Origin of the sequence: Novosphingobium ovatum (genome assembly GCF_009909235.1) — a bacterium.
Classification (GTDB): Bacteria; Pseudomonadota; Alphaproteobacteria; order Sphingomonadales; family Sphingomonadaceae; genus Novosphingobium; species Novosphingobium ovatum.
In genome coordinates this window covers 172069-402754 of record NZ_JAAAPO010000004.1, presented here as the reverse complement: position 1 = coordinate 402754, position 230686 = coordinate 172069, and the positions used below count along the sequence as shown (strand labels likewise).

Below are 230686 nucleotides of genomic sequence, written 5' to 3'. Positions count from 1 at the left end.
GAAAATGCCGGAAAACCTGCGCCACGCGCATGAGCGCAACGACGAGGTGCTGGAGCGTATCTACATTGGCCGACGGTTCAAAAACGACACGGAACGCCTGGAAAAGCTGTTCGATCTCTACACCAAGATGACCGGCGGCAAGAATGCGGCATGAGGGGTGCTCGGTTGACTTTTGGCGACTTTGGCGTATCTCTCATTTGAGATACAGGAGTTCCCGATGAACGCACCTCATGTGCCGTCACAAAGCTCCATGCTGCATATCCGCATGGACAATGAGCTGAAGGCCAAAGCCACGCAAGCGCTGGCAGCCATGGGGCTGACGGCTTCCGATGCCGTGCGCCTGCTGTTCCACCGGATCGCGGTCGACCAGGCGTTCCCGCTGGAGCTGAAGGTGCCCAACGCCGAAACCCGCGCCGCGCTGGACGAGGCGCGCGAGATCATCGCCCAGCGCCGCGCCCGCTTTACCGATCCTGATGCCATGTTTGCCGAACTCGATGGCAAAGAGGGATAAAGCGGCGACCCTGCCGCGCACGTTCGATTTGGCCAAGGCATTCAGGAAGGACTGGGATCGCCTCTCGCGGTCTGGCCGTTACGACATGCGCCAGCTCAAAGAGGCCATGCTGCTGCTGATCGCGAACGATGCCCCGCTGCCTCCGGAGTGGCGAGACCACGCGCTGAAAGGCGAATGGGCAGGCACGAGAGAATGCCATATCGGCGGGGATTTCCTGCTGATCTACGAAGTGGACGACACAGCGGGACCGGGCGGAACGCTCGTCTTCGTGCGCGCCGGAACCCATAGCGAGTTGTTCAAATGACCCAGAATGCCGACATCATCCCCACCGTCACCTTCCGCCCCGCCGGCACTGGCGCAACCGCCAAGGCGAATGAGCTGGGCATGCGCGAGATGCAGGCCCGCGCCTTCGACAAGCGCGGCGAGCAATATCTGCTGATCAAGTCACCGCCTGCCTCGGGCAAGTCGCGGGCATTGATGTTCATCGCGCTGGACAAGCTGACCAACCAGGGTGTGAAGAAGGCCATTGTCTGTGTGCCGGAACGCTCCATCGGGGCCAGCTTCAACAGCGAACCGTTGAGCAAGCATGGCTTCTGGGCCGATTGGGAAGTCGCACCGCAGTGGAACCTGTGCAACGCGCCGGGTGCCGATGATCCCAAGGTGGCCAAATCGAAGGTAAAGGCGGTCGGCGAGTTTTTGGCCAGCGACGCCCGAGTGCTGGTCTGCACCCACGCCACCTTCCGCTTTGCTTTTGACGAATTGGGTGTCGAGGCTTTCGACGATGCGCTGATTGCCATCGATGAATTCCACCATGTCTCGGCCGACGCGGGCAACCGCCTAGGGGCGCAGCTTGCCCAACTGATTGCCCGCGACAAGGCCCATATCGTGGCCATGACCGGCAGCTATTTCCGCGGCGATGCGATCCCCGTGCTGGCGCCTGACGACGAGGCCAAATTCGAGACCGTCACCTACACCTATTATGAGCAGCTCAACGGCTACCAGTATCTCAAGGTGCTGGACATCGGCTACAGTTTCTACACCGGTCCCTATACCGACAAGATCTCGGCGCTGCTGGATCCAACCGTCAAGACGATCGTCCATATCCCCTCAGTCAATTCGCGCGAAAGCCTGAAGGACAAGCATCGCGAGGCCGAGGACATTATGGGCCATCTCGGCGAATGGCAGGGTGTCGATCCAGAGACCGGCTTCCACCTGCTTAAGACTGCAGGTGGTGCGATGATCCGCGTGGCCGATCTGGTCGATGACGATGCCTCCAAGCGCGACCGCGTGGTCGCCTCGCTGAAATCCGCCACTGCGCGCAGCGAGCGGGACTTTGTCGACGTGATCATCGCGCTGGGCATGGCGAAGGAAGGTTTCGACTGGATCTGGTGCGAACATGCGTTGACCGTCGGCTATCGCTCCAGCCTTACCGAAATCATCCAGATCATCGGCCGGGCCACCCGCGATGCGCCAGGCAAGATGCGGGCGCGCTTCACCAATCTGATCGCGGAACCGGCTGCGGACGATCCGCTGGTGGTGGACGCGATCAACGATTATCTCAAGGCCATTGCTGCCAGCCTGCTGATGGAACAGGTGCTGGCGCCTCGCTTTGAATTCACCCCGAAGGACGCTGGGCCCAAGCCCGATTTCGATTACGGCCCGGACGGCTATCAGGAAGGCGCGACCAACATTGGCGTCAACGCGCAGGGCCAGATGCATTTCGAGATCAAGGGCCTCAAGCTGCCAACCAGCATCGAGGCGACGCGAATCTGCCGCGAGGATCTGAACGAAGTGATCGCCAGCTTTGTGCAGAACAAATCCATTCTCGAGCGCGGAATGTTCGACACCGAGGTCGTGCCCGAAGAGCTGACTCAGCTGAAAATGGGCAAGATCATCCGCGACAAGTTTCCTGAATTGAGTGATGAAGATCAGGAGGCGGTTCGTCAGCACGCCATTGCTGCCCTAACCCTGACCCAGCAGGCCAAAGCTGCCATGGTAGGCGATGTGGTCGATGGGGAATTTACGGGCAGCACAGCCTTCATTGATGGCGTGCGCAAATTTGCCCTGAGCGTCACCGATCTCGACATCGACCTGATCGACCGGGTCAATCCGTTCGACGCGACCTATGCCGTGCTGGCCAAGGCGATGGATGAAAAGACCCTGATTCAGGTGCAGGCGATCATCAACGCCAAGAAAGAAAAGCTAACTTACGAAGACGCACGAATGCTGGCCGAACGCGCGCTGGAATTCAAGCGCGAGCGAGGGCGCCTGCCCTCGCTGACCGCGCAGGACGCCTGGGAGCGCAAGATGGCAGAAGGCATCGCGTTCCTGCAACGCCATGCGGCAAAGGCAGCGGCCGATGGCTGAGCTGAGCGATCTTGAACTGCTGGCCGAACTGGGCGTCGAGACCGCAGCGGAACCCAAGCGAGCCTTGACCCCGCTTCAAGAACGGATAATTGCCGGTTTTGAGGATATTCAGCGCTTTGTGACTGAGCATGGGCATTCGCCCCGCCATGGCGATGACCGTGACATTTTCGAACGCCTCTATGCTGTTCGGCTTGACCGCCTGCGCGCCCTGCCCGAAGCACGCGCGTTGTTGGCAAGCCTCGATCAGGATGGCCTGCTCGATGGCAACGGCCCGGTGGCTGTGCCACCGCAGGACTTGGGCGACGATGCCCTGCTAGCGGAACTTGGCATTGCTCCCGGAGCATCTGACGACATCACCCAGTTGCGCCACGTGCCTCCCCGTGCAGAAAAGCGCGCAGCCGAAGAAATCGCCAATCGCGAAAAGTGCGAGGATTTCGAGACCTTCAAGCCGCAATTTGACAGGGTGCAGGCCGAACTGGCAAAGGGTGCGCGACAGGCCAAGGTGATTGACCAGACCGAGGTTACCCTTGCCGAGATTCATCCTGGCAAGCTTTTCATTGTGGCCGGGCAGATGGCCATGATCGCCGATACATCTGATGAATTTGTCACGGATTACGAACGCAAGGATCGGCGCGTGCGAGTCATCTATGACAATGGCACCGAAGTCACCATGCTGGCCCGGTCGTTCCAAAAGGCGCTCTATCGCGATGAGACTGCGCGGCGTATCACAGACTTGAGTGCAGGCCCGCTGTTTGGCGATGTGGCCGAGCCTGATGATCTAGCCAGTGGGACGATTTACGTCCTGCGCAGCAAGTCGGCCCACCCCTATGTCGCCGAGCACCGGGAACTGATCCATAAGATCGGCGTGACAGGCCAGAGCGTCGCGCATCGTGTGGCCAATGCGCGCAATGACCCGACCTTCCTGCTGGCTGATGTCGAGGTTGTCGCCGAATACCAGCTCTTCAACATAAACCGCACCAAAATGGAGGGCCTAATCCATAAAGCCTTGGCGGCGGCCCGGCTTGACCTGGCTGCCGGTGATCGCTTCGGCCGGACCGTCCAGCCGCGCGAATGGTTCCTGATCCCGTTCCAGGCGATCGACGACCTGATCTCCCGGATCAGTGACGGAAGCGTCACACAGGTTCGGTATGATCCAATGGAGGCCAGGTTCGTCCCTGCCGAAAACTGACCTCCACCAGCTTGGGTTAGGAGGCTTGGCGGGCAGGCTCGATGTAATGATAGAATCGTAGCGTTTCATCGAGACCAGCCATCGGTCGCCGCTTGGCGGCGATGGTATGTGCCAGCGACGCCAGCTTCCTTGCTTCACGCCCGAGGATGCTGCGGGTTTTGAAGAAATGGCTGCCCCGTTCCTCATACTGTTTGATCTGGATCCGCTCAGTCATGGTAAGCTCGAGCATTGCAGGCGATGCCATGGTTGCGACCGAGACTCGCTTGCGCAAAGCCTCATCCATCGAAGGCTCCAGAATGCCAAATTCGATGGGCCATGGCGCGACCAGAGACTCGGGCTTGTCCTCTGGAGAAAAGGCGGTCGAGACCATGCAGCGCAACTCGCCGAAGTGCTTGCCCATATGCCTGTACCAGCGCAACGCGAAGTCGACGATCTTCACAAGCGTTGGGAATATGCGGCTATCGCCCTCGCAAACGATATCGTGGTTCACGCCAAGGCGGGCATTGCCGACAATGCTCCGGTTGTCCGATCGTTTAGCATTGACTTCGATCATGACTTGCCGGGGTGCCAAAACGTCGAGTTTAACGCCAATCCAGTAATCACGCTGTGGCTCCAGTGCCTGGCTCACCGTTGCCCGAAAACTGCTGTCGAATTTGAAATCGACGGGCCGTCGTGAATGGCAACTGGCCAGATAAGCCGACACGCCGGATTTGGACATGCCGACAGTCTTGGCGATCAGTTCGATCGGCGCACCGCGCAGCCACATATGCAACGCCTGTTGTAATGCGCTCGCACTGACATAGGCCTCTCTAGGCGCCTTGGCAGGCATTTCCGGAAAATCGATTCTGTCTCCATGGCGCTTGGCGAGCCAGTTGAAATCGCTCGCCGTTTCAGCAGTATCAGTTGAGAATTCTGCCTCTTTTACCGCGGTATCGAAGGGCACTTCACGCTCCTTCTCGACGTCATAGGCATAGACCATCTGATAAGGTGCATTGAGCGCGCGCAGGTCATCCTCGTCATGAAGGGAAAGCTTGCGGGACACCTTTTTCAAGCGTCGCAGGATCTGCTTGCGGGACCAGAAGAGCTGGTCGACATAGTCCATGCCCACAGGCGCCTCCTTGCATTCGGCATGTTCCAGTTCCTTAAAGACATCGCTGGGCAGGACGCGCCGTTCAACCAGCACCACCATATCAACATCGCCAACGGTTTCATCGTACGAACCAGTGAGCACACTGCCAAAGAGCCGGATCTCCTTGATCCGCCGAGAACGCTCCGGTTCACTGTTGATGGCTCTCGCCATTTCAATCACTTCGTCCACAATGCGGCGACCTTCCTCACGCGGAAAGCGCGGCACAAGCGGCGTTGCAAGGAGCCGGTGGCCCCGGTCAGAGACCATCCAATGGTCGATATAATCGCGTGTGCCGTTGAAACAAATCCAACCTGCTTCACACAAGGCAATCAGCGTCTCGCTCGCCTGACGCACATCTATACCCAGCTTCTTGGCAGCACGCAGTGTGCTGAAATCATTCCTGGCAAACAGGTCCTTGAGTTTCGCCGGACGCAGGCCACAAATCGTGTCTTTTGCAGAAATCCGCATAAATCATCCTTTGCATCAGTGAGAACACTGCCCAGAGTTGAGCAGGCGTGAGGCCATTCCCCATGGTGAGGCCCCGCCCGCGGAAGAGCGGCCGACATGACGCCGGCCCGGGTCAGAGTCCCAACTCCATCGATTTTTCCGGGCCGATGGTGGGCTGCTCAGGCTGAGGCACAGGCGATGCTTGCCGACCTAGTCGGCTGCGGATCGTCGCAGGATCGATCGCGAAAGTAACATTGCGCGCGCCATCACCTGCACTTGCCGGCGTCCCTTCGCCTCGGCCTCGGCCGTCTGGTGATGCTGCGCTTGGAGCCCTGCCGACATGTTCAAGCGCGCTGGCCTTGTCCCCAGCGTTGCTCTCGACCGCGCGCAGCAGGGCGGCGCGATCGTCAGTGAAGACGGTCAGCTCGTCGCGAACGCGGGTGGCCATCACATGGGTCAGGCGTTGGTTGGAGAGATGGCGCTCGGCAGAATGCATGACGCCGATGCCATTGTCGGTCGTCATGCCCTGCGCCTGATGCATATTGATTGCGTAAGCGAGGCCGAGGCGTGAGAGCATCTTGTCGCCATGCGGCAGCAACATGTTCACACCTTCACCTGTCCGCATCTCCACACCCTCACGTGTGATGGTGACAACCCGCGCCTCAGCGGAATTGAGCAAACCCCGCTGCTTGTCATTGGCAGTCCAGCGAATGCGATCGCCTTCATAAAGGACCAGGTTCTCGCGCTGGGAGAGAGTCAGGCTGTCATGCTTGTCGCTGGGATCAAGGCGATCAGGCCTGAACTTGATGGTCCGCCCTTCGCTATCGCGCAGGCTGACGACACCCTTGGTAGAAACGCGGGTCACTTCATAGGTGCCAGCATCCAAACCAGCGGGCCGATGCTTACCGATCACTTCCAGAACCTGGCCGGTCCGATAATTCTGGGCGAAGCGCAATTCCTCGCGGGTGAGATGAAGGCTTTCAAGGCAGGTGATGGCCATACCCTCTCCGCTGAGCGAACCCTCGGCCTTCAGGCCTTCCTGTACCAGCGCATTGAGCACTGCGCGGCTCTCACGGCCGGAGGCATAGAGCGCGGTTCGCTCACGGTCCTCAGCCGATAGTTCCAGCCACTTGCGGGCTGCCGCTTCCCGAAAATCACTCCCTGCACTTACAACGCGATCCCCCATAACCTTGAAGGCAGACGCGAAATGGCCCGATCGGGTGAGCGCAGCGACCGCTTTCATGCTCTCCGTCCTTTGCCGCTGGCTGGTCTGAAGTTCGGTCAGTGCGGGCCGGTGCTGCTGGATCAGGGTGAAGGCCTTGCCGGCATCGATCGGCTGCAACTGCGCACGATCTCCGATCATCACCAGTCGATCCACCCCCAGTCGATTGGCGATGGTCACCAGATCATTCATCGGCTTGTTCGCTACGAGCGAGGCCTCATCGAGGATCAGCATTGTGCCCTTGAGCATGGCGCGGGATGCGTCAAAGCCTGCCCCTTGGCCTGCCAAAGCCGCACGCAGATGCTGGTTCACGAAAGACGAGACTGTCCGGGCCTCGATTCTCGCCTCGCTTTTCAACATCTCCACCATGGTATTAGCCTGCGCAAGGCCAAGCACCTGCCGCCCCTCGCCTCGAGCAACTTGCGCCAGTGTCGAAACGAGCGTGGTCTTGCCTGCCCCGGCCACACCCTGGATCACCACAACACGGTCGCTGCTCGACAGCGCCATGATGCCGGCGCCCAACTGCTCCTCATTGAGCGGTCGCGAACCGGCTTGCTGCTGGAGGCGGATGGCGGCCTGATCTGCAGGGAGAACTATCGGTGCGTTTCCCCGCCCGGCATCGAGCCCTTCAAGCAAGCGCCTCTCTTGCGCGATATGCTCGGGTGTCGTGACATGGGTGGTGGTCCCGTCGGGTCGACCCACACTGCCAAAGATCAGAAGGCCCTTGTGCGCGAGAGCCTGGACTCGCGCCTCGACATGCTCGATGGTCACACCTGAAAGCCCCAGATTCAGCGCTGTACGGGAGACCTCGTGGATCGGAAAGGCTGCCTCACGTTGCCCCAAGATGCGAACCGCAGAAGCGACCGCCATTTCGGCGCCGATTTCAGCGGAGGACAGTCCCAACCGCGCCAAGCCCCGCGTGAGCAACGGATCTCCAGGCTTGAGCCATTCACGCAGCGCTTCTCCCCAACCGGCCGCTGCTTCCATCACATGGCGCACAGCCCCGGCCCCGAAAGGCCTACGCGCTGCCAGCCCCACCCTCGCCTCGGCCTCGGTAACGACGGCCTTGCCATCAAACCCCAACGCCGCAGCCCGCTCCCCCCACTCCGCGCGAAGACCATCGCGGTCGTCCAGATTGATCTTGTCATCGCGGGTGCGCTTGGTGATCTCGCGCATCAGTTCGGGATTTCGGCCATCGCGCCCAAGGTCTGATGCCTTGGCAAGAATGTCCTCGCGCCGCTGGCTGAAGGCCGTGAGAATGTCCTTGGGAATGCCCTCGATCTCGAACTGGCCGTGCTTTCCGGTCTGAAGGGTCTGATAGCCGAGTTCTTCGACGATCGCCCGCAAGGATGCGTGATAGACGCTGCCGATCAGGGAATTGTTCTTCCAGAGTTCGTCGTTGAACAGGGCCTGCCAGTTGCCTGCAACCTTGGTCAGATTGGCGATGACCACATGGATATGCGCCTGCGGGTCGAGCTTGCGGCTCGTGTCATGCTGGAACAAGGCATAGGTCAGATGCCCGGTACGGATGGGATCGCCTTTGGGATTGTCCACATAGGACCGCCCCTCGGCGAAGGTCTTCTCGACCCACCCCATCGTCTGACGAACCGCCTGCATGTGGGCGGCGAGCAGGCGCTCATCTCCTGCGACATAGGCAAGGACACTGGCGGATTTTGGCATGGAGAACGTCAGGTCAATACCCGCTCTGCGCCTTTCGGGATCACCGACTTGCTCACCGTCGGGTAAGCGGCCCTTGAGGAGATCCTCGAAGGCCTTTTTCTCTACCTCACCGGAAAGGCCGAGTTCGGCGGCGCCGTTTCCACCCCAGCCACTGACCTCGCTGGCGTGCTCGCCAACGTAATAGTCATCCTTGGCAAAATAGTTTGCAGCGCCGCCCGCGGAACGCACAGATGCAACCGAGAGCACGGGTCAGAGCCCCATATCCATGTCATCGCCAAGATCGGGCGATGCCTCATGATCCTCTCGGGCCGCACGATGGCTGTGTTTCTCGGCCGGATCGGTGAAGGACTGGCCGGTCCGCTCCTCGATGGTGATCTGCTGTTCGCGGCGTTGGGGCGAGGAATGGACGTTGGGCTTCATCAATGAGGATTGCTCGTCCCTGCCCTTCTCCTCGCGCGTTGAAACGGCTCCATCCCGCATCGGCGCCGAACGCGGGCGGCGTAAGCTGTCGCGCAGATTGCCAGCATCTTTGGCATTGGCAGGCGCGTCGTCCTCTGCCTTGGTCTGGGATTTCCCTTCTGCGCGCGTATCGGCCTGGACCTCCGCTGTCGTCATCTCGCGGGGATCGATCCCATCGATTGGCTGGCGTTCGGCATCCTCTTGCCGAGCATCTTGTTCGGTCTCGGGCTCGGCCATCGCCCGCTCGGCTGACCCAACGACAGGCGCTGGCCCACCATCACCGCCAGCGGCTTCTTCATCGCCTTCACCCGGAGGAGCGTAGGCAGCCAATTGCATATCGCTCTTGCGCAGGAAGGGTTCGGCGATTTTGGGATAGTCGCGCCAGACAAGGCGGATGCGTGCTGCCGGAAAGCCCTCGGGAAACTTCACATAGCCGTGGAGCGAGGGCAGGTTCATGATGTCATCGGGGATGACGAGCGGCTTGACCTCGGTGCGCGGAGTGATGGTGGCCGCATCGCGTGACCGGCTCGCGCCGATCGAATAGGCCTCATCGGTCTCCCGCACCTCGCGAAAGCCGATGAAGTTCGAGCAAACCTCGGCGGTGTTTTTGTCAGCGGTGGCGAGGATCAGCTTGGTGCGTGCCAGCGAGGCAAGGTTGATCGCGCCTTCCTCGCCATAGGTTTCCGCCAGCTTGTCGAAGCTGTGCATCCCAAGCACGAAGGCCCCGCCGAAGCCGCGAGCGGTCTGCAAGCCATGCTCAATCGCCGGCATCCGGTGGAGCGCGTGGACCTCGTCGAAGAGATACCACATGCGCAAATCGCGAGTGCGCGGCATTCCCATCAGTGCATTGACCGCCAGATCCATCCAAAGGGTGAGAAGCGCGCGGTTGAGCGTCAGATCGGTATGGGTCGAGGTGATGAACAGGATCGAACCCGGAACCGGCTCCTCTTGCACCCAGCGCCGGATCGAGAACGGTGGCCGCTCTCCCGGCACTGGATCAGGCAGGAATCTGATCGCCTGGGCATTGGTGTTGAACACGGCGCGGATGGATTCCGCCATTCGCGCCGCCTCGGTGGCAGTCAGCGGGCTAGCGATGGTGTTGGCGAGCTTGGCGTGAACGGCCTTGAGGTCGGCAGACATAAGGTGATGGGCTATTGCGCCATTGGTGGTCTCGCCCGACGCCGCGAGTTTCACGCACATTTCGACAAAGAGCGTGCGCGCCGCCATGGCCCAAAACGGTTCGGCATTGCCGCCGTCACTGGGGATCAGTGCCGCGGCAGCCGAGATGTAATCGGCATAGTTCTGGCAATCGTTGAAGATAGTCCAAGGCGGGCAGCGCTGGTCCATCGGGTTGAGGATGTGGTCGCGCCCTTCCTCATAGAAAGCTTCGACAAAGGCACCCGTGAGGTCGAAGACCACGCAGCGCTGGCCGCGCTCGCGCGCCTCGATTACCAGCTTGCGAAGCTGCGTCGTCTTGCCCGCGCCAGTGGTGCCGATCAGCATGGCGTGGGTCTGTTCAAGCCGCCAGGGATAGGCGATCCCTGCCATGGCATAGGGCACATGCAGCCCCAAAGCGACGCGCTCGGCGATGGTGGCGCGAGCCACGCGGTCGGCAGCCATAGTGGGGTGTCTCTCGGCCAATTCGGCGTCGAATTCGGCAGCATTATGTGCATCAATCTCGCCCGTCAGCACCGCGGCGCTGACCAGCATGGCACCGCGCTCGTGGCGCTCCTTTAGGATGTCGACGCCTATTCTCTGCGATAGGCGGACAAACCAGGTCGCCAGCGGGCCACTGAAGAACAGCGAACCGGCCAGAGCCACGACCATGCATCGGACGAATTTGGTCCAGGCCTGCGCGACATCGGGATAGTCGGGCACGTCGCCGATGGTCATCGGCACCACGCTGTCGTCCGGCAAAGTCAGGTTGACGCTATGGCCTGGATCGAGATCGACCAGATCCCAAAGGTCGGCGAAGAGGCGCATCTCAACAAGCTGAACCTCATGCTCGCGCATCAGCAGCGCCAGCAGAATGACTAATAGGAGGCTGAAGCTGAGGACCGCTGCCAGGATCGGCCAGCGCAGACCCTCCATCATCATCATGTAGCGCAGCCGGATAAGCTGCGACCCACGGGTGAAGGCCCCGACGTTGCGAACGATCTCGCCGCGCGCCGATTCATGCTCGACCGCCACGGGGCGTCGGTCGAAACGGATATCCCCATCACGCGCCATGGTAGGTCTGCGCATGTTCGATGGCGAGGTCGAGCAGGCGGTCTGCCTCATCAGGCGCAGCCTTCTGCACCAGCGTGTCGAGAGCGAGCGTGTTGAACTCGAGCATGGTGATCAGCCGGGCGAAATCGACCTTCTGGCCCAGTTCAAACAGCGGCAGGGCAAAGTCGATCATCGAGCGAATGCACTCGGACTGACGACGGCCGTGTTGCTGGGCGAGCCGTTTGATGCGCTCGTATTGCGGCGGGCTGACGCTCAAGCCGCATTGGATCAGTTTGGTCACAACGGCTCCTCACAAGGAGAAGCCTGGTCCGGTTATCGCAGGACGATGTTTAGCTTGCTGACGGACCTTGCGCAAGCGGGTGGCCTTCCGTAGCCGGAATGATGACGGAATGACCATTCCACCTGCGGAATGGCAATTCATATGAATATCAATGCTTTATGTATTGAAGGCCTCGACATAGGCCTACTCATGGCCTATTATTCTACCGACGGAATTCGCATTTTTGCAATTCCGGAGGCGGAATACAACAAGCATACTATTGTTTTTAAATGAATTATCTAGCCATAGCCCACCCCTTCACTGAGCGGTCCTCCGCGTTCGGTGTGCTGCTGCTCCCTTCAGGAACTGGGCATTTAAGATTGATCGTGGATGCTTGGCAAAGGCTGCCGATCACCGGGTTCTTGGCCGCTGCCCAGTCGCCGACCAGCCATCTGCATCATGGCAATTCAAGTCAATGAGAGCCGGTCGCCGAGCCGCTGAATGAGGTCCATCCGCTCATGCAGGATGGCGACAATCAGCGGTGGATCGATGTCGCGTTCAAGGCAGAAGGCATAGTGATGCTCACAGCGGCCCATCCGCAGGCCGGGATGCATATCGCTCATGTCACGGTAAGAGCCCAAGCCTTGCGCGAGACGAGCGATGCCTTGCTCGATTTTGGCCATATAGGCGCGGACTTGCGCCTCGCCCCATTGCTGGCGCGTGTAACGGATGATCGACCGGACATCAGCCTCGGCCGCCGCAGTCAGAACATAGGCGTGGCTCAAGAGGCTTGGCCCGTGCCCAATTCCTCATCAACGATGGCACTGATGCTCAGCGCCGAGGTCTGTCCGGCCAAGCCCTGCTCGATGCGTTCGCCCAGCAGCACCTGCAATTCGCGCCAAGCCTGATCGCCGCTGGCATCAGCGGGGAACAGGCGTTCGAGCGCATATTGCTTGATCGTCTTACCTTGAAGGGCAGCCAGTGCCTTCAGGCTTTGGTGCTGTTGGCTGGTAATGTCGATGGTCAGGCGGCTCATGACGACCTCTTGGCGATTACAACGATCCATCATTACCGCAAATGTGGGTTTGTGGCCAGCTTCGTGTTTCTCGCCGTTTCCAACAGGCGCGCGGCATGAGGTGGGCTTGTCCCACCTCTACGTCCGCGTGCCTCCTGCCATCGGAAAAATAGAAGGAGGACGCCGCGGAAGCGGCGCCCTCCGAAACGTCAGGCAGCGATGCGCTGGTGACGCTGGGCGAAGGCATGGTGGGGCAGGTTCGCCTCACGCACGCGGCTCAAGAGGTTGGACTGGAGTCCCGAGCCTTCGCAGACGATGGCGTGGACCGGCTTGAGGTTCATCAGTTGCTCGTTACGGACGAAGCCTGCGCGCTTGCCCAGTGCCCGGTTGAGGGTGAAGCGGACGGTCTTGACGCCGCGCGCGGCGGCCCAGGCGTGGGCGATCTGGTCGCAGCCTTTGTGCTGGGCTGTGGTGGCGAGGATCATGTGGGGCACGCGGGTGTGGGTCTCGTCGAGCGCCTGCCAAAGCAGTTCGTGGTCGTGCCAGTCGGTGCCGCCGGAGAAGATCACCACCGGGCCAGTGGGCGCGTGGTCTTCGCGGCGCTTGGCTGCGCGGGCGGCGAGGAAGTCGCGGGCGTCGATCTGGCTTGCGGTCAGGCCGGAGGACACGCGGGTGCCTTTCAGGCAAGAGAACGGGCGACCGGTTTCGACGCGGTAGATCTCACCGGCGTAGTCGCGCATGGCCTCCATGGCCTCGCGGCAGTCCATCAGCGTCTGGGCAATGCGCTGCGTCTCTTCCAGTTCGACGGCGTAGATTTCAGAAGGGTCAAAGGCGCGGGCCATGTCGCCCAGCTTCTTGGTGGCTTCATCTTCCCGCTTCTCGATGCGCTGCGAGGTGACGTGGAAGCTGTTGACGATGCCCCAGACGATGTCCTGGCCGAATTCCTCCATGCGAGTGCCATGGAAGAGGTCAAAGACGGTGCCGATCACCATTTCCATCGCGCCGCGCGCGGCCTGCGGGTCGGGCATGTCGGTGGCGACGGGTTCGTCGTGGACGGATAGTTGCGCCATACTGCCCTGCTCGGTGAAGGCGGTGTCAAAGCCGGGGACTTCGATCTGCTCGCGGTAAAAGGCAGAGGGGGCTTCAAAGTTGGCGAATGCTTGCGTCATGGTGACCTCCAGAAGGCTTCTTGTTCGTCATCTTCGTGATGACGGGAGGTCAGAGGGCGAGCTGGACCAGCTTGTCAGGGACGTTGGCCGGGAAGCCGGGAGCGCCGGAGCATCGCGCCAAAAAGTGGGAACCGGTTTTTGGCAACAGCGATGCGACCAAAAAGCGCGGACGGACCCCGGTTGACGCCGCGCCAGCGGGGCGTGGGGGAGCCGATTTTGTGGTGGGCTGGCCCGCCGCAAAATTGGGGGCACCGCGCATCCTTGCACAAGCGCCCGGCCAGCTTGCCATAATAGGACTACGAGAAAGAGATTGTTGGTTTCAGGGGTACGCTACGGTGCCCCAAGCGCCCTGCGCCATGCGATCGTCACCCGAATGGGCCGAGACCCACACGGGGCTCGGTGGAGCCCGGAGCCCATCAGGGTTTTGGGCGGAATAGAGCGCGGTGACCGCCTTGGCGGGCAGGCGTCCCGATCTCATGATCCTGCTGATCAGAAAGAAAGCGATTGAAAAATTCTGCCAGCAAGCCTATCTCATCGTCACTACTCCCCCGGCAGCTTCGGTTGCCGGGCGCACGGCGGGCGAAAGCCCGCCGTTGCTCTTTTCGGGACAGCCTTTTGGACACACACGTCTACATCGACGGCTTCAACCTCTATTATGGCTTGTTGAAGGGCACCGCGTTCAAGTGGCTTGATCTGGAGCGCTTCTGTGACCAGTTGCTCCCGAAAAATACCGTCGAGAAGATATATTATTTCACGGCCAAAGTCGATGCCCGCCCCCAAGATCCCGATCAACCAGTGCGCCAGCAGGCCTATCTCAATGCCTTGGCGACCCTTCCTCGTGTCGAAGTTCATTTAGGAACCTTCATGAGCTCCGTTGTAAGCCAAGTGGTGGTTGCAACGGATCCAGCCACTGGGAGATATATGAAAGCTGGCGGACAACCTGTCTTGAAGGCTGATCCTGTAACGGGAGCGCTGGACAAGGCCTAGGTCCACAAGACCGAAGAAAAAGGCTCGGATGTCAATCTTGCCGCTTATCTGTTGCGCGATGCTTACCGCTCGGCCTGTCAATGCGCCGTGATCATTTCCAATGATTCTGACCTGTTAACGCCAATTCGTATGGCCAAAGCTGACTGCGGATTGACCATTGGCCTCGCTCCGCCTCGCCCGAAAGGGAGCGTAGAGCTCAAGCGACTTGCCGACTTCAAGGTCGAACCGCGAACGCACTTGTTGGTCTCATCGCAATTCTCAGATCCAGTCGCCACGATCAGCGGCTCGGTTCACAAGCCGGTCGCTTGGTAATCGGCAAAGTGGAATTTGTCTTTTAGCGGACCGCTGGCAGCGCCGATCGGCGCTACCAGCTCGCCACTCAATGCAACGCCACCACATCGATGAGTAGCCCGTCCAGACTGTCGATGCCGCGCTCGCTGGCGATCAGGCTCCAGGCGGCGACCAGTTCCTCGAAATATTCGGCGTCGACCAGCGTCTCGGCGCTGACTTCGCCAAGCTGGCTCTGTTCCCAGGCAAGGGCGTGAGCGGCGTCGGTCGAAGAGGCGATGGCGTTGCCCAGATGGGCGGCGATCTCGTAATCGCTTATCGTGGCGGCATGGGCGCGGATGCGGGCGACCATGGCGGGGTTGGTGACGGTGATGCCGCAGGGGACGCAGGCGAATTCATCGAAGGCCGAGGTGTAAAACATGGGCTTACTCCCGAAAAAGGAAGGGCGGCCCGTGGGGCCGCCCGTCTTGGTCAGATGAACTCGATCTCGTCGGCGACGATCTCGGTGTTGTAGAAGGTGCGCCCGTCCTTCTCGTTCTTGGTGTAGCGGATCTCGCCGGTGACGATCAGCTTTTCACCCTTCTTCTTGTGGTTGGCGATCGACTTGCCGAGGCCGTTGAAGGCCTTGATGGTGTGGAACTGGTCGTAGGTTTCGGCGTAGCCATCGTCGCCCTTGACGACCTGGCCATCCTTGATGACCGGCCTGCTGGTGACGAGGGTGAAGCTGACGCCGCCCTTGCTGTCGGTGCCGAAGCGGCTGATGTCGGAGGTGATGCGGCCGGACAGGAAAACCTTGTTCATGGGATGTCTCCAGATCTTACCGGCGAGCCTTTCCCGCCGGGATGAACTGAAGCGCAGCCCGCGATTGAGGGACCGCCGCACCGGAGCGAAGCGCAGGGGAACCTCCATTTTTCGAGGGGTGCGGGCCTGAGCGCAGCGAAGAACTCGGTCGACAAATGGGGGTTGCGGCGGTCCCGCGCGGGCGTAGTGTTCATCCCTTCTCTGGCGGGATGGCTTGCCGGTCAGATTGCCCGGAGATGTGTGACCAAGGTTGTGCTTGGCTGTCGGGCCGCCCTGGAATCAGGTGCCATGCTTGGCGCTTGCCAAGGGTTAGCTTGCCCGTACGCTCTCGCGCTGGCGCTCAATGGTCGCCAGACAAAGGGTCCGGAGCATGGCTTGGCTTCGACCCGCAGCTTTCCACCCTTGGCATGAAACCCGGCAGGCGGTCGCCTCGAAGCTCCATGGGGCAACAAGCTGATCGTCACCGGGATGCTGCGCCTATCCGAAACGGAACGGGCGCGCCAAAACAGCCGCGTCGGTGCCCACTGGAAGTTCAGGCCTGAGCGGTGGCCTGCTGGTTGAGCGGATTTTCGGGATCAAGGCATTGCAGCGCATGATCGATGTGCATGGCTGCCATCAGATCCCCAGCGTCGGAGAGTCGGGACTTTATCTCGCCCAGTGTGGCACTGATTGCCTGATAGTCGGCGTGGGTGAGCGGAATGCGTTGATCGTTCATGATGTGAGGCCTTTGGCAGGGCTGTTCTGACAAGCGCAGATTAGCAAACAGGCGTTACAACGCTCGGGAAGCCGAAACTTAACGCGGATTGGCCACCACGAGGGGCCGAGGGATCGTCCTGCAAGATCATTTACATATTATAGATGGTGGTATTCGTCGCGGCGTGCCCCATCTGAATGTGGCTCCATCAAAACATGGAGACTCGAAATGGCCTATTTTGCAGGACTGGACGTTTCCCTGAACCTGACGAGCATCTGCGTTGTCGATGCTGTCGGTGAGATCATTCGCGAACTGAAGGTGCCCAGCGAGGCGGAAGACCTTGTGGCGGCGCTGCGCCCCTTGGCGGCAGACCTTGAGCGCGTTGGGCTGGAAGCTGGACCGCTTTCGCAGCACATCTATTCTGCGCTGGCCGAAGCGGGCCTGCCGGTGGTTTGCGTCGAAGCGCGCCATATGGCGCAAGTGCTGCGGGCGCAGACCATGAACAAGACCGACCGGAACGACGCGCGCGGTCTCGCGCTGATGATGCGCGTCGGGCTGTTCAAGCCTGTTCACATCAAGTCTGACCGCAGCCAACGGCTCAATGTGCTGCTTCAGGCGCGCAAAGTCCTCAAGTCCAAGCTCTTGGACATCGAGGCTGACCTGCGGGGCCTCCTCAAAAACTTTGGCTTGAAGGTGGGCAAGGTCACGCCCAAGGCCTTCGATGAGCGAATTCGCGACCTCGCTGCCTTCGACGCTTTCTTGGCCGAGGTGGTGGAACCCATGCTGATCGCGCGGAACGCTATGCGCCGACAGTATGATGAACTGCACGGCATCCTGCTGCGGGTCGTCAAAGAGGATCCCGTCTGCCGCCGGCTGATGACCATGCCCGGCGTCGGTGCCGTCGTGGCCATGAATTTCCGAGTTGCGATCGACGTGCCATCGCGCTTCAGCCGATCTCGCACCGTTGGGGCGCACCTCGGCCTCACTCCGAAGCGATACCAATCCGGCGAAGTCGATTGGACTGGCCGAATATCCAAAGCGGGCGACGCCATGATGCGCGCCTCGCTCTTTGAGGCCGCCCAAGTGCTGATGACCCGCGTCGCGAAACCATCGGCTTTGAGATCTTGGGCAATGCGCCTTGCCAAGCGCCGCGGCAGGAAGAAGGCGGTCGTAGCCTTGGCCCGCAAGATGGGGGTCATCCTCCATCGCATGTGGGCCGATGGCACTGATTTCCGCTGGGCAGCGCAGGAGGTGTGACGTCCAAAGGCTGACAGGTTTCCGCGCCAGCGGAAGAAGTTCCCGCGAGGGAGGTTGGGACGGCGAGGTCGCGTTATCAACTGGCCAACCATATGCCGCACTATAGATAAGACCCGCCGGACCTTCCGACCCCATCTTGCAGCGGCCCCGCGCCGACTGCGCAGAGAAGCATGACCCCAAGCGGGACTTCAATCGGAACTGGAACATTGCAAGCGGAACCCCACGGCGTTGTTTGTCGAGAATACTCCGTGGTTAAATACTCATCAAGAGCGGCTTTTCCGGGTCATGGAGATCCAGGAGATATTTGCCGCCAATCTGCGCCGACACCGGCAGGCCGCTGGCTTGTCGCAGGAAGAGCTCGCCTATCGGGCTGACATTGATCGGACCTACATCAGCGCACTAGAACGCTGCGTCTATTCCGCCAGCATTGATGTGGTCGACCGGCTCGCCAAGGGGCTGGGCATCAATGCTGCGGACCTGTTGCTCCTACCGAAGTCATCTGATGGTCAGGGGAATTAGCCGATGACGGCAAAGGCTGAGGGTGGGACAAATTCGCCGGTCGCCGTCGCTTCTGGGTGAGTCACGTTACTTCGGAACCAGTCATTGGTGAAACGCTGCCCATTCAATTCAACCGCGCAAGGAGGCGCTCTGCCTTGTCGCCCAGCACATCGGCCAGAGTGTAACGTTCCAGCACCGCAAAGAAGGCGGTCAGCGCCTGATCGAGCGGATCGGGCAGGCTACAGGCTCCGTTGAGCTTGCATTCCGAGCAGCCCACCAGATCGATCTCGCCCTCGGTGTGGCGGATCAGGCGGCCGATGTTGATGTCGGGCGCGGGGCGGGCAAGGCGAAGCCCGCCGTTGCGGCCGCGCAAAGCCTCGACATAGCCATGAGCGGCAAGATCGCTCACCACCTTCATCAGATGATTTTGCGATATATCGTAAGCCTTTGCGATTTCGCCGACGGAGCAGAGGCGGTCTGGATGCGTGGCGAGATAGAGCATCACGCGCACGGCATAATCGGAGAAACGGGTCAGGCGCATAGGTTGTGTCCTTAAAGGTGCATTTCATTTGCATCATTATGCCTTCGGCTATATCTAGCATTTGAGATGCATGATTACGAGTCGGATCGACACCACAAACCCAAGGACATACCCCATGCTGAGCGCTGAACAGACCGCCATCATCAAAGCCACCGTGCCGCTGCTGGAAACCGGCGGCGAGGCGCTGACCACCCATTTCTACACGATGATGCTGAGCGAATATGCGCAGGTGCGCCCCCTGTTCAATCAGGCGCATCAGGCCCATGGCACACAGCCGCGCGCGCTGGCCAATGCGGTGCTGCAATACGCCCGCCATATCGACAATCTGGGCGCGCTGGGTGCCTTGCCCGCGCAGATCATCCAGAAGCATGTCGCGCTGCAAATCCTGCCCGAACATTACCCCATCGTGGGCGCCTGCCTGCTGCGCGCCATCCGCGAAGTTTTGGGTGAGGAGATTGCCACCGATGCCGTGATCGAAGCGTGGGGCGAGGCCTATTGGCAATTGGCCAACATCTTGATCGGGGCCGAGGCGGCGGAATATGAACGCCTTGCCGCAGCGCCCGGTGGCTGGCGCGGGGGGCGCGATTTCCGCGTCGCGCACAAAGTGGCCGAGAGCGCGGAGATCACCTCCTTCACGCTGGAGCCTGTCGATGGCGGGGCGGTGGTGGCCTATCAGCCGGGGCAATATCTGGGCCTGCGCCTGACGATTGACGGGCAGGAGGTGCGGCGCAACTACTCGCTCTCGCAAATGGCCGATGGCCAGACCCTGCGCATCAGCGTGAAGCGCGAGAAGGGCGGGCTGGTGTCCAACCATCTGCATGACCATGTTCAGGTGGGCGACACGCTGGAGGTGTTCCCGCCCGCTGGCGAATTTGTGCTGCGCGATGGCGATGCGCCTTTGGCGCTGATCAGCGGCGGCGTGGGCATCACTCCCACGCTGGCCATGGCGCAGGCCGCGCTGGCGGCGGGTAAGCGCGATGTGATCTTCATCCACTATGCCCGGAACGGCGATGTCCACGCCTTTGGCGATCTTATCGATGGCTGGGCGGCCCATCCACGATTCTCCGCCTATGTGGTGTATGAGCAGGGCGAGCACCGCGATGGCCTCTCGGGCCGCCCCTCGCTGGACCAGCTTCAGGCATGGGTGCCGGTTGATGCGGATGCCTATTTCCTTGGTCCCAAGCCCTTCATGGGTTTTGTGAACAAGGCGCTGGCCGAAATTGGCCTGCCAGCAGAAAACCGCCACTATGAGTTCTTTGGCCCCGCCGAAGCTTTGGGTTAGGAGAGAGGCATGGCACTGCTCGACACAGCATTCCCGTGGATCGGTTTGGTGGCCGCCATCCCGCTGGTGGCTTTGCTGGCGGGCAATGCCTTGCGCATGGATCGGTCTGTTGCGCGCTGGCGTGATTGGGGCTGGCTGTCTTGGGTGGGGGTGGCGGCCTATCTGGTCCACAATGTCGAGGAATATGGCTTGGACATCCACGGGGATGCCGATGCCTTCCCCAAGGCGTTCTGCGCGATGTTCGGCTTTCCGGGCCTTTACCCGGTTTGCCCCGTGCCGGGGGCGGTGTTCACCGCAGTAAACGTACCCCTGTTCTGGATTGCCGCGCCCCTTGGTGCATGGCTGGCCAAGCGCCACCCATGGGCGGGCCTTGGCCTTTATGGCGTGATCGCAGTCAACATGCTGGCGCATATCGGGCGAGCTTTGGCCGATGGCGGCGTTTACAATCCGGGCCTGCTCACCGCTGTGGCAGTGTTCCTGCCTTTGGCATTTTGGGTGCTGGTGGGGGCGCGTTTGTGGACCAAGGCGGTTGTTGTGGCTGTGGTTGCCTTAGGGTTGACCCTGCACGGCATCCTGATCGCGGGCATGCTGTTGCTGGTCAAAGGCGTGGTGCAAGATGCTGGCATCGTGGCCCTGATCCAGATTGGCAATGCGGGATTGATGATCGCGCTGCCTCTGCTGGCAGAGCGAGGGGTGAGATGCTTGAATAGATCACCATCGGCATAAATCGCCAGTCTGGGGCTATCCTCCATTGCCGAATGACCCCTGCGCTAGATGAAACAGTGATGGCCTGCCGGGCGTTGTCCGTCACGAGTTGCGGGGTGATGGGACTCTCAAGCACCATTTGCTAAACTGCGTATACTGGTCGGGTTCTGCGATCTGGCATTCATCGAGGCCGCTACCCTTGACCTCACCCGTCCTGCTTCTTGGTAAATTGGCTCGAAGCCTTGCTTATTTTCCGAACAAGCGTGGCAGCGTCGCGCTTTCGAGCTAAAGCGCGCCTATGGCGGACACTGCGGACCTTGCGTCGCCCGTCCCGCTGAAATTTCCCGACTCATCGATGAAGATACGCATGGGTTGCTCACGCGAAGTGACGAGTCTCAGGCCGGAGCCAGTGATACCCCTGACATTACAGCGACGCGAGGCCGGCAAAGGTGACGGTACATCGTGGCACAGCAAAATTCGCGAAGCGCTCGCAGGTGTGCGTCAGGGAGCTGCGGTAGCTGACGGTCCACCGCGCCGCTGGATCGACGTGACTGGCGACCTCACGAAGGTACGATTCATCAACATCAGAGAGCGAGTGACCGAGCACAAAGACTTCGCTAACGTCAACGAGATTGTCGAACCACGATCGATTTCGTTTGATGATCTGCTCGGTCGGTTTGAAGGTCCGGGCGAAATAGTCATCGATGAGCCGATAACCACCGGCAACGCGCGTGTCCGTGTCTTCGTCAACGCTGTTTGAGAGCCTGTCCTCGGCGCTCCGATCCCAGCCATGTCCCAGGACGATCTGCGCATCCTGGTCAGATGCCTGGCCATGGATGTGCAGCACGTTGCTATCCGGCACCCCATAGAGTTGCTGAAGCGTGGGCGTGTAGTTGAAATTCAGGAAAGCGGCGGTCGGATCGATGCAGCGAACTGCCGTAAAGCTGCCTGCCGCCGGCATCGCCAGCTGGCGGATCCACTTGGCGAATCGGCCCCGCATGCCATCCGCTAGCCCGCTGACCACCCGCTCGATCTCGTATTCGAAATCATGATGGGCCGAGTCTTTCCAGTCATCCGAACCATAGGACACCAGAAATTGCTCGGCATTATCGATCACTGTGTCGGAGTCGAAGCTAGCAAGTCGCTCCTCGAAGGTTTTCCAGAAGTCATCATCGATGCCAAGATATTCCTCGATGAGGGCGTAGACGTCCGGATCGGCCGACTTCACATAGCGGCCGAAATCGCTGTATCCTGACCGAATGCCATGATGCAGATCGAAGCCATTGCCGATCACGAAAAGTTTGCGCGTCATCCGTTCCCTTTCTGGTCCTGTTTCTTGCTTAGGTCAGTTTTGTCATAAAGTCAGGAGGCAAGCTGATTTTCAGGCGAATAGCTTTTGACGACGGAAACTAGGTCAGCGGAGGTCGGCTTTGTCAGCGGCCTAGGCTCGCAGTTCGAGGAGCCGTGAACGGAAGGTGTCGGGGTGAACCGACATTCCCAGCACCGCATCGGAACGACGTAATCTGGTCGGGAGCAGCACCATTACCGGCTTGCGAAGCCAATCGCTGGGGAATCAATGCTTCCCCTTGACGAATAGAGAAGTTGATAAACTCAAAGTATGTAAATCGCGATCCTGCTGCGCATGGACATGCGTAAACTGGTTGGCCGAAATTTCGCGCGCCTGCGTCGGGATCAGGGCCTGACTCAGGAGCAGGTCGAGGAGCGTTCTGGCTTTAGCCAGCAATATCTCAGCAGTTTGGAGCGTGGACGGCGTAATCCAACCGTCATCACGCTTTACGAGCTGTCGTTGGCGCTGGGCGTCAGCCATGTCGATTTGGTCCGCCCCGATCTCGATGATCCCATCAAGCATTGAACGAAAATAGGCGACCCGTCGCGAGACGGGCCGCCCATAGGAACAAGCATTCTGGAGGTTAGGATCAGGCCGCCTTGGCAAGACCCGGTTCGAGATCGCCAAAGGGCGAGGCGTCGCGGCGAGCATCATCACCGGCGCCGAAGCCATCGTTGGCCGCGCCCATCACGGCCGTATCGGCAAAGCCAGCCTCGGCCCGACGGCGCGGACGCGACCAGGCAATGTTGAGCGCGCCATCGGCCTGCGCGAAAAGCGCGATCGACAGCGGCACCTCGAAGCTGGGATCATCGATTTGGCCCTGAAGGAAGGTGCCGCCGCCGTTGTTCGCGGTCTTCTCCCACAGGCCGCCGACGGGGATGAACTGGCCATTCTTGGCGCGGACCATCACGTCATACTTGGGGGCGGCGGCATTGCTGGAATTGACCGGGCGCAGGCCCACCACGAGGTCAAGCGTGGCGGTCTGGATCTTGCCCATGTAAACGCCAGCGCCGTTGAGCTTCAATTCACCGATATTCATGGCCGTATTCTCCTCTGGCCCGACACCCTCTTGCGTCCTGGGTGCCGAAGGTTGGTTCGCGTCTTTGGCCCCTTGGCCCCAGACACCTATCCTCATTCCCCTCAACTCTTCCCCGCCCGGTGGCCGCCCAGCGCCCGCGCCGCCGGAGCCGAGAAAGGCCAGCATCCCGGCATGACGCCAAGCGCCGCAGGCAGGAGAATGATGCCCCCATCGAACGTCACCCGAGGCATCGCGAGAAAGCCGTCAGGCCGCGTCCAGATAAGTGGGATTGTCGTTCGCCGAGGCCGACACACTTAAGCCGGAACGGCGCTGGGGGCGCAGCCAGGCGACATTGTAGCTACCGTCGCTCTGGCGAAAGGCGCTGATCGCCAGCGGCCGCGCCATCGAGGGATCATCGATCCGGCCTTGCAGGAAGCACTCGCCGGTCGTCTTCGAGGTTTGCTCCCAGAGCGCGCCAACCTGGACGGCGGCACCGGCGGGGCTGCGCGTGCAGATTTCATAGCGCGGGGCATTGGGGTGGTTCGAGGCCACGCCGCGCAGGGCGAAGCTCATGGCGACGGTCAGCGTGGCGATGCTGCCGGTCAGCGCGCCGCGATCGTTGGCGCGAATGGTGCCGATGTTCATGCAGGTTTCCTTTGGCAAAGGCCCCGTCTTGCATTCCAGGGGCCGGAGGGTGGGATGTGTCTCTGGGCGCCAGCGCCCATGACACTCTCGTTCCACCCGCTCTCCTTCTCGCACCGATCAGCAGTTTTCAGGCGCAGGCTGCTTCACTGAAGCATGATAATAGGGCGTATGCAGCCCGCAGATGTTCTCCGGCGACCAGCGCAGATGCCCGCCGGACAGGAAGCGTCCATCCTCCGGCTTCACAGTCACCGGCCCGTTGGCCGGCACGTCGAAGAAGGTGCCGTTGATCGGGTCCATCGTCGCCACCCAGCATTTCTCGAAAGTGACGGGACGGCTGAGGTCTAGCGCGATCAGGTCCGGGATCGGCACGATCGCATAAAGGCAGAAGAGGAAGGAAGTGGAGCAAGCATTGTCGATGATTTCGGCAAGTTGCTCGTGACTGATGATCGGCGCGCGCCGCCGCCGGGAATGACGTGGTAGGGCGCGGTCGGCGGGATGGCGGTTGCCGCTGACCTTGCGGAACTCACCGATAGTGTAACCGAGGTTGTTCAGCGCGAATTGCAGATTGGCGGTGATGGCAAGCTCGCTGGCCTGAGGCCAAGGGCGATGCGAGAAGACCAGCGCATCATCGAGCCAGCGCTCGGCGCTGAAGCGGAACAGCAATTCGCAGCGGTCATAGCTGGCGAAGAGATCGGCCACGCTGCTGTCATCGCGCTCGGCAGCATGGTCCTCCCAGGCATAGCGAATGGCGTCGATGGCCTCGCTGTCATCGTCGAGGTCTGCCTCATGCAAGCACGAGCGCAATTGCGGCGCCACCTCGTGATACCAGGTCTGGTAAGGTTCGGCGGGCGGGAATTCGGCCTCCATGGCATCCTCAATAGCATTGCCGTCATAGCGGGCGTCGATGATCCGCGCGGCCAAGGCGTTGAGGCTTTTGAGCGACCAGCAGTCGGAGCGGTCCCGCCAGTAGCGGGTGTGCGGGAAGTTCTCGGCCAGCGCCCCGATCCAGCTTTCGCCAGCGTCGCTGGTCATAAAGCTGGGATCGGCAAGCGAGCCTGGAGCGGGTAGTTCGGGAATGATGAACATGGGTTTTGGGCCTCCTTTCAGGTTACCCACCCATCGCCCTCTCGACTCTGCCACCTGTGGCATCATCCACATGTTCACCTGTTCACATGCGGACCTATGAAGCCGTTGACATGTGAACAGGTGGACGTGTCATCTCCGCCCAATCGTTGAAACCAGCAGGGCAGCGCTCAAGCCTGAAGGACTGCTCGGGCGATTGCCGCGCAGCGATGGCAGCACTTGCCGCCTGCATTCCCTCATGGTCGTTGTCAGGCAGGAGAATGACCTGCCGGATGCCGGAGCCGACGGCAAAGCCAGCAAAGTTACGCAAACCAAAGCTGGTTCCGGCCTCACGCCCCGTGAGTTGGTGATAGGCGCACGCCGTCTCAAAGCCCTCCGCAATCCGCATGGTGTCGCCCGCCAAGCTGGCGGGCCAGGTTCCGCCCCGCGAATTTCCCAGCATCATGCGATGCGTGCGCTGACCGGTCACAGGGTCGAGGAACAGCCGCTGAATGGCAATAAGGAGCTGCGCATGGAAAACGCCGACCAGCAAGGCTGGCAGGCGTTTGGGCGATGGGCCGCGCCCCATCGGGCAAGCAGGATGAAACCGGACATCAGGTGGCAGCAAGGTGATGCCCCGGATCTCGCGCAGGTAGCGGTGGGCGAGCGTCCCGGCGATCGCCACCCCTTCGGACCATAGGCGCTGAAAGGGCGCGATCCGGTCATTGGCTGGTACGGGCAAAGCCCGCTGGCTGCCAACCGGATGCCCCAGCACATGCCGGATGGCCTGCATAACATCGCCGCCATCGCATCCAGCGAAGCAATGGACGAGGATAGAATTCCGCCCTTGCCGGATCGACAGGCTGGGCGTGCGATCCTCATGCGCCGGGCACGGCACCAGCGCATAGCGGCCATTCCAATGTCCGCCGAGGCGCTGCACGATGGCCAGCGTCTCGACGGTGGGTTGAAAGCGCATGATGGAAGGCTCCTTGGTGGGATGGGTTCAGCCGCGGCAATGGCGGCAGCCAGAGCCGTCGCAGCAATCGGCCCAGGCGCTGATGTGGAGGGTCGAGCCGTCCTTGAAGCGCGCGGATACACCCGTGGCATACTCCAGCGTGCTGGCGTCGCGGTCGAGTTCGAAGCGCCAGTCTTCTTCAAGCCTTTCCCAGACCTCGTAAATGTGGACAAGGTTGCAGTTGAAGTCGAGAAAGGAATGGCGCGCGAGGTCGGCGATGGTGACCTCGGCGCCGAACCTTTCGTGGGCGCGGTCGACGACAAGCTGCCCGCACATCAGTAATCCTCGGGCAGCAGGATGGTCATCACCCGCGTGGTGATCGAGGCATCGGCGGGATCCTCCGAGCCGAATTCCATGGCCGCGTCGTAGTAATCGATCTTCATCCACACCTTGCGACCGAGGAACTCGATCGCGGCAAAGTCCCGTTCAGGGCTATCTTCCGAGAAGGTGCAATGCCGAAAGGCCGCCATGAGGCGGGCTTGCAACACGATGGTTTCCTCAGGCGCCCCTTCGGCCTCGGCAAGACGTTCAAGGCAATTGCGGGTGATGACGATGCGGGCGCTGCGGTCGAGGCCAAGGCGGGTGCGATCATTGAGCCGGGCAATCTGTTCCAGGCGCGCGTCAGCGCCCGCCGGCGTGGCGGTGGTCAGCATGATGGTTCTCCGGTGGATGAGCTTTAGGCGGCGGGCGTGACGAGCGCTGCCAGCGCTGGATCGACGACGAAGCCGAGCGCCGTGGCCAGCGCGATGGCAGCCTCAATATCGGCGGTAGTCAGGTTGAAAGCGGCGGTGAAATCACCCAGCGTTTCATGCGCCTTGGGCTGAACGCCATGGAGCTTGCCCGTCACCTGCGTAACGGCGAAGGGCCAACAATGAGCCACGCCGACAACGCCCTCCGGCAGGATCAGCAGCGCGTCACCGCTGGTGATCTGTTCGTCGGTCTGCGTGGCGTCATAGGCATTCCCGGTGTTGGCAAAGCTATGGATGCGCTGGGCTGTGAAGGCGAAGCGTTCGCTGTCGGTGAGCATGAGGCGAGAACTCTCGGGCGAGCGGAATTGCTCGCACCGCCGCCTCCACCTCCGCTCTTCGCATCGATCGATGCCTGCAGCGGAATGCTTCACTCGAACGGCAGCATTCCCATGCGGCCGCGCCCCGCCCACCGGGTCGTGGTCTGCTCAACGGCCAGTTCATCCTCCCAGGTCCGGCAAAGCCCAAAGGCTTCCCGTGGTGAGGCCTCGATCCATGCCTTCCATTGCTCCTGCCTCAGGATCACCGGCATCCGATCATGGACCTCACGCATCTGGGGCGAGCTTTCGACCATGACCATGGTGTAGGCATCGCCCCATTCCTCGGTCGCCCGCCATAGGCCGGCCACAGCAAAAGGCTCTGTCCGTCGTCGAAACATTTGGCGCAAAATAGGCGTATCGTTAACGGAGATAGGGCCTCGTCTGGGGTTTGCTTTTAGGCGGCGAGCTTGCGGTGTTGCAAGCGGCGATGTTCGATGGTCTGCTTCTTGATGGCGGCACGCTGGGCGTGGATCTCCCGATCACGGCCGAAGTAGGCATCGGCGGACGTCACATTGCCCAGGCTCTCGTGATAGCGCTGGTGGTTGTAATGCTCGATGAAGGCCTCGATCTGGGCTTCGAGGTCGCCGGGCAGGTAGTAATTCTCCAGCAGGATGCGGTTCTTCAAGGTCTGGTGCCAGCGCTCAATCTTGCCCTGTGTTTGCGGGTGGAAGGGCGCGCCGCGCACATGGCTCATGGCCTGGGCTTCGATATAGGCGGCCAGTTCGCCCGCGACATAGCTTGGGCCATTGTCCGAGAGCAGGCGCGGCATGTGCAGCACTGTGGCGCTGTCACAGCCCGAGGCGACCAGGGCAAGGTCCAGCGTGTCCGTCACGTCACCCGCCGTCATCGTGGTGCAGAGTTTCCACGAGATGATGTAGCGCGAATAATCGTCGAGCACGGTCGAGAGATAGACCCAGCCCCACCCGATCAGCTTGAAGTAGGTAAAATCGGTCTGCCACATCTCGTTTGGCCGGGTGGTTTTGGTGTGAAACTCGTCGCGGGCCTTGATGACGATATAGGCCGGGCTGGCGATCAGATCCTGTGCCTTGAGCAGGCGATAGACCGTGGCCTCGCAGACAAAGTATTGCTTCTCATCGGTAAATTTGGTGACCAGTTCGCGGGGCGAGAGTTCGCTGTTCTCCAAAGCCATGTCGATGATCTGCTTGCGCACATCATCGGGCAACCGGTTCCACACCCGGTTTGGCGCCGAAGGGCGGTCTTCGAGCGCCTCGGGCCCGCCATCAAGATAGCGGGCATACCAGCGGGCAAAGGTGCGGCGGGCGATGCCCAACTGGTCCAGCACCTGGCGGGTGGGCAGATGGGACTGCTCAACAAGGCGGATAATCTCGAGCTTTTCTGCGGCGGGATACCTCATGCGACGCCGTCCCCATCCGCGATCATGCTTTTTTTCAGTAGGCGGTTCTCGAGCGTCAGGTCGGCGACGCATTCCTTCAGGGCCAGCGTTTCCCGGCGCAGATCCTTGACTTCGTCACTGGTAGCAGCGCGGGCGGTATCCCCCGCCAGGCGGCGCTTGCCGGCCTCGAGGAATTCCTTCGACCAGGCATAATACACGCTCTGGGCGATGCCTTCGCGGCGGCAAAGCTCGGCAATGCTCTCCTCGCCGCGCAGGCCTTCGAGCACGATACGGATTTTATCCTCGGCCGAGACATGCCGGCGTGTGGCACGGCGAATATCTTTCACCACCACCTCGGCGGGCTTCTTGGCGGGCTTGGCAGCCGATTTTGGGCTGGAGGGATTGGGTCTCATCTTATGGGATGGACGCCTCCTGCAACCTCAGAGATCGTAGCTGGCCTCAAAGCAAGGAGTCGGTGTTATGCAACTTTTGGCAGTCGACCTTGGAAAACAGTCATTTCACATTCATGGCATTTCAGGAGATGGCGAGATCATCTCCCGAAAGCTGAGCAGGGCAAAATTCCTCGATGCTGTAAAACGCCTGAATCCGGCAATTGTGGCCATGGAAGCGTGCGCCAGTGCCCACCACTGGGGGCGTGCGCTTGAGGCTCATGGGTGTACCATTCGCTTGATCCACCCACGTTTCGTCAAACCATTTGTGAAGGGTGCCAAGAACGACGCTGTTGATGCCGAAGCGATTTATGAAGCTGCGTCTCGTCCCACGATGCGCTTCGTGCCAGTCAAGACACTCGCCCAGCAGGATTTGCAAATGCTTCATCGGATGCGAGACCGGGTTGTTGGTGAGCGTACGGCACGATCGTGTCCCACGGCGTGGTGTAGTTTATTTGGGCCACCGGCGATTTCGGCATAAGCTTGAGCCGGTCATGCGCCAGGTACAGCCGAGAGCATGACGATGGGATTGTCGCTCACCGGCGCCATGGTTTCAAGTGACATGTAGCGGCCGCGCTGGACGGCCCATTCATCGGACTGTTCCATGAGAATGGCGCCGATCAGGCGTGTGATTGCCGCTTCGTTGGGGAAGATGCCGACGACTTCGGTGCGGCGTTTGATCTCGCCGTTCAGGCGCTCGATGGGATTCGTACTGTGCAACTTGGCCCGGTGCTCCTTGGGGAACGTCATGTAGGCGAGCACGTCGGGTTCGGCGTCGTCCATCAACGCGGCGAGTTTTGGCAGTTTTGGGCGCATTTGATCGGCAACGGAACGCCATTGCTGACTGGCGGCCTCGGGCGTCTCCTGAGCAAAAGCGGTGCCGATGAATGCCGAGACGACGCGGCGCCCGCTCTTGCCAGCGTGGGCCAACGCGTTGCGCATGAAGTGGACGCGGCAGCGCTGCCAGCTCGCGCACAGCAGCTTGGAGACCGCCGCCTTGATGCCTTCATGAGCGTCGGAGATCACCAGCTTCACCCCACGCAGGCCCCGGCGCGTCAGCTTGCGCAGAAACGCGGTCCAGAAGGGTTCGGCTTCCGACGGGCCGATATCCATGCCCAGCACTTCACGGCGACCGTCGCTGTTGACGCCCACCGCGATGATCACCGCGACCGAGACGATACGGCCATTCTGGCGGACTTTGACATAGGTGGCGTCGATCCACAGGTAAGGCCAGTCGCCCTCGATCGGGCGATCGAGGAAGGCATGCACCTTTTGGTCGAGCTCTTCGCACAGGCGGCTAACCTGGCTTTTGGAGATGCCATCCATGCCCAGCGCCTTGACCAGGTCATCGACCGATCGCGTCGAGATGCCATGCACATAGGCTTCCTGGATGACCGCCGTCAGCGCCCGCTCGGCCATCCGACGCGGCTCCAGAAAACCGGGAAAATAGCTGCCCTTGCGCAACTTGGGAATGCGCAGTTCCACCGTTCCCGCGCGGGTTTGCCAGTCGCGGTCGCGATAGCCGTTGCGCTGGACAAGCCGATCGGCGGACTTCTCGCCGTGGCCCGCACCCGTCAGGCCACCGACTTCCATCTCCATCAACCGCCCGGCGGCAAACGAGATCATCTCGCGCAAAATATCCGCGTCAGGGGCCTTCTCGACCAGCGCGCGCAGGTGCATCATGGAATCGGTCATCGTGGTTCTCCAGGTTCGAGCTTCGCAACCCAAACCTAGCCGAAAATCACGGTGACCACCCGCGCTGCTGGCCGTACGCTACAGCGCTATATGGAAAGCGCGCGTCCGGCCAGCAGCGCTACCCTCAGATCCTACACCACGTCCCGGGACGCGACCTACGGCACTAATCAATCATATTCGAGGCCTGCTTGGTGAGTACGGCGTCGTGCTCTCAGCAGGTGCCTTCAGATTCCGAAAGCAAATTACCGAAACGGTAGCCAGTGCGCCATTGTCCGAACTCGCCTCCGATCTTTTCTCAGCCCTGATAAGCGAATTCCGGGCGCTTGATGAGCGAGTGGTCGATCTTGACCGAAAGCTCGTCGCCATTTGCCGCGACAACGAGCGGTGCCGCCGCCTGGCGACACTCCCGGGCGTTGGCCCTGTGATAGCGACCGCGCTCGTTGCAGCCGTCGATGATGGTCGGCATTTTTCTTCAGGTCGGGCGATGGCGGCTTGGGTCGGTCTGGTTCCCCGCCAATACACCACCGGAGGCAAGCCCAGGCTCGGTGGAATTGGCAAAAAGGCCAGTCATTATCGTCGGCGACAGTTGATCCATGGAGCACGAGCTGTGCTACTCACAATTGCCAAGCGCAATGATCGGCTCGCCAAATGGGCGCAAGAACTGCTCGCGCGCGCTGGTCACAACAAGACAGCCGTCGCCATGGCCAACAAGACTGTCCGCATGGCGTGGGCGATGCTGCGTGCAGAGAAGGATTTTCAAATGGCTTGATTGGAATTGCTGCCCCGGCCGTGACAATATGCGAGGTGAGAAATTGATGGTGCAACGGCAAGCGTCGCCCCTTCACAGCCTGCAAGGAACGATGGCCATCTCAGGCCGCTCATCTTAGAAGGCATTGAAGAACGCGGATTCCCATCATGGCCCGGAGTTTTATCGCTCCAAACAGAGGCCGGATAGATTCACGCATAGTAAGCCGTTCGTACGATCGAAAAATTGCCTTGCGCAGGAGGCGTCCATAGATGCGTTCCTTACGTCACTACGACGAGACCCAATCCCTCCGTTAGCCGCAACCCCTTTTCTGGGCCATAGGTGCTGACGCCGAACAGTCCGCCAGCATGATGGCCAAGATCACTTGCCCCATGGTGGCGAGAGCCGGATCCCACTTAAGGTACTATATTTCGCCCCAAAGTCTTTGAGCTGTCTTGAAAACCAATTCCAGCTTTCGGCGTTGATCATCTTCGCTCAGCGCGTTTCCGTGTTCGGTAGACGCAAAGCCACATTGGGGGGCAATTCCCAGTTGATCCATGTCCACATAAGCAGAAGCCGCTTCGAATTGCCGCGCCAGATCATCGGCCGTCTCCAGCATCGGGCTTTTGGTGGTAATGAAGCCGGCCAACACGCGCTTGTGCCCTTTGGGCAGCAATTTCAGCGGCTCCAGGCCGCCAGCCCGGTCTGTGTCATACTCCATGAAGTAGATATCGACATCGGTCTGGTTGAATATCGCATCGGCGGCAGCATCGTATCCGCCCGAAGCGGCAAAGGTGGAGCGGAAATTGCCGCGACACATGTGCATGCCGATCAGCATGTCGGACGGGCGGTCCTTGATCGCTTCGTTCAACATCCAAGCATAGCGATCGATCAACCAGTCCGGGTTTTGCCCCATCGCGTTTCGCTTTTCGCGCTGCACCGGGTCGCCTAGATAGGCGAAAAAAATGTCATCGAGCTGGAGATAGCGGCAACCCGCCTCATAATATGCCTGAACGGCATTTTTGTAAGCTGCGGCGATATGCGCGAACAGGATCTCGGGATCACGGTATATTTCCGGGAAGACATCGGATGGATCGGTGCGAAAATGTACGCAGGATGGTCCTGGAATGGAGATCTTGGGGCAAACGGCGGCATGCTTTTTCACAAAAGTGAAATGCTCCAGCATGGGGTGGTTCCCGGGAAAGCCCAACTCCCCGGTTATAACAGGCCGTACTGCGGGAATGCGCGTCCCGTGGAATTGAACCCCATCCTTGCCCCGTTGCATTTCCATGCCGTCAAGCATGCCCATAAAGTCAAAGTGCCAGAAAGCACGGCGGACCTCGCCATCGGTGACCACTTTCAAGCCGATGTCTTCCTGCATTTTGATCAATGCCGGGATTTCTTCATCCTCGATCGCGCGCAGTTCGGCAGGGCTGGCACCGGCTTGGCGCGCTGCGGCAATTCGCGCCGGGCGTAGCAGGCTGCCAACATGATCAGCTCGGAACGAAGGCTTGCGCATGGTCTGATTTTTCCTATCTAGCAGAAATACTTAAATCTGACGCCCATGCAAAGCCGTCGGACACGCCTGCCGGCAGTTAAAACTGCAAAGCTTTGGCCGTAAATTTGAAAAATTCTGGTGAGGCATCGTCGTGCTCTGGGTCGATACGCACCAGCCAGTCGGACTCCTGTAAGGGGAGCTGAGCGCCAGAATCCTGATTCTGCGTTGGGACCAGTCCTTCATCAGTCATGCAAGCGCGCACGAAATTGGTGCGAGTTTGCCTTTGCGGCCATTGCCCAGTAATCGGGAGGTGCAGCCAATTGACCGCATCGCCGATGGCCCGGCCTTGCAGCAGCGCGAGTAGCGGAGCCAGAAACAGCCGCGCGGTGACCATGGCCGAGGTGGGGTTTCCCGGCAGCCCCACCACCCACCGCCCCTGGGCACGCCCGATCCAGATCGGCTTGCCGGGCTTCATCGCCACTTTGGTAAACAGCATTTCCAGATTCTGGTCGTCAAACATGGCCTTTGCAAAGTCACGCTCTCCAACCGAGGCGCCACCCGTCACCACGACAACATTGGCCAGCGTCAGCGCGCGATCAGCCAGCCTGCGAAGGTCTGCCAGCTCATCCGCGCCGGTAAAGCGCGCTTCAATGCTTGCGCCATATTCCCGGGCAAGCGCGGCGGCGCCAAAAGAGACTGATTCTGGGATTTTCAAAACGTTGTTTCTGGCCGTTCCGGGCGGGGCCAGTTCATCGCCGGTGGCGATAATGGCAACACGGGGACGCTTGTAGACCAGAGCAGTGTCGACATCGGCCCCAGCCAAAGTCACCATCGCACGAGGCGTGAGCAAGGTGCCTTGTTGAAGCAGCAGGTCTCCCTGCGCAAAATCGCTGGCTTCGGGGCGTACATGCCAGCCTGGCCCATACGCGGCCACAATGGTCATGCTGCCATTTTCGGCGCAGCAATTCTCCTGCATGATGACCCGGTCCGCCCCTTCGGGCAGGGCTGCCCCGGTGAAGATCCGCAGGCATTGGCCCGGTCCGATCGCCGGTGGCAGCAGGCCGCCGGCAAAGCTCTCCCCAGCAATCCTTAGCGTGGCGCCGATGGCAGCGTCGCTGTCACGCAGGGCATAGCCGTCCATGGCCGAAACCGCCCTGCGCGGCGCGGAAATGGCGGCATGGACCGGCTCTGCCAACACACGGTCAAAGGCCTCGGCAAGGGCAACGCGCTCGATTGCCAAAGGCTTGACCGCCTCGGCCAACAGTTTCTGCGCTTCATCGAAGTCGATCATGCGCAGACCTCGCGCAGGCGCGGCAAAGCCCCCGCGATGGAACAGGGCTTGTGGCGGCTGTCGAACTCCAGTTCGAGCAAGCCGTCCCAGGCATCGCGGCAAGCGCCCGTGGAGCCGGGGATGCAGAAGATGAAGGCATCGCCAGCCTGCCCGGCAAAGGCGCGCGATTGCATCGAGGCGACGCCCACGGTGCCAAGGCTCTTCTGATGGAAGGCCACGGAGAACCCGTCCATCTCGCGCTTCAGCAGTGGGCGCACCGCCTCGGGGGTGTTGTCTCGCGGCGAGAAACCGGTTCCGCCCGTGGTCAGAATGACCTCGATCTCTGGCCGGGCAAGCCAGCTTTCGATCTGCGCGCGGATCGCGGGAATGTCATCGGGCACCAAGGCACGGTCGAGCAGGCTGTGCCCAGCGGCCACCAACCTGTCGGCCAACAGGCCGCCGGAGGTGTCGGTTGCCATGGCGCGCGTGTCAGAGATGGTCAGAACAGCCATGCCGAGGGGATAAAAGGGCAGGTTTTGGTCAATTCCGGGCATGGCAATCAGCCTCCGATAGAAGCGAGATGGGGCGTGGCGCCGCTGTCGTTCTGCAACAGGCGGTGCGACAGGCTTTTCGTTCGAGTCAGTTCCTCGATGCGCCCCAGCAGTTCGTCCTGTTGAGCGTCATCGGCCAGCAAGGGGCGCAGATCCACGCCGAAATCGCCAAACAGGCACAGGTGCAGTTTGCCCAACGACGACACTCGCAGACGGTTGCAGCTGGCGCAGAAATCCTTGGCATAGGGGGCGATCACGCCGATGCGGCCCCGGCCAGCCGGATGGGCAAACTCTATCGCTGGCCCGGCGCCCGGCGCGCGGGCAAGCCTTTGCCATCCAGCGCGTTCCAATTGTGCGATGACCGTGGCGGCGGGCAGGTAATACCGCCTGAAAAAGGGCACATTGTCATTGGTGCGCATGACTTCAATGAAGCGCAGGCTCAGGTCATGCCGCTCGACAAAATCCATGAAGGCAAGCAGTTCGCCGTCATTGATGCCTTTCATCAACACCGCATTGAGCTTGATGCTCTCGATGCCCGCATCGCGGGCCGCATCAACGCCAGCCAGAATTTCCGGCAGGCGATCATGGCCGGTGATCTGTGCAAAGCGGGCCGGATCGAGTGAGTCCAGCGAGAGGTTGAGCGAGGTGATGCCAACGCTGGCATAGTCTTTGGCCCGCTCGGCCAGACGATAACCATTGGTGGTCATGGCCAGCCTGCGAATGCCCGCAGTGCCCGAAATCGTCTGGGCGATATCCAGCACTTCCGCCCGCAGGCTTGGCTCGCCGCCGGTCAGCCGCACTTTCCACAAGCCCAGGGCGGCAAAGGCGCACACCAGCCGGGCGATCTCCGCCACCGACAGGTTTGCCGGCTTTCCCGCCTGCTTGCGATAGCCATCGGGCAGGCAATAGGTGCAGCGAAAATTGCACACATCGGTGAGCGACAGGCGCAGATATTCAAAGCTGCGCCCATGCCCATCGCGCAAATTGTGCAAAGGCGAGGTCATTGCACGAGTGGCCCGTTGGCCGCGGCAATTTCGACGCCTTCCAGCTGGGCATTGGCGGCCAAAAGCCCGACATATTGCGCCACAGCCCGCCGCCAGCTAGCCTCTTCGAGATACTCGACGATCTGTCGCTCCACCGCCTCGAAGGGCAAATCCTGCGCCTCCACCCGGCGCCCGGCGCGGATGACATGGACGCCAAAGCGTGTCTTGACCGGCTCTGCGTGCAGCGCGCCAGCCTCCAGCTTGAAGAGCGCCTCCTCAAATTCGGGCACCAGCGATCCGGGGGCAATCTGGCCCAGCATCCCGTCCTGCGCTTTCGAGGGGCAGACCGAATGCTTCTGCGCCCATTCGGCAAAGCGCTCAGGCTGTCGTTGCAGCACCTTGATGGCATTGCGCGCGTCGCCCGTGGCCAAGCCATAGGCCATGGGGTCGGCAGGGTCTGCCGCAAACAGGATATGCGCGGCCTCCACCAGCACCGGCGACCGGAACCGTGCGCGATGGCCCTCGTAATAGCGGCGCGCAGTGGCCTCGTCGGCCTTCGGGGTTTTTACTTGCGACGCAAGCAGCGCCTCGATCTGCGCTTCCTCGCGCGAAAGGGGCCGTCCCTCATCGTCGTTGATGTCATGGCCCTCCACGCCCAACCTCTCCGCCTCGTCGAGCAGGAGCTGGCGGATGACGAGCGCTTCGCTGGCGGCCCTCAAGGCTTCCTGCGGAGTGCCGGCGGGATGATGCTGCGCTTCGGCGGCGATGGCAGCTGGCGGGATTTCTGTGCCATTGACCGCCACGCGGGCGTGTTCGAGCGTTTCAGCCATGACGCGCCGCCAGTTTGCGCGAGCGCACAACCTGATAACCCGAACGCCAGATGTAGCGCACCGGAACGCTCAGCATATGAACGAGACGGGTGAAGGGGAATAGCAGCAGGATGGTCATCCCCAGCATCAGATGCAACTTGAACACCAGCGCGACATCGCGAATGTGGTCGGCCGCATCACCGCGCAGGGTGAAGATGCCTTGTGCCCATTCCATAAACTTGACCATTTCGTGGCCGTCGAGATGCTGCGCGGATACCGGAATGGTCGACAGGCCCAGCGCCAGTTGCATCCACAGCAAGAGAATCACGAGATTGTCGCTGAAATTTGACGCTGCGCGCACGCGCGGATCGAAGAAGCGGCGATGGATCAGCAGCGTCGCCCCGGCAATCGCCATAATGCCCGCCACGCCGCCCGCGCTCATGGCCAGCACTTGCTTGGCGCCATGGGGCACACCAAGAGCATCCCAAATGGCGATGGGCGTCAGCAGGCCAACCAAATGCCCGGCAAAGATCATCAGCACACCCAGATGGAACAGCACCGAGCCGATGATAAGCTGTTTGCGCCGCAAAAGCTGGCTTGAGCCCGCGCGCCAGGAATAGGGCTCGCGGTCATAGCGGATCACCGAGCCGACCGCCAAAACGGCCAGCGCAATATAAGGGTAAATTCCGAAGAGCAGATGGTGAAGGAAATCAGCCATGGTTCTGGCTCCTTGCAGGCTCGGGGGCATGGAGGCGGGCGATCATGGCCGCCGCTTTCGGGCAGGCGCTGTCACTGCCGCCTGGCAAAGGGGCATCGAAGCGAACCTGTTCCTCCGCCCAGATGGCGTCCAGCGCGGCCAGATCATCGGGATCGTCGGCCGGCGCGATAGCCAGCGCCTCACCAGTGGAACCGGCAAGCTTGGCCAGGATTTTCATGGGGGCAGCGTATAGCGTATCGCGCTCGTCCAGCCTTTCGGCCAAAGCCTGAAGGATGAGGCTTGGTTGTGCCAGTTCCTCAAGAACCTGCTCAAGGGGAAGGCAGGACAGGTATTCGAGGAACATCGGCAAATAATCAGGCAGTTCGTTTGCCGTGATTTCAAGGCCATACGCGATGTAGCGGCTGCGCAGTTCAACCATGGCCTGACCGCGATCCCGGCTTTCGCCATGCACATGCTCGAACAAATGCAGGGAAATCGCACGGCCGCGATCAAACAGCCCGACATAACGCTCCTGAAGATCGAGCAACTCCTCATCAATGATCGCGTCGATCAGCGGCTGAAGCTTCTCGATCTGCCGGCCTTCCAGTACCCCGTCGAGTTCGAGCATGGAAAGCAATTCGGGGGCCGCCTGTTGCAAGCCTTCGGTTGGATATCGCAACAAATGCGAGAGAATGAGCAGCGTGTGGCGCATCACAATGCCTCCCTTGCAGGTGCAATATGGGACGACGGCGTTTCCAGCTTCTTGCGGCCTGAAGCCTTTGATGTTGCGCCAAACAGGTTGGCGCTGGACGAACCGCCAGAACAGCCATTGCCAAAGGAAAATCCGCAGCTGCCGCGTTCGTCATACATATCCTCGGTGTCCTCGCGGTGGCCACTGGGAATGACAAAGCGGTCTTCGTAATTGGCGATGGCCATGATCCGGTACATCTCTTCGATCTGCGCGCCCGACAGGCCCACACCTGCCGCGATCGGCTCCTCGATCACACCCTTGACGGTCTTGGCGCGCATATAGGCGCGCATCGCCAGCATCCGCTCCAGGGCGTCGATCACCGGCTCCTCCTTGCCTGCAGTCAGCAAATTGGCGAGATACTTCACCGGGATGCGCAAGCTGCGCACATCAGGCATGCCGTTGTGGGCCGAAATCTTGCCCGCGCTGGCCGCCGAATTGATTGGCGAGAGTGGCGGCACGTACCAGACCATCGGCAGTGTGCGGTATTCGGGATGGAGCGGGAAAGCGACCTTCCATTCCATCGCCATCTTCCACACCGGCGAGTGCCTTGCGGCCTCCAGCCATGCCTCTGGCACGCCATCCTTGCGGGCTTGCGCGATCACCTCCGGATCGGTGGGATCAAGGAAGATGTCGAGCTGAGCCTGATAGAGGTCTTCGACATTCTCGGCGCTGGCCGCTTCCTCGATACGGTCGGCATCGTAAAGCATCACGCCTAGGTAGCGGATGCGGCCCACACAGGTTTCCGAGCATACCGTGGGCTGCCCCGCCTCGATCCGGGGATAGCAGAAGATGCATTTTTCGCTCTTGCCGCTTTTCCAGTTGAAGTAGATCTTCTTGTACGGGCAGCCCGACACGCACATGCGCCAGCCCCGGCATTTTTCCTGATCGATCAGGACAATGCCGTCCTCCTCGCGCTTGTAGATCGAGCCGGAGGGGCAGGCGGCAACGCAAGTGGGGTTGAGGCAATGCTCGCAAAGGCGCGGCAGATACATCAGGAACGTGTTTTCAAACTCGCCGTAGATCTCCTTCTGCACGCCCTCGAAGTTGTAATCGGCCGAGCGCTTGGCAAATTCGCCGCCAAGGATCTCCTCCCAGTTCGGGCCACCTTCGATCTTTTCGATCCGCTCGCCCGATATCAGGCTGCGCGGGCGAGCCGTGGGGAAGGCCTTGCTCTCGCCCGCCTGCTGAAGGTGGGCGTAATCGAAGGTGAAAGGCTCGTAATAATCATCGATCTCGGGCAGATCGGGGTTGGCGAAAATCTTGGCCAGCAGCCGCCACTTGCCGCCCATGCGTGGCTGCAACCGGCCATGGCGCAGTTCCCAGCCGCCGTTCCAGCGCTTCTGGTTTTCCCAATCCTTGGGGAAACCCACGCCGGGCTTGCTTTCGACATTGTTGAACCAGGCGTATTCCACGCCTTCGCGGCTGGTCCACACATTCTTGCACGTTACCGAGCAAGTGTGGCAGCCGATGCACTTGTCGAGATTGAGCACTTTGCCGATTTGAGCGCGGACCTTCATGCTGCATTCTCCCCTTCGGCCAGCGGCCCTTCGAGCCAGTCGACCTTGTCCAGCTTGCGCACGATCACGAATTCATCGCGGTTCGATCCGACCGTGCCGTAATAGTTGAAACCATAGGCCTGCTGGACATAGCCGCCGATCATGTGGGTGGGTTTGAGGATGGCGCGCGTCACGGAATTATGAATGCCGCCGCGCTGTCCGGTCAGCGGCGATCCGGGCACGTTCACATGCTTTTCCTGCGCATGATACATGAACAGCGTGCCTTCCTTCATGCGCTGCGACACCACGACGCGGGCGACCAGCGCACCGTTGGCGTTGAACGTCTCCACCCAGTCATTATCGACCAGACCGGCTTTGGTAGCGTCCACCTCGCTCATCCACACGATCGGCCCGCCACGTGACAGTGTCAGCATCAGTTGATTGTCGGTGTAGGTGGAATGGATCCCCCACTTCTGGTGCGGGGTGATGAAGTTGAGCACCACATGGTTCTGGCCCGCAGCCCGGTCGAGCATCGGCTTGACCGCCTTGGTATCAATCGGCGGCCGGTAGACGCACAGCGCCTCGCCAAACGCCAGCATCCACTTGTGATCCTGATACAATTGCTGGCGGCCAGTCAGTGTGCGCCAGGGGATCAGTTCATGGACATTGGTGTAGCCGGCATTGTAGCAGACATGTTCGCTCTCAATGCCCGACCATGTGGGCGAGGAGATGATCTTGCGGGGTTGGGCCTGAATGTCGCGGAAGCGGATCTTCTCGTCTTCCTTGGGCAGCGCCAGATGAGTGTGATCACGCCCGGTGTTTTCGGACAGCGCCGCCCATGCCTTGACGGCCACTTCGCCGTTGGTTTCCGGGGCTAGCATCAGCAGCACTTCTGCCGCATCGATTGCGGTGTCGATGCGCGGCATGCCCTTGCTGGGGCCATCTTCTTGCACAGTGCCGTTCAACTGACGCAGGTTTTCCACCTCATGCGCTGTGGGCCAGGCGATGCCCTTGCCGCCATTGCCGAGCTTGTCCATCAGCGGGCCCAGCGCGGTGAAACGCTTGTAGAGATTGGGATAATCCCGCTCCACCACCGCCACGGTCGCCATGGTCTTGCCGGGCATGGGTTCGCATTGGCCTTGCCCCCAGTCCGCCACATCAAAGGGCTGGGCCAGCTCGTTGGCGCTATCATGCTGGATCGGGGTCAGTACCACATCCTGTTCGACACCCAGCACTTCGGGCGCCACTTGCGAGAAGGTCTTGGCCAGGCCCTTGTAAATGTCCCAGTCGCTGCGCGATTCCCAAACCGGATCGACCGCCGCCGACAGCGGATGGATGAAGGGATGCATGTCGGAGGTGTTGAGGTCGTCCTTCTCGTACCAACTGGCCGTTGGCAGCACGATGTCGGAATAGACGCAGGTGGTGGACATGCGGAAGTCGAGCGTGACCAGCAGGTCGAGCTTCCCCTTCGGCGCATCGTCATGCCACTTGACCTCCTTGGGCTTCTGGCGCCCGGCCTCGCCCAAATCCTTACCCTGCACGCCATGCGCGGTGCCCAGCAGGTGTTTGAGGAAATATTCGTGCCCCTTGCCCGAGGAGCCGAGCAGGTTGGAGCGCCACACGAACATGTTGCGCGGCCAGTTGGCGGGATCGTCGGGGTCGAGGCAGGACAGCTCAAGCTCGCCTGATTTGAGCGCATCGGCGACATAGTCCTTGGCATCCTTGCCGCTGGCTGCCGCCGCCTTGCCGACATCAAGCGGATTGTTCTTGAGTTGGGGCGCACTGGGCAGCCAGCCCATGCGTTCGGCCCTCACGTTGTAATCGATCAGGCTGCTGTCCCAATCGCCCTTGGGGGCGGTGGGAGAGAGGATTTCCTCCACGCCCAGCGTTTCATAGCGCCACTGGTCGGTGTGGGCATAGAAGAAGCTGGTGCCGTTCATGTGGCGCGGCGGGCGTGCCCAATCGAGCCCAAAGGCCAGCGGCGCCCAGCCGGTTTGCGGGCGCAACTTTTCTTGCCCCACATAATGCGCCCAGCCGCCGCCTGATTGGCCGACACAGCCGCACATCACCAGAAGATTGATGATCCCCCGGTAATTCATGTCCATGTGATACCAATGGTTGAGACCCGCCCCCAGAATCACCATCGATTTGCCGTTGGTTGCCTCGGCATTGGCGGCAAATTCGCGGGCGGTGGTGATGATATGGTCGGCGGGAATGCCGGTGATCTTCTCGGCCCACGCCGGCGTATAGGGCGCCATTTCGGCATAGTCGCGGGCTACAAAATCACCGCCAAGACCCCGATCCAGGCCATAGTTGGCGCAGAGCAGATCGAACACGGTGGCGACATAGGCGCGGCCTCCGGCCAGCTCCATTTCCCGCACCGGAACGCGCCGGTTCAGCACGTCGGGATGGTCGGTGCCCGCGAAATGGTCATGCTCCCGATTGCCGAAATAGGGGAAGGCCACTTCGACGATCTCGTCATGGTCCTTGTCCAGTATGGCGGTCAGGCGCAGTTTGACAGGCTTGCCCTTGCCGTCCTTCTCCTCAAGGTTCCATTTGCCCTTTTCGCCCCAGCGGAAGCCGGCGGTGCCCGAAGGGGTGACCACCTCGTCGCTGTCCTCATCAATGGCGACGCATTTCCAATCGGGATTGTTGCCCTCGCCTAGGTTGCCGGCAAAATCGCTGGCGCGCAGCAGGCGTTCGGGCACCAGCCGGCCATCCTGCTCCACCAGGCGGACCAGCATCGGCATGTCGGAATATTTGCGGCAATAATCCTCGAAATAGGGCACCTGCCGGTCGAGATGGAATTCGCGCAGGATGACATGGCCCATGGCCAGAGCGAGCGCGGCATCGGTCCCTTGCTTGGGGTTGAGCCACAGGTCGGCGAATTTGGTGGCCTCGGCATAATCGGGGCTGACCACCGCCACCTTCGCGCCGCGATAGCGTGCCTCAGTCATGAAATGGGCGTCGGGGGTACGGGTCTGCGGCACATTGCTGCCCCACAGCATCAGAAAGCCGGCATTGTACCAGTCGGCGCTTTCGCAAACATCGGTCTGCTCGCCCCAAGTCATCGGACTGGAGGGCGGCAGGTCGCAATACCAGTCATAGAACGACAGGCAGGTGCCCCCCAGCAGCGAGAGGTAACGCGCGCCAGCGGCATAGGACACCATCGACATGGCCGGGATCGGCGAAAAGCCGATGACGCGATCGGGGCCATAGATCTTGGCGGTATAGGCATTGGCGGCCGCGATGATCTCGTTGACCTCGTCCCACGTCGAGCGAACAAAGCCGCCGTGGCCGCGAATGGCGGTGTAGCTTTTGCGCTTGGCGGGGTCGTTCTGGATCGAGGCCCAGGCGGCCACGGGCGGCAGGTTGCGGCGCGCCTCGCGCCACATACGCACCAGCCGCTTGCGGATCATGGGGTATTTCAGCCGCTGGGCCGAATAGATGTACCACGAGTAGCTGGCCCCGCGCGGGCAGCCACGCGGTTCGTGGTTGGGCAGTTCGGGGCGGGTGCGGGGATAGTCGGTCTGCTGGGTTTCCCAGGTGATGATCCCGCCCTTGACATAGATCTTCCACGAGCAGGAGCCGGTGCAGTTCACGCCATGGGTGCTGCGCACGATCTTGTCGTGCTGCCAGCGCTGGCGATAACTGTCTTCCCAGTCTCGCGCCTCGCCGGTGGTCACGCCATGGCCGTCGGAGAAGGGTTCCTTCTTCTGGCGAAAGAAGGTAAGACGATCGAGCAAATGGCTCATGCGGAGGCTCCTTGGGTTTGGGCAGGACGGGCGGGCTGTCCGTGTTCGGTGGCGTGAAGCAGGCCGTCACGACGCGAATAGGCCCACCAGGTCAGCACGGCGCAGCTGACGTAGAATGCGAGGAAACCCCAAAGCGCGGGCAGCGGACTGCCTGTCAGCGTGATCGCGCTGCCAAAGGCCTTGGGGATATAAAATGCGCCATAGGCGGCGATGGCTGAAGTGAAGCCAACAATCGCGGCCGATTCCTTGGCAGCCTGCTTTTCAGCGTCGGGCCGCGAAAGTGCAGGCATCAGGCGCGGAATTTCGAGGCGCATGATGTTGGGGATCATCTGGAAGGTCGATGCATTGCCAACCCCGGTGACGAAGAACATGAAAACGAACATCGCGAGGAAGCCGTTGAAGTCCTTGGCCTGGAGGAAATGCATCACCCCGAAAGTGCCCGCGATCATGGCAATGAACACCCAAAGCGTGACCCTTGCGCCGCCCCAGCGATCGGCGACCCAGCCTGTGGCAGCGCGGCTGATCGCGCCTACCAGTGGGGCGATCCAGACATATTTGAGCGCATCAACCTCGGGAAACTCCTTGCGGGCCAGCAGGGGCAGGCTGGCGGAAAAGCCGATGAACGAACCAAACGTGCCGGTGTAGAGCCAGCACATCAGCCAATTGTGCTTGCGCTGGAAGATGATGGCCTGTTCGGCAAAGCTGGCCTTGGCATCGGCAATGTCGTTCATGCCAAACCAAGCCAGCAGGCTGGAGGCGATGATGAAGGGCACCCAGATGAACCCGGCGTTTTGCAGCCAGAGATGAGCGCCCTTGACGGTGACCTCCGGCGTGCCGCCCAGCGCGCCAAACACCCCGCTGGTGATGACAACAGGCACCAGAAACTGCATCGCGGACACGCCGAGATTGCCGAGACCGCCGTTGAGAGCCAGCGCATTGCCCTTGCTCGCTTTTGGGAAGAAAAAGCCGATATTAGCCATAGAAGAGGCGAAATTGCCGCCGCCAAAGCCGCACAGCAGCGCCAGCACCAGAAAGATGAAATAGGGCGTCTCGGGGTTTTGCACGGCATAGCCGATGCCAAAGGCCGGGATCAGCAGCGAAGCGGTGCTGAGCGTCGTCCACAAGCGTCCGCCAAAAACCGGCACCATGAAGCTGTAGAAAATTCTCAGCGTAGCGCCGGACAGGCCTGGCAATGCGGCCAGCCAGAACAACTGGTCCGTGGTATAGTCAAACCCGATGAGGGGGAGTTTGGCCACCACCACGGACCAGACCATCCACACCGCAAAAGCAAGAAGGAGGGCGGGGATGGAAATGTAAAGGTTGCGACGGGCAATGCGCTCGCCGGTCTGGCCCCAGAAATCGGCATCTTCTGGGCGCCAATCGGCCAGCACCTTGCCAGTGGGGGCGGGTGTATGACGCGCCGGATCATGCAGGCCCGCCATCTCGGGGAATTGCGGCAGGCTGCGGCGGTCGATCCCGCTGGCCTTTTGCTCCATCTGGCGGATGGCAATGTGCATCCATACCAGCGCCACAAGGACGAGCGCGAATAGCACGGCAAAGCAACTGGTCCAGATGCCGGTCAGGTCGCTGACCACGCCAAAGATGATCGGCAGGACAAAGCCGCCCAGGCCGCCCACCATGCCAACCAGCCCGCCAACCGAGCCAACATGATCGGGATAATAGACTGGGATATGCTTGTAGACCGCCGCCTTGCCCAGCGACATGAAGAAGCCGAGCACAAAGATCGTCAGCACAAAGGGCACCAGCCCTATCGAGGTTGAAAAGTGGATCGCCCCCTTCACACCGTGAACGGTGTAGTCGGTGGCCGGATAGGACAGCATGAACAGCAGCAGCATCGAAACGCCAAAGGTGGTGTACATGATGCGGCGCGCGCCATAGCGGTCGGACAGGATGCCGCCATAGGCGCGGAACAGGCTGGCCGACAGGCTGAAGGTGGCCGCCAGCATGCCCGCCACTTTCACATCGAGGCTATAAACGCCGATCAGATATTTCGGCAGCCACAGGGCGAGAGCCACAAAGGCGCCGAACACGAAAAAGTAATAAAGCGAAAAACGCCAGACCTGCTCGTTCTTCAGCGGGGCGAGTTGTTCAGCCAGGCCCATTGGGCGTTCACCGCTGAGCCGGCGGGCGGCCAGTTCCGGGTCGTCTTTGGCGAAGAGGAAGAAGCAAACGGCGGTAAAGGCAAGCACGGCCGCCCAGATCTGCGCCACCGCGTGCCAGCCCAGCGCGACCATGACAAAAGGCGCGGCAAATTTGGTGACCGCAGCCCCCACATTGCCCATGCCGAAAAAGCCCAGGGCAGCGCCTTGTCTCGATTGGGGATACCATTTGGAAACATAGGCAACACCAACCGCAAAGCCGCCACCTGCCAGCCCCATGCCCAGCGCCGCCAGCAGCATCAGCGGGTAGCTGTCCGCATGAACCAGCAGCGAGGTAGAGCCAGCCGAGGCCAGCATGGTGAGCGGGAAGACAATGCGCCCGCCATACTGGTCTGCCCATACGCCCAGCATCAGGCGAACCAGCGATCCGGTCAGGATCGGCGTGCCAACCAGCAAGCCAAATTGCGTATCGTTGAGGCCCAACTCGGCTTTGATACGGATGCCGATGATGGCAAAGATCGTCCAGACGGCAAAGCAGATGGTGAAGGCGAAGGTGCTGAGGCCTAGCGCCCTGTTCTGATCTGTTTTGCCAATGCTATGGTGCGGTTGCATATAGCCGTGCTCCATCCCGCAGAAAGTTTCGCGATAGCCCATTGCCTTATGGCGCAAGCCGGGGCTTGATCCGCATCAATTTGACCAAGGCGGCACGGTCAAAATCGACTTGGCCTGATTTCAAGGGGCTTTACGCCAAATATGGATCCATGGGTGACTTGATATATGTTAATTAAGGCCCTAGGCAGGCGCCTCGCCCGGCATGGAGTTTTGTGACAGTGCGCCCCGGAGAACGCCCCGAAATCGCCCAGTTGCCGTTGTTCAGCCAAATGGCCCCTGCCGAGCAGGAGCGTATCCTGTCCGGATCGTTTTTGCAAGTATTCCCGCCTCAGTTGACTCTATTCGAGATCGGGCAAAGGGCTGATTTCCTGTATGTGCTCGTGGATGGCATGGCAGAGTTATACTGCCATGGCGCAGGGCGGGACACGACCATGCGGATCGTGGAGCCGGCGTCGAGCTTCATCCTCGCGGCGGCCGTCACCGATATGCCCTATCTGATGTCAGCAAGAACCTTGATGTCCTCGCGTATCCTGCTGGTTCCAGCCGCCCTCCTTCGGGAAATCGTGCGCAAGGACCAGGCCTTGATGGAGGCCACCATGCACGAGCTAGCCTTAGCCTACCGCGATATGGCCCGGGCGCTGACCGATATAAAGTTGCGCCAGTCGGCCGAGCGATTGGGCAATCTGGTTCTGCAGCAGGATCATCGGCAAAATGGCAATGGTCGGGTGATACTGCGCGCCGAAAAGCGCGTTTTGGCATCGCTGCTGGGCATGACGCCCGAGAACATGTCCAGAGCCTTCGGCGTATTGGCCAAGCATGGTGTAGTAACCGATGGCGCACAGGTGACGATCTGCGACCGGGCCGCGCTTGAAGCCTTTGTGCGGCCCGATCCGGTTCTCGAATAGGCCCCGCGCGCGCCATCAGCCCTGCTTGGGGCGCAGCAGCATGGGGCCATAGCTCCAGCAAAAGCCGGCATAGCAGCCGATCCATGCCGTGCCCGCCAGCGTATAGAACGTGCCGCTCAATTCGGGCCAGAAGCCGGCGGCGACGCGCAGCAGCACGGCGGCCAGCAGGGCGATGTAGATCCATGCCGTCGTGCGATCGGCGGCCAGCGCGCGGCCGGTGTGCCCGCGCGTCGCTCGGGTCATCACCGCCAGCGTCATCATGCCGATGGCGCCGGCCATCCACAGATGCTGGCCAGCAGCCCGATTGCCCCAGGCCGGCGCGACATTGGCCACGGCCAGCGCGAGCGCGCCTGCCGGCACAAAGCCATAGGCCAGATGCAGCACCCACACCAAGGGCTCTGCCCGCGTGCGATCCCCGGCCCAGCGGGCGAGCCGGAACAGATGGAGCAGGCCCGCAATAGCCAGCAGCGCGGTGGTGAGCCCCGCCGCCGGGCTGAAGATCCAGCCTAAACCCGCCAGCAGCAGGCCGGCGAGCGCTACCTTGTCAAAGGCCTGCTCGGGCTGTGAAGGCAGCCTGCCGGGATTGTTCCTGGTCAGCCAGTTGCGCGTGAAGGCTGGAACAATCCTCCCCCCGACCACAGCAATCATCAGGATGGCCGCAGCCACCCCGATCCGCAGCCCCATGCCTTGCGCGGGGCTATTATTGCGGGCCCCGTCGCAATGGAAAATCGCATTGCCCAGCGCAAAAATGGCCAGCAAGGCCAGGACACCAAGGTTGCGCCAATTGCGCCCGGAGATGATCTCCCAGCCGATCACCAGGAACAGGGCCAGCGGCAAGGCCAGATCGGCCACCGCCACCCAGACGGGGGAAAGCCGCAGCGACAGCGCAACCGCCAAACGCCCCAGCACCCACAAGCCAGACAGCCCGACCAGCGGCCAACCGGTCAACGCTCGCCGCCCCGTCCAATTGGGTACGGCAGTCAACAGAAAGCCAGCCATCACCGCGCCCAGATAGCCGTAGAGGAACTCATGGGCATGCCAGCTGACCGGATCGAAGGCGGTGGGCAGGGCAAACCTGCCAGCCAACATGCCGATCCACAGTGCCATGGCCAATCCGGCCCACAGGCCTGCTGCCAGAAAGAACGGCCTGAAGCCATAGGCGAAAAGCGCTGGCCCCTGCCATGATCGGCTCTGTTCTGCGGTGCTGGTCACATTCCGGCTCACTTCTGGCTCGCAAGGATGAATTGGGTTTAGTGCTCGAAAAGCGGAAAAAGCTGCTCGTTTTCGGTCCTTACATGGTCCGCAAAGTCAGCCAGAAATTCGCCAAGGCCCTCATAGAGCGCGGCCCATGTGCGACAGGCCCCCTCAGGCAGCACGAGATTGCCCGCAAGCCTGCGGATAGCCTCGGCGGTTTCGATGTGGTCCGCGTGGTCGGCGCGCATGACGTGGATCGGATGCTCAATGCCTGGCATCCCGCCCTGCCGCATGGCAGGAAACAGGATGACTTCCTCTTTGTGCATATGCTCCACCAAATCGTCGTGGAAACGGCTCAGGGCTGCCGCCAGCCCGTGCGGGGCATCGCTATGAGCGGCGTGCACGGCTTCCACCTTATTCGCCAGTTCGATGAGCAAGGGCAATTGTTCACGATGCCGCGCATGGAAGTGCTTTTCGATGTGATTGGTCAGGATCACTGGGTCGAGAATAAGGGTGTCTGTCACGATGGGCTGCTCCATTTCTCAAGGAGGCAACGGGTCGGGATGGCGCCAGCCTTGACTTGCAAGGCGTGGCTACGCCTGTTAATGCGTATTGTAAATACCCATTCATCCATACACAGAGGTAACGGCCATGCGTTTGACCGCTTTCACGGATTACGGGCTTCGTATGCTGATGCGCATGGCCAGCGTGCCTGAACGTGTGTTCTCAACCGCAGAATTGGCGGATGAGTTGGGCCTTTCGCGCAACCATCTCGCCAAGATCATCCAAAAGCTCGCGCAAGTTGGTATTGTTGAAACGCGCCGTGGCGGCGGCGGCGGATCTGTCCTGGCCCGGCAACCAGCTCACATCTCGCTGGGCGAGATTATTCGCCACCTGGAGGAAGGGCACCCACTCGTGGACTGTCTGGCCCATGAACCACGCGATTGCTCACTGGACGGCCAATGCCGACTCAAATTCCGCTTGCAAGCGGCCGAGCGCGCATTCCTTGCTGAACTCGACAAGCATAGTCTAGCAAGCGTCGCCTTGAGCCGCCTTTCTGGTGCACGCGACCACCTGATGCCGCCCACGGGCACACAAGCGGAGGCACGGCCATGATCAAATCTCGCCGTCTCCACAGCGAAACGATCGCCGCAAGCCATGGCGTAGCCACGGACCCGACCTTCGGCGCCATCGCACCCCCGTTATACCTCTCAACCACCTATGCGTTTTCAGGATTCGGCCAGGCTGGCCCCTATGATTACGGCCGGGCGGGCAATCCCACGCGGGATCTTTTGAGCGAGGCCCTTGCCAAGCTGGAAGGCGGAGCCGGGGCGGTCGTCACATCTAGCGGAATGGCCGCCATCGATCTCGTACTCGGGCAATTGTCGGGTGATGATCTGATCGTGGCGCCTCATGATTGCTATGGCGGCACAATGCGGCTGTTGAAGGCCCGTGCACAGCGGCGACATTTCCAGCTCGATTTTGTCGATCAAACTGACCTAGATGCTGTGGCACAAGCCTGCAAACGCCATCCTGCCCTTGTGTTTATCGAGACGCCAAGCAATCCGCTGATGCGTGTTGTTGATATCACGGCCCTGTGTCAGATGGCCCATGCCGTGGGGGCGAAGGTGGCTGTCGACAACACGTTCCTATCGCCGGCTTGTCAGCGTCCGATCACGCTGGGTGCCGATTACGTCGTCCACTCGACAACAAAATTTTTGAACGGCCACTCCGATGTCATCGGCGGTGCGATCATTGCTGCAGATGGCGCTGACGTTACCGCCTTGAAGCAGTGGTGCAATATCATTGGCACTGCCGGATCGCCGTTCGATGCCTGGCTCACGTTGCGCGGGCTCAGAAGCCTGTTTGCCCGCACGGCGCAGCAACAAGCGACCGCGATGACACTTGCCACCTTTTTGGCGCAACATCCTGCTGTCGCCAAAGTGCATTATCCGGGGCTGCCAACAGATTGCGGTCATCTCCTGGCCGATTTGCAGCAATCCGGCTTTGGGGCCATGCTGAGCTTTGAACTGTCCGGCGGTGAGCAGGCGGTTCGCCACTTCGTTTCCAATATTTCGGTTCTGACTTTGGCCGAATCGCTCGGGGGCGTCGAAAGTCTCATCGCCCATCCGGCGACCATGACCCATGCCGACATGGGCGAGGAGGCACGTCAGGCAGCGGGGATAGGGAACAATCTCCTGCGCATGTCTGTGGGACTGGAGCATTGTGAGGACCTGCTGGCCGACCTTGAGCAAGCCTTGCAGGGCAGTACCCAAAATTCGATCCCGCTATGCAGATATGAGGAGCTTGCACGAGCTGAAAATGCTCGAAAGACGGAAAGGTAGAGTTATGGTTCTCTCGCCACTTTTTCGAACCATCCGCAATTCACTGCGCAGGCTGCTACTCATCAAAATTTGCCCGCTTTGCGGGCACGTTAATGAGCTGGCCAATGATGAAAATTGCGTATTTTGTGCATGGTGTGGAAACAAGATTTAAATCTCTTCCATCAACTATCTACTAATTACCTGCTTTTTCCTGCATCCGGGCCAGAAGCTCTCGGAACAGGACCTCCAGATCCTCGCGACCGATGTCGAGCACTTCGCCGTAGTCGGCCAACACCTCTTCATAGTCGCTCGCCTCAAGGGTGGTTTGCGCCAACCCCATATGCGGATGCGCGGGAAGGTGTGCGTGGTGCGGGTAGGAGTGCCCAGTCAGATTGTTGTAGGCGTAGGCCGCAAGTACCAGCACCAGACTATTAAGCGCGACTGGAATGGCCAGAAATCCATAACCCTGGGCAAGAACTTGCGGCCCTCCCAGCACAGCGGTGAGGGCGATGGCGCCACTTGGCGGGTGAACGCAGCGACAGATCGTCATGGCGGCAAAGCTAACTCCGACCGCAACGGTGCTTGCAAGGAAAGGCGAGGGTATGCAGCGCGCCGCACTCACCCCGACAAAAGCGGCGATGAGATTTCCGCCGATGATAGCCCTGGGCTGCGCGAGCAAACTCGCCGGAACGCCAAACAGCAGGACAGCAGATGCACCCATCGGGGCGATAAGCAATACCGGACTGTTCCAACCGCCTGCAATCGCGCCAGAGACAAGGCCCGTTAAGGCTAGGCCCAACACGATGCCCAGGCCTGCGCGCAAGCTTTCGCCAAATTCCGCGAAAATCCTGGCGGATGTAACGCGCTGAAACGTGCTCACAGCCTCACACCTTGCCTTTGGCCACCGGACCAACCAAAGGTCAAACGGTTCGAATGCTCTGAAAGCCCGTATTTTTTTGGCATGCGCGCCATTCTCTGGTTGCTGGAGGGTGCGACCCATTATATCGTAATGCGATATGTTGCAACCTGCTCCCTGTCAGCCCCATCTCCCTGAGTCCCTTGATCTTACCGATACCGATTATGAGGCGCTGGCGGAATTTCGCCATACCATGCGCGGCTTTTTGCACTTCAGCGAGGCTGCCGCGAACAATGTTGGCCTGATGCCACAGCAGCATCAGGCTTTGCTGGCTATCCGTGCGGCCCGGGGACGTCAGATTTCGGTCGGAGAATTGGCCGACCGACTATTGTTGCGTCCACACAGCGTGACCGGGTTGGTTGATCGCCTGGTCCGTTTGGGTCTGATCGTTCGGCAGCCGAGTGAGGCTGATCGGCGCAGGGTTGTGCTGGGGCTAACCAAGAACGCCGAGACCACGCTTGCCAAACTGACGCTGGCACACCGCACAGAACTTCTCCGCATCCGCCCCGTACTTGCGGGATTGCTGGAGCAAATTGCCTTTCTCAATTCGCCTTGAGCTGCATTCGCCGGTAGCTCGGGGCCAGATCCGGCTTGATTTACGCAATTTCAAGCCAAATTTCCCAATGATCTGAGTGCCCATCGCTTTCATGCTGGGTGCGGCCCTATTGCCTACAAGTTCCCATTATGTTCTCATTTGTGGCTCACCCGATTCGGGCTGGAGCCCATGCGAAAACCAACAACGATTGAACACCTTTACCTTGATTTTGATGGATTCTTTGCGTCCGTCGAGCAACTGCGCGACCCCCGCCTTCGGGGTAGGCCGGTTGGTGTGATCCCCTATGCCGGTGGCGGGCGCACCTGCATCATCGCTTGTTCACGCGAGGCGAAGGCGCGCGGCGTGAAAAACATAATGATGGTCGATGAAGCGCGCCGGATCTGCCGGGACATTGTTTTCGTGCCGCAAAAACCGGACCTCTATCGCAGAGCGCACAATGCCCTGATCTCCGAGATCGGGTCGGTGATCCCGGTCGATCAGGTGAAATCGATCGACGAAGTCTCGTGCTGGCTGGACGATACGCAGAGGGGTGATCCCAGCGATCTTGCCCAGCGGATCAAAAACACGATCCGCTACAATATCGGCGCCACGCTGACCTGCTCGATCGGCTTTGCCGCCAATCGACATTTGGCCAAGATCGCCAGCGACACGAAAAAGCCCGATGGCCTGACGATCTGGTATCCAGAGGATGTTCCGGCCCAGCTTGCCCGGCTCAAGCTGGAGGAAATTCCCGGCATTGGGCGGGCAATGGTCAAGCGGCTTGCCGCGGCCCGCGTTGGGGATGTGCCAGGCCTGCTGGCCCTACAGCCCAAGCAGATGCGGGCGATCTGGCGCAACGTAACCGGCGAGCGGCTGTGGTATGCGCTCCATGGCTATGCCGTGGAGGCGCCTGAGACGGAGCGGAACATGTTCGGCCATGCCCGCGTCCTGCCGCCTGACCAGCGCAGTCTGGATGATGCCCGCGCCATTGCCCGCCTGCTGCTGGTGAAGGCCGCGCGACGAATGCGGCGATCCAATTTCTACGCCTCGGCGCTCTATCTCTGGCTCAAGGGCTTTGAGCGTGGCTGGGGCAATGTGGCGCCCTTGGGCGAGGTTCAGGACGACATGGCCATTCTTGCCGCGCTGAGTGAACTGTGGGAGCGCGTGACGGCTGTTATTCCCCCAACGACGAAGATCATGCGGGTCAGCGTGACCTTGGGCGAATTGACGCTCGACACGGCGCGACAGCCCGATCTGTTCGCCAATGACGACAAGGAGCGGCAGCGCTGCGAGGCGCTGAGCCGGACCATGGATGGTCTCAATTCCCGCTTCGGCCAGACGGTGGTGAGCGTAGGTCCGTGGGCTCCTCCCGTCGGCGGCAATGTCGGGTCGAAGATCAGCTATACCCGGATCCCCGAGGCGGAGGACAGCTGGTGAGCTGGCTCGATGCCATCCAGTTGCGCGACCTCGATGCCGACACACGGCTTGAGCTTACCTGCCGCGTCTGCGGCAAGGTGCGCTTCGTGACGCCGGCACAGTTGTTGGCTCTGGGCGATTTCGGGCATCTGTGGTTGTCGGAAGTGCAGACCCGTGCCCGATGCAAGCAACGTGGCTGCAAGGGCGCGATGCGCCTCGCGCTGCCCCATCGCGGCGAAACGAAGGGATTTGTTGGGGGTATTGCCTGATTGCCCTCTCGTGACTGGGAAATATTACGCTATGCATGTGCCGTCGCCGAACGGATGAGGACGTTATTTCCATGGCCGATGAAACGCTGCTGACGCTGGCTGCCGATATTGTTTCCGCCCATGTCAGTCACAACGCCGTTGCCGCTGACCAACTGCCCGTGCTGATCCAGTCGGTCTATGCCTCGCTTGCGGGCTTGGGCCAAGCCCCCGCGCCGGTGGAAGAGAAGCGTGAGCCTGCCGTCTCGGTGCGCTCGTCGGTCAAGCCCGATGCCATCGCCTGCCTCGAATGCGGGGCCAAGATGAAGATGCTCAAGCGGCATCTCTCGACCGACCATGGAATCAGCCCAGCCGAATATCGCACCCGTTGGAGCCTGCCCGCCGACTATCCCATGGTCGCGCCCGAATATGCCGCAAAGCGCAAGGAGCTGGCGGTGAAGATCGGCCTCGGCCGCAAGCCGAAGGCGGTGGTCGAGGCTGCTCCTGTGCCTCAGCCGAAGGCGACGCGGCGCAAGAAGCTGACCGTGGCGATCGACGAATAGCATTCGTCAGGTGACCCATATGACCGGCACAGTTAACACCGTTCGGAAAGATCCAGGGAGCCAGCCTTGTCTTGGCATTTGAAATACTGGGATACGATTGATCAGCTCTATTGGAGTCCGGGCCTGCTAGGTTTGACATCGATCCCCAAGCGCGAATGGACAGTCGATGGCGCGACCGTGACCATTCCCAGCAGCCATCTCCAAAATGGCGGATCAATCTACACTCGCAAAGGTACGGCGCGAGAGAATGCCGAGCGAATGAGACGTCTCGAAGAGCCGCTCAATCATATTTTCGACATCACTTTCGGCATTGCTCCCAGCCAAACGATACGGCGCCTTTTTTTTCTCACCGCTGAACTTTGATGGCGATGGCCCAGTGGAACGACTGGGAAGGGAAGTCGCAGCGCGCTATCCCGAGATGGCAGGCGGCAACGTAACCCAGCAAGATGCCTTCTTCGTCGCGGACGATGCGTTGGTCGGGGTTGAGCTCAAGCTCGGATCGAAGACATGGCCCGGTCAGGTCCTGAAATATCTTGCACTGATGGTATGCGAGGAGCGTTTGACCGGAACGCGTTCGCATATTGGGTTGCTCTATGTGACACCACATCGCGACGGTTCTGCCGTGTTGGCGCAAGCAGGGTGTTCCTCGGACGGCAACTTGCCTGAAGACTTCTTGGCATCGATCCCGCAGTCCCAAAAGAACGCGCTGCTGGAACGCTTGCTTGCCGAACACGGCGACTTGTTCGAGGATGCCTCAAACAGGTTACAGGTCTGCCATATCAGTTGGTCCGAGTTGCACGAGGCAGCCCAAGCCCTGGCCGATGCGGAGACCGGCAAAGACGCGGGTTCGGAAACCCACAAGCGTTTGATGCAGGGCTTTGCCGCCGCAATCGACAGCCACAGCGGGTGTTTGCCAGCGTGAGCTTTGGCCTATTGCTCACTGAATGACGCCATTGCTCCCGTGCTGAGAGGTATTTGCGGCACTCCTCCCGCCGCAGCCAGCGGAGCAGATTTCAATTCTGCCAGCAACGCCCGCAAAGGTTCTTGCTGCTCAAGCAGCGGATCAAGGCAATCCGCGGCGCTATCGACAAAGGCATCGTGGTCAGGGTCACTCATGTCGAGCACTTGCGCGACAGCTTGCAGGATCCGGAGCATGGCAGGTGCGCGGGTCATAAGGCGCAGGTTAGCCAGCGCCTCGTCATAGCGGCGGGTGCCGGCTTGTCGGACCGTGCCGATGCAAGTGTAGCTATGGGTTAAAGGGTCGATCGCCGTGATTTCGGCGACCCAGTCGAACGGCCAGTCAGCAGTGGTGCGGCCAAGGTTGCCTTCGCGCCAATCGCCGGAAGTGGGCAGTCGGGACATGGGTATCTCCTGAAGGAACATGATTATGCGGCTTCGAGCCAAGGCTGATCGATGGGTGTGTCGATGGGGGTAAAGCCGATGCGCTCGGCGCAGGCCGCAAAAGTCGGCGCGATGCTGGCGAGCCAGTGATGGGCCGGCCCAGAGACATCGCTCCATTCGCAGCGGATGCGATAGTGATGGTCGATCCGCTCGCCGATCCAGACGGCGGCTTGCCCGTCGAGACAGGTCAGGCCGATGTCGGCATAGGGATTGCGCAGCAGCACCCTGTGCGCCGTTCCGCGCCAGCGGTGGACAGGCGCGAAGGATCGCATCTCTCGAGCCATGCCGGTGCGGATCGACGCCACCATGGCTGTGTAGGCTTGCAGCCATTCGCCGGGCAGAATGCCCGACACAGGGCGGCAGCCAACTTGCGCGCCATCGGGCCAGAGGCGCGCGGGCGCTGTGGCCTGCCTCATGCCGCAATCGCCAGCGGCGCAATCGCAGCTTTGTGCGCCGCGTGGATCCAGTCGGCGGCGGCCTGCGCTTGCGCGGCGGCGTTGAAGATCGCCTTGGGATCGTGGCGCAAAGCCCCCAGCCAACTGGCAAGGTAGGCAGCATGGTCGGGCCGCGGCGTGTAGGCGAGCCCCAGATCGGCCATCAGGTAGCTGGCGCCTAGCTCGGCCACGAGTTCTTCGCGCGCCCGAATGCTGCGTTCCTTGTGATAGTCGCGCAGCGTCTCACGAGCTAACCTGTCCACATGTCCACTCGCGTGGATGACCTCATGTGCGAGCGTGGACACAAGGTCGAGGTCATGGTCGAAAGCCGTGCGCCCGGGTATGAAGACCTTGTCGATGTCGGGGCGGTAATGGGCGTCGTGCAGGCCATATTCGACCGGGACGCCGAGACCTTCGAGAAATGTCAGCGCATCGGCGACCGAGGTGCTGATGGGCGCGACTTCCTTCTCGGCAGCCTCCTGGGCGCCGTCCACCTGATCGCGGTTGAAGACGACGAAACTGCGCGCGAAGAAGCGAGCGCGGCTGTCGCCTTCGTCGCCCGCTTCGACGGCGGCATCGCCGCGCTCGACCTTCTTCCAGAGGATGACGTGGGTGCCGATCTCACCCTTGCGTACCTGGCCGCCATGGGCGCGCCATTGTTGATAGGTCGCCCAGATGCCCGAAGCGTAGCCGCAGGCATCGGCCGTGGCCCAGAGGACCAGACGGTTGATGCCGGAATAGCGCCGGCCAGCCACGCTGGTCGGGCGCATGACCGGCGCGCCGGAATGGTGCCAGGGCATTCGCCATTCGCCTGCGCCGGATTCGATCGCGGCGACAAGCTGGGCGGTGACAGTGGCGTAGATGTCGTGACGGGGCTTCATGGGATGGTCTCCTCCTGATCCGGGCCTTGCTCGCGAGGCACGCCATCCTCCTCCCGCTCTGGCACGGAAGGAGGATCGGTTCGGTGGCTGTTTGAGGTTGAGGGTCAGGCCGCTTGATTGAGCGGGTCGTCGACATCGTTCTGGTTGGCCGCGTCGAGCGGCACGTCCCCGGCATCCTCATACCCGTCGTCGAGGGCCATCCCGCTGTCGATCAGATCACCCGCAACGCCGTCAAAGCGCATCACATCGGGCACCCAGGCGAGCGCCTTGGCCTTGATCTCCGGCTCGATGATCGTGTCGCCCGAACACAGGCGCGCAGCAGCCGTCGCCAGTTCAGCCTTCTTCGCCGCCGCATATCGCAGGGCGATTTCGGGATCGAATTGCCCGAGGATGCTTAAGGTTTGCGCCTTCTTGATCCGGTCAAAGAAGTTTTCCGCACCCGGCCGCCAGTGCTGGGCCATGTCGATGCCGATCTCGGCGCCTAGGCGGCTCTGGAAGGTGCTGGCGTGCGCGCCGCTGGCGAGGCTCGCCTTGAGGCTCTGGCTGACGGCATAGGCGAGCCAGCCCGCCTTCACGCCATCTTCCAGCGACCGGAAGGCGAGGAAGGACGCGAAGCTGTCCTCTTCGCTGGCCCAGTCATTGGGCAGGCTGGCGCGCTGCTGTTCGAGTTCGGTCACAGCGAGGCTCGCCGGAATGCCGGTCAGACCCGATGGCTCATTGCGGTCGGTGATGCGGATGGTGCAGCCGGTGTCCGAATAGCCGAAATGGCCAGCGTGGTCGCGCGCCAGGCTGAAGATCGCCAGATCGAGCGCCAGCGCCGGATCATGGGCGATGTGGAGCGCCAGAACGTCGCGGCGATCCTTGGCCATCTGCTCTTCGAGCGAGCGTGGGAGGCTGGCCGAAGGCGCAGGTTCCTCGCCCTCGATCTCGGCCCCGCCAACGGGTTCGCACGATGCAGATGGCCGCCGCGCGGGCTTGGCCGAAGTATAATAGGTTTCCAGCAGGCGCGGCTGACCATCCTTGCCCAGCACGAGGAAGGTGCCGACGTTGGGCTTGTCCTCTTCGGGGATCAGCAGGTCGGTGTCGGCAAGCTGGTCATGCTCGGTATCGAGCGCGTTGTATTCCGCCTCCAGCGCTTCGACATCATCGCCGTCATCGGGCGCGTCGAGGATCTCGGCGATCTCGGTCATCCGGTCCGAGATTTCGTCCATGCGGGCCTGTGCTTCAGCGCTGGGCGCGGCCCGGCGCGGCCAGTAGGCGTGGAGATCCTTGGTCTCGTCATAGGTGACATGGGTCGCCAATGTCGGCTTCACCCAGGCGAGCTTGGAACCGAGTTCAGCGACTTCAGCCTCATGCGCCAGCTTCTTGGCGGCGAGGTCCATGGCGAGATCGCCATCAAGCCACCGGCCTTCGCCCTCAGCGGCGAAAAGATCGCGCTCGATCCGGCCACCGCAGGCCACATATTCAGCTTCGCCGAGAAACCGTGCGATGGGGTGATCGGCCGAGAGGCTTTCCTCAGCAATCGCGCGGCGGATCGCTTGGGGATTGTCGGCCTGCCAGCTCGTCGACAGGCGCTCCCATGCCGCTGCCTGCCGCTCGCGGTCACCGGTCGAGCCATAGGCCATGGCGACATCGAGCGTGATTTCGCCAGCGGCCAGCGCCGCGAAGATCGGCTCGGCCAGGTCAGCAAGCCGCAAGCGACCCTGAACATGGCGGACGGTGACGCCGAAGCGACGCGCCACAGCTTCGGCATCAGCGCCACCATCGACAATATCGCGATAGGCCCGCGCCTCATCCGCCGGCGTCATGGCTTCGCGGATCAGGTTTTCCGCAAGGCTGATCTCGCGCGCGGCGGCGTCTTCGTTCTCGCAGAGCCGCACGTCGATCGCGTAATCCTTCGGCAGCACGCCGCTTTCGATCAGCAAGCCGATCGCCCGCCAACGGCGGCCCCCGGCGTGGACATCGTAGAGGGTCTTCCTGCCCGCCGAAGGACTGACGATCAGGGGCTGCAACAGGCCGTGTTCGGCAATACTGGCGGCCAAGGCCTCAAGACCCGCGTCGCCATTGGCTTTACGGACGTTGCTCTCGGATAGACGCAGCTTGGCGTGCGTCAGGGTGGTGGACTGCATGATAGGGTCTCCCGCGCTTGGGTCGAGAGGCCCGGATCATGGAGACGCTTTCGCCTCCAGGGGGCCTCGCCCCCATGGCTTTCCCCTTTTCTCTGGGCGTTTGTTTCCTCACGGCGCGTGGGCCGCTAAGGCAGCAATCCGAACCGTTTGCATCGCCGATTCCCCCGTGCAGCCTTGCAAAAGCGCCTCTTGCAAAAATGACCTTTAAGGTGTATTGAACATGCCGGTAAAGCGGACCCCGCACCATGACCTCAAAGCGATCCAGGCCAAGTTTGCCGATGTGGACACGCTTGAGATCACGAGCAAGGCGGCCCGCGATGCCCAGAAGATCGGCTATTCGCTCGAGGATATTGTCGATGTCGTGCAGGCGCTGGAACCGGGCGATTTCATCAAGTCCGAGACGGCACATAATCCGCCGAACCATCGGCTATGGCACGACACCTACAACATCCCCTGCGATGGCTTGTGGTTGTATCTGAAGTTTGCCGGCGAGACGCTGATCGATGTCGTGCTGACATCCTTCAAGGAGGTTTGAAATGAGCGAGACGCGAATTCACCCCGAGACGGGGCAGGAACTGCGCCGCGACACGCGCCCGCAGACGGTGTGCGTCGGCTCGCTCTCGCGCGTCGTCGAGGTGCCGGGCTGGTATCCCGAAGGCGATGGCGATGCCATTCATAGTGGCGAGGATCTGCGCGCCTATAACGAGGCATTCAAGGAACTGCGCGAGGCCTATGCCGCCCGCATCAAGACTGTGCGCAAGAAGCTGGGCCTGACCCAGGAAGAGGCAGGCATCATCATCGGTGGCGGCAAGCGGGCTTTCCAGAAATATGAAAGCGGGCGCACGCCGCCGAGCGACGCGGCGGTAGGCCTGATCGAAATTCTGGCCCGTCATCCTGAGGAGGTCGCAACTCTGCGATCATTCCGCATGACGGCCCCGAAAGCCATGGCGCAGGATACGCGGCACGAAGGCTCGGCATTACCTGTTGGCAAGCGCATCAAGCGCGGCGTGCGCAACGCCGCAGCTTGAAGGCTTCTCTCTGAGCAGCCGCTAAGCCGCCAGTGCCGCCACGATGTCGCAGGCGCTGTTCACCGGCATAAACAGGCGGGTCTGATAGGCAATGATCTCGGTGAAGCATCCCTTGGCCTTCCACGAAGGCAAAGCGCGGGGATCAAAGCCGATGACCTCAAGCCGCTGCTCACCGTTGACCCGGGAGCGCTTGAGGCTGGCGCCAGACAAGGCATCGATGGGCACGACCTTGCCGCCTAGCGCCGCATCGACCAGTTGCTCAGGCGATAGCGCGATGCGATCGCCGATGCCCAGCTTGTCGAGGAGCATGTTGACCCCCTCGGCGGGCACAATGCGTCCCAGCAAAGACCGGCCATCCTGGGTGACGAGGCGGCGGACTTGCGCCTCATCGCCCAGCAGGTTCCAGATCGGCAGCAGGCGGCCGGTCGCGAGGTAGAAGCGCTCGGTATAGGGTTTGGCCGCCAGATCATCGGCCTCAGTCTGCCAGGCCTGCTCGAAGACCTCACGCTCGCAATCATCCCAGTGGCTCTCGGCGAGTTCGTCGGCGGTGAGCCAGTTTCGCCCACCAGGCCGGTGCAGCGTGAAACTGGCAACCGGCGTACCATCGTCCATCAGGCGCGTGCGATCGGGCATCAGCAGAGCCACGCGCGAGGAGCGGCCATTGCGCAGCAGCCGGGTCTTGAGGCCAATGCGCTTCACGATCTCGGCAAGCGGTGTGAATTTGGGCGCCCACTGCGCTTCCAGGGTCAGAAGCTGGGTCGAGGCGCCATTGGCCTCCTCACGCAGGATCCGCTCCTCGATGATGGTCAGCTTGTCGGCCACCAAGGTCTCGACGCCGGCATCGAAAGTGCCTGCCTTGCGAGCCGCATCGATCCGCGCCTCAACCAGCCCCAGAAATTCGTCGAAGACAGCGTTCTGGAGTGCTATCGGCAGCGCCAGAATGCGGTTGAGCCAACGCTGGATCGGCGGGAGATTGTCGGTGAGGCAGCCCTCCTGCTCAAGCTGCAATCCAGTGCGCTCACAGAAATCGGCAAAGCCAATGCTGCTCAGCTTGCCCTGATGCAGCAGATGATACCAGCGCGTTAGCGCCTCGCGGGCATAATCGCTCTCGAGATTGTCAGCAGGATCGAACAGGTTCTGCCCACCCGTCTGCCGCTGGCCGCGTGTCAGCGCGCCAAGCGCATCGAGGCGGCGGGCGATCGTCGAGATGAAACGCCGTTCGCCGCGGCAATCGGTGGTGACCGGACGAAAGACCGGCGCCGAGGCCTGATGGGTGCGGTTGGTCCTGCCAAGCCCCTGGATGGCGCGGTCCGCGCGCCACCCCGGCTCAAGCAGGAAGTGCATTCGGCGCTGCTGGTTCTTCACATCGAGACTGGCGTGGTAGGAGCGCCCCGTGCCGCCGGCATCCGAGAACACGAGGATGCGCTTGGCACCGCCCATGAAAGCATTGGCATCGGCCAGCGACTGGTTGGCGGTGCGCGATTCAAGCCGCTGGCTGCCGTCGGGCAAGGTCACCAATCGGCGCGTCCGACCGGTGATCTCAGCCACGGCATCGGTGCCGAAGCGGGAGATGATGGCGTCGAGCGCGGGGACGATCGGTGGCAGTGCGCCCAGCAGTTCCAGCGTTTCTGCCTTGATCCTCAAGGCCTCCTGCGAATGCACCGGATTGCCCGCCTCATCGACCATCGGGCGTGAACGCTCATTGCCGTCCTCGTCCCAGTAGCTTTCCATGGCGCGGGTCGGGAACGCATTGTCGAGATAGTCCGCCACGATCTCGCGGGGCGAAAGGTCGAGCTGGATCTCGGCACGGTCCTCGGCAGAGAGGTCGGCGAGACGCCGGTCGAGCAAGGCCTCGGCGGTCGAGACCAGTTGGATGACGACGCTGTGCTCCGTGGCCAGCGCCTCCTCGATAGCGGGAAGCAGCGAAGGCAGCTTCATCGACAGCAGGAGCTGGCCAAAGAAGCGCTGTTTCGAGCTCTCGAAGCGCGAGCGCGCCGCCGACAGCGCCTGACCGTTGAGGGTCTTGCCCTCGAGCGGATCAGTGACCCCCGAAGCGCCCAGCGCGGCCTCAAGGTTGCGGTGGATGATCGCCCAGGCATCGGCATAGGCGTCGAAATCCGCGATCTGGCGCGGGGTCAGTGCGTGTTCGAGGATGTCGTATTCGACGCCAGCGTAGGACAACGCGCGAGCCGTATAGACGCCCATCGCCTTCAATTCGCGAGCGACCAGTTCCATTGCGGCAATGCCGCCCTCATGGATGCGGGCGATGAACGAGCTGCGATCCGGGAAGGCTGTGCCTTCGCCCCACAGCCCTAGCCGGACAGCATAGGCCAGATTGTTCACGTCCGAGGCCCCAGTGGCCGAAGCGTAGATCACGCGAGCGCGCGGCAGGCGGTTCTGCAATTCGACGCCGACGATGCCTTGCTGCGAGCCCTTGGTAGCACCGAACCGGCCTTCACCGCCGGCGACACCGCCCATCGCATGCGCCTCGTCGAACAGGATCACACCGTCGAAATCTGGCGTCATCCATTCCAGCAATTGCTGGAGGCGGGTCTTCTCGCCGGTGCCGCTGCGCAGCGTGGCATAGGAGGCGAAGAGGATGCCGTCTGCCTGCCGGATCCTGGCCTCGGGCTTGATCTTCGACAGGGGCTGGATGTCGAGCGCAATGCCGCCCAGCGCCTGCCAGTCGCGGCGGGCATCCTCGATCAGGGCATTGCTTTCGCTGATCCAGAGATGGCGGCGGTGACCGCGCAGCCATTGATCCATCAGGATCGAGGCGAGTTGGCGGCCTTTGCCAGCACCAGTGCCATCGCCGAGGAAGAAGCCGCGCCGGTAAATCGCACCATCGGCATCCGGCACCAGCTCGAGGCCGCGTTCTGGCACGCGATAGCGGCCGGGAAGATCGGACGAGGTCGCATCGAGCGCATGGACCAGCGTTTCAAGCTGGGCGCGGCTCAGAACACGGTCACGGATCACTTTGGCAGGAAGCTGGGGGACATAGCTTGGTGTTGGCAGCGCCACTGAGGCCATGGCTGCAGATTCCACCAATTGGGTGGGGTGGTCGGCCGCGTTCTCGAAGATCAGGCGTTGGGGCCGATAGGCGACATAGACGCCCACCGCCTGTTCGGCATCGGCGATAGTGTCGCGAAGGGTATAGGCCAGCGTTATGGCGCCGGTGGCATCGCCGCGCGACGCTGCTGTGGCCAGTTTCGGTGTGGCTGATCGGAATCCGCCCAGCAAGGTGGACGTGGTTTTGGCAGGCGAAACTGGAGGTTTGGCCACGAGCGCCAATTCAGTTGCGCCTCGACGGCGCGGTGGAACCTTGGACAGGAAGGGCACCAGATCGGCAAGCGTATCCCGGTTGATGACGGTGGTGTTGATGGAGCCGGCACACTTGTCGATCACCAGCAAGCGCACCGCGATCGAGGTGCCCTGTCTGGCAAAGGCACCCTCAAGCCGGGCATGGAACGCCACACTTGCGCCTTGCAGCGCGCGCTGGAACAGTTCCGCGCGGCGACCGCTGGGCTGGAAGCTGTCGGGCATGATGGCGACGAGGCGCCCATCGGGCTTCAAAACGCGCAGTGCCGCGGCCAGGTGGCGTGCGCCCGTGGTCGGATCCTCAAGGCCAGCAGCGTTGCGGGCGAAGGGTGGGTTCATGAGAATCACACTGGGCCGCTGGGTCAGATGAGCCGCGATGCGGGCGGCATCATGGCCGGTCACGGTCGCATCGGGAAACAAATGGCGCAGGATCCCCTGACGGACCGGATCGATCTCGTTAAGATGGAGACTGGCAGCATGTCTCGCCCAGATAGCCAGCATTCCAGTGCCCGCACTGGGTTCGAACACCACTTCGTCAGGTCGGATGTCGGCAAAGTGAGCCGCCAACCAAGCCAATCCCAACGGCGTTGAGAAATGCTGGCGCTCAACTTGTTCTTCACTGCGGACGGTCTGGGTTGGTAGGCGGGCTTCGAGATTGTGCAGAAAGGAAAGTGCCTGCTCGGCCGATGAGGGCATCGATTGCACGGCAAGCCAGCGAAGCACAGCCATTTCCAGCACCTGACAGCTGTCACGCTGGGACCAGGTTCCAGAGGCCGAAGTGGAGCCGGTTGCCTCCTCCATGGCCTGATTGACCATCCGCCGGGTGAGTTTTACGCTGGCGGACAGATGCGGAATTAAACGGAGCGAAGCTTCCGCAAGCTGGCTTACATACGCTGCGGGCTCCAGTGCGTTGGGATGCATGGAAAATCCTTTCGGGTTCGGGGAACTCGAAAGCTATTCCTCCCACTTTCTCTTTGGTGACGTCGGTGGTGCAAAGCCCTTATGCAAGGCTTTCGCGAGCCTCGAGCGCCGCATCGTGAGCAGTCCTCCACGCCACCTTGGTCGCAGTATGAAGCCTCCCGGCTTTTGAGGATCCAGTTTGGAATGGTTACCATTTTTCATGCTTAGCAGCAGTATGACATGAAGGACAGTGATTAGCCCGGCTGACGCGGAGCGATGCCGAGGCGCTGCGCGACCTGTGTGTAGAGGCCCACAATCCCGGGCATGGCGATCGTAACCGCAAGGCCGAATGGCACGGCTTCATCTATCGGGGTGCCGGGATCCGGATCGCGCTGAACTACGAGGTCAATTGTCATTTCAGGACCGACAACCGGCGCTCGGTCACCTTCCCAGCAGCGCATAAATATGGTGCCGCGATTGGTCTGATTGCCGTCAGGCTGAAGGCTACGCGGAGAAACGCTCAACATTCCGGCTTCGGCTGGATCAAGCAGTTTGAGGCGAACTGATCGGTAGCTCTTGCGTCCCGGTTGCACGGGTGTGAACCATGCCAGCGTCGCCGACAGGCTGTGGGGCCGGGCCTGACCGCTCATGACCGCCGGTACGGGGACACGGACAGTGGCGACACGGTCGCGTGAAAGTTCTCCAACCGCCCAGAACGTCGCGCGGTCCTCCGCGCACGTTACTGCGTCGTCGGCGTCGACATAGCCAAATCCCAGGAAGCGCCTGATACTGTCCTTGATGTGGCTGTGATGCCCGCCGACCGGGCCGATGATCGCTTTGATCCGTGCAGCAATGTCATCGGGCCAACGGGCGGGATGGACAAGCAGCGCCTTGAGCAGGACCGCCCGCTGAATGTGGGGCAGGCCCGCAAAATCCGGATACGCCGCCTCCAGTGCGTCATGGATCCGATGACATGTGCGTGATGCCAGCGCGGTTGCGCCGCTGGTCCCGCCCGAATAGCCTTCGGCTATCCCGGTACCGCCGGTACGAGGCGCCGCCACTTTGAGGCCAGCAGGGCGCGTCGATGGAGCCGGTCTGACGAAGACATGATCGTCAGTCCGAATCTGGCGGAGGTGCTCGCGACCTCCCGGCATCAAAATGTCGGGTTTGACCGATCGGGCAAATCCAGGGCCGAGAGCGCTCGAAGGGTTGGCGGCACGAATGCCCGGAAAAGGGTCGATGAGGGTGCGCGCGGCGCGGCGGTCCGCCGCCGACACCCAATCGTCATTGGACGCGCCGACCGTAACTGCGTTGATTGCCTCGGACGGCGAAAATATACGCCGGTCAGCCATCAAATTACCGATCGCGGTCAGTGTGCCGTCACAGCGAGCGGCGGCGTCTGCGTCTTCGAAGGCCGTTCCGGTCGCGAAGGCTGGGACGCCGAAGGTCTCCCTCACATTACCGGCACTCACCAGAAACAGAATGCCGTATCGGTACGCCAGTCGATCCAGCAGCCGTGCCCATGCCGACAGCGATGACTGAAAGGGACGCCGCTCGTTGCCAAGCGAAAGATTTACGATCAGCACGCCCGGCGCCGTTGCATCCGCGCCTTCCCGCATCGCTCTAATGGCGAGAAAGATGATGTCGACAACAAGCCGTCGTGCCGGGAAGCAGTCCCCTGCACCCATCACCGGAACGACGTGAATGCGTCGCGGCAATGCCGGTGCGGGATTGTTCCGGTCGCCATGCACGAGGAGCGACGCCATCGCAGTGCCATGGACGCGTTGGTCCACGGGCGCATTGGGTTCGAGATCGAATTGATCATCCACGACCAGATGAGCAGCGAGCAGCGGATGTGCGGCGACCGGAACCCCATCGAGCAGGGCTAGGATCGGTTCGCGCAGCTCGCCGACCGCAGCAGGGGCGCCGGCGTCTGTGACGTCCTCGATCTCGATCGTCGTCGCTAGGCTTTGCGGGCGGATGTGCATGACCGGCTCGAGATTGGCGATGCCGCCTTCCGCCCGTCCGATGATCTCCCGGATCGCGCGTACCGGCAAATCCACGAGCAGGGCATGATAGGCGATGTCGGGCAGCCGGGCACGCGAGATGATCTGCCCGCCGCGTGCGGACACTGCCGCGCGCACTTCATCTTCCCGTGCTTGGGCCTGAACCTCAGAGGCTCGGTAGATCAACTCGATCTCCAGCGGCACAAGCTCGTCCTCGCTGCGCCCCTCGATCTCCTCGGCGAGAAAACTGGCGTCCAGTCGTTGGACCCTGTCCTGCGGCCCCCATGGTCGCAGATCGCGAAGCAGTTCGAACACGCCACGCCAAGGCGTCTCCCCGAATTGCAGTTGATCGGCGTTCCAGCGCCTCCAAAGAGAGAGCAATTCTGCGAGCGCGCGCGCGTCCGGAACAAGGAGATAGGCGACGGGTTCCTTGTCGTCGTCGCTGCCCAACTCCTCTTCGTCGATCAGTTCGAGGCCGGGCACCCGCTGAACGGCTGCGGCAAAATTGTTCACCGAGCCACGGACTTCGAAGACGAGCAATCTCTCCGGTGCCAGGGCAGCCGGATCGGCACGCAGTTCGAGGCCGCCGGGATCTCGCGCCAAAGCCTGGCCCAGGCGGTCGAATTTCGGCGCGAATGTGGCTTGCTGACGATCCCGAGGGAAAGATTCAGGTGGCCGGGGGAATTTTTGCTGGCCGGCGGGGCGGGGTCTTGGCTGGTCTGGCGTCAGCCTCAGCAGGGGCTTTGTCAAATCGCTCGGCATCTACAGTCCCGGGCCGAACGCGCGACTTCCAAAGCTCAAGCTCTCTCGCGAGCGCATCATCGATACTGATCTCCCCCAAACCCAATATCTGCCTGCGCCTCACATTCTGACACAGGTCGAGCGCTTCGGCATAGCTGACCGCGCCGAGGCGGGCTGCGAGCTTCTGTACCGTCATGCGTGGCGCCTCCGGCCAACCGCAAATGATGCGGTCCAGAAACACCTCGAGAAGTTTGCGATCGGGTTCGGGGAAGGCCAGCCGCATCTGGAAACGGCGCCACACCGCACGGTCCAGCAACTCAGCGTGGTTCGTCGCTGCAATAACAATCACATATGGCGGCAACTGATCGAGTTGCATGAGCAGGAACGAAACCACGCGCTTGATCTCGCCGGTCTCGTGGGTGTCCCCGCGCTCCTTGCCGATGGCATCGAACTCGTCGAAGAACAGAACGCTCGGCTGGGTACGCACATAGTCGAACAGCTTGCGCAGCCTGGCATTGGTCTCGCCGAGATAGCTGCCAATCAGGGCGTCATAACGCACAACGAAGAAAGGGAGGCCAAGCGCCTCCGCGATTGCTTCGGCGAAGGAGGTTTTTCCGTTTCCAGGTGGGCCGGAAAGCAGGATCCGATGGCGCGGCTCATAGGCATGTGCGCGCAGGACTTCGGCACGCACATGTTCTTCGATGAGCTGCCGCCCATTCTCGCGCGCGGGCAAGGAAAGGAGCAGATCGTCAAAACGGACCCGCGGTTCGATCTCGATGATCGTGTCCCGGCCAGGTCCTACCTGGGGCTGGGACGTGGTTAGTGGTGGCGGCGTGACCGGTACGGTGCCAAGTGCGCGCTCGATGCGGTCTGCGACGATGTGGTGCTTCTTTGCCCGTTCGTCCGCGACAATGGCCTCGGCGGCGGCGCGCAGTGTCTCACGGTCGCCAGCAACGCTGGCGCGAACAAGAGAGACGAGATGATCGGCGCGGGCCATTTCTTTTGTGTTTCGGTCCAGAATTTTTCAGCACGAAATCGGCTGTGAGGAGAATCTAGCCAAAATTTCCTGTGATGTAATCCATTAATCGCGATTCGATTCGCCCTGCCGTTGAACGATCATGACCTTGTGGCATTTTTTGCCCCCCACTTGCATGCCTGAAGCAGGCGGCCGCTCAGGATCGGTCGACAGATTGGCCGTTCTGAGGTCGCTTTTGAAGGCGTTTGAACGAACGTCTACCTCGACCAAATTTAAGAACGAAATGATCCGCCCCGGAGAGTCCGGCGCGCCGATCAATACCCCACAGGGCTTTGCCCATATTTGCGCAGGACATCGTCGAAGGCCTCGGCCATCAGCTCCTGAAGGCTAAGGCCATGCTTGCGAGCACAGACATGCATAGCCAGCGACATTTCCAGCGAGAAGTAGCCTGCGATGGCCTTGCGCCCGGTGCGGCTATTCGATCTCTGCGGGGCGGCGTGCGTTGCGGTTTCTGTCTGGGCGTCTTCCAATCCGGGCGCAGCGGACTGTGGTTGCGATTTGGGGCTGGCCTTTGGCTTGTCGGCGAGGTTGGCAAAGCGGCTCATCAGCTCACACTCCCTCATGTGCGGCTGTGGACGTGTTCACATGTGCGATGGTCCACGCGCGAAGCGCCGTGATTTCGACAGCAGCCTTGCCGTCAGGCTCGAACTCAATAACCGAAGCACCCGCTGCGCTGGCATGTCGATAGACAGCCCGATCTGGCAAGATGTAGGGGCAAGCCTCGATCCCGAAGCCCTGAACCAGTTCTGCAGCCTCCTCATACATGCGCGGCGCATAGGGCGGGCCAGCAGTGAACACGACGAACGCGGGTTTGTCGAACAAGCGCACCAGGCTGACCGTGGTCTTGATCGCGGCCAGATCAAAGGCACTCGGACGGCAAGGGATGAGCACCAGATCCGCGGCTTCAACCGCCCTGCTGGCTGCGCTATCGGCATGGGGTGGCGTGTCGATCACGATGAAGGTCGCGCCTTGGCGCTGGGCAGCATCAACCTTAGCCTGAATACGCGGTGGGGCGCTGTCGATCACTTCCGGAGCCTTGTCAGATCGCCAAGCACCCCACTGGCTGGCGGTGGCCTGCGGGTCGGTGTCGATGATGAGCGCGATGGCGCCAGCAGCTTCAGCAGCGGCGGCGAGATTCACCGACAGCGTGGTTTTGCCCGAGCCTCCCTTTTGGCTGACGATGGCTATGATGGTCATAGAGATTTCCTTGCCCGTCCACATGTGGACGTGTGAACTTGTGAGTGTGTAGACGTTTGGACAGGTGAGATGCTGGGTAGCTTCACCCGTCAGATGTGACGCGCCGCTCAACGCTGGCCATCAGCCTCGCGGTCAGATGAGCCATTGGGCCAGCTTGCGGCTCGATGGGTGGCTCAGGCACAGGGGATTGTGACGGCGCCTGCTGAGCGTTGCGCTCGGTGGCCCGGAACAGTCCTGCGAGGTTCATCCCTGCCGAGCCTGCCCGACGCACCATGCCCGCCAGACACCTTGCTGGTGAGCCCACCCGATAGCGGTGTCCCAACGGCAATTCCGCATTCCGGTCGATCAACAAGACGCTGAGCGCCGCTCGTTCCCGACCGAACTGCTGGCAAGCTCGACCCCATGTGCTCTGGGCGATGCCAAGCCTCCCACAACTGCGCCACGACGCCTCGACAAGATTGGGCCAGCTCGGCCCACCCAGCGCCTCGACGATGCCGCGATAGCTCTCTGTGGCCACCACCAGCGCGGTTGCAGGCCGGATGCGTTCGAGCGGATCGCGGGCTGGCGCGGTACGCCTTCGTGATGAGTTTTGGTTCTGTATATTGGGTGCGCAGTTTTCTTCCGGCGCGTCGGAAGATTTCAGTGCACGGGGATAAGATTCTAGCCCGGATTCCGGATTGTGTTCGATGGCAGCGAGCATGGCGGACAAGGCCTCGCGGATAGCGATCAGGCGGTCGATGTTGGTGATCCGCGCCGTGCGTCCATCGGGTAGGATGGTTTCAGCCCGTTCGCGCAGATCCTCGTCACCGGCCTCGCGGATTCGTTGGCCCAGTTGACGGATCTCGGCGCGGCATTGCTGGATGGCGCGGGCTTGCAGTTCCAGCGCCTCGGCCTTGGCCTGCATCTCGGCAAATCGCTCGACCAGCGGAGCCAGATTGATGCCTGCGGCCCAGACCACGACCCCGTCCTGCCGGTCACCTGCGCGTTCGCCATTGATGCCAGCGTTGCGGATGATGAAGCCAGCCTTCTCCAACTCTCGCTCGGCCGAATTGATCGAGCGCGGCGTCAGGCCCAAGGCCTCTGCAAAGCGACAAGCCTGCGTCCAGATGGCGCAGATGCGGCCAGACAGATAGTCGCCGTCCATGGTCTTGAGCACATAATGCCGTACCAGCGCCACGGCGGTGGACGACAGGCCAAAGCCTGGCCTCGCTACCTGCTCGAACAGACGCAGCAGGTCGAAACGGCCAACACCCGAAGGCAGCCCCTTATGGGCAAGGGTGGTGCTCATGGCGCCCTTCCCCTTGATGCAAATCTTGCCCCTGCGCGCGAGGCAGGATAATCAGCAGTTGTAGCTCTACAGCTATGCATTGGACCGAAGGCAAGGGTGGCAGACCTTCCAACGGTTCACTTGCTGTCGTCACTGCGCGTCTTGCGCGTTTGGCGTCAAAACAACGGTTTTCAGCATGGCCCAAGGGGCCAAAGGAGGTGTGCCGACTTTTGTGACGGAAGGTGTTGCGCTTCGATGCGCGTCTTGCGCGTTCTGCGCAGGCCCTAACGCCATAAAAACAGGCGATATTCCCGAAAATAGCCACTTTGGGAGCGTTCGGATCGTGAATTGCTAAACCGTCGTACCCTAACTGGGGTACCCCGGGTTCGAATCCCGGCGTCTCCGCCATCGTTGTAAATCAACGATTTAGCGCCCAAACCCTCCCCGACATCGATGAAACACGCCAAACGCGCAAGTTACTGTGCCGACCTTTTTCGGGGGCACGACGGTTCGATGGATAAGGATTTGCATGCCTTTAGCCACAGCCCTATGGATTATACACCCATTATCAGTGCTATAGGCATAAGTTGCAACTAAGATTACGTACCCCCCTGTGCCGACTTTTTGCGAAAAAACGCGTTTTCCAACGGTTACCTTGACCGTTGACGGGGCATCCGAGCGGCCCAGATCAAGAACTCCAAGCGACCTTGGTCAGGTTTGCCGGTGAGAGGCTGATCGGTGTCGCGCTGATATCTTTCAAGGAAGCTCAAGATGAGCGAGACGCGAATTCACCCTGAGACGGGTCAGAAACTGCGCCGCGACACACGCCCGCTGATGGTATACGTTGGCCCATTCTCGCGCGTCGTCGAGGTGCCGGGCTGGTATCCTGATGGCCATGGCGATGCCATCCACAGCGGCGAGGATCTGCGCGCCTACAACGAGGCCTTCATGAAATTACGCGGACAAAGCGAAAGATAACTCGGACGAAGCAGGCCTTATCATTGACTGCAGCGAACGGGCGATCCAGAAAAATGAATGTAGTATCACACCGCCTAGCGATGCAGCGGCGGCGCTGATTGAAATTATGGTTTGCCAAACGTGCAATTCGTTGCGCTCGTCATCGGCCCGCCATGCATTTAACCAATTCTCGACCGAGCACCGCCCTCCGAAATCCCCATAAAAACACAAAATCATTATATTCTTAAAATTCGTTACACCAAATCAAGGAAACCCATTCTCGCAGGCCCCACAATCACCAACGAGCTGATACCCCCGACGGTCGCATCCTGCTTAGTTTGGGACATTGCGTCATGACTTTCCGGATTATGATGGTTTTGTTTTCTGCGATCGCCACCACCATTATGGGCATCGCGGCGACAGCGACCATCGCCGGGTTACACCAGTGGGCGTACAATTCTGATCTCGATCGGGTTGGGCTTGCGGCTGTCGGTGCCGGCAAGTTGGCTTGTCGCCCGGGCAGTAACGCACATGACCACGCGCTGACACCAAATCACTTGTATACAGACTTGACGCAAAGACTTGGCGCCATAACCAAAGGGCGATGATGCGCCCTCCCCTTCATGCTCTGCGCCGTACCACCGTGGCTCTGCGCCAATGGCTGCGCAGCAGCGAGTTGGCTTTTATCGCGCTGGCCATGGCGGTGGGGGTCTTGGCCGGGGTGTCCACTGCCGCGCAAGGATGGTTGGCCCATGGCATACAGGGGCTTCTCTTCGGCGTCACCTCAAACCGGTTGAGCGCGCTGGCAACGATCCATCACCCGTGGAAGTTGCTGGCCTTGCCTTTGGGCGGACTGTTGCTGCTGTTGATGGGACAGGCCCTGTCGCGCCATCGCCGCACCCCAATCGACGTGGTAGAGGCAAATGCCCTGCATGGCGGACGGATCCCGGTTCTCGACAATCTGGTGATCGCGGCCCAAACCATCCTTTCCAACGGCTGTGGGGCCTCTGTGGGGCTGGAGGCAACCTATGCCCAGATGGGCGGCGGCATCGCCTCGCTATTGGGGCAATTGCTGCGGTTGCGGCGGGCCGATCTGCGCAATCTGGTGGGGGCGGGCGCCGGGGCGGCGGTGGGGGCAGCGTTTGGGGCGCCTTTGACCGGCGCGTTCTACGCCTTCGAGATTGTCATCGGGGCCTATAGCACAGCCTCGGTCGCCCCCGTCATTGCGGCAGCGTTGGCCGCCGTCTTGGTGCTGCGTGGACTGCATAGTGAGCCCTACCTGATTGCAACCACGGTCACCCGCGCAATTACTATCGTTGATTATGGTGCCTATGCCGCGTTGGGTAGCCTGTGCGCGTTGGTGGGCATTGGCGTCATGCGCCTTGTCACCATTGCGGAGCGTTGGTTTCAGGCGTGGCCATGGCTGGCACGATGGCGACCAGTCGTTGGCGGTGTGATACTCGCAGGGCTGGCGCTGCTTTCGCCGCAAACGCTGTCTTCGGGCCATGGTGCACTGCATCTCGATCTGGTGTTGCAACCGCCGCTGGCGCTGCTGCTGTTTGTGTTTGCCCTGAAGGTTGTCGCATCGATCATCTCGCTGGCCAGCGGTTTTAGGGGCGGGCTTTTCTTTGCCTCGCTGTTTCTGGGGTCGCTGCTGGGGCAGGCCTTTGCTCAGATGTTCAATCTCAACCCTTGGGGTCTGGCGCTGTCCCCGGTGGATGCGGCGCTGGTTGGCATGGCGGGCCTCAGCGTCTCGATCGTAGGCGGCCCGATGACGCTGGCCCTGCTGATGCTGGAAACAACACACGATTTCGCGCTGATGGGCGTTGTGCTGACTGCAGCGTTGATCTCGACCAGCCTCACGCGAGAACTGTTCGGCTATTCATTCTCGACCTGGCGACTGCATGTGCGCGGGTCGGACATCCGCAGCCCGCGAGACATTGGCTGGATGCTGACGCTGACCGCCGGGCGCATGATGCGGCGTGACTGGATCAGCTTGGAGGCCGGCATGACCATCGCCCACTTCCGCCAGACCGTGCCACTGGGCGCCACAACCAAGGCCATCGTCACTGATGCCGATGGCCACTATCAAGGCATCGTGGCAACCGCCGCTGCTTATGCGCCGCAAGCTGATCCGATGGCCAGCATTGGCTCGTTGGCGGGCTTGGCTGAAACCACACTGAATCCGGCGACCGGCATCAAAACTGTGCTCGCGTGTTTCGACAGCGCGATGGCCGACGAGCTCGCCGTTGTAAATGCACAAGGAAAGGTGGTGGGCATCCTAACCGAGCGCCACACGCGCCGTCGTTACTTGGAAGAGATCGAGGCAGCTCAACGCAAAATGTTCGGTGAGATGGGGCGATGAAGGATCGCCTCTTGATATATTATTTTATACTAATATAATGAGCGCATCGTTGTTGAAAGATCGCAAAGATCGGCCATGTTTGACCTTCCCATTGACAAAGCCCAGGAGATTGCCAGCAATCCGGCACGCCCAAAGGTCACCACTTTCTTTGACGAAGCGACCTTTACGGCAACGCACGTCGTGTCCGACCCGGCAACGGGCAAGGCCGCCATCATCGACAGCGTGCTGGATTTCGACGCCGCTTCTGGCCGCACCAGCACCACCCATGCAGATCAAGTGATCGCCCATGTGTGCGAGGCGGGTCTCTGCGTCGAATGGCTACTGGAAACCCACGCCCATGCCGACCACCTGTCGGCCGCACCCTATCTTCAAGCGCATCTGGGCGGCAAGATTGCCATCGGGCGCCATATCCTGACGGTGCAGGACACCTTCGGCAAAGTGTTCAACGAGAGCCCGCTCTTCGCCCGCGATGGATCGCAATTCGATCACCTGTTCGACGATTACGAAGGCTTTGCCATTGGCGAAATTCCGGCCATCGCGTTGCACATGCCGGGCCATACGCCCGCCGATCTCGTCTATATCGTGGGCGATGCAGCCTTTATTGGCGATACTTTGTTCATGCCGGATTACGGCACCGCTCGCTGCGATTTTCCGGGCGGGGATGCGGCCACGCTTTATCGTTCGATCCGCCGCTTACTCAGCCTGCCTGACTCGACCCGCCTGTTTCTTTGCCATGACTACAAGGCGCCGGGTCGCGAGCAATTCGTCTGGGAAACCACGGTGGAGGCCCAACGCAAGACCAATATCCACATCCATGACGGCATTACAGAAGCAGAGTTTGTCGCGATGCGCCAGGCCCGCGACGCAACCCTTGCCATGCCGCGCCTGATCCTGCCCTCGGTGCAAGTCAATATGCGTGGCGGGCGCATGCCCGAACCGGAAAGCAATGGGGTCAGCTACCTCAAACTGCCGCTGAACCTGCTGTGAGAAGGAGCCACTTGTGAGCATCGACCTGCTTCACGCCGCCCTATCTGTTGGCAGCGGCGTGCTTGTCGGCTTCACGCTGGGGTTGGTGGGTGGCGGCGGGTCGGTGATGGCTGTGCCGCTGATGGTTTATGTGGTGGGGGTCAAACAGCCGCATCTGGCCATTGGCACCAGCGCCTTGGCGGTTGCCGCCAATGCCTTTGCGGGGCTGGTGGGCCATGCGCGTGCCGGCAATGTCAACTGGCGCTGCGGCGCGGCCTTCGCCTCGGCGGGGATTATGGGTGCCTTTGCCGGGTCCAGCCTTGGCAAGGTCGTCGATGGGCATCGCCTGCTGGCGCTCTTCGCGCTGTTGATGCTGGTGGTGGCGGGGGCGATGTTTCGTGGGCGTGGAGAGGAAGGCGTTGAGGGCGTGGTGTGCCATCGCCAGAACCTGCCGCGTGTTTTGATCTTTGGCCTGGGCACGGGCGCCTTGTCGGGTTTTTTCGGGATCGGCGGCGGGTTTTTGATCGTGCCCGCCTTGGTCGCGGCCACCTCCATGCCGATCTATCGCGCGATCGGCACGTCATTGATGGCGGTCACTGCCTTTGGCGTCACCACCGCGGCAAATTACGCTCTTTCCGGTATGCTGGACTGGGCCTTGGCGGGTACTTTCATTCTGGGCGGGATCGGCGGCACGGTGCTAGGCACATGGAGTTCACGGCGTCTGTCAGGTGCCAAGGGGTTGCTCAACACGATCTTCGCCTCTGGCATTGTGGTGGTGGCGCTCTACATGTTGTGGCGCAGTTGGACCGCACTTTCGGGAGGATCGGCATGAGCGAGATCGTGATTTGCCCACATTGCGGTGGTGCCAACCGCGTCGCGCGCGAAAGGCTGGGAGATGCGCCCAACTGCGGCAAATGCCACAAGGGGCTGTTCATGCGCAATCCCTTGCCCGTGAATGCCGCCAGCTTTGCTGCGCATGTCGGCAAGGGCACGCTGCCGGTGCTGGTTGATTTCTGGGCGCCATGGTGCGGCCCGTGCCGCGCGATGGCGCCAGCCTTTGAACAGGCCGCAGGAATGCTGGAACCTTCCACGCGCCTGCTCAAGGTGGACACAGAGGCTGAGCAGGCGCTGGGCGCGACGCATCGCATCCAGTCGATCCCGACGCTGATGCTGTTTTCTGGGGGACGGGAAGTGAAACGGATTTCAGGCGCCATGGATGCGCGCCGCATTGTTGAATGGGCTCGCGGATGATGAACCATGCAAGCCAATGGAACGCCCGCTTTGCGGCGGAAGATTATGTGTTCGGCACGGAGCCCAACCTGTTCCTGACGCAACAGGCAGAGCAATTACCCACAGAGGCCAAAGTGCTGTGCGTGGCCGATGGCGAAGGGCGCAATGGCGTGTGGCTGGCGGCTCTGGGGCATGATGTGACCAGCATTGACATTGCCGAGGTCGGCCTCGCAAAGGCTCGCAAGCTGGCGCAGGAGCGGGGCGTATCGCTGGACCTGCAACAGGCTGACCTCGCCACATGGGACTGGCCGGAAGGCTGTTTTGACGCGGTAGTGGCGATCTTCATCCAGTTTGCCGCCTCATCCCTGCGCACGCGGATCTTCGCCGGAATGCAGCGCGCCACTCGCCCCGGCGGCCTGATCCTGCTTCAAGGCTATCGGCCGGAACAGATCGCCTATGGCACGGGCGGGCCGGGTATGCCGGACAATCTCTACACTGAGGATATGCTGCGCGAGGCCTTTGCTGATTGGAAAATCGAGCATTTAGCCAGCCACGACAGCATCCTCGAGGAAGGGCGCGGCCATAGCGGCATCTCAGCGCTGATTGATCTGGTCGCGCGAAAACCAGTCTAAAACAGGCGCGGAAAAAAGCGCGGTGTGATGGCGCGGTAGCGACGATAGGCCTCACCATAGCGCGTCATCAACCGCCGCTCTTCAAAATGACTGCCCACGGCAAGATAGAGGCTGCCCCAGATGGCCGTCGCCAGCGTCAGTTCGCCATCCACCCTGCCCCACAGCAGGAGAAGGGCCGCCGTATACAACGGATGTCGCATATGACGATGCAGGTCGGTCACGACCAAGGTCTGCCCATCATCTTCCTCGCCGCGAAATTGCGACCAACCGACGAAAGGCCCCAGACGATAAGCGCGCAAGGCAAACAAGCCGAGCACCAAACCGCTGGCGACTATGCCCAGTCTCAATGCCATCAGCCAGCGCGGCATGGCAAAACCGTGGTCGCCGCGCGACAACCACACGCCAAGCGCCAGCACCAATGCAATCGTCACGAGAGCCAGAACATTATAGGCAAGCCGGTGTGCCCGCCCGAACAGGCGCCCCAACCCCTGCCGCGGCCCCGCCCCGGCCAGAAGGCTATGGCTCAGCCCAAACAGCCCCCACGCCACGGCATACAAGAGGTGATCGACAAGGGTCATCGGCTATCAAGGGTGGAGATACACATAGCCCTTACCCTGCAGCCGAGCGATTTCAGCCACGCCGCTGGGCACGACATCATCGGGCTTTACCCCATAAAGATCGGCAGGGGTCAGCTTCATCCCTTGCATCGTATTGTTGCAGATCAGGAAGCGCACGCCCTTGGCCCGCAATCCGTCGATGGCCTTGGCCAATTCGGCGTCCTCCTTGGCGATGACGAAAAGCTTCACCCCGGCGGCGAAATTGACGACGCGGATTTCCACCTTGCCATCGGTGGCGGCGATATGCGCGCCGATGTGGCGCAACAGGCGGTTAAAATAGGCCTTGTCATCTGGCCATCCGCTATCGTTTTGATAGACGACCTTTTGGAAAACATAATAAGGCTGGGTTGCGGGCACTTGCCGCGCTTTGCCCATGGCCAGCCCGGGAAGCCCCAGACCAACCCCGATAATGCCCAAAGCGATACAGCGAGAAATTCTGTTCATGTTGGTTCGCTTTCAAATATCATGCAATACGGCGCCGGCGGGAAGGGCCAGCGCCGCTGCGTCCTGATGGGCTTTACCGTGATGGATCAGACCGCAGGATCATCGTCGATCGGCGAGTTGAACTCATGCCACAGGCCGTTGATGATGCCGAAACCCACCGCAAGGCCCAAACCCAGCACCCATGTAAAATACCACATGGCAGTTCCTTTCAGTAGAAATCAGGGTTGGTCTGCACATCGCGCAAGGTGATGCGCCCGCCGAGCATCTTCATCACCCAGGCCGTGTAGCCCAGCACCACCGGCAGAAAGATGACCGTGCAGATCAGCATGATGAAAAGCGTCATATGGCTGGATGAGGCATTCCAGACCGTGAGGCTGGAGCGCGGATCGATGGAGGATGGCAGGATGAAGGGGAACATCGAGAGGCCAACCGTGGCGATAATCCCTGTGGTGGCCAACGCAGTGCCGATGAGGTTGATCGCTCCGGAACGCTTGGCAATCCCAGCGAGCGCCACCAGCGGTCCCAACAGGCCCAAAGCGGGTGCCAACACCATCCATGGATGGGCGCCATAATTGGCCAGCCAGCCACCAGGCGCGGCTACACTGGCCGACATCAGCGGGTTCGACGGGCCTTGGGTATCAACCGCGCTGGTCAGCGCTAATCCCATGCCGCCCTTGGCCACCATCACCCCGCCGATCAAGAACAGCGCGATGCTCGCCAAGGCGGCGATGCGGGCAATGGCGCGGGTGCGGGTCAGCACCGGCCCGTCCTCAATCTTCACAGCCAGCCAACCGGCACCATGCAGCGCAAGCATCGCCACCGACAACAGACCGGTGAGCAGCGTAAAGGGCGTGAACAGCCCGAGCAGCGTGCCTTCATAAGTCATGCGCAGATCGCTATCGAGGCGGAAGGGCGCCCCCACCAGCACATTGCCGACGGCAACACCGAACACCAGTGCGGGAACAAAGCCGCCGACAAACAGCGCCCAATCCCACCGGCTGCGCCATCCGGCATCGGTGTCCTTGGAGCGGTATTTAAACGCCACCGGCCGCAGGATCAGCGCCGCCAGCACCAGGAACATTGCGAGGTAGAAGCCGGAAAAGCTGACCGCATAGACGAAGGGCCATGCGGCAAAGATCGCCCCGCCGCCAAGGATGAACCACACTTGGTGGCCTTCCCAATGTGGGGCTATAGCGTTGATGACAAGGCGGCGTTCCTGGTCGGTGCCTCCGACGAAGGGCAGCAGCGCCCCCACGCCAAGGTCATAACCATCGGTCAGCGCAAAGCCTATCAGCAGCACGCCCAGCAGAGCCCACCAGATCACCCGCAGCGTTTCATAATCGAGAGGAATATGCATGTCCTATCCCCTTATTCGGCGGGCAACGGGGCAAAACCCTGCGCCTGCGCGATGGGTTCGTGGTGCTCGATCGGCCCCTTGCGGATGGCGGCGATCATCAGGCGGATCTCGATGACGGCCAGCGTGCCGTAAAGCGCGGTAAAACCCAGAATCGTTGCCCAAACCTGCGCCACGGTCAGCGAGGATGCGCCAAGGAAAGTCGGCAGCACGCCATCGACCGCCCAAGGCTGGCGCCCGATTTCGGCCAGCACCCAGCCTGCCTCAATCGCGATCCACGGCAGCGGGATCATCACCACCGCCAGCTTCAGGAACCAGCGTTTCGAAAACCGGCAGGCCGAGGCGCAGTAGAAGGCCATGGCAAAATAGGCGATGAAACCAAAGCCCAGCGCCGCCATGCCGCGGAACAGGAAGAACATCACCGGCACATTGGGCACCGTATCCCACGCCGCCTTCAGGATCAGCCCGTCGTCGGCCTTGCGCGGGTCGGCCACATAGCGCTTGAGCAGCATCGCATAGCCGATGTCGCGCTTATGCGCCTCAAACGCGGCGCGCGCGGGGACATTGGCGCGATCCGCCTTCATCGTCTCAACCGCGTCATAGGCGATTATGCCGCTGTGGATACGCTCATCGGCGCTCAGCACCAGTTCCTCGATCCCGTCGATCTTGCCCGACAGGCTGCGCGTGCCGATAAGGCCCATCACATAGGGGATCTTGATCGCGCCATGGGTGGTGCGCGCCGCCACATCGGGAAGGCCGACCAGCGTGATCGCGGCGGGCGCCTCTTCGGTCTCCCACATCGCTTCGATTGAGGCCAGCTTCATCTTCTGGTTGTCGGTCAGCGCATAGCCGCTTTCATCGCCCAGCACGACCACCGAGAGCGCCGAGGCCAGCCCAAAGGCCGAGGCCACCATCATCGAGCGGCGGGCAATGTTGGTATATTTGCCGCGCAGCAGGTAAAGTGCGGAAACACCCATCACAAAGGTGGAGGCGCAGACATAACCCGCGCTCACGGTATGGACGAACTTGGCCTGAGCCACCGGGTTGAAGAGGACTTCCTTAAAGTCGGTCACCTCCATCCGCATGGTTTGGGGGTTGAACTCTGCCCCTACAGGGTTCTGCATCCAGCCATTGGCGATCAGGATCCACAGAGCGGACAGATTGGTGCCCAGCGCAGTGAGGAACGTCACCAGCAGGTGCTGGCGGCGGCTCATGCGATCCCAGCCAAAGAACATCACGCCCACCATCGTCGCTTCGAGGAAAAAGGCCATCAGCCCTTCGATCGCCAGCGGTGCACCAAAGATATCGCCCACATAATGCGCGTAATAGGCCCAATTGGTGCCGAACTCGAATTCCATGGTCAGGCCCGTGGCCACGCCCAGCACGAAATTGATGCCGAACAGCTTGCCCCAGAAGCGGGTGATCACCCGCCAGATGGGGCGTTTAGTGATGACATAAACACTCTCCATGATAACCAGCATGAAAGAGAGGCCCAGCGTCAAAGGCACGAAAAGAAAGTGATACATGGCTGTCAGCGCAAACTGCAGCCGGGATAATTCGACAACCGCCATATCCATCGGACATATCCCCTCGGAAAGGCTGCGCAATAGTGCGCAACACAGGCAATGGCAGGCGGCGTGCAACGGTCAGTTCGCCCCCGGCAAATTCGCTTACCAATTGCAGATTTTTATAATATGCCAGATTTGCAATATAGTGAAGTCTCTTTCCCTTTCTCACCCCCGACTGGATCGTCGCGCAAGCCTTTGGTGGATCGCCGCTAGCCTGCGGACACATTCACAGTGGAGTCGGCTCTGCTACCCGCCCTCCTGCCCACGCGGTTGATTGGCAAGGATCCGCATCTGGCGGTGGATGGACTGGCCAGCACAGTAGCTGCAGCGATCATGCTGGCCATATTGATAGTATGGTGCTGGCGCACCGCACCATCGCCCTTTATCCAAGCAAAGGGACGGCTTTTCAGCCACCCATCAAGGTATACTGAAGAAGTTATGTTCTTGTTACTCAGAACGCAATTTGCAGTTCGGCACCGAACGTGCGCGGCGGATTGAAATTGCCATAATCGCCCAGCACCGCATCATTGGCGCCCGACCGGCGATAGACATAGGTGGTATTGAGAAGGTTGCGGCTCCACAGCGAGAAAGTGGCCTTGGTGTCGCCTTTCATAGGAACATGGGCCAGCGCAATGCGACCGTTGACCACAAAGCTGGAGTCGGTCTTCACCGGTTCGTTCTGGAAGCTGTATTGCGATTGGGCATAGTTGGCGTCGAGGTGAACGGTGAGTTCAGACCCATTGCCCCCCACGGCGCGGTGGTAATCGGCATAGGCTGACGCAGCATTACGCGGCGTATAAACCACATACACCTGATAAAGCGCGTTGTTCAGGAACGGGTTGGGCGTCGCCGGAACGAAGGTGTAGGTGTAGGCATAGGACGCGCCCAGCGTCAGTTCGGGCGTCGCCTTAACGGTCAAGTCTGCTTCCAACCCGCGGATCTTGGAGGTGCCCGGCGCGTTGCGGGTTTCCTCGGTGTGCAGGTTGAACGTGGGGCTGGTCGGGTTGGTGTCGACATTGTCGAAATCGGTCTGAGTACCGGTACGATCCATGATGTAGCCAGCAAGGTTGAGGCGCACATGATGGTCCATCAGGTCCATCTTCGTGCCGATTTCATAGGACCGGACAACTTCGGGGCTGAAGGCGGCAAAGGTCTGCGAACGGTCATTGGCGCCGCCCGCGCGATAGCCGGTCGAGTATTTGGCATAGGTGTTGACGTTGGGCGCCACATCATAGGCCAACACGACCAGCGGGTCGAACCGGCTGACGCTGGCGTTGAACGTGAAGTTGGTGGCCACGCCCTGCACCAGATAGAGCAAGCCGTTGCGCTTGTCGTTGGTGTAGCGGCCACCCACGGTCAGATGCGCCTTGCCGCCCAGGAAATCAGGCGTGTAGGTCGCCTGGCCAAAGGCGGCATAGCTCTTGGCGAAGGCCTGGCTGGCGCGTTGCAGGAATTGCTGGCCCAGCGCCCAGCCCTGATTGGACGAGGTTACCGCACCCGACACGGTCTCGCTGTTGATCGTGTAACTGGTGCCATCCACATTCCACGTGTTGGACGAAGGGGTGGACGCCTGTTCCTGCGCACGTTCGTTGAAGTAATAGCCGCCCAGCACATAGTCGATCTGCGGCAGGCTGCCCACCAGTTGCAGTTCCTGGCTGAACTGGCGCTGATTCAGGTACGAGAGGCTGTAGCGGCTGAAGCCGGTGTTAGGCGCAAAGATGGTGCGCGCCGGGCCGCCCGAATTGTCCCACTGCTCGGTCGAAACGGTGCGCCATGCGGTGATCGAGCGCAGCTCCATCCCCGGCATCACCTTGTAGTTCAGGCGCAGCGAGGTGCCTTCAGTGCGGTCCACGCTGGGTTGCTGGGGCACGCCCACTTGCGCAGTGGCCAGACGGTTGCTGCCCGTGGGCGTCACCAGCGGCGAGAGCGGCGCGATGCAGGCGGAGCAGGCCGTGGTGGTGCCCGGCGCGACCAGGATGTACTTGCCGTTGCCATTGGGGTTGGCGATATACTGGCCCACCGTCTTGCCCAGCGGATTGTAGTTCAGCAACTGGCTGAAGTTGGGCGTGTTTTCGTCCTTTGCCTTGTCATAGCTGACCAGCGCCGAGAAGCCGTCGAACGGGGTCCACTTGGCCTGGATGCGGCCACCGGCGCGCTCATACTGGTTCCACCCGGCCTGCCCCGCCAGCGGGTTCTTGACGGTGGGGTCCTGATGCTGCTCCACCGCGTCGATCTTGATGGCGATGTGATTGAATTCGGGCAGGTCGATGTGGCCCTCGGCGGTGTGGCTGCCGTAATTGCCAAGGCCTGCAGCAAAGCGGCCACCAAACTTGCCGGTGGGATCGCGCGTCACGATGCTGACCGCGCCGCCTTCAGTGTTGCGACCAAACAGCGTGCCCTGCGGCCCCTTGAGCACTTCGATACGCTGCACATCGAACAGGGCCGCGTTCAGGCCCTGCGAACGGGCGAGATAGACGCCATCAATATACACGCCCACGCCCGTGTCGCGCGCGGTCTGGTTCTGGTCAAACGGCACGATGCCGCGAATGCCCACGGTCAGCGCCGACTGGCGCGCCTCGAACGTGGCGACGCGCAAGCTGGGAACGCCGCCATCGGCCAGATCGATCAGGCTCTGCACATGGCGGTCCTTGATGATCTGGTCGCTGACCACCGAGATCGCCACCGGTGTCTTCTGCAGGTTCGTCTCGCGCTTGGTGGCGGTAACGACAATGTCGGTCAGCCCCTGCCCTTCAGCCGCCGGGGCAGGATCCGCCGCCACATCGGCAGCTTGCGCCATGCCCCCATGCATGAACGCCAGCGCCGAAAGCGGCAGCGCGAGAAGGGCCTTTTTGTGATTCACCGTCTTGTCCTCCGAGGATCGCAGCCGGAATGGAGAGGGGCCGCGCGGTTGCGTAACTTTGGTTACACCGCTCTCTATCCATCGTTATTTTCACTTTTGTGACATAGCCACAGCCCCTGTGGTTCGGTTGACTGCCCCCCGTTTCATGGCAAGAGAATACCCATGCGCCCACAGCCCCTGCCCACATTGGCCTCAGCCATCCGTCCGCGGCGGATCCCCTCGGGCGTGGTACTGGCCGCGATGCGGGTGGTGATGGCGCTGCTGTTCGTGGCATGGCTGGATCTGGCTTCGCCTCGCAGCATGCCGGGGCAACATGCCGCCGTTGCGCTGTTCGCGGCCTATCTGTTGTTTGCGGTGGGCATGGTCGTGGTCGCCTGGAGCAGTTGGTGGCACGACCACCGGCTGGCGGGGCCCGCCTTTGCGATTGATGCCATGACCGCGCTGGTCGGCCTGTATTGGACGCGCGCGGTCACGCTGGATTTCTTCAGCGCTTTCCTCACGCTTTTCGCCTTTCTCGTGCTGACCGCCGCCGCGCGATGGAGCAGGCGCGGCATGTTGCTGGTGATGCTGGGACTAGCGGCCTGTTTCCTGTTGGCCGGTTGGCTGGTGGATGGCCATGGCACCGGGTTCGACATGCCGAAATTCATCCGCCGCTTCAGCACGCTGATGGTGTTGTTGATGATGCTGGGCTGGTTCGCGCTGAACACACGCGGGCTGGCCACGCCGCGCCATCATCGCCATGGCGGGGCCGCCGATGATGAACAGGCCACGCCCGACACGCTCAACGCGGCGCTGGCCTATGCCATGGACCTTTGCGGGGCGACGGGCGGCGCGCTGGCTTGGCTGCCCATGGGCGAAACACGGGCGCAATTGTGCACGGTTGGACTGGCCAATCCGCCAGCATGGCTGGAGCATGAGGCGCTGCGGATCGATGATGCCGACGGGGGCCTGCCTTTTCTGTTTGACGGCGCGCGGCGCATGGCGCTCCGTGATGACAACCGGCGCGGCGTGTTGGCGCAGGCTGCCCCCTGCGCGCTGGCGGCGGCCCTGGGCGTGACCGAGGGGCTGGCCATCCCGCTTATTACGCGGACAGGGCGCGGGCAAGTGCTGCTGTGGAGCATGGCACGGCCCAACGGAGATGACTTGCTGGCCGCGCAGGGCATGGCCCGCGAAATCGCCTTGGCGCTGGACGAGGAAGAGACCGAAACGCTGGCCCGTGAAGTGGCCATGTCGCGGCTACGCTCGCAAATCGCGGCGGATTTGCATGACAGCGTGGTGCAAACGCTGGCCGGGGCGCGGTATCGGTTGCAGGCCTTGCGGGCCGATGCGGGCGACGATGCATCCGCCCAGATCGACCAGATTACCAGCGCCATCGCCGCCGAGCAGCAGCATCTGCGCGCCATCATCGGCCAGTTGCGTCTGGGCCGGATCCAGCCGGGCCAGCGCGACCTACACCACGAAGCAATAACGCTGGCCGAGCACCTGTCAAGCCAGTGGGCCGCGCAGGTTTGGGTGGCGCCCCACTGGCCAGCGGTCATTGGCCCGGCCGCGCTCAACTTTGCCATGCAGCAGATCATCCGCGAAGGCACCGCCAATGCCGTGCGCCACGGCAAGGCCAGCGCCGTTGCCATCGCGATCGAGCCGACCGGTGATGGCCTGCGCCTGTCGATCACCGACAACGGCGATGGCTTCTTGCCCGGCGCCCTGCCCCGGTCCATTGCGCAACGGGTTGCCGCGCTTGGCGGTCAGATCACAGTCATCTCACGACCGGGGCACAGCAGCGTCGACATCACCCTTCCCATGGAGCCACATGCGTGACCAACATCCTGATTGCCGACGATCACGCCTTTTTACGCGCCGGGCTGGAACAGGTGTTGAGCGCGCGCGGGCACACGATCGTTGCCTCTGTGGGCGACGGGCAGGCGACCATTGCGGCGGTGGACGCGCATAATCCTGATGTCGTGGTGCTGGACTTGCGCATGCCGGGCGGCGGCGGGCTGGCCGTGCTGGAAGCGATGCGCGGGGCCGGCGACCAGCGCCCCGTGGTCATGCTGGCCGCAGAGGTGGATGATGCCAGCCTGCTGGCCGCGATCCGGCTTGGGGTCAACGGCATCGTGTTCAAGGACACCGATATTGCCGTGCTGGATCAGGCCATTGCCACGGCGCTGACGGGCGAGCGGGCGATCGCCATGCCTCTGATGGAACGCGCGCTGGCACTAGCTTGCGAACCGGCGCGCAGCCATCCACTCGACACGCTGTCCGAACGCGACAGGCGCATTGCCGAATGCGCGGCCCAGGGCTTGCGCAACCGCGAAATTGGCGAACGGCTCGACCTGTCGGAAGGGGCGGTGAAGGTCTATCTCCACCGCATCTATGACCGATTGGGGGTCAGCAATCGCACCGAACTGGCGTTGATTGTACAATCAGCGCGTGTCGCAGAATCCAAGGGCCCCGGCATCGCATAGGGCGCACATGGCGTGGATAACGCCCGAAACGATGGGGTCTTTCAGGCTATACCAGCGCAATTGCGCATCGATCCGCACATTCACCACACCCTCGGCCCGCAACAGCGCCAGATGCTGCGACACGCCCGATTGCGACAGGCCCGTCATCGCCACCAGTTCATTCACGCTCACCTCGCCCTCATCCATCCGGCACAGCATCAGCAAGCGCTCAGGATGGCTCATCACCTTCAGGCGTGCGGCCATATGGCTGGCATTGGCTTTCAACTCGGAAAGATCGGTGGGTTTCATCGTGCCTCCTCAGATAGGGCAATCCCATCATCGCGCAAGACTACATAGATTGCCGGGATCACCAGCAGGGTGAGCAGGGTGGACGAGGCCAGACCGAACAGCAGCGAGATGGCCAGCCCCTGAAAGATTGGATCGGTCAGGATCACGCTGGCCCCGATCATCGCGGCGGCGGCGGTCAGCGCGATCGGTTTGACGCGGATGCGCCCCGCCTCGATCAACACCTGCCGCAAAGGCTTTCCGGGCGTGGCGCTGTGGCGGATGAAATCCACCAGCAGGATCGAATTGCGCACGATGATGCCCGCCAGCGCGATGAAGCCGATCATGCTGGTGGCGGTAAAGGGCGCGCCAAACAGCATATGCCCTGCCACAATCCCGATCAGCGTGAGCGGCACGGGAGTGAGGATCACCAACGGCAGTTTGAAACTGCCAAACTGCCCCACCACCAGCACATAGATCGCCAGCAGCGCCACCATGAACGCCCCGCCCATGTCGCGGAAGGTGACCCAGGTAATCTCCCATTCGCCATCCCACAGGATCGCTGGCGTGCTCTCGTCATCGGGCTGGCCATGCATCAGGATGCGCGGCTTGGTCAGCCCATGGCCCGCCCAGTCATAGGCCTCCACCGCCTTGTCCACCGCCAGCAGCCCATAGATCGGCGCTTCATAGCGGCCCGCCATATCGGCCATCACCATGGTTGCCCCGCGCCCATCGCGGCGGAAAATCGCCTGCCCGCCCATCTCGCGCCGGACATCGACCAGTTCGCCAAGGCTGAGCAACTGGCCCGAAGGAGTCGCGGCAACCGGCGTCGCGGCCAGCGCCCCGCTATACTGGCGTTGTGCCTGATCGAGGCCAATCTCCACAGGCAGCGGATCGCGGTCAGCCCCTCGCGGTACATAGGCCAGCGTCTGCTGCCCCATCAGCGCGCCCATGCTGTCCATCACCTGCCCTTGCGCGATGCCATAGTGATCGAGCTTGGCGCGATCCGGCACAAGGCGCAGCGTGGGGCGAGCCGTGCCAAAGGACGTATCGGTATCGACAATGAAGGGCACCGACTTGAAAATCTGCTCCAGCACCAGCGCGGTTTTCTGGCGCGTCGCCTCATCCGGGCCATAAACCTCGGCCAACAGCGTGGCCAGCACCGGCGGCCCGGGCGGGGTTTCCACCACCTTGATGCTGGCCCCCACCGGCAGAGCCAAGGCACGCAGCCTTTCGCGCAGATCAACCGCAATGGCGTGGCTGGCCCGGCTGCGCTCGCCCTTGGGCAAGAGGGCAACCATCACATCCCCCATCTCCGGCTGCGCGCGCAGGAAATAGTGGCGCACAAGGCCGTTGAAGTTGAAAGGTGCCGCTGTGCCCGCATAGGCCTCCATCGCGGTCACTTCGGGGATCTGGCGGGCGATGGCGGCGGCTTGCTCGGCCACGCGCGCGGTCTGCTCCAGCGCGGTGCCCTCGGGCATGTCGATCACCATCTGCACCTCGCTCTTGTTGTCAAAGGGCAGGAGCTTGACGGTGACCGCCTTGAAATAGAACATCGAACAGGCGACCACTGTGGCCAACCCCACGCCCCACAGGAAGCGCTTGGCACTGGCGCGCGTGGCGATCACCCGCCCGGCATAGCGGGCATAGATCCCGCCCAGCTTGCCGCCATCCTCGTGGCTACCATGCGCCAAGGCCCCGCGCGCAAAGCGGATCATCAGCCATGGCGCAATCACCACCGCCACGAAAAAGCTGAACACCATCGCCGCGCTGGCGTTGATCGGGATCGGCGCCATATACGGCCCCATCAGGCCCGACACGAACAGCATCGGCAAGAGCGCGGCCACCACCGTCAGCGTGGCGATGATCGTGGGGTTGCCCACTTCGGCCACCGCCTCGATGGCGGCCTGTTGGCGGCTGCGCCCATCATGCATCCCCCAATGCCGGGCGATGTTCTCGATCATCACGATGGCGTCATCCACCAGAATGCCGATGGAGAAAATCAGCGCAAACAGCGACACGCGGTTGATCGAAAAGCCCATGATGCGCGATGCAAACATGGTGAGCATGATGGTGGTGGGAATGACAATCGCCGTCACCCCCGCCTCGCGCCAGCCAATGGCAAAGCCGATCAGGATCACGATGGAAACCGTGGCCAAAGCGAGGTGGAAGATCAGTTCGTTGGCTTTCTCATTCGCGCTCTCACCATAATTGCGGGTGACATTGACCGCCACGCTGGCCGGGATCAGGTTGCCCTTCAGCGCCTCGACCCGCGCCACCACGCCTTGCGCCACATTCACCGCATTGGCGCCATTGCGCTTGGCGATCGCGATGGAAACGGCGGGCGCCATTTGCCATGCGCCCCCATCGCGCGCCCAGCGCCAGCTGTGCGCCTGATCCTGCGCCGCGCCGGTTTCCACCCGCGCCACATCACCCAGCAGCACCGGCGCCCCGCCCGCCGCGCGCAGGGTCAGGCGGCGCACATCATCCGCGCTGGCCAAGGGCGCGCCTGCGGTGATCGCCATCGCGCTGCCATCCTCGCGAACCGTGCCAGCGGGGAAGCTGCGCCCACCTTGGCGGATCGCCTCCATCAGGCTGGAGAGCGGCACCCGCGCCGCCGCCAATCGCACCGGATCGGGGATCACCCGGATCGCCTCACGCTGGCCGCCGGTGATGAAGGTCAGGCCCACATCGTCCACCTTGGCCACCTCGCCGCGCAGCTTGGTAGCCAGCGTGTAAAGGCTGCGCTCGTCCCAACCGGCGCCTGTGGGGGTGAGAGTCAGCACCACGATCGGCACATCGGAAATGCCGCGCACGGTGATCTGGGGCGGCTGGATACCGGTGGGGATCTTGTCGATATTGGCCTTGATCTTTTCGTCCACGCGCGTGGCGGCGGCCTCCGGGTCTTGCCCCACGTTGAAGCGGGCCGTGACCATCACGCCATGATCCTGCGCCTGCGTGTAGACATGCTCGACGCCGTCGATACTCTTGATGATCTGTTCCAGCGGCTTGCCCGCCAGTTCGACCGCATCCCCCGCCGATAGCCCCGGCGCAGCCACGCGGATGTCCACCATCGGCACCTTGATCTGCGGCTCTTCCTCACGCGGGATGGTGATCGTGGCGATCAGGCCCACAAGGATCGCCGCCAACAGAAACAGCGGGGTCAGGGGCGAGGCGATGGTGGCCTGCGTGATGCGACCCGAAAGGCCCAGCTTCATCGCCCCGCCCCCGTTCCGGCGCCCACCAGCACATCGCCAGCGGCCACGCCAGACAGGATTTCGACCCGGCCATCATCGGCAGGCGCTGTCTGCACCGGCACCTGCGTGACGGCGCCGGATTTGCCCGCCATCAGCGCATAATCCAGCCCATAGCGCGTGAGAATAAAGGCGCGCGGCACGATGATCCCCCGATGGGTTCCCACCGCCAACTGCGCGCCCAAGCGGCGCCCGATCAGGCTGGCATCCAGCCCCGCCATCGCGACATCGGCGCTCACCTGACCCGCTGTCACAGCTGGATATATGCGGGTCACGCCACCCTCGCCCGCCATACCATCCACGCGGACCCGCGCGCCGGGGCGAATTTTGGCCGCCAACGCTTCGGGCAGATCAAGCCGCAGCACCATCGGGCCAGAGGTGATCACCGCCACCACCATCCCCGGCGCCACCGGCGATCCGGCGGGCACATCGGCGCGCAGCACCCGGCCATCGGCGGGCGCCACCACCGCGCCCTGGCCCGCCATCGCGCGCACGCTGGCCTGCTGGGCACGAGCGGCCTGGGTCTGGGCGCTGGCGGCGCTGGCGCCCGCTTCGGCCTGCTCCAACCGCGCCTTGGCATAGACGCCATTGGCGGCGAGGAACTTCACGCGATCCAGTTCGGCCCGCGCCTGCATCGCCTGCGCCTGCGCGGCGGCGGCCTGCGCGCCATAGGCGGCGGATTGATAGGCAAGCTGACTGTCGGTGATGCGCCCGATCACCTGCCCTTTGCGCACCATATCGCCCGCACGCACGGATAGCGTGGAGAGCAAACCCGGAATGCGCGCCAGCACCTGCGCTTGATCCTGCGTGGTCACTTGCGCAGAAACACTTTGCCAATCGGGCGTTTCGCTGGCGGCAATGGTGAGGCGCGGCCCGGTGGCGGTGGGCGCCGCCTCTGGCGCAGGCTTATCCTGCCCGCATCCCTGCAGCGATGCCGCCATGATCGCGATCAACCAAGCCTTGGCCTGCATAGCTTTACGCATCGTCATCTCCCGTCCCGCCCTTTTGCCTTTGCCCTTAGCGTTCAACCGGCAAACCAGCTTTTGCCCAGGCACCAAAGCCGCCCGCCAGATGCGTATCCACGCTGGCTTGAGCCGCCGCGCATTTATCGAGCGCCATGCCAGACCGCTTGCCACCAAGGCAGGTCAGCACCAGTTGCTTGCCATCGGGGTCGGGCAGCCTGCTGGGCTGGAAGGTGGACAAGGGCATGTTGATCGAGCCGGGAATATGACCTCCCGCAAACTCGTCCACTTCACGCACATCGATGACGAGGGCCTGATTCGCCTGCACCATCGCGGCCAGTTCCGAAGCGCTGATCTCCCGATGTTTCGCCGATTTTCCAAAACCAAAGACCATCATCCCGACTCCAAACCCGTAGCGCGCGATGGCGCTGGAAAAACATGACTTGCTTATATTGTTTGATAGTAATATTAGTCAAGCAAGATTGAAGCGGCTATCGAGTCCCCCATTATCACCCGACCAAGGGGGCCGCACAGTTTGGGAGAGCAGTTCCATGTCAATGCCTGCAAACACCTTGCCCCGCATTCTTGTCCTCGGCGCTGGCCTTGGCGGCACAATCGCGGCCTACGAAATCCGCGATGCCACCAAAGGCCGCGCAGAAGTCACCGTTGTGTCTGACAGCGAGGATTACTGGTTTGTGCCGTCGAACCCATGGGTGGCGGTGCGCTGGCGTGAGCCAGACGCGATTCGCGTTCCCCTTGCCCCGGTGATGGCCCAAAAGGGCATCGGCTTTACCAGCGTGGGTGCCACGCGGGTTCACCCCACAGAAAGCCGCGTGGAACTGCGCGATGGCTCATCCATGAGCTATGACTGGCTGGTGATCGCCACCGGGCCGGAACTGGCCTTTGACGAGATCCCCGGTTTCGGGCCTGATGGGCATACCGTCTCCGTCTGCAAGACCGATCATGCTGCTCACGCCGCCGATGCCTTCGATGAATTCTGCAAGAACCCGCGCCCCATCGTTGTTGGCGCCGCGCAGGGTGCCTCCTGTTTTGGCCCTGCCTATGAATACGCGCTGATCCTCGACACCGAATTGCGCCGCCGCAAGATCCGTGACCAGGTGCCGATGACCTTCGTCACCAGCGAACCCTATATCGGGCACTTGGGCCTTGATGGTGTGGGCGACACCAAGGGCCTGCTGGAAAGCCAGTTGCGTGAGCGGCACATCAAATGGGTGACCAACGCCCGCGTCACCCGCTTTGACGATGGCATGGCCCATGTCGAGGAAGTGGGCGAAGATGGCGCGGTCAAAAAGACCCACGACCTGCCCTTCGGCTTTTCCATGCTGCTGCCCGCCTTTCGCGGCATCAAGGCAGTTTACGGCATTGAGGGCCTGACCAATCCGCGCGGTTTCATTCTGGCTGACAAGCACCAGCGTAATCCGAACTTCAAGAACGTCTATTCGCTGGGCGTTTGCGTGGCGATCCCGCCCATGGGACCAACGCCGGTGCCCGTGGGCGTGCCCAAGACCGGCTTCATGATCGAGAGCATGGTGACGGCCGTTGCCCATAACATCGCCGCCGAACTTGATGGGCGCCAACCCAATGAAGTGCCGAGCTGGAACGCGGTATGCCTTGCCGATTTCGGCGATGGCGGTGTGGCCTTTGTGGCCCAGCCCCAGATCCCGCCGCGCAATGTCAATTGGTCGTCGCATGGAAAATGGGTTCACCTCGCTAAAGTCGGCTTTGAAAAATACTTCCTGAAAAAGGTCCGCTCGGGCGTCAGCGAGCCCTTTTATGAAAAGCTGGCCCTGCAAGTGCTGGGCATCAACAAGTTGAAAGAAACCACCAAGGAGGATGTGCGATGAGCCTTGACAGTGCCGTGATGCGCTTTGCCGGAGCCGTTGTTCTGGGCAGCGCCTTGGCCGCCCATTTTGTTAACCCCTCGTGGATTTACCTCACCATGTTTGCCGGAGCCAACATGCTTCAGGCCAGCGTTACGGGTTTTTGCCCTGCCGCCATCCTGTTCCGCGCCATGGGCGTGAAACCGGGCTGCACGTTCAAATAAAGGCTGATGCGATGCGCCGTCTGATGATGCTTCTGCCCTTGCTGGCCGCCGCCCCGGCGTGGGCGCAGGGCCAAGACGTTAACGCCACCATCGCCGATGCCTTGGCTCACGCCCCCGTCCTTGCCGAGGCTCAGGCTGGGGAAGCGCAGGCCCAAGCGAGGCTCGATGGCGCCAAGGCTCAGGGCAACCCGATGCTAAGTGTCGAGGGGCAGATCGGCGCAGGCCGTATCGACAATGGCGGCTTCTTCGGCTTTACCGCGCGCAATGTCACACCGCTGGCCTTGCGTGCGGGGGCCGAGATGCCGCTTTATGCCGGGGGCCGCGTTGCTGCTGCCGTGGATCAGGCGCGAGGCGGGCAAGCAATGGCCGCGCTGGCGCTGGCCGATGCGCGCTCAAGGGTGATGGTGGGCGCGGTCGCGGCCCATGCCGAGGTTTTGGCCGCCCGACGCATCGAAGCCCGCTATCTGCAATTGGCCAGCGAACTTGCCGAAGTCGAGCGGCAGGCCAAATTGCGTTTTCAATCGGGTGAAATCCCCGCCTCAGACCTTGCCGCCGCCACCGCGCGCCGCGCTGAGGGTGAGGCCGGCCTTGCCGCCGCACAGGGGCGCCGCATCACCGCCGAGGCGCAATATGCCCGCATGACCGGGCATGAAGCCGGCGCGCTTGCCCCCTTAGCCGCCCTGCCTGCGACACCGCCGACTTTGGACGAGGCGCTAGACAGCGCCCATCGCAGCAACCCAATGCTGGCTCAGGCCGAAAAGGGCATCGACATCGCGCGCGCAGGGGTGCGCGGCGCAAGGGCAGAAAGCCTGCCCACCATCGGCGCCTTTGCCGAGGCGACCCGCACCCGCGACCAGTTCTTCCCCGATTACCGCGCCGATGCCATGGCCGTGGGTATCCGGGGCCGCTGGACCTTGTTTGCCGGTGGCCGCACGGCAGCGAAAATCCACGAAGCCGATGCCACGCTGGATGCCAGCGAAGCCCGTGCCCGCGAGGCGCGTGAGCAGATCGACGCGGCAGTCATCGCCGCATGGACCAGCCTGAAAACCGCGCACCGTATGGTGGAGGCCAGCGCCGCCCGCTCTGCCGCTACCGCAGAGGCTTTGCGCAGCGTCCAACTGGAAGCCAAGGTCGGCGCCAAACCAACGGTCGCCGTGCTGGACGCCGAGCGTGAGGCCACCGCAGCGGACGCAGCCGCAATCGAAGCCGAGGGGCAGCGCATGATCGCCGCATGGCAATTGAATGCGCTGGCTGGGCAGATTACCCCCTGACAGGAGATTGACCATGCACAAGGACTGGCCACAGATGGCCAAGGAACTGTCAGGCGCTATCAAGGAAGTCCGCTTTGGCGCGCCGGATGTGATGAAGAACTTCTCCGCCATGGCCAGCGCGGCAACGGCCAACGGCGCACTGGACAGCAAGACCAAGGAACTGATTGCCCTTGGCATTGCAGTCGCGATCCGCTGTGATGGATGCGTAGCCTTTCACGCTCAGGCCGCCGTCAAACATGGTGCTACCCGCGAGGAAGTGATGGATGCCATGGGCCTTGCCATCTACATGGGCGCCGGGCCTAGCCTGATGTATGCAGCGCAAGCGGTGGAGGCCTACGATCAGTTTGCCGCAGCATAATTGATGGCGGTATTTCGGGGCGAGAGGCGTTAGAAGCGAAGCGATGATAACCCGCCTCTACCTGTCAGCCGTATTGGCTACTTCGCTGATCTCTGCTTCTCCGGCGTCCGCCTCGCCTGCCGCTTGGCCCGAGATTACCGAGGAAGCGCTTGCCCCGAAAATGGCACCCGCTGGTCACGACGTCACGATCGTCGTGTTTTCGGACTATCGGTGCCCATACTGCATGCGTTTGCATGCCGTTCTTCAGCAAGCGATGCAACGCGATCACAAAGTGCGGATCGTTTACCGTGACTGGCCGATTTTCGGGGAAGCATCCGCACGCGCCGCCAGATTGGCAATCGCCAGCCAATTTCAACACAAATATGAGGCCTTCAACAATACTCTCTTTGCACTGTCAGGGCACCTCGATGACGCAAGCCTGCGCTTGGCAGCGCGTCAGGCGGGCGTCAATTGGGGCCAGCTGCAACGCGACCTTGCTCTTCATGACCGTCAGATCGCCCGCTTGATGGGACGCAGCGATGCAGCCGCCAAAACGTTGGGCTTTGAAGGGACGCCGGGCCTGTTGGTTGGAACCACGCGGGCGTTCGGCGCCCCTGATCTTGCAGAACTCGAAGAGCTAATCCGTCAAGCCCGCAACCAGCCCAGCTCGAAACCTGCGGCATGAACAAAGCCCTTGGAACTCTGGGGTTATCCATTGCCGCAGCTTTAGGCGCTTGCCTGGCCCATGCAGCAGAGCCGTCCCCTCCTGCTTTGACGGCGCCCGATCCCGCAGCGCTGCCAAATGATGCCTGGGGGGCGACTGTACGCTACGGCCGCGACCTTTTGACGCAGACTGCCAAGTTGATCGGCCCGCAGGCTCAGAACCCGGCGTTGCGCTATGCAGGCAACAATCTTGCCTGCCAAAGTTGCCACATTGATGCCGGCACCAAGGCTTATGGCCTGCCGTTGACCGGCGCTTTTGCCGATTACCCCAATTATCGCGCGCGCGAAGGCAAGGTCGGTACGCTACCCGAGCGCATAAATGGTTGTTTGACACGAAGCCTCAATGGCAAGCCAATGCCCGAAGGCAGCGCGCAAATGACCGCCATCATCGCCTATCTGCGTTTTCTATCTCTTGGTTCAAAGGTCGGTACGCCGATCAGCACACGCGGCCCCGGCCCAATTCAGACCATGTCGCGGGCCGCCGACCCCATACGAGGTCAAGACATCTATTCAGCACAATGCGCCGCTTGCCACGGCAGCAATGGGCAGGGGCAGCGCGCGGCCCCCGGTGATCCAACCTTTGCTATTCCCGCCCTGTGGGGGGATGACAGCTTCAACGATGGCGCAGGGATGGCCCGCCTCTCCACTGCAGCCGCTTTCATTCGCAACAACATGCCCCATGGCACATCATGGCCCGCCCCAAGCCTGACCGAAGCGGACGCATGGGATGTCGCGGCATTCCTTGAGGCTCAACCAAGGCCGCATATGGCTGGTTTGGAGCGGGACTATCCAAAGTTGAATGAAAAACCTGTAGACGCACCTTATGGGCCTTATGCGGATAGTTTTCCTGCGATTCAGCACAAATATGGTCCGTTTGGCCCCATCCGCGCCACACTCAACGCCTCCATCGCGGCGTCTAAGGATGGAAATTGATGGGGACCGTAAAATCATGCCCCGAGGGACCGGTCCCCTCGGGCAAGGGTGGAAAAGGGCTGGCTTCGCGCAGCGCCCGCATGGCCTGACGGTCAAGCATCGCGATGTTGCTCGATTGCACGATATGCGCCTCGGTCAATCGGCCGCCGGGGTCCAGGCGAAAGCCAAGGATGACCTGGCCCTCAAGCTTGATGCTTGCCGGGCGATGGGCCATCACTTTCTGCCACAAGACACGCGCATAGGTGGCGAAGGGATCAGCGGCGGTAGGAGGGGACATAACAGGTTTTGATGGCTCAACTGCCATGACAGGTGCTGGAAGAGCCACATGCGTAGGCGCGATCACATCGGCAACGGTTTTAGGGGCAAGCTGATTCAAGGGTGCCGCGGGGGCCTGCACAGGAGCGATTACTGCCTTTTGCCAGACAGTCTTGGCAAAACGCCGAGGTGAAACCGGCACCATTTCCAAAGGCACTTGCATCACCAGCACGCGCGAGGAGGGCGTCCTCCCGCGCATGCTCTCGTGCTGCGGTGGCATGCAAAGGGCAAGGCCTAGGGCCAGCGCATGGCCCCCCAGCACGCAGGCCGCTGTCAACAGCCTGCGCGACAAGGGTTGTGGGGCAAGGAACCCTTGGCCCGCCATCACTCAAAACCGCGCCGACAGCCCGACATTGATCGAGCGCCCACGCCCCGGTACTGGGCGGAGCAGCGTGCTGCCGCTGGCCTTGTAATCCCCCAGAGACATGCCCCCCAGCGGCAAGGCATAGGCCTTGTCCAGCAGGTTGGTGACATCAAGGCTCAGGCGATAGGCTTTCCAGTTGTAGGCTCCGCGCAGGTTAACCAGAGCATAGGCGCTGGTAACTGGCTCCTTTCGGGCCGGATCGACGCGGATCTTGGCCGAGACCGCCTCCATCTCCGCGCCAGCCTCAAACCCGCCCAGCGTATGGGCCAGGCCCAGCTTCGTATCCAGCGGCATCTGGTGATAGAGCGGGGTATTCGCGGTCAAATTCTGTCCATGCAGCCAGGCCAGCGAAGCGGTCACCCGCGTCGTGCCCCAGCGACCGCCATTCCACACCGGAGCGGCGCCGGAAAGGTCGATGCCATAGAATTGCGCCTGCACATTGGCGAATTGCAACTGGTTGAACCCCGTGGGCATGCCCATCATGTTGGTCTGCGCCTTCAGCACACGCGCGTCGATATAATCATCCACATGGGTGTAATAAGGCGCGGCCTTGAGGAACCAGCCCCCCTTGCCGCCGCCACTGGCAGTGATGGCAAGGCTGACCGTATCAGCCCGCTCGGGCCGCAAATCCACGTTGCCCACATAGCCATTACCATCGCCATACCAGCCAATCATGCTGGTCGACATGGTGCCCCTTCCCCAACTGTAACGCTCATAGAGGTTGGGCGAACGCACCTTGTGGGCATAGCCCAGTTCAGCCGCCACGCCCGGCACCGGCGTCCAGGTGGCCAGCACAGATGCGCTCCAATTGCTGTCGGCACGGCGATGGGGGATGGCGTTATAGGCCATGGCGGCCATGGCATCGGCCATGTTCATCATGCCGGTGCCATAGGGCTGCGCCTGCCCGGCATTGGTGATCACACGGTCAAAGCGCGCGCCTGCCAGGGTGGTAAAATTCTCCGCCCAGCGCGATTCCACCTCGGCAAACCAACCCAGGCGGTCGCGGCGCCCATCGGCGATGTTGAGATAGGTGTTCGGCCCCATCATCATGCTGCCAGCCACCGGAGGCCACCAATCGTTCAGGCTCTGCGCGTGATAGTCGCTGCCCAGATGCAGCGCATGGACCTTGGCGACCGGAAGATCGAGCCGGAGGGTATAGCCGGCCGAACGCACCTTGGTGTTCATCGGCATGCCACCGCTGGCCGTGCCGCCCTTGTCAGCCAGAAAGTTCATCTCATGGTCGACGGCCTGATAATTCGCCTTCACATCAAGGGTGCCCCAATCGAGCTCATCATGCCAATGGCCGTTGATGAACCAGTCCTTGTTGCTGGTCATATCCATATATTGATTGGGAAAGCCTTCGTAGGGGGCGTAATGATACCCACCCTTCAGCTCGATCAAGCCGATGTTTCCCTGATAGGCCAGCGCCAGCGTGTGATCAGTTTTGCGATATTCAGTGGAGCGCACCAAGCCCAGATTGCCGCCCCCCGAATAGCGCCCTGCCGAGGCAAAGGAGCCGCTATAGGTCGCGCTGAGAGACGCGCTGGACACGGTCAAGCTGGCCGCCACGCCTGCCGCGCCATCATTGCTGCGGTAATAGGTGGAGACTTCGCCAGTGGTAAGAAGCTTCCCTGCACGGGCAAAGCGCGGGGGCTGGCTGGTCACGGCGATGACTGCGCCAATGCTGTCACCTCCCATGCTGACGGGCGATACGCCGGTGATCACCGCAATGGCATCCACCGTCTGCGGATCGGTATAGGACAGCGGCGTGTTCATGTCATTCGGACATGCCGAATCCACCGGATGACCGTCCACGGTGATGGCCAGCCTTTGTTCGGAAAGCCCGCGCACAGAGAGCATGCTGGAAATGCCGCCCCCTGTGTTTAATGACACACTGGGTACTTGTGTGAGCAGGTCGGCCGTATCACTGGTATTGGCTTGTCGCGCGCGTATCGCCGCGCGCTCGACAAGCTGGGTGGCTTGTGACGGGTTGGAAGCGCCGGCGCCATTCACGTCAACATCGGGCAGAGCGGTAGTAGCCTGCTGGGCAAAAACGGGGGTAGATACGCCAGCCAGCAAAAGGGCGGCAAAACGGGAAATCATCATGGCTGTTCTTTCAAATGGGGTAAAAATCAGTTTTTGGCCAAAGCCTTCAATTGGATGATGAGAGCGAGATAAAGCCCCCTGTTGTTCGGTTCTCAGCCGACAAGCTGCTTGAGCTTGGCGAGGGCGGCATCGTCGCTCTCGTCGTGGCCAATCATGTTTTGAAAGCCGCCCCTGGCATCCATCAGATAGATCGCGGCGGTGTGGTCGATGGTGTAGTCGCCGCCCGGTTGCGGCACTTTGGCGACATAGACGCCATAGGACTTCTCGATGGCGGCCAGTTGCGCCTCGCTGCCGGTCAGCCCGATGATGGGCGTGCCGAACAGTGTGACATATTGGCCGATGTCCTTGGGCTTATCGTGCCCCGGATCGACCGAGACGAAGAGCATGGCGAATTTCTCGCCATCCTTACCCATCCGGGCGCGCAACCGCGCCATCTTGGCCAGACTGGTCGGGCAGACATCGGGGCAGCGGGTGAAGCCGAAGTAGATGGCGTAAGGCTTGCCACCCACATTGGCCAAGGTGAAAGGTTTGCCATCGCTGGCAACCAACGTGAATGGGCCGCCGGGGCCGTCACTCTGGGCATTAGCTTGCGGCTTGACCTCGCTGCCCAGATAGGCGGCAAGGCCAAGCCCGAAGGCCAACGCGGCAAGCAGCAATCCGCCCCAGATGAAGGCGCCGCGCGAGGGCGGCTTAGTGGTGGTCATGGCCGCCGCCCATATTCTGTCCAATGTCGGCGATGGCGTGCACCGGCATCGCCACTTTCACCAAGCCAGCCTTCTCAAAGCGGAGCGTGAGCGCCACGCTCTGGCCGGGCTTGAGCGGGGCCTTCAGGCCGATGAACATGATGTGCATCCCGCCCGGCTTCAGTTCGACCACGGATTGCGCGGGCACGGGAATGCCATCAGGCAATTCGCGCATCCGCATCACGCCGCCATCCATGCTCATCGTATGGAGCTGGACGGTGGGCGCCACGGGTGACGAGGCCGAGACGAGACGGTCGGCCACCTTGCCCTTGTTGGTGAAGGTCAGGAACCCGCCGCCATTGACCTGCGCCGGGGCGGTTTCGCGGGCCCAGGCGTTGGTGATGGCGATGGTCTGACGGGCGGCGGTATGGTGGCCAGCATGGGCGAAAGCGGGCGATGCCGCGCCGGTCAGCGTGGCGAGCATAAGGGTGGCGGCGAGGCGCATGATCATCGGACTGTCTCCTGAATGGGCGCCGCCATGGCAGCACCGGATGGGGTGGTGGGATCCAGCGCTGCGCCAGCGATCTGGCCAACGAGGCCAAGCGCGACCAGGACCCATGCTCGGCGCCGAATGGCGCGCAGGTGGCTGATGTGGGCGGGCATCAGCGTCGCCCCTGTGCCAAGGCGGCAGCGATGACCGGGACCAAAGCCTGACGCTCCTCCAGTCCGAGGCAGCGGCCGATCTCGACGCTGGCATTGGGGCTGCGCAGGATCAGGCGCAGCGAGGATGGGGTGGGCGCCTGCGCGTCCAGCTTGGCAAACAGGCAGGGCATGTGGGAGGCTTGTCCCCGCGCATCGCGGTGGCGGATCGTGCCATGGGCGATTTCCAGAACTTCGCCATCGGGTTTGCTGCGCGCATGCTGCTCCAGAGCAAACACCAAGCCGCCTATCGCCATCAGGCAGAACACCGGCACCAGCCAATGGCCCGACAGCACGGGCAGGATCGACAGCGCCATCATCGCCGCGCCCAGCACGGCAAAACTCTGGCGGGCGGGCTCGCTCAAATGCGAGCGGTTCTCGCGCATATGCAGGACAAGGCCTGCGTGACCCCCTTGCGGCACATCGCTGCGCGCGCTCAGGGCAAAGGGCCGCTCAGCCGAGCGGCACAATATCTCATACATGAAAGGCTACTCCGGCAGGGCCGGGGCGTCAGCTTTGTGGGAAGGAGGGCCAACGCACCGGCCTATCCGACAGAAAAGGGAAGGTTCTGTCAGGCCAGCGCAGGCGGTCCGCGCAGGGGCGGAAAGAGGTAATGGGCGCGCTTTACGCCTACGGGAAGGAGCGGCGCAAAGCCAAGCGTCAGAATGAACAGCAGCGCGAGGGCAAGCTGGATTGGGTCAGCCCCGCCCAGCACACCATGGGTCAGCGCGGTAAAGGCGCAAGGGGCGTCGGCCTTAGCCTTACCGTGATCCTTGGTCCCGACATCGATCTGCTTGGTAATCTGGTGGCCGAGTGAGTCGGCGCAGATCTGCACGGTGATGGTTTTAGATTCCCCACCCAGCATATAACCGGCAGGAATCAGCGCTTTCATGCACAAAGCCAACGCGACCAGCAATGCGGTCACGCGGCGATGGGACAGGAAAAAGGCGCGGAATGATTGCATGATCAACGAAGCGCTTAATGCCTTTGCTAAGGCGTGTCACCGGCCTGGATCAAATTTGGACAATTTGCCTATGACAGAAAACGGCGTGTGGCTGGGAAAGTCAATTTGTTGGCTACTTAGCCAACCCGATTGAGGTTGTGTCATCCAAAAACAGCTGCAATACGGAATGTGGGTGCATCATTCCAACGTGAATGAGCAGGTTTGGTACATCGGTCGGGCCGCCGGTGAGAATACTCGACCTGGAGAATTGTGCCTATGGCTCCCCCCCATGGCCTGATCCGCTGGTGGCGTGCCCACGTGAATGCGGAAATCGATCATCCCGTTGTTGTGCGCCGCATTTTTGATGAAAGTGGATGGAGCCCGCGCTTCATCTTCATGGTTGTCATGTCGGCGGGCATTGCAGAACTCGGCTTGCTGCAGTCATCTCCGGCGGTGGTCATCGGGGCCATGCTTATCTCGCCGTTGATGGGCCCGATCATGGGGCTGGGTTTTGGCCTGGCGCTGTTTGATTTTGCCAGACTGCGCCGCTCCATGGCAGCACTGGCGCTGGCCGTGCCATTGGCCGTAGCTTTCACCGCGTTGATCGTGCTGTGCTCTCCTCTGCAATCGGCGACGCCGGAAATTCTGGCGCGCACGCAGCCCAATCTGTTTGACCTCGTTGTCGCGCTGTTTTCCGCGCTGGCGGGCAGTTTTGCGCTGATCCGCGGCAAGGGCGAGACCATTGTGGGCGTTGCCATCGCCACCGCTCTCATGCCGCCATTGGCGACCGTGGGCTTTGGGCTGGCCACCGGCAATAGCGCGATTGCATGGGGCGCGTTGGCCCTGTTCGCAACCAACTTTGTTACGATTGCCCTGTCGGCCACGATCATGGCGCGGCTCTATGGCTTTGGCCATTACCTCTCCACGCATCAAACGTGGCTACAAACCGGACTGTTATTGGGTGCCTTTGTGGCAATGGCGGTGCCTCTCGGCCTCTCGTTGGAACATATCGCCAGTCAAGCGGTCATCACCAACCAGATCCGCGCAGCCCTTGCTGAAGCGTCGGGGCGCGAAGCTCGCATCACGCAGCTTGATATTGATTTTCAGGCTGTACCGATCGCGGTGCGTACCGTGATCATTACGCCGCGTCAAAAGGCAGTTTCAACGTCCCAGCTTGCCAATGCCATCAAGGCACGCATTGGTCAGGCGGTAGCGCTTCAGGCCGATCAAGTCTTGCGTGCACCGTCGTCAAACGGGCTGGATGACGCCAAAGCTGCACTTGCCCGTGCACAGGACCTGCAGATGGAGGAGCGCCAGACCGAGCATATCCGGATTATGCTGGCCATTGCCGCAGGAATAGCGCCTGATGATGTCTTGATCGACCGCGAAGCCCGTCGAGCGCAGGTGGCAGCCGTGCTCTTGCCGGGTGCTGATCTTGCTACCTATCACGCATTGGAGCAGCGCATCGCCGCCGTCGCCGATGGCTGGACCATCACATTAACACCGTCTGCCGGATTGAACCTGTTGCCCGTTCCTTTGACGGGCAATGGACAGCTGTCTTCCGCAGCCATGGCCTCCGTGGAGACCAACATCTGGGCTGCCAAACGCTGGAATTGGGCCGCATTGGGCATACCGGGCTGGCTTGCCGCCATGCCTGCGCATCCTTCAGCGCTCCAGACCGAAGCCAAGGCGATTGGTGAAATTGCATCCGATGCTGATATCACACCGGTTGCGGGCGGCACGTATCATGCGGGCCTTCTGCAACTTGCCCCGATCAAACCCAGCACTGCGGCGAAGGGAACCTAACGCCATGCATGGAATGGACAGTCTGACCCTTGGCCTTCTGCTGTTGATCGCCTGTCTGGTGGCCATCATCTGCCGCCGCTTTGGCCAACCCTATGCGATTGGCCTTGTCGTGGCGGGCATTGGACTGAGCGTATCAGGCTACAAGAGCGGCATTGCGCTGACGCCTGAGTTGGTGTTCAGCGTGCTGCTGCCCCCGCTGGTGTTTGAAGCGGCGCTACATCTGGGCTGGAAGCAGTTCCGCCGCGAGGGCGCATTGGTGCTCAGCCTGGCCTTTGGCGGTACATTGCTGTCCGCCGGTGTGGTGGCTGCTGGCATGCACTGGCTGGCAGCCTGGGGTTGGCCCGCTTCTTTGCTGTTTGGCAGCTTGATTGCCGCAACCGACCCGGTCTCGGTGATTGCCATGATGAAAGAGCAAAAGGCCGACAAGCGGCTGCGCTTTCTCATGGAGGCGGAGAGCCTGATCAATGATGGCGCGGCAGCAGTGCTGTTTGCGTTGGTGGCGGCTTGGATTGCGGGGACGGCAACCGGGCCGGGCGGCATTGCGATGACCTTGGTCACCACGGTGGGCGGAGGCGTTTTGCTGGGACTGACCGTGGCGGCGGGGCTGATGTTGATCGCTGGGCGATCCGAGGATCATCTGGTCGAGATCACGCTCACGATGTTGGCGGCCTATGGCTCCTTTCTGCTGGCAGAGGAACTGCATGTGTCCGGCGTTCTGGCGACTTTGTCGGCGGGCATGTTAGTGGGCAATTGGGGTAAGGGGCGCAGTTTGAGCGAAGCAGGGGGCGAGGCGGTCATCCAGTTTTGGGATTTCGCGGCCTTTCTCGCCAATTCGGTGGTCTTCCTGCTGATCGGCAGCCGTGAGGCAACCCAGCCCATCGCCAGTTTCTGGGTGCCCGCGCTGATTGGCACGGTGGCGGTGTTGGCTGGCCGCGCTGTGGCGATTTATCCGATTACGCCCTTGTTCCGCAAAACCGCCATGGCCACGGATATGCTTACCCGCCATATCCTGTTCTGGGGTGGCCTGCGGGGGGCTTTGGCGCTGGCTTTGGCTCTGGGCGCGCCGCGCAGCCTGCCTGAACATGATGCGCTCGTCAGCGTTGCCTTTGCCGTGGTGGCTTTCTCGATCTTTGTGCAGGGGCTGACGGTGCCGATGCTGCTGCGCAAAGCGGGTGGTCGCTAAGGAAGGATCATGCTTTAAGCAGCCCCCATGAGCATTTTGGCCAGCCTCATTCCCCCGCGATATCGTTTCAATCGCAATGACTTGTTGCTGCGTGCGGCAGCGGTCATCGGCGCGGTGTTACTCGGCTTGGCGGCGATCATTTTTGCCAAGGCGGGCGAATGGGCACAGCTGGCCTTTGTTCGGATCTATGCCGAGCATCCCTTATGGGCAGCAATGGCCACGCCATTCGTGTTTGTCACTGTGGTTGGCCTTACCCGCCGGTGGTTTCCAGCGGCGCGCGGTTCAGGAATTCCGCAAGTGATGGCAGCTGGGCACAATCCCAATGCCAGCGCCGATGGCCCGCTGATCTCGCTGCGTACAGCGGGGGCGAAATTCGTGGGCACGCTGTTGATGCTGCTGGGCGGCGGCGCAGTGGGACGCGAAGGGCCAACGGTTCAGATCAGCGCGGCGCTGATGGTGGCGGTGCATCGTTGGTTGCGGGTGCCGGTCAATGCGGGTGTGATCATCGCAGGCGGCGCGGCGGGGGTGGCGGCCGCCTTCAACACGCCATTGGCTGGCGTTGCCTTTGCGATCGAGGAACTGGCTGCAGCCTTCGAGCAAAAGGTTGCGGTGCTGGTGATGGCCGCGGTGATGATCTCTGGCCTCGTCAGCCTCGGCCTTGCGGGTGACTACGTTTATTTCGGCACTATGACGCGTCATCTGGCCATCAGGGACATTGCCATCATGGCGCCCGTTATGGGCATCTTGGGCGGGGTCGCTGGCGGTATCTTCTCACGGTTGCTGATCGCAATGTCTGCATCGAAGCGGCTCCCCTTTGCCTTGGCCAGGGCACATCCGGCCGCGTGGGCCTTTGCTTGTGGTCTGGTGGTGGCTGGTGTCGGCTTGCTCAGTGGCGGCTTGAGCTGGGGCACGGGCTATGAAACCACGCGGCATTTGCTGGGAGGTGGGCAGGCGCCACTTTCGTTCGGCCCGGCAAAATTCATCGCCACGCTGGCAACCGCGCTCAGCGGTGCACCAGGCGGTATCTTCGCGCCTTCGCTCTCGGTAGGGGCGGGGCTGGGCCAATTGGCATCGTGCCTGTTCAGTTCCGAGCCGTCGGGCGCTTTAGTGCTGTTGGGTGTTGCTGGCTACTTCACGGGCGTGGTGCGCGCGCCTTTGACGGCGGTGATTATCGTGATGGAAATGACGGCCGACAGGGCCATGATCCTGCCGCTGTTCATCACCGCGCTGATCGCCGATTGGGTTAGCAGCAAAGTATGCCCCCCCAAGCTCTACCACGCCCTGTCGCAGCAGTTTCGGTAATCTTGCCCAGTGAAGCGCATTGCCACGTTTTCCTGTGGTTTTGGGTGGAAGCAGCGTCTTTATGACCTTTAGATACTCCTGTTAATTCGATGTCAGGCATTCATTGGCACTAACGCACGGCATTCGCTTGGGGAAGCGAAGAGCCAACGGATACATGGCAATGACATTCAATACATCGATTTCCAGGTTGAAAGCCCTGATGTGTGATGAGAACGGGGCAACTGCGATCGAATATGGCTTGATTGCCGCGCTGATCGCGGTCGCTTCCATCACGGCAATGAAGGGGCTTGGCAACCAGCTCAAGACCACCTTCAACACCACATCTAGCCAAATGAGCGCAGCCAACGCAGCCGCTTGATCGTAGGGCAGGGTGCGATCCCGTCTCCGTGCTCTGCCCAAACTGAGCCAATCTACCTTCCGGAGGGCAAAAACTGGATTGTCGCTCAAAGGTTAAGTTACGACAGGACTGCTCTGGCTATCATATGCCCCATGCGATAGATTGCCTAAATGGCCATACCAGACACCTACCTCGCCCTGCTCGAAGTCTTGGCCAGTGCTTTTCAGTGGTACGAGGCAACCACAGGGCATAGCCCGGTTTTGGTCGGCGGCGGCGCGGTGGCAGTGCAGACCCAAGGGGCCTTCATGTCGGGCGATCTGGATCTTTACGCGCCAAGCGATGCGGCCTTGGAAGCGGCGTTGCTCCAATCGGGGTTTGTCCGCGAGGAGAGGTTGGGGCGCTTGGCTGGTGGGTTCTATCACCCAGACTATCCTGAATATGGGGTCGAGGCGATATCAGGGCAGTTGTTTGATGGCCGTGCTGATAGAACGCGCCTCATCCGCGTGTTGTTTCAGGATGCCAAGGGCATTGTCATTCCTTCTTTCGAGGACATGATTGCGGACCGGCTTGGGCAATATGCGGCATCCAACCAACGCGATCACAGCAGGCTGGCGCAGGCCCAGTTGCTGTTCCGACTGGCCGATGATCTCGATCTGGGCTATTTGCAGTCGCGCGTCGGTGACGAAGGCGGAGATTTCGGCCTGCTGGACGGAAGGGATGGCGCGGACTGATGAAGACAATCGCTTTCACCGCCCTGCGCGAATCTGTCGAACGCAAGAAGGCGGCTATCGGCTGGATCGATGACGAGGCCAGCACTGATGACCTGCGCAACTCGGGCAAGACACGCACGCCAGCCAAGCGCGAGATGCTGGCGAGGATTGAGAACAGAGCCATGGCTGCTGGCCGCCCACATTTGAAGTCCAATTATTGAGTTCGTGGTGGAATGTCTGAATCCGCTTCGCCGGTTATGCATCAAGCCGATCTTGCAAGCCTGCTGCGGGAGCGCATAGCGGCAGGTCTAGCTGGTGACCTGAGTTCTAAAAGCCTTGCCGTCATCGTGGAAGAGGAGATGCCTTCCCCTATTCCTGACGATGGATGCCCCAGGCAGGTGTAGCCGCATCACTCCCCCACCGGGCTTTGCCCATATTTGCGCAGAACATCATCGAAAGCCTCGGTCATCAGTTCCTGAAGGCTGAGGCCATGCCTGCGAGCGCAGACATGCATGGCGAGGGACATCTCGGGCGAGAAGTAGGCGGCGATGGCCTTACGCCCAGCACGGCTGTTCGATCTGGGGCGGACGCCGAGCGATGCTGTCGCGTTGGCGCCTTGTTCTAGGCCTGGCGCGGCAGGCTGGGGTTGCGGTTTGGGGCTGGCCTTGGGCTTGTCGGCCAGGTTGGCGAAGCGGCTCATCAGCTCACACTCCTTCATGTGCGGTTGTGGACGTGTTCACAATTGCGATGATCCACGAGTGAAGCGCCGTGATCTCGGCGGCAGCCTTGCCGTCGGGCTCGAACTCGATAACCGAAGCGCCCGCAGCGCTGGCGTGGCGATAGACTGCGCGATCGGGCAGGTAATGCGGGCAAGCCTCGATCCCGAATCCCTGGACCAGTTCGATGACCTCCTCATACATGCGCGGTGCATGGGGCGGGCCGGCAGTGAACACCACATAGGCTGGCTTGTCGAACAGACGCACGAGGCTGACCGTGGTCTGGATGGCCGCCAAATCAAAGGCACTCGGGCGGCAAGGGATCAGGACCAGATCAGCCACCTCCACCGCTCTGCTGGCTGCGCTATCGGCATGGGGCGGCGTGTCGATCACGATAAAGGTCGCGCCTTGGCGCTGGGCGGCCTCGACCTTAGCCTGGATACGTGGCGGGGCGCTGTCGATAACCTCCGGCGCCTTGTCGGCTCGCCATGCGCCCCATTGGCTCGCCGTTGCCTGGGGATCGGTGTCGATGATGAGCGCGATGGCACCAGCGGCTTCAGCAGCGGCGGCGAGGTTTACCGACAGGGTGGTTTTGCCCGAGCCGCCCTTCTGGCTGGCGATAGCTATGATGGTCATGACGATTTCCTAGCCCGTTCACATGTGGGCGTGTGGGCTTGTGAGTGTGTGGACGTTTGGACAGGTGAAATGCTGAGCAGCTTCACCCGTCAGGCGCGACGCGACGCTCCATACTGGCCATCAGCCTTGCGGTCAGATTGGCCAGTGGGCCAACTTGCGGCTCGATGGGGGGCTCAAGCGGCGCAGCTTGTGGAGGCACCTCCTGAACGTTGCGCTCGGTGGCCCGGAACAGTCCTGCGAAGTTCACGCCTGCCGAGCCCGCCCGCCGCACCATACCCGCCAGGCACCTTGCTGGTGAGGCCACGCGATAGCGGTGGCCCAGCGGCAGTTCGGCATTCCTGTCTATCAGCAGCACGCTGAGCGCTGCTCGTTCCCGCCCGAACTGCCGGCAAGCTTTGCCCCAAGTGCTCTGGGCGATGCCAAGGCGACCGCAACTGCGCCACGATGCCTCGACAAGATTGGGCCAGCTCGGCCCACCCAGCGCCTCGACGATGCCGCGATAGCTCTCGGTGGCCACCACCAGCGCGGTCGCGGGGCGGATGCGATCGAGCGGATCGCGCGCTGGTGGAGTACGCCTTCGTGATGAGTTTTTGTCCTGTATATTGGGTGCGCAGTTTTCTTCCGGCGCGTCGGAAGTTTTCAGTGCACGAGGATCGGGATCGGGTGCGGACTCGATGGCGGCGAGCATGGCGGACAAGGCCTCGCGAATGGCGATCAGGCGGTCGATATTGGTGATCCGCGCCGTGCGGCCATCAGGCAGGATGGTCTCGGCCCGCTCGCGCAGATCATCATCGCCAGCCTCGCGGATGCGCTGGCCCAACTGGCGGATCTCTGCGCGGCATTGCTGGATGGCGCGAGCCTGCAATTCCAGCGCCTCGGCCTTGGCTTGCATCTCGCCAAAGCGCTCGACCAGTGGGGCGAGGTTGATGCCTGCCGCCCAGATCACGACCCCGTCCTGCCGGTCGCCTGCGCGCTCGCCGTTGATACCGGCATTGCGGATGATGAAGCCGGCTTGCTCCAGTTCCCGCTCGGCCGAATTGATCGAACGCGGCGTCAGGCCCAAAGCTTCGGCGAAGCGACAAGCCTGCGTCCATACCGCGCAGATCCGGCCCGACACATAGTCGCCATCCATGGTCTTGAGGACGTAGTGCCGGACCAACGCCACGGCCGTGGATGACAGGCCAAAACCGGGACGCGCCACCTGCTCAAACAGACGCAGCAGGTCGAAACGGCCAACACCCGAAGGCAGGCCCCTATGGGCAAGGGTGGTGCTCATGTTGCCCCTCCCCTCGATGCAAATCTTGCCCCTGCGCGCGAGGCAAGATAATCAGCAGCCTTAGCTTTGCAGCTATGCGTTGGGCCGAAGGCAAGGGTGGCAGACCTTCCAACGGTTCACTCACTGTCGTCATGGCGTGTCTTGCGCGTTTGGCGTCAAAACAACGGTTTTCAGCATGGCCCAAGGGGCCAAAGGAGGTGTGCCGACTTTTGTGACGGAAGGTGTTGCGCTTCGATGCGCGTCTTGCGCGTTCTGCGCAGACCCTAACGCCATAAAAACAGGCGATATTTCCGGAAATAGCCGCTTTCCGCGCGTTCGGGTCGTGAATTGCTAAACCGTCGTACTGGTAAATCTGGTACCGAGGGTTCGAATCCCTCCGTCTCCGCCATCATCCCATGAAAAATCAGCGTTTTTCGCATACCCCGCCGCAAGGCCGGGTGGGTTTGGCATGCGCCCATTGGGTTTATGCCAGCGCTATGCTAGCTACAGCGCGAGAGCCTGCTGCCAATCTGCGCGCCTTGGGCCGCTCATCACGCACCGGGTAACAGTCGCCGCTGATGCAACGCATGTCGCCTCAGCCTTCTTCCGCTGCGGTTCCGACGCTGATGCTGTTACAGGGCGGGCGGCAAATCAAACGTCAGGCCGGCGCGATGGACGCCCGCCGCATTATCGAATGGGCCCGCGCATGACCGATACCACCCCCTATGCCACGCTGGGCGGGGAGCCTTTTGTCCGGGCGCTGGTAGCGCGGTTCTATGCGCTGATGGACAGCCTGCCACAGGCCGCCGCCTGCCGCGCGGTGCATCCGCCATCGCTGGACCGCGCGCAGGAAAAGCTGTTCGAATATCTGACCGGATGGCTGGGCGGGCCACCGCTTTATACTGACAAATATGGCCACCCGCGCCTGCGGATGCGCCATTTCGTCGCCCCAATCGGGCCAGCCGAAATCAATGGCTGGCTGATCTGTTTCCGGCAGGCATGGGGGGAACTGGTGCCGCCCTCACCCATGGCCGACGAGATCCTGACCCGCGTCGAGGCGTTGGGCTGGCACATGGCCAATCAGCCCGAAACGCCCGCCTGACCGCGCCTTCCGCCTTGGTTGCGCAAATCGCCAGCGGTTGGGCGCTGGGCGGCAGCCTGAACAACCCGCTGCTGACCGAAGGGAGGCAAACGCCCGACCCCATGGCGCCGCTGGGCCGAGGGCTGCAACAAGGCGCAAAGCCATCTGTTCGGCCGCCCCAACAGCCTGACGCCGGAGGCCGATCACGCCGCCGGCGGCCCGCCGCCAAGCGCGGCAAGATCGCGATATGCAGGGAAAAGGATGGAGGCCCGAGCCGGAATCGAACCGGCGTATACGGATTTGCAGTCCGCTGCGTCACCACTCCGCCATCGGGCCATCCTGCGGTGAGGGGCTGCCACTAGACGAGCGCGCGGCCCATGGCAACTTGGTTTTTTGCCTGAGATGCCGATTTGTCATCCCGGCTCTGACACGCGGGCGCGCCGGGCGCGTCGCGCCCGCAGGCAATGATAACAATCGTTATACGCGCCGGATCGCCCTTGCGCCCCATTGACGCTTTTGCATGATGGCTTATCGACATCTGTCGTTGACCTGCGCCATGGGTTGTTTGTAAGTGAGGCAAACAAAATGGCCGTAGCGTCGGTAGCACGCCGTCACGTACCAATCAGGAGAGGTGAACCCCATGAAGACCCGCGCCGCAGTGGCGTTTGCGCCCAAGCAACCGCTGGAAATCGTTGAAGTCGATCTGGAAGGTCCCAAGGCGGGCGAAGTTCTGGTCGAGATCATGGCAACCGGCGTGTGCCACACCGACGCCTACACGCTGGACGGCTTCGATTCGGAAGGCATCTTTCCCAGCATTCTGGGCCACGAAGGCGCGGGCATCGTGCGCGAAGTGGGCGCGGGCGTCACCAGCGTGGTGCCGGGCGACCATGTGATCCCGCTTTACACCCCCGAATGCCGCCAGTGCAAATCGTGCCTGTCGGGCAAGACCAACCTGTGCACCGCGATCCGCGCCACGCAGGGCAAGGGGCTGATGCCCGATGGCACCACCCGCTTCAGCTACAAGGGTGAGCCGATCTTCCATTACATGGGCTGCTCGACCTTCAGCAATTTCACCGTGCTGCCCGAAATCGCCTTGGCCAAAATCCGCAAGGACGCGCCGTTCCAGTCGGCCTGCTATATCGGCTGCGGCGTGACGACCGGCGTGGGCGCGGTGGTCAACACGGCAAAGGTGCAGGTGGGTGACAATGTGGTCATCTTTGGTCTGGGCGGCATTGGCCTGAACGTCATCCAGGGCGCGCGTCTGGCCGGCGCGAACAAGATCATCGGCGTCGACATCAACCCCGACCGCGAGGAATGGGGCCGCAAGTTCGGCATGACCGACTTCCTGAACACCAAGGGGATGAGCCGCGAGGACACCATCGCCAAGATCCTGCTGATGACCGATGGCGGCGCGGATTACACCTTTGACGCGACCGGCAACACCGAAGTGATGCGCACCGCGCTGGAATGCTGCCACCGTGGGTGGGGCACCAGCATCATCATCGGCGTGGCCGAGGCGGGCAAGGAAATCGCCACCCGTCCGTTCCAGCTGGTGACGGGCCGCAACTGGCGCGGCACCGCCTTTGGCGGGGCCAAGGGCCGCACCGACGTGCCCAAGATCGTCGACTGGTACATGGAGGGCAAGATCTCGATCGATCCGATGATCACCCATGTCATGGGTCTGGAAGACATCAACAAGGCGTTTGACCTGATGCACGCGGGCGAATCGATCCGCAGCGTCATCGTGTTCTGAACCCCATACCGGCAGGGCGTCAGGCCAACAGGCCGCGCCCTGCCCCATATCTGACTGACGGGCCACCGCCCCAACGGGAGAGAGACATGTTTACCCATACCTATCTGGGCACCAACGACGTTGAAAAGTCGCGCGCGTTCTACACCCCGGTGATGGCCGCGCTGGGCCATGCCGCCGTGCCGCTGCCGCATGGCACGCTGTTCCCGTCGGAAACGGGCGCGCTGATCGTGGGCAAGCCTGCCAATGGCGAGGCACACACGGTCTCAAACGGCCACACGCTGGGCTTTGTCGCCAAGGATTACGCCATGGTCGATGCCTTCCATGCCGCGGGTCTGGCCAATGGCGGTACGTGCGAAGGCGCGCCGGGCAACCGCCCCAACTCGCCCGGCAATCAGTATGGCGCCTATCTGCGCGATCCGGACGGCAACAAGATCTGCGCCTTTGCGCCGAACGCCGGCTAAGACGAAAGTCCATCCCATGAACGACACCACCCGCGCCCAAACGGTGGAGGCGATCATCGCCACCCACGCCCGGACCGAGGGGCCGTTGCTGCCGATCCTGCATGATGTCCAGCACGCGCTTGGCTGTGTGGACGCGGCAACCGAAGCGCAGATCGCGCTGGCGCTGAACCTGAGCCGGGCCGAGGTGCATGGCGTGGTGTCGTTCTATCACGACTTTACGGAAGAGCCCGACCCGCGCCCCTGCGTGCAATTGTGCCGCGCCGAGGCCTGTCAGGCGCGCGGTGTCGAGGCGCTGGTCGCCGCTGCCGAGGCGGCCGCAGGCAAGCGCGTGCGTCTGGCGACCGTGTATTGTCTGGGCCTGTGCAGCGTTGGCCCCGCCGCCCGCGCCATTGGTCCGGGTGGGGACCATCTGCACGCCCGGCTGACCGCCGACACGCTGGCCCAAGTGATCGAGAACGCCTGATGAGTGCTGTGACCAAGACCGTCCGCATCCCGGACGATTCGCTGAGCCTGGCTGTGGGCGCGGACGCGCTGGCGGCGGCATTTGTCGCGGCGGGCTGCACTGTTGAACGCACCAGCAGCTGGGGCATGCACTGGCTGGAGCCTTTGGTCGAGGTGGACGGCGTGGGCTATGGCCCGGCAACGCCTGCCGATGTGGCCGCCATTCTGGACGGCAGCAGCGCGCTGAACATCGGCGCCATTGCCGAGCATCCCTTTATCAAACCGCAACAGCGCCTGACCTTTGCGCGGGCGGGGCGCACACGGCCCCTCAGCCTTGAGGATTACGCGGCCACCGGCGGCTGGGCGGGGCTGCACCGCGCGCGGGCCATGTCCGGCGCCGATGTCATTGCCGAGGTAACCCAATCGGGCCTGCGCGGGCGCGGCGGGGCGGGCTTTCCGGCGGGGATCAAGTGGCAGACCGTGGCGAATGCCCCCGGCACCCGCAAATATGTCGTCTGCAACGCCGACGAGGGCGATAGCGGCACCTTTGCCGACCGCATGCTGATGGAGGGCGACCCCTTCCAACTGGTCGAGGGCTTGGCCATTGCCGCCCATGCGGTGGGGGCGCAGACCGCCTATATCTATACCCGCAGCGAATATCCCCATGCGATTGCCAAGATGCGCGCCGCCATCATCGCCGCGCGCGACATCATCGCGCCGCTCCACATGGAGGTGCGCGAGGGCGCGGGCGCCTATGTCTGTGGCGAGGAAACGAGCCTGCTCAACTCCATCGAGGGCAAGCGCGGCGTGGTACGCGCCAAGCCGCCCCTGCCCGCGCTGGAGGGGTTGTTCGGTTGCCCCACCGTGGTCAACAACGTGCTGACCATCGCGGCCATCCCCCATATCCTGAGCGAAGGCGGCGCGGCCGAATATGCGGCGCTGGGCGTCGACCGCAGCCTGGGCACCAAGCCGATCCAATTGGCCGGGAATATCAAGCATGGCGGGCTGTATGAAACCGCCTTTGGCATCACCCTGCATGATCTGGTTTACGCCATCGGCGGCGGCACGGCATCGGGACGCCCGGTCAAGGGTGTGCAGGTGGGCGGACCGCTGGGCGCCTATCTGGCCCCGGACCAGTTCGACATCCCCTTTGACTACGAGGCCTATGCCCGCGCCGATGCATTGATTGGCCATGGCGGCGTGACCGTGTTTGACGACACGGCGGACATGGGGAAAATGGCCCGCTTTGCCATGGCGTTCTGCGCGGCGGAAAGCTGTGGCAAATGCACCCCGTGCCGCATCGGTTCGACACGCGCCGTCGAGGTGATCGACCGCATCCGTCATGGCGGGGCGCAAGCCGCCGACCCGCTTTCGACCATGCCCCAGATGCACAACGCCCGCAAATCGGCCCGCAGCGTGGACGAGGAGATCGCCTTGCTTGAGGACCTGTGCGAGACGATGAAGTTCGGTTCGCTCTGCGCGCTGGGCGGCTTTGCGCCCTATCCGGTGCTCTCGGCGCTAAAGCATTGGCCAGAGGACTTTACCAACGGGGACGTCCAGTGATTCTGGGCGCGGTCCTGGCTGGCGGGCGCTCGACCCGCTTTGGCTCGGACAAGGCGGTGGCTTTGTGGCAGGGCGAGACGCTGCTGGCACATGCCGTCGCCACGCTGGCCCCGCAATGCGCCCGCGTGGTGGTGGTCGGGCGCGAGGCGGCGCCTGCCCCCGCGCTGTGCCTGCCCGATTGGCCCGCGCCCGGCATGGGGCCGCTGGCGGGGCTGTGCGCCGCGCTGCGCCATGCCCGCGACAATGGCTATCGCGCCGTGCTATCCTGCGCTGTGGACTCGGTGGGGCTGGACGATGGCCTGCTGACCGAACTGGGCGGCGCGCCGGCCTATGTCGACAGTCAGCCAGTGATCGGTCTGTGGCCCGCCAGTGCCGCCGATGCCGCACAAGCCATCCTGGCCGCAGACGGCAAGCATTCGATGCGCGCGCTAGCCCATGCCGTGGAAGCCCGCGCCGTTACGCTGCGCCGCCATCCGGCCAACATCAATACCCCCGCCGATCTGGCGGCCATACAGAACATCATCCGGGAGACCCGCCATGGGTTATGAACGTCAGGCAGACTATGGCACGCCGGCCAAGCAGGGCGCGGCAAATGTCACGCTGAACATCGATGGCCGCGCCGTAACCGTGCCCGAAGGCACCAGCGTCATGCGCGCAGCGGCAGAGTGTGGCGGCGAAATCCCCAAACTGTGCGCCACCGACAGCGTCGAGGCGTTCGGTTCGTGCCGCATGTGTCTGGTCGAGGTCGAGGGGATGCGCGGGTTGCCCGCGTCCTGCACCACGCCGGTGCGTGAGGGCATGGTGGTGCGCACCCAGACGCCACGTCTGGAAAAGATCCGGCGCGGGGTGATGGAGCTCTATATCTCCGACCACCCGCTAGACTGCCTGACCTGCGCGGCCAACAATGACTGCGAGTTGCAGGATACGGCCGCCGCTGTGGGCCTGCGCGATGTGCGTTATGGCTATCAGGGCGAGAACCATCTGGGCAGCGCGCCTGATCTGTCGAACCCCTATTTCTCTTTCGCGCCCGACAAATGCATCGTGTGTTCGCGCTGTGTGCGGGCGTGTGAGGAAACGCAGGGCACATTCGCCCTGACGATCGAGGGCCGGGGGTTTGAATCCGCCGTCAGCGCCGGGCAGAAATCGGACAATTTTCTGGGCAGCGAATGCGTGTCCTGCGGCGCCTGTGTACAGGCCTGCCCCACCGCCGCCCTGTCGGAAAAATCGGTCAAGGCGATTGGCAAGCCCGAGCGCTCGGTCGTCACCACCTGCGCCTATTGCGGGGTGGGCTGCACCTTCCGCGCCGAAATGCGGGGCAACCAACTGGTCCGCATGGTCCCGTGGAAGGATGGCAAGGCGAACCGCGGGCATAGCTGCGTCAAGGGCCGCTTTGCCTGGGGCTATGCCAACCACGCCGACCGCATCACCCGGCCGATGATCCGCGACGCCATCACCCAGCCATGGCGCGAGGTGTCATGGGACGAGGCGATCAGCTTTACCGCCAACCGCCTGAACGCGATCAAGGCGCAATATGGCGCGCGGGCACTGGGCGGCATCACCTCGTCGCGCTGCACCAATGAAGAAGCCTTTCTGGTGCAGAAACTGGTGCGCGGCGGGTTCGGGTCGAACAATGTCGACACCTGCGCGCGTGTCTGTCACTCGCCAACCGGCTATGGCCTGAGCCGTGCTTTCGGCACCTCTGCGGGCACGCAAGACTTTGACAGCGTTGAAGATAGCGACGTCATCCTGATCATCGGCGCCAACCCCACCGATGGCCACCCGGTGTTCGCCAGCCGCATGAAAAAGCGTATCCGTCAGGGCGCAAAGCTGATCGTCATCGATCCGCGCCGGATCGACATGGTGCGTTCGGCCCATATCGCGGCGGACCACCATCTGGCGCTGCAACCGGGCACCAATGTCGCGGTGCTGACGGCGCTGGCCCATGTCATCGTCACCGAAGGTCTGGCCGACGAGGCCTTTATCCGTGAGCGTTGCGATTGGGACGAATATCAGGATTGGGCGCGTTTCGTGTCCGATGCCCGCCATTCGCCCGAAACGCTGGAGCCGGTCACGCGCGTGCCAGCGGCCGAATTGCGGGCGGCGGCGCGGTTGTTTGCGACCGGCGGCCCCGGTTGGCCGTCAGGCCAGAGGAAGCGTCCCAACGGCGCGATCTACTATGGCCTTGGCGTTACCGAGCATTCGCAAGGCTCGTCGACCGTGATGGCGATTGCCAATCTGGCGATGGTGACGGGCAATATTGGCCGGCGCGGCGTGGGGGTTAACCCCTTGCGCGGACAGAACAATGTGCAAGGCTCCTGCGACATGGGCTCCTTCCCGCACGAGCTTTCGGGCTATCGTCATATTTCCGATGCGGCCACACGGGCGTTGTTCGAGGCCGACTGGGGCGTGACGCTGGACAGTGAACCGGGCCTGCGCATCCCCAACATGCTGGACGCGGCGGTGGATGGCACATTCCGGGCGATCTATATCCAGGGTGAGGACATTTTGCAGTCCGACCCCAACACCCACCACGTCGCGGCCGGGTTGGCGGCGATGGATTGCGTCATCGTCCACGACCTGTTCCTGAACGAGACCGCCAATTACGCCCACGTCTTTCTGCCGGGCAGCACTTTCCTCGAGAAAACAGGGACTTTCACCAATGCCGAGCGCCGCATCCAGATGGTGCGGCGGGTGATGGACCCGGCCAATGGTTACGAGGACTGGGAGGTCACGCAATTGCTGGCCAACGCTATGGATCTGGGCTGGAACTACACCCATGCCTCGGAAATCATGGACGAAATCGCGCGCCTGACGCCCACCTTTGCCGGTGTCAGCCACGCCCGGCTGGACGCCGAGGGCGGGTTGCAATGGCCGGTCAACGAGGCCGCTCCGGATGGCAGCCCGATCATGCATGTCGACGGTTTTGTCCGGGGCCGGGGCAAATTCATGGTGACAGAATACATCCCCACCGACGAACGCACCGGGCCACGTTACCCGCTGCTGCTGACGACCGGGCGCGTGTTGTCACAGTACAATGTGGGGGCACAGACTCGCCGTACCGAAAACAGCGTGTGGCATGGTGAGGATGTGCTGGAGATCCATCCTACCGATGCGGAAAATCGCGGCCTGAAATCAGGCGATTGGGTGCGTCTGGCCAGCCGTGCGGGCGAAACCACGCTGCGCACACTGGTGACTGATCGCGTGGCGCCGGGTGTGGTTTACACCACATTCCACCACCCCGACACACAGGCCAATGTGGTAACCACCGAAAACAGCGACTGGGCCACCAATTGCCCCGAATACAAGGTGACGGCGGTGCAGGTAACGCCCTCCAACGGCCCGACCGAATGGCAGCGCGATTACGCCAATCAGGCCGAACAGTCGCGCCGCATCAGCCGGGAGGCGGCCGAATGAGCAACGGGCACGACACGAACAACCACTTGATTCGCATGGCCAATCAGATCGCTGCCAATCTGGCCGCAATGGGCCATGATCAGGCGGTAGCCGAAACGCAGGAACATATCGCCAAATTCTGGGACCCGCGCATGAAGGCCGGAATAGCCGCCGCCGATCATGCCGCCCTGTCGCCCATCGCGCTGGCCGCCATTACGCGCCTGACCGCAAGCCACTGAAAGAGCGCTACAAAATGAGCCAAGCCGAAACCCTTGCCCTGCTGGAGCGCTATTACGCCGCGTTCAATGCGGGCGACAATCAGGGGATGCTGGACTGTCTGTCGGATGACATCGCCCATGACATCAATCAGGGCAGCCGCCAGACCGGAATCGCGCAATTCCGGGCTTTTTTGGCGCATATGGACCGGTGCTACCGCGAAAGACTGACCGATATCGTCCTGATGGCCAACGCCGATGGCACCCGCGCGGCGGCCGAATTTGTCGTGCATGGCGAATATCTGGCCACCGACGAAGGCCTGCCCGAAGCCGCCGGGCAGACCTATGTCCTGCCGGCCGGCGCGTTTTTTGTTGTAAGTGATAGCAAAATCAGCCGCGTTTCGGTCTATTATAACCTTGCAGACTGGACGGCGCAGGTGGGCGGTTAACCCCGCCCCGCCGCCAGCACATAATCGCCATCGTCGGGGGTCAGGACATAGCCGCCCCCCGGCGTGCTTTTCAGCCAGCCATGCAGCCCGGCCTGCACCAGTTTGGCCCGCAGGCGGCTGGCGTGGACGGCAACGCTGTTGGTTTCGGGCACATGGCGCAATTGCCACACATCGCGCAGCAGGTCGACCTTGTCGACGGGCTGTTGCGGGCAGGCCATCAGCCGCCACAACAGCGCGAATTCGCGCGGGTTCAGGCCCAGCGGCTCGGCCTCGACATAGCCTTCGCGCATCAGCAGATCCAGCCGCAGCGCGCCCAGCCGCCGCCAGCGTTCCAGCATCGTCAGGCGATTAGCCAGATTTTCGGCACGCGCGACAATTTCACGCCGCAGCGCGCCGGGGGCCGGATCGTCCAGCGGCATCGCATCGCCAAAGCCCCGGCCCAGCAGCCAGCCTCGTTGCCGGCCGCGCCGCACCCCAACGGCGATCATCCGCTGTCGCCGGGGCCGGGCATGATCGGCCAGCAATTCGCGCCACAGGCGGGTCCGGGCCTGCGTAGCATCGAACAGGATCGGATGGTCAGGCAGGTCTCCCCCGCTCAACAGGCTGTCATTGGCAAACATGAAGCCGCCGCCATGCGGGCCCGACTGCGCCAGCGTGCCCATATCGAGCCGCATCAGTGTCCAGCCATGCAGGCGCAGGTCAGCCCAGTCTGGCATGTCGCCCGGACCGAACCATGAGAATTGTTTCACCCCTTGCCTCCCCAACCCAGCCTTTGCCGCGCCGACGGGATGGCGCGGCTCACAAGCCGGTTCTGCCGCTGTTGCGCACGGCCCATTATGGCCCTGTCAAAGCACATCATTAACGGCGCTTATCCATACTAGGAGTGATTTTCCTTTTTTGCCAATATCTTACATTTTTGTAATCACACTTTTGGACGAGACAGGCGGTGGCGTTCAGCGCCCTTGGTCGCCCTTCGGAAAAAGGGGCGCAGGATCAGACATTTCGCTCTGGGCAACGGGTCCGGCCGTAATGGACGCGCAAAAAAAGGGGGCGCCCCGCCGACGCCCCCTTTGACATTTATTTATAAGGGCGCCGCCGTCTGGCCGCGCCCCAGGCCCGGTCAAAGCGCCTTGAGCCCGGCAGGCGTGTTGACGCCCATGCTGCTCAGGTAACGCTTGATGTTGCGGGCGGCCTGACGCAGGCGCTGCTCGTTCTCGACCATGGCGATGCGGACAAAGCCTTCGCCATCCTCGCCATAGCCCACGCCCGGTGCCACCGCGACGCCCGCCTCGGTCAGCAACTGCTTGGAGAACTCCAGCGACCCCAGATGCGCCAGCGCGGGCGGCAAGGGCGCCCATGCGAACATCGACGCCTTGGGGCTGGGGATATCCCAACCGGCGCGGCCAAACGCCTCGACCATGACATCGCGGCGCTTTTGATACAGGTTGCGGTTCATCTCGACGATGTCCTGCGGGCCGTTCAGCGCCGCACAGGCCGCCGCCTGAATCGGCGTGAACGCGCCATAATCGAGGTACGACTTCACCCGCGTCAGCGCCGTGATCAGCGTCTTGTTGCCCACGGCAAAGCCCACGCGCCAGCCAGCCATGCTGAAGGTCTTAGACATGGAGGTGAATTCCACCGCCACATCCTTGGCCCCCGGCACTTCCAGAATCGAGCGCGTCGGCTGACCGTCAAAATACAGCTCGGAATAGGCAAGGTCGGACAGGATCCACACCTTGTTCTCCTTGGCCCAAGCCACCAGCCGCTCATAAAACGCCAGATCGACCGTTTCGGCCGTCGGGTTCGAGGGATAGTTGACGATCAGCACCGAGGGACGCGGCACCGAATATTTCATCGCCCGGTCCAGCGAATCCCAATAGCGCTCATCCGGGGTGGTCGGCACCGAACGGATCGTCGCACCCGCGATGATGAAGCCAAACGTGTGGATCGGATAGGACGGGTTGGGCGCCAGCACCACATCGCCCGGCGCGGTGATCGCCGTGGCAAGGCTGGCCAGACCTTCCTTCGAGCCCATGGTCATCACGACCTCGGTCTCGGGGTCCAGTTCCACGCCGAATCGGGTGGCGTAATAATTGGCCTGCGCCTTGCGGATGCCGGGGATGCCCTTGGACGCGGAATAGCCGTGCGCGTCCGGCTTGCGCGCGACTTCGCACAGCTTGTCAATGACATGTGCGGGCGGCGGCAGATCGGGATTGCCCATGCCCAGATCGATAATGTCCTGGCCTGCCGCACGTGCTGCGGCCCGCATCGCATTGACTTCGGCGATGACATAAGGCGGCAGTCGCTTCATGCGGTAGAATTCTTCGGACATTGGACCTTTCCAGTACGATTATGCGGCAGAATGTGCCGCGCAGTGGGGTATGGCCGCCCCCGTCTCCCGCCGCAAGGGCCGGGCAAACGCTATGGGGGCGGAAACGCCGCGGCATCCCGCCATGCGTGCCGGGTCATCCATGCCGCCACCGCCAATGGCAACAGCCAGCCAACCCACGCATCACAGGCATAGAACACCGCGAAGAAGCGTCCTTGCGCCAAAATGGCCCAGAAGGCGAGATAGACGCGAAAAAAAATTGCACCCGATGTCACCGCGCACATCATGATCATGCAGGCACGGTGGGCCGCCACCCGGCCATGGGCAATGTGCCAGACCCCCGCGCCCAGCAGGCCCAGCCATGCCGCGCCCTGTGCGACAAATCCGGCGGCCGACAGCTGCGTCACCGGCTGAACCAGCGCCACCGGAAAGGCCGTGATCCCCGCCACCGCCACGATCAGCGCCGTTCCCCGCCCGGCCCAGCGGTGCGCCCGCGCCCAGCCTCTGCCCCGCGCCAACCCCTGCGCGCCCAGCCATGCCACCACCGGCACGGCCAGCAATGCGGCGGCCCCTGTCACCATGTGCAGCGGAAAGACCACCGGCAACAATTCGACCTTGATCGCCAGATCCTCGGGAAAATCGGCCGAATCGAATGCGGCTTCCACACCGCGCAGGGCGGTGCGCATTGCGAGCCAGACAAAGGATGCTAAGACAATCCGCAGTAGCCAGCGCCCCATCCCCGCCGCCATGACTGACGGTGTTGGCGCGCCGCCCGCTTGCTGACTGGTGGAGGATTTGCCCATGACCGCCCTATTCCACGCCCATTTGGCAAAGTCGATGCGGATTGCCGCCATCGCGCTGGCGCTGGGGGGCGCCGGGATGACGCTGTCGCTGGCTGGCGCCGGGACGGCGCGGGCCACGCCGCCTGCGCTGCCGGGGGCGGCCTCGCCCTTGTTCGGGCGCTGGACGATCAAGGAGCCCAAGGCCCGCTATACCCCCCGCGCCGCCGAATACCGGGTGATCGACATCGCCCCCTGCGGCAAGGATTTCTGTGGCGTGTCCGTTGGGCCAAAGGGCACTTGCGGCCCCACGCTGTTCCGCTTCCTGTGGAAACGCACGCAGGAGGACTGGCTGACGGGCCATGGACGCTGGGGCGATGGGCCAAAGATGAATCTGGGCCTCAGCCTGTCCGAGGGCGAACGCCCCGACCGGCCGGAAATCTATCTGGGGTTGGGCGACAAGCGTTATCAGATGGACAGCCGCTCCAGCTCCATGCCCAAGTTTGACGCCAGCTATGTCCGCAACGGCAAGGCCAGTTGCGCCGCACGCTGATCTCGCCCTCCTTTCCCTGCACATGCGGACACAGAGCTGATGCCTGACAACACCACGCCCCCCAACCCCTTTGCCCAGATGATGGAAGGGATGATGCAGATCCCCGGCATGGACGCGCTGGCGCCGATGGCCCAGCAGTGGCTGAACCCGGCCCTGAACCCCGCGACAGCAGGCATCGCCGCGCCACTGACCGATCCCGATGACGCCGCCCGCTGGGCCGAGATCAGCGCCCGCCTGCAAACCATGTGGCTGGATTTCCAGACCGAGCAGGCCGCCAAGCTGGCCGCCACCGACCCGCTGGCCGAAAGCGAGAAGCTGGCCGCAGCCGCGCCCAAGGTGCTGGACAACATGCTATCGGCCACGCCCTTTTTCACCGCGCCCGGTCAGTGGGAAAAACTGGTCGAGGGGTGGAGCCGCCACATGCCCTTTGCCCAGCCCGAGGTGCAGCAAAAGCTGTGGGCCGACAGCATGGCGCTGTGGCAGGGGGTGATGGCGCAATACACCCCCGGCGAGGATGGCAAGACGCCCAACGGTCAGCCCGCCCCCGCCCTGCCCCGGCATGACCGGCGCTTTGCCGATGCGGCATGGCGCGACAATCCCTATTTCGCGCTGATCCATCAGACCTATTTGATGATGGCCGAACAGATCATCGCCATGGCCGACGCGACCGAGGGGCTGGAGCCGGAGCGCAAGGCGCAATTATCCTTTGTCACGCGCACGCTGGTCGACGCGCTCAGCCCCGACCATTTCCCCATGACCAACCCGCTGGTGATCGAGCAGGCGCTGGAATCGCGCGGCGAAAGTCTGGTCAAGGGCTTTGCGCATATGCTGGACGACCTGCGGCGCGGGCAGTTGAGCCACACCGACACCAACCAGTTCGAGATCGGCCGCAATGTCGCCGTGACGCCGGGCAAGGTGGTGCACCAGTCCCGCCTGTTCGAGGTGATCCAGTACAGCCCCACCACCGACACGGTGCTGGAAACGCCGCTGGTGATCTTTCCGCCGTGGATCAACCGCTTCTACATCCTGGACCTCAATCCCAAGAAAAGCTTTGTCAAATGGGCGGTGGATCAGGGCATCACCGTGTTCATGGTCAGCTGGAAATCGGCCGATGCCAGCATGGCCGATGTGACGATGGACGATTACATCGCAGCGCAAATCGAGGCGATTGACGTTGCCCGTGAACGGCTGAAGGCGCCGTCCGCCCACACCATCGGCTATTGCGTGGCAGGCACGACACTGGCCGCGACACTGGCCGTGCTGGCGCGGCGGGGGCAGGCCGACAAGGTGGCCAGCGCAACGTTCTTTACCGCACAGGTCGATTTTGAAAAGGCGGGCGACCTCAAGGCCTTTGTCGATGATCAGCAATTGGCGACATTGTCGGCGCTGGCCCCCGATGGCTATCTGGACGGGCGCTATCTGGCGGCCACGTTCAACCTGTTGCGGGGCACCGATCTGATCTGGAACTATGTCACCAACAACTATCTGTTGGGCCGGGAATATCCCGCGTTCGACCTGTTGTTCTGGAATGGCGACACCACCAATCTGCCCGCCGGATGGCATCTGGATTACCTGCGCAACCTGTATCGCGACAATCTGCTGGTCCAGCCCGATGCGCTGTCGGCAGGTGGCACGCCGATCGACCTGCGGCAGATCACCACGCCCTGCTACATCCAGGCCGGCAAGGAAGACCACATCGCCCCGGCCGAGAGCGTGTGGCGCTTTACCCGTCTGTTGGGCCAGGCGCCCCATGTGTTCCTGTTGGCGGGGTCTGGGCATATCGCCGGGGTGGTCAATCCGCCCGCCGGGGGCAAATACCAATATTGGACCAATGACGCCGCCCCCGACACGCTGGACGCCTTTGTCGCGGGGGCAAAGGAAACGCCGGGCAGTTGGTGGCCGCATTGGGCGGCGTGGCTGCGCGGGGTGACTCCGGCCGAGGTGGCGGCCAAGGGCAAGCGTGTGCCGGGCGGACGCGGGGACAAGGTTCTGGGCGATGCGCCGGGGACCTATGTGCGGATGCGATAATGGCGAATTACGTACTTCGCAGGGGCACAAGAGTCGGGACGGCGACCGGGACAGGGGACATCCACCCCGCGCCGCCCGCATAGGTTTGCGGCCCCGGAATTGCGTAAGTTTGGACGTTCATCCATGATGCGTCCAAACCACCAAAATGGTCATGCTGCACCGCACAATATCCCTTGACAGCGGGCGCGGAAAGCGTATTTGTGCAGTGCAACACAGACAGTCCCGCCCTCTGCCTTTTGGATCAGAGATTCGCCGCAGCCTTCGTTAAAGGGATTTCACCATGGCCAAGCCCACTGGAAAGACCCCGAACCGCGCCCCTCGCGCCAAGTCCGCCCCGGCCAAGCCGGTCGCGGCCGCGGCTCCGGTCGCGCCGAAGCCTGTGGTGACGCCTGCGCCCGAGGCCAAGATGGCACAGGCCGCTCCCAAGCCGGTCAGCGCGCCAGTCGCCGCCCCGGTCAAGGTCACGCCTGCGCCCGCCGATCCGGCCCCTGTGGCCCCGGTGGTGGAAACTGTCGCGCCCGACCCCGTACCCGAACCCATCATTGTGCCGGAGCCAACCCAGCCCGAACAACCCAAGGAGCCCGTCATGGCCACCATCCCCAGCTTTGATTTTGCCGAGCCGTTCAAGACCGCCTTTGCCGACATGCAGACCAAGGCGCAGGAAACCATCGAAAAGAGCCAGGCCGCGTTTGGTGACTACAACGACTTTGCCAAGGGCAACGTCGAGGCCGTGGTCGAATCGGGCAAGATCCTGGCCGGTGGCCTGCAGGAAATGACCTCGGGTCTGGTCGCTGACAGCCGTTCGGCGTTTGAATCGATGACCGCCGAGGTCAAGGAACTGGCCGCCGCCAAGACCCCCTCGGACTTCTTCAAGTTGCACAACGACCTGATGAAGAAGCATTTCGACACCGCCGTCGCCTTCAGCTCGAAGCAAAGCGAAGCCGTGCTGAAGCTGGCTGGCGAAGTTGTCGCCCCGATCTCCAGCCGCGTCTCGCTGGCCGTGGACAAGGTGAAGTCGGGCAACTAAGCCCACAACACCCAAGCACAGCGCCGGGCGGCAGGTCGAATGGCCTGCCGCCCGTCCTGTTTTCAGGCCCCGTAAAACCCCGATATCCGTGCCGATTTGAAGCAAAACGCCGCCATGGGCCGCGATACGCGCTCTTGTCGGGCAAGGGGGTTTTGAGGTATCATTACGCGATGCCTTACCCTGTCATTCCTGTTACCGATCTGTCGGATGCGCGCCCCTGCATGGCGGCCGGGCCCATGCTGCGCGCGGGCGTGGCCGTCACGGCCAGCGATCAGGACGGCGATGACCGCCACGGCGGCGGGCAGGTGGGCCTGGCCACCCGCGCCAAGGCGAAGCCGAAAAAGCCAAGCCAGTTCAAGGTTTTGATGCTGAACGACGATTACACGCCGATGGAATTCGTCGTCATGGTGCTCAAACGCTTTTTCAACATGGATCTGGAGCAGGCGACGCAGGTGATGCTGCATGTGCATCAGCGCGGCGTCGGGGTCTGTGGCATTTTCCCTTATGATATCGCCGAGACAAAGGTGAATCAGGTGATGGACTGCGCCCGGGCCAATCATCACCCCTTGCAGTGCACGCTGGAAAAGGCCTGATTTGCCGGGTGGCCGTCAGCGGTTTATCGCGCGGCGGGTTCCTTTCATCGCTGTTCGGGCGCCCCGCCCCTGACCAAGGCGACACTGCGCCCTTGCGCCTCTTGCGTCGGCGCGCGCGGCACCCTATCGGCCAAAGACCCTTTGCGTGGCGGATCCGAAACTCGCTTGTGAAACTGTTTACTGCCATCGACCGCTACATCTTCCGGCTGGTGCTGATGCCGATGCTGGCGGTGTTTGTCATCGCGGCCAGCCTGTTGGTGCTGGACAAGATGCTGCGCCTGTTCGATTTCGTCGCCAAGGAAGGCGGGCCGATCGGCATCGTGTTCCAGATGCTGGCCAATCTGTTGCCCGAATATGCCAGTCTGGCGGTGCCGTTGGGGCTGATGCTGGGCATTTTGCTGGCGTTCCGCAAACTGGCCACCACCAGTGAACTGGACGTGCTGCGCGCGGTGGGGATGTCATACACCCGCCTGCTGCGCGTGCCTTTCCTGATCGCGCTGGCGCTGGCGGGGCTGAATCTGGCGATTGTCGGGTTCATTCAGCCGATGTCGCGCTATTATTACGAACAGCTGGAGTTTGAACTGCGCTCGGGCGCGCTGGGGGCCTCGATCAAGGTGGGCGAATTCAACACGCTGGCCGGTCGTGTCGCCCTGCGGATCGAGCGCAGCCGCGATGATGGCCGCGAGTTGCTGGGCATCTTTGCCCGCGTCAAGGACGAGAACGGCGAGATGCTGTCGATCAGCGCCGCCAAGGGCCGCTTTCTGGCGCTGCGCGAAAATCCCGATACGGTGATCCTGCGCCTGACCGATGGCCAGATCGTGCAGGACCCGATGCGCCAGACCCCGCGCGTCCTGCGCTTTTCCCAGCACGACCTGCCGATCGACCTGCCCGCGATCGAGAAATTCCGCCAGCGCGGCGGGCGCGAGCGCGAATATGTCCTGCCTGAACTGTTGCGCATCGGCTGGTCGGACAAGGCGTCGGATCGCGACCGCACCGTGGTGCGCGCCAGCCTGAACTATCGCATGGCCGAGGTGGTGATGATCCTGATGCTGCCGCTGCTGGCGGTGGCACTGGCGGTCCCGCCCAAACGCTCGTCATCCTCGCTGGGGGTGTTCCTCTCGATCGTCATGGTGGTCGCCTATCACAAGGTGAACGAATACGGCCAATCGGTCGCCGAACTGGGCCGGATTGATCCGGCGCTGGCGCTGTGGGGCCCGTTTGCCGGTTTTGCGGCGATCATCGGCTGGATGTATTACACGCTGGCCTATGTGCCGGGCGGACAGCCGATCGGCGTGCTGGAACGCTTTGCCGGGAAATTGGGCAAGTGGTTGGGCGCTGTGGCCCGCCGATTCAGCCGTGGCCCACGCGCGCTGCCCGCGCCCGGTCAGCACAGCGGCAGGGGGGCATAAGCGATGTTGACCGACTGGTTCCCCTCGCGCACGCTGGCGTTTTATCTGGCCCGGCTGTTTGTCACGCGCATTCTGGGCGTGCTGATCATGCTGGTTCTGGTGCTGCAGGTGCTGGACCTGTTGTCGGAAAGCGGCGCGATTCTGGCGCATGAAGGCAATGGGCAGGCGCAGATCCTGCATTATGTCACGCTGCGCACGCCGCAATTGGTGGCGCGGTTTCTGCCCTATTCGGTGCTGCTGGCCACGCTGTTCACCTTTTTCCCGCTGAACCAGAACAGCGAGGTGATCGCCATGCGCGCCGCCGGCCTGTCGGCGCATCAGATTCTGGCGCCGATGATGGCCACCGCGCTGGTGGTGTCGGGCGTCAGCTTTACCTTTAACGAGCTGGTCGTCACCCGCTCCACGGCCCAACTCAAGGCGTGGCAGGAGGCCGGATGGGGGCAGGTCCCCACCGGGCCCGAGGTACGCAGCAATGTCTATATGACCGATGGCACGAACATTCTGGCCGCCGACACGATGACGGGCGCGGGTGCCGCGATCGAGATGACCGGCGTGACCTGGTACGGCCGCGACAGCAATGGCACGATCAACACCCAGATGCGCAGCCCGCGCGCGGTCTATGCCAATCCGGGCTGGCGGATGGAGGATGTCGCCGCATTCGACACCGCCACCGCCCGGACACAGCACCTGCCCTTTGCGGTGGTGGCCCGCGCGCTGACCCCGCGCCAGATCAGCATCACCCGCGTCGATGCCGACTGGCTGAACCTGTTCGCGCTCAGCCGCTCGATCAACACGTTGCGCGCCAACGGTTTCCGCACGGCAGAGCTGGACGGCAAATGGTGGCACAAGATTTCCGGGCCGCTGGCCGCGCTGCTGATGCCGCTGCTAGGATCGGTCGCGGCCTTCGGGCTGGCGCGTTCGGGGCAATTGCTGATCCGCGCGGTGGTGGGGATGGCGCTGGGCTTTACCTATTTCGTGGTGGACAACATGGCTTTGGCGATCGGCAATTTTGGCGGCTATCCGCCGTTGATTGCCGCATGGGCGCCGTTCCTGCTGTTTGCCGTGGTGGGTGAGGCGGTGCTGATCCGCAGCGAGGAATAGGCCGGTCAACCCGGTTGGCCGATTTTGTCCAAGGCGGCGCGCGATACATTTCCGCCCTAATGCCGCCGCAATGCGATGCTCTATCGCCGCCAACACAGCGCGGGACCATGGCGGGGCGCACCCCAAAGTGCAGCTTTGCCATGATAGCCCGTTCCGGCAATAGCCGCCGCATATGACCATTCACGTTTGAAACGCACAGGACCGACACCGTGGCACAGACCGACAGCACGCCCGCGCTGGACAACAGCCAGCTCCCTTTCTGGAAGCGGTCACACTATCTGGACCGCATGAATTTGCGCGATCTGGTGGTGGCCTATTTCCAGCACTACACGATTCTGGCCTATCTGGCGCTGGCGGTACTGGGCTTTGGCGTGTTCGCCTATAACCCCACGGGCCTGTTGCGCGCGGTGGCGATCATCGCGGCGGCGGCGGCGGTCTATCCGCTGGTGTGGCACATGTTGCACCAATATATCCTGCACGGTCAGTGGCCCTACAAGATCAAGATCCTGGCCAGCACGTGGAAGCGCATCCACTATGACCACCATCAGGACCCCAACCATCTGGAGGTGCTGTTTGGCGCGCTGCACACCACGGTGCCCACGATCTTTATCGCGACAGCCCCGGTGGGCGCGCTGATCGCCGAGGATGGCCACCGCATCGGCGGCGCGGCGCTGGCCTTTGCCATCGGCATCCTGACGACCTGCTATTACGAATTCATGCATTGCATCCAGCATCTGGCGTTCAAGCCCAAGTGGAAGTGGGTGCAGCACATGAAGCAGCGCCACAACGAGCACCACTATGTCGATGAGGACGGCAACTTCGGCATCACCAACTATTTCTGGGACCACGTGCTGGGCACCTATTACGAAAAGAAGGACCGCCCCGGCCGCAGCGCCACGGTCTTCAATCTGGGCTATACCGAGGAAGTGGCCAAGAAATACCCGTGGGTGAAGGAGCTGTCGGGCGGCATCGCCAGCGACCACCCGCGCCGCCGCGCCATCGCCAACGCGCAAAAGCTGGCCGCCGATGCCAAGGCCCCGACCGAAGACCAGATCCGCGCCCATGCCGCAGAGGCCGTGGGCATGGACACCGAGGCCTGAGCCAAGCCGCGGCAAGGAATGTGACAAAGGGGGCCACCGTGCCCCCTTTTCCATTTGGGCGCGCGCGGTTACACACCATCGCCTGACCGGGGAGAATAACGTCATGTCCACCATCGCCATCACGCCCGTGACCACCAAGGCCGAGCGCGCCGCATGGGTGGATTACGTCTATGTCGCCAATGCCGGTGATCCCAATTACGTGCCGCAATTGCGCACAGAGGAGTTGGGCAAGGTTACGCCGGGCAGCAACCCCTTTCATGAACACGCGACCTGCCAGCTGTTCATCGCGCGTGACGGGGGCCGGATCGTTGGCCGCATCGCCGCGCATATTGACGCGCTGGCCGTGGGCCAACCGGCCGAGCAGGGCATGGGGCCGGGCACCGGCAACTGGGGCGCGCTGGAGGCGCAGAACGCAGCCATCGCCCACCAATTGATCGCCACCGCCGAGGATTGGCTGCGCCAACAGGGCATGACCCGCGTGCTGGCGCCGATGAACCTGTCGGTGTGGGAAGAGCCGGGCCTGTTGATCAAGGGCCACGACCATCCCCCCACGGTGATGATGGGCCACCAACCGGCCAAGTTCCAGCCGTGGATCGAGAGCGCGGGCTACACCCCGGCCAAGCTGCTGAAAACCTATGAGCTGGACATCACGCAGGAGTTTCCGCCGCTGATCCAGCGCATCATCAAGTCTGGCGAAAAGAACCCGCGCATCAACATTCGCGGTGTGGACCTCAAGCATTTCGACCGTGACGCGGCGATCATCCTCGACATCCTGAACGATGCGTGGAGCGACAATTGGGGCTTTGTCCCCATCACCGACGCCGAGGTGGCCTATACCGCCAAGAACCTGAAGCCGCTGGTGAAATCCGATCTGGTGCAGATCGCCGAATATGATGGCGAACCGGTCGCCTTCATGATGACCCTGCCCGACATGAACGAGGTGCTGGCCAAGATCGGGCCCAAGCCTTCGCCGCTGGGCGGGGCGCGGTTGCTGTGGTGGCTGTTTGTCAAAACCCGCGTGCGCACCATGCGCGTCCCGCTGATGGGCGTGCGCAAAAAGCTGCAATCCAGCCGCATGGCCAGCCAGCTCGCCTTTATGATGATCGAATATATCCGCCGCAATTCGGTGGCCAATTATGGCGCTACCCGGGGCGAGATCGGCTGGATCCTGGAGGACAATCAGGGGATGAATTCCATCGCGCGGGAAATCCATTCCCACGTGAACAAGGAATACATGATCTACGAAAAGGCTCTGTAACCGGATCGCCGGGGCGGTTCAGGCCGCCCCCTTCCCCCTGTCGGCGCGGTCGACGGCCGTGGTGACCGCCACATCCATCGCCACATTGCCCAATGTGCGCATCAGATCGGGCAGCATCTCCACCGCCACCAACAGCGCCAGCGGCCCCACCGGTACGCCCATCACCATCGCCACCGGCCCGATCGACAGGACAAAGCTGATCGCGCCGGGCAATGACGGCGTCCCCAGTTCGGCCAGCGCCGCCACCAGAACGCCCGCCACCATCGCCCAGATCGTTACCGGCGTATTGGTCAGATGGGCGACATACAGCACCACCGCGATGTTCATCGCCGCCCCCGTGGCCCGGTACAGCGCGACCGACAGCGGCAGGGTGAACTCGGCGGTTTCGGCCCGCACGCCCAGCCGCCCACAGGCGCCCAGCATTGCGGGCAGGCTGGCCAGCGAGCTTTGCGTGGACGCGGCCACCGCGAACACCGGCATCATCGCGCGCATATAGGCCCGCAACGCCACCCGGCCCAGCACCACCGCCACCACTGGCCCGGCCAACAGCACCAATCCGCCCACGCCCGACACCAGCGCCACATAATGGGCCAATGCGCCCAGCGCGGACGCCCCCGCCTTGACAGCCAGCGTCAGGGCCAGCGCAAAGACCCCCACCGGCGCCAATGCCAGCACCCAGCCGATCATCACCATCATCACCCCGGCCACGCCCTGAAACAGCGTCATCAGCGCGGCGCGCGGTGCTTCGGGCAAGCGCCCCATCGCCACCGCAAACAGGGCAAAGAACACCACACAGGGCAGCATCTCGCCCCCGGCGGCGGCGGCAAAGATATTGGTCGGCAGGATCGAGAGCAGGAAGGCGTCCAGCCCCGGCACGGGCCCTGCCGATTGCCCCACCCCGGCGGCCAGCGCGCCTGCCGCCGCGCGCGGTATCGGCCACAGCGACAGCCACAGCGGCATCACCACCATCGCCACCGCCCCGCTGACCAGATAGGTGCCAAAGATCCACGCCACCGTGCGCCTCGCCACCGCCCCCGCGCGCGCCGCCGCCGCCGTTTGCACCACGCCCAGCACCAATAGCGAGATCACCAGCGGCAGGATCGTCATCCGCAACGCCCGCAGCCACAATTCGCCCAGCGGCTCGGCCACCAGGGCCACCCCATGCAGCACGGGCACCGCGCCAACCACGCTGCCCACCAGCAGGCCCGCCGCCAAAGCCGCCAGACTCCACACTGCCGGCACGCGGATATCGGGCAAACGCGGCCCGTCGATCACCGCAGGTTGCGCCTGTTCACCGTCTCTATCCACGATTTTCCGCCATTTTTGTATCGGTTCTGCCCATTTGTTCGCGTGACATTAACCCGGCCGCGCGACATAGCTGCCCCAAGGGTAGCTTCATTGCGCGAAGGGGCAAGGCATGGGACGGCAGTTTTTCGGCACGGACGGCATTCGCGGCCGGACCAACGCTGGCAAGATGACGGCGGACATCGCGATGAAGGTGGGGCAGGCCGCAGGCACCCACTTTTTGCGCGGCAGCCACCGCCACCGCGTGGTGATCGGCAAGGATACGCGCCTGTCGGGCTATATGCTGGAAAACGCGATGGTGGCCGGGTTCACCAGCGTGGGCATGGATGTCGTGCTGTTGGGGCCGATGCCCACCCCCGCTGTCGCGCTGTTGACGCGCGAATTGCGGGCGGATGTGGGCGTGATGATCTCGGCCAGCCACAACCCGTATGAGGACAACGGCATCAAGCTGTTCGGCCCGGACGGGTTCAAGCTGTCGGACGAGGACGAATTGGCGATCGAGGCGATGCTGGGCGCGCAGATCGATCTGGCCGATGCGCCGCTGATCGGCCGCGCCCGCCGGATCGAGGACGCGCGTGGCCGCTATATCCACGCGGTCAAGGGCAGCGTGCCACAGGACGTGCGTCTGGACGGGCTGAAGATCGTGGTCGATTGCGCCAATGGCGCGGCCTATCAGGTGGCCCCCAGCGCGATATGGGAATTGGGCGCCGAGGTGATCGCCATCGGCGTGCAGCCTAATGGTAAGAATATCAACGACAAATGCGGATCGACCCATCTGGACCTGATCAAGGAGACGGTGGTGGCATCGGGCGCGGACATCGGCATCGCGCTGGACGGAGATGCTGACCGGCTGATCGTGGTCGATGAAAAGGGCCAGACGGTCGATGGCGACCAGATCATGGCGCTGATCGGCACGCAGATGGCCGCGCGCGGGGAATTGCGCGGCGGCGGCGTGGTGGCCACGGTGATGTCCAATCTGGGGCTGGAGCGGTTTCTGAACGGTCAGGGCCTGAGCCTGGAACGCACCAAGGTGGGCGACCGTTATGTGCTGGAGCGCATGAAGGAAGGCGGCTTCAACGTCGGCGGCGAGCAATCGGGCCACATGATCATGCTGGACCACGGCACGACCGGCGATGGCACGGTGGCCGCCTTGCAGGTGCTCTCGGCGCTGGTCAAAAGCGGCAAGCGCGCCAGCGAGCTGCTGCACCTGTTCGATCCCGTGCCGCAATTGCTGAAGAACGTGCGTTTTGCCGGGGGCAAGCCGCTGGAGGCCGAAAGCGTGCAAAAGGTGATCGCCGATGCCGAGGCGCAACTGGCCGGCCGGGGCCGTCTGGTGATCCGCCCGTCGGGCACGGAACCTGTCATCCGCGTCATGGCCGAGGGCGACGATGCCGCCGAGGTCGAGCAGGTGGTCGATGCCATTTGCGCCGCGGTGAAGGAGGCCGCCGCCTGATGCTGGAGATGCGCCCCGATTGCGAAAAATGCGGTTGTGACCTGCCGGCCGAAGCGCCCGGCGCGTTCATCTGTTCGATGGAATGCACGTTCTGCGCCGAGTGTACCGATGAGCTGGACGATCTGTGCCCCAATTGCGGCGGCGAATTGATGGACCGGCCCACGCGCGCGAAAAAGCTGCAGGCCAAATACCCGCCCAGCACCCAGCGGCACCACGGATGAGCTGTGTCGCCGCGTTACAGGCCGGGCAACGCGTCCCTCAACCGCCGCGCATCCTGACGATCGCCGGATCGGATTGCAGCGGCGGGGCAGGATTGCAGGCCGATCTGAAAACCATCCTGATGCTGGGCGGTTACGGGATGAGCGCGATCACCGCCATCACCGCGCAGAACACCACGGGCGTCTTTGCCGTGCAGGCACTGGCCCCCGACATGGTGGCCGCACAGATCGACGCCTGCATCGGCGACATTGGCGTGGACGCGGTCAAGATCGGCATGCTGGGCAGCGCGGCCATCGCCCATCTGGTGGCCGACCGGCTGGAGGCGCTGGACGTGCCGGTGGTGTTTGATCCGGTGATGGTGGCGACCAGCGGCGGCATTCTGGCCGATGGTGACACGGTGGCGGCGTTTGCGCGGTTGATGGCGCGCGCCACGCTGACCACGCCCAACCTGCCCGAACTGGCCGCGCTGGGCGGAGAGGACGCCGTGCGCGCGCGCACCCCCGCCCTGTTGATCAAGGGCGGCCACGGCGAGGACGAGACGTTGACCGACCGCCTGATCTGGCAAGGCGGCGAACAGGTCTGGCAATCCCCGCGCATCGCCACGCGGCACACGCACGGCACCGGCTGCACCATGGCCAGCGCGATTGCCTGCGGATTGGGCGCGGGGATGGCTTTGCCCGATGCGGTGGCGCGGGCGCGGGCCTTTGTCCGGGCCGGGCTGTTGGCCGCACCGGGGTTTGGCGCAGGCCACGGGCCATTGGGGCACCAGGCGGTGGACATTTCCGCTTTGGGCTGAAATATCTGGGCCTTATCCTTACGGGGGAGCGACCATCCCATGCCCAGTCCCAGCCAAGCCCCGTCATTAACCCCCACCCTGCTGGACCGGCTGATCGGTGGCGGCGCCTTGGCGCTGTTGATCGCGGCCATTGCCGCCATCGCGCGCGGCGCGGGGCGGTGGGATCAGGTGCCTGGGCCCGTGTGGGGGCATCTGGTTTGTGCCTTGGTGGCATTGGCACTGACACCGGTGATGCTGTGGCGGCGGCGCGGCGATCCGCCGCATCGCGCGCTGGGCTATGTCTGGGTGCTGGCGATGACGGGCACGGCCGCGCTCAGCCTGATGGTGCATGAATTGCGCCCCGGCCATTTCAGCCTCATCCACATCCTGTCGGTGTGGACGCTGATCAACCTGCCGATCATCGTGTTCAGTGCGCGGCGCGGCAATATCGCCCGCCACGCCCGCGCGATCCGCGGCATGGCGATTGGCGGGCTGTTGATCGCGGGCAGCTTTACCTTTGTCTTCAACCGGTTGCTGGCGCGCTGGCTGATGGGCGGCTGATCCGCCCTCAGCAATCCAGCCCGTAAAAGCCGGTGATGTGGCTCCACGCTTCCTCGGCGGTTTCAACGCGGGTGAACAGCTTCAGGTCGTCGCGGTTGATCACGCCTTCCTCGGCCAGCGCGTCCCAGTTGATCACCCGGTCCCAGAATTCGCTGCCAAACAGCAGGATCGGGATCGGCTTCATCTTGCCAGTCTGGATCAGCGTCAGCAGTTCAAAGAATTCGTCAAAGGTGCCAAACCCGCCGGGGAACACCGCCACCGCCCGCGCGCGCAGCAGGAAATGCATTTTGCGCAGCGCGAAATAGTGGAACTGGAACGCCAGACGCGGCGTGACATAGGGGTTGGGCGCCTGTTCATGGGGCAGCACGATGTTCAGCCCGATGGTTTCGGCGCCCACGTCCGCTGCCCCCCGGTTGGCGGCCTCCATGATCGAGGGCCCGCCGCCAGAGCAGATGACGAATTGGCGCATCCCCTTTTCCACCACCGCGCATTGGCTGGCGATGCGGGCCAGTTGGCGGGCCTCGTCATAATAGCGGGCATTGGCGGCCAGCCTTTGCGCCACGACCTTTTCCTCGGGCGTCTGGGCGGCGGCCAGCTTAGCCTCGACCATTTCGGGCGCGGGGATGCGGGCCGAGCCATAACACACCAGCGTCGAGCCGATCCCCGCCTCCTCCAGCAGCATCTCGGTCTTCAGCAGTTCCAGCTGAAACCGCACCGGGCGCAATTCCTCGCGCAGCAGGAACTCCTCGTCCCGGAAGGCCAGTTTGTAGCTGGCGCTTTGCGTCTGGGCGGTGCGCGTCTCATGGCGGGCGACGAATCCGGCTTCCTGTTCCGCCTTGTAAAACCGGCGGCGGGAGAGTTTTTCTTCTTCGGTCATTGTCTTGCTTTCGATCTGTACGACCCGGCATACACCGCAACCGGTGAATCCCCGGTGACCGGCAGGCCTTGCAGTTTTCTCTGGTCCCAGTCTGCGGCAAAAACGCAGGGGCTGGCAAGCATCGCATCGGCTCGCTATCGTTGCCGCACAAATTGGGCGAAGGGATTGGAAACGTGGGCAAGCTGGTGATTTTCGGCACGGGCAGCGCGCTGCGTGATCTGCTGGGCATTTTGCCGCAAACGGCGCAGGTGGTGGCGCTGGCCGACAACAACGCCGGCCTGCACGGGCAGGAGGTGCTGGGCTTCCCGGTGGTGGCGCCCGCTGATCTGCCCGCGATGGAGTTTGACCTTTGCGTGATTGCCGCCCGTGCGGTCGATCCGATTCGCGCGCAACTGATCGGTCTGGGTATCGCGGCGGAACGGATCGCGGCCTATTATCCATCCTATTCCGATGATCTGGCGCGGGCCGTAGGGGCAGATATCGCCCGGATGAATGACGTGCTGGGGCTGAACCTGCCGATGCCGGGGATCGCCACCATGTATCTGTGGCCCCATCAAGGGGCGGTGGCACAACAGGCGGGCGGCGCGTCAGACTTTGTCCGACGGCAGGCTATCCATCTGGCGGCTGAGACCATCGCGCTGCGCGATGTGCCGGGGGCGATTGCCGAACTGGGCGTGTATCAGGGGGAAACGGCGGCGTTCCTCAACGGCTTGTTCCCCGACCGCGATCTACACCTGTTCGACACCTTCGAAGGCTTTGCCAGCGCGGATGTCGCCGCCGATACCGCGCGCGGTTTTTCCGATGCCCATGCGGGCGATTTTCAGGACACCGATGTGGCGCGCGTGCTGGCGCGCATGCCGCACCCAGAGCGTATCGCGCTGCACCAGGGCTTCTTCCCCGCCACGGCCCAAGGGGTAGAGGCGCGCTTTGCCTTTGTCAGTCTGGACGTGGATTTGTACGCCCCGACGCTGGCCGGGCTGGAATGGTTTTATGAACGGCTCAATCCGGGCGGATATATCTTCGTCCATGATTACAACAACCGCCGCTATATGGGCGTGCGCCAGGCGGTAGAGGCATTTCTGGCCAAGGTGCCAGCGCCGATGCTGGCGCTGCCCGATTTTGCCGGGTCGGTGGTGATCCTGAAATGAGCGGACGGGGGGAGGCCGCGCCCCTCCCCCGTCGTTTGGGCTCTGTCAGAGCCCCATGCAGAGATATTTGATCTCCATGTAGTCATCCAGGCCGTGGCGGCTGCCCTCGCGGCCCAGACCCGATTGCTTGACGCCGCCGAAGGGGGCGACCTCGGTGCTGATCAGGCCGGTGTTGATGCCCACCATCCCCGCCTCCAGCGCCTCGGCCACGCGCCAAACGCGCGACAGGTCGCGGGCATAGAAATAGGACGCCAGACCAAACTCGGTGTCATTGGCAAGGCGGATCGCCTCGGCCTCGTCCTTGAAGCGGATGACGCCCGCCAGCGGCCCAAAGGTTTCCTCACGCGCCAACAGCATGTCGGCGCTGACATTGGCCACCACCGTGGGCTGGAAGAAGGTGCCGCCCAGCTCGCTGCGGCCACCACCGGCCAGCACGGTCGCCCCGCCCGCCAGCGCGTCAGCCAGATGCTCCTCGACCTTGGCCACGCCCGCCTCGTCGATCATCGGGCCGATGGCCACGCCCTCGCCCAGACCATCGCCCACCTTGAGCGCGCGCACCCGCGCGGCCAGCTTTTCAACAAAGGCGTCATACACGCCTTCCTGCACGTAAAAGCGGTTGGTGCAGACGCAGGTCTGGCCGCCATTGCGGAATTTCGACACCATCGCGCCCTCCACCGCGGCGTCCACATCGGCATCGTCAAACACGATGAAGGGCGCGTTGCCGCCCAGTTCCATCGACAGCTTCTTCATGGTGGGCGCACAGTCGCGCATCAGGTCACGGCCGATCTCGGTGCTGCCGGTGAACGTCAACTTGCGCACCACCGGGCTGGCGGTCAGCACGCCGCCGATGGCGCGGGCGCTACCGGTCACCACGTTGAACACACCGGCCGGAACGCCAGCCTCTTCGGCCAAAGCGGCCAGCGCCAGCGCCGAAAACGGCGTGGCCGAGGCGGGCTTCAAGACCATGGTGCAGCCCGCCGCCAGCGCCGGGGCCAGCTTGCGCGTGATCATCGCGCAGGGGAAATTCCAAGGCGTGATCGCCGCTACCACGCCCACCGGCTGCTTCAGCGTCACGATGCGGCGGTCGGCGGCGTGGCCGGGGATCACCTCGCCATAGGCGCGCTTGGCCTCTTCGGCGAACCATTCGACAAAGCTGGCGCCATAGGCGATCTCGCCGCGCCCTTCGGCCAGCGGCTTACCCTGTTCGCGGGTCAGCAATTCGCCAAGGTCAGCCTGATGCGCCATCATCAGGTCAAAGAACTTGCGCAGGATTTTGGACCGTTCCCCGGCAGTCTTGGCGCGCCATGCGGGCAGAGCCGCCTCTGCCGCGGCGATGGCGCGTTCGGTTTCGGCCGCGCCCATGTTGGGCACCGTGCCGATCACTTCTCCATTGGCGGGGTTGGTCACCGGCACCGTGCCGCCCGAATCGGCATCCACCCACGCGCCGCCGATATAGGCCTGCTGCTTCAGGAAATCGGTATAGCTCATGGGGGGCGTGTCCTTTCCGGCTGTGTGGCATTGCCGCGCGTCATATGGGCGCGATGGTGCCAGCCGACTAGGCCAAGGGGCCAAGGCGTGTTCGGATCAAGGCGGCAAGTGTTCGCTGTGCGGGAATCGCCGCCCGGCCGGGCCGCGCGTTACAGCACCAAAGTCCCCAAAATGCCGCCATCCACCGCCCAGCTTTGCGCCGTCACATGGCTCGCCTCGTCCGAGAGCAGGAAGGCCGCGACATTGCCCGTTTCCGCCGAAGTGCCGATCCGTCCCTGCGGCACGCGGGCGGCCATCACCGGGCGCTGCGAATCAGGCACATCGGCCAGCATCGGCGTCTCGATAAAGCCGGGCAGCAGGCAGTTGCAGCGCACGCCATGGGGCGCGGCCTCCATCGCCACGCCGCGCGCGATGCCCAGAACGGCGTGCTTGCTGGCCAGATAGCCGATATTGCCCGCCATGCCGCGTTCGGACGCCAGACTGCCGGTGATCAGGATGGCCCCGCTTTTCCGTTCGATCATGCCGGGCAACACATGGCGCACCGCCCAGAACACCGAAGTGGTGTTCACCCGCATCACCTCGTCAAAGGTGGCGTCGGCATAGGCCTGCACCGGGGCAAAGGCGCCCCCCGTGCCCGCGTTCAGAAACAGCCCGTCAATCGGCCCGTTGGTGGCCAGCGCATGATCCAGCGCGGCGGTCAGTTGCGCCTGATCGCCCACGTCCGCCGCCGCATAACCCGCGCCATTCCCCAGTTCCGCCGCCAGTTCGCGCAGCAACCCTTCGCGCCGGGCGATCAGTGTCAGCCTGCCGCCCGCCGCCGCGATGCGCCGCGCGGTGGCCTGACCGATGCCGGTCGACGCGCCGGTGATGACCACATGTTTGCCGGTGAAATCCATGGTGTCCTGTCCCTGTCTGGTCTGATGCCTTTGGCGGCAGCCTTGCCGGTTTTTGCCCGCAAAGACCAGCGCATATTGTATGCAATGCACACAAAATTCGCTGTCGGGCTACGCCTTGCCACAGGCCACATTTGCGGCGATGAACGCAGCCCATGAGCAACGGCCAACTGTCCACCCTGTTTTTCCTGCAAATGGCGGTGATCATCGCCGCCTGCCGTGTGGTGGGCTGGATTGCCCGGCGCTGGCTGGGCCAGCCGCAGGTGGTGGGGGAAATGATCGCCGGCGTGGTGCTGGGCCCGACGGTGCTGGGCGCGCTGGCGCCGGGGCTGGAGGCCGCGCTGTTCCCGGCCGAGACCAAGAAGGTGCTGTATGTCGGCGCGCAATTGGGCGTGGGGCTGTACATGTTTCTGGTCGGCCTGACGTTTGACCGCGACGAGTTCCGCAACAGCGCCGGGCGCGCGGCGGTGGTCTCCTTTGGCGGCATGGCCGCGCCCTTTGCCGTGGCGGCGGCGATGGCGCCCTGGATGATCGACACGGGCGGGCTGTTCACGCCGCAGGTAGGCACGACACAGGCCGCGCTGTTTCTGGGCGCGGCGATTGCCATCACCGCCTTCCCCATGCTGGCGCGGATCATTCACGAACAGGGCTTGGCCGGGACACGGCTGGGGACGATCTCGCTGTCGGCGGGCGCGATTGGTGATGCGGGGGCTTGGGTGGTCGTCGCGCTGGTGCTGGCCAGTCTGGGATCAGGCGCGGCGCTGGCCTGGAAAGCGGCGGCAGGCGGCGGGCTGTTCGCGCTGGTGATGGTGACACTGGCCCCGCGCCTGCTGGCCCCGCTGGGCCGCCGCGTGGTGGCCGGTCAGGCGGTGGATGACGCGACGCTGGCGCTGGTGCTGGGATTGTTCCTGCTATGCGCCTTTGCCATGGACGCGGCGGGGATGCATGCGGTGTTCGGCGGGTTTCTGCTGGGCACGGCGATGCCGCGCGGGGCCTTGGCCGATGGGCTGCGCGCCCGGCTGGAGCCCTTTGCCACCACCTTCCTCTTGCCAATGTTCTTCACCTTTTCCGGATTGAACACACAGTTGCAGATGCTGGGTGGGGGCGGGATGCTGGGCGTCACGCTGGCCGTGCTGGTCGCGGCCATTCTGGCCAAGGGCGGGGCGTGCTATGTCGCCGCGCGGGCCGTAGGTGAGGATCACCCGACATCGCTGGCCATCGGGGCGCTGATGAACGCGCGCGGATTGATGGAGCTGATCATCATCAACATCGGGCTACAGGCCGGGATCATTACCCCCGCGCTGTTTGCCATGCTGGTGCTGATGGCGATTGTCACCACGCTGATGGCTTCGCCCATGTTCATGGCGGTGCGCGCGCGGTTTGGCATGCCCGGCGAAAAGCCCGACACACCCACGCTGCACTGATCCGCACCGGAATGGACGCAGCCCCTGTCCATGCGGCAGGTCTTTGCAATCGATTGTTGCAACAGCATGACGCGCGCGTTATGGTATGGACTGCAACAACAGGCGCCCCACACAACCCGCGCCGGGAGAAGATGCCATGGCCCATGCCGCCTCTTTGGCCAGCGATGCCCCCTTGCCCGCCGCCGCCGCGCCCAAACCACGCCTGTCGCTGATCCGCATTGTCGAGATGAATCTGGGCTTTCTGGGCCTGCAATTCAGCTTTGGCCTGCAACAGGGCAATATGGTTCCGATCTATTCGTGGCTGGGCGCGGATGAGGCCAGCCTGCCGATCCTGCAATTGGCCGGGCCGATGACCGGGTTGTTGGTGCAGCCACTGGTGGGCGCCTTGTCCGATCGCACCGCCAGCCGCTGGGGTCGGCGCACGCCCTATTTCCTGATTGGCGCGGTGCTGTGCAGCCTGGGACTGTTCCTGATGCCCCATTCGGCCAGCCTGCTGATGGCGGCCAGCCTGTTGTGGCTGCTGGATGCGGGCAACAACATCACGATGGAGCCCTACCGCGCCTATGTCTCGGACCGGCTGAACGCCGATCAGCATGAGATCGGGTTCCTCTCGCAAAGCGCGTTTACCGGGCTGGCGCAGTGCCTGGCATTCCTGTCGCCCTCGATACTGGTCTATTGGTTCGGGGTGGATCGCAACGCGGTGGACGCGCACAACATCCCCACCATCACCCACATCAGCTTTCTGATCGGGGCGGTGCTGTCGATCAGCACAATTGTCTGGTCGGTGCTGCGCGTGCCCGAATTGCCCATTCCGGCGGCGGATCTGGAACGCATCGCGGCAGCCCCCCGCTCACTGGGCGCGACACTGGCCGAAATCTGGGGCGCGATCCGCGACATGCCACAGGCCATGCGGCAAATGGCATGGATGAGCCTGTTCCAGTGGTATGGGTTCTCGATCTATTGGTCGTATGGCGCGCTATCGATCGGGCGGTCGGTGTATGACACCACGGACAAGACCAGCGCGGCCTTCCGTGACGCGGTGCTCACGACACAGCAGTTGGGGGCGTTTTACAATCTGATCGGGTTCTTTGCCGCCTTTGCCATGGTGCCGGTGGCGCGGCGGCTGGGCGCGGGGCGGGTGCATATGGTGTGTTTGGCGCTGTGCGGACTGGGGCTGTTGTACCTGCCGCAGATCGGGCCTTCGATGGGTGAGGCGCCCGCCTGGATGGTGGCGATGGCCATGCCGGAACTGGGCCGCCATCTGGCGCTGATGATCCCGGCGCTGGGGCTGGGGCTGGGCTGGGCCAGCATCATGGGCAATCCCTATGTCATTCTGGCCGGCAGCGTGCCGCCCGAACGAACCGGCGTCTATATGGGTATTTTCAACATGATGATCGTCATTCCGATGCTGATCAACGGGCTGACATTTGGTTGGATCTATCGCCATTTGCTCGGCGCGGATTCGCGCAACGCCATTGCTTGCGCGGGCGGCTTGCTGATCGCGGCGGCGGTGACGATGCTGTGGGTACGCGTGCCGGAGCGCGCCGCGTGACCGCCCCCCGTTTCCTGACCCTGCATTCGCCCGCCTGCACCGCGATCTGGGAATGCGGAGAGGGGGAAGCACCCTTGTGGCGCTATTGGGGGCCGCGCCTGCCCGATGGCGTGGTGCCGCCCGCCGCTTTGCGCGCAACCCGGCCAGAGCCCAGCTTTTCATTGCATTTCGATCAGCCCTTGTCGCTGTTTCCGGGGCTGGGCATGGGGTGGTTCGGGCAAAGCGCGGCGCTGGCCCACCGCGCGGGGGCGGACTGGACGCTGGCCATTACCGATTGCCAGATCGAGCGCCCCGCGCCTGACACCATCCTGTTCCGCATGGAGGACGCCGTTGCGCGGATCGCCATCGCCCTGACCGCGCGGCTGGACCCGGCAACGGACACCCTGACACTCTCGACCACGCTGACCAACCGGGGCGACGGGGTGCTGGACGTGGGCTGGCTGGCGGCGGGAACCATCCCCCTGCCCGCCGATGCGGCGCAGGTGATCAGCCATGGCGGACGCCACAATGCCGAATTTGTCGAGATCCGCGATCCCCTGACCCGCAGCCAATGGCGGCGCGAGAACCGGCGCGGGCTGACCAGCCATGATTGCTATCCCGGCGCCACGGTGACCTGCGAGGATGGCTCTGCCTATGCCGCGCAACTGGCGTGGAGCGGCAATCACGCCCAAACGATCGAATGGATCGAGGATGGCCGCCGCCAGTGGCAAATGGGCGAATGGCTGGCCCCCGGCGAGGTGCGCCTGCCCCCCGGTGACAGCCTGACCACGCCCGACCTGTTGTGCGCCACATCGGCAGAAGGCGAGAATGGCGTGGCATGGGCCTTCCACCGCGCCATCCGCGCCCGCATGACATGGCCGGATAATGGGCCGGGTAATGGGCCGGGTGGCACGATGCGCCCGCGCCCGGTGCATCTCAACACATGGGAGGGGTTCTATTTCACCCATGACGAAACCGCGCTGAAAGAACTGGCCGATGCGGCGGCAAAGGTGGGCATCGAACGCTATGTGCTGGACGATGGCTGGTTCGGCGGCGCGGCCAAGGGGCGCGATGATGACACATCGTCCTTGGGCGACTGGCGGGTGGACCCGCGCAAATATCCCGATGGGCTGGGTCCGCTGGCGCGCCATGTGACCGATCTGGGCATGGAATTCGGCCTGTGGGTCGAACCCGAAATGATCAACCCCGACAGCGACCTGTATCGTGCCCATCCCGAATGGGTGTTGCAGGTGGCGGGGCGGCCTTTGTTGTGCGCGCGCAATCAGTTGGTGCTGAACATGGCGCGGGACGACGTGCGCGATTATCTGTTCGACCATGTGGCGGCGCTGTTGCGCGATCTGCCGATCGGTTACCTGAAATGGGATCACAACCGCGACCTGACCCATGCGGGCGACCGGGCCTTGTTCCGGGCGCAGGTGGCGGGGGCCTATGCGTTGATGGCGCGGTTGCGGGCCTCGTTCCCGGCGGTGGAGATCGAGGCCTGCGCCGGTGGTGGTGGCCGGATCGACGCGGGCATCATCGCCCATACACATCGTTTCTGGACCAGCGATTGCATCGACGCGATCAGCCGGGTGGGCATTCAGCGCGGCTTTTTGCGTTACATGCCGCCAGAGGTGATGGGCAGTCATGTCGGCGCGTGCCCGGCCCATTCTACCGGGCGGATGCAGGCGATGGCGTTTCGCGCGCATGTGGCTTTGCCCGGCCATTTCGGGGTGGAGCTGGACCTGCGCCAGTTGAACGCGGCCGACACCGCCGCGCTGGCCGACACCATCGCCCGGTACAAGGCGATGCGCGGCGCGCTGCATGGCGTGCGCGTCTGGCAGGGCGAGGTGGGCGATGGTGTGGTGTGGCAGGCGCATGGCGATGTTGATGATCTGCACCTGTTGATCACCCGCACCGCCCCCACCACCATGCGCCATCAGCCACACCTGCGCCTGCCGATGCTGGATGGCACGCGCAGCTATCGCCTGACGCGCGGCGACGGCACGCAACAGGACATCGCGGGCGCTTGGGCGATCCGCATGGGGTTGGCGCTGCCGCCGATGCAGGGAGAAAGTGGGCTGGTCTGGCGTTTGACCGCGCTGGATTAACCCGCTTGCGCGCGAGCACGGTTTATGGTTGCCATGCAAAGCTTTTCATATAGGCAAATACGCGGCTTGACCATTTTTGCAATCGATTGTTAAATGCGTTGCACAGAGACAGAGTCGCAAATCGGGCCTGCCGTGTAGTCGCGCACAGCCAGGCGTCAGGGAGATGATTACCGTGCCTACCGCCGCCCCTTCCGCGCCTTCGGCATGGACCGCAACGCATGTCGCCGCCCTGCCCGCGCATGAGGCGCTGCCCGCGCGTCTGTTGATCCCGCGTGTCGATCCGGCCGCGCTGCGCCCGATCCTGCCGGGGGTGGATCTGTGGGACCTGTGGCCGCTGCAAAACGCCGATGGTTCGACCTCGCTGTTTGACGGGTACAGCCTGTGGTTCGTGTTATGCGCCGACGCCCGCCCCGATCCCGAAAGCCGCCACGATTTCGTGCGCATCCGCCTGATGTCGCACCATGCGGGCGACGATATGTGGCGCGACCATGGCCACGCGTTGCCCGATGACCTGAACCCCGGCAGCCGCGAATGGGCTGGCAGCGCGCTGTACCACCCCGACACGGGCGAGGTGACGCTGTTCTATACCGTCGCGGGGGTGCGTGGGGAATCGCCCATCACCTTTGCCCAGCGGTTGTTCCAGACGCGCGGACGGTTGGACATCAGCGCCGATACCATCGCCATCACCGGCTGGAGCCCTCCACAGGAAAGCGTGGCCGCCGATGACCACCACTATGTCGTGGTCAATCAGGCACAGGGCGTCCCCGGCTTTATTAAGGGGTTCCGCGATCCGGCCCATTTCCGTGATCCGGTGGATGGGCACACCTATATCGTCTTTACCGCATCGTGGCGGGCGTCCGATCATCCGTTCAACGGCTGTATCGGCATCGCCCGCGCGACCAACACCGATCTGACGCAATGGGACATTCTGCCGCCGCTGATGCATGCCGATGGGCTGAACAATGAACAGGAACGCCCCATCCTGATCCACCGGGACGGACGCTATTACCTGTTCTGGTCCACCCAACGCAAAGTGTTCGCCCCCGATGGCCCGACCGGCCCCAATGGCGTCTATGGCATGGTGGCCGATGCACTGTTTGGCCCCTATCGCCCGCTGAACGGCACGGGACTGGTGGCGGCCAATCCGGTCCGCGCGCCGTTCCAGACCTATAGCTGGTGGGTGGACGCGGATCTGGCGGTATGGGGTTTTGTCGATTACCCTGATTGCACGGCCCAGACGCGGGTGGACGATCCGGCATGGCGGCGCGCCCATTTCGGCGGCACCCCGGCCCCGGTGTTCCGCATCGCGCTGGATGGCGACTCGGCCCGCGTGGCCGGCTGACACGGGAGAGGACAGCATGGCGCAATATGGCCTGATCGAGGCGGGCGGCACCAAATTTGTGTTGGGCATCAGCGATGTCGCGGGCCAGATCGCCGCGCGACACCAAGTCCCCACCACCACGCCCGATGAGACCATCGGCGCCTGTCTGGACTGGTTTGCGGCGCAGGGCTTGGCGCCCACCGCCATCGGCATCGCCAGCTTTGGCCCGCTGTGTCTGGACCGGGACAGCCCGCAATGGGGGCGTGTCACCAATACACCCAAACCGCATTGGTCGGGGGCCGATCTGGTGGGACCATTTGCCGCCGCCTATGGCGTGCCGGTGGGGATCGAGACGGACGTCAACGGCGCCGCCTTGGCCGAGGCCCGCTGGGGCGCGGGGGTGGGCCATGGTTCGGTGCTGTATCTGACGATCGGTACAGGGGTTGGCGGCGGGTTTGTGTCGGGTGGGCGGTTGCTGTCCGGCCTGTCGCACCCGGAAATGGGCCATATCCGCCTTCCGCGCCATCCTGATGATCTGGCCTTTGCCGGGCATTGCCCCTTCCATGGCGCCTGTCTGGAGGGGTTGGCCGCTGGCCCCTCGATCATCGCGCGGTGGGGAGCGTCCTTGTCGGACCTGCCCGCCGACCATCCCGGCGCGGATATCATCGCGTGGTATCTGGGTCAGGCCGCCGCCACATTTCAGGCGATCATGGAGCCCGCGCGCATTGTCATGGGTGGCGGGGTAATGGCCACCCCCGGATTGATCGCGCGTGTCCGCGCCCATGCCGTGCAGGCGGGTGCGGGCTATTTCGTGGGCGATGCGGCGCAGATCATCGTGCCACCGGGGCTGGGCAATAACGCCGGCCTGCTGGGCGCGTTGGCGGTGGCGTTGGGGGCGGTCGCACAAAACGCCTGATTGCGCCAAGGCGCAAAGCGCCTGATCAAGCAGACGCGCGCACCACCAGTTCGGGGTCCATCACCACGCTGTCGGTGTCCTCTCCGGCGATGCGGCGCAGCAGCATGTCCACCAGATGCGCCGCCCCCGCCGTCAGGTTTTGCGCCACCGTCGTCAGGCGCGGCACGGTCTGTTCGCCAATGGCCAGGCCGTCATAACCGATCACCCGCACATCGCCCGGCACCGACAGCCCCTGATCGGCCAAGGCGCTGAGCGCGCTCATCGCGATAACGTCAGAGGCAGCGACGATCCCCTGCGGGCGCTGTGCCGTCGAGCCGAGGAATTGGGCGATATCGGGATGGGCCACCTCTGCCACCAGATGCGCAGGCAGCACCGACAATTGATCCGCCAGTCCGGCGCGCGCCATCGCGGCGCGGCATCCTTCCAGCCGTTGCCCGATCTCCTGCGCGCGCGGATCGCCGAAAAAGGCGATGCGTTCGCACCCCTGCGCGATCAGATGGGCGGCGGCCAATTCGCCCCCCTTGGCGTTGTCTGATCCCACCGAGCAATGCACCTGCCCCGGCGTATAGCCGCCCCACACCACCAGCGGTTTGTACCGGGCGGCGACCTTGTCCAGCGTGGCGGCCTGATCGGATTGGCCGATGACGATCAACCCGTCCACCCGCCCCGAATCGACAAAGCGTTCCAGCCATGCCGTATCGGTGGGGATCACGCGCGAGAGCAGCAGGTCATAGCCGCGCTCGGTCAGGGCGTCGGCCAACAGGCCCAGCATGGTGATAAAGAAGGGATCGGAAATATGTTGCCCGGTTTCATGGCCCAGCGGGATCAGCACCCCGATCGCCCCGGTGCGCTGAATCCGCAAATTGCGGGCCATCACATTGGGACGAAAGCCATGTTCATCGGCCAGCGCCTGAATACGCTGCCGGGTTTTCAGACTGATCAGTTCCGATCCGGCCAGGGCCCGCGACACAGTGCCGGTGGATACACCCGCCAGTTCGGCCAGCTCCTTGATGTTGCGAATACGTGTCATATGGGGCTGGCCATGGACTGTTCCTCTCTCCGGCCGCGCATTGTCCGGCCTGCGCGTCAGGATTTCAAGCCCCGTATTATTACATGGTTCCGCCTGAATAGGGATGCGCGGACTTTGCCCCCGCCCGGCAAACAGGATAGGGTTCCTGCAACACAGAATCAGGGCCACAGATGCCCGGCGCGGGGGAAGATCATTGCAGGCAAAGCCCAGACTGGCGCCATCGGCGCTGGTGGCCATGGCCACCGCCAATTTCGCCACCGCCATCGCTTTTGCCCTGCAACAGGGGAATATCGCGCGCATCTTTGAAACGCTGGGCGCGCGGATGGATGACCTGCCGATCCTGATGATCGCCGGGCCGGTGACGGGCCTGATCGTGCAACCCATCATCGGCCGGCTGAGCGATGGAATATGGGTGCGGATCGGCGATTGGGGCGGGCGGCGGCTGCCATGGATGGCGGGCGGCGCGATCGCTTCGTCGCTGGCGCTGTGGGGGATGGCCCATGCACAAGTGCTGTGGGTGGCGATCGCCTGTTTCTGGCTGCTGGACGCGGCGCTGAATGTGGTGATGGAGCCGTTCCGCGCATTGGTGGGCGACATGGTCCCCGCCGATCAACGCGCGCAGGGCCTGTCAGTCAATGCGGCGCTGGGCTGTCTGGGGGCGGTCGGCGGCTTTCTGGCGCCCTATCTGCTGGCGCATTTCGGCTGGAACGCGGGCGCGGCGGCGGGCGGCGGGGTACCGCCTTCGGTGCGGTTTGCGCTGATGCTGTCGGCCGGAGTCATGCTGCTGGGCACCGGATACACGCTGTGGCGCATCCGCGAATATACCCCCGCGCAACAAGCCGCCTTTGCCGGGTCGGACGCAGTGGCGCACAAGCCTTCGCCCGGCAACCCGCTGATGGCGCTGTGGCGCGATATTGTGGCCATGCCGCCCTCGCTGCGGCGGCTGACGGTGGTGCAGTTTTTCAGCTGGTTCGCCCTGTTCATCATGTGGCCATTCATGACGCCGGTGGTGACGCGCCATGTGTTTGGCGCAAGCCGCGCGGGCAGTGCCGCATATGAAGCCGGGGCCGATTGGGTGGGCGTGCTGTTTGCCGGGTTCAATGTGGTGGCGGCGCTGTTTGGCCTGCTGGCGCTGCCGCGACTGGCGCGGGGGTGGGGCGTGGCGCATACCCATGCCGCTTGCCTTGGCGCGGGGGTCTGCGGGTTCTTGCTGATCGTGGTGCTGCGCGATCCGGTGGCGCTGTTTGTGCCCTTTGCGCTGCTGGGGCTGGCATGGGCCAGCATGCTGACCCTGCCCTATGTCATGCTGACCGACGCGCTGGGCGGGCAAAGGCTGGGGACCTATACCGGGATCTTCAACATCTTTGTCGTCTTGCCGCAGATCGCGGTGGCGACGGTCATGGGGCCGGTGCTGCGCGCGTGGTTCCCCGATCAACCGGTGTGGACGATGGCGGTGGCGGCGGCGTCACTGGCGGCGGCGGCGGGGCTGACGCTGGTGCTGCGCCCCGACCGGCACTGATTACCCCGCGCCCACCACGTCAAAGGCGATGTTCAACCGCTCTCCGCCCAGAGTCGGCACGGTGCCGTGCCACAGCGTGCTGGGAAACAGCACCAATTGCCCGACACGCGGCGCGATGGTGGCATAGGGCGCCAGATCCAGCCCCAATTCAGGCGGTGGCGCGCCATAATGGAAATGGCCGGCGGGCGCCGCGCCCATCTGCGCCGCATCGGGCAGGCTGACGTAGAACGCGCTGCTGATCCAGCCCATCGGGTGCGAATGGGTGACGTTGAAGCCTCCGCCCTCCAGCCGGACCGACCAGCTGCCCGAAATCCGCAAGGCCCCACGCGGGCGGGACAACAGCGGATGAGCCGGATCCAGCGGCGGCAGAGCGGCCACATAGTCCGCGACACAGGCCATCAGCGCGGCGCGAGTCCGCTCGATCACGGGTTCATGGCGCAACAGCACGCTGCGATCGGTCTGAGTCCCGCCGCGCACCGATTGTTCGGCATAGGGCAATTGCGCCTGATGCAACCCGCGCAGCACATCGGCCAATTCGTTCAATTCCGCCCCCGTCAGACCCACATCCATCGCCCGCACGAACGCCGGATCGCCATCCAGCCACCCGGCCCGCGCATCACCCAACAGCCGCCAGCAGGTCGAGACATAGGGCCAAACCTGCCCCGCAAACGCCCCACCCGCCTGTGCCAGCGATAAAGCAATCGCCAGCGCCGCCGCCGCATCCCCCCCACGCAAATGGTGGCGGATGCGCGCGATCATCAGGAACGCGTCCTGCCGCCCGGCGGTCTGCGCCAACAGCGCGGTCTCTGCCGCCAGATCGCCGGTTTCGCCCGCCACAAACAACCGCGCCTGCACATGCCCGGCATGGGTGCCCAGCGCGGGCGCGCATTCGTCCAAGATCGCCCGCGCCCGTGCCCAGTCACGCGTTTGCACCACCACCGCAAACCAGCCCAGCCACAGTCCGGCATGGCCCACAGCGCCACGCGCCGCGCGCGCCAGATCAGCGTCAAACCCCGCCCTGTCGCCCATCACCCACCGCAGCGAGGCCAACACCCGATGCCCGTCCAGCCAGTCGGGCGTCCGCCTCACGGCATCGGCCAACAGGGCGATGGCGGCCGCCACCTGCCCCTCTGCGGCCAAGGCCAGCGCGTGGTTGCGCGTCACATCGCGGTTGTCAGGCCACAGCGCGGCGGCGCGGGTGAACAGCTCCGCCGCCGCCAGCCCGCGTTCAAACCGCAATTGCGCCAGCAGGAAAGCGACCAGCCGATCATCAGGCGCCAGCGCCGCTGCCTGTGTGATGGCGGCATCGGCCCCGGCCATATCCTGCGCGCTCCGCGCCGCGCGGGCACGATCCAGCGCGGCCTGCACCTGTGGGCTCACACCGCGCCGTCCATCGCGGGCGCCTTGCAATGTTGATCGATGAATTGCTGATGGGTGGGGGCCTTGTGCGCCTCTGCCACCATGGCGGCGCGCAATTGCGCCAACCACGGCCGCGCGTCGATCCCGCGATAATCGATCAACGGGTCCAGCCCTTCGGGGAAGTTGTTCTGGCCGATATGCACCGACAGCCAGCTGGGCGGACCGAACAGGTCCATCTCACGCGCGATCAGGCGGCCATGGCGGCGGAAATGGTCCAGCTTCAACTGCAAGCTATCGGGCACCTCCATCGCGGCGACATAGCGCCACAGCTCGGTGTCATCGCGCTGCGTCAGCTTGTAATGCAGGATGATGAAATCGCGGATCCGCTCCATCTCGGTCGTGGCGATGCGGTTGAATTCATCGCGCGTGGCGGGATCAAAATCGCGCGTTGGGAACAGCGCCATCAGTTTGGAAATATTGGCCTGAATGAGGTGGATGCTGGTCGACTCCAGCGGCTCCAGAAATCCGCTGGACAGGCCCACGGCCACCACATTGCGGTTCCAGTGCAGCCGCCGCCGCCCCGCCGTAAAGCGCAAGGGACGCGGGGCGCCCAGCGCCCGGCCATCGATGCGCTGGGCCAACAGATCGGCGGCGCGGTCATCGGGCATATGCGCGCTGCAATAGACATAGCCGTTGCCGGTGCGGTGTTGCAGTGGGATGCGCCATTGCCACCCGGCCTCCTGCGCGGTGGAGCGGGTATAGGGGGTGGGTTCGCCCACATTCTCGCACGGCATCGCCACCGCCCGGTCACACGGCAGCCAATGCGACCAGTCGTCATAGCCGGTCTGCAACGCCCCCTCGATCAGCAACCCGCGAAAGCCGGAGCAGTCGATGAACAGTTCGGCCTCGACCACCTGCCCGCCTTCCATCGTCACGCTTTCGACAAAGCCATCGGTGCCGCGCAGGTTGACGCCCGCGATCTTGCCCTCGATCCGGCGGACGCCACGCGCCTCGGCAAAGCCACGCAGGTAACGCGCGTAAAGCCCCGCGTCGAAATGATAGGCATAGTCATGTGTTGAAAGCACATGGCGCTGATCGGCCACAGGCGGGGTGAACCGCCCCGCCTTGGCCAGCGCCCAGGCCATCGCGTGATCGTCCAGAGGCGCGGTTTCGCCCTGCTCGCGCGCCCGCAGCCAATAGTGGTGCAGCGCCACCATGTCGAAATTGCGCCCATGCGGGCCGAACGGGTGGAAATAGCGGTGGCCCAGCGCCCCCCAATTGACGAACTCGATCCCCAGCTTGAACGTGCCCTGCGTCGCCTTGACGAATTCGCGCTCATCAATGCCCAGCGTCTGGTTGAAGGTGCGGATGGGAGGGATCGTCGCCTCGCCCACGCCGACGGTGCCGATCTCGTCGGACTCGATCAAGGTGATGGTGCAATGCTCTTTCAGCACATGCGAGAGCATCGCCGCGGTCATCCAGCCCGCCGACCCACCGCCCACAATCAGCACCGATCCGATCCGCCGGTCACCCGCTGTCTGCGCCCCCGCCTGATGCGCCATGCCGTTCATCGCTGTCCTCTCCCGCCGGGCGATCAGCGCCCGCCCGTCCTGCGTGTTCTACATGCGAAAAGGGCGGGCCGGAAGTCGCCTTGCCGTCCCGCCCCTTCTGGGAAATCCCCGTTCTCGTTCCAGTTTGGGAGGCGGCCCCGAGTGGAGGTGCCGGGGCCGCCTCGGCACGCCTCAGAACGAGAAGCGCACCGACCCCGTCACCGTGCGACCCGGCAGGCTGGAGACGTTGATGATGGCATTGCCACCGGTATTCGACACCACATTGTTGCCCGGCCCCATCAGCGTCAGCGTATCGAACAGGTTCGACACATTCACGCCCAGTTGCAGGTTCTTCATCGGGCTGTACTTCAGATTGACGCCCACCACGGCAGAGCCCGGATATTCCAGACCATTGCTGTCGACCGTGCTGGTCATGCCGGTGATGTTCGCGCCGATCGAGGCGTTTTCCACCACGTTGTAATTGGCGGCAAAGGTGTACGACAGGCCCGGAATGCCGTCCGAACGGACATAGCTGGGGGCACCGGCGGGCATCTTGTCCGCGCTGTTATAGGTCATGTTGGCGATCAGGCTCAACGCGCCACGGGTATAGGTGCCATAGAATTCGGCGCCGATCGTCTTGTACTTGTTGGCGACGATACAGCCCGTGGCGACACCGCCGCACTTGGTGGCCGACAGCTCATAGGTGGTGATGTTGAAATTGCTGCGATAGACTGTCAGTTCGGCGGTGTATCGGCCACCCAGCACATTGCCACGGTTCTTCAAACCGATTTCGTACTGGTTGACATAGTCGATCACGGCCGCCGCGCCCGTCGTGCTGTTCAGCGACCCATCGGCGTTGAAATAGCCGTTGAAGGTCATGCGGTCCGCGTTGAAGCGCGCACCACGGCTGGCGCGGATGAACACCGACAGATTGTTGACCGGCTTGTACAGCGCGCCCACAGACCAGCTGGTGGTGTTCTTGCTGTAGTTGATCACCTCGGCCGGGCCATCGGGCAGCAGATAGGGAATGTTGGTGGTCACGGTCGCGCCGGTCACCGGGTTCTTTTGCACCACGGCCGCGGTATAGACATGGCCCGTGCTGACCGAACCAGAACCCTGACCATGGTTGAAGTCTTCGCGGATCGAGCCGTCGATCTGCCAGCGACCACCATCGATGTTCAGGTTCAGATAGGGCGCATTGTCGGTGAAGGTATAGTCATAGGTACGCGCACAGCACGTGCCCCAATTGTTGTTGTAACCGGCAATACCATTGGCGGTCAGCATGTTGCCAGCCGCATCATACAGGTTGATCATCGCGGCATTGTTGCCGGTGACCTCGCTGTAGGTCTGGTTGGTGTGCCAATCCATGGCAATGTTCTGGCTCATATAGAACCAGCCGGCGTTCACCGTAGCCTTCAGGCCGCTGCCGATGTCGAACTTGCCCGACAGCTTCAGGTCAGAGGCCAGACTGCCCACGTCGCGGATGCGGGTGTAAACGTTGGTGTTCGTGTTGATCAGGCTGTTGGTGTACAGCGCGCCCGCATTGACGCCATTGGCGTAACGCAGCGCGGCCACGGTCGCGCCATTGACGGTGCTGCCCAGCACGCCGCTGCTGGGCGAAGCGCTGAAGAAGCCCGACGAGAAGCCGCCGCTGATGTTGCTGTAGCGAATATTCTCGTCCAGCTTCAGCCGGTCGGAGAACTCATAATGCAACTGCGCCTGCAGCGTTTTTTGCTGGGTGGTGATGCCATTCAGCGGAGTCTGTTTGCGCACCCCGTCGGTGTCGACAAAATAGAAGCTGCTGTTGTTCAGCGAATAGGGCGACTGTGTACGGGTGTCGTAATTGCCGCAAGGACGGATGTTCGAGACCTTGCCACCCCAGGCCGTGCCGCCCGAAATGTTGGCGCAGACGATGCCGCCCGTGTCGTTGGGCTCCTGCGTGTCGGCCACCTTGAACAGCATCCGCAGATAGCCCTTGCCGTCGGCGAATTCCTTGGTGACATTGCCGCGGATCTGGTACGATTTCGACACGTTATAGGCCGCATGGCGCGGGCCGTGGCCGATGTTCGCAAAGCCGCCAATATTGTAATACATCGAGTCATTGATGCTGCCCGACTGGCGGAAATTGACGCGGGTATAGTCGTAATTGACCCCCTTCTCCAATTCCACATAGCCACCCTCGGCGCGCTTGGTCGCCGAGATGTAGTTGATCACCGCGCCCGGCGCCTGGCTGGCCAGCGTGCTGGTCGTGCCGCCGCGCACCGCGTCCACGCTGTCGGTCAGCGCGTCAAACTTGGTGAAATAGTCGTTGTTGCCGAACTGCATGTCACCATACAGCACGGTGGGCAGGCCATCTTCCTGCAACTGGACAAAGGTGGCGCCGCCCGTGGCGACCGGCAGACCGCGCACGGCAAAGTTGCCGTTACCGCCCGGGCCCGACACGTTGGGCTGAAGACCCGGCAGCAGGCGGAGCAGATCGCCCTGCGACTGCGGGCGGAAATCGGCGATGGCCTGCGCGCTGACCGAGGAAATCGAGATCGAGCTGTTGAGCTTGGTCTTGTCGCCGGTCGAAGCGGTGACGACGATCACGTCCAGATTGTCAGCAGCCGGTGCCGGCGCCGCATCGGCGGCAAAGGCGGGCATGGCCAGACTGGCGGCGCCCATGGCGGCAAACGAGACGCAGGACTTGAGCAAGAATGCTTTCATTTTCTTCCTCCCCCTAGAGGTTTTGTGAGGCCGCCCCGCTTTGGCAGAGTCGGCTGTCTGGGCATTGTCATGTCGTATCCGGAAATCGATTGCAAACACTTTTGCAATTGATTGCATTGCGCCGCTGCAGAAGTTCTCCGGCTGTTGCTGAGTGGACACATAAGGGCAAGAACGGAGCTAAAACGCCCGGAAAAGCGCCTTTCCCGGGCCGTCCTCATGCCTATATCATATGGAAAAATCGGCCCAAATACGCATCCGGCCGGAGTGCCGCGAATTTGCGCGGCTGCGCCGCAACAGGCGCAGTTCTTGGCGTGGTGTTAAGGCTTTCCCCCGCGCGGCCTATGGCCACCAAGGGCCGCACCGCACCACAGGAAGAACCTATCTTTCAGGCACTTGCCACCATTGGCCGTTTGCCTCGGAGGCTTCGGCACCACCGGAACGAAAAATCACCGTCCAGCCCTGCCCCAAAGGGCAAAGCCCAGCCACAAACGCTGATCCGCCAAGGCCACGGCACCGCTTCGTCCGGCACATGGCCGAATCGCCCGCCAGCCGCGGCGCCCGGCCCGGGGATCAGCGCCATTTGCCTTACGGCTCACCCATCTCGATCACCACCTTGCCGAACGCGCCTTCATTGGCGCGGGCATAGGCGGCCTCGGCATCGTCAAAGGCAAAGGTGCTGTCGATCACCGGGGTGATGCCATGCTGCGCCATGAACGCGGCCAGTTCCAGATGATCGGCGCGCGATCCCACCATCACCGCGCTGACCCGCAGCGCCGAGAAAATCAGCGGCAGGGCCGAAAACTCGCCACCAAAGCCGTCCAGCGCGCCAATCAACGCCAGATGCCCGTTCAGCCCCAGCGCCGCGATCGACTTGGGCAGCGTGCCCACGCCGCCCAGTTCGACCACATGATCCACGCCCATGCCCCCGGTCCGCTTGCGCACTTCCTCGGCCCAATCGGGGGTGTCGCGGTAATTGATGGCGTCCGTTGCGCCCAAGGCCTTGGCCTTGGCAATCTTGTCCGCGCTGGAGGACAGGATGATCACCTGCGCACCAGCCGCCGCCGCGATCTGTACCGCAAACAGCGCCACGCCGCCCGTGCCGATCACCAGCACCCGGTCGCCCTTTTGCAACCGGCCCAGAGTCATCAGCGCGCTCCATGCGGTAACCCCCGCACAGGGCAGACAGGCCGCCTGCGCATAGGTCCAGCCATCGGGGATCGGCGCCAGACCGCCCGCAGCCAGCACAACATGATCGGCAAACACCCCCGGCCCGCCCGCCCCCAGCGAGGACAGCACCGCCGGCAGGGTCAGACGCCCGCCGGGGTGGTGCTGGAAAAAGGTGGAGGTGACGCGGTCGCCCACGGCCCAGCCGGTAACGCCCGGCCCGACCGCCACCACGTCACCCGCCGCATCGGACAAGGGCAGGAAATGGTCGGCTCCGTTGACCGGATAGGACAGATCACGCACCCCCAGATCGCGGCGGTTGAGCGAAACGGCACGCACCCGCACCAGCACTTCGCCTTCGCCCGGCACAGGGATCGGGCCATCGGCGCGGGCCAGATCATAGCCGTTGGGCGTCTGCACCAGTTCATAGCGACGGTTGGTCATGGGGATATCCTGTGGTTGATCGGCGGCAAAATCCAGAACGGCGCGGGCAAAGGCCCCGCTTTGCCGTTCGGGGGTGGCCAGAAAAGCGGGGCCGGTGATCGTCACCGGCAGGGTGGGATGCAGTTCGCGCAAACGGCCCAGCATGCCGTTCAGCGTCAATGGATCGTCGGCGGCCTGCACCACCTGCACCGGCACACCCGCGCCAATCGCCCGGCCCAGCACAGCGGCGAAATCCTGCGCAAAGATCGCGTCAAACGCCAGATCCCGGCCATGGCCCGACACCAGCGCGCCCATCACCTCGTCATGGACCAGCGCCGGGGCAGGATCTAGGAACAGGCTTTTCATCAGCTTGAACGTGTCGGCCATATAGGTGCCATCGGCATCGACATCAGGCGCATGGCCGATATCGGCGCGCAACTTGGGCCGCTCGTCCGCCGGGGCCAGCAACACCCCCGACAGCGTCAACGAGGCCACCCGGTCCGGATGCGCGGCGGCAATTTCGGTGGCAAAATGGGTACCGGTGTGATGCGCGGCCAGATGATAGCGCGTTAGCCCGATCGCGGCCAACGCCTGCGCCAGCCAGTTGCCATAGTCCGCCGCCGATGGCGCGCCATCAGGCATGAAACTGGCGCCGAAACCGGGCGTGTCCAGCGCATAGGCCGCCCGCCCCCGCGCCGCGAAAAACCGCAGTACCGCGTCAAATCCCGACGAACACACCGGCGTGCGATGCAACAGCACCACCGGCACGCCATCACCCGCAACATGGCGGTAATGCACCTGCCCCGCATCCGTGGCGGCATAGGCCTTGGTAATCATGGTCCCCACACAGGCGGGGTGTTATCGGCCCGGCGATCGACCACCGGCTGCTCCCGCTGGAACGGCGGTATAGCTGTGCCGGGTTGTACAGGCCGGTTGCGCCCGCCGCTATCCGCCCAGCGGAGAACCGGCGCGATCAGCCGCCAGCCAGCGCGTTCACCTGCATCCGCAGCGCCGACAACAGCGCCGGATTGACCGATTTGCCCGTCTCGACCGAACGGGTGATCGCATCGATGATCTCCAACGCCCGCGCGCTTTGCCCGCCGGTGTCGCCATTGGCGGCAGGCGGGCGTTCCGCGGTCAGCGACACCATGCGCGCGCCATTGCCGGGATGTGACCCACACGCGCCGCATTGGGCCAATTGCCGCTGTGCCTCGGCCAATTGGCGCTCCAACTGGCGGCGCTGGCCGATCTCGCGCTCCAATTCGTCGCGCAGTTCGTCAAAGGCCAGCACACGCATCGTCGCGCGCTCATCCAGCGCGGCATTTGTCTGCCGCAACTGGTCGCTCGACCGGTGCTTGGCCATCTGGGTTTCGATGCGGGCCTTCAACACCTCGAAATCGATCGGCTTGGTGACGTAATCGTCGGCGCCCGCTTCCAGGGCCTCGACCACCGCCTCGCCCTCGGCGCGGGCGGTCAGCATGATGATCGGGATTCCGGCCATTTGCCAATCCTGCCGAACGATGCGCAGCACCTCGATGCCGTTCATATTGGGCATCATATAGTCCAGCAGCACCAGATCGGGCTTGCTGTTGCGGATGAAATCCAGCGCCTGTTCACCCGATTCCACCTGATGCAGGTCATAGCCGTGATCAGCCAGACGACGGCACACCAGTTGGCGATTGCCTTCGACGTCGTCCACCACCAACACGACGGGGCGCTTGAGACGGCCTGTGGGAGCGTTCATGGGATTTTCCGATTCTGCATGTCGAGACATAGGACGGATGACAAGGCGACAGTTTCAGGCGACATCGAGCACCTCTGTCACGCTGGAGACCAATGAGCGGGGCGACAGGCCGGCCTTGGGCACAACGGCCTGGGTGCGCGCGCTCAAAATCTCGCGCTCCCAGCCCGACAGGGTGCGGCCCGTCACCACCATCACCGGCGGCCGGGCGTCTTCGGGCATGTCGTGCATCGCGCGGATCAGGGCAAAGCCATCACCATCGCGCATTTTCAAATCGGTGATCACCATGGCGAACTGGCGCTGGCGCAGATGGTTCTCGGCCTCGTCGCCGCCGCTGGCACGCACCACCGCAAAGCCGGCCTGACGCAGGCCGTTCTCGTACAGGGCGGCCGTGGCGTCATCGTCCTCGACCAGCAGGATCGTGCCGGACTGGCGCGCGGCATAGAGTTGCAGGATCGCCTCCAACTCATCCACCTTGACCGGCTTGACCAGATGATCGCTGGCGCCCTTTTCCAGACTGATACGCTTGCGGTCATCAACGCTGACGATCACGGTGGGCACTTGCGCCAGTTGGGCGTCGGCCTGCAACCGTTCCAGCACGCTCCAGCCGTCCAGCGTGGGCAGCGTCAGATCCAGCAGGATCAGATCAGGCCGCACCCGCCGCGCCAGATCCAGCCCGACCTGTCCATCGGCGGCCAGTTCCACATCATATCCGGCGCGCTCCAGCATGCGGCGCAGCAGTTCGACGCTGCTTGGCTCGTCCTCGATCACCACGGCCAGCGGGCGGACGCGCGGCGCGACGGCTGCCGGGCTGTCGACGGGCGTGGCAGCGACGGGCAGACCCTCGCCCAGCGCGGCGGCCTGGGCGGCCATGTCATCGCCTTCGGTCATATTCATGTGGGCAGGGATGCGCATCGTGAACACCGAGCCAAAGCCGGGCTCGCTCGTCACCTCGATCGCGCCGCCCATCATCTTGGCAAAACGGTCGACCAGCGCCAGCCCCAGCCCGGTCCCGCCAAAGCGGCGCGTGGTGCTGGCATCGCTTTGGGTAAAGGGCTGGAACAGGCGGGCGATATCCGCCTCGCTCATGCCGATGCCGGTGTCCGACACCTGAAACACCAGATCATGGCCTTCGGGGCGGGCCTGCACCTCGACAAAACCGGCCTTGGTGAATTTGCACGCATTGCTGCCCAGATTGAGCAGGCACTGGCGCAGCTTGGTTGAATCGCCAAACACCGTGTCGATCGCCGGGTCGATCCGCATCGAAAGCGTATTGCCCTGCTTGGCCGCCAGCGGCACCAGCAAAGCCTCCACCTCGCCCAGCATCTTGCGCAGGTCATAGGCGTGCAGGTCCAGCTCCATGCGGCCGGCCTCGATCTTGGACAGGTCCAGCAGCGAATTGATCAGTTCCAGCAATTGCTGCGAGGACGAGCAGATCCAGCCCACATCCTCCAGACTGCGGGTGATGCCCGCGCGCGCCAGATCCTCGCGCAGCACCTCGGCATAGCCGATGATGGCGTTGAGCGGCGTGCGCAGCTCGTGGCTCATGTTGGCCAGGAATTCGGATTTGGCGACACTGGCCGACTGGGCGGCGTCACGCGCCTCCTCCAGCTCGCTCATCGCCCCGGTCAGCTTCTGGTTGTGGTTCTCGATCTCGTCCAGCATCCGGTTGAAGGCGGTGATCATGTCGTCAAAATCAGGATCATTCGACAACGCCATGCGCGCGCCCAGATCGCCCGACCGGCGCACGCCCGCCATCGTCTGCTTCAACTGGTCCAGTGGGCGGAACAGCATGCGCTTCATCCGGGTGGAGATCGCCACCGCGATCGACATGCACAGCGCCAGCAGCACCACCGCCACCGGCAGGTTCTCACGCGTGATCGCCCCGACGCTGCGATAACGATAGCCCAGCACCAGCGTGCCCACCGAGCGCCCATCGACCATGACCGGCACCCGGTGATAGCCAAATTCGCTCAGCGAGACGGCGCTATAGCTTTGCCCCGGCGCCACGGCCGCTTGGGCGGCGGCGCGCTGCTCCCTCTCGGTCATGCCCTTGGCCAGATAGCTGGCAACATGCTTGTTGTTGGGCCCGTCGACATCCACCCATACAATATCGGAGACATTCTGCGCCGATCGCACCAGACCATCGGCCGCCGCCGTATCGCCAAACACCACCGCCGCGCTCAGATTGGTGGCCAGCACATCGGCCAACTGACGAAACGAGCGATCGGCGCGGGCACGCTCATAGCTGTATTGCACCGCAATCAGCCCCATCCCCGAGAGAACCAGCGCCAGCGCCGTCACCAGCAGCGTCATCTCGGTCAGCTTGGTGCGAAAGGTGGGTTGGCCTGCCCCCGGGATCAGTTTGCGCAACATCAGTTCACGATCCTTGCCGCCAGACGCATCACCTGTGAGCTGATCCGCACTCCACTATGCGCCGCCACACGGGCGTTGATCGCAAAACGGGTCTGCCCGCCAAACGAGATCAGTCCGACCGTCCCGCCATCCTCGGCGAAATGGCCGCCATCGCCGATCAGCACCTGTCCGCGCCCCGGTGCCGGAGCCGAGGTGATCGGCGCGTTGCCGACATATAGCGCGTCACAACCGCGCGCGTCGGTCAGATTGGCCAACGGGACCACTTCCAACTGGCCCGCCCCCACCGGTTCGCCATTCAGGCTCAGCAGATCAGGGGCCAGTTCGTCGGCCCGGCGCACACACAATCGCACACGCGGCCGCGCATCGGGCAGAGTCATGAACCGCAGGATGTTATAGATCATCGCGGCCTTGACGCCATTGCCGCCATTGGCCGCCACCGGCGCCGGCGTCAGGCAGATCAGCCCCCCGCCCAGCATGGCCAGCACCGCCACCCGCATGGCGCGATGGAAACGACGCGCGCGCATCAGAACCGCACCTTGGCTTCGGCATAGATCCGCCGCGGCACCGCCACCAAAGGCGTTGGCAGGATGGTCTGCACCATCTCGACATGGCGGTCGTGCAGGACATTGTCCCCCACCAGCGACAGGTCCAGATTGTACCGCGGACGCCACGTCAGACGCAGGTCCAGATCGGTATAGGGCCGCCGCCGCCCGTCATTGGACGCGCCGACATAATGCAGCATCGCCCCGGCCGAGACGCTATCGGTCAGTTCCACCCCGTTTTTCCAGCGCAACTGGTGGCGCGTGGTGGCCGCTGCATCCATCAAGGGAAAAACGATGGCGCGCATGGCGGCCGGCACCTGTACATCCATATCGATGAACGACCACGACAGCTCTGTCATCCAATGCCCGGTCGGACGGCCCTTGATCAGGACTTCGGCGCCCCACGAACGGCCGCTGGCGCTATTGCCGGACGTCGCATCGATCACCAGCGCGAAAAAGCCCCGCCCCGGTGTACCGACAAGGGCCTGATTGGTGATCGTTGCGGTATTCAGATCACGATAGTTATTATAAAACAATGCCACATCCAGCATCCAGCGCGGCGAAGGGCTATAGCGCAGCCCCATCTCCCACGAGGTCAGTTTTTCCGGCACGGTCCCGCCCTGTCCATGGTATTGCAACAGCATCGGCACCGGGAACGGAATGCCCGGCAGGCTTTGCAACGAGGGGAAGGTCGATTCCATCGCCCTTTCGCGCAATTGCGGCGTGCGGATGGCCCGCGACACGCCCGCCCACACCGATGTATGCCGCCCCGCCTTCCAGAACAGCCGCAAGGCGGGTTGGGCCAGGAAACCGGCGAAATTGCTGACCTCGAACTTGGACCCGACGGTCACGCGCAAGGCGTTGCCAAGCAGGGCGATGTCGTCCTGCAGGTAAAAGTTGAACCAGCGGTCGGTCGCTGCATCATTGCGCAGGCCCACCAGTGGCCCGCTCGTCAGCCGATCGCGCGATATCCGGCCCGACAGGCCAAAGTTGAACTCGTGGCGGCGGTTGGGGTGCCAGTGGCCTTCGACCGACAGGTCATACAGGTCCCGCGACAATTGCGAGCCCCATATGGTGCGATAGAACTGGTTGAAATAGCCCTGAACGCTGAAATCCAGCCGATCGGACGCGCGATGGTGCCACCGGGCCAACGTGTGAAAAGTGCGGAAATTGTTGGGCTCGGAGATGACATATTCGTAATAGCCGGTCGACGCGCCGCCCAGCATGTATCGCGGCTCGCGGTAGTTTGAACCCGACACCTCGGCCAAGGCCACCAGCGTATCCTTGCCGGAAGGCGCGGCATCCAGCCGCAGGCCGAACATGCCCGCCTCGCGGTAATTGTCAAAGGTGTGGCCGTTGACCCCATCCACCCCGCGATCGCGCAGCCCCGTGGCATAGGCACGCAGCGACATATCGTCTTGCAGCTGCCGGCCATAGCCCAGCTCGATCCGCTGACCATCGACCCCGCCGCGCAGATCGGCGCGCAGCCCCTGTGTGTCGACCGACTGGCGGGTGATGATGTTGATTATGCCATTGATCGAATTGGCGCCCCACAACGTGCCGCCCGGACCTCGGATCACCTCGATCCGTTCGATGTCCTGCATCGGGCTCAGCGCCTGATCCCAGAACATCCCCGCCAGCGAACTGCTGTAGATTGCCGCGCCATCGACCATCACCAGCATGTTGGCGCTATAGGTCGAATCGCCCCCGCGCGCCGACACCGAAGTGATCGAGCCATTGGCCTGATACACCCCCATCCCCGGCGCGATGCGCAACAGATCGGACAGGCTGTGGCTGGCCGAATTGGCAATGTCTTCCTGACCGATGACATAGATCGCCGCGGCCGTATCGCCGATGCTCTGCACCCGCTTGGCAGCCGAAGTCACCTCGGCGGCCAGCAGTTCTTCCAGACTCATGTCCAGCAGCGCGCGGCCTTCGCCTTCGCGCAAGGCGGGCGAGATCTGCCCGGCTTCGCCATTGACGATGATCGCCGGCACGGGGCCACCATCGGGCGCCTCCAAGGCGGCCCTGTCAGCCGCATGGGCCACAGGGGCCGCGATCAGCCCCGCCAGCAATGCCGGCACCGCAAGGGCGGTCAGGCTGACGCCTGAAAACTTTGACATGCCTATATTTCCATCCCTGAACCAGAGGCGGAACTTCGTCCCTCCGGCGCATCGTCACCCTAGGCGTCGCGTGGTTAAACCTCAGGCGACGCGCACATCCGGAGAGTTGCGTGTTTGCTGCAAGCGCTCGATCAACGCCGCCTCGGGAATGGGCCTGGCAAAGGCATAGCCCTGCACATAATCGGCCCCCGCCGCACGCAACAATGCGATCTGTTCATCCGTCTCCACGCCTTCAGCCACCACCTCAAACCCCAGATTGCGGGCCATTGCGATAATGCCAGCGGCCACCGTGCGCTTGCGCGGATCGGTCTCCAGCATGTCGACCAGCGAGCGGTCCAGCTTCAGCCGGTCCATCGGCAGGCTCATCAACTGCGACAGGTTGGAATAGCCGGTGCCGAAATCATCCATCGCCACCGTCACGCCATCACGACGCAGGCCCTCGATCCGCTCCAGCGAGAATTCCTCGTTGCGCATGATGGCCGCTTCGGTGATCTCGATTTCCAGCAGTTCGGGGCGCAGTTGAAAACGGGTCAGGCAGGCGCGGATCATCGGGATCAGCTCCACCCGGTACAATTGCATCGGCGAAACATTGACCGAGACACGCAGCGGCATCCCTTCCTGATCCCAGCGCGCGGCGGTGCGTACCGCCTCCAGCATCACCCAGTCGCCGATGTCGTCGATCAGGCCATAGGTTTCGGCAAAGGGAATGAAATCGCCCGGATAGACCAGCCCGCGCGTCGGATGGTTCCAGCGGATCAGCGCCTCGACCGAATCGATCTGGCCGGTGTGCATGTTCAATTGCGGCTGATAATGCAGACAGAATTCGCCGCGCTCCAGCGCATGGCGCAGGTCCAGCTCGCGCGCCAACAACTCGTCAGCAGCCCGGCGCATCTCCGAGCTGTAGAACAGATAGCCGCCCTCGCCCTCGGCCTTGACGTTGGACATGGCCGAATCAGCCGCCGCCAACAGCTCGTCGTAATGGTTGTTATGGTCCTCGGCGAGCGCGATGCCGATCGACAGCTTGATCCGCAGCGACTGCACCCCGACATGGATCGCATCGCCAATCACGCGCTGCAACCGCTGGACAAAGCGGTCGATTTCCGTCCGCCCTTCGGCACAGGGCATCAGGATGGCAAATTCATCCCCCCCCAGCCGTGCCAGCAATGGCTCGAACACCTCATGCTGTGGCTCGCTCTCGATCCGGGCCTCGCGCCAGGCGTTGGTGGTCATGCGCAGACGATCAGCCACCGCGCACAACAGCTGGTCGCCGCCAGCGTGGCCCAGACTGTCGTTCACCTTTTTCAACTGATTGATGCCCATCACGATCAGCGCGCTGCATTGCCCCTGACGCGCGGCCAGCGCCGATTGCGCGGCCAGCTTGAACGCGGCCGAATTCAACAGATCGGTCATCGGGTCATGCCGCGCCGACCATTCCAGCATCGCGATGGTGGTTTGCAAGCGCGGCAACAGGCGGTCGCACGCCTCGGCCACATCCTGCAACGCCTCGTTGCGCAACGAGAGCTGCAACACATCGCTTTCGGCCGAACCATAGGCGTTGAGCGCCGCGCAAAGCTGGTCTCGATCCTCGCGCAATTCGCGCAGATAGGCCCGGCGCACCACCAGCGCCAGCAACAGCACCAGCCCCGCCAGTACCAGCCCGGCGGCCCACAGCACGCCATCACCCCGCCCGCCAGCAGAAGCGCCAGCCAGCAAGATATCGATCGCATGATTGGGGTATAGGTGTGTCATGTCGCCTGCCGGCCAGGATGCGCAACATGCCACCCGGTCCATTTCTCAGACTACATCGGGCGATTAAACGCTGGCGGAATCGCCGTCTATGTAGATTCGCGAGTTCGCATGGCGCGCCAAACGCCCCCGCATTTCCACCATGCATCTGACACACCGGGATTTTCCACCCAGCCATCGCCATGCGGCCCACCGATCGGCACCGGCCACACAGGAAAAGAGGGCGGCAACCCGTCGGTTACCGCCCTCCTTCCATGCAATCGATCGCTTATGCCATCGACCGCAGAATCACTCAGCCGCGATGCCCGCCGCCTTGAACATGTCCTCGGTATCGCCATCACCGGCATCGGCATTGGCGGCCGGATCGGCGGCCTTGGCCTTGCGGCGCGAATCGAAATTGGCCCACACCGTGTTCCAGTCGCCGCGCGTCGCGCCCTTGGAATATTCGGTCGCGCGCGTTTCAAAGAAGTTGGCGTGTTCCACCCCGTTCAACAGCGGCTGCAACCAGGGCAGCGGATGCTCCTCGATCATATAGATCTCGGGCAGGTTGAGCTGACGCAGGCGCCAATCGGCGATATAGCGGATATAGCGCTTGATATCCTTGGCGTTCATGCCGGGCACCGGGCCCATTTCAAACGCCAGATCGATAAACGCATCCTCCAGCCGCACGGTCTTCTGGCAGCAGTCGATGATGTCTTCCTTGACCGCCTTGGTCAGACAGCCGCGTTCCTGCACAAAGGTGTGGAACAGCTTGATGATGCCCTCACAGTGCAGCGATTCATCGCGCACCGACCACGACACGATCTGCCCCATGCCCTTCATCTTGTTGAAGCGGGGGAAGTTCATCAGCATGGCAAAGGAGGCAAACAACTGCATGCCTTCGGTGAAACCGCCAAACATCGCCAGCGTGCGGGCGATATCCTCGTCAGAATCAACGCCAAAGGTGTGCATGTAGTCATGCTTGGCCTTCAGCTCCTCGTACTCCAGAAACATGCCATATTCGGTTTCGGGCATGCCGATGGTGTCCAGCAGATGGCTGTAGGCGGCGATGTGGATCGTCTCCATGTTGCTGAAGGCGGCCAGCATCATCTTGACCTCGGTCGGCTTGAACACGCGACCGTATTTCTCGTGGTAGCAGTCCTGCACCTCGACGTCGGCCTGGGTGAAAAAGCGGAAGATCTGCGTCAGCAGGTTGCGCTCATGCTCGGAGATCTTTTGCGCCCAGTCGCGGCAATCCTCACCCAAAGGCACTTCCTCGGGCAGCCAATGCACCTGCTGCTGGCGCTTCCAGAAGTCATACGCCCACGGATATTCGAACGGCTTGTACGTCTTGCGGGCTTCGAGCAGCGGCATCGGGGAAACTCCGAGAATGGCCTTGGATCATGGCGCAAAATGTGGGGAAAGCGGATTTGCCCCGGCATTCTGCGTCTCAACAGATAGGTGTGCATCGCGCGCCCAACCCACAAGGGGTTGTGCCTTGCAACACATACCGCAGAACCCATGTCTAACACCATCGCCCGCCCGCGCGCATAGGGCCAGGGCGTTTACCCACAGATTCGCGGTGGATTTTTTGCTGCCCTTTGGACCATCGCCCCTGCCATTTCGGCCACAAAAAACCGGCCCCGCGCGGATGGCGGGGCCGGTCTTGTGGGCCGCGAAAGGTACCCTCGTGTCAGATCACTTCCACAGCCACTTGGGGGCCAGGCCACGATCCTTGCGGAAACGCCACATCTGCACATAGAGCCAGATGCCCGAGACGCTGAAAAAGATCAGCGCGAAACCCGTCAGCGTCGAGATCACCACGCCCACCGGACCGAACGTCTCGCCCGAGTGCAGGTGATGCAGCAGGCCCACGATGTTGGTGCCCTTTTGCTTGGGCCGGCACATCACATCCGCGGGACAGACGAAATCGGGCTGCAACTTGGACATAGAGGCGGGCGCGGCGCCAGCAGCCGGCGGCCCCTCGCCACGCGACTGGGTCAAAGGCACGATCTGGCTAAGCACGCCGGTCACGGCCATCCACAGCATGAACACGCCAAAGAACAGGCTAAGCCAACGGTGCCACTTGCGCATCGAAATTCCCTTTTTCCTGCCGGCATGCCCCGGACGGTGATGATGTAACGGCGCGTTTGCCCGCTTTCCTTGCGGATTCGCAAGTTTCACGCCGTGATAAAGTGTCGCGGAGTGTAACCACAGGGCGGTCAGACGCCCAACGAAAAGGGGCAGGCCAAGGCCCGCCCCTCTCATTCCCTGCGCCCTTACCTGCTTACTGACAGCTCAGACATTCCTCGTAATCGGTCTGGTCGCCATTGGCGCTCAACTCGATCTTGGGGGCCTCGCTGGTGTTGTCGGCCTCGACACCACCGGCAAAACCGGCGCGCTGGACCGACTTGGACCGCAGATAATACAGCGACTTGATGCCCTTTTCCCAAGCCTGGAAATGCAGCATCATCAGATCCCACTTATCCACGTCGGCCGGGATATACAGGTTCAGCGACTGCGCCTGATCGATATAGGGCGTGCGGTCAGCGGCAAATTCCAGCAACCAGCGCTGATCAATCTCAAAGCTGGTCTTGTAGGTCGCCTTTTCCTCCGGCGAGAGGAAGTCCAGATGCTGCACTGACCCGCCCTGCTCCAGGATCGAGTTCCACACATTGGTGGAATCCTTCGACTTTCCTGCCAGCAGCTTTTGCAGATAGGGGTTCTTCACGACAAAGCTGCCCGAGAGCGTCTTGTGCGTGTAGATATTGGCCGGGATCGGCTCGATACAGGCGCTGGTGCCGCCGCAGATGATGCTGATGCTGGCGGTCGGCGCGATCGCCATCTTGCAGCTGAAACGCTGCATCACGCCCATGTCCGCCGCATCCGGGCATGCACCGCGCTCCTGCGCCAGCATGATGCTGGCCTCGTCGGCCTTGGCGCTGATGTGCTTGAACATCTTCATGTTCCACGCCTTGGCCATGGCGCTTTCGAACGCGATGCCCTTTTGCTGCAGGAACGAATGGAAGCCCATGACGCCCATGCCCACGCTGCGTTCACGCCCGGCGGAATATTTGGCGCGGGCCATCTCGTCGGGGGCGCGGTCGATATAGTCCTGCAACACATTGTCCAGGAAGCGCATCACGTCCTCGACAAAGCGCTTGTCGCCCTGCCACTGGTCCCACGTTTCCAGATTGAGCGAGGAGAGGCAGCACACCGCCGTGCGGTCATTGCCCAAATGGTCGCGCCCGGTGGGCAGCGTGATCTCGCTGCACAGGTTGGAGGTATAGACCTTGAGCCCCAGATCGCGGTGATGCTGCGGCATCATGCGGTTCACGGTGTCGCTGAACACCAGATAGGGCTCGCCCGTGGCCAGCCGCACCTCGACCAGCTTCTGGAACAGGCTGCGCGCGTCGACCTTGCCGCGCTCGGTGCCGTCCTTGGGGCTGCGCAGAGGGAATTGCGCGCCATCGCGCACCGCCTGCATGAACTCATCGGTCAACAGCACGCCGTGGTGCAGGTTCAGCGCCTTGCGGTTGAAATCGCCGCTGGTCTTGCGGATCTCCAGGAATTCCTCGATCTCGGGATGCGAGACATCCAGATAGACCGCCGCCGAGCCGCGCCGCAGCGAGCCTTGCGAGATTGCCAGCGTCAGCGAATCCATGACGCGCACGAACGGGATGATGCCGCTGGTCTTGCCATTAAGGCCCACCGATTCACCGATGCCGCGCACCTTGCCCCAATAGGTGCCGATGCCGCCCCCGCGCGAAGCCAGCCAGACGTTCTCGTTCCAGGTGTTGACGATGCCTTCCAGGCTGTCCTCGACCGTGTTGAGATAGCACGAGATCGGCAACCCGCGCCCCGTGCCACCGTTCGACAACACCGGCGTTGCGGGCATGAACCACAGCTTGGAAATGTAATCATACAACCGCTGCGCGTGGTCCTGATCATCGGCATAGGCGTCGGCCACACGCGCGAACAGGTCCTGATAGCTTTCGCCCGGCAGCAGATAACGGTCGTCCAGCGTTTCCTTGCCAAAATCGGTCAGCAGCGCATCGCGCGCGGCGTCCGTCGTGATGCTGAACCGGCGCGCGCGCACCGTGCGCGAGTTTTCCTCGGCCACAGGGGCGGCCGCGGCTGGCGCGCTCACCACACTGGCCATGGCGGCCGACAACAGGTCGGTGGCGATATCGGTCTTCTCGTTCATTGGTACAGCCGGGCCTTGGCCCGCCTCCTCATTCGCTCGGACGGCGCTATTGGTTTTGCCACGCGGCGCACGGACAGCGCTGGCGCCGGTATCGTTCTGCGATCCCTCGATCGAGGCCACAGACCCTTCGTCCCTATTGCTGAATTCCACGTAACGCCCCCCTAAGCGACGTAAAAACACACAGGCTGCATGATGCCATGCACCCCACACGCAAAAACCGGACACAGGACCAACCCAACGGCCACCTCATCCGTGCCTTGCACGCGACTCAAACGGGCAAACCCACATAGCAGAACCGGAATGAAACAAGAACATGCTCCATAACCACGCTTCTGCCAGCCGCCCTGCCCCTGCGCCCTGTGGCGGTTTGGTCACTGTCCGCAGCGATGCGCCCGACTGACCGGCAACCACAAGGTATAGAGGTAGGTCCACCCCTTTCGACACAACCGATAGTGCGCAAAGGTGATTTCAGCCGCAAGAGGGGAAACACCGCGATCTGCCTGAAACGCGGCAAATCGCCCCGCTTCAGATTATGCTGCAATGCAGCGACGCATGGATTTCCGGGGAGCGCGCCCACGCGCAAGAGGCAAAATGAAACTGTGGAAAGCTATTTCCCGCTTCCCCCCGCCGCCCGGCAGATCGCCGCCCGGCCCATATCGGCCTATGCAATTCCCCTTGCCGACGCCGGACAAGTGACGCAGACTCGCTCCATCACGCGCCGACAGACCCGCAAAGCTGCCCGCGCGCCTTACACAAAGCTTAGGGGTCATTTGCCATGTTCCGTGTGATTGGCGCGCTGTTTTCGGGACTTTTCATCGGATTGGCGGCCCGGTTTCTGTATCCTGCCGATGTGCCGATGGGGCTGGGCATGACCATCCTGCTGGGCGTGGGCGGATCGCTGCTGGCCGATCTGGCGGTCAATCGCGGCGCGCGCAGCTATAGTCGGCCGGGCTGTCTGGCCTCGCTGGTGGGGGCTGTGGCGCTGATCTTCATCGGGCGGCATCTGGGCTGGCACTAAACCCGCCCGGCGCCCCATGAACAGCGCGCCAACAGCCCGCCCGGGCAATTGTGCGATGCACAAATTCACGCCCAGGTCCGGCCGGCGCGCCGCCAGGCCAACTTAACACAAACCACGGCCAATTGTCGGGTGACTTACCGCAACCCATTGGCTTTTCTATTGTAACCTGCCGGTCTTGAACCCGTCACGCCGCCGTAACCGCTCTGCCGCGCCGCAGTAACATCCCCGGTCTAGCGCCGCTCTGACCTTTTCGTCAGCGCAGCCACATGGGGGATATCATGCGCCGTTTTGCCACCGTCCTGCTTGCCGCCTCGGCCCTGATGCCGATCGCCGCCCACGCCGAAGCCGCCGAAGCGCCCGCCGCAGGGGCCGACATCAGCGCCACCGATGCCATTGTCGTCATCGGCCGGGGCGAGGCCCGTCAGGCCCAGACCATCACCGCCCGCGACATCGCGATCATGATCCCCGGCGTCAGCCCGATGAAGGCGATCGAGGCGCTGCCTTCGGTCAATTTCCAGTCGGCCGATCCGTTTGGTTCGTATGAATGGGCCCAGCGCGTCTCGATCCGCGGGTTCAACCAGAACCAGCTGGGCTTTACGCTGGATGGCGTGCCGCTGGGCGACGCGTCCTATGGCAATCTGAACGGCCTGCACATCAGCCGCGCGATCATCACCGACAATCTGGGCGCCACCCGCGTCTCGCAGGGGGCGGGCAATCTGGGCGCGCAGGCCACCAACAATCTGGGCGGCACGGTGGAATTCGCCAGCATGGATCCGGCCAGCCGCACCGGCATCGACACCGCCGCCACCTATGGCAGCTGGTCGGCCAAGCGCCTGTTCGTGCGCGCCAACATTGCCGCCGACAGCGGCGCGCGCGGCTTTGTCGCCTATGCCTATCAGAACACCGACAAGTGGAAGGGCTATGGCCAGCAGCGTCAGCACATGGTCAATGCCAAGGGCGTGCTGCCGCTGGGCGGGGCCGAACTGACCGGCTATTTCAGCTTCTCTGACCGCGCCGAAGTCGACTATCAGGACATGAGCCTGGAGATGCTGGGCCGTCTGGGTTACCGCTGGGACAACGTTTCGGGCGATTATGCCTATGCGGTGCGTCTGGCCGATATTGGCGCCAACAATGGCTATACCGGCGCGGTGTCGACCAACCCTTCGGCGGGCACGGCCTGGCCCTCGCCGATCACCAATGGCGATGATGCCTATTACTCGGGCGGCGGCCTGCGCCGTGACTATCTGGGCTATGTCGGATTGAAGGCGCCGATCGGCACCTTTACCGCCAGCATCAAGGGCTATTACCACGCCAACAACGGCCGTGGCCTCTGGTGGACCCCCTATGTCAACAGCCCCAACGGCGTGCCGATGGCGCTGCGCACCACCGAATACGCCATCAAGCGCGGCGGCGCCTTTGGCACGATCAACGGCGAAATCGGCGCGCACAAGCTGGAAGTGGGCGGCTGGATCGAAAGCAACGCCTTCAACCAGGCTCGCCGCTTTTACGCCGTGGCCAGCCGGACCGATCCGGGTCAGGGCCTGCTGGATTGGCCCAGCAACCCGTTCTACACCCAGTGGGAATACGCCTTCCACACCGACACGTTCCAATACCACGTCGAGGACAGCATCCGTCTGGGCGGCGTGACGGTCAATCTGGGCTGGAAGGGCTTTCAGGTGATCAACCGTTCTGCCCCGATCGTGCAGGGCTCGCAGGCCACCGGCCGGATCAGCAGCACCGACTGGTTCCAGCCCCATGTTGGCCTGACGTATAAGGTCGGCGCCCATGGCGAAGCCTTCGCCAGCTTCAGCCAGTCGACCCGCGCCTTTGTCGCGGCGGCCACCGGCTCCAGCCCGTTTGCCACGACGCAGGCCGGTTTTGCCTATCTGCAAGGCCGGTTGAAGCCGGAAAACTCGGACACCTATGAGGCCGGCTACCGCTTTGCCGATGGCCGCCTGAACGGCACCGTGGGCGCCTATCTGGTCAACTTCCACAACCGCCTGCTGGGCCTGTCGACGGGCGCTGGCATCATCGGCAATCCCACCGTGCTGCAAAACGTCGGCTCGGTGCGCTCGATGGGCATCGAGGCGCTGCTGAGCGCCAAGCTGGGCGGTGGCTTCACCGCGACCGGCTCCTATGCCTATAACGACAGCACCTATCGCAACAATGTCGTCACCTCGACCGGCGCGGTGATCGCCACGGCGGGCAAGACCACCGTCGACACCCCGCGCCACACCGCGCGGGCCGAAATGGCCTATGACAGCACGACGTGGTTTGGCCGGATCGCGGGCAATTACATGTCCAAGCGCTACTTCACCTATACCAACGGCCTGCGCAGCGACAGCGATGGTCTGGGCTATGTCGGTGGGCGCCTGCTGATCGATCTGGCGCTGGGCTACAAGGTCGCCACCAACTTCACCCCCAAGCCGATCGAACTGCAACTGAACATCGCGAACCTGTTCGACCGTCAGTATATCGCCTCGATCGGCACCAATGGCTTTGGCAGCGTGGGTGACAATCAGACGATGATGGTGGGCACGCCGCGCACCATCATGGCCAGCGTCAAGGCGGGCTTCTGATGCGCCGCGCCGCGCCTATCGCCACGGTCGCTGCCGCCCGCGGGCGGTATGCGCGGCGCGCCTGCCTGATGGCCGCGGCGGCCATGGTGCTGGCCAGCGTGGGGATCACCCCCGCGCTGGCCTCGCCGGCCCGCCGCGCGCCGGCCCGCCCGGCCGCATCGGCCGTCCATCCGGTGCTGTTGATCTCGATCGACGGGTTGCGCCCTGCCGATGTGGCACAGGCCGCCCAGCGCGGGCTGAACCTGCCCAACCTGCGCCGCTTCATCACCCAAGGCGCGTCGGCCACGGGCGTTGTGGGCGTGCTGCCCACCGTGACCTATCCCAGCCACACCACGCTGATCACCGGGGTCGCCCCGGCGCGCCATGGCGTGGTCAGCAACACCACCTTTGATCCCACGCAGATCAATCAGGAAGGCTGGTACTGGTACACCAGCGACATCACCCGCCCCACCTTGTGGGATGCGGCCCGCCGCGCCGGGCTGACCACCGCCAACGTGCATTGGCCGGTCAGCGTGGGGGCAAATGTGACCTATAACCTGCCGCAGATCTGGCGCACCGGCCATGGTGACGATGACAAGCTGGTGGCCAACCTGTCCACTCCCGGCCTGTTGGCGCAAATCGGCGCGCATGAGGGCCATTACGCCCCCGGCATCAACGAGGACATCGACGGCGACGAGACCCGTGGCCGCTATGCCGCGCGGTTGATCGCAACGCATCGTCCCGGGTTCATGACGGTGTACCTGACCGCGCTGGACCACAATCAGCATGTCCATGGCCCCGACAGCGCGCCCGCCCATGCGGTGCTGGAGCGCATCGACGCCATTGTCGGACGGCTGGTGGCAGCGCATATCGCCGCCCATCGCAATGGCGTGGTGGCGGTGGTGTCCGACCATGGCTTTGCCCCGGTGGACACGGCGCTCAACCTCTATCGCCCGTTTATCGATGCCGGGCTGATCCGCCTGTCGCCGCCCGATGCCACCGGCGCGGTCAAGGTGGCGGGCTGGGACGCGGTGCCATGGCCTTCGGGCGGGTCGATCGCGGTGGTGCTGGCCCGGCCAACGGACGCGGCCTTGCAGGCCCGCGTGCGCGACCTGCTGGCGCGGCTCAAGGCCGATCCAGCCAGCCGCATCGAGCGCGTTATTGAATCCGACGCCATCGCGCAGGGCGGGGGCAATCCCCAAGCCGCCTTTTACGTCAATCTGGGCAACGGGGTGATGGCCGCCCCATGGCGCGGACCTGGCATGCCGATGCTGTTCCCTTCGCCCTACAAGGGGATGCACGGCTATTTCCCGGATGACGTGCGGATGCGGTCCACCCTGTTGCTGATGGGCGCGGGCGTGCCACAGGGCCGCGATCTGGGCGTGGTGGACATGCGTCAAATCGCACCGACCATCGCCCGCCTGATGGGCACGCACCTGCCTGACGCCGAAGCCCCGGCGGTGCCGTTCTGATGCCAAGCGCGGTGCTGGCGGCCCTTAGGGCACCAGCACCGTGTCGCGCGGTTCGACATGGGTCGCCGGATAGTCCCGCGTATAGTGCAAACCCCGGCTTTCATGGCGTTTCAGCGCCGACTTGACGATCAGATCGGCGCTTTGCAGCAGGTTGCGCAGTTCGATCAGATCGGTCGTCACGCGGAAATGGCCGTAATAATCCTCGATCTCGTCAAACAACAGGGCGATGCGGTGGGCGGCGCGCTCCAGCCGCTTGGTCGTGCGCACGATCCCCACATAGTTCCACATGAACCGGCGGATCTCGGTCCAGTTCTGCTTGATGATCACCTCTTCGTCGGAATCGGCCACCCGGCTTTCATCCCATGCGCGGATCGCGGGCGGCGCGGTGAATTCATCCCAGCGCGCCAGTATGTCGGCCGCCGCCGCCTCGCCAAAGACAAAGCATTCCAGCAGGCTGTTCGAGGCCAGACGGTTGGCCCCATGCAGCCCGCTTTCGGCGCATTCCCCGGCGGCATACAGGCCCGGCAGATCGGTGTGGCCGTCCAGATCGGTGATGATCCCGCCGCAGGTGTAATGCTGGGCCGGAACAACCGGGATCGGCTGGCGCGTCATGTCGATGCCCAGCGCCAGCAGCTTTTCATAAATGGTCGGGAAATGCCCCCGCACGAAGTCTTCGGGCATGTGGCTGATGTCCAGATGGACGTAATCCAGCCCGAATTTCTTGATCTCGGCATCGATGGCGCGGGCAACGATGTCGCGCGGGGCCAGTTCCAGCCGCTCGTCATAAAACGGCATGAAGCGCTTGCCCGTGCGCGGGTTGATCAACTGCCCGCCCTCGCCACGCACCGCCTCGGTGATCAGGAAGTTCTTGACCTCCAGATTATACAGGCAGGTGGGGTGGAACTGCATCATCTCCATGTTCGAGACGCGCGCACCCGCCCGCCACGCCATGGCGATGCCGTCCCCGGTCGCGCCGCGCGGGGCGGTGCTGAACTGGTACACGCGCCCCGCCCCGCCCGTGGCCAGAATGGTGGCGCGGGCGGTGTGGGCCTCGACCCGGCCGGTCGCCTCGTCCAGGGCATAGACGCCCCACACCCGCCCCGACCCGGAATAGCGCATTTCATGGCGGCCATTGATCAGGTCAATGCAGGCCCGCCCCGGCAACAGGGTGATATTGGGGTGCGCCTCTGCCGCGGCCAACAATGCCGATTGCACCGCCCAGCCGGTCGCATCATCCACATGCACGATGCGGCGATGCGAATGCCCGCCTTCGCGCGTGAGGTGCAGCCCATTGCCCCCCTGCCCGTCGCTGGCGGTGTTGAACGGCACGCCCAGACCGATCAGCCGGTTGATCGCGTGCGGCGCGCGCTCGATCACGAATTCGACGGTTTCCTGCCGGTTCAACCCGGCGCCTGCCACCATCGTGTCGCGGATGTGGTCTTCAAACGTGTCGCCCGCGTCCAGCACGGCGGCGATCCCGCCCTGCGCCCATGCGGTCGATCCGCTGGTCAGATTGCCCTTGGCCAGCACCGTCACCTTCAGCCGATCGGCCAGCGTCAAGGCCGCCGTCAGCCCTGCCGCGCCCGACCCGACGATGATCACGTCAGCCTGGCTCATGCGCGGGCGCCCCGGCGCAAGGCAGGGCAAAACAGGCGAAACGGGGCGACAGAAGGAATCATTCCCGCTGCTTTGCCGATTGCTGACGATTTGAAAAGGGGGCGCGGCATCTCCAGACCCAGTTTGCCCCTCTGGCCGCTGCGCGGGGAAACGGCCCTTTCCAGTCGCGATAGGCAGTTTTGCGTATGCAATTTCGGGCAAACGCTGCACAAACAGCCCACTGCGGCATTGCCGCGCAAAGGTCTGTAATATAAATGGAATATGCAAACCCTATGATAGGGCTTGGGCTTTCCGCCCCCTCACTTGAACGGTTGTCATCATGCCCTTACGCGTTCTCTGCCTGTTTTCCCGACATTCGCCCAGACGGCGCAAAGTGCAATGGGATGGGCTGAATTTCATCGGTTATTGCCGCCGTTGCAACAAACCAATCCGGCGACTGGACAAAGGCCGCTGGGTATTTGACGATGTTGAAACCGATGAAGCCGGCCGCCGTCGTGGCGTAGCCTCTTCCATGTCTCCCCCCATCGCGGTCAAGCCGCAAGACTGATCCCGCGCGGGCGGCTGGCGACAGGCCGCCCTCGGGGCCAAGGCGCGCCAGAACCGCGCGCCCGATCAAACGGCCAGCGCCGCCTCACTCGTCAAGCGGACGAACACATCCTCCAGATCGGCCTCCCGCGTTGTCACATCGACAATGCCCAGCCCCTGCGCCTGCACCAGCGCCATGATCTCGCCCGCGTTGGTGCGGTCCTTGTTATAGGTGATCTCGATCTTCTGGTCGCCGCCCCGCACGCATTTGATGAAAGCGGGATGCGTCGGGCAAGCCTGCGGTTCGCGGTCCAGCGTCAGCACCACCACCTTTTCGCGCGCCATGTCCACCAATTCGCGGGTGGGCTTGTTGGCGATCAACGCACCATGGTTGATGATGGCGATGCGGTCGCACAATTGCTCGGCTTCCTCCAGGTAATGCGTGGTCAGCACCACGGTCACCCCCTCATCGTTCAGCCGCTTGACCAACTCCCACAACTGGCGGCGCAATTCGACGTCCACGCCCGCCGTCGGCTCGTCCAGCACCAGCACGGGGGGCTGATGCACCATCGCCTTGGCCACCAGCAGGCGGCGCTTCATGCCCCCCGACAGCGTGCGGGCATAGGCGCGCGCCTTGTCGGTCAGATGCACATCGGCCAGCAATTGGTCGGTCAGGCGCGCAGGCGGCGCGATACCATACAGACCGGCCTGGTTTTCCAGCACCTCATAGGGCGTAAAGAACGGGTCAAAGACGATTTCCTGCGGCACGATGCCGATGGCGCGGCTGGCGTTGCGGCGCTGGCGGTCAATGTCAAAGCCCCAGATCGACACCTCGCCGCTGGTTTTCATCACCATGCCCGCCATGATGTTGATCAGCGTGGATTTGCCCGCGCCATTGGGGCCCAGCAAGCCAAAGATCTGCCCCTGCGGCACATCGAAACTGACGCCCTTGAGCGCCAGCTTGCCCTCCTTGTCCGAACCGGGGCCACCAGAGGGCGCATAGCGCTTGACGACATTGCGGATCGAGATGGCGGCGTTTTCGCTGACAGGGGGCGTGCTCATGCCCCGGTGTTTAGGCCCCGATCGCACCGCTGGCAACCACCGCGCCACCGATCAGTTGCGGCAAACGATCAGGCCCGCACCACCGCCCGCACCCGTGCCAGCGCCGGCATCGGGCCCTGCGTCTGCGCCACCTGCCACCGCCCCTGACGGCGCTGGGCGGCGCGGGCCATGGCGGCGGGATACACATCGGCCAACAGGCGGTTAAAGGTGCGCTCCCAGCTAAAGCGTTCGACCACATGCGCGCGCGCCCGCGCGCCCATCGCGGCCGCGCCACCGGCCCACACCGCCTGCACATGCGCGGCCATCGCTTCGACGTCATCCACCGGCCCCAGATAGCCCAGCCCCGCCGGCACCCGCGCGGGCATGGCGCCACTGGCCACACCCACCACGGGCAGGCCAGCCGCCTGCGCCTCGATCACCGAAATGCCAAAGGTTTCATCCGCCATCGCCGAGACATAGATGTCCGAAGACGCCAGCGCCCGCGCCAGATAGCGCCGGTCATCGACAAAGCCGGGCAGCGCCACAGCCATGCCCCGCGTTTCGGCGATCAGGCGGTCGCGCAATTTGCCATCGCCAAACATCGCCAGCACCGCGCCCATCTGCGGCGGCAGGCGGCGGAACATCTCGATCAGGCGGTCTGCGCGCTTTTCATTGTCGATCCGCCCGGCATAGGTCAGCAGCGGCCCATGCGTTTCGGGCAGCCCCAGCGAGGCGCGAAAGCCCGGATCACGCCGCGCCGGGCTGAACAGATCGGTGTCCGCCCCCAGCGAGAGGACATCGACATGATCGATTCCCCACCCTGCCAATTGGTCCCGCACCGGCTGATTGAGGGCATACAGCCTGTCAAACGCGCCATAGGTCACCCCGGCATAGCCCACCGCCACCTTGCGCAAGGCATGGGCGACACGCCGGCCGAACAGGGCCTCACCCACGCGGTGGATGTGCACATTGGGGAAATCGGTGTGATAGCCGGCCACCAGCGTGCATTCGGGATGGGCATTGCGATAGCCGATCGCGGTCCAGGGCAGCACCCATGGGCACAGCGATTCGATCACATCGGGGCGATAGCGTTCCAGCACCGCCCGCACCGCCGCCGTGCGCAGGATAAAGCGATAGTTCGGGCTGCCCCGCACTTGCTTTGCCGCCACCTCGACCCAGATGTGGCGGCCGTTTTCCACCACGCGGTCCTCTGGTCCCGGCACGATCTGCAACAGGCGGTGGGGCGTGCGTTCCAGCACATGGCGGCGCTTTTCCCGCAGATAGGTGCTGACCCCACCGCCGCCCGTGGGGGCATAGCTTTGGGTCAGGTCACAGATCAGCAGATCATTGTGCAGTTTCGGCATACCACTATGGAGCCCGTCAAGTTTGCCAGCGTATTGCAGCATATTGCCTTATCGCAGCACCAGAACAGCGATCAGCGCAAATTTGTCGCAATTGGTATCGCCAACAGGAGTTGCGTCGATCTTGTCGCAAACCGGTACCAAACGATACATAAAAAACTTGCATGAACGCGCCGTTCGCCATCTTTGCGGTTCAGGGGCGCTGCGGACTGGAAATGGGGCAAACGCTTTGCTATCGGGCGGGCATGACCCAGACCCGAGAAACCGTTTCCGTCCACACCGCCCGCGTGTCCTGCGATGGCGCGGGTGACATCCGCAGCACCGCCGCCGTCAAGGCCGCCGCGCTGGGCCATCCGCGCGTCTATCTGGAAATCGACGAGCGCGGCTTTGTCGATTGCCCCTATTGCGACAAGCGTTTCGTGCTGGAAGGCGACGGCCACCACTGAGTCGGGTGAGACGGCGGGCAATTGGGCGGGCGTTGTAACGCGCCCGCCTGTTGCGCGGGACGACAGGGCGCTTATATCAGGCGCATGACCGCGTTGAATGACCCCCGCTCGCTGCTGTACCGCTCTGGCCAACTCTCCCCGGACGAGGCCACCGCGCTGGTCCGGCGCACGCTGTCGCGTTGTGACGATGGCGAACTGTTCCTGCAATTCACCGCGTCAGAGGCCTTTGGCTTTGACGATGGCCGGTTGAAGACCGCCGACTACAGCCGCGAATCGGGCTTTGGCCTGCGCGGCGTCTCGGGCGAGATGACCGGATTTGCCCATGCCAACGAGATTTCCGCCGCCGCCATCGCGCGGGCGGGCGAAACGCTCAGCCTGCTGGACCCGGCCACCGGGCCGCAGGCCGCGCCCCCGGCACGCACCAACCGGCACCTGTATACGGACGCCTCGCCGCTGGACGCGGTGGATTTTGCGACCAAGGTCGCCCTGCTGGAGCAGATCGACGCCGTTGCCCGCGCCCGCGATCCGCGTGTGGCACAGGTGTCGGCCAGCCTTGCGGCCAGTTGGTCGGTGGTGGAAATCGTGCGCGGCGACGCCGAACCAGTGCTGGATGTGCGCCCGCTGGTGCGGCTCAACGTCTCGATCGTGGCCGAAGCGAACGGGCGGCGCGAAACCGGCAGCTTTGGCATTGGCGGGCGCTATTTGTATGATGACCTGCTGAAACCCGAAACGTGGAACCGCGCGATTGACGTGGCGCTGGCGCAGGCGCTGACCAATCTGGAATCGGTGGCCGCGCCTGCGGGCGAAATGCCCGTGCTGTGCGGGCCCGGCTGGCCCGGCGTCTTGCTGCACGAGGCGGTGGGCCACGGGCTGGAGGGCGACTTCAACCGCAAGGGCACATCGGCCTTTGCCGGCCGCATCGGCCAGCGAGTCGCTGCCCCCGGCGTGACGGTGATCGACGATGGCAGCCTGCTGAACGCACAGGGTCAGGGGCGGCGCGGCTCACTCTCGGTCGATGATGAGGGCACCCCGACGCAGGAAAACATCCTGATCGAGGACGGCATCCTCAAAGGCTATATCCAGGACCGGTTGAACGCCCGTCTGATGGGGGTTGCCCCCACCGGCAATGGCCGCCGCGAATCCTATGCCCATGCGCCCATGCCGCGCATGACCAATACCTTTATGCGGGCGGGCCAAGATGACCCGGCCGAACTGCTCTCCCGCATGAAAAAGGGCATTTACGCCAAGAGTTTCGGCGGCGGGCAGGTGGACATCACCAGCGGCAAGTTCGTGTTCAGTTGCACCGAGGCCTATCTGGTCGAGGATGGCAAGATCGGCGCGCCGATCAAGGGCGCGACACTGATCGGCGACGGGCCCAGCGTGCTGACCCGCGTGATCGGCATCGGCAATGATCTGGAACTGGACGAAGGCGTGGGCGTGTGTGGCAAGGGCGGTCAATCCGTCCCCGCCGGTGTGGGCCAGCCCACCCTGTTGATCGAGGGGCTGACCGTGGGCGGCACGGGCTGAACAGTCATCCCCGGTTCATCAAACAGGGCGCAGCCTCGCCAACATTCGGGGGCGCAACGCAAGACAGGAGGAACGGCAATGGCCGCCACTATGTGCAAAATGCTGATCCCGGCGCTGCTCGGCGCCGTCGTGCTGTGGACCGCGCCCGCCAACGCGCGCGAACGCCTGACGCCCGAACAGGAACTGGCCAAGCTGATCAAGGACCGCGTCCCCGGAAAGCCGGTCGACTGCATTCAACTGACCGAAATCCGGTCAACCACGATCATCGACAAAACCGCCATCGTCTATGACGCGGGCAATGTGCTCTACGTCAACCGCCCCGCCTTCCCCGAAAGCCTGGGTTCGGATGACGTGCTGTTGACCAAGACGTGGAGCAACCAGTTGTGCCGGCTGGACATGGTGCAATTGCTGGACCGCAGCATGAACGGGTTTATGCGCGGGATGGTTGGGCTGAACGAATTCGTCCCCTATGCCCGCCCGCCCAAACCCGCACCAGCACCAGCCGCCCCGCCAGCCCAGTAAAAGGGGCCGATTGGGCGCTGGTGCCCATGGCGCCGAGCGATTCCAAGGGTGATGCCTATCTGGCGCTCAACCCGTTTGGCCGCATCCCCACCATCCCCCATGGGCCAGTGACACTGTATGAAACACAGGCGATCATGGCGAAGGCGGGGTAAACCAGCTGGCAAATTCGCCCAAGGCGGGGATGTCGCGCGCATGGGCAGCCGCGTCCAGGGCTGCATGCACCACCACCGGCCCGCCAGTTTGCGCGATGGCAAACGCCTGTTCCAGAACGTTTTCCAGCATGTCGGCCTGATCGACATACAGGCCGGAACAGCCCATCGCCTGCGCCAATCGGTCAAAGCGCATCCCCGCCCCCCAATACAGCGCGGGCAGGGCGGGGTCCACATTCAGGCGCTGGGCCATGCCCACCTCCAGCCCCCATTGGTGGTCCACACCCACCACACACACGATCGGCAAACGCAGCCGCGCGGCCACTTCCAGTTCGGCCAAATGGAACATCAACGCCGAATCGCCCGTCAGCACACTGGCCACCCGGCGGCCCCCCGTGGCCAACACCGCCCCCACCGCCATCGGCAGGCCAGTGCCCAGATGGCCCATGTTCTGGCTCCACAACACATCGCCCGGCAGACTGCCCCGCAGCGCCAGATCATACAGCGCCAGCGCGCCGCCATCGCGCACATGGATCGCGTTGGGCGGCATCGCATCGGCCACCGCCCGCACCAGACGCGCGGGATGCAGCGGCGAAGATGACGCGGCCAAAGCGGCTTCTTTTTGTTGTAGATGATAGCTATTTCGTGCCGCTATCCAGCCCGCAAGACCGGGGTGATCCCCCCGCCCCGTCAGCCCTTGCCGCAACGCCGGCACCGCCACGCGCAGATCCGCCACCAGCGCCGCGTCAATCCGCCGGTGGCGCCCGATGGTGGCCGCATCCGCCTCCACCTGCACCCACCGGCGCGCGGTGTGGCCCGCCGCCCAGTGCCGCCCCGTGCCAAAATGCAGCGTATCGCCCAATGCCGTGCCCAGCGCGATCACCAGATCGGCCGCGGCGATCACTTCGCGCGTCACGGCTGAAAAACCATAGGGAAAAGCGCGGGATTGCCCCGCCTCAGCCACCGCCGCGCCGCCCGGTGTCAGGATGATCGGCGCGCCCAGATGGCAGGCCAGATCGGCCACCGCTGCGCCCATCCGCGCGGTCTGCACGCCATGGCCCGACAGGATCACCGGGCATTGCGCCTGCGCGACCATATCGACAACCGCCTGAATATCGGGCATTTGCGCCTCTGTTACGGGCGGTTCCCAGACGGCGGGCTGGTCCCATGCCGCGCCTGTAATCTCGACATAGACAGGGCCGGGCGTGCCCTGGCGCATCGCGGCCAGTGCCTGTGTCAACACAGCGCCCAGATCCGCCCCCGATGTCGCGCGGCCCGCCCATTTGACGCAAGGCCGCGCCGCCGCCATCTGGCCAAATTGCTGAAATCGCCCCGTTTGTGCCGTTTCGTCCGACCCATCGCGGGCGCCCCCCAGAAACAGCACAGGCACATGTTCGGCCAAGGCATGGGCCATAGCTGGCAAGAGATTGGCCACCCCCGGCCCCATCGTCCCGACGCACAGGGCCGGGCGCCCGCTGATCCGCGCCGCGCCTTCGGCCATAAAGCCGCCGGCGGCTTCGTGGTGGGGGGCGACAACCGTCCAGCCTTGCGCACCAGCCGCCTGAAAAAGCGCGAAAAACTGTGGGTCCGGGATGCCGAACAGCGTGTCGATCCCAGCCGCCGCGCAGGCGCTGAGCACCACGTCCAGACCGCGGCTCACCGGTTGGCCCACCAGATCACGGCGGCCACCACCACTACCACCAGCGCCATTTTGGCCGCAAACGCCCAGATCAACCAGCGCGGTATGCCCTGCGATTTGCCCCCATCATCCATACCGCGCTGTTTAGCCTGCGGTGGCCCCGGTGCAAAGTGCAACAATCCAGTCACAGCCATTCCCCCGTTCCAAGCCAGCATCGCTTCGTCGCTATTGCGCTGGCCGGTTGGCGGTTCGTGGCGCATCCAGCATAGGACATTTTGTCTCAACCATATGAAAAATAGATATTTTCTACATTATAGGGATAATGGAAAGTTAACTTTTCACCACGAAAGGAAACTAATTTCAATATGCTAGATAGACGCATAAATACTTAATGACCGCATCAAAAAGGTGGAGACATGGCGATAAGCACAAAAAATATCGATGCATCGCTATCTCATAATTCACGAGATGATCGTCCGGCTTTTCAGTTCGACGTCGACATCATATTCCCTGATGAGATGCGTGTTCGCTACCTATCCTTCAATGATTACACCGCTTGGGGCCGCACCGAATGGCTCAAGAGTGTTTTTCACTTTTACGAAGAATATGGTTACAGTGAACAGGAGACCAATTTCGTCTCCACCGCAAATTCCGATTATGACGCGCTGATCATCGGCGGCAATGACGTCAACCGCATCGTCAAGGTGCTGCGCACCTATGCCCCGATCCTGCGTAACAAGCTGAAACTGTGCCTTTTGTCAAACACCACGCCGCCCAAGCGCGCGCGCGCCATCAGCGCCGGGTTTGACGATGCCATGGATATTGACCGCATCGCCCCGCGTGAGGCGACCTATCGCATCCGCGCGATGTGGAACCGTTATCTGCAATCTTTTCAACGTCATTCCGAAGAGCAGCAGCGCTTTCGCCGCTTGGCCCAGATTGCCGATGTTGCGCGTCTGACCGACCGGGAAAAAGAGATCCTGATCAATACAGTCGAAAGCAAAGAACAGAACATTTCCTATCGCAAAATCCGCAACCTGCTGGAAAGGCCGGGAACGGAAATCACCGACAAGCACATTCAAGTCATTGCCTGCGGCATGCGCAAGAAAATGGTCAATGGCTTTACGCTGAAATGCATCAACGGCTTTGGCTACAAGCTCCACACCTCCCAGAAATAGGAACATTCCGTCCTCTTTCTTAGAGCAATAACAAAAAAACAATACCTGGCCCAGGCCGACCTCATCCTCACACGCCCTCTGGCCTGGGCCGTCCTTTTTCCTGCCGCAGTCGCGCCGTTCCGCCGCCAGTCGGCAAAGGCCGCGCCGTGCCCGTCATCCGGAGTGCCGAATGCTCAAAATGCTGTGGTCGCAACTCAATCGTTTGCTCTATTGCCGCAGGGGCATCCACAAACGAAACAAGCGCCGAACACGGCATGACAACGTGCACCTGATGTCACGCTGCCTGCATTGCCAGACGCGGTTGTTTTATTGGCAACGTACCGGAACATGGAAAGACAGGCCCGAATTCGTGCCGGAAGGCTATCTTTTTCCGGAATAACGCCGGCAAGATCCGCTGACCACGCCGCCCCATGCAAAAAGGGGAGAACCACCGGCTCTCCCCTTTGTTATATTTGGATCATTCCCACTCGATCGTGCCGGGCGGCTTGCTGGTGTAGTCATAGACCACCCGGTTGATGCCCTTGACCTCGTTGATGATGCGGGTGGCGACGCGCGACAGGAATGCCGCGTCAAAGGGATAGATGTCCGCCGTCATGCCATCGGTGCTGGTCACGGCGCGCAGGGCGCACACATGGTCATAGGTGCGCCCATCGCCCATCACGCCCACGGTTTTCACCGGCAACAGCACGGCAAACGCCTGCCAGATGGCGTCATAGAGCCCCGCATTGCGGATTTCTTCCAGATAGATGGCGTCAGCCTTGCGCAGGACATCGGCCCGTTCGCGGCTGACCGCGCCGGGGATGCGGATCGCCAGACCCGGCCCGGGGAACGGGTGACGGCCGACGAACACATCGGGCAGGCCCAGTTCGCGGCCCAGATCGCGCACTTCGTCCTTGAACAATTCGCGCAAGGGCTCGACCAGCTGCATGTTCATGCGTTCGGGCAGGCCGCCAACATTGTGGTGGCTCTTGATCGTGACTGACGGGCCGCCGGTAAAGCTGACGCTCTCGATCACATCGGGGTAGAGCGTCCCCTGCGCCAGGAAGTCGGCGCCGCCGATCTTGCGGGCCTCGGCCTCGAACACGTCGATAAAGGTCTTGCCGATGAACTTGCGCTTGGCCTCGGGGTCGGTGACGCCCTCCAGGCCCTTCATGAACAGGGTGCTGGCATCGACATGCACCAGCGGGATGTTGAAATGGCCACGGAACAGGCTGACGACCTGCTCGCTCTCGCCCATGCGCATCAAGCCGTGGTCGACGTAAACACAGGTCAGCTGATCGCCGATCGCCTCGTGGATCAGCACGGCGGCCACGGCCGAGTCAACGCCGCCCGACAGGCCGCAGATCACGCGGGCACTGCCCACCTGCGCGCGGATTTCCTCGATCTTGGTCTTGCGGAATTCGGCCATCGTCCAATCGCCCGCCAGACCGCAGACGTGACGGACAAAGTTCTTCAGCAGCTTGCCGCCGTCGGGGGTATGCACCACCTCGGGGTGGAACTGCATGGCATAGATGCGGCGTTCGTCATTGGCGATGACGGCATAGGGCGCGCCCGGGCTGGCCGCGACAGGGCGGAAACCGGGGGCAAGGCTGGTCACCTTGTCGCCGTGGCTCATCCACACCTGATGCTTTTCACCGATGTTCCACAGCCCGTTGAACAGGGCGCAGGTGTCGTTGATCTCGATAAAGGCGCGGCCGAATTCACCGGCGTCACCCCCGGTCACCGCGCCGCCCAGTTGATGCATCAGCGATTGCTGGCCATAGCAGATGCCCAGAATCGGCAAGCCGCTGTCCAGAATGACCTGCGGAATGCGCGGGCCATTGGCGTCCAGCACGCTGGCGGGCGAACCCGACAGGATGATGCCCTTGGGCTGCATCCGTGCAAAGGCGGCCTCGGCCATGGTGAAAGGGGCGATTTCGGAATAGACGCCAGCCTCGCGCACACGGCGCGCGATCAGCTGGGTCACCTGGCTGCCGAAATCAACGATAAGGATGGAGTCGGAAGGCTGGACAGTCATGTCTGGCGGTTAGGGCCACGCGCGCGCCCTGTCCAGTGGGGAAAGGCGCGAAATATGGCGTTGCGGGGGCAGAATGGCGGCCATTTTCCGCTTGATCACAAAAGGCGGGATGGCCCGATCCCTGTCACACGCAAAGATACGCATAACTGTTGCGTTTTATGCAATCGCGATACACACCTTCGCAAGTGCAAAATCTACCATTTCGCTTATATTGCATATGCGAAAGCAAGGGCGCCATACGCAATCTGGCGTAGCTTCCTGCCCTTGCCCGATCAGGAGGAAAACAATGGACGTGACCCGTAATCTGGTGGCTCTGGCTGCCGCTTTCGGTGTCAGCGGCCTGCTCTTCGCCGCCACGCTGGTCTAAGACCCGCCGGCGGCCTCTAGAGGCCCTGACACTCCCCCACCCAGACAGAAGGGCGGTTTTGCTATGATGCAAAGCCGCCCTTCTCGCATATGCAGCATAGCCCTTGCGCGGCGTTACAGCGACACGCGCACACTCAACCGGAAGTCGCGCCCGGCCAGCGGGGCGTAATCCTTCATCAGCGAGGCATGGCGCCGCGCATCGACATTCAACAGATTGTTCGCCCCCAGCGTAATCGACACCGGACGCTGTTGCCCCCACGGCCGCCAGCCGATCTGGGCATTGACCATGGTATAGCCGGGCGTGGCGGTTTCATTGGCGGCGACACGGTTCTGGGCGGTGACGCGCTCCACCTCGGCGCGGATGTCCCATGCCGCGCTGGTCAGCTCCACCCCGCCCAGCAGGCGCAGCGGCGGGATGCGCGGCGCGGGGCCAACCCCGGTGATATCGGCCCAGACCGCGTCCGCCATGGCATCCGCCGCCAGACGCCACGCGCCAAAACGGGCGATGGTCGCCTTGCCCTGCAGCTCGAACCCGTAATAGCGCGCCGCGCCCTGCGCATAGGCATAGACCGGCAGGCCATCCTGCTGATCGCCCGTGGGCGTGTCATAGATGAAATTGGCAAACCAGCTATGGTACACCGAGGCCTCGAACGAAGCATCGCCATTGCCGCCGCGCAGGATCGCCTCGACACTGGTGGCGCGTTCGGTTTTCAGCCCGGTATCGCCCAGCTCATAGGACTGCGTCCCGGCGTGGGGGCCATTGGCAAACAGTTCCTCGGCCGAAGGGGCGCGTTCATTGCGCGACACATTCACCGCCAGTTTCCACAAAGGCGTCAATTGATACGCCGCCCCGCCCGAAAACGAGAGCGTGTCATAGCGGCGCGTGCCCGCCCAGAACTGCGGCTGGACATCGGTGGGCAGCGCGGTCAGGCTGCTGTGCTCGTACCGCGCGCCCGCCTCCAGCGTCAGATGGCCCAGCGCCACTTCCTGCACGGAAAACAGGCCCAATTGGCGGGTGGTGTTCTTGGGCAGGAAGGCCTCATCGCCCTGCACGTCAAAGTCACGCGCGACGAATTGCACGCCCGACGCCCCGCGCCAGCCCCCGCGCTGACGCTGAGACGCCTCAAACCGCGCCTCGGTGCCGTGGTTGAAGAAACGGGTGCCGATGGCGCCGGTGTCGTCCAGTTCAAAGTGGTGATAGGCCGCATTGCCCACCCGCAGCGCCAGCTTGTCAAACAGGCCGGTGGCGGGCTTGACCTCGGCGCGCAGGTCAACGCGGTCCTGCACCATGGCGATGCGGGGGGCCTCCTGATCCTGATCGGGCAGCGTGGCAAAACGCAGCGGCACGCCATACAGGCTGTCGGTATGGCTGTACGCGATGCCGATATTGCCGTGGTCGTTGACATAGGCCAGACCGCCGCCCACCGCCCAACTGCTGGCGGCCGAATTGGGCAGATGGCCCGACACATTGGCATTGGCGGCATAATCGATATCGGGATTGCCGGTGCCCGCCGCCGCCGTGGCCAAGGCCTGCGCGCGCAGGGCCGGCGTCATGGCATGGCCGGGGATCGCCTGATCGCCCGACACCTGGCGGCTGCCGTCGACATGGGCGACAAAGCCGCCGCCCAGCGGGGCCTCGGCAGAGCCAGCAAAGGAGCGTTCACGCGCCGCCGTGCCATAGGTGGCGATGGCGTCGACATGCACCGCCTCGTCCGGCACGCGGGTGGGGATGCGGCGGTCGATCACATTCACCACCCCGCCGATCGCCGCCGAACCATAGAGCAGCGACTGCGGCCCGCGCAGCACCTCGATCCGTTCGGCCAGCAGCGGGTTGACGGCAGGGGCATGGTCGGCCGACGTGTTCGACACGTCGATCGAGCCGATCCCATCGACCAGCAGCCGCACCCGTTCGCCCTGCATCCCGCGCAGCACCGGGCGCGAAGCGGTGGGGCCAAAGCTGGTGGCCGAGACGCCCGGCACATGCGCCAGCGTTTCCCCCACCGAGGCGCGCAGCACCTGATCCAGATGCGCCCCCGACAGCACCGCCACGCCCGAAAGCACATCCTGACGGCTGCGCGACAGGGCGCCGGTGACGACGATCTCGGCCGGGGCGGCGAGGTGGGCGGCATCAACAGGCGCGGGGGCGGGCGCGTCATCGGCATGGGCGGCCACCGGGGCCAGCGCGGCCAGGAACAGCGCCGGAATCAGCGGGCGGGAACGAAGGGGGCGAAGCGACACGGAGGACCTCATGGTTATTATGGCGCCACCCGAAGGGGCGGGCGGCCTATGGGCAAGGCCCTAGCCGGATCATAGGAATGATACAACATATCACGCCCGCCCTTTTTGCTGCATGGCAGCATTTTGCGACCAGCCGCCACCCCCGCGCGACAGATCGCACCCTTACCGCGCCAATCCCGCGCAAATATGCGCCTTTCCTGTGGATGCCGGAGCGTTCCGGCCGTAAAAGAGGTTCCTTTGCGCGGCGGCCTTGCCTATAGCCCGGGCATGTCCAGCAATAGCGAAACCACCCCCAACACCAACGCGTATGGCGCCGATTCGATCAAGGTCCTGAAGGGGCTGGACGCGGTACGCAAACGCCCCGGCATGTATATCGGTGACACCGACGACGGATCGGGCCTGCACCACATGGTGTTCGAGGTGTCGGACAACGCCATCGACGAGGCATTGGCCGGCCATTGCGATCTGGTGCTGATCGAGCTGAACCCGGATGGGTCGGTTTCGGTTGAGGATAACGGGCGCGGCATCCCCACCGGGCTGCACCCCGAAGAAGGCGTTTCGGCGGCCGAGGTCATCATGACCCAGCTGCACGCGGGCGGCAAGTTCGAGAACACCAGCGACGACAACGCCTACAAGGTCTCGGGCGGTCTGCATGGCGTGGGCGTCTCGGTGGTGAACGCGCTGTCGGAATGGCTGGAACTGACGATCTGGCGCGAAGGCAAAGAGCATTGGATGAAATTTGCCCATGGCGATGCCGTCGGCCCGCTGATCGTGCGTGGCGACGCGCCGATCGCGGTTGAGGGCGGCCGCAAGGGCAAGGTCAAGAACGGCACCCGCGTCACCTTCCTGGCCAGCGACGAGACGTTCAAGAATGTCACCGTCTATGACTTTGAAAAGCTGGAGCACCGCTACCGCGAACTGGCTTTCCTGAACAGCGGCGTGCGCATCCTGCTGCGCGACCTGCGCGGCGAAAGCGTCAAGGAACACGACCTCTATTACGAGGGCGGGATTGCCGCTTTCGTCAAATATCTGGACCGCAACAAGATCGCCCTGATGCCCGACCCTATCGCCATCACGGCGGACAAGGACGGGATCGGCATCGATGTCGCGCTGGAATGGAACGATTCCTATTACGAAAACGTCCTGTGCTTCACCAACAACATCCCTCAGCGTGACGGCGGCACCCATCTGGCCGCGTTCCGCGCCGCGCTGACCCGCACGCTGAACGGCTATGCCGACCGGTCGGGCATGTTGAAAAAGGAAAAGGTCACGCTGTCCGGTGAGGACATGCGCGAGGGCCTGACCGCGATCGTCTCGGTCAAGCTGCCCGATCCCAAGTTTTCCAGCCAGACCAAGGACAAGCTGGTCAGTTCCGAAGTGCGTCAGCCGCTCGAAGCTCTGATGGCCGACAAGATGACCGAATGGCTGGAGGAAAACCCCGCCCATGCCAAGCAGATCATCCAGAAGGTGATCGATGCCGCCGCCGCGCGCGAGGCCGCCAAGCGCGCCCGCGAACTGACCCGCCGCAAGGGCGTGATGGACATCGCCTCCCTGCCCGGCAAGCTGGCCGACTGTCAGGAGCGCGATCCCAGCAAATGCGAATTGTTCCTGGTCGAGGGTGATTCGGCAGGTGGATCGGCCAAGCAGGGCCGCGACCGCCATTATCAGGCGATCCTGCCGCTCAAGGGCAAGATCCTGAACGTGGAACGCGCCCGCTTTGACAGGATCATCGGGTCGAAGGAAGTGGGCACGCTGATCCAGGCGATGGGCACCGGCATCCGCGACGAGTTCAATCTGGACAAGCTGCGCTACCACAAGATCGTCATCATGACCGACGCTGACGTCGACGGCGCGCATATCCGCACGCTGCTGCTGACCTTCTTCCACCGCCAGATGCCCGACATCATCCGCGCCGGCCATTTGTTCATCGCCCAGCCCCCGCTGTACAAGGTGACCAAGGGCCGCAGCGAGGTCTATGTGAAGGACAATGCCGCGCTGGACCGCTATCTGGTCGAGGCAGGGCTGTCGGGCCGCATGCTGGAAACGGCGGGCGGCGCGCGCAGCGGGCCGGATCTGGAAAGCCTGGTCGAGCATGCGATGCGCCTGCGTGGCCTGATGGGCTTTGTCCCGCGCAAGTATAACCCCGCCGTGGTCGAGGCGATGGCGCTGGCCGGCGCGCTGGAGCATGGGCTGAGCGCGGACGAACGGCGCGCCGCCCTGACCCGCGCCGCCCAATGGCTGGGCCGCGCCGATACCGAGGCCAAGTGGTCCTCCGCCCTGACCGAGGACGGTCATGTCGAGTTCTATCGCACATGGCGCGGCGTGACCGATTACCACAAGATCGAGGCCGCTTTCCTGATCAGCGCCGAGGCGCGCAAGCTGGCCCGCATCGCGGCTGAAAACGCCGAGGTCTATGCCGCCCCCGCCCGCTTTGTCCGGGCCAGTGCGGCCGCGGTCGAGGTGGAAGTGGTGGAGGAACCCGCCGATGACACCGCCGAGGAAGCGCCCGTTGTCGCAGCCCGCCCGACCGCCAATGACGATCTGATCACCCGCCCCAGCCAGTTGCTGGACGCGGTGCTCTCGACCGGGCGCAAGGGGTTGGCGATCCAGCGCTACAAGGGGTTGGGCGAGATGAACGCCGAACAGCTGTGGGAGACCACGCTGGACCCGAACAACCGCGCCTTGTTGCAGGTCAAGGTGGAGGACGCCGACGTCACGGACGAGATCTTTACCCGCCTGATGGGTGATGTGGTCGAACCGCGCCGCGATTTCATTCAGGAAAACGCGCTGAACGTGGCCAATCTGGACGTCTGACGATGGGGCAAAAGGACGCGCCTGAGGGCAACGGCGGGCAGCCACGCGATTTCACCTCGATCGACGCCTATGTGACGCCGCCCGCGCCGGCCATGCGCCGCGCGGGGGTGGCCGACATCCCGTGGGATCAACCCGCGACGATGATCGATCTGGAAGGGCGCGCGCCGATCATCGGGACGATTCGCGACTGTGCGATGCATTTCGGTCTGTACAAGCCACATGCCAAGACTCAGGCGCGAATCTTGCTGACCAAACCGGTTCATCGTGCGGGAAGGGCGACTCGTACCTGGATTCTTGATCCCGAAGAGATCGCACAGCTGACCACCCGGTTAGAGTCAGAGGGCTGAAATATAAGGGTATTTGCTTATCTATATGGCCTTTATACGGGCAAAATTAAGAGCTTGGTAAGCGCATTCCGGCATTCCGTCCTCACTGATCGCTTGGGGGCAGATCTAACAGACCGGAGACCAAAGATGTTGAACTCGCTGAAAAGCCGCCTGGCCGGGCTGGCTGCCGATGATACCGGCGCCACGGCCATCGAATACGGGCTGATTGCCGCTCTGGTGGCGGTCGCCTCGATCACCGCGATGCGCGGTCTGGGCAACCAGCTCAAGACCACCTTCAACAGCACCTCGTCGGCAATGTCGGGCGCGAACGCTGCGGCGTAACGACCGGCGCGCCAGCGCGGCACACGAAAAGGGCGAGGCGGACTTGACCACCACCTCGCCCTTTTTCGTGTCCGGCGTTCAGGCCGGATCAGCCGCGCGGTGATAGGGCCCGAGGCAGGCCACCACCGCCACCACCGCCAGCAACCCCACCGCCGAGGCGATCAGCGCCAGATCGTAATTGCCGGTGGCATCCACGGTATAACCCACCAGCAACGGCCCCAGCGCGGCGCCTGCGGCAAACACGCCCAAAATCCAGCCATAGGTCGCGCCGTAATTCTCGATCCGCGCATAGCGCCCGGTAAAGAAGGCCAGCATGTCGACCTCTGCCCCGGCGGCAAGGCCCAGCATCAAGGCGGCGGGCAGCACCGGCCCATGCGCCCAGAGCAGCACGCAGGACAGCACCGGCAACGACAGGAACAGCGCCGCGACATAAGGCGCGTGGAACCGGTCGAACAGCCAGCCCACCGCCACCCGCGCGACGATCACCGCCACGCCCAGACTGGCCGCCATCGAGGCCGCCTGAACCGGCGCCATGCCGCGATCGACCAGCATCGGCACCAGATGGATGATCAAGCCCGCCACAATCAGCCCCAGCGCCGCGCCCACCGCCAGCAACAGCCATGTCGCGCGGTTGCGCTCGAACCGGCCTGAAACTCGGGCCGCACGGTCGGCGGCACGCAGTTCACGCGGGGTCATCAGGCTGACGGCAATGCCCCCCACCAGCGCCACGCCCGCCATGATCTGCGCCGCCGTGCGCCAGCCATGCGCCGCGATCACCGGGCCCAGCAATGCGGGCGCCAGCACCGCCGCGCTGCCCGTGCCCATCAACATCAGCCCCAGCGCCAGCCCGCGCGCCGCGTCAAACCGCGCCGAGACCGCCCGCGCCCAGATCGTGGGCGCCGTGCCACACCCCGCCAGCGACACCAGCAGCCACAGCGCGTACCATTCCACCACCGAATTGCCCGTATGGCTCAGCGCCACCAGCGCCAGCGGCATGGCGATATAGCTGGCCAGCGCGATGGGCCGCACGCCGATGCGATCGGCCAACAGCCCCACCACCGGCGCTGACAGGAAAATGCCCAATTGCTGGAACGTCGCCGCGCCCGAAACGGCGGCGCGGCTCCAGCCGAATTCGGCCTGTAGCGGTTTGACAAACAGGCCCAGCGAGTAAAACCCCATGCCCATTGTGCCCAGCGCCACCCCAAAGGCGGCGGCCAGCACCATCGGCCAGCCCATAGCGAATTCGCGCCGTCCGGCGCCTGTCAGCGATCCCGTCATGGCGCGCATGGTGTACCGCCTGATGCTGCAATGCAAGACGGCGCGCGAAAGGCGACGTTAACCTTTGGGCGCCCTGTTCGCCCTGCGGCAAAGCCGCCCCGGCGGCAGGCGGCAAAGCCACCCCGGCCGCTGGCGACAACCGCGCGTCAGGCGGCGGGTGGAAAGCCATGCGGCGCTGGCCAGCCGCCGCCAAACAGGCCCAGCACCTTGAACAAAGTCCCCATCTGGTCGGGCGCGGTCAAGCGGTGCAGGGCGCGGCCAACATCATCTGTGCGGTCAGGCGCGGCGGCGATCAAGGCGCGGGCGCGGTCCCCCATCCCCATCGCGGCCAGCCAGTCGCCTTGGGTCGCCAGCGGACATGCCCGCGCGCCCTGCGCCGTGGCGGCGTCAGCGGCGGTGGCAAAATCGACCAGCCACGTCAGGTCCGCGCTGCCCGGATCGGCAAAGGGATCGGCATGGGCATGCGCCCGCAAGGCTTGCAACGAAGAGCCCACCTGCGGCGTGGCGTGGCCATAGTCGATCACCAGCGCCGCGCCACCCTGCGCCGCCAGCCGCGCGCCGATCTGGCCCATGACGGCGGCCGCGGCGGGGCAGCTTTCCACGATGGTGCCGGCGGGCAGGTCGCGCCATTCGGGCCGCACCGCCGCGTCCATCGGCATGTTGCCCGCCACCGGCACAAACCGCGCGTCATCGGCCCGGCTGTCCAACCCGACCATGCGTTCGCGCCAGCCCTGCGGCGTGCGCACCAATTGGCGCAGCGGCAGCGCGTCCAGAAACTCGTTCGCGACCAACAGGATCGGCGCGTCATCGGGGATCGTGCCCAGATCATCGTGCCACACCGCATCGGGAAACAGCCCCGCCTGCGCCTGCCGCAACACCGGCGAGGTTTCGACAAAATGCACCCGAGGCCGCAGCCCAAACCGCGCCGCCACGCGCAAGGCATCGCGCGCCAGTGTGCCTCTGCCCGGCCCCGGCTCGACATACAGGACATCGGCAGGCGCCCCCGCCCGCCGCCACACATCGGCCAGCGCGATCCCCACCATCTCGCCAAACATTTGGCTGATTTCGGGCGCGGTGATGAAATCGCCCGCCGCCCCCAGCGGATCGCGCGCCGCGTAATAGGCCGCATTGGCCTGCGCCATCCACAGCGTGATCGGGATGGCCCCGTGATTGGCGATCAGGCGCCGGAACTGGGCGCCCAATGCGGTGTCGTCAGCCATCAGCCGACATTGGCCCCGCTGACCGGCACGCCCGCGCCCAATGCCGGGCGGGTCAGCGCACGCGCGATCAGCCACAGCCCCAGCGCGATCATCGGCACGCACAGCCATTGGCCCATCGACATATGGGTGGCGCGGGCAAAGGCCTCCAATTGCTGGTCCGGCTCACGATAGAATTCGACGATAAAGCGCGCCACGCCATAACCGGCCGCGAACACGCCCATCATCAGCCCCGGACGCCAGCGCGCCTGTGTGCGCCAGAACAGCACCATCAGCACCGCCAGCAACACCGCGCCCTCCAGACCCGCCTCGTACAGCTGGCTGGGGTGGCGGGGATATTGGCCCGCCGCCGGATCAGGGAACACCATCGCCCATGGCACATTGCTGTCGGTCACACGGCCCCACAGCTCACCATTGATGAAATTGGCCAGACGGCCCAGCAACAGCCCCACCGGCGCGCAGGGCGCCATATAGTCACACACCCGGATGAACGAGAGCCCGCCAGCCCGGCACACGCCCCAGATCGCCACAACCACGCCAATCAGCCCGCCATGGAACGACATCCCGCCTTCCCACAGTTTGAACAGGTCCAGCGGGTGGGTGAACAGGCTGGGCATGTAAAACAGCGCATAGCCCAGTCGCCCGCCCGCGATGATACCGATCGTGCACCACAGGAACAGGTCATCGACATGGCGTTGGGCCAGCGGGCTGCCGGCGCGGCGGATCATCCGGCCCATGTGCCAGAACCCGAACAGGATCCCCACCAGATAGGCCAGCGAGTAATAGCGCAGGGTGAAAAAACCCAGATCGATCCCGCGCTTGAGCCCCAGATCGGCCCACATCAGCGGGGGTTGCACAGCGCCGGTGGCAGCGGAAAGCAGATCGATCAGCATGGGCATCCTGCAAGGCATGAAAAGGGGCCGGTTCTTGCCGCCTTTGCCACAGCCATATGACAAAGGCCACACGGCAAACAGGGGCTTGTTTGGCATCACCGCGCTGATAAGTGCTTTAACCATATCCCCACGCCGGGCATGGATATTGCGCCACGCCCCCGTTCTGGTTGAAAGCAAAGCCTGTGATGTCTGCCATCCGCATTCCCAATCCGCGCGCCGTGATCGACCGGCGCGCCCTGACCGTGGCGATTGGCGCAGTGGTGGCCGAACAGGGCGCGGCCAAGGGGCGGATGGGCGTGGTCGAACTGTTGCGCGGGGCGCTGGAGACGGGCCGCGAGGAAATCAGCCGCCGCCTGACCGCCAAGCCCGGCAGCGGGCATGACGTGGCCGAAGCACAGGCCTTTCTGGTCGATCAGTTGCTGCGGGTGATCCATGATCATGTGGTGGCCGATGTCTATCCCGTGTCGAACCGCAGCGCGGGCGAACGGCTGACGATCATGGCCGTGGGCGGCTATGGCCGGGGCGAGATGGCGCCCCATTCGGATGTCGACGTTGCCTTCCTCACGCCGATCAAACAGACGCCATGGTGCGAACAGGTGATCGAGGCGATGCTCTATTTCCTGTGGGATCTGGGGCTGAAGATCGGTCATTCCAGCCGGTCGCTGGACGACATGGTGCGCATGTCCAAGGGCGACATCACCATCTGCACCGCCATGCTGGAAGGCCGCTATGTCTGGGGTGATCAGGCCCTGTTTGACGAGGCGCGCCGCCGCTTCTTTGCCGAGGTGGTGCATGGCACCGAGCGCAGCTTTGTCGCGCAAAAGCTGGCCGAGCGGAATGACCGGCACAAAAGGCTGGGCGATTCCCGCTATGTCGTCGAACCCAACGTCAAGGAAGGCAAGGGCGGCCTGCGCGACCTGCACACACTGTATTGGATCGGCAAATACCAGTACAAGGTGCGTGAACCGGGCGAACTGGTCGATGTCGGCCTGTTGACGCAGGACGAATACCGCGCCTTCCGCCGCGCCGAGAACTTTTTCTGGGCGGTGCGCTGCCACCTGCACACCATCACCAAACGCGCCGAGGACCGCCTGACATTCGACCTGCAACGACAGGTGGCAGCCCGCATGAACTTTTCCGACCGGCCGGGCAAAAGCGCGGTTGAACGCTTCATGCAGTATTTCTTTTTGCAGGCCAAAACGGTCGGCGGCCTGACGGGCGTGTTTCTGGCGCAATTGGAGGAACAGTCCGCCCCCAAGGCCAAGCGCGGCTTTTTTGCCGGGCTGCGGGCGCGGCCCAAACTGGTCAAGGGCTATCAGGTGGCGCATGGCCGCATTGCCGCCCCCAATGACGAATGGTTCGCGCAGGACCCGATCCGCCTGCTGGAAATCTATGTTCTGGCCGACAAGGAGGGGTATGAGATCCACCCCGAAACCCAGCGCCAGATCAACCGCGATTGCCGCCTGATCGACGGCGCGCGCCATGACCCGCGCGCCAACGCACTGTTTCTGGATCTGCTGACCAGCCGCAACGACCCCGAAACCGTGCTGCGCTGGCTGAACGAAGGCGGGGTGTTTGGCCGTTTCATCCCCGAATTCGGCCGGGTGAACGCCCAGATGCAGTTCGACATGTACCACCACTATACGGTGGACGAACACACCATCCGCGCCATCGGCCTGTTGGCCCGCATCGAAAAGGGCGAGATGGAAACCGACCATCCGCTGGCCACGCAACTGGTGGGCAAGGTGCAGCATCGCCGGGCGCTCTATGTCTCGGTATTGATGCATGACATCGCCAAGGGGCGCGGCGGCGACCACAGCGTGCTGGGCGCCGAGATCGCGCTGAAGCTGTGCCCGCGGCTGGGCCTGTCGGACGAGGAGACGGCGCTGGTCAGTTGGCTGGTGCGTCAGCACCTGCTGATGAGCGCCACCGCCTTTAAACGCGATCTGGCCGACTGGAAGACCATCACCGATTTTGTCGCGGCGGTCGAAACGCTTGAACGCCTGCGGCTGCTGACGATGCTGACGATTGTCGACATCCGCGCGGTGGGGCCGGGCGTGTGGAACGGCTGGAAGCGCCAATTGCTGCACGAGGCCTATGCCGCCGCCGAGGAACGGCTGCGTCTGGGCCATGTCAAACACCACCGCGCCGAACGCATCGCCGCCCGCAAGGCCGATGTCGCCACACGTCTGGGCGCGCGCGCCGATCTGGTCGAGAAGCTGGGCGGCGCCTTTACCGACGCCTATTGGATCGCCGAGCCAGAGGATGTCATCGCGCTCAATCTGGTCCAGCTGGACGAGGCCAAAGGCGCGCCGCTGACCATCACCACCACCTATGACGCGGCGCGCGCGGCGACACTGGTGATGGTGATCGCCGCCGACCATCCGGGGCTGTTCTATCGCATCGCGGGGGGCATCCATCTGGCGGGCGGCAACATCATCGACGCGCGCATCCACACCACGCGCAATGGCACGGCGGTGGACAACTTCCTGGTGCAGGACCCGCTGGGCCGCCCCTTCTCCGAAGACAGCCAGCTGACCCGGCTGAAAACCACCATCGGTGACGCGCTGGCCAACCGGGTGAAACTGGTGCCGCAATTGGCCGCGCGCCCCCTGGCCCGCCCCCGCGCCGAAGCCTTCGAGGTGCGCCCCCGCGTCGAATTCGACAACGAGGCGTCAAACCGGTTCACGGTGGTGGAGATTTCCGCCCGCGACCGCCCGGCACTGCTGAACCGTCTGGCCCGCGCGCTGTTTGAATCGCGGCTGATCGTCCACTCCGCCCATATCGCCACCTATGGCGAACGCGCCGTCGACACCTTTTACGTCACCGACCTGTTCGGCGGCAAAATCGACAGCGGCGGGCGGCAGAAATCGGTCGAAAAACGCCTGCTGGAGGCGGCCAGCGAGGATGTGGTGGAAGTGGCGGGGTAAGTTGCGCCGGGCGCCGGAATTTGCCTCCGGCGGGCAAAGGGCGGGGACCCTTTGCAATCCCATTACCGTATCGGTGGTGTCAGGCAGGCGCCGTCGCGTGTGTCCGCGTTAATGAAGCCGCTTTGCGGAGCTGCATGCCGCGCAGCGGCCTTCAAAACCCACGACATCGCGCCGTTAGGCAACGGCAATCGGCACGCCCACACCGCCATCATGGGGATTGCAAAGGGCGTAACGCCCTTTGCCCGCCGGAGGCCAAACACCCCCGGCTTCGCAAACCGCCTTACCCCCGCAGCCGCGCCACCACCGCGTCCTGCCCGATCAGCGGCAACAGCGCGCCCATGTCGGGGCCGTGGTCCATGCCGGTAATCGCCTGACGCAGCGGCAGGAACAGGGCCTTGCCCTTGCGGCCGGTGGCGTCCTTTAGCGCGGCGGTCAGTTGCCCCCACGCATCCGCGCCCCATGCCAGCCCAGCCGCCACATCGGCCGCCGCGTTCAGGAAATCGCGCGTTTCCGCATCAGGCGCAGGCGCAGTGATCGGGCCGGTGACGATCGCCCACCAATCCTTGGCCTCGGCCACGGTGTTCAGGTTGGGGCGGATGGCGTTCCACCCCTCCTCGCCCATGCCGGTGGGCAGGCGGCCCGCCACCTGCGCATAGGGCAGACGGTGGATGATCGCGGCGTTGACGCGGGCCAGTTCCGCCTCATCAAAGCGGGCAGGCGCCCGGCCAAAGCGCGAGAGGTCAAACGCGGCCAGCAGTTCCTCGAGGCAAAGTGCCGGGTCGACCGGATCGCTGGTGCCCAGCCGCGCCAGCAGGCTGATGATCGCCTCGGGCTCAATCCCGCTCTCGCGCAGTTCGGCCACGCCCAACGAGCCAAGACGCTTGGACAGTTTGCCCTCGGCCCCGGTCAGCAGCGCGGTATGCGCCAGCCCCGGCATCGGCGCGCCCAGCGCGGTGAACATCTGCAATTGCGTCGCGGTGTTCGACACATGGTCCTCACCACGCAGGATCTGCGTCACGCCCATGTCGATATCGTCGATCACGCTGGGCAACATATACAGCCACGAACCATCGGCGCGCCGCACGACCGGATCGGAAATCATGCGCGGATCAAAAGTCTGTTCGCCGCGCACACCGTCGGTCCAGCGGATCGGCGTGTCATGGTCCAGCTTGAAGCGCCAATGCGGCATGTCACCGGCGTCAATGCGCGCCTGCTTGTCGGCCTCGCTCAACGTCAAGGCGGCGCGGTCATAGACCGGCGGCAGGCCACGGCCCAACAGCACCTTGCGCTTGAGCTCCAGTTCCTGCGGGGTTTCCCAGCACGGATACAGCCGCCCATCGGCGATCAGCCGGTCGGCCGCCGCCTGATACAGGGCAAAGCGGGCCGACTGGCGCACCTCGGCCTCTGGCGTCAGGCCCAGCCATGCCAGATCGGCGCGGATGCCATCGACATATTCCTCGCGGCTGCGGGCCAGATCGGTATCATCGATTCGCAACAGGAATCGCCCGCCGCCATGGCGCGCCAGCATCCAGTTATGCAGCGCCGTGCGGATGTTGCCGATATGCAGGTGCCCGGTGGGCGAAGGGGCGAAACGCGTCACAATAGCCATGAAAAGCGCGGTTAAGCCCGCCTGCGCGCCACGTCAAACCCTGTTGTCACGCACCGCCATATGACCGTCGGATTACAAAGTTTTATACGTGAATTTACGGGTATTTGACCTTTCGCAATTACTTGTGTGCGGATGACAAAGCCCAGCCCGTTTTCCCTCCTGAAACCGCAGATCGTGACCCCGCGTGTGCGTGAGGCACTCGCGCTGGAGCAGTACCGCGCGTTGGTGACGCAGGCGCCGCTGGGCTATATCGCCCTGATCACGATGTCGATCATCGCCATTTCGGCGGCCTCGCCCAGTGTGCATCCGCTCACCCGCATTTTCCTGCCATGCGTGCTGATCGCCGTTGCGGCCTATCGCCTGGTTGTCTGGTTGCGCCGCAAGCCTGATGCCGCGACCCCGGCACAAGCGGCAAAGGCGGTGGCCAATGCGGGCATCATCTCGACCATCATGGCCGGCTGCGGCAGCATCTGGGGCGCGTATAGCTGGGCCAGCGCGCCAGAGCATACCTCTGTCCTGATCCCGACGATCGTTACGCTCTCCACGCTGACACCTGTGCTGGCACAAAGCATGTGTGTCCGAAACAGCATCGCCAACCTGATTGCCGGCATCACCCCGATCGCCCTGACGATGGCCGTGGCGGGCGACACCGCCGATCGTCTGGTCGCGACGCTGATTGTTGTCACCAGCCTGTATCTGGGCAGCGCCTTGACCCAACAATCGCACCGCATGGTGGCGCTGTTGTCGCTGGAACACGTCATGCGCGAAGAGGCCAAGAGCGACCCGCTGACCGGGCTGGTCAACCATCGCGCCCTGTCCGACCGTTTCACCGCGCTGATCGAGGATGCGCGCAGCGGCGGCATGACGCATGAACGCCCGGCGCTGATCCAGATCGATCTGGACGGGTTCAAGCCGGTGAACAAGATGCACGGCCACGCCACCGGCGACGAGGTGCTGCGTCAGGTAGCCGACCGTCTGCGCCGCGCCGTGGGCAAAGGCGCGACCGTGTGCCGCGTGGGCGGCGATGAATTCGCCATCCTGACCACCACCGATCCCGAACATGACGCGGGCGTTGCCGGCGGCCGCCAGTTGCCCGATCTGTGCGCGCGGGTACACGCCGCCTTTGACGCGCCGTTTCAGGCGTCGGGGCATCATGTGGTGGTGGGCATTTCGACCGGTTATGCCCAATGGCCGCAGGATGGCCGCACGCTGGACGAGATGACCGGCACCGCCGACCGCCGCCTGATCGCGGCCAAGGACGTGCAACGCCGCCGCGCCAGCATGCGCGCCTTTGGCGGCCCGGCGCTGATCTGACGCCGGGCGTTGTGGCCGCAGGTGACGCCTGCGGCCCGGCGCGCCTTATGCCGTGCGGAAGGCGTGGGTGATCGGATAACGCCGGTCGCGCCCGAAATTGCGCGTTCCCAGCTTGACCCCCGGCGGGGCCTGACGGCGCTTGTATTCGGCCAGATGCAGCAAACGCTCGATCCGGGCCAGCGTATCGCGGTCGAACCCTTCCGAAACCAGCTGCTCGACGCTCTTCTCCTGCTCGACCAACCCCAGCAGGATCGCGTCCAGCACGTCATAGGGCGGCAGGCTGTCGCTGTCCTTCTGGTCGGGGCGCAGTTCGGCGCTGGGCGGTTTGGTGATGATATTGTCCGGCATCACCGGGCCGTTCGGCCCCAGACCAATGCGCGGCTTGTGCTGGTTGCGCCATTTGGACAGGGCGAACACCGTCATCTTATAGGCGTCTTTCAACGGGTTGTAGCCGCCGTTCATGTCGCCATAGATGGTGGCATAGCCCACGCTCATCTCGCTCTTGTTGCCGGTGGTGACCAGCATGTGGCCAAACTTGTTCGAGCACGCCATCAGCGTCACGCCGCGAATGCGCGACTGGATGTTTTCCTCGGTCAGGTCGGGGGCGCGGCCAGAGAACACCCCGCCCAGCATCTCCTCATAGGCCTTGACCGCCGAGACGATGGGGATGGTGTCATAGCGCACGCCCAGCATTTGCGCGCATTGCGTGGCGTCCACCAGGCTTTCGGTGCTGGTATAGCGGCTGGGCAGCATCACGCACCACACCCGGTCCGCGCCCAGCGCGTCGACCGCGATCGCCGCACACAGCGCGCTGTCGATCCCGCCCGACAGGCCCAGCACCACGCCGGGAAAGCGATTGCGGTTGACGTAATCGCGCAGCGACAGAACCATCGCGGAATAAATGTCCTCAGGATGCTCGGCCAGTTGGGCGATCTCGCCCCGGTTGCAGCGCCATCCGGTCGCGGTCTTGGTCCAGCTGGTGGTGACCTCCTGCTCTGCCCAATCGCACATCTGCACCGCCAGCGACCCGTCGCCATTGACGACAAAACTCGCCCCGTCGAACACCAGTTCGTCCTGACCGCCAACGCGGTTGAGATAGGCCAGCGGCACCTTGGCATCGACCGCGCGGCGTTTGGCCACGCCATCAATGCGCAGCGCGTCCTTGTCGATCTCATACGGGCTGCCGTTGACGCAGACGAACATTTCCGCGCCAAAATCAGCCAGATGGCGGCAGACGGCCGGGTGCCAGATGTCCTCGCAGATCGGCACGCCGATCATCGTGCCGCGCAGGATGATCGGTTCGGGCAAGGGGCCGGGCTGGAACAGGCGCACCTCGTCAAAGGTGCCGTAATTGGGCAGTTCATGCTTGAACCGGATCGCCTGCACCTTGCCCTGATCCAGCAGGGCGACGCCATTATGCAGCGCCCCATCGGCGACAAACACGCTGCCCACCAGCATCGCCGGGCCGGGCTGCGCGGTGGTCTGCGCCAGCTTTTGCAGCTCGGCGGCGGCGCGTTCGATCAGGTTGGGCTTCAATACCAGATCTTCGGGCGGATAGCCGATCAACTGCAATTCGGGAAAAGCGATCAGGTCGGATTTCGCCTCGGCCGCGCGTTGACGGGCGGCCGACATGGCGGCCGCATTGGCGGACAGATCGCCCACCGACTGGTTCAACTGGGCAAGCGTGATTTTCAGCGTGTCTGGCATAGCCCCGGTTTAGGCGGCGTTGGAGCCGGGGGCAAGGCACCGCGACAGGCTTTTCGATCACCTGCCAATGGCATTGCGATTGTGGCCGGCCGCGCTAACATTCCGGCCACGACATGTTTGGGGGGAAATTTTCGTGACATTGCATCGTAAAGCGCGCGCCCTGATGGGCTGCGCCGTCAGCGCCTGTGTGCTGGCCACGCCCATCGCGCAGGCCTGGGCGCAAAGTGCGCCGCCGGTTGTGGTCGCGCCGCCTGCGCCGATGGCAACGCCCTCTCCCGCGGCCGCGCCCGCCGCACCGGTCAAGCAGGCCTCGCTGCATGTGCGCTGCGACGGCAAACCACCACAGATGAGCGACATCGAAAGCTTTGCCCGGATCATGGGCGCGCTGACGCTGTTGTCGCTTTTTGCCCCCGCGCCCGAACAGGCCGACGCGTCCAAACGTCTGTTTGGCACCGCCGGGGTCGAGGCCTGCAACCAGTTGATCGATGCCGCCGCCGCCACGCGGGAAAAGAACACCCTGCGCCGCCTGCCGCTAATTTTGGCGCGCGCGGCCCATCATATCGAGGCCAAGCAATATCAGGACGCGCTGGCCGATGTGGCGCTGGCCCGCGCCGAGGCCAAGGCCGCGGGCCTGACCGGCAATCCCTATTTCGACCGTTCGATGGGCCTGTCCTTTGACCGCTTTGACAGCTTTGCCCGGTTGCGGCTGGGCGATGGCGAAGGCGCGCGCGCGGTCAGCCTGTCGCATCTGGACGGCATGGCCTATTCCTTTCTGCCGGTGCTGACCGCACAGGACTATGGCTGGATGAACGACCGCATGGACGCCAACGAAGAGCGCGCCCATGCCATCCGCGGCCGCATGTTGAGCACTGCGGTGAACCTGTATGCCAACCGTCTGGAGGACCAAGGCCGCTTCAAGGACGCCGCCGCCCTGCGTGAGGCCTGGCTGAACCGCCTGAACAGCATCAACAGCGAAAGCACGCGCAGTTGGCCGCTGGTGACGGCCGCCATCAGCCATGCGCTGGCTGGCGATTGGGACGCATCCAAGGCGCGCGCGCTGCGGGCCCGCGCGCAGCTGGACAAGCTGGACGAGGAAGGCAAGCCTGACTCCGAACGCTCGAACGTGATCGAGGCGCTGGATTTCCTGGACGTGCTGGTCCTCCACCACGAGGGCCGCGTGGACGAGGCGCGGCGCAATTTTGCTGCCCGTTCACAATGGGATGTCAGCTTTGGCGCGGTGGTGCAGGCAACCGACATGCTGCGCCGGGGCGCCCGCCCGGAACAGCTGTTTGGCGCCTTGGGCAAAAGCGGCGATGAACTGCGGCAGGACATGCGGCGGAGGGCTATGGCCCGCATGCTGCAAACCGACAGCAATAACCGCACGCTTTATACCAATATCCTGCCCTATGCGCAGATCGACGCCTATGAAAAGCTGAGCCGGCCGGTCTGGAATACAGACAAGTCGCGCTATATCGCTGAAAAGCCGGTGCGCAATTCCAAATTCTATTTCATGTCCTTCCCGGCCGACCCGACCATTCCGGTCTTTGTTCGCCCCGACGCGCTGATGCTGCACGCGGCCCTGTTGGCCAAGGCCAAAGGGTTCAAAGGCTTTCAGTGGGGCAAGTCCAATGATGTCGAAGGCGTTGCGCTGGTGATGTTTGGCAATGCGGGCGATGCCGATATGCCGGCGGCGATGTATATCGACGCCGATGCGGTGATCGCCGAGTTGCGCCAGATCATCCCCTCACCCGATGAACTGGCCGCCCGGATCAAGGCGCGCGAGGCCACCGCGCGCAAGTAGCACCAGCCCCATCCCGCCCGGCGCCGGGCCGGGCGCAGGCTCATGCAAAACCCCCGCCGGATCGCTCCGACGGGGGTTTTGTGTATTTGGCCTATTAGCGCGGCGAGGCTTATTCGGCCTCGTCACCCTTCAGCAGGTAATCACCGGCATCGGCGTCCAGACCGTGGGCTTCACCCTCGATCGGGGCCAGCGGATCGATCAAGCCGGCAGCTTCGGGACCCTGCGCCAGTTCGGCGGCATGTTCCTCAGCAGCGCTGGCGGGCGCGATCAGGTGCTCCTGCAGCTTGCGGTAGGACGCGCGCAGCGCCGCATCGCGCGACGAAGCCGCCACGCGCATACGGTTCATGCCCGCACCGGTGCCCGCCGGGATCAGACGGCCAACGATGACGTTTTCCTTCAGACCGATCAGGCTGTCCTTCTTGCCCTCAACCGCCGCCTGCGTCAGCACGCGGGTGGTTTCCTGGAACGAGGCGGCCGAGATGAACGAACGGGTCTGCAGCGACGCCTTGGTGATGCCCAGCAGCACCGGCTTGCCTTCAGCCTTGCGCTGGCCTTCCTTCAGACGGCCGTTGGTTTCGTTCATTTCTTCCAGATCGACCTGTTCGCCCGGCAGCAGGGTGGTGTCGCCACCATCGGTGATCTCGACCTTTTGCAGCATCTGGCGAACGATCACCTCGATGTGCTTGTCGTTGATCTTCACGCCCTGCAAGCGATAGACTTCCTGGATTTCGGCAACGAGGTATTCGGCCAAGGCCTCCACACCCATCACTTCCAGAATGTCATGCGGGTTGGGCGAGCCCGAGATCAGGTTGTCGCCCTTCTTGACCCAGTCGCCTTCCTGAACGTCGATCACCTTGCTCTTGGGGATCAGGTATTCGACGGGTTCGCCTTCCTGCGGGACAATGGCGATCTTGCGCTTCGCCTTGTAGTCGCGGACGAACTCAATGCGGCCAGCGATCTTGGCGATCACCGCATTGTCCTTGGGGATGCGCGCTTCGAACAGCTCGGCCACACGCGGCAGACCGCCGGTGATGTCGCGCGTCTTGGCGGCTTCGCGGCTGGCGCGGGCCACAACGTCGCCCGATTCCACGAACTGGCCATCTTCAACCGACAGCGTCGTGCCCGGCGCCAGCATATAGCGTGCCGCCTCGCCCGAGCTTTCGTCCAGCAGGGTCAGACGAGGACGCAGGTCCTCCTTCTTGCCACGGCTGGTCGAACGGTTTTCGGTGATGATGCGGCTGGTCATGCCGGTCGCTTCGTCGACCTGTTCGGTCAGGGTGCGGCCGTCGATCAGGTCCTGATACTTCACCACACCCGACTTTTCGGTGATGATCGGCGTGGTGAACGGATCCCATTCGGCCAGACGATCACCCTGCGCCACGCTCGCCCCGCTCTTGTGCAGCAGGTGCGTACCATAGGGCACGCGGTGCACAGCGCGCTCGCGGCCATCGGTGTCGATCAGCGCGATCTCGCCATTGCGGGCCAACGAGAGCAGACGCCCACGCTTGTCCACGATGGTCGGGATGTCGCGATATTCGACCGTACCATCACACAGCGCTTCCAGATTGCTCTGTTCGTTCACCTGCGCCGCGCCACCGATGTGGAACGTACGCATGGTCAGCTGCGTGCCAGGCTCACCAATCGACTGGGCGGCGATAACGCCCACCGCTTCACCGATGTTGACCGGCGTACCACGGGCCAGATCGCGGCCATAGCAGGTGGCGCACACGCCCTGCTCGGCCTCGCAGACCAGCGGCGAACGGATGCGGGCCGACTGCACACCAGCCGCCTCGATCCGGGCGACGGCAGCTTCGTCCAACAGGTCGCCCTTGGCGGCGATCACGGTGCCGTCCTTCTGCACCATGTCCTCGGCCAGGGTACGGCCCAGAATACGCTCACCAAGGCTGGCGATCGTCGAACCGCCCTGCACGATGGCGCGCATTTCCAGCGCACGCTCGGTGCCGCAATCGGGCGTGATGACCACGCAGTCCTGCGACACGTCGACCAGACGGCGGGTCAGGTAACCCGAGTTCGCGGTCTTGAGCGCCGTATCGGCCAGACCCTTACGCGCGCCGTGGGTCGAGTTGAAGTATTCAAGAACGGTCAGACCTTCCTTGAAGTTCGAGATGATCGGCGTTTCGATGATCTCGCCCGAGGGCTTGGCCATCAGGCCGCGCATACCGGCCAGCTGCTTCATCTGGGTTGGGCTACCACGCGCGCCCGAGTGCGACATCATGTAGATCGCGTTGATCGGCTTTTGACGGCCGGTTTCCGGATCAATCGGGCTGGACTTCAGCTCTTCCATCATGGCCGCGGCCACCTGGTCGCCGCAACGGCTCCAGGCGTCGATAACCTTGTTGTACTTTTCCTGCTGCGTGATCAGACCGTCCTGATACTGCTGCTCGTAATCGGCGACCAATTCCTTGGTCTCGGCCACCAGCGCATCCTTCGAGTCCGGAATGATCATGTCATCCTTGCCGAAGGAGATGCCCGCCTTGAACGCGTGGCGGAAGCCCAGCGTCATGATGGCGTCGGCAAACAGCACCGTGTCCTTCTGGCCGGTGTGGCGATAGACCTGATCGATCACGTCGCCGATTTCCTTCTTCGTCAACAGGCGGTTGACGATTTCAAAGGGAACCTTGTGGCTCTTGGGCAGGCATTCGCCGATCAGCATGCGGCCCGGCGTCGTTTCAAAACGCTTCAGGTACTGCTGGCCGTTCTCGTCGGTCTGCGGCACGCGGGCGATGATCTTGGAGTGCAGCGTGACGGCCTTAGCCTCCAGCGCCTGATGCACTTCGGCCATATCGGCCAGCAGCATGCCTTCACCCGGCTCACCGGCGCGGTCCATCGACAGGTAATAGATGCCCAGCACCATGTCCTGCGAGGGCACGATGATCGGCTTACCATTGGCGGGCGAGAGGATGTTGTTGGTCGACATCATCAGCACGCGCGCTTCCAACTGGGCCTCAAGGCTCAGCGGAACGTGGACGGCCATCTGGTCACCGTCAAAGTCGGCGTTGAACGCCGAGCAGACCAGCGGGTGCAGCTGGATCGCCTTACCCTCGATCAGCACGGGCTCAAACGCCTGAATGCCCAGACGGTGCAGCGTGGGCGCGCGGTTGAGCATGACGGGGTGTTCGCGGATCACCTCGTCCAGGATGTCCCAGACTTCCTTGCGTTCCTTTTCCACCCACTTCTTGGCCTGCTTCAGGGTCATCGACAGACCCTTGGCGTCCAGACGGGCATAGATGAACGGCTTGAACAGCTCGAGCGCCATCTTCTTGGGCAGGCCGCACTGGTGCAGCTTGAGCTCAGGCCCGGTCACGATGACCGAACGGCCCGAATAGTCGACGCGCTTACCCAGCAGGTTCTGACGGAAGCGGCCCTGCTTGCCCTTGAGCATGTCGGACAGCGACTTCAGAGGACGCTTGTTCGCACCCGTAATGACGCGGCCACGACGGCCGTTGTCGAACAGCGCGTCAACCGCTTCCTGCAACATGCGCTTTTCATTGCGCACGATGATGTCGGGCGCGCGCAGTTCGATCAGGCGCTTCAAGCGGTTGTTACGGTTGATCACGCGGCGGTACAGATCGTTCAGATCCGACGTCGCGAAACGGCCACCGTCCAGCGGCACCAGCGGGCGCAGATCTGGCGGGATGACCGGCACCACGTCCAGAATCATCCATTCGGGACGGTTGCCCGAATCGATGAACGATTCCACGACCTTCAGCCGCTTGATGATCTTCTTGGGCTTGAGTTCCGACTTGGTGGTCTCGAGTTCCTTGAGCAGGTCCTCGCGCTCCTGCACCATGTCCAGGCTCATCAGCATGTGCTTGACCGCCTCGGCGCCGATGCCGGCACTGAAGCTGTCCTCGCCATACTCGTCCTGATAGTCGAGCAGCTCGTCCTCGGTCAGCAACTGGTACTTTTCAAGCGGGGTCAGGCCCGGCTCGATCACCACATAGCTTTCGAAATAGAGGATGCGCTCCAGCTGCTTGAGCTGCATGTCGAGCAGCAGGCCGATGCGGCTGGGCAGCGACTTGAGGAACCAGATGTGCGCGACGGGCGCGGCCAGTTCGATATGGCCCATGCGCTCGCGGCGCACCTTGGTCACGGTGACTTCGACGCCGCACTTTTCGCAGACGACGCCCTTGTACTTCATCCGCTTGTACTTACCGCAAAGGCACTCATAGTCCTTCACGGGGCCAAAGATGCGGGCGCAGAACAACCCGTCACGTTCCGGCTTGAACGTGCGGTAGTTGATCGTCTCGGGCTTCTTGATCTCGCCAAAGGACCAGCTGCGGATACGCTCCGGGCTCGCCAGACCGATCTGGATCTGGTCGAAGGTTTCCGGCTTCGCCATCTGGTTGGTAAACTTGGTCAGGTCGTTCATGTTTTCGTCCCTCTAGGGGTCAAATCTCTCGGGGCTCAAGGGGGTTGGGGCGGGCTGTGGGCCCACCCCGTGATCCCTTACTCCGCCGCCTCGGCCAGATCGTCGTCGTCGCTGTCATCGGTCAGCGAGGACAGCTCGACGTTCAGACCCAGCGAGCGCATTTCCTTGACGAGCACGTTGAAGCTCTCGGGAATGCCCGCCTCGAACGTGTCGTCGCCCTTGACGATCGCTTCGTACACCTTGGTGCGGCCCACCACGTCGTCCGACTTGACGGTAAGCATTTCCTGAAGCGTGTACGCCGCGCCATAGGCCTGCAGCGCCCACACTTCCATTTCACCAAAGCGCTGACCACCGAACTGCGCCTTACCACCCAGCGGCTGCTGAGTGACCAGCGAGTACGGCCCGATCGAACGTGCGTGGATCTTGTCGTCGACCAAGTGGTGCAGCTTGAGCACATACTTCATGCCCACCGTCACCTTGCGGTCGAAGGCATCGCCCGTGCGGCCGTCGAACAGAGTCACCTGACCCGATTCATCCAGACCCGCCTTGCGCAGCATGGCCGAAACGTCCGCCTCGACCGCGCCGTCGAACACCGGCGAACCCATCGGCACACCGTTACGCACGTTCTGCGCCAGCTCGACGATTTCATCGTCGCTGCGGCCGTCCAGCGTCGCGGTGTAGTTCTCGCCATAGATGTCCTTCAGCAGCTCACGCACTGCCTCGGGCGGCTGACCAGCCTCGGGGTTGGGGTTGGCTTCGCGCCACGCATCCAGCGCCGCACCGACCTTCTTGCCCAGGCCGCGCGCGGCCCAGCCCAGATGGGTTTCAAAGATCTGACCGACGTTCATGCGGCTGGGCACGCCCAGCGGGTTCAGCACGAAATCAACCGGCGTGCCGTCTTCCAGGAAGGGCATGTCTTCCTGCGGCAGGATGCGGCTGATGATGCCCTTGTTGCCGTGACGGCCGGCCATCTTGTCGCCCGGCTGCAGCTTGCGCTTCACCGCGACGAACACCTTGACCATCTTGAGCACGCCCGGCGCCAGTTCGTCGCCCGCTTCGGCCTTGGCCTTGCGGTCTTCAAACTTCTCGACGATCGCCTTGATCGTGGCGTCATACTGCGCCTTGACCGCTTCCAGCTGCTGCTGGCGCGCTTCATCGGCAACGGCAAACTTCCACCACTCGTGACGCTCGACCTCGGCCAGCAGTTCCTCGGTGATGTCCACGCCCTTCTTCAGGCCCTTGGGCACCGAAGTCGCGACCTGACCGATCAGCATGTCCTTCAGACGGTTGAACGTGGCGCGGTTCAGAATGCCGCGCTCGTCCTCGCGGTCCTTGGCCAGACGCTCGATCTCTTCGGCCTGAATGGCGCGGGTACGGTCGTCGATCTCGATACCGTGGCGGTTGAAGACGCGCACGTCGACAATCGTCCCGGCAACGCCCGGCGGCAGACGCAGCGAGGTGTCACGCACATCGCTGGCCTTTTCGCCAAAGATGGCGCGCAGCAGCTTTTCTTCCGGCGTCATCGGCGATTCGCCCTTGGGCGTGATCTTGCCGACCAGAATGTCACCGGGGTGCACTTCGGCGCCGATATAGACGATGCCCGCCTCGTCCAGATTGCGCAGCGATTCCTCGCCCACATTCGGGATGTCGCGGGTGATGTCTTCCGGCCCCAGCTTGGTGTCGCGGGCCATGACCTCGAACTCCTCGATATGGATCGAGGTGAAGACGTCTTCCTTGACGATACGCTCGCTGATCAGGATCGAGTCTTCGTAGTTGTAGCCATTCCAGGGCATGAACGCGACCAGCACGTTGCGACCCAGCGCCAGCTCGCCCAGCTCGGTGCTGGGACCATCGGCGATGATGTCACCCTTTTCCACCGTGTCGCCCACCTTCACCAGCGGCTTCTGGTTGATGCAGGTCGACTGGTTCGAACGCTCGAACTTTTGCAGGGTATAGATGTCGACGCCCGACTGACCGGGTTCGATATCGCCCGACACGCGGATCACGATACGGGTGGCGTCCACCTGATCGACGATACCGGCGCGCGCGGCGGCAATCGCCGCGCCCGAATCGCGCGCAACCGTCTCTTCCATGCCGGTGCCGACGAAAGGCGCATCGGCCTTGACCAGCGGCACAGCCTGACGCTGCATGTTCGAGCCCATCAGCGCGCGGTTGGCGTCGTCATTTTCCAGGAACGGAATGAGCGAGGCCGCGACAGAGACCAGCTGCTTGGGCGAAACGTCCATCAGGGTGATGGTGTCGCGCGGCGCCATGACGAATTCGCCATTCTGACGCGCCGAAACCAGTTCCTCGACAAACGAGCCATCCTCGTTGGTGGCGGCCGATGCCTGCGCGACGGTGTGCTTCTGCTCTTCCATCGCCGACAGATAGATGACGTTCTTCGTCACCTTGCCATCGGTCACCTTGCGATACGGCGTCTCGATGAAGCCATACTTGTTCACGCGGGCAAAGGTGGAGAGCGAGTTGATCAGACCGATGTTCGGCCCTTCGGGCGTTTCAATCGGGCAGATACGGCCATAGTGGGTCGGGTGAACGTCGCGGACTTCAAAGCCGGCGCGTTCACGCGTCAGACCGCCCGGCCCAAGCGCCGACACGCGACGCTTGTGCGTCACTTCGGACAGCGGGTTGGTCTGGTCCATGAACTGCGACAACTGCGAGCTGCCGAAGAATTCACGCACCGCGGCCACCGCCGGCTTGGCGTTGATCAGGTCGTTGGGCATGACGGTCGACACGTCGACCGAGCTCATGCGCTCCTTGACGGCGCGTTCCATGCGCAGCAGGCCGACGCGGTACTGGTTCTCCAGCAGCTCGCCCACCGAACGCACACGACGGTTGCCCAGGTTGTCGATGTCATCGACTTCACCCTTGCCGTCCTTCAGGTTCACCAGCTCCTTGACCACCGCCAGAATGTCGTTGGTTTCCAGCGTGGTGACCGTGTCTTCGACGGTCAGGCCCAAACGCATGTTCAGCTTGACACGGCCCACGGCCGACAGGTCATAGCGATCCGCGTCAAAGAACAGGCCGGCAAACAGCGCCTCGGCGGTTTCGCGCGTCGGCGGTTCGCCAGGGCGCATGACGCGATAGATGTCGGCCAGCGCGTGATCGCGATCCTCGGCCTTGTCAGCCTTGAGCGTGTTGCGAATCCACGGGCCGGTGCTGACATGGTCGATGTCCAGCAGCTCGAACGTGTCGATACCCGCAGCGTCCAGCGCGGCCAGATTCTCGGCGGTCACTTCATCGCCCGCTTCGATATAGATGCGGCCGGTCGACTCATCGATCACGTCATTGGCGCTGTAACGGCCAAAGATTTCCTCGGTCGGGATCAACAGATCCTTCAGACCATCCTTCTCGGCCTTGTTGGCGGCGCGCGGCGAAATCTTGGCACCGGCGGCAAACACCACCTCACCGCTGGCCGCATCCACGATGTCGAACGTCGGCTTGGCACCGCGCCATGCTTCGGCGACATAGGGGATCTTCCAGCCACCGCTGGCACGGTTCCAGACGATGCGCTGATAGAAATGATGCAGGATCTCTTCGTCGTTCAGACCCAGCGCATGCAGCAGCGCCGTCACCGGCAGCTTGCGCTTGCGGTCGATACGGACGTTGACGATGTCCTTGGCGTCGAATTCAAAGTCCAGCCACGAACCGCGATACGGGATCACGCGGGCGGCGAACAGATACTTGCCCGACGAATGCGTCTTGCCGCGGTCATGGTCGAACAATACGCCCGGCGAACGGTGCATCTGCGACACGATCACGCGCTCGGTGCCGTTGATGATGAAGGTGCCGTTCTCCGTCATCAGGGGCATGTCGCCCATGTAGACGTCCTGCTCCTTGATATCCAGAACCGAGCGGGTCTCGGTCTCGGCGTCCACCTCGAACACGATCAGGCGCAGCGTCACCTTCATCGGCGCGGCAAAGGTGATGCCCCGCTGACGGCATTCGGTGATGTCGTACTTGGGCTCTTCCAGCTCGTAATTGACGAAGTCCAGCTCGCTCGTGCCGGCAAAGTCGCGGATCGGGAAAACGCTGCGCAGCGTCTTTTCCAAGCCGGACACATAGCCGACGGCGGGATTGGAACGCAGGAACTGCTCATAGCTCTCGCGCTGAACCTGGATCAGGTTCGGCATCTGCGTCACTTCGTGGATGTCGCCAAAGATGCGACGGATGCGGCGCTTGGCCGATGCACGTCCGCTTTGCTGGGGCTTGGTCGCCATTACGGGTTCTGCCTCTTTCTCATGCGCGCCCTGATTCGCAGGGCACGCGAAAACGTTTCGCCACGCGCGGCATGGCACATCCGATCAGACGCAAAAAAGGCCACAAGCCATTGCAATCCCGCCACTTTCGACAGAATCACAGCCCGTAGCCGTCAGCGTCAGATGGATGACAGCGCCTCCTTCCCGATGCCGACCCCCGCGCTGGGCCAGCCTTGCTCGAAGCGCTGAACGGGGCCGCACTTAGGCCAAACCCCCGGAAAAGTCAAACTTTCCCCGCATGTTTTCGCAGGCGCAGCACGGCACGGGCGAGCAACAAACCGCTCCGCAACGGAGACAACAGAAAAGGGCGCGGCAATGGCCAGCCGCGCCCTTTCCCCAGCAAACCCGATGGCTCCCGCAACGCCGCCCCACACTCCCTCAAGCGCGGGTGGCACAAGGCCCCATGGGCAATCTTGATGTCAGCACAAAGACAGGATCAGAACAGCCCCGGAACCAGTCGATAACGGACCTTGTTGCAGAACTCCCGATAGGCAGGGTCTTGCGACAACAGCTTTTCCTCGGCCTTCAGGCGCAGGATCTGGGCCCACCAGCCGATGCCATAGATCACCACATTGATCAGCAGCGGATTCATCACCAGCACCGCCACATGCACCCACAAATAGCCCGCATACATCGGATGACGCACCCAGCGGTAGGGACCATCCACCTTGATCCCGCGGTTGGCGGGGGCAATGCCAAAGCTGCGGCGCAGGGAGAACTTGGCCCAGATCTGGAACAGGTTGCCCACCACCCACATCACCGTAAAGGCCGGGATCAGCCACGCCAGCGCATCAGGCCAGACATGACCATGGGCCGGTTCGATCAACAGCGGGGCGGCCGTGGCGGTGATCGCCAGCAACCAGTCCCCCAGCGCCAGACTGATGTTCTGCGTCGACCGGCGGATCATGACAAAGATCAGCACCGTCAATTCGCCCACCGGCAGCAACAGCACCAGCGGGTTGTGATCGGTCAGATAGGACGAGATCGCCCGCCATGCCAATCCCACCCACAGCGTCAGGATCAGGCCCTGCTCGATACGGTCCAGCGTGCGCGGGGCGACACGGGCAAAGGCCCGGTCCAGCCAGCCATCGTCAGCGCGCGTCTGGGCGGGAGGCGTCTGGGTAATGCTCACTCGAATCCCCTTTTGCAGGCCATCGGGCGGCCCATCGACCACGCCCGCAGAATCGCCGGAACGGGTCGCGGGCCTTCTGGGAAAGGTCTAGGCAAACAAGGTTAACAACTTCCTAGGGGAAGGGCGCAGAGCCCGGCCCGCGCACGACCCGCGCCCAACCCGCGCACGGCGGCGGGGGGGCAGGCAATGCTTGACTCGCCCCCCGGCCGCGCGTAAAGGCGCGCTCGATTGCGGTGGGCCTGCCCGCCGTTCTCATCCGTCCGAGACAGTTGGTGCGGGGAATATGCCCCGCTTAATCTCCAGCCTAGACGGGGAAAAGAGATTTCCGGCCCGCCCGCCCCTGTGGCTGTGCGGCGCCCTCTAGGTCCGGTTTTGCCGGCCCTTCTCCTTCCCTTGTCACGGACTATCCGCCCATGTGGGCGCGGCTTTGCCGTGCCTGCTTGGACAAAGTAGCCGGCCCGGCGGCCAACGCCAAAGGGCCACATGTGAAGGAGTAAGGCATGGATCGTTCGCAGAAAGCCGATTCGGTCGCCCAGCTCAACGCGGTCTTCAACGAGGTCGGCGTGGTGGTTGTCACCCGCAACCTTGGCCTGACGGTGGCTCAGTCCTCCGTGCTGCGCAACAAGATCCGCGAAGCCGGTGCGACCTATAAGGTTGCGAAGAACCGTCTTGCCCAGATTGCCGCCCAAGACACCGATTACGTTGGTATCTGCGACTTCATGACCGGCCCCACCGCGCTTGCGTGGTCGGTCGATCCGGTTGCCGCTGCCAAGGTCATCGTCGAATTCGCCAAGACGACCGACAAGATCGAGATCGTCGGCGGTTCGCTGGGTTCGGTGGTTCTGAACGCTGATGGCGTCAAGGCTTTGGCCGCGATGCCCAGCCTCGACGAACTGCGTGGCAAGCTGGTTGGCCTCATCCAGGCTCCGGCGACGAAGATCGCCCAGCTCACGACCGCTCCGGCGGCCAAGCTGGCGCGCGTGTTCGGCGCTTACGCCAAGGACGCGGCATAAGACTTATCAAACCCCATTTTCCGGGTCATTGCCTGATTTGGGCGCCCGGCAAACCAATCTGGAGTGTACATCATGGCTGATATCGCCAAGCTCGTTGAAGAACTGTCGGCTCTGACCGTCATGGAAGCCGCTGAACTCGCCAAGGCCCTGGAAGAGGCTTGGGGCGTTTCGGCTGCTGCCGCTGTTGCCGTTGCTGCTCCGGCCGCCGGCGGCGCCGCTGCTGAAGCCGTCGAAGAAAAGACCGAATTCGACGTCATCCTGACCGGCGACGGTGGCAAGAAGATCCAGGTGATCAAGGAAGTCCGCGCCATCACCAACCTGGGCCTGACCGAAGCCAAGGCGCTGGTCGAAGGCGCTCCCAAGGCGATCAAGGAAGGCGTGTCGAAGGCTGAAGCCGAAGACATCAAGAAGAAGATCGAGGAAGCCGGCGGCACCGTCGAAGTCAAGTAAGACTTCAACAGCCGTCGGTCGGATCTTCCGACCGAACAGAGGGGGCGGTGCCATCTGGCGCCGCCCTTTTTGCATGCGCGGCTTGTGAGGTGGCACCGGCCCGCCTATCGCCACCCCATGACCATGCCCCCCGCTCCCCTGCCCCGCCCGTCCGCCGTGTTGTTTGACATGGACGGGCTGATTTTCGACACCGAACGGCTGTATGGCATTGCCCTGCGCGCCACGGCTGACCGGCTGGGCCTGCGCGACCGCATTACCGAGGCGGTCGAGGCGCAGACCATCGGCCTTGGCTGGCCCGAAACGTGGAAGCTGTTGGCCGATGTGCTGGGCGATGCGGGCGATCCGCTGGCTTTCCGTCAGGACTGGCTGGCCGCGTTTGACCGCATGACGCCCACCGATCTGGTGATGAAGCCGGGGGTGGTGGAATTGCTGGACGCGCTGGATGATCTGGCCATTCCGCGCGCGGTGGCAACGGGCGCCTATCGCGCGGTGGCGTCACGTTTTCTGGACGCGCATGGCCTGACCACGCGGTTTGACGCGATCATCACGCATGAGGATTACACCCGAGGCAAGCCCGCGCCCGATCCGTTTCTGACGGCGGCGGCGCGGCTGAGCGTGGCTCCGCAGGCCTGTTGGGCGCTGGAGGATTCGGCCAATGGCATCCGTTCGGCCCATGCCGCCGGGATGGTGGCGATCATGGTGCCCGATCTGTTGCAACCCGCGCCCGATCTGGCCGCATTGTGCCATCACATCGCGCCCGACCTGCATGATGTGCGCGCCCGCCTGATCGCGTAAACCCGACACGGGCCTCAGACGCGCAAAGGCCGGGGCGGATCGCTCCCCCCCGGCCCGGCTTGCTGCTGAAAAACGCTTACTTCAGCGTCTTCAGATAATCGATGACAGCTTTGCGCTTGGCGGCATCGGGGATACCGGCATAGGCCATCTTGGTGCCCGGAACCGTCTTCATCGGGTTCTCCAGCCACTTGTCCAGATGCTCGTCATCCCAGCTGTAGCCGAGCGTCTTGAAGCCTTCGGAATAGGTGTAACCGGCATGCGCGCCAGCCTTGGCACCATAGACGCCATGCAGCGACGGGCCAACCATGTTCACGTCCTTCTGGACCGAGTGGCAGGTCTTGCACATCGCGAATTCGGCAGGCTCGGCGCCGGCAACCGCGGCGGCCGGGGTTTCAGCGGCAGCGGCAGGCGCGGCGCTGTCGGCGGCAGGGGCCGCCGAATCCGCCGACGAGGCAGGCTCGGACGAGCCGCCGCAACCGGCAACCGCCAGCGACAACACGCCCACAAGGGCAATCTTGGTGATCGAACGCATGGGAATTCCTTCCTGAACAATTGGGGTATGTTCGCGCCACGCGCTGTAGCGGGATCGGCTTGGCGGCGGAATGTCCTTTTTTCTTTGTCCGAAAACAACAAGCGCCTATTTGCCCTGCGACCATGGCCAACCCGCAACACACCCCGCACAGCCCCGTTCCGGGCGCTCCCCACACGGCCAGTTGGGGGCAGGAAATGCGCGCCAGCCTGATGCTGGCGGTGCCGATGGCGGCGGCCAATCTGATGCAGATGGCGGTCTATGCCATCGACGTGATCTTTGTCGCGCGGCTGGGGCAAAGGGCGCTGGCAGTGTCCAGCCTGTCGATCGCGGTGTTCACCCTGATGGTGTGGAGCCTGTTCGCGCTGACCGGCGCGGTCGCTCCGGTGATCGCGGCCGAGTTGGGCGCGGGCGAAACCGGCGATCCGGCCCAAGGCCGCCGCGCCATCCGCCGCACGACACGCATGGCGCTGTGGCTGTCGGCGGGGTTGGGGGCGGTGGCGATGCTGATCGCGGGTCAGGGGCGCGCCATCCTGCTGGCCACCGGGCAAACGCAGGATGTGGCGCAAGGCGCGCAAGCTTTCCTGAGCATCCTGCGCTGGGCGATCATTCCCATGCTGATGGCAGGCGTGCTGCGTCAGGTCGTCTCGGCGCTGGGGCGGCCGGTGTTTGCAACCGTCATCACCGCCCTGTCGATCGCGGCCAATGCGGCGGGCAATTACGCGCTGGTGTTTGGCCATTGGGGCGCGCCCGCGCTGGGGCTGGCGGGGTCGGCGTGGTCCAATGTCATCACCGCGCTGGTGACATTGGCGGCCTATGGCGTGGCGGTCTATGCCGATCCGGGCTTGCGGGCGCATCGCCTGTTGCATGGGCTGTGGCGGGTGGACAGCGCGCGTCTGGCGCAATTGCTGCGCATTGGTCTGCCGATGGCGGGGACGACATTGGCCGAGGCTGGCCTGTTCAACATCGCCGCCTTTCTGATGGGCCGCATTGGTGAACTGGAACTGGCCGCCCATGCGCTGGCGCTACAGATCGCGTCCTTTGCCTTCATGCTGCCGATGGGCGTGGGACAGGCGGCCTCGATCCGGGTGGGATACCATTATGGCGCGGGCGATCAGGCGGGCGTGGGCCGAGCGGGGGCCTGCGCGGTGGTGATCGGGCTGGGCGCGGCGCTGTTTTCGGGCGCGGCAATGGTGCTGGCCCCTCGGTTGATGCTGTCGGCCTATGTTGACATAGGCGCGCCCGCGCAGGCGGCGCTGTTGGCGCTGGCGGTGCAATATATGCTGATCGCCGCCGCGTTTCAGTTGTTTGACGCGACACAGGCGATCCTGGCCGGAGCGCTGCGCGGGTTGCAGGACACGCGCGTGCCGATGGGGATCGCGCTGGCGGGCTATTGGCTGCCGGGGTTCGGTCTGGCCGCCGGGCTGGGGCTGATGACGCCGTTGCGGGGGCTGGGCGTGTGGATCGGGCTGGCGGCTGGGCTGGTGGTGGTTTCGATCGGACTGGGCTGGCGCTGGCATCGGCGCGGCCCACTGGGGCTGATGGCCCCGCGCTGATGGCCCCGCGCTGATCGATGCGTGCCATTCTGGCGCGGTGGCACAGGCGCGCAAAAAAATCGCATGGGTGGCCCTTGACGCTGTTGGGGGCGGGACCCATATCCGCGCCGCTGGCACTCTCTATGCCAGAGTGCCAAACCCTGTTTTCAACATTGAGAGAGGTATCTCATGTCGTTCCGTCCTCTGCACGACCGCGTGCTGGTCCGCCGCGTCGAAGCCGAAGAAAAGACCGCTGGCGGCATCATCATCCCCGACAGCGCCAAGGAAAAGCCCGCCGAAGGCATCATCGTCTCGGTCGGTTCGGGTGCGCGCAACGAAGCTGGCGTGATCACCCCGCTGGAAGTCAAGGCTGGCGATCGCGTGCTGTTCGGCAAGTGGTCGGGCACCGAAGTGAAGGTCGGCGGTGAAGACCTGCTGATCATGAAGGAATCGGATATTCTGGGCATCATCGGCTAATCAGCCGGACCAGACTTTCCCCTTTCAACACGACATTTCAAAGGAATAGATCATGGCCGCCAAGGACGTGAAATTTGGTCGCGACGTTCGCGAACGCATTCTCAAGGGCGTGGACACCCTCGCCGACGCCGTCAAGGTGACGCTGGGCCCCAAGGGCCGCAACGTCGTCATCGAAAAGTCGTTCGGCGCCCCGCGCATCACCAAGGACGGTGTGTCGGTTGCCAAGGAAATCGAACTGAAGGACAAGTTCGAGAACCTGGGCGCCCAGATGCTGCGCGAAGTCGCCAGCAAGTCGAACGACAAGGCCGGTGACGGCACCACCACCGCCACCGTGCTGGCGCAGGCCATCGTGCGCGAAGGTCTGAAGGCTGTTGCCGCCGGCATCAACCCGATGGACCTGAAGCGCGGCATCGACACCGCGGCTGCCGCCGTGGTTGCCGATCTGGCCGGCCGTTCCAAGCCCGTCACCGATTCGGCCCAGATCGCCCAGGTCGGCATCATCTCGGCCAATGGCGACGTCGAAGTCGGCCAGAAGATCGCCGAAGCGATGGAGAAGGTCGGCAAGGAAGGCGTGATCACCGTCGAGGAAGCCAAGGGTCTGGAATTTGAACTGGATGTCGTCGAAGGCATGCAGTTCGACCGTGGCTATCTGTCGCCCTACTTCGTCACCAACCCCGAAAAGATGACGGTGGAACTGGATAACCCCTATATCCTGATCCACGAAAAGAAGCTGTCGTCGCTGCAGTCGCTGCTGCCGATTCTGGAAGCCGTGGTGCAGTCGGGCCGTCCGCTGCTGATCATCGCCGAGGATATCGAAGGCGAGGCGCTGGCCACTCTGGTGGTCAACAAGCTGCGCGGCGGCCTGAAGATCGCCGCTGTGAAGGCTCCCGGTTTCGGCGACCGCCGCAAGGCCATGCTGGGCGACATCGCCACGCTGACCGCCGGCGAGATGATCAGCGAAGATCTGGGCATCAAGCTGGAAACCGTCACCCTGGGCATGCTGGGTCAGGCCAAGAAGGTCACGATCGACAAGGACAACACCACGATCGTCGACGGTCTGGGTTCGGCTGACGAGATCAAGGCCCGCGTCGAGCAGATCAAGGCGCAGATCGAAATCACCACCAGCGACTATGACCGCGAAAAGCTGCAGGAACGTCTGGCCAAGCTGGCTGGCGGCGTGGCCGTGATCAAGGTCGGCGGTTCGACCGAGGTCGAGGTGAAGGAGCGCAAGGATCGCGTGGACGATGCCCTGCACGCCACCCGCGCCGCTGTCGAGGAAGGCATTGTGCCCGGCGGCGGTACGGCTCTGCTGTACGCGACCAAGGCTCTGGCTGGCCTGACCGGCGCCAACGAAGACCAGACCCGCGGCATCGACATCGTCCGCAAGGCGATCACCGCCCCGATCAAGCAGATCGCCGAGAACGCTGGCGTTGACGGCGTGCTGGTGGCTGGCAAGCTGCTGGACCAGTCGGATGAGACGCTGGGCTTCAACGCCGCGACCGAAACCTATGAGAACCTGCTGAACGCTGGCGTGATCGACCCGACCAAGGTTGTCCGCACCGCCCTGCAGAACGCCTCGTCGGTGGCTGGCCTGCTGATCACGACCGAAGCCGGTATCGTCGAAAAGCCCGAAGACAAGCCCGCCATGCCCGCGATGCCGGGTGGTGGCATGGGTGGCATGGACTTCTAAGTCCACGCCCATCGGTACACCTGTGAAAGCCCGGGGGGAGCGATCCCCTCGGGCTTTTGCTTATGCGAATCGCGCGGAAAGCCTAGGGAATATCCCTATGGCATTGGGCAAAAACGCCAAGATTGCGCCAATTTGCCGATCGATTGCACCGCAATGGCGGCAGAACTGTGCCGCAACCACCGCAGCAAAGCCCCCTTTCGTCGCCGCCGCGCTTGGTTTTGTTAACCCTGCATGGTAATTGATCCTCATCCCTAAAATCGTATTCCCAGAAGCGTGATGAACAGCCCCTCCTCTCGCCTTTCCCGCATGGCCGCGCTGCTGGCGCTGGCATCCTCGGCAATCTGCATGGCCCCGGTGGCGCAGGCACGCGGCAGCGATGTCGACGCCCGCTTCGACCGTGCCTTTGGCGTGGGAGCCTATGCCCCGCCCGCCCCGTCGGCCACGCCGCCGATCGCCCTCCCCCCCGGTTTTGAGCTGCAACTGGCCCGTCTGGCCAATGCCTCGATGGGGCGGATTGGCGTGGCGGCGGTCGACCTGTCCACGGGCAAGGGCGTGTCGGTGATGGGCGATCAGCCCTTTCCCATGGCCAGCACCAGCAAGATCGCCATTGTCGCCACCTTTCTGGAGGGCGTTGATCAGGGCCGGTTCCGCCTGACAGACCGTTTCCCGCTGATGATGCCGGTGCCCTCGGCCCGGTTTTCCAGCGTGGTGGCCCCGGTCCGCCCCGGCTCCAGCCTGACCGCGCATGAACTGATCGAACTGGCCATCACCCGCAGCGACAACCACGCCACCGATGCCTTGTTGGCGGCGGTGGGGGGGCCGCAGGCCGTGACCGGATGGATGAAGCGCGCCGGGCTGCACGGCATGCGCCTGGACCGCGATATCGCCACGCTGGTGCGTGATGACGGCGCGATTGACCCGGCCCGGGTGATTGACCCGCGCGACAGCGCCACGCCGCAGGCGATGGCCACGCTGCTGGCGGGCATTTATCAGGGCCAATGGCTCAGCAATTCCAGCCGGGACGTCTTGCTGGGCGCGATGAGCCGTTGCGTCACGGGCCGTAGCCGCCTGCGCGCCCAATTGCCCGCCGACGCGATGGTCGGGCACAAGACGGGCACGCTGAACAATACCTCCAGCGATGTCGGGCTGATCCGCGCCTCTGACGGACGGATGATCGCGGTGGCAATTTATGTCACGGGTCAGGGGGGCAAACCGGGGCGCGATTCGCGCATCGCCACCATCGCCCGCGCCATTTACGAGGGCTATCACGCCGAGCCGGTGTCGACGCTGACCGTCGCGACGCCAGGGATGGAACTGGTGCCGACGCCCTGAGCAGGGGCTGATCGATCAGAAAGAGGCGGCTGCCGGTGGGCGGTCGCCTTTTTTCATGCCTTCGCCGGCGGCACCGCCTGCGACAGACAAAAGAAAAGGCGCGCAGGATTGCTCCCGCGCGCCAAATCCGGAATCTTTGCGCCGAAGCGCGAAAGATTACTTCGAGGCAGCCGAATCGGCAGCCGACGAAACTTCCGAAGCAGCCGAGTCAGCAACCGAAGCAGCCGAGTCAGCAACCGAGGTGGCTTCCGAAGCAACCGAGTCAGCCGACGAAGCAGCGTCGCCGCCCTTCGAGCAAGCGGCCAGCGACAGAGCAGCGCCAGCAACGGCAGCAGCGAGAACGATCTTGCGCATGTGTGTATCCTTGAACAGCGAGTGGACCACGCACGGCTCCACATGCGTGGTGCGCCGAGCGGAAAGCCTACCGCAGGAGTAGACTTCGCCTGCCAAATAAACGGCTTGTGAATGGGATGCAAGGGTTTGTCGCAGCCAAGGCCTCGGTCCGTCGATTTTCTTGGGGGATTTTTGTGCCACCTCGGTGCAATCGCGCGCGTCCAACGCCCACAACGCCACCGTGCATAGCCCCCTCCGGCGGCTTTTCGTGGCGGAATTCTGCGCCTATGACGGCAGACTATGGACAAACGGCCGCATCTCTACCTGGTCGATGGCTCGGCCTATATTTTCCGCGCCTATCACCGCCTTCCGCCCCTGACCAACCCCGTTGGCACCCCTGTTGGCGCCGTTTTCGGCTATACCACCATGCTGTGGAAACTGGCCGAAGACCTGCACAAGGCCGATGGCCCGACCCATTTGGCGGTGATTCTGGACAAGGCGGGGCGGTCATTCCGCAACGACATTTATCCCGAATACAAGGCGAATCGCCCCCCCGCGCCAGAGGATCTGGTGCCGCAATTCCCCCTGATTCGCGATGCCACCCGCGCCTTTTCCCTGCCCTGTATCGAGGAAGCGGGGCTGGAGGCCGACGATCTGATCGCCTCCTATGCCCGCGCGGCGGCGGCGCAGGGGTGGGATGTGACCATCGTCTCGTCGGACAAGGATCTGATGCAGCTGGTTGGCCCGCATGACAGCGGCGCGCGAATCGACATGCTGGACACGATGAAAAACGTCCGCATCTTCATCGCCGAGGTGGAGGAAAAATTCGGCGTCACGCCGGACAAGGTGGGCGATGTGCTGGCGCTGATGGGCGATGCGGTGGACAATGTGCCCGGCATCCGCGGCATCGGCCCCAAAACCGCGACCAAACTGATTGTCGAACACGGCGATCTGGAAAGCGCGCTGGCCGCCGCCCCGGCGATGAAGGCCAGCAAGCTGCGCGAGAACCTGATCGAGCAGGCCGACATGGCCCGCCTCTCGCGCGTGCTGGTGGCGTTGAAGGAGGACGCCCCCCTGCCCCTGCCGCTGGACGCGTTCAAGCTGGGCGAGATCCCGCCCGAACCGCTGGCGGCCTTTCTGGCGGAACATGGCTTTACCAGCCTGCTGAAGCGTCTGGACGCCGGGCGCGGCAGCCCCGAGCGCACGACACAATTGCACCCGGCCAAAACCGTCACCGTCAGCGCCGCGCCCACATCGGGCCGCACCCCACCCGCGCCCATGCCGCCGATTGACCACGCCGCCTATGCCTGTGTGCAGACGGTGGAGGCGCTGGAGGCGTGGATCGCGCGCGCCCAATCCGCCCGCGTCGTGGCCTTTGACACCGAAACGGCGGCGCTGGACGCGATTGGCGCGGATCTGGTGGGCATCAGCCTGGCGGTGGGGCCGAATGAGGCCTGCTATATCCCGCTGGGCCATCGCGGCGGCGACATGTTTGCGCAGGTGCCGCAACAGATCGACAAGGCCACCGCGCTGGCCCTGCTCAAACCGCTGCTGGAAAGCGATGCGGTGCTGAAGGTCGGGCAGAACATCAAATATGACATCAACGTGCTGGCCCGCCATGGGGTGAATGTCGCGCCGGTGGATGACACGATGGTCATCAGCTTTGATCTGGACGCAGGCGGCGGCGATGACGCGATCTGGGGGCACGGCATGGACGAGCTGGCCCAGCGCCATCTGGGCCACAGCTGCATCGCCTTCAAGGACGTGTGCGGCACCGGCAAGAAGCAGATCAGCTTTGCCGAAGTGCCGCTGGACCGCGCCACCGCCTATGCCGCCGAGGACGCCGATGTCACATGGCGCCTGCACCGGGTGCTGAAACCGCGTCTGTCGGACGAGGGCGCGACGACCATCTATGAACGCGTCGACCGCCCGCTGGTGCCGGTGGTGGCCGCGATGGAGCGCGCTGGCATTCTGGTCGACCGCGAACGTCTGGCCGGCCTGTCGCAGCAATTTGCCGAAGCCATCGCCGCGCTGGAGGCCGAGATCCACGCGCTGGCCGGAGCACCCTTTACCATCGGCAGCCCCAAGCAATTGGGCGAAATCCTGTTCGACCAGATGGGGCTGAAGGGCGGCAAAAAGGGCAAGTCGGGCCAATATTCCACCGACCAGTCGGTACTGGAAAAACTGAGCGGCGAGGGCGTGGCGATCGCGGGCAAGGTGCTGGAATGGCGCCAACTGGCCAAATTGCGCAGCACCTATACCGAGGCTTTGCAGGCCGCCATCAGTCCGGTGACGGGGCGCGTGCATACATCATACAGTCTGGTGGGCGCGCAGACCGGGCGTTTGTCCTCCACCGAGCCGAACCTGCAGAACATCCCCATCCGCACCGAAATCGGCCGCCAGATCCGCGATTGTTTCGTGGCCGCGCCCGGCAATGTCATTCTGGCCGCCGACTATAGCCAGATCGAGCTGCGTCTGGCCGCCCATATGGCCGATGTGCCCGCGCTGAAGGATGCCTTTGCGGCAGGGGCCGACATTCACGCCGCCACCGCGCAGGAACTGTTTGGCGAGGTCACCCGCGAAACGCGCGGCCGGGCCAAGACGATCAATTTCGCCATCCTGTACGGCATTTCGCGCTGGGGTCTGGCGCCGCGTCTGGGTGTCACGCCAGAGGAAGCGCAGGCGATGATCGACACCTATTTCGCCCGCTTCCCCGGCATTCAACGCTATATCCACGACACGCTCTCGACGGTGCGCGAACGGGGCTATTCGCAAACGCTGTTTGGCCGCAAATGCTGGTTCCCGCGCATCAACGCCAAGAATCAGGCCGAACGGCAGGGCAGCGAGCGCGCCGCGATCAACGCCCCGATTCAGGGCACCTGCGCCGACATTATCAAACGCGCCATGGCCCGCATGATGCCCGCGCTGGAGGCGGCCGGACTGGGGCATGTGCGGATGCTGTTGCAGGTGCACGACGAACTGGTGTTCGAACTGCCCGAAACCGACATTGAGGCCGCCAGCGCCGTCATCCGCCGCGTGATGGAGGAGGCCGCCGGGCCTGCGGTGGCGATCTCGGTCCCGCTGGGGGTGGAGATCGGCCATGGGATCAGCTGGGGCGCGGCACATTAAGTGCTTCATCGCGGCTTCATCGATGCGGGGGCATGGGGGACGGCATGATTCGCCTGCCTGCCTCGCTTTCGTTTGACGCGATTGCGCAAAACCTGCCGCTGTCGCTGCCCTCGGCCCTGCCGGGGGCGGCCATGGCCGAAGACGCCCTGCCCAGCTGGAACGAGCTGATGCATTGGTCCACCCGCCTGACGCATCTGGCGGTGGTGGCGGGGATTGCGCTGGCCATCGGGCTGGCGCTGCATCTGGGCGTCTACACGCTGCTGCGCCGATTGTGGCAACGCAGCGGCCGCGAAATCGCGCAACTGGCGGCGCAGCGCCTGTACCACGCCACACGCTGGGCGGTGGTGGTGACATCGCTGGGCATGGCGGACAATTTCGACCGGCTGTTGCGCAAATTATGGGTGCCGGTGGCGCAAGTGCTGGTGCCCGCGATCACCGGCTGGGTGCTCTATGCGCTGCTACAGGCCTTTGCCGATATTCTGGTGCGCAGCAACGCGCTGATCGACGACGAGATGTCGGGCCGCAGCCGGCACACTCGCATCACGATTCTGGCGCGCGCGGGCGGGTTTCTGATCATCTTTCTGACCATTGCGATGATGCTGTTGACGGTGCCGGCGGTGCGCCATGTCGGGGCGACGCTGATGGCATCGGCAGGCCTGATCGGTCTGGCGGTAGGCGCGGCGGCGCAACCGGCATTGAAATCCTTGATCGCGGGGCTGCAAATCGTCCTGACCGAACCGATCCGCATCGGCGATTTCGTCGTGGTCGAGGGCGAAAGCGGCCGGGTGGAGGACATCCGCCTGTCCTATGTCGTGATCCGCACCGGGGACGAGCGGCGGCTGATCGTGCCGACGACCAAGATCCTCGACAGTTCATTCCAGAACTGGACGCGGGTGGGGGGAATCACCGGCTCGGTGGTTTTGCCGATCCGGCCCGGTTTTGCGATCAGCGCCATGCGCGATGCCTATCTGACTTTGCTGACGGCGCAGCCCGAATGGGATGGGCGCAGCGGCGAATTGCAAGTGGCCGAGGCGCGAGTCGGTTCGGTCGAGCTGAAACTGATCATGAGCGCTGCAGATCCCACGGCGCTGGCCAGCCTGCGCTTTGCCATGCGTGAGGCGATGCTGGAATGGCTGCGCGAAACCATGCCCGACGCGCTGTGCACCGAGACGTAAGGCCGCCGCAAGGGTGAAATAACCCATATGGATGAGGCATTGTGAAAATCCACCAAATAGGGATTTTCCTTAGCTCATCGCGCGGCTTGCGCCCACTGCGGACAAAAAAAGACCCGATCGAAACCGACCGGGTCGTAGAAGTTTGGGAGAGGATGCCTGAAAGGCACGTCCTATATGCGCGCGACTCGTTCATTGTGCAAGTGCGAAAAGGATAGGTCGAGTTGCAAATTCCGCAACGACCATTGCGTCCAGTGACAAACACTCCCGCCCGCACAACGCCAAGGCAATTGCGCGGCCTCAATCCCCTGCTCCGCCAGCCATCGTGTTCGCACCCGCGCCGCGCCTTTGCAAAGGCCGCGTATCCGCCATTGACAGCGATAGCCAAACCTTGCGCAGCGCCGCCGCCCCGCCCGGAGCGCGGGCAAAAAAAGACCCGGTCGAAACCGACCGGGTCGTGAAAGTTTTGGGAGAGGATGCCTGAAAGGCCTTTTCCATATGCCGATCGGACCGAACCTTAGCAAATGACAAAACATCATTGTCAGTTGCAATTTACGCAACAAACGCAACTGCAACGCACAGGCACCTGTTTTTACTAGGTTTTATTTGAACCAAAATTCACCGGGATCGCCCCAGCCGCGCACGCATACGTATCGCGCTGCAACGCAGCACGGTCAGGCCGGACCAAAGCACGGGCCGATCGCCCGAATCACGACCGGCCAGAAATCCTATTGGGCAAATATCCTGAATATTGGAAACCGTTTTGGCAAAAACAATGGGCCGAAAACCAATCCGGTTTCCGACCCGCATGGCGCAACCGCCCCTGCCCCCAAAAAATGCCATCCCAAGGCCACGTGCCCCGCCATCTGGGCAAAGCGAACATCACCAAGGCTGCATGAAACGCAACGCAGCCCCTATCCCAATCCGATCACGGCCCGTGCCGCCGGGTGGCGCCCCACGCGCCACCCGATCAACACCCGCCACACCGCCGTCACCAAGGGCGCAACGGCTCCGAACCACACGCGGTCAATGCGCCAACAACAGCGCCGTGCCGTGCTTGCGCTCCAGGAAAAAGCTGGTGACGCCCCCCATGAAGAACTCGCGCAGGCGGCTGTGGCCAAATGCGCCCATGACCAGCAAATCGCCCTGCACCCGCGCCACGGCGGCCGACAGCGTTTCCTCGATCGACCCGGCGCGCTCCAATTGCACCAGTTCGGCCTTCACCCCATGGCGCGAGAGATATTGCAGCGCGTCCATCGGTTCAAACGCCCCTGCCTTTTCCCCCACGGTCAGCAACCGCACCGTATCGGCCAGCTTCAGCAGCGGCAACGCGCCCTTCAGCGCGGCGGCGGCCTCGTACCCGCCGTCCCACGCCACACAGATCGAGCCAAACGGCGCCGTCACCGCCCCATCCTGCGGCACCAGCAACACCGGCGCGCGCGATCCCACCGTCAATTGCCCGACAAAGTCGCAGCCTTGCGACAAGACGATCACATCGGCCAACCGCGCCATCTCGCCCAACGCGTCGACGGGCTCCTCCTCGGCGCGCATGATGTCGAACGGCACATCCTCGCGCCGCAGATGTTCGGCGATTTCATCGGCATATTCGTCATCGCGGTTCACCGCATCGCGCACCGCATCGGCCGCCAGATAGCTGGTGCCCATCGCATCAATCGACATGAAACGCGCCACTGGCGTATCAACCAGAACGCTAATATGCCCTCCGGTTGCGCGGGCCAGCGACAGAGCGGATTCCAGACGTGCCGCCATGGCATCGGAACGGTCGGCATAGACGACAATCGAGCGCATCGTACTTCTCCCGGTTGGGTGCCCCCCAAACGTGAAGATAGTGTGCCCAGCGCGCGATGCCAGCACCATGATTCAGGTCAACCAGCACGCGCCATGCAAAAAGGGCGGCAGCGCCATCGCGCCACCGCCCCTTTTCAGCCCAACGGGCGCGTCCTTCAGGCGGGCTGATGCGCCTCGGCAACGGCAGCCTTCAGCGCCTCGACCAGATCGGTGCGCTCCCACGGGAAGAAGTCGCCCTGCGCCTTGCGGCCAAAGTGGCCATAGGCGGCCGAGGGACCATAGATCGGCTTGTTCAGGCCCAGCCCGGTGCGGATGCCGCGCGGGGTCAGCCCGCCCAGCTTGTCCTGCGCCACCTTGGCAATGGCGGCCTCCAGCGCGGCGTCGGACGCGGTGCCGGTGCCATGCGTGTCGACATACAGCGACAGCGGGCGCGCCACGCCGATGGCATAGGCCAACTGGATCGTGCAACGCGTGGCCAGACCAGCGGCAACCACATTCTTGGCCAGATAGCGCGACACATAGGCGGCCGAGCGGTCCACCTTGGTCGGGTCCTTGCCCGAGAACGCGCCGCCGCCATGGGGGGCCGCGCCGCCATAGGTGTCGACGATGATCTTGCGCCCGGTCAGGCCCGCGTCACCATCGGGGCCGCCGATCTCGAACGAGCCGGTGGGGTTGATGTGATAGACGGTCTCGTCCGACAGCAGATGCGCCGGGATCACCGCAGCAATCGCCGCCTTCACATAGGCGTGCAGCTCGGCTTCCTTGGCGCCCTCGTCATAGCCCGGCGCGTGCTGAGTCGACACGACGATCGCGGTGGCGGCCACCGGCACGCCATCGGCAAAGCGCAGCGTCACCTGGCTCTTGGCATCGGGCTCCAGAAACGGCGCCGCGCCCGAATGGCGGTCAGCGGCCATCCGCTCCAGAATCTTGTGGCTGTAATACAGCGTCGCGGGCATCAGGTCGGGCGTTTCGTCACAGGCAAAGCCGAACATGATGCCCTGATCGCCCGCGCCCTCATCCTTGTTGGCACCGGCGTCTGCGTCCACGCCCTGCGCGATATGGGCCGACTGGCCATGCAGGCGGTTGATGAACTCGAACTTCTCCCAATGGAAACCGTCCTGCTCGTAACCGATCGCCTTGACCTTGGCGCGGACCACGGCCTCGATCTCTTCCTTGGCGCCATCCACCCACGCGCCGTTTTCATACACGCCCTTGCAGCGGATCTCACCGGCCAGCACCACCAGTTGCGTGGTCGTCAGCGTTTCGCAGGCGATGCGCGCCTCGGGATCCTTGCTCAGGAACAGATCGACGATGGCATCGCTGATCTGGTCCGCCACCTTGTCGGGATGGCCTTCGGAAACGCTTTCGGACGTGAAAAGATAATCGCTGCGCATGTGGTCTACCGTTGCTGGAGTCACGATATAAAGGTTGCTTTATACGGTTCGCTATCTAGCCCCGGCGCGAGCGCAACACAAGCGTCGATGCCCCAAGAAGAAGTACCGCAATGGCAACAGGAACCATGTTGCCCCACCGTGAAAACCACGTTGGCGCGGACGCGGCAGGGATCAGGCCATCCAGCCGCCCGGCCTGATAACGCGGCACATGGGCCCGCACCACGCCGCTGGAATCGACCACGGCGCTGACCCCATTGGTGGTCGAACGCAGCACGGGCAACCCTTCCTCGATGGCGCGCAAACGGGCCTGCGCCAGATGCTGAGGCGGCCCCCAAGCGCCAAACCAGCCGTCATTGCTGGGGTTGAACAGGTAATCGGCACGGTGGGCGCGGTCGGTGGTCTGGCCCGAAAAGATGATCTCGTAACAGATCTGCATCCCCGCCCGGCCCAGCGGCCCCAGATCAACCGTGGCCGGCCCCGGCCCCGGCCGGAAATCAATGTTGCCGGGCACCAGCCGCTCCAGCCCCAATGGTTTCAGAATGGAGCGAAAAGGCAGATATTCCCCAAACGGCACCAGATGCGCCTTGGCATAGGTGGCGGTGATTTTGCCCTGATCGTTGATCGCGGTGATGACATTCTGGCCGCCCACGGCCTCCTCGCCCTTCAGGTCCAGATCGACCGTGCCTGTCAGCAGCACCCCGCCCGGCCCGATCACCCGCCCCAGCCGCAACCGCGCCAGCCACGGATCATTGCCAAAGGTATAGGCGTAATACCACGCGGGATAGCCATCGCGCACGAATTCCGGCACGCCGCTTTCGGGCCAGAGCACCAGACGCGGCTGACCAGCGCGCCAATGCGGGCCGGGACGCGGCGCG

198 protein-coding genes, 1 tRNA gene and 1 pseudogene (2 of these 200 running past the window's edge) are annotated in these 230686 nt (G+C 63.2%); 96 read left to right on the top strand and 104 right to left on the bottom strand.

The window, feature by feature from the left end; all coding sequences use genetic code 11:
- From GTZ99_RS11925 to GTZ99_RS11905, 5 genes are all read left to right on the top strand, one after another.
- Positions 1 to 154, top strand: partial view of a class I SAM-dependent DNA methyltransferase gene (locus tag GTZ99_RS11925; RefSeq protein ID WP_161719095.1) — the 3' portion only. Its footprint begins 2624 nt before the window's first position; only the last 154 of its 2778 coding nucleotides appear in the window; its start codon lies beyond the left edge, outside the window; its stop codon occupies positions 152 to 154.
- A 63-nt stretch (positions 155 to 217) separates the two neighbouring features.
- Complete coding sequence (locus GTZ99_RS11920; RefSeq protein ID WP_227711292.1) at positions 218 to 511, top strand: type II toxin-antitoxin system RelB/DinJ family antitoxin; 294 nt, start codon at positions 218 to 220, stop codon at positions 509 to 511.
- Positions 495 to 815 (top strand): type II toxin-antitoxin system YafQ family toxin, encoded by a 321-nt coding sequence (locus GTZ99_RS11915; RefSeq protein ID WP_161719093.1) that lies wholly within the window; start codon positions 495 to 497, stop codon positions 813 to 815. The genes GTZ99_RS11920 and GTZ99_RS11915 overlap by 17 nt, the downstream gene beginning before the upstream one ends.
- Complete coding sequence (locus GTZ99_RS11910; RefSeq protein WP_161719092.1) at positions 812 to 2878, top strand: DEAD/DEAH box helicase; 2067 nt, start codon at positions 812 to 814, stop codon at positions 2876 to 2878. The genes GTZ99_RS11915 and GTZ99_RS11910 overlap by 4 nt, the downstream gene beginning before the upstream one ends.
- Complete coding sequence (locus GTZ99_RS11905) at positions 2871 to 4067, top strand: GIY-YIG nuclease family protein (protein ID WP_161719090.1); 1197 nt, start codon at positions 2871 to 2873, stop codon at positions 4065 to 4067. The genes GTZ99_RS11910 and GTZ99_RS11905 overlap by 8 nt, the downstream gene beginning before the upstream one ends.
- Before the next feature lie 16 nt (positions 4068 to 4083).
- Here GTZ99_RS11905 and GTZ99_RS11900 read toward each other — a convergent pair whose 3' ends face one another.
- The 7 genes from GTZ99_RS11900 to GTZ99_RS11870 all read right to left on the bottom strand — a co-directional run bounded on the left by GTZ99_RS11900 (position 4084) and on the right by GTZ99_RS11870 (position 13676).
- A complete protein-coding gene (locus GTZ99_RS11900) occupies positions 4084 to 5664 on the bottom strand; it encodes a nucleotidyltransferase domain-containing protein (protein ID WP_127709332.1) in 1581 nt (526 codons plus the stop codon).
- Between the two features lie 112 nt (positions 5665 to 5776).
- Positions 5777 to 8791, bottom strand: a complete 3015-nt coding sequence (gene mobF / locus GTZ99_RS17040) for a MobF family relaxase (RefSeq protein ID WP_161719088.1) — start codon at positions 8789 to 8791, stop codon at positions 5777 to 5779.
- 3 nt (positions 8792 to 8794) lie between these two features.
- A complete protein-coding gene (locus tag GTZ99_RS11890) occupies positions 8795 to 11233 on the bottom strand; it encodes a type IV secretion system DNA-binding domain-containing protein (RefSeq protein ID WP_161719086.1) in 2439 nt (812 codons plus the stop codon).
- Complete coding sequence (locus GTZ99_RS11885) at positions 11223 to 11513, bottom strand: hypothetical protein (protein ID WP_127709328.1); 291 nt, start codon at positions 11511 to 11513, stop codon at positions 11223 to 11225. Before GTZ99_RS11885 ends, GTZ99_RS11890 begins: the two co-directional genes overlap by 11 nt.
- 446 nt (positions 11514 to 11959) lie before the next feature.
- Positions 11960 to 12277: a type II toxin-antitoxin system RelE/ParE family toxin gene (locus GTZ99_RS11880; protein ID WP_127709326.1), complete on the bottom strand. Its 318-nt coding sequence runs from the start codon at positions 12275 to 12277 to the stop codon at positions 11960 to 11962.
- Positions 12274 to 12528: an antitoxin gene (locus GTZ99_RS11875; RefSeq protein WP_127709324.1), complete on the bottom strand. Its 255-nt coding sequence runs from the start codon at positions 12526 to 12528 to the stop codon at positions 12274 to 12276. The genes GTZ99_RS11880 and GTZ99_RS11875 overlap by 4 nt, the downstream gene beginning before the upstream one ends.
- 188 nt (positions 12529 to 12716) lie before the next feature.
- Positions 12717 to 13676 (bottom strand): DUF2493 domain-containing protein, encoded by a 960-nt coding sequence (locus GTZ99_RS11870; protein WP_127709322.1) that lies wholly within the window; start codon positions 13674 to 13676, stop codon positions 12717 to 12719.
- Positions 13677 to 14291: 615 nt separating this feature from the next.
- Here GTZ99_RS11870 and GTZ99_RS11865 point away from each other — a divergent pair.
- The gene (locus tag GTZ99_RS11865) at positions 14292 to 14663 is read left to right on the top strand and encodes a PIN domain-containing protein (protein ID WP_161719084.1); all 372 of its coding nucleotides are present in this window, start codon (positions 14292 to 14294) and stop codon (positions 14661 to 14663) included.
- Between the two features lie 379 nt (positions 14664 to 15042).
- Here the strand turns inward: GTZ99_RS11865 and GTZ99_RS11855 are convergent, their stop codons facing one another.
- The 3 genes from GTZ99_RS11855 to GTZ99_RS11845 form a co-directional block, all read right to left on the bottom strand.
- Positions 15043 to 15372: a hypothetical protein gene (locus tag GTZ99_RS11855; protein ID WP_127709318.1), complete on the bottom strand. Its 330-nt coding sequence runs from the start codon at positions 15370 to 15372 to the stop codon at positions 15043 to 15045.
- Positions 15373 to 15422: 50 nt separating this feature from the next.
- Positions 15423 to 15752: a single-stranded DNA-binding protein gene (locus GTZ99_RS11850; protein WP_127709316.1), complete on the bottom strand. Its 330-nt coding sequence runs from the start codon at positions 15750 to 15752 to the stop codon at positions 15423 to 15425.
- A gap of 532 nt (positions 15753 to 16284) precedes the next feature.
- Positions 16285 to 16467 (bottom strand): hypothetical protein, encoded by a 183-nt coding sequence (locus GTZ99_RS11845; RefSeq protein ID WP_127709314.1) that lies wholly within the window; start codon positions 16465 to 16467, stop codon positions 16285 to 16287.
- Positions 16468 to 16674: 207 nt separating this feature from the next.
- Between GTZ99_RS11845 and GTZ99_RS11840 the strand changes: the two genes are divergently transcribed.
- Positions 16675 to 17703, top strand: a complete 1029-nt coding sequence (locus GTZ99_RS11840) for an IS110 family RNA-guided transposase (protein WP_127709312.1) — start codon at positions 16675 to 16677, stop codon at positions 17701 to 17703.
- Between the two features lie 228 nt (positions 17704 to 17931).
- Positions 17932 to 18222 carry a helix-turn-helix domain-containing protein gene (locus tag GTZ99_RS11835; RefSeq protein WP_227711290.1) on the top strand — a complete coding sequence of 97 codons (291 nt, stop codon included), beginning with the start codon at positions 17932 to 17934 and terminating at the stop codon, positions 18220 to 18222.
- Positions 18223 to 18325: 103 nt separating this feature from the next.
- Here the strand turns inward: GTZ99_RS11835 and GTZ99_RS11830 are convergent, their stop codons facing one another.
- Positions 18326 to 18742 carry an RrF2 family transcriptional regulator gene (locus tag GTZ99_RS11830; protein ID WP_127709308.1) on the bottom strand — a complete coding sequence of 139 codons (417 nt, stop codon included), beginning with the start codon at positions 18740 to 18742 and terminating at the stop codon, positions 18326 to 18328.
- Between the two features lie 115 nt (positions 18743 to 18857).
- Here GTZ99_RS11830 and hmpA point away from each other — a divergent pair, with 115 nt between their 5' ends.
- Positions 18858 to 20024, top strand: a complete 1167-nt coding sequence (gene hmpA, locus GTZ99_RS11825) for an NO-inducible flavohemoprotein (protein ID WP_161719082.1) — start codon at positions 18858 to 18860, stop codon at positions 20022 to 20024.
- 9 nt (positions 20025 to 20033) lie between these two features.
- The gene (locus tag GTZ99_RS11820; RefSeq protein ID WP_127709303.1) at positions 20034 to 20750 is read left to right on the top strand and encodes an HXXEE domain-containing protein; all 717 of its coding nucleotides are present in this window, start codon (positions 20034 to 20036) and stop codon (positions 20748 to 20750) included.
- 403 nt (positions 20751 to 21153) lie between these two features.
- Here GTZ99_RS11820 and GTZ99_RS11815 read toward each other — a convergent pair whose 3' ends face one another.
- Positions 21154 to 22041 carry a bacteriophage abortive infection AbiH family protein gene (locus GTZ99_RS11815; protein ID WP_127709301.1) on the bottom strand — a complete coding sequence of 296 codons (888 nt, stop codon included), beginning with the start codon at positions 22039 to 22041 and terminating at the stop codon, positions 21154 to 21156.
- Positions 22042 to 22371: 330 nt separating this feature from the next.
- On the opposite strand from GTZ99_RS11815, the gene GTZ99_RS11810 reads away from it, so the two are divergent.
- Positions 22372 to 22602: a helix-turn-helix domain-containing protein gene (locus GTZ99_RS11810; protein ID WP_161719080.1), complete on the top strand. Its 231-nt coding sequence runs from the start codon at positions 22372 to 22374 to the stop codon at positions 22600 to 22602.
- Between the two features lie 64 nt (positions 22603 to 22666).
- Here GTZ99_RS11810 and GTZ99_RS11805 read toward each other — a convergent pair whose 3' ends face one another.
- The 9 genes from GTZ99_RS11805 to GTZ99_RS11765 form a co-directional block, all read right to left on the bottom strand.
- Positions 22667 to 23116 carry a DUF736 domain-containing protein gene (locus tag GTZ99_RS11805; protein WP_161719263.1) on the bottom strand — a complete coding sequence of 150 codons (450 nt, stop codon included), beginning with the start codon at positions 23114 to 23116 and terminating at the stop codon, positions 22667 to 22669.
- Positions 23117 to 23359: 243 nt separating this feature from the next.
- Positions 23360 to 23740, bottom strand: coding sequence for a DUF736 domain-containing protein (locus GTZ99_RS11800; RefSeq protein ID WP_161719078.1), 381 nt, complete (start codon positions 23738 to 23740; stop codon positions 23360 to 23362).
- Between the two features lie 117 nt (positions 23741 to 23857).
- Positions 23858 to 24826: a hypothetical protein gene (locus GTZ99_RS11795; RefSeq protein WP_161719076.1), complete on the bottom strand. Its 969-nt coding sequence runs from the start codon at positions 24824 to 24826 to the stop codon at positions 23858 to 23860.
- A 94-nt stretch (positions 24827 to 24920) separates the two neighbouring features.
- Positions 24921 to 25778, bottom strand: a complete 858-nt coding sequence (locus tag GTZ99_RS11790) for a DUF7146 domain-containing protein (protein WP_161719074.1) — start codon at positions 25776 to 25778, stop codon at positions 24921 to 24923.
- Positions 25779 to 25805: 27 nt separating this feature from the next.
- Entirely contained in the window at positions 25806 to 26093 is a 288-nt protein-coding gene (locus GTZ99_RS11785; RefSeq protein WP_161719072.1) for a hypothetical protein, read from the bottom strand.
- Positions 26093 to 26470 carry a DUF3768 domain-containing protein gene (locus GTZ99_RS11780; protein WP_161719070.1) on the bottom strand — a complete coding sequence of 126 codons (378 nt, stop codon included), beginning with the start codon at positions 26468 to 26470 and terminating at the stop codon, positions 26093 to 26095. Before GTZ99_RS11780 ends, GTZ99_RS11785 begins: the two co-directional genes overlap by 1 nt.
- Positions 26471 to 26493: 23 nt before the next feature.
- Positions 26494 to 26844, bottom strand: a complete 351-nt coding sequence (locus tag GTZ99_RS11775; RefSeq protein ID WP_161719068.1) for a hypothetical protein — start codon at positions 26842 to 26844, stop codon at positions 26494 to 26496.
- A gap of 89 nt (positions 26845 to 26933) precedes the next feature.
- On the bottom strand, positions 26934 to 27221 hold the full coding sequence (locus tag GTZ99_RS11770; protein WP_227711289.1) for an SOS response-associated peptidase family protein: 288 nt from the start codon (positions 27219 to 27221) through the stop codon (positions 26934 to 26936).
- Between the two features lie 56 nt (positions 27222 to 27277).
- A protein-coding gene (locus tag GTZ99_RS11765) for an IS3 family transposase (RefSeq protein WP_161719066.1) occupies positions 27278 to 28650 on the bottom strand; the annotation gives its coding sequence in 2 pieces (ribosomal slippage) (positions 27278 to 28293 and positions 28293 to 28650; 1374 coding nt in all).
- 67 nt (positions 28651 to 28717) lie between these two features.
- On the opposite strand from GTZ99_RS11765, the pseudogene GTZ99_RS11760 reads away from it, so the two are divergent.
- Positions 28718 to 29107: pseudogene (locus GTZ99_RS11760) on the top strand (IS110 family transposase); the annotation flags it as partial.
- A gap of 71 nt (positions 29108 to 29178) precedes the next feature.
- Here GTZ99_RS11760 and GTZ99_RS11755 read toward each other — a convergent pair.
- Positions 29179 to 30381 (bottom strand): IS256 family transposase, encoded by a 1203-nt coding sequence (locus GTZ99_RS11755; RefSeq protein WP_068095125.1) that lies wholly within the window; start codon positions 30379 to 30381, stop codon positions 29179 to 29181.
- A 64-nt stretch (positions 30382 to 30445) separates the two neighbouring features.
- Between GTZ99_RS11755 and GTZ99_RS11750 the strand changes: the two genes are divergently transcribed.
- Positions 30446 to 31150 carry an IS110 family RNA-guided transposase gene (locus tag GTZ99_RS11750; protein WP_161719261.1) on the top strand — a complete coding sequence of 235 codons (705 nt, stop codon included), beginning with the start codon at positions 30446 to 30448 and terminating at the stop codon, positions 31148 to 31150.
- 400 nt (positions 31151 to 31550) lie between these two features.
- Here the strand turns inward: GTZ99_RS11750 and GTZ99_RS11745 are convergent, their stop codons facing one another.
- The 10 genes from GTZ99_RS11745 to GTZ99_RS11700 form a co-directional block, all read right to left on the bottom strand.
- Complete coding sequence (locus tag GTZ99_RS11745; RefSeq protein WP_161719064.1) at positions 31551 to 32645, bottom strand: 5-methyltetrahydropteroyltriglutamate--homocysteine S-methyltransferase; 1095 nt, start codon at positions 32643 to 32645, stop codon at positions 31551 to 31553.
- Between the two features lie 76 nt (positions 32646 to 32721).
- Positions 32722 to 33915 (bottom strand): molybdopterin molybdotransferase MoeA, encoded by a 1194-nt coding sequence (locus tag GTZ99_RS11740; RefSeq protein WP_161719062.1) that lies wholly within the window; start codon positions 33913 to 33915, stop codon positions 32722 to 32724.
- A complete protein-coding gene (locus GTZ99_RS11735) occupies positions 33912 to 34406 on the bottom strand; it encodes a molybdenum cofactor synthesis domain-containing protein (RefSeq protein WP_227711288.1) in 495 nt (164 codons plus the stop codon). Before GTZ99_RS11735 ends, GTZ99_RS11740 begins: the two co-directional genes overlap by 4 nt.
- A 47-nt stretch (positions 34407 to 34453) precedes the next feature.
- Entirely contained in the window at positions 34454 to 35449 is a 996-nt protein-coding gene (gene moaA, locus GTZ99_RS11730; protein ID WP_227711287.1) for a GTP 3',8-cyclase MoaA, read from the bottom strand.
- Positions 35446 to 36258, bottom strand: a complete 813-nt coding sequence (locus GTZ99_RS11725) for a peptidylprolyl isomerase (RefSeq protein ID WP_161719058.1) — start codon at positions 36256 to 36258, stop codon at positions 35446 to 35448. The genes moaA and GTZ99_RS11725 overlap by 4 nt, the downstream gene beginning before the upstream one ends.
- Positions 36251 to 36955: a respiratory nitrate reductase subunit gamma gene (gene narI / locus GTZ99_RS11720; protein ID WP_161719056.1), complete on the bottom strand. Its 705-nt coding sequence runs from the start codon at positions 36953 to 36955 to the stop codon at positions 36251 to 36253. The genes GTZ99_RS11725 and narI overlap by 8 nt, the downstream gene beginning before the upstream one ends.
- Positions 36948 to 37646 carry a nitrate reductase molybdenum cofactor assembly chaperone gene (narJ, locus tag GTZ99_RS11715; RefSeq protein WP_161719054.1) on the bottom strand — a complete coding sequence of 233 codons (699 nt, stop codon included), beginning with the start codon at positions 37644 to 37646 and terminating at the stop codon, positions 36948 to 36950. Before narJ ends, narI begins: the two co-directional genes overlap by 8 nt.
- A complete protein-coding gene (narH, locus tag GTZ99_RS11710) occupies positions 37646 to 39202 on the bottom strand; it encodes a nitrate reductase subunit beta (protein ID WP_161719052.1) in 1557 nt (518 codons plus the stop codon). Before narH ends, narJ begins: the two co-directional genes overlap by 1 nt.
- On the bottom strand, positions 39199 to 42936 hold the full coding sequence (locus GTZ99_RS11705; RefSeq protein ID WP_161719050.1) for a nitrate reductase subunit alpha: 3738 nt from the start codon (positions 42934 to 42936) through the stop codon (positions 39199 to 39201). The genes narH and GTZ99_RS11705 overlap by 4 nt, the downstream gene beginning before the upstream one ends.
- Entirely contained in the window at positions 42933 to 45668 is a 2736-nt protein-coding gene (locus GTZ99_RS11700; RefSeq protein WP_161719049.1) for a nitrate/nitrite transporter, read from the bottom strand. Before GTZ99_RS11700 ends, GTZ99_RS11705 begins: the two co-directional genes overlap by 4 nt.
- A gap of 212 nt (positions 45669 to 45880) precedes the next feature.
- Here GTZ99_RS11700 and GTZ99_RS11695 point away from each other — a divergent pair, with 212 nt between their 5' ends.
- Positions 45881 to 46573, top strand: a complete 693-nt coding sequence (locus GTZ99_RS11695; RefSeq protein ID WP_161719047.1) for a helix-turn-helix domain-containing protein — start codon at positions 45881 to 45883, stop codon at positions 46571 to 46573.
- Positions 46574 to 46588: 15 nt separating this feature from the next.
- On the opposite strand, the gene GTZ99_RS11690 is transcribed toward GTZ99_RS11695, so the two are convergent.
- Both GTZ99_RS11690 and GTZ99_RS11685 read right to left on the bottom strand, forming a co-directional pair.
- Positions 46589 to 47785, bottom strand: a complete 1197-nt coding sequence (locus GTZ99_RS11690; protein WP_161719045.1) for an NnrS family protein — start codon at positions 47783 to 47785, stop codon at positions 46589 to 46591.
- A gap of 38 nt (positions 47786 to 47823) precedes the next feature.
- Positions 47824 to 48306 (bottom strand): hemerythrin domain-containing protein, encoded by a 483-nt coding sequence (locus GTZ99_RS11685; RefSeq protein WP_161719043.1) that lies wholly within the window; start codon positions 48304 to 48306, stop codon positions 47824 to 47826.
- 112 nt (positions 48307 to 48418) lie between these two features.
- On the opposite strand from GTZ99_RS11685, the gene GTZ99_RS11680 reads away from it, so the two are divergent.
- A complete protein-coding gene (locus tag GTZ99_RS11680; RefSeq protein ID WP_161719041.1) occupies positions 48419 to 48883 on the top strand; it encodes an RrF2 family transcriptional regulator in 465 nt (154 codons plus the stop codon).
- Entirely contained in the window at positions 48880 to 50112 is a 1233-nt protein-coding gene (gene metB, locus GTZ99_RS11675) for a cystathionine gamma-synthase (RefSeq protein WP_161719039.1), read from the top strand. Before GTZ99_RS11680 ends, metB begins: the two co-directional genes overlap by 4 nt.
- Before the next feature lie 172 nt (positions 50113 to 50284).
- Here metB and GTZ99_RS11670 read toward each other — a convergent pair whose 3' ends face one another.
- On the bottom strand, positions 50285 to 50971 hold the full coding sequence (locus GTZ99_RS11670; RefSeq protein WP_161719037.1) for an HPP family protein: 687 nt from the start codon (positions 50969 to 50971) through the stop codon (positions 50285 to 50287).
- Between the two features lie 136 nt (positions 50972 to 51107).
- Here GTZ99_RS11670 and GTZ99_RS11665 point away from each other — a divergent pair, with 136 nt between their 5' ends.
- The 6 genes from GTZ99_RS11665 to GTZ99_RS11640 all read left to right on the top strand — a co-directional run bounded on the left by GTZ99_RS11665 (position 51108) and on the right by GTZ99_RS11640 (position 54688).
- Positions 51108 to 51563, top strand: coding sequence for a MarR family winged helix-turn-helix transcriptional regulator (locus GTZ99_RS11665; RefSeq protein WP_161719035.1), 456 nt, complete (start codon positions 51108 to 51110; stop codon positions 51561 to 51563).
- A 168-nt stretch (positions 51564 to 51731) separates the two neighbouring features.
- Positions 51732 to 52979, top strand: coding sequence for a Y-family DNA polymerase (locus GTZ99_RS11660; RefSeq protein ID WP_161719033.1), 1248 nt, complete (start codon positions 51732 to 51734; stop codon positions 52977 to 52979).
- Positions 52976 to 53227, top strand: a complete 252-nt coding sequence (locus GTZ99_RS11655; RefSeq protein WP_161719032.1) for a hypothetical protein — start codon at positions 52976 to 52978, stop codon at positions 53225 to 53227. The genes GTZ99_RS11660 and GTZ99_RS11655 overlap by 4 nt, the downstream gene beginning before the upstream one ends.
- A gap of 71 nt (positions 53228 to 53298) precedes the next feature.
- Positions 53299 to 53766, top strand: a complete 468-nt coding sequence (locus GTZ99_RS11650; RefSeq protein WP_161719030.1) for a MucR family transcriptional regulator — start codon at positions 53299 to 53301, stop codon at positions 53764 to 53766.
- A 66-nt stretch (positions 53767 to 53832) separates the two neighbouring features.
- Positions 53833 to 54129 carry a hypothetical protein gene (locus GTZ99_RS11645; protein WP_161719028.1) on the top strand — a complete coding sequence of 99 codons (297 nt, stop codon included), beginning with the start codon at positions 53833 to 53835 and terminating at the stop codon, positions 54127 to 54129.
- A 13-nt stretch (positions 54130 to 54142) separates the two neighbouring features.
- Complete coding sequence (locus GTZ99_RS11640; RefSeq protein ID WP_161719026.1) at positions 54143 to 54688, top strand: hypothetical protein; 546 nt, start codon at positions 54143 to 54145, stop codon at positions 54686 to 54688.
- 8 nt (positions 54689 to 54696) lie between these two features.
- Here GTZ99_RS11640 and GTZ99_RS11635 read toward each other — a convergent pair whose 3' ends face one another.
- The 4 genes from GTZ99_RS11635 to GTZ99_RS11620 form a co-directional block, all read right to left on the bottom strand.
- Complete coding sequence (locus GTZ99_RS11635; RefSeq protein WP_227711286.1) at positions 54697 to 55128, bottom strand: hypothetical protein; 432 nt, start codon at positions 55126 to 55128, stop codon at positions 54697 to 54699.
- Positions 55129 to 55151: 23 nt separating this feature from the next.
- Positions 55152 to 55583 (bottom strand): hypothetical protein, encoded by a 432-nt coding sequence (locus GTZ99_RS11630; RefSeq protein ID WP_227711285.1) that lies wholly within the window; start codon positions 55581 to 55583, stop codon positions 55152 to 55154.
- Positions 55580 to 56482: an ArdC family protein gene (locus tag GTZ99_RS11625; protein WP_161719024.1), complete on the bottom strand. Its 903-nt coding sequence runs from the start codon at positions 56480 to 56482 to the stop codon at positions 55580 to 55582. The genes GTZ99_RS11630 and GTZ99_RS11625 overlap by 4 nt, the downstream gene beginning before the upstream one ends.
- A 104-nt stretch (positions 56483 to 56586) precedes the next feature.
- Entirely contained in the window at positions 56587 to 58611 is a 2025-nt protein-coding gene (locus GTZ99_RS11620; RefSeq protein ID WP_161719023.1) for a ParB/RepB/Spo0J family partition protein, read from the bottom strand.
- 220 nt (positions 58612 to 58831) lie between these two features.
- On the opposite strand from GTZ99_RS11620, the gene GTZ99_RS11615 reads away from it, so the two are divergent.
- Both GTZ99_RS11615 and GTZ99_RS11610 read left to right on the top strand, forming a co-directional pair.
- On the top strand, positions 58832 to 59146 hold the full coding sequence (locus tag GTZ99_RS11615) for a type II toxin-antitoxin system MqsR family toxin (RefSeq protein WP_008067945.1): 315 nt from the start codon (positions 58832 to 58834) through the stop codon (positions 59144 to 59146).
- Position 59147: 1 nt separating this feature from the next.
- Complete coding sequence (locus GTZ99_RS11610) at positions 59148 to 59639, top strand: type II TA system antitoxin MqsA family protein (protein ID WP_161719022.1); 492 nt, start codon at positions 59148 to 59150, stop codon at positions 59637 to 59639.
- Between the two features lie 21 nt (positions 59640 to 59660).
- Here the strand turns inward: GTZ99_RS11610 and GTZ99_RS11605 are convergent, their stop codons facing one another.
- From GTZ99_RS11605 to GTZ99_RS11580, 6 genes are all read right to left on the bottom strand, one after another.
- Positions 59661 to 63878 (bottom strand): strawberry notch family protein, encoded by a 4218-nt coding sequence (locus GTZ99_RS11605; RefSeq protein ID WP_227711284.1) that lies wholly within the window; start codon positions 63876 to 63878, stop codon positions 59661 to 59663.
- Between the two features lie 233 nt (positions 63879 to 64111).
- Positions 64112 to 66625, bottom strand: a complete 2514-nt coding sequence (locus GTZ99_RS11600) for a S8 family peptidase (RefSeq protein WP_227711283.1) — start codon at positions 66623 to 66625, stop codon at positions 64112 to 64114.
- Positions 66531 to 67601 carry an AAA family ATPase gene (locus GTZ99_RS11595; RefSeq protein WP_161719021.1) on the bottom strand — a complete coding sequence of 357 codons (1071 nt, stop codon included), beginning with the start codon at positions 67599 to 67601 and terminating at the stop codon, positions 66531 to 66533. Before GTZ99_RS11595 ends, GTZ99_RS11600 begins: the two co-directional genes overlap by 95 nt.
- Before the next feature lie 293 nt (positions 67602 to 67894).
- Positions 67895 to 68185: a ribbon-helix-helix domain-containing protein gene (locus GTZ99_RS11590; protein WP_161719019.1), complete on the bottom strand. Its 291-nt coding sequence runs from the start codon at positions 68183 to 68185 to the stop codon at positions 67895 to 67897.
- A gap of 4 nt (positions 68186 to 68189) precedes the next feature.
- The gene (gene parA, locus GTZ99_RS11585; RefSeq protein WP_161719017.1) at positions 68190 to 68837 is read right to left on the bottom strand and encodes a ParA family partition ATPase; all 648 of its coding nucleotides are present in this window, start codon (positions 68835 to 68837) and stop codon (positions 68190 to 68192) included.
- Between the two features lie 82 nt (positions 68838 to 68919).
- Positions 68920 to 70125: a helix-turn-helix domain-containing protein gene (locus GTZ99_RS11580; protein ID WP_161719015.1), complete on the bottom strand. Its 1206-nt coding sequence runs from the start codon at positions 70123 to 70125 to the stop codon at positions 68920 to 68922.
- A gap of 750 nt (positions 70126 to 70875) precedes the next feature.
- Between GTZ99_RS11580 and GTZ99_RS11575 the strand changes: the two genes are divergently transcribed.
- The 7 genes from GTZ99_RS11575 (at position 70876) to GTZ99_RS11545 (ending at position 76254) form a co-directional block, all read left to right on the top strand.
- Positions 70876 to 71082 carry a hypothetical protein gene (locus tag GTZ99_RS11575; protein WP_201742494.1) on the top strand — a complete coding sequence of 69 codons (207 nt, stop codon included), beginning with the start codon at positions 70876 to 70878 and terminating at the stop codon, positions 71080 to 71082.
- A gap of 332 nt (positions 71083 to 71414) precedes the next feature.
- Entirely contained in the window at positions 71415 to 71669 is a 255-nt protein-coding gene (locus tag GTZ99_RS11570) for a hypothetical protein (RefSeq protein WP_161719013.1), read from the top strand.
- Positions 71666 to 73426, top strand: coding sequence for a chloride channel protein (locus GTZ99_RS11565; protein WP_201742493.1), 1761 nt, complete (start codon positions 71666 to 71668; stop codon positions 73424 to 73426). The genes GTZ99_RS11570 and GTZ99_RS11565 overlap by 4 nt, the downstream gene beginning before the upstream one ends.
- 75 nt (positions 73427 to 73501) lie before the next feature.
- Entirely contained in the window at positions 73502 to 74413 is a 912-nt protein-coding gene (locus tag GTZ99_RS11560) for an MBL fold metallo-hydrolase (RefSeq protein WP_161719011.1), read from the top strand.
- Positions 74414 to 74426: 13 nt separating this feature from the next.
- Positions 74427 to 75224, top strand: a complete 798-nt coding sequence (locus GTZ99_RS11555; RefSeq protein ID WP_161719009.1) for a sulfite exporter TauE/SafE family protein — start codon at positions 74427 to 74429, stop codon at positions 75222 to 75224.
- Positions 75221 to 75643 (top strand): thioredoxin TrxC, encoded by a 423-nt coding sequence (gene trxC / locus GTZ99_RS11550; RefSeq protein ID WP_161719007.1) that lies wholly within the window; start codon positions 75221 to 75223, stop codon positions 75641 to 75643. The genes GTZ99_RS11555 and trxC overlap by 4 nt, the downstream gene beginning before the upstream one ends.
- Complete coding sequence (locus GTZ99_RS11545) at positions 75643 to 76254, top strand: class I SAM-dependent methyltransferase (protein WP_161719005.1); 612 nt, start codon at positions 75643 to 75645, stop codon at positions 76252 to 76254. Before trxC ends, GTZ99_RS11545 begins: the two co-directional genes overlap by 1 nt.
- Here GTZ99_RS11545 and GTZ99_RS11540 read toward each other — a convergent pair.
- The 6 genes from GTZ99_RS11540 to GTZ99_RS11515 form a co-directional block, all read right to left on the bottom strand.
- Positions 76251 to 76832 carry a methyltransferase family protein gene (locus GTZ99_RS11540; RefSeq protein ID WP_161719003.1) on the bottom strand — a complete coding sequence of 194 codons (582 nt, stop codon included), beginning with the start codon at positions 76830 to 76832 and terminating at the stop codon, positions 76251 to 76253. The two genes, GTZ99_RS11545 and GTZ99_RS11540, sit on opposite strands and share 4 nt — an antisense overlap.
- A 6-nt stretch (positions 76833 to 76838) precedes the next feature.
- Positions 76839 to 77315: a DsrE family protein gene (locus GTZ99_RS11535; RefSeq protein ID WP_161719001.1), complete on the bottom strand. Its 477-nt coding sequence runs from the start codon at positions 77313 to 77315 to the stop codon at positions 76839 to 76841.
- Between the two features lie 86 nt (positions 77316 to 77401).
- Positions 77402 to 77512, bottom strand: a complete 111-nt coding sequence (gene cydX / locus GTZ99_RS11530; RefSeq protein ID WP_084391181.1) for a cytochrome bd-I oxidase subunit CydX — start codon at positions 77510 to 77512, stop codon at positions 77402 to 77404.
- Positions 77513 to 77523: 11 nt separating this feature from the next.
- Positions 77524 to 78672, bottom strand: coding sequence for a cytochrome d ubiquinol oxidase subunit II (cydB, locus tag GTZ99_RS11525; RefSeq protein ID WP_161718999.1), 1149 nt, complete (start codon positions 78670 to 78672; stop codon positions 77524 to 77526).
- Between the two features lie 11 nt (positions 78673 to 78683).
- Positions 78684 to 80246 (bottom strand): cytochrome ubiquinol oxidase subunit I, encoded by a 1563-nt coding sequence (locus GTZ99_RS11520; protein WP_161718997.1) that lies wholly within the window; start codon positions 80244 to 80246, stop codon positions 78684 to 78686.
- Between the two features lie 442 nt (positions 80247 to 80688).
- Entirely contained in the window at positions 80689 to 83046 is a 2358-nt protein-coding gene (locus tag GTZ99_RS11515) for a TonB-dependent receptor (RefSeq protein WP_161719250.1), read from the bottom strand.
- Between the two features lie 213 nt (positions 83047 to 83259).
- On the opposite strand from GTZ99_RS11515, the gene GTZ99_RS11510 reads away from it, so the two are divergent.
- Entirely contained in the window at positions 83260 to 84915 is a 1656-nt protein-coding gene (locus GTZ99_RS11510; protein ID WP_161718995.1) for a sensor histidine kinase, read from the top strand.
- On the top strand, positions 84912 to 85562 hold the full coding sequence (locus tag GTZ99_RS11505; RefSeq protein WP_161718993.1) for a response regulator: 651 nt from the start codon (positions 84912 to 84914) through the stop codon (positions 85560 to 85562). The genes GTZ99_RS11510 and GTZ99_RS11505 overlap by 4 nt, the downstream gene beginning before the upstream one ends.
- On the opposite strand, the gene GTZ99_RS11500 is transcribed toward GTZ99_RS11505, so the two are convergent.
- Genes GTZ99_RS11500 through GTZ99_RS11485 form a run of 4 tightly spaced genes read right to left on the bottom strand, consistent with a single transcriptional unit; the run spans position 85521 to position 90439 of the window.
- Positions 85521 to 85850, bottom strand: a complete 330-nt coding sequence (locus tag GTZ99_RS11500) for an ArsR/SmtB family transcription factor (protein ID WP_161718991.1) — start codon at positions 85848 to 85850, stop codon at positions 85521 to 85523. The two genes, GTZ99_RS11505 and GTZ99_RS11500, sit on opposite strands and share 42 nt — an antisense overlap.
- On the bottom strand, positions 85847 to 89044 hold the full coding sequence (locus tag GTZ99_RS11495) for an efflux RND transporter permease subunit (protein WP_161718989.1): 3198 nt from the start codon (positions 89042 to 89044) through the stop codon (positions 85847 to 85849). Before GTZ99_RS11495 ends, GTZ99_RS11500 begins: the two co-directional genes overlap by 4 nt.
- A complete protein-coding gene (locus GTZ99_RS11490; protein ID WP_227711282.1) occupies positions 89041 to 90063 on the bottom strand; it encodes an efflux RND transporter periplasmic adaptor subunit in 1023 nt (340 codons plus the stop codon). Before GTZ99_RS11490 ends, GTZ99_RS11495 begins: the two co-directional genes overlap by 4 nt.
- Before the next feature lie 34 nt (positions 90064 to 90097).
- On the bottom strand, positions 90098 to 90439 hold the full coding sequence (locus GTZ99_RS11485) for a rhodanese-like domain-containing protein (protein ID WP_406818594.1): 342 nt from the start codon (positions 90437 to 90439) through the stop codon (positions 90098 to 90100).
- A 154-nt stretch (positions 90440 to 90593) separates the two neighbouring features.
- Here GTZ99_RS11485 and GTZ99_RS11480 point away from each other — a divergent pair, with 154 nt between their 5' ends.
- From GTZ99_RS11480 to GTZ99_RS11455, 6 genes are read left to right on the top strand one after another with little or no spacing between them, the layout of a single operon-like run.
- On the top strand, positions 90594 to 91907 hold the full coding sequence (locus GTZ99_RS11480; RefSeq protein WP_227711281.1) for an NAD(P)/FAD-dependent oxidoreductase: 1314 nt from the start codon (positions 90594 to 90596) through the stop codon (positions 91905 to 91907).
- The gene (locus GTZ99_RS11475) at positions 91904 to 92107 is read left to right on the top strand and encodes a YgaP family membrane protein (protein WP_161718987.1); all 204 of its coding nucleotides are present in this window, start codon (positions 91904 to 91906) and stop codon (positions 92105 to 92107) included. The genes GTZ99_RS11480 and GTZ99_RS11475 overlap by 4 nt, the downstream gene beginning before the upstream one ends.
- A 23-nt stretch (positions 92108 to 92130) precedes the next feature.
- Entirely contained in the window at positions 92131 to 93378 is a 1248-nt protein-coding gene (locus GTZ99_RS11470; protein ID WP_227711280.1) for a TolC family protein, read from the top strand.
- Positions 93379 to 93412: 34 nt separating this feature from the next.
- The gene (locus tag GTZ99_RS11465; RefSeq protein ID WP_406818593.1) at positions 93413 to 93736 is read left to right on the top strand and encodes a carboxymuconolactone decarboxylase family protein; all 324 of its coding nucleotides are present in this window, start codon (positions 93413 to 93415) and stop codon (positions 93734 to 93736) included.
- A gap of 43 nt (positions 93737 to 93779) precedes the next feature.
- Positions 93780 to 94400: a DsbA family protein gene (locus GTZ99_RS11460; protein ID WP_161718981.1), complete on the top strand. Its 621-nt coding sequence runs from the start codon at positions 93780 to 93782 to the stop codon at positions 94398 to 94400.
- Positions 94397 to 95371, top strand: a complete 975-nt coding sequence (locus tag GTZ99_RS11455) for a c-type cytochrome (RefSeq protein ID WP_161718979.1) — start codon at positions 94397 to 94399, stop codon at positions 95369 to 95371. The genes GTZ99_RS11460 and GTZ99_RS11455 overlap by 4 nt, the downstream gene beginning before the upstream one ends.
- On the opposite strand, the gene GTZ99_RS16840 is transcribed toward GTZ99_RS11455, so the two are convergent.
- The 6 genes from GTZ99_RS16840 to GTZ99_RS11425 form a co-directional block, all read right to left on the bottom strand.
- Positions 95355 to 95849, bottom strand: a complete 495-nt coding sequence (locus tag GTZ99_RS16840) for an energy transducer TonB family protein (protein ID WP_227711279.1) — start codon at positions 95847 to 95849, stop codon at positions 95355 to 95357. The genes GTZ99_RS11455 and GTZ99_RS16840 overlap by 17 nt on opposite strands.
- A 165-nt stretch (positions 95850 to 96014) precedes the next feature.
- Positions 96015 to 98156 carry a TonB-dependent receptor gene (locus GTZ99_RS11445; protein WP_161718977.1) on the bottom strand — a complete coding sequence of 714 codons (2142 nt, stop codon included), beginning with the start codon at positions 98154 to 98156 and terminating at the stop codon, positions 96015 to 96017.
- 92 nt (positions 98157 to 98248) lie between these two features.
- Positions 98249 to 98860: an SCO family protein gene (locus tag GTZ99_RS11440; RefSeq protein ID WP_161718975.1), complete on the bottom strand. Its 612-nt coding sequence runs from the start codon at positions 98858 to 98860 to the stop codon at positions 98249 to 98251.
- Positions 98847 to 99350, bottom strand: a complete 504-nt coding sequence (locus tag GTZ99_RS11435; RefSeq protein WP_161718974.1) for a copper chaperone PCu(A)C — start codon at positions 99348 to 99350, stop codon at positions 98847 to 98849. The genes GTZ99_RS11440 and GTZ99_RS11435 overlap by 14 nt, the downstream gene beginning before the upstream one ends.
- 151 nt (positions 99351 to 99501) lie before the next feature.
- A complete protein-coding gene (locus GTZ99_RS11430) occupies positions 99502 to 99924 on the bottom strand; it encodes a DUF2244 domain-containing protein (RefSeq protein WP_227711319.1) in 423 nt (140 codons plus the stop codon).
- A 185-nt stretch (positions 99925 to 100109) separates the two neighbouring features.
- Positions 100110 to 100463 carry a DUF2946 family protein gene (locus GTZ99_RS11425; protein WP_320076678.1) on the bottom strand — a complete coding sequence of 118 codons (354 nt, stop codon included), beginning with the start codon at positions 100461 to 100463 and terminating at the stop codon, positions 100110 to 100112.
- Positions 100464 to 100757: 294 nt separating this feature from the next.
- Between GTZ99_RS11425 and GTZ99_RS11420 the strand changes: the two genes are divergently transcribed.
- The 6 genes from GTZ99_RS11420 to GTZ99_RS11395 all read left to right on the top strand — a co-directional run bounded on the left by GTZ99_RS11420 (position 100758) and on the right by GTZ99_RS11395 (position 106040).
- Positions 100758 to 102287 (top strand): TIGR00341 family protein, encoded by a 1530-nt coding sequence (locus GTZ99_RS11420; protein ID WP_161718968.1) that lies wholly within the window; start codon positions 100758 to 100760, stop codon positions 102285 to 102287.
- Between the two features lie 4 nt (positions 102288 to 102291).
- Positions 102292 to 103470 carry a cation:proton antiporter gene (locus tag GTZ99_RS11415; protein WP_161718966.1) on the top strand — a complete coding sequence of 393 codons (1179 nt, stop codon included), beginning with the start codon at positions 102292 to 102294 and terminating at the stop codon, positions 103468 to 103470.
- 27 nt (positions 103471 to 103497) lie between these two features.
- Complete coding sequence (locus tag GTZ99_RS11410; RefSeq protein ID WP_161718964.1) at positions 103498 to 104772, top strand: chloride channel protein; 1275 nt, start codon at positions 103498 to 103500, stop codon at positions 104770 to 104772.
- A gap of 154 nt (positions 104773 to 104926) precedes the next feature.
- On the top strand, positions 104927 to 105130 hold the full coding sequence (locus GTZ99_RS11405) for a Flp family type IVb pilin (RefSeq protein WP_227711278.1): 204 nt from the start codon (positions 104927 to 104929) through the stop codon (positions 105128 to 105130).
- 149 nt (positions 105131 to 105279) lie between these two features.
- Complete coding sequence (locus tag GTZ99_RS11400; protein ID WP_161718962.1) at positions 105280 to 105840, top strand: hypothetical protein; 561 nt, start codon at positions 105280 to 105282, stop codon at positions 105838 to 105840.
- The gene (locus GTZ99_RS11395; protein ID WP_161718960.1) at positions 105840 to 106040 is read left to right on the top strand and encodes a hypothetical protein; all 201 of its coding nucleotides are present in this window, start codon (positions 105840 to 105842) and stop codon (positions 106038 to 106040) included. Before GTZ99_RS11400 ends, GTZ99_RS11395 begins: the two co-directional genes overlap by 1 nt.
- 188 nt (positions 106041 to 106228) lie before the next feature.
- Here GTZ99_RS11395 and GTZ99_RS11390 read toward each other — a convergent pair whose 3' ends face one another.
- The 3 genes from GTZ99_RS11390 to GTZ99_RS11380 all read right to left on the bottom strand — a co-directional run bounded on the left by GTZ99_RS11390 (position 106229) and on the right by GTZ99_RS11380 (position 108447).
- Positions 106229 to 106519 (bottom strand): ribbon-helix-helix domain-containing protein, encoded by a 291-nt coding sequence (locus GTZ99_RS11390; protein WP_161718958.1) that lies wholly within the window; start codon positions 106517 to 106519, stop codon positions 106229 to 106231.
- A gap of 4 nt (positions 106520 to 106523) precedes the next feature.
- On the bottom strand, positions 106524 to 107171 hold the full coding sequence (gene parA, locus GTZ99_RS11385) for a ParA family partition ATPase (protein ID WP_161718957.1): 648 nt from the start codon (positions 107169 to 107171) through the stop codon (positions 106524 to 106526).
- 82 nt (positions 107172 to 107253) lie between these two features.
- Positions 107254 to 108447, bottom strand: coding sequence for a helix-turn-helix domain-containing protein (locus GTZ99_RS11380; protein ID WP_161718954.1), 1194 nt, complete (start codon positions 108445 to 108447; stop codon positions 107254 to 107256).
- 685 nt (positions 108448 to 109132) lie between these two features.
- On the opposite strand from GTZ99_RS11380, the gene GTZ99_RS11375 reads away from it, so the two are divergent.
- Positions 109133 to 109528 carry a group II truncated hemoglobin gene (locus GTZ99_RS11375; protein ID WP_161718953.1) on the top strand — a complete coding sequence of 132 codons (396 nt, stop codon included), beginning with the start codon at positions 109133 to 109135 and terminating at the stop codon, positions 109526 to 109528.
- Between the two features lie 241 nt (positions 109529 to 109769).
- Here the strand turns inward: GTZ99_RS11375 and GTZ99_RS11370 are convergent.
- Positions 109770 to 109843 (bottom strand) — tRNA-Cys (locus GTZ99_RS11370).
- 304 nt (positions 109844 to 110147) lie between these two features.
- On the opposite strand from GTZ99_RS11370, the gene GTZ99_RS11365 reads away from it, so the two are divergent.
- The 8 genes from GTZ99_RS11365 to GTZ99_RS11330 all read left to right on the top strand — a co-directional run bounded on the left by GTZ99_RS11365 (position 110148) and on the right by GTZ99_RS11330 (position 117782).
- The gene (locus tag GTZ99_RS11365) at positions 110148 to 111260 is read left to right on the top strand and encodes an S-(hydroxymethyl)glutathione dehydrogenase/class III alcohol dehydrogenase (RefSeq protein WP_161718951.1); all 1113 of its coding nucleotides are present in this window, start codon (positions 110148 to 110150) and stop codon (positions 111258 to 111260) included.
- Positions 111261 to 111346: 86 nt separating this feature from the next.
- Positions 111347 to 111721, top strand: a complete 375-nt coding sequence (locus GTZ99_RS11360) for a VOC family protein (RefSeq protein WP_161718949.1) — start codon at positions 111347 to 111349, stop codon at positions 111719 to 111721.
- A 16-nt stretch (positions 111722 to 111737) separates the two neighbouring features.
- The gene (locus GTZ99_RS11355) at positions 111738 to 112184 is read left to right on the top strand and encodes an NAD(P)H-dependent oxidoreductase subunit E (RefSeq protein WP_161718947.1); all 447 of its coding nucleotides are present in this window, start codon (positions 111738 to 111740) and stop codon (positions 112182 to 112184) included.
- A complete protein-coding gene (locus GTZ99_RS11350) occupies positions 112184 to 113725 on the top strand; it encodes an NADH-ubiquinone oxidoreductase-F iron-sulfur binding region domain-containing protein (protein WP_161718945.1) in 1542 nt (513 codons plus the stop codon). The genes GTZ99_RS11355 and GTZ99_RS11350 overlap by 1 nt, the downstream gene beginning before the upstream one ends.
- Complete coding sequence (gene mobA / locus GTZ99_RS11345) at positions 113722 to 114273, top strand: molybdenum cofactor guanylyltransferase (protein WP_161718943.1); 552 nt, start codon at positions 113722 to 113724, stop codon at positions 114271 to 114273. The genes GTZ99_RS11350 and mobA overlap by 4 nt, the downstream gene beginning before the upstream one ends.
- Positions 114263 to 117139, top strand: coding sequence for a formate dehydrogenase subunit alpha (gene fdhF / locus GTZ99_RS11340; RefSeq protein ID WP_161718941.1), 2877 nt, complete (start codon positions 114263 to 114265; stop codon positions 117137 to 117139). Before mobA ends, fdhF begins: the two co-directional genes overlap by 11 nt.
- Positions 117136 to 117357, top strand: coding sequence for a formate dehydrogenase subunit delta (locus tag GTZ99_RS11335; RefSeq protein ID WP_227711277.1), 222 nt, complete (start codon positions 117136 to 117138; stop codon positions 117355 to 117357). Before fdhF ends, GTZ99_RS11335 begins: the two co-directional genes overlap by 4 nt.
- A gap of 14 nt (positions 117358 to 117371) precedes the next feature.
- Positions 117372 to 117782 carry a ketosteroid isomerase-related protein gene (locus GTZ99_RS11330; protein ID WP_161718939.1) on the top strand — a complete coding sequence of 137 codons (411 nt, stop codon included), beginning with the start codon at positions 117372 to 117374 and terminating at the stop codon, positions 117780 to 117782.
- Here GTZ99_RS11330 and GTZ99_RS17035 read toward each other — a convergent pair.
- The 3 genes from GTZ99_RS17035 to GTZ99_RS11315 form a co-directional block, all read right to left on the bottom strand.
- Positions 117779 to 118531, bottom strand: coding sequence for a winged helix-turn-helix domain-containing protein (locus GTZ99_RS17035; protein WP_161718937.1), 753 nt, complete (start codon positions 118529 to 118531; stop codon positions 117779 to 117781). The genes GTZ99_RS11330 and GTZ99_RS17035 overlap by 4 nt on opposite strands.
- 371 nt (positions 118532 to 118902) lie before the next feature.
- Positions 118903 to 120114: an LL-diaminopimelate aminotransferase gene (locus GTZ99_RS11320; protein ID WP_161718935.1), complete on the bottom strand. Its 1212-nt coding sequence runs from the start codon at positions 120112 to 120114 to the stop codon at positions 118903 to 118905.
- Positions 120115 to 120203: 89 nt separating this feature from the next.
- Positions 120204 to 120797 carry a DUF2306 domain-containing protein gene (locus GTZ99_RS11315; RefSeq protein ID WP_161718933.1) on the bottom strand — a complete coding sequence of 198 codons (594 nt, stop codon included), beginning with the start codon at positions 120795 to 120797 and terminating at the stop codon, positions 120204 to 120206.
- Positions 120798 to 120912: 115 nt separating this feature from the next.
- On the opposite strand from GTZ99_RS11315, the gene GTZ99_RS11310 reads away from it, so the two are divergent.
- The 8 genes from GTZ99_RS11310 (at position 120913) to GTZ99_RS11275 (ending at position 129959) form a co-directional block, all read left to right on the top strand.
- Positions 120913 to 121443, top strand: a complete 531-nt coding sequence (locus GTZ99_RS11310) for a hypothetical protein (protein ID WP_161718931.1) — start codon at positions 120913 to 120915, stop codon at positions 121441 to 121443.
- 39 nt (positions 121444 to 121482) lie between these two features.
- The gene (locus GTZ99_RS11305; RefSeq protein ID WP_161718929.1) at positions 121483 to 123471 is read left to right on the top strand and encodes a PHA/PHB synthase family protein; all 1989 of its coding nucleotides are present in this window, start codon (positions 121483 to 121485) and stop codon (positions 123469 to 123471) included.
- A 280-nt stretch (positions 123472 to 123751) separates the two neighbouring features.
- Positions 123752 to 124498, top strand: coding sequence for a phasin family protein (locus tag GTZ99_RS11300; RefSeq protein WP_161718927.1), 747 nt, complete (start codon positions 123752 to 123754; stop codon positions 124496 to 124498).
- Between the two features lie 236 nt (positions 124499 to 124734).
- Positions 124735 to 125091 (top strand): ATP-dependent Clp protease adapter ClpS, encoded by a 357-nt coding sequence (gene clpS / locus GTZ99_RS11295; RefSeq protein WP_161719237.1) that lies wholly within the window; start codon positions 124735 to 124737, stop codon positions 125089 to 125091.
- A gap of 167 nt (positions 125092 to 125258) precedes the next feature.
- Positions 125259 to 126500 (top strand): LPS export ABC transporter permease LptF, encoded by a 1242-nt coding sequence (gene lptF, locus GTZ99_RS11290; RefSeq protein WP_161718925.1) that lies wholly within the window; start codon positions 125259 to 125261, stop codon positions 126498 to 126500.
- A 3-nt stretch (positions 126501 to 126503) separates the two neighbouring features.
- Positions 126504 to 127601, top strand: a complete 1098-nt coding sequence (lptG, locus tag GTZ99_RS11285) for an LPS export ABC transporter permease LptG (protein ID WP_161718923.1) — start codon at positions 126504 to 126506, stop codon at positions 127599 to 127601.
- Positions 127602 to 127888: 287 nt separating this feature from the next.
- Entirely contained in the window at positions 127889 to 128701 is an 813-nt protein-coding gene (locus GTZ99_RS11280; protein ID WP_161719235.1) for a sterol desaturase family protein, read from the top strand.
- Between the two features lie 103 nt (positions 128702 to 128804).
- A complete protein-coding gene (locus GTZ99_RS11275; protein ID WP_161718921.1) occupies positions 128805 to 129959 on the top strand; it encodes a GNAT family N-acetyltransferase in 1155 nt (384 codons plus the stop codon).
- A gap of 18 nt (positions 129960 to 129977) precedes the next feature.
- On the opposite strand, the gene GTZ99_RS11270 is transcribed toward GTZ99_RS11275, so the two are convergent.
- Positions 129978 to 131267, bottom strand: coding sequence for a dicarboxylate/amino acid:cation symporter (locus GTZ99_RS11270; RefSeq protein WP_320076676.1), 1290 nt, complete (start codon positions 131265 to 131267; stop codon positions 129978 to 129980).
- A 109-nt stretch (positions 131268 to 131376) separates the two neighbouring features.
- Here GTZ99_RS11270 and glmM point away from each other — a divergent pair, with 109 nt between their 5' ends.
- Genes glmM through GTZ99_RS11250 form a run of 4 tightly spaced genes read left to right on the top strand, consistent with a single transcriptional unit; the run spans position 131377 to position 134272 of the window.
- Entirely contained in the window at positions 131377 to 132717 is a 1341-nt protein-coding gene (gene glmM, locus GTZ99_RS11265) for a phosphoglucosamine mutase (RefSeq protein ID WP_161718919.1), read from the top strand.
- On the top strand, positions 132717 to 132938 hold the full coding sequence (locus tag GTZ99_RS11260) for a DUF1272 domain-containing protein (RefSeq protein WP_161718917.1): 222 nt from the start codon (positions 132717 to 132719) through the stop codon (positions 132936 to 132938). Before glmM ends, GTZ99_RS11260 begins: the two co-directional genes overlap by 1 nt.
- On the top strand, positions 132935 to 133732 hold the full coding sequence (gene thiD / locus GTZ99_RS11255) for a bifunctional hydroxymethylpyrimidine kinase/phosphomethylpyrimidine kinase (RefSeq protein ID WP_161718915.1): 798 nt from the start codon (positions 132935 to 132937) through the stop codon (positions 133730 to 133732). The genes GTZ99_RS11260 and thiD overlap by 4 nt, the downstream gene beginning before the upstream one ends.
- 39 nt (positions 133733 to 133771) lie before the next feature.
- Positions 133772 to 134272 carry a DUF2306 domain-containing protein gene (locus tag GTZ99_RS11250; protein ID WP_161718913.1) on the top strand — a complete coding sequence of 167 codons (501 nt, stop codon included), beginning with the start codon at positions 133772 to 133774 and terminating at the stop codon, positions 134270 to 134272.
- A 7-nt stretch (positions 134273 to 134279) separates the two neighbouring features.
- On the opposite strand, the gene GTZ99_RS11245 is transcribed toward GTZ99_RS11250, so the two are convergent.
- Positions 134280 to 135149: an LOG family protein gene (locus GTZ99_RS11245; RefSeq protein ID WP_161718911.1), complete on the bottom strand. Its 870-nt coding sequence runs from the start codon at positions 135147 to 135149 to the stop codon at positions 134280 to 134282.
- A 173-nt stretch (positions 135150 to 135322) separates the two neighbouring features.
- Here GTZ99_RS11245 and GTZ99_RS11240 point away from each other — a divergent pair, with 173 nt between their 5' ends.
- A complete protein-coding gene (locus GTZ99_RS11240) occupies positions 135323 to 136297 on the top strand; it encodes a TylF/MycF/NovP-related O-methyltransferase (RefSeq protein WP_161718909.1) in 975 nt (324 codons plus the stop codon).
- A gap of 45 nt (positions 136298 to 136342) precedes the next feature.
- Here GTZ99_RS11240 and gabD read toward each other — a convergent pair whose 3' ends face one another.
- Together gabD and GTZ99_RS11230 are read right to left on the bottom strand one after the other, a co-directional pair.
- Positions 136343 to 137785, bottom strand: a complete 1443-nt coding sequence (gene gabD / locus GTZ99_RS11235; protein ID WP_161718907.1) for an NADP-dependent succinate-semialdehyde dehydrogenase — start codon at positions 137783 to 137785, stop codon at positions 136343 to 136345.
- A 149-nt stretch (positions 137786 to 137934) separates the two neighbouring features.
- On the bottom strand, positions 137935 to 138681 hold the full coding sequence (locus tag GTZ99_RS11230) for an SDR family NAD(P)-dependent oxidoreductase (protein ID WP_161718905.1): 747 nt from the start codon (positions 138679 to 138681) through the stop codon (positions 137935 to 137937).
- Between the two features lie 152 nt (positions 138682 to 138833).
- Here GTZ99_RS11230 and GTZ99_RS11225 point away from each other — a divergent pair, with 152 nt between their 5' ends.
- The 5 genes from GTZ99_RS11225 to GTZ99_RS11205 all read left to right on the top strand — a co-directional run bounded on the left by GTZ99_RS11225 (position 138834) and on the right by GTZ99_RS11205 (position 145981).
- Positions 138834 to 140102: a cation:proton antiporter gene (locus GTZ99_RS11225; protein WP_161718903.1), complete on the top strand. Its 1269-nt coding sequence runs from the start codon at positions 138834 to 138836 to the stop codon at positions 140100 to 140102.
- 136 nt (positions 140103 to 140238) lie between these two features.
- Entirely contained in the window at positions 140239 to 141654 is a 1416-nt protein-coding gene (locus tag GTZ99_RS11220; RefSeq protein WP_227711276.1) for an MFS transporter, read from the top strand.
- Complete coding sequence (locus tag GTZ99_RS11215) at positions 141651 to 143744, top strand: alpha-galactosidase (protein ID WP_320076675.1); 2094 nt, start codon at positions 141651 to 141653, stop codon at positions 143742 to 143744. Before GTZ99_RS11220 ends, GTZ99_RS11215 begins: the two co-directional genes overlap by 4 nt.
- A gap of 163 nt (positions 143745 to 143907) precedes the next feature.
- Complete coding sequence (locus tag GTZ99_RS11210; RefSeq protein ID WP_161718899.1) at positions 143908 to 145086, top strand: glycoside hydrolase family 68 protein; 1179 nt, start codon at positions 143908 to 143910, stop codon at positions 145084 to 145086.
- A 16-nt stretch (positions 145087 to 145102) separates the two neighbouring features.
- Positions 145103 to 145981 (top strand): ROK family protein, encoded by an 879-nt coding sequence (locus tag GTZ99_RS11205; RefSeq protein ID WP_161718897.1) that lies wholly within the window; start codon positions 145103 to 145105, stop codon positions 145979 to 145981.
- Between the two features lie 25 nt (positions 145982 to 146006).
- Here GTZ99_RS11205 and GTZ99_RS11200 read toward each other — a convergent pair whose 3' ends face one another.
- Positions 146007 to 147011, bottom strand: a complete 1005-nt coding sequence (locus tag GTZ99_RS11200) for a LacI family DNA-binding transcriptional regulator (protein ID WP_161718895.1) — start codon at positions 147009 to 147011, stop codon at positions 146007 to 146009.
- A gap of 235 nt (positions 147012 to 147246) precedes the next feature.
- Between GTZ99_RS11200 and GTZ99_RS11195 the strand changes: the two genes are divergently transcribed.
- Entirely contained in the window at positions 147247 to 148530 is a 1284-nt protein-coding gene (locus GTZ99_RS11195; protein WP_201742509.1) for an MFS transporter, read from the top strand.
- On the opposite strand, the gene GTZ99_RS11190 is transcribed toward GTZ99_RS11195, so the two are convergent.
- The 12 genes from GTZ99_RS11190 to GTZ99_RS11135 form a co-directional block, all read right to left on the bottom strand.
- Positions 148531 to 149910 carry a putative 2OG-Fe(II) oxygenase gene (locus GTZ99_RS11190; RefSeq protein WP_161718891.1) on the bottom strand — a complete coding sequence of 460 codons (1380 nt, stop codon included), beginning with the start codon at positions 149908 to 149910 and terminating at the stop codon, positions 148531 to 148533.
- Entirely contained in the window at positions 149907 to 151460 is a 1554-nt protein-coding gene (locus GTZ99_RS11185) for a tryptophan halogenase family protein (protein ID WP_227711275.1), read from the bottom strand. The genes GTZ99_RS11190 and GTZ99_RS11185 overlap by 4 nt, the downstream gene beginning before the upstream one ends.
- Positions 151461 to 151631: 171 nt before the next feature.
- Positions 151632 to 154145, bottom strand: a complete 2514-nt coding sequence (locus GTZ99_RS11180) for a TonB-dependent receptor domain-containing protein (RefSeq protein ID WP_161718889.1) — start codon at positions 154143 to 154145, stop codon at positions 151632 to 151634.
- A gap of 585 nt (positions 154146 to 154730) precedes the next feature.
- Positions 154731 to 156569 (bottom strand): alpha/beta fold hydrolase, encoded by a 1839-nt coding sequence (locus GTZ99_RS11175; protein WP_161718887.1) that lies wholly within the window; start codon positions 156567 to 156569, stop codon positions 154731 to 154733.
- A gap of 136 nt (positions 156570 to 156705) precedes the next feature.
- A complete protein-coding gene (locus GTZ99_RS11170) occupies positions 156706 to 157476 on the bottom strand; it encodes a response regulator (protein WP_161718885.1) in 771 nt (256 codons plus the stop codon).
- A 54-nt stretch (positions 157477 to 157530) separates the two neighbouring features.
- A complete protein-coding gene (locus GTZ99_RS11165; RefSeq protein ID WP_161718883.1) occupies positions 157531 to 159849 on the bottom strand; it encodes a response regulator in 2319 nt (772 codons plus the stop codon).
- On the bottom strand, positions 159849 to 160373 hold the full coding sequence (locus GTZ99_RS11160; protein WP_161718881.1) for a YfiR family protein: 525 nt from the start codon (positions 160371 to 160373) through the stop codon (positions 159849 to 159851). The genes GTZ99_RS11165 and GTZ99_RS11160 overlap by 1 nt, the downstream gene beginning before the upstream one ends.
- A complete protein-coding gene (locus tag GTZ99_RS11155) occupies positions 160373 to 162514 on the bottom strand; it encodes a TonB-dependent receptor plug domain-containing protein (RefSeq protein WP_161718879.1) in 2142 nt (713 codons plus the stop codon). The genes GTZ99_RS11160 and GTZ99_RS11155 overlap by 1 nt, the downstream gene beginning before the upstream one ends.
- 81 nt (positions 162515 to 162595) lie before the next feature.
- Positions 162596 to 164263, bottom strand: a complete 1668-nt coding sequence (locus tag GTZ99_RS11150; RefSeq protein ID WP_161718877.1) for a putative bifunctional diguanylate cyclase/phosphodiesterase — start codon at positions 164261 to 164263, stop codon at positions 162596 to 162598.
- A 285-nt stretch (positions 164264 to 164548) separates the two neighbouring features.
- The gene (locus GTZ99_RS11145; protein WP_161718875.1) at positions 164549 to 165613 is read right to left on the bottom strand and encodes a ribonucleotide-diphosphate reductase subunit beta; all 1065 of its coding nucleotides are present in this window, start codon (positions 165611 to 165613) and stop codon (positions 164549 to 164551) included.
- Between the two features lie 324 nt (positions 165614 to 165937).
- Positions 165938 to 166507 (bottom strand): PepSY-associated TM helix domain-containing protein, encoded by a 570-nt coding sequence (locus GTZ99_RS11140; protein WP_161718873.1) that lies wholly within the window; start codon positions 166505 to 166507, stop codon positions 165938 to 165940.
- 19 nt (positions 166508 to 166526) lie between these two features.
- Positions 166527 to 168446 (bottom strand): ribonucleoside-diphosphate reductase subunit alpha, encoded by a 1920-nt coding sequence (locus GTZ99_RS11135; RefSeq protein WP_227711273.1) that lies wholly within the window; start codon positions 168444 to 168446, stop codon positions 166527 to 166529.
- A 775-nt stretch (positions 168447 to 169221) separates the two neighbouring features.
- On the opposite strand from GTZ99_RS11135, the gene GTZ99_RS11130 reads away from it, so the two are divergent.
- The 3 genes from GTZ99_RS11130 (at position 169222) to GTZ99_RS11120 (ending at position 173494) form a co-directional block, all read left to right on the top strand.
- A complete protein-coding gene (locus tag GTZ99_RS11130; RefSeq protein WP_161718871.1) occupies positions 169222 to 169464 on the top strand; it encodes a GlsB/YeaQ/YmgE family stress response membrane protein in 243 nt (80 codons plus the stop codon).
- A 278-nt stretch (positions 169465 to 169742) separates the two neighbouring features.
- A complete protein-coding gene (locus GTZ99_RS11125) occupies positions 169743 to 172043 on the top strand; it encodes a TonB-dependent receptor (protein ID WP_161718869.1) in 2301 nt (766 codons plus the stop codon).
- Complete coding sequence (locus GTZ99_RS11120) at positions 172043 to 173494, top strand: alkaline phosphatase family protein (RefSeq protein ID WP_227711272.1); 1452 nt, start codon at positions 172043 to 172045, stop codon at positions 173492 to 173494. Before GTZ99_RS11125 ends, GTZ99_RS11120 begins: the two co-directional genes overlap by 1 nt.
- Before the next feature lie 24 nt (positions 173495 to 173518).
- On the opposite strand, the gene nadB is transcribed toward GTZ99_RS11120, so the two are convergent.
- The 3 genes from nadB to GTZ99_RS11105 all read right to left on the bottom strand — a co-directional run bounded on the left by nadB (position 173519) and on the right by GTZ99_RS11105 (position 178041).
- Positions 173519 to 175111 (bottom strand): L-aspartate oxidase, encoded by a 1593-nt coding sequence (nadB, locus tag GTZ99_RS11115; protein ID WP_161718867.1) that lies wholly within the window; start codon positions 175109 to 175111, stop codon positions 173519 to 173521.
- Between the two features lie 612 nt (positions 175112 to 175723).
- A complete protein-coding gene (locus tag GTZ99_RS11110; protein WP_161718864.1) occupies positions 175724 to 176698 on the bottom strand; it encodes an ABC transporter ATP-binding protein in 975 nt (324 codons plus the stop codon).
- A 68-nt stretch (positions 176699 to 176766) separates the two neighbouring features.
- Positions 176767 to 178041, bottom strand: a complete 1275-nt coding sequence (locus GTZ99_RS11105; RefSeq protein ID WP_161718862.1) for a glycosyltransferase — start codon at positions 178039 to 178041, stop codon at positions 176767 to 176769.
- Between the two features lie 242 nt (positions 178042 to 178283).
- On the opposite strand from GTZ99_RS11105, the gene GTZ99_RS11100 reads away from it, so the two are divergent.
- The 4 genes from GTZ99_RS11100 (at position 178284) to GTZ99_RS16970 (ending at position 180685) form a co-directional block, all read left to right on the top strand.
- Complete coding sequence (locus GTZ99_RS11100; protein ID WP_161718860.1) at positions 178284 to 178484, top strand: zinc-finger domain-containing protein; 201 nt, start codon at positions 178284 to 178286, stop codon at positions 178482 to 178484.
- An 84-nt stretch (positions 178485 to 178568) separates the two neighbouring features.
- Positions 178569 to 180011, top strand: a complete 1443-nt coding sequence (gene tldD / locus GTZ99_RS11095) for a metalloprotease TldD (protein ID WP_161718858.1) — start codon at positions 178569 to 178571, stop codon at positions 180009 to 180011.
- A gap of 78 nt (positions 180012 to 180089) precedes the next feature.
- Positions 180090 to 180533 (top strand): hypothetical protein, encoded by a 444-nt coding sequence (locus tag GTZ99_RS11090; protein WP_227711271.1) that lies wholly within the window; start codon positions 180090 to 180092, stop codon positions 180531 to 180533.
- A gap of 26 nt (positions 180534 to 180559) precedes the next feature.
- On the top strand, positions 180560 to 180685 hold the full coding sequence (locus GTZ99_RS16970; RefSeq protein ID WP_264960542.1) for a thioredoxin domain-containing protein: 126 nt from the start codon (positions 180560 to 180562) through the stop codon (positions 180683 to 180685).
- Here the strand turns inward: GTZ99_RS16970 and GTZ99_RS11085 are convergent.
- Entirely contained in the window at positions 180666 to 182342 is a 1677-nt protein-coding gene (locus GTZ99_RS11085) for a thiamine pyrophosphate-binding protein (RefSeq protein WP_161718856.1), read from the bottom strand. The genes GTZ99_RS16970 and GTZ99_RS11085 overlap by 20 nt on opposite strands.
- Before the next feature lie 395 nt (positions 182343 to 182737).
- On the opposite strand from GTZ99_RS11085, the gene GTZ99_RS11075 reads away from it, so the two are divergent.
- Positions 182738 to 183499, top strand: a complete 762-nt coding sequence (locus tag GTZ99_RS11075) for a hypothetical protein (protein ID WP_161718852.1) — start codon at positions 182738 to 182740, stop codon at positions 183497 to 183499.
- A gap of 457 nt (positions 183500 to 183956) precedes the next feature.
- Here GTZ99_RS11075 and guaA read toward each other — a convergent pair whose 3' ends face one another.
- Together guaA and GTZ99_RS11065 are read right to left on the bottom strand one after the other, a co-directional pair.
- Positions 183957 to 185516, bottom strand: coding sequence for a glutamine-hydrolyzing GMP synthase (gene guaA, locus GTZ99_RS11070; protein WP_161718837.1), 1560 nt, complete (start codon positions 185514 to 185516; stop codon positions 183957 to 183959).
- 480 nt (positions 185517 to 185996) lie between these two features.
- Complete coding sequence (locus GTZ99_RS11065; RefSeq protein ID WP_320076674.1) at positions 185997 to 188120, bottom strand: TonB-dependent receptor; 2124 nt, start codon at positions 188118 to 188120, stop codon at positions 185997 to 185999.
- A 267-nt stretch (positions 188121 to 188387) separates the two neighbouring features.
- Here GTZ99_RS11065 and gyrB point away from each other — a divergent pair, with 267 nt between their 5' ends.
- The 3 genes from gyrB (at position 188388) to GTZ99_RS11050 (ending at position 191602) form a co-directional block, all read left to right on the top strand.
- Complete coding sequence (gene gyrB / locus GTZ99_RS11060) at positions 188388 to 190934, top strand: DNA topoisomerase (ATP-hydrolyzing) subunit B (RefSeq protein ID WP_161718833.1); 2547 nt, start codon at positions 188388 to 188390, stop codon at positions 190932 to 190934.
- 92 nt (positions 190935 to 191026) lie between these two features.
- Positions 191027 to 191281, top strand: a complete 255-nt coding sequence (locus GTZ99_RS11055; RefSeq protein WP_161719221.1) for a hypothetical protein — start codon at positions 191027 to 191029, stop codon at positions 191279 to 191281.
- A 126-nt stretch (positions 191282 to 191407) separates the two neighbouring features.
- Positions 191408 to 191602, top strand: coding sequence for a Flp family type IVb pilin (locus GTZ99_RS11050; protein WP_161718831.1), 195 nt, complete (start codon positions 191408 to 191410; stop codon positions 191600 to 191602).
- Positions 191603 to 191680: 78 nt separating this feature from the next.
- Here GTZ99_RS11050 and GTZ99_RS11045 read toward each other — a convergent pair whose 3' ends face one another.
- From GTZ99_RS11045 to lgt, 3 genes are all read right to left on the bottom strand, one after another.
- Positions 191681 to 192880: an MFS transporter gene (locus GTZ99_RS11045; RefSeq protein WP_161718829.1), complete on the bottom strand. Its 1200-nt coding sequence runs from the start codon at positions 192878 to 192880 to the stop codon at positions 191681 to 191683.
- Positions 192881 to 193026: 146 nt separating this feature from the next.
- Positions 193027 to 194100, bottom strand: coding sequence for a class I SAM-dependent methyltransferase (locus GTZ99_RS11040; RefSeq protein WP_161718827.1), 1074 nt, complete (start codon positions 194098 to 194100; stop codon positions 193027 to 193029).
- Positions 194100 to 194990: a prolipoprotein diacylglyceryl transferase gene (lgt, locus tag GTZ99_RS11035; RefSeq protein ID WP_161718825.1), complete on the bottom strand. Its 891-nt coding sequence runs from the start codon at positions 194988 to 194990 to the stop codon at positions 194100 to 194102. Before lgt ends, GTZ99_RS11040 begins: the two co-directional genes overlap by 1 nt.
- Before the next feature lie 185 nt (positions 194991 to 195175).
- Between lgt and GTZ99_RS11030 the strand changes: the two genes are divergently transcribed.
- Entirely contained in the window at positions 195176 to 197920 is a 2745-nt protein-coding gene (locus tag GTZ99_RS11030; RefSeq protein WP_161719219.1) for a [protein-PII] uridylyltransferase, read from the top strand.
- Between the two features lie 280 nt (positions 197921 to 198200).
- Here the strand turns inward: GTZ99_RS11030 and gltX are convergent, their stop codons facing one another.
- The gene (gene gltX, locus GTZ99_RS11025; protein WP_161718823.1) at positions 198201 to 199529 is read right to left on the bottom strand and encodes a glutamate--tRNA ligase; all 1329 of its coding nucleotides are present in this window, start codon (positions 199527 to 199529) and stop codon (positions 198201 to 198203) included.
- Between the two features lie 186 nt (positions 199530 to 199715).
- Between gltX and GTZ99_RS17030 the strand changes: the two genes are divergently transcribed.
- Positions 199716 to 200843 (top strand): GGDEF domain-containing protein, encoded by a 1128-nt coding sequence (locus GTZ99_RS17030; protein ID WP_320076673.1) that lies wholly within the window; start codon positions 199716 to 199718, stop codon positions 200841 to 200843.
- Positions 200844 to 200888: 45 nt separating this feature from the next.
- On the opposite strand, the gene GTZ99_RS11015 is transcribed toward GTZ99_RS17030, so the two are convergent.
- Positions 200889 to 202550, bottom strand: coding sequence for an NAD+ synthase (locus tag GTZ99_RS11015; RefSeq protein WP_161718819.1), 1662 nt, complete (start codon positions 202548 to 202550; stop codon positions 200889 to 200891).
- Between the two features lie 163 nt (positions 202551 to 202713).
- On the opposite strand from GTZ99_RS11015, the gene GTZ99_RS11010 reads away from it, so the two are divergent.
- Entirely contained in the window at positions 202714 to 204351 is a 1638-nt protein-coding gene (locus tag GTZ99_RS11010) for a hypothetical protein (RefSeq protein WP_161718817.1), read from the top strand.
- Between the two features lie 109 nt (positions 204352 to 204460).
- On the opposite strand, the gene rpoC is transcribed toward GTZ99_RS11010, so the two are convergent.
- The 3 genes from rpoC to GTZ99_RS17025 all read right to left on the bottom strand — a co-directional run bounded on the left by rpoC (position 204461) and on the right by GTZ99_RS17025 (position 214153).
- Positions 204461 to 208744, bottom strand: coding sequence for a DNA-directed RNA polymerase subunit beta' (gene rpoC / locus GTZ99_RS11005; RefSeq protein WP_161718815.1), 4284 nt, complete (start codon positions 208742 to 208744; stop codon positions 204461 to 204463).
- A gap of 77 nt (positions 208745 to 208821) precedes the next feature.
- Positions 208822 to 212982 carry a DNA-directed RNA polymerase subunit beta gene (gene rpoB, locus GTZ99_RS11000; protein ID WP_161718813.1) on the bottom strand — a complete coding sequence of 1387 codons (4161 nt, stop codon included), beginning with the start codon at positions 212980 to 212982 and terminating at the stop codon, positions 208822 to 208824.
- A gap of 475 nt (positions 212983 to 213457) precedes the next feature.
- A complete protein-coding gene (locus tag GTZ99_RS17025; protein WP_161718811.1) occupies positions 213458 to 214153 on the bottom strand; it encodes a methyltransferase family protein in 696 nt (231 codons plus the stop codon).
- A gap of 500 nt (positions 214154 to 214653) precedes the next feature.
- Here GTZ99_RS17025 and rplJ point away from each other — a divergent pair, with 500 nt between their 5' ends.
- The 3 genes from rplJ (at position 214654) to GTZ99_RS10980 (ending at position 216411) form a co-directional block, all read left to right on the top strand.
- The gene (gene rplJ / locus GTZ99_RS10990; RefSeq protein WP_161718809.1) at positions 214654 to 215166 is read left to right on the top strand and encodes a 50S ribosomal protein L10; all 513 of its coding nucleotides are present in this window, start codon (positions 214654 to 214656) and stop codon (positions 215164 to 215166) included.
- Between the two features lie 72 nt (positions 215167 to 215238).
- Positions 215239 to 215616 (top strand): 50S ribosomal protein L7/L12, encoded by a 378-nt coding sequence (rplL, locus tag GTZ99_RS10985; protein ID WP_161718807.1) that lies wholly within the window; start codon positions 215239 to 215241, stop codon positions 215614 to 215616.
- A gap of 117 nt (positions 215617 to 215733) precedes the next feature.
- A complete protein-coding gene (locus GTZ99_RS10980) occupies positions 215734 to 216411 on the top strand; it encodes an HAD family hydrolase (protein WP_201742491.1) in 678 nt (225 codons plus the stop codon).
- Positions 216412 to 216487: 76 nt separating this feature from the next.
- Here the strand turns inward: GTZ99_RS10980 and GTZ99_RS10975 are convergent, their stop codons facing one another.
- Positions 216488 to 216943, bottom strand: coding sequence for a c-type cytochrome (locus GTZ99_RS10975; RefSeq protein WP_161718805.1), 456 nt, complete (start codon positions 216941 to 216943; stop codon positions 216488 to 216490).
- Between the two features lie 122 nt (positions 216944 to 217065).
- Here GTZ99_RS10975 and GTZ99_RS10970 point away from each other — a divergent pair, with 122 nt between their 5' ends.
- The 4 genes from GTZ99_RS10970 (at position 217066) to GTZ99_RS10955 (ending at position 221974) form a co-directional block, all read left to right on the top strand.
- Positions 217066 to 218496 carry an MATE family efflux transporter gene (locus GTZ99_RS10970; protein ID WP_161718803.1) on the top strand — a complete coding sequence of 477 codons (1431 nt, stop codon included), beginning with the start codon at positions 217066 to 217068 and terminating at the stop codon, positions 218494 to 218496.
- A 168-nt stretch (positions 218497 to 218664) separates the two neighbouring features.
- The gene (locus GTZ99_RS10965) at positions 218665 to 218952 is read left to right on the top strand and encodes a co-chaperone GroES (RefSeq protein WP_161718801.1); all 288 of its coding nucleotides are present in this window, start codon (positions 218665 to 218667) and stop codon (positions 218950 to 218952) included.
- Positions 218953 to 219004: 52 nt separating this feature from the next.
- On the top strand, positions 219005 to 220642 hold the full coding sequence (groL, locus tag GTZ99_RS10960; RefSeq protein ID WP_161718799.1) for a chaperonin GroEL: 1638 nt from the start codon (positions 219005 to 219007) through the stop codon (positions 220640 to 220642).
- A 276-nt stretch (positions 220643 to 220918) separates the two neighbouring features.
- A complete protein-coding gene (locus tag GTZ99_RS10955; RefSeq protein ID WP_227711270.1) occupies positions 220919 to 221974 on the top strand; it encodes a serine hydrolase in 1056 nt (351 codons plus the stop codon).
- A 156-nt stretch (positions 221975 to 222130) separates the two neighbouring features.
- Here GTZ99_RS10955 and GTZ99_RS10950 read toward each other — a convergent pair whose 3' ends face one another.
- A complete protein-coding gene (locus tag GTZ99_RS10950; protein ID WP_161718797.1) occupies positions 222131 to 222328 on the bottom strand; it encodes a hypothetical protein in 198 nt (65 codons plus the stop codon).
- Positions 222329 to 222607: 279 nt separating this feature from the next.
- On the opposite strand from GTZ99_RS10950, the gene polA reads away from it, so the two are divergent.
- Positions 222608 to 225436 (top strand): DNA polymerase I, encoded by a 2829-nt coding sequence (gene polA / locus GTZ99_RS10945; protein ID WP_161718795.1) that lies wholly within the window; start codon positions 222608 to 222610, stop codon positions 225434 to 225436.
- Positions 225437 to 225480: 44 nt separating this feature from the next.
- Positions 225481 to 226611, top strand: a complete 1131-nt coding sequence (locus GTZ99_RS10940; RefSeq protein WP_161718793.1) for a mechanosensitive ion channel family protein — start codon at positions 225481 to 225483, stop codon at positions 226609 to 226611.
- 1023 nt (positions 226612 to 227634) lie between these two features.
- Here the strand turns inward: GTZ99_RS10940 and GTZ99_RS10935 are convergent.
- The 3 genes from GTZ99_RS10935 to lnt form a co-directional block, all read right to left on the bottom strand.
- On the bottom strand, positions 227635 to 228417 hold the full coding sequence (locus tag GTZ99_RS10935; protein ID WP_161718791.1) for a universal stress protein: 783 nt from the start codon (positions 228415 to 228417) through the stop codon (positions 227635 to 227637).
- A 155-nt stretch (positions 228418 to 228572) separates the two neighbouring features.
- Entirely contained in the window at positions 228573 to 229811 is a 1239-nt protein-coding gene (gene metK, locus GTZ99_RS10930; RefSeq protein ID WP_161718789.1) for a methionine adenosyltransferase, read from the bottom strand.
- Positions 229812 to 229866: 55 nt separating this feature from the next.
- Positions 229867 to 230686 carry the 3' portion of an apolipoprotein N-acyltransferase gene (lnt, locus tag GTZ99_RS10925; protein WP_161718787.1) on the bottom strand. Its footprint extends 878 nt past the window's final position, so only the last 820 of its 1698 coding nucleotides appear in the window; its start codon lies beyond the right edge, outside the window; it ends in the stop codon at positions 229867 to 229869.

Bases quoted from the DNA above. Each gene is read 5' to 3' on its own strand.
- GTZ99_RS11920 (WP_227711292.1), top strand. From the start codon at position 218: ATGAACGCACCTCATGTGCCGTCACAAAGCTCCATGCTGCATATCCGC.
- GTZ99_RS11915 (WP_161719093.1), top strand. From the start codon at position 495: ATGGCAAAGAGGGATAAAGCGGCGACCCTGCCGCGCACGTTCGATTTG.
- GTZ99_RS11910 (WP_161719092.1), top strand. From the start codon at position 812: ATGACCCAGAATGCCGACATCATCCCCACCGTCACCTTCCGCCCCGCC.
- GTZ99_RS11905 (WP_161719090.1), top strand. From the start codon at position 2,871: ATGGCTGAGCTGAGCGATCTTGAACTGCTGGCCGAACTGGGCGTCGAG.
- GTZ99_RS11900 (WP_127709332.1), bottom strand. From the start codon at position 5,664: ATGCGGATTTCTGCAAAAGACACGATTTGTGGCCTGCGTCCGGCGAAA.
- GTZ99_RS11890 (WP_161719086.1), bottom strand. From the start codon at position 11,233: ATGGCGCGTGATGGGGATATCCGTTTCGACCGACGCCCCGTGGCGGTC.
- GTZ99_RS11875 (WP_127709324.1), bottom strand. From the start codon at position 12,528: ATGAGCCGCCTGACCATCGACATTACCAGCCAACAGCACCAAAGCCTG.
- GTZ99_RS11870 (WP_127709322.1), bottom strand. From the start codon at position 13,676: ATGACGCAAGCATTCGCCAACTTTGAAGCCCCCTCTGCCTTTTACCGC.
- GTZ99_RS11855 (WP_127709318.1), bottom strand. From the start codon at position 15,372: ATGTTTTACACCTCGGCCTTCGATGAATTCGCCTGCGTCCCCTGCGGC.
- GTZ99_RS11850 (WP_127709316.1), bottom strand. From the start codon at position 15,752: ATGAACAAGGTTTTCCTGTCCGGCCGCATCACCTCCGACATCAGCCGC.
- GTZ99_RS11845 (WP_127709314.1), bottom strand. From the start codon at position 16,467: ATGAACGATCAACGCATTCCGCTCACCCACGCCGACTATCAGGCAATC.
- GTZ99_RS11840 (WP_127709312.1), top strand. From the start codon at position 16,675: ATGGCCTATTTTGCAGGACTGGACGTTTCCCTGAACCTGACGAGCATC.
- GTZ99_RS11830 (WP_127709308.1), bottom strand. From the start codon at position 18,742: ATGCGCCTGACCCGTTTCTCCGATTATGCCGTGCGCGTGATGCTCTAT.
- hmpA (WP_161719082.1), top strand. From the start codon at position 18,858: ATGCTGAGCGCTGAACAGACCGCCATCATCAAAGCCACCGTGCCGCTG.
- GTZ99_RS11820 (WP_127709303.1), top strand. From the start codon at position 20,034: ATGGCACTGCTCGACACAGCATTCCCGTGGATCGGTTTGGTGGCCGCC.
- GTZ99_RS11815 (WP_127709301.1), bottom strand. From the start codon at position 22,041: ATGACGCGCAAACTTTTCGTGATCGGCAATGGCTTCGATCTGCATCAT.
- GTZ99_RS11810 (WP_161719080.1), top strand. From the start codon at position 22,372: ATGGACATGCGTAAACTGGTTGGCCGAAATTTCGCGCGCCTGCGTCGG.
- GTZ99_RS11805 (WP_161719263.1), bottom strand. From the start codon at position 23,116: ATGAATATCGGTGAATTGAAGCTCAACGGCGCTGGCGTTTACATGGGC.
- GTZ99_RS11800 (WP_161719078.1), bottom strand. From the start codon at position 23,740: ATGAACATCGGCACCATTCGCGCCAACGATCGCGGCGCGCTGACCGGC.
- GTZ99_RS11795 (WP_161719076.1), bottom strand. From the start codon at position 24,826: ATGTTCATCATTCCCGAACTACCCGCTCCAGGCTCGCTTGCCGATCCC.
- GTZ99_RS11790 (WP_161719074.1), bottom strand. From the start codon at position 25,778: ATGCGCTTTCAACCCACCGTCGAGACGCTGGCCATCGTGCAGCGCCTC.
- GTZ99_RS11785 (WP_161719072.1), bottom strand. From the start codon at position 26,093: ATGTGCGGGCAGCTTGTCGTCGACCGCGCCCACGAAAGGTTCGGCGCC.
- GTZ99_RS11780 (WP_161719070.1), bottom strand. From the start codon at position 26,470: ATGCTGACCACCGCCACGCCGGCGGGCGCTGACGCGCGCCTGGAACAG.
- GTZ99_RS11775 (WP_161719068.1), bottom strand. From the start codon at position 26,844: ATGCTCACCGACAGCGAACGCTTCGCCTTCACAGCCCAGCGCATCCAT.
- GTZ99_RS11770 (WP_227711289.1), bottom strand. From the start codon at position 27,221: ATGTTTCGACGACGGACAGAGCCTTTTGCTGTGGCCGGCCTATGGCGG.
- GTZ99_RS11755 (WP_068095125.1), bottom strand. From the start codon at position 30,381: ATGACCGATTCCATGATGCACCTGCGCGCGCTGGTCGAGAAGGCCCCT.
- GTZ99_RS11745 (WP_161719064.1), bottom strand. From the start codon at position 32,645: ATGCGCAAGCCTTCGTTCCGAGCTGATCATGTTGGCAGCCTGCTACGC.
- GTZ99_RS11740 (WP_161719062.1), bottom strand. From the start codon at position 33,915: ATGATCGACTTCGATGAAGCGCAGAAACTGTTGGCCGAGGCGGTCAAG.
- GTZ99_RS11735 (WP_227711288.1), bottom strand. From the start codon at position 34,406: ATGGCTGTTCTGACCATCTCTGACACGCGCGCCATGGCAACCGACACC.
- moaA (WP_227711287.1), bottom strand. From the start codon at position 35,449: ATGACCTCGCCTTTGCACAATTTGCGCGATGGGCATGGGCGCAGCTTT.
- GTZ99_RS11725 (WP_161719058.1), bottom strand. From the start codon at position 36,258: ATGGCTGAAACGCTCGAACACGCCCGCGTGGCGGTCAATGGCACAGAA.
- narI (WP_161719056.1), bottom strand. From the start codon at position 36,955: ATGGCTGATTTCCTTCACCATCTGCTCTTCGGAATTTACCCTTATATT.
- narJ (WP_161719054.1), bottom strand. From the start codon at position 37,646: ATGCGCCACACGCTGCTCATTCTCTCGCATTTGTTGCGATATCCAACC.
- narH (WP_161719052.1), bottom strand. From the start codon at position 39,202: ATGAAGGTCCGCGCTCAAATCGGCAAAGTGCTCAATCTCGACAAGTGC.
- GTZ99_RS11705 (WP_161719050.1), bottom strand. From the start codon at position 42,936: ATGAGCCATTTGCTCGATCGTCTTACCTTCTTTCGCCAGAAGAAGGAA.
- GTZ99_RS11700 (WP_161719049.1), bottom strand. From the start codon at position 45,668: ATGCAACCGCACCATAGCATTGGCAAAACAGATCAGAACAGGGCGCTA.
- GTZ99_RS11685 (WP_161719043.1), bottom strand. From the start codon at position 48,306: ATGGAGCAGCCCATCGTGACAGACACCCTTATTCTCGACCCAGTGATC.
- GTZ99_RS11680 (WP_161719041.1), top strand. From the start codon at position 48,419: ATGCGTTTGACCGCTTTCACGGATTACGGGCTTCGTATGCTGATGCGC.
- metB (WP_161719039.1), top strand. From the start codon at position 48,880: ATGATCAAATCTCGCCGTCTCCACAGCGAAACGATCGCCGCAAGCCAT.
- GTZ99_RS11665 (WP_161719035.1), top strand. From the start codon at position 51,108: ATGTTGCAACCTGCTCCCTGTCAGCCCCATCTCCCTGAGTCCCTTGAT.
- GTZ99_RS11660 (WP_161719033.1), top strand. From the start codon at position 51,732: ATGCGAAAACCAACAACGATTGAACACCTTTACCTTGATTTTGATGGA.
- GTZ99_RS11650 (WP_161719030.1), top strand. From the start codon at position 53,299: ATGGCCGATGAAACGCTGCTGACGCTGGCTGCCGATATTGTTTCCGCC.
- GTZ99_RS11635 (WP_227711286.1), bottom strand. From the start codon at position 55,128: ATGTCCCGACTGCCCACTTCCGGCGATTGGCGCGAAGGCAACCTTGGC.
- GTZ99_RS11630 (WP_227711285.1), bottom strand. From the start codon at position 55,583: ATGAGGCAGGCCACAGCGCCCGCGCGCCTCTGGCCCGATGGCGCGCAA.
- GTZ99_RS11625 (WP_161719024.1), bottom strand. From the start codon at position 56,482: ATGAAGCCCCGTCACGACATCTACGCCACTGTCACCGCCCAGCTTGTC.
- GTZ99_RS11620 (WP_161719023.1), bottom strand. From the start codon at position 58,611: ATGCAGTCCACCACCCTGACGCACGCCAAGCTGCGTCTATCCGAGAGC.
- GTZ99_RS11615 (WP_008067945.1), top strand. From the start codon at position 58,832: ATGCCGGTAAAGCGGACCCCGCACCATGACCTCAAAGCGATCCAGGCC.
- GTZ99_RS11610 (WP_161719022.1), top strand. From the start codon at position 59,148: ATGAGCGAGACGCGAATTCACCCCGAGACGGGGCAGGAACTGCGCCGC.
- GTZ99_RS11605 (WP_227711284.1), bottom strand. From the start codon at position 63,878: ATGCATCCCAACGCACTGGAGCCCGCAGCGTATGTAAGCCAGCTTGCG.
- GTZ99_RS11600 (WP_227711283.1), bottom strand. From the start codon at position 66,625: ATGCCGAGCGATTTGACAAAGCCCCTGCTGAGGCTGACGCCAGACCAG.
- GTZ99_RS11595 (WP_161719021.1), bottom strand. From the start codon at position 67,601: ATGGCCCGCGCCGATCATCTCGTCTCTCTTGTTCGCGCCAGCGTTGCT.
- GTZ99_RS11590 (WP_161719019.1), bottom strand. From the start codon at position 68,185: ATGAGCCGCTTTGCCAACCTCGCCGACAAGCCAAAGGCCAGCCCCAAA.
- parA (WP_161719017.1), bottom strand. From the start codon at position 68,837: ATGACCATCATAGCCATCGTCAGCCAAAAGGGAGGCTCGGGCAAAACC.
- GTZ99_RS11580 (WP_161719015.1), bottom strand. From the start codon at position 70,125: ATGAGCACCACCCTTGCCCATAAGGGGCTGCCTTCGGGTGTTGGCCGT.
- GTZ99_RS11575 (WP_201742494.1), top strand. From the start codon at position 70,876: ATGAGCGAGACGCGAATTCACCCTGAGACGGGTCAGAAACTGCGCCGC.
- GTZ99_RS11570 (WP_161719013.1), top strand. From the start codon at position 71,415: ATGACTTTCCGGATTATGATGGTTTTGTTTTCTGCGATCGCCACCACC.
- GTZ99_RS11565 (WP_201742493.1), top strand. From the start codon at position 71,666: ATGATGCGCCCTCCCCTTCATGCTCTGCGCCGTACCACCGTGGCTCTG.
- GTZ99_RS11560 (WP_161719011.1), top strand. From the start codon at position 73,502: ATGTTTGACCTTCCCATTGACAAAGCCCAGGAGATTGCCAGCAATCCG.
- trxC (WP_161719007.1), top strand. From the start codon at position 75,221: ATGAGCGAGATCGTGATTTGCCCACATTGCGGTGGTGCCAACCGCGTC.
- GTZ99_RS11545 (WP_161719005.1), top strand. From the start codon at position 75,643: ATGAACCATGCAAGCCAATGGAACGCCCGCTTTGCGGCGGAAGATTAT.
- GTZ99_RS11540 (WP_161719003.1), bottom strand. From the start codon at position 76,832: ATGACCCTTGTCGATCACCTCTTGTATGCCGTGGCGTGGGGGCTGTTT.
- GTZ99_RS11535 (WP_161719001.1), bottom strand. From the start codon at position 77,315: ATGAACAGAATTTCTCGCTGTATCGCTTTGGGCATTATCGGGGTTGGT.
- cydX (WP_084391181.1), bottom strand. From the start codon at position 77,512: ATGTGGTATTTTACATGGGTGCTGGGTTTGGGCCTTGCGGTGGGTTTC.
- cydB (WP_161718999.1), bottom strand. From the start codon at position 78,672: ATGCATATTCCTCTCGATTATGAAACGCTGCGGGTGATCTGGTGGGCT.
- GTZ99_RS11520 (WP_161718997.1), bottom strand. From the start codon at position 80,246: ATGGATATGGCGGTTGTCGAATTATCCCGGCTGCAGTTTGCGCTGACA.
- GTZ99_RS11515 (WP_161719250.1), bottom strand. From the start codon at position 83,046: ATGCATGGGGGCATGGCGCAAGCTGCCGATGTGGCGGCGGATCCTGCC.
- GTZ99_RS11510 (WP_161718995.1), top strand. From the start codon at position 83,260: ATGCGCCCACAGCCCCTGCCCACATTGGCCTCAGCCATCCGTCCGCGG.
- GTZ99_RS11500 (WP_161718991.1), bottom strand. From the start codon at position 85,850: ATGAAACCCACCGATCTTTCCGAGTTGAAAGCCAATGCCAGCCATATG.
- GTZ99_RS11495 (WP_161718989.1), bottom strand. From the start codon at position 89,044: ATGAAGCTGGGCCTTTCGGGTCGCATCACGCAGGCCACCATCGCCTCG.
- GTZ99_RS11490 (WP_227711282.1), bottom strand. From the start codon at position 90,063: ATGCGTAAAGCTATGCAGGCCAAGGCTTGGTTGATCGCGATCATGGCG.
- GTZ99_RS11485 (WP_406818594.1), bottom strand. From the start codon at position 90,439: ATGATGGTCTTTGGTTTTGGAAAATCGGCGAAACATCGGGAGATCAGC.
- GTZ99_RS11480 (WP_227711281.1), top strand. From the start codon at position 90,594: ATGTCAATGCCTGCAAACACCTTGCCCCGCATTCTTGTCCTCGGCGCT.
- GTZ99_RS11475 (WP_161718987.1), top strand. From the start codon at position 91,904: ATGAGCCTTGACAGTGCCGTGATGCGCTTTGCCGGAGCCGTTGTTCTG.
- GTZ99_RS11470 (WP_227711280.1), top strand. From the start codon at position 92,131: ATGATGCTTCTGCCCTTGCTGGCCGCCGCCCCGGCGTGGGCGCAGGGC.
- GTZ99_RS11465 (WP_406818593.1), top strand. From the start codon at position 93,413: ATGGCCAAGGAACTGTCAGGCGCTATCAAGGAAGTCCGCTTTGGCGCG.
- GTZ99_RS11460 (WP_161718981.1), top strand. From the start codon at position 93,780: ATGATAACCCGCCTCTACCTGTCAGCCGTATTGGCTACTTCGCTGATC.
- GTZ99_RS11455 (WP_161718979.1), top strand. From the start codon at position 94,397: ATGAACAAAGCCCTTGGAACTCTGGGGTTATCCATTGCCGCAGCTTTA.
- GTZ99_RS16840 (WP_227711279.1), bottom strand. From the start codon at position 95,849: ATGCAAGTGCCTTTGGAAATGGTGCCGGTTTCACCTCGGCGTTTTGCC.
- GTZ99_RS11445 (WP_161718977.1), bottom strand. From the start codon at position 98,156: ATGATGATTTCCCGTTTTGCCGCCCTTTTGCTGGCTGGCGTATCTACC.
- GTZ99_RS11440 (WP_161718975.1), bottom strand. From the start codon at position 98,860: ATGACCACCACTAAGCCGCCCTCGCGCGGCGCCTTCATCTGGGGCGGA.
- GTZ99_RS11435 (WP_161718974.1), bottom strand. From the start codon at position 99,350: ATGATCATGCGCCTCGCCGCCACCCTTATGCTCGCCACGCTGACCGGC.
- GTZ99_RS11430 (WP_227711319.1), bottom strand. From the start codon at position 99,924: ATGCGCGAGAACCGCTCGCATTTGAGCGAGCCCGCCCGCCAGAGTTTT.
- GTZ99_RS11420 (WP_161718968.1), top strand. From the start codon at position 100,758: ATGGCTCCCCCCCATGGCCTGATCCGCTGGTGGCGTGCCCACGTGAAT.
- GTZ99_RS11415 (WP_161718966.1), top strand. From the start codon at position 102,292: ATGCATGGAATGGACAGTCTGACCCTTGGCCTTCTGCTGTTGATCGCC.
- GTZ99_RS11410 (WP_161718964.1), top strand. From the start codon at position 103,498: ATGAGCATTTTGGCCAGCCTCATTCCCCCGCGATATCGTTTCAATCGC.
- GTZ99_RS11405 (WP_227711278.1), top strand. From the start codon at position 104,927: ATGGCAATGACATTCAATACATCGATTTCCAGGTTGAAAGCCCTGATG.
- GTZ99_RS11400 (WP_161718962.1), top strand. From the start codon at position 105,280: ATGGCCATACCAGACACCTACCTCGCCCTGCTCGAAGTCTTGGCCAGT.
- GTZ99_RS11395 (WP_161718960.1), top strand. From the start codon at position 105,840: ATGAAGACAATCGCTTTCACCGCCCTGCGCGAATCTGTCGAACGCAAG.
- GTZ99_RS11390 (WP_161718958.1), bottom strand. From the start codon at position 106,519: ATGAGCCGCTTCGCCAACCTGGCCGACAAGCCCAAGGCCAGCCCCAAA.
- parA (WP_161718957.1), bottom strand. From the start codon at position 107,171: ATGACCATCATAGCTATCGCCAGCCAGAAGGGCGGCTCGGGCAAAACC.
- GTZ99_RS11380 (WP_161718954.1), bottom strand. From the start codon at position 108,447: ATGAGCACCACCCTTGCCCATAGGGGCCTGCCTTCGGGTGTTGGCCGT.
- GTZ99_RS11375 (WP_161718953.1), top strand. From the start codon at position 109,133: ATGACCGATACCACCCCCTATGCCACGCTGGGCGGGGAGCCTTTTGTC.
- GTZ99_RS11365 (WP_161718951.1), top strand. From the start codon at position 110,148: ATGAAGACCCGCGCCGCAGTGGCGTTTGCGCCCAAGCAACCGCTGGAA.
- GTZ99_RS11360 (WP_161718949.1), top strand. From the start codon at position 111,347: ATGTTTACCCATACCTATCTGGGCACCAACGACGTTGAAAAGTCGCGC.
- GTZ99_RS11355 (WP_161718947.1), top strand. From the start codon at position 111,738: ATGAACGACACCACCCGCGCCCAAACGGTGGAGGCGATCATCGCCACC.
- GTZ99_RS11350 (WP_161718945.1), top strand. From the start codon at position 112,184: ATGAGTGCTGTGACCAAGACCGTCCGCATCCCGGACGATTCGCTGAGC.
- fdhF (WP_161718941.1), top strand. From the start codon at position 114,263: ATGGGTTATGAACGTCAGGCAGACTATGGCACGCCGGCCAAGCAGGGC.
- GTZ99_RS11335 (WP_227711277.1), top strand. From the start codon at position 117,136: ATGAGCAACGGGCACGACACGAACAACCACTTGATTCGCATGGCCAAT.
- GTZ99_RS11330 (WP_161718939.1), top strand. From the start codon at position 117,372: ATGAGCCAAGCCGAAACCCTTGCCCTGCTGGAGCGCTATTACGCCGCG.
- GTZ99_RS11320 (WP_161718935.1), bottom strand. From the start codon at position 120,114: ATGTCCGAAGAATTCTACCGCATGAAGCGACTGCCGCCTTATGTCATC.
- GTZ99_RS11315 (WP_161718933.1), bottom strand. From the start codon at position 120,797: ATGCGCACCGCCCTGCGCGGTGTGGAAGCCGCATTCGATTCGGCCGAT.
- GTZ99_RS11310 (WP_161718931.1), top strand. From the start codon at position 120,913: ATGACCGCCCTATTCCACGCCCATTTGGCAAAGTCGATGCGGATTGCC.
- GTZ99_RS11305 (WP_161718929.1), top strand. From the start codon at position 121,483: ATGCCTGACAACACCACGCCCCCCAACCCCTTTGCCCAGATGATGGAA.
- GTZ99_RS11300 (WP_161718927.1), top strand. From the start codon at position 123,752: ATGGCCAAGCCCACTGGAAAGACCCCGAACCGCGCCCCTCGCGCCAAG.
- clpS (WP_161719237.1), top strand. From the start codon at position 124,735: ATGCTGCGCGCGGGCGTGGCCGTCACGGCCAGCGATCAGGACGGCGAT.
- lptG (WP_161718923.1), top strand. From the start codon at position 126,504: ATGTTGACCGACTGGTTCCCCTCGCGCACGCTGGCGTTTTATCTGGCC.
- GTZ99_RS11280 (WP_161719235.1), top strand. From the start codon at position 127,889: ATGAATTTGCGCGATCTGGTGGTGGCCTATTTCCAGCACTACACGATT.
- GTZ99_RS11275 (WP_161718921.1), top strand. From the start codon at position 128,805: ATGTCCACCATCGCCATCACGCCCGTGACCACCAAGGCCGAGCGCGCC.
- glmM (WP_161718919.1), top strand. From the start codon at position 131,377: ATGGGACGGCAGTTTTTCGGCACGGACGGCATTCGCGGCCGGACCAAC.
- GTZ99_RS11260 (WP_161718917.1), top strand. From the start codon at position 132,717: ATGCTGGAGATGCGCCCCGATTGCGAAAAATGCGGTTGTGACCTGCCG.
- thiD (WP_161718915.1), top strand. From the start codon at position 132,935: ATGAGCTGTGTCGCCGCGTTACAGGCCGGGCAACGCGTCCCTCAACCG.
- GTZ99_RS11250 (WP_161718913.1), top strand. From the start codon at position 133,772: ATGCCCAGTCCCAGCCAAGCCCCGTCATTAACCCCCACCCTGCTGGAC.
- GTZ99_RS11245 (WP_161718911.1), bottom strand. From the start codon at position 135,149: ATGACCGAAGAAGAAAAACTCTCCCGCCGCCGGTTTTACAAGGCGGAA.
- gabD (WP_161718907.1), bottom strand. From the start codon at position 137,785: ATGAGCTATACCGATTTCCTGAAGCAGCAGGCCTATATCGGCGGCGCG.
- GTZ99_RS11230 (WP_161718905.1), bottom strand. From the start codon at position 138,681: ATGGATTTCACCGGCAAACATGTGGTCATCACCGGCGCGTCGACCGGC.
- GTZ99_RS11225 (WP_161718903.1), top strand. From the start codon at position 138,834: ATGAGCAACGGCCAACTGTCCACCCTGTTTTTCCTGCAAATGGCGGTG.
- GTZ99_RS11220 (WP_227711276.1), top strand. From the start codon at position 140,239: ATGGCCCATGCCGCCTCTTTGGCCAGCGATGCCCCCTTGCCCGCCGCC.
- GTZ99_RS11210 (WP_161718899.1), top strand. From the start codon at position 143,908: ATGATTACCGTGCCTACCGCCGCCCCTTCCGCGCCTTCGGCATGGACC.
- GTZ99_RS11205 (WP_161718897.1), top strand. From the start codon at position 145,103: ATGGCGCAATATGGCCTGATCGAGGCGGGCGGCACCAAATTTGTGTTG.
- GTZ99_RS11200 (WP_161718895.1), bottom strand. From the start codon at position 147,011: ATGACACGTATTCGCAACATCAAGGAGCTGGCCGAACTGGCGGGTGTA.
- GTZ99_RS11195 (WP_201742509.1), top strand. From the start codon at position 147,247: ATGGCCACCGCCAATTTCGCCACCGCCATCGCTTTTGCCCTGCAACAG.
- GTZ99_RS11185 (WP_227711275.1), bottom strand. From the start codon at position 151,460: ATGAACGGCATGGCGCATCAGGCGGGGGCGCAGACAGCGGGTGACCGG.
- GTZ99_RS11180 (WP_161718889.1), bottom strand. From the start codon at position 154,145: ATGAAAGCATTCTTGCTCAAGTCCTGCGTCTCGTTTGCCGCCATGGGC.
- GTZ99_RS11175 (WP_161718887.1), bottom strand. From the start codon at position 156,569: ATGATTACCAAGGCCTATGCCGCCACGGATGCGGGGCAGGTGCATTAC.
- GTZ99_RS11170 (WP_161718885.1), bottom strand. From the start codon at position 157,476: ATGAACGCTCCCACAGGCCGTCTCAAGCGCCCCGTCGTGTTGGTGGTG.
- GTZ99_RS11165 (WP_161718883.1), bottom strand. From the start codon at position 159,849: ATGTTGCGCAAACTGATCCCGGGGGCAGGCCAACCCACCTTTCGCACC.
- GTZ99_RS11160 (WP_161718881.1), bottom strand. From the start codon at position 160,373: ATGCGCGCGCGTCGTTTCCATCGCGCCATGCGGGTGGCGGTGCTGGCC.
- GTZ99_RS11155 (WP_161718879.1), bottom strand. From the start codon at position 162,514: ATGTCAAAGTTTTCAGGCGTCAGCCTGACCGCCCTTGCGGTGCCGGCA.
- GTZ99_RS11150 (WP_161718877.1), bottom strand. From the start codon at position 164,263: ATGACACACCTATACCCCAATCATGCGATCGATATCTTGCTGGCTGGC.
- GTZ99_RS11145 (WP_161718875.1), bottom strand. From the start codon at position 165,613: ATGCCGCTGCTCGAAGCCCGCAAGACGTACAAGCCGTTCGAATATCCG.
- GTZ99_RS11140 (WP_161718873.1), bottom strand. From the start codon at position 166,507: ATGAGAGGGGCGGGCCTTGGCCTGCCCCTTTTCGTTGGGCGTCTGACC.
- GTZ99_RS11135 (WP_227711273.1), bottom strand. From the start codon at position 168,446: ATGAACGAGAAGACCGATATCGCCACCGACCTGTTGTCGGCCGCCATG.
- GTZ99_RS11130 (WP_161718871.1), top strand. From the start codon at position 169,222: ATGTTCCGTGTGATTGGCGCGCTGTTTTCGGGACTTTTCATCGGATTG.
- GTZ99_RS11125 (WP_161718869.1), top strand. From the start codon at position 169,743: ATGCGCCGTTTTGCCACCGTCCTGCTTGCCGCCTCGGCCCTGATGCCG.
- GTZ99_RS11120 (WP_227711272.1), top strand. From the start codon at position 172,043: ATGCGCCGCGCCGCGCCTATCGCCACGGTCGCTGCCGCCCGCGGGCGG.
- nadB (WP_161718867.1), bottom strand. From the start codon at position 175,111: ATGAGCCAGGCTGACGTGATCATCGTCGGGTCGGGCGCGGCAGGGCTG.
- GTZ99_RS11110 (WP_161718864.1), bottom strand. From the start codon at position 176,698: ATGAGCACGCCCCCTGTCAGCGAAAACGCCGCCATCTCGATCCGCAAT.
- GTZ99_RS11105 (WP_161718862.1), bottom strand. From the start codon at position 178,041: ATGCCGAAACTGCACAATGATCTGCTGATCTGTGACCTGACCCAAAGC.
- GTZ99_RS11100 (WP_161718860.1), top strand. From the start codon at position 178,284: ATGACCCAGACCCGAGAAACCGTTTCCGTCCACACCGCCCGCGTGTCC.
- tldD (WP_161718858.1), top strand. From the start codon at position 178,569: ATGACCGCGTTGAATGACCCCCGCTCGCTGCTGTACCGCTCTGGCCAA.
- GTZ99_RS11090 (WP_227711271.1), top strand. From the start codon at position 180,090: ATGGCCGCCACTATGTGCAAAATGCTGATCCCGGCGCTGCTCGGCGCC.
- GTZ99_RS16970 (WP_264960542.1), top strand. From the start codon at position 180,560: ATGGCGCCGAGCGATTCCAAGGGTGATGCCTATCTGGCGCTCAACCCG.
- GTZ99_RS11075 (WP_161718852.1), top strand. From the start codon at position 182,738: ATGGCGATAAGCACAAAAAATATCGATGCATCGCTATCTCATAATTCA.
- guaA (WP_161718837.1), bottom strand. From the start codon at position 185,516: ATGACTGTCCAGCCTTCCGACTCCATCCTTATCGTTGATTTCGGCAGC.
- gyrB (WP_161718833.1), top strand. From the start codon at position 188,388: ATGTCCAGCAATAGCGAAACCACCCCCAACACCAACGCGTATGGCGCC.
- GTZ99_RS11055 (WP_161719221.1), top strand. From the start codon at position 191,027: ATGCGCCGCGCGGGGGTGGCCGACATCCCGTGGGATCAACCCGCGACG.
- GTZ99_RS11050 (WP_161718831.1), top strand. From the start codon at position 191,408: ATGTTGAACTCGCTGAAAAGCCGCCTGGCCGGGCTGGCTGCCGATGAT.
- GTZ99_RS11045 (WP_161718829.1), bottom strand. From the start codon at position 192,880: ATGACGGGATCGCTGACAGGCGCCGGACGGCGCGAATTCGCTATGGGC.
- GTZ99_RS11040 (WP_161718827.1), bottom strand. From the start codon at position 194,100: ATGGCTGACGACACCGCATTGGGCGCCCAGTTCCGGCGCCTGATCGCC.
- lgt (WP_161718825.1), bottom strand. From the start codon at position 194,990: ATGCTGATCGATCTGCTTTCCGCTGCCACCGGCGCTGTGCAACCCCCG.
- GTZ99_RS11030 (WP_161719219.1), top strand. From the start codon at position 195,176: ATGTCTGCCATCCGCATTCCCAATCCGCGCGCCGTGATCGACCGGCGC.
- gltX (WP_161718823.1), bottom strand. From the start codon at position 199,529: ATGGCTATTGTGACGCGTTTCGCCCCTTCGCCCACCGGGCACCTGCAT.
- GTZ99_RS11015 (WP_161718819.1), bottom strand. From the start codon at position 202,550: ATGCCAGACACGCTGAAAATCACGCTTGCCCAGTTGAACCAGTCGGTG.
- GTZ99_RS11010 (WP_161718817.1), top strand. From the start codon at position 202,714: ATGGGCTGCGCCGTCAGCGCCTGTGTGCTGGCCACGCCCATCGCGCAG.
- rpoC (WP_161718815.1), bottom strand. From the start codon at position 208,744: ATGAACGACCTGACCAAGTTTACCAACCAGATGGCGAAGCCGGAAACC.
- rpoB (WP_161718813.1), bottom strand. From the start codon at position 212,982: ATGGCGACCAAGCCCCAGCAAAGCGGACGTGCATCGGCCAAGCGCCGC.
- rplJ (WP_161718809.1), top strand. From the start codon at position 214,654: ATGGATCGTTCGCAGAAAGCCGATTCGGTCGCCCAGCTCAACGCGGTC.
- rplL (WP_161718807.1), top strand. From the start codon at position 215,239: ATGGCTGATATCGCCAAGCTCGTTGAAGAACTGTCGGCTCTGACCGTC.
- GTZ99_RS10980 (WP_201742491.1), top strand. From the start codon at position 215,734: ATGACCATGCCCCCCGCTCCCCTGCCCCGCCCGTCCGCCGTGTTGTTT.
- GTZ99_RS10975 (WP_161718805.1), bottom strand. From the start codon at position 216,943: ATGCGTTCGATCACCAAGATTGCCCTTGTGGGCGTGTTGTCGCTGGCG.
- GTZ99_RS10970 (WP_161718803.1), top strand. From the start codon at position 217,066: ATGGCCAACCCGCAACACACCCCGCACAGCCCCGTTCCGGGCGCTCCC.
- GTZ99_RS10965 (WP_161718801.1), top strand. From the start codon at position 218,665: ATGTCGTTCCGTCCTCTGCACGACCGCGTGCTGGTCCGCCGCGTCGAA.
- groL (WP_161718799.1), top strand. From the start codon at position 219,005: ATGGCCGCCAAGGACGTGAAATTTGGTCGCGACGTTCGCGAACGCATT.
- GTZ99_RS10955 (WP_227711270.1), top strand. From the start codon at position 220,919: ATGAACAGCCCCTCCTCTCGCCTTTCCCGCATGGCCGCGCTGCTGGCG.
- GTZ99_RS10950 (WP_161718797.1), bottom strand. From the start codon at position 222,328: ATGCGCAAGATCGTTCTCGCTGCTGCCGTTGCTGGCGCTGCTCTGTCG.
- polA (WP_161718795.1), top strand. From the start codon at position 222,608: ATGGACAAACGGCCGCATCTCTACCTGGTCGATGGCTCGGCCTATATT.
- GTZ99_RS10940 (WP_161718793.1), top strand. From the start codon at position 225,481: ATGATTCGCCTGCCTGCCTCGCTTTCGTTTGACGCGATTGCGCAAAAC.
- GTZ99_RS10935 (WP_161718791.1), bottom strand. From the start codon at position 228,417: ATGCGCTCGATTGTCGTCTATGCCGACCGTTCCGATGCCATGGCGGCA.
- metK (WP_161718789.1), bottom strand. From the start codon at position 229,811: ATGCGCAGCGATTATCTTTTCACGTCCGAAAGCGTTTCCGAAGGCCAT.